At 39.5% G+C, this 230,686-nt stretch carries 218 protein-coding genes, 3 tRNA genes, 1 other RNA gene, 5 pseudogenes and 1 riboswitch (1 of these 228 cut by a window edge); of the genes and pseudogenes, 134 read left to right on the top strand and 93 right to left on the bottom strand.

Going from position 1 to position 230,686, the window contains the following annotated elements; genetic code table 11:
- On the bottom strand, positions 1 to 846 hold the 5' portion of the coding sequence (locus DDV96_RS12235) for a tRNA modification GTPase (RefSeq protein WP_116695052.1). 357 nt of this gene lie to the left of the window's left edge; 846 of the gene's 1,203 nt are visible here — the first part of the coding sequence; it begins with the start codon at positions 844 to 846; its stop codon lies off the left edge, out of view.
- A 380-nt stretch (positions 847 to 1,226) separates the two neighbouring features.
- Here DDV96_RS12235 and DDV96_RS12230 point away from each other — a divergent pair, with 380 nt between their 5' ends.
- From DDV96_RS12230 to DDV96_RS12205, 6 genes are all read left to right on the top strand, one after another.
- Positions 1,227 to 2,651: a glycosyltransferase gene (locus DDV96_RS12230; RefSeq protein WP_116695051.1), complete on the top strand. Its 1,425-nt coding sequence runs from the start codon at positions 1,227 to 1,229 to the stop codon at positions 2,649 to 2,651.
- 351 nt (positions 2,652 to 3,002) lie between these two features.
- A complete protein-coding gene (locus DDV96_RS12225) occupies positions 3,003 to 5,015 on the top strand; it encodes a histidine kinase (protein WP_116695050.1) in 2,013 nt (670 codons plus the stop codon).
- A gap of 9 nt (positions 5,016 to 5,024) precedes the next feature.
- On the top strand, positions 5,025 to 5,783 hold the full coding sequence (locus tag DDV96_RS12220) for a LytR/AlgR family response regulator transcription factor (protein ID WP_116695049.1): 759 nt from the start codon (positions 5,025 to 5,027) through the stop codon (positions 5,781 to 5,783).
- Between the two features lie 158 nt (positions 5,784 to 5,941).
- Positions 5,942 to 6,511, top strand: a complete 570-nt coding sequence (locus tag DDV96_RS12215; protein WP_116695048.1) for a hypothetical protein — start codon at positions 5,942 to 5,944, stop codon at positions 6,509 to 6,511.
- Positions 6,512 to 6,866: 355 nt separating this feature from the next.
- Positions 6,867 to 7,376: a laminin B domain-containing protein gene (locus DDV96_RS12210; RefSeq protein WP_165806011.1), complete on the top strand. Its 510-nt coding sequence runs from the start codon at positions 6,867 to 6,869 to the stop codon at positions 7,374 to 7,376.
- 158 nt (positions 7,377 to 7,534) lie between these two features.
- Positions 7,535 to 7,900 (top strand): DUF4870 domain-containing protein, encoded by a 366-nt coding sequence (locus DDV96_RS12205; RefSeq protein ID WP_116695046.1) that lies wholly within the window; start codon positions 7,535 to 7,537, stop codon positions 7,898 to 7,900.
- 119 nt (positions 7,901 to 8,019) lie between these two features.
- Here the strand turns inward: DDV96_RS12205 and DDV96_RS12200 are convergent, their stop codons facing one another.
- From DDV96_RS12200 to DDV96_RS12180, 5 genes are all read right to left on the bottom strand, one after another.
- Positions 8,020 to 8,667: a DUF2459 domain-containing protein gene (locus DDV96_RS12200; protein ID WP_116695045.1), complete on the bottom strand. Its 648-nt coding sequence runs from the start codon at positions 8,665 to 8,667 to the stop codon at positions 8,020 to 8,022.
- A gap of 200 nt (positions 8,668 to 8,867) precedes the next feature.
- A complete protein-coding gene (locus tag DDV96_RS12195; RefSeq protein WP_116695044.1) occupies positions 8,868 to 9,416 on the bottom strand; it encodes a DUF4269 domain-containing protein in 549 nt (182 codons plus the stop codon).
- A 157-nt stretch (positions 9,417 to 9,573) separates the two neighbouring features.
- A complete protein-coding gene (locus tag DDV96_RS12190; RefSeq protein WP_116695043.1) occupies positions 9,574 to 10,233 on the bottom strand; it encodes a hypothetical protein in 660 nt (219 codons plus the stop codon).
- Positions 10,234 to 10,458: 225 nt separating this feature from the next.
- A complete protein-coding gene (locus DDV96_RS12185; protein ID WP_116695042.1) occupies positions 10,459 to 11,133 on the bottom strand; it encodes a tetratricopeptide repeat protein in 675 nt (224 codons plus the stop codon).
- A gap of 150 nt (positions 11,134 to 11,283) precedes the next feature.
- Positions 11,284 to 11,703 carry a hypothetical protein gene (locus tag DDV96_RS12180; RefSeq protein ID WP_116695041.1) on the bottom strand — a complete coding sequence of 140 codons (420 nt, stop codon included), beginning with the start codon at positions 11,701 to 11,703 and terminating at the stop codon, positions 11,284 to 11,286.
- 258 nt (positions 11,704 to 11,961) lie between these two features.
- Between DDV96_RS12180 and DDV96_RS16105 the strand changes: the two genes are divergently transcribed.
- Entirely contained in the window at positions 11,962 to 12,087 is a 126-nt protein-coding gene (locus DDV96_RS16105; protein WP_262497876.1) for a hypothetical protein, read from the top strand.
- 70 nt (positions 12,088 to 12,157) lie between these two features.
- Here DDV96_RS16105 and DDV96_RS12175 read toward each other — a convergent pair whose 3' ends face one another.
- The 10 genes from DDV96_RS12175 to DDV96_RS15870 all read right to left on the bottom strand — a co-directional run bounded on the left by DDV96_RS12175 (position 12,158) and on the right by DDV96_RS15870 (position 21,532).
- Positions 12,158 to 12,592 (bottom strand): DUF6678 family protein, encoded by a 435-nt coding sequence (locus DDV96_RS12175; protein WP_116695040.1) that lies wholly within the window; start codon positions 12,590 to 12,592, stop codon positions 12,158 to 12,160.
- 441 nt (positions 12,593 to 13,033) lie between these two features.
- Positions 13,034 to 13,420 (bottom strand): hypothetical protein, encoded by a 387-nt coding sequence (locus DDV96_RS12170; protein WP_116695039.1) that lies wholly within the window; start codon positions 13,418 to 13,420, stop codon positions 13,034 to 13,036.
- Positions 13,421 to 13,779: 359 nt separating this feature from the next.
- Positions 13,780 to 14,661 carry a TraB/GumN family protein gene (locus DDV96_RS12160; RefSeq protein ID WP_206074026.1) on the bottom strand — a complete coding sequence of 294 codons (882 nt, stop codon included), beginning with the start codon at positions 14,659 to 14,661 and terminating at the stop codon, positions 13,780 to 13,782.
- A 140-nt stretch (positions 14,662 to 14,801) separates the two neighbouring features.
- Complete coding sequence (locus DDV96_RS12155; protein ID WP_116695037.1) at positions 14,802 to 15,740, bottom strand: hypothetical protein; 939 nt, start codon at positions 15,738 to 15,740, stop codon at positions 14,802 to 14,804.
- On the bottom strand, positions 15,727 to 16,554 hold the full coding sequence (locus DDV96_RS12150; RefSeq protein ID WP_116695036.1) for a CPBP family intramembrane glutamic endopeptidase: 828 nt from the start codon (positions 16,552 to 16,554) through the stop codon (positions 15,727 to 15,729). Before DDV96_RS12150 ends, DDV96_RS12155 begins: the two co-directional genes overlap by 14 nt.
- A 215-nt stretch (positions 16,555 to 16,769) precedes the next feature.
- Entirely contained in the window at positions 16,770 to 17,426 is a 657-nt protein-coding gene (locus tag DDV96_RS12145; protein WP_116695035.1) for a hypothetical protein, read from the bottom strand.
- Positions 17,427 to 17,617: 191 nt separating this feature from the next.
- Positions 17,618 to 18,118, bottom strand: coding sequence for a DUF1648 domain-containing protein (locus tag DDV96_RS12140; protein ID WP_116695034.1), 501 nt, complete (start codon positions 18,116 to 18,118; stop codon positions 17,618 to 17,620).
- 186 nt (positions 18,119 to 18,304) lie between these two features.
- Positions 18,305 to 18,916 carry a hypothetical protein gene (locus tag DDV96_RS12130; protein ID WP_116695033.1) on the bottom strand — a complete coding sequence of 204 codons (612 nt, stop codon included), beginning with the start codon at positions 18,914 to 18,916 and terminating at the stop codon, positions 18,305 to 18,307.
- Between the two features lie 442 nt (positions 18,917 to 19,358).
- Positions 19,359 to 20,213 carry a hypothetical protein gene (locus tag DDV96_RS12125; protein WP_116695032.1) on the bottom strand — a complete coding sequence of 285 codons (855 nt, stop codon included), beginning with the start codon at positions 20,211 to 20,213 and terminating at the stop codon, positions 19,359 to 19,361.
- Positions 20,214 to 20,353: 140 nt separating this feature from the next.
- On the bottom strand, positions 20,354 to 21,532 hold the full coding sequence (locus DDV96_RS15870; protein WP_165806010.1) for an exodeoxyribonuclease X C-terminal domain-containing protein: 1,179 nt from the start codon (positions 21,530 to 21,532) through the stop codon (positions 20,354 to 20,356).
- Positions 21,533 to 22,111: 579 nt separating this feature from the next.
- Between DDV96_RS15870 and DDV96_RS12115 the strand changes: the two genes are divergently transcribed.
- Positions 22,112 to 22,753 (top strand): DUF6266 family protein, encoded by a 642-nt coding sequence (locus DDV96_RS12115; protein WP_116695030.1) that lies wholly within the window; start codon positions 22,112 to 22,114, stop codon positions 22,751 to 22,753.
- A gap of 336 nt (positions 22,754 to 23,089) precedes the next feature.
- On the opposite strand, the gene DDV96_RS12110 is transcribed toward DDV96_RS12115, so the two are convergent.
- From DDV96_RS12110 to DDV96_RS12060, 11 genes are all read right to left on the bottom strand, one after another.
- On the bottom strand, positions 23,090 to 23,536 hold the full coding sequence (locus tag DDV96_RS12110) for a beta-lactamase hydrolase domain-containing protein (protein WP_116695029.1): 447 nt from the start codon (positions 23,534 to 23,536) through the stop codon (positions 23,090 to 23,092).
- A 5-nt stretch (positions 23,537 to 23,541) separates the two neighbouring features.
- The gene (locus DDV96_RS12105) at positions 23,542 to 24,954 is read right to left on the bottom strand and encodes a rhodanese-like domain-containing protein (RefSeq protein WP_116695028.1); all 1,413 of its coding nucleotides are present in this window, start codon (positions 24,952 to 24,954) and stop codon (positions 23,542 to 23,544) included.
- Between the two features lie 160 nt (positions 24,955 to 25,114).
- Positions 25,115 to 26,806: a sodium:solute symporter family transporter gene (locus tag DDV96_RS12100; protein WP_116695027.1), complete on the bottom strand. Its 1,692-nt coding sequence runs from the start codon at positions 26,804 to 26,806 to the stop codon at positions 25,115 to 25,117.
- A gap of 112 nt (positions 26,807 to 26,918) precedes the next feature.
- On the bottom strand, positions 26,919 to 29,408 hold the full coding sequence (locus tag DDV96_RS12095) for a PIG-L family deacetylase (RefSeq protein ID WP_116695026.1): 2,490 nt from the start codon (positions 29,406 to 29,408) through the stop codon (positions 26,919 to 26,921).
- Positions 29,409 to 29,806: 398 nt separating this feature from the next.
- Positions 29,807 to 30,376 carry a mechanosensitive ion channel family protein gene (locus tag DDV96_RS12090; RefSeq protein WP_116695025.1) on the bottom strand — a complete coding sequence of 190 codons (570 nt, stop codon included), beginning with the start codon at positions 30,374 to 30,376 and terminating at the stop codon, positions 29,807 to 29,809.
- A gap of 6 nt (positions 30,377 to 30,382) precedes the next feature.
- Positions 30,383 to 31,330, bottom strand: coding sequence for a septum formation inhibitor Maf (locus tag DDV96_RS12085; protein WP_240607717.1), 948 nt, complete (start codon positions 31,328 to 31,330; stop codon positions 30,383 to 30,385).
- A 46-nt stretch (positions 31,331 to 31,376) separates the two neighbouring features.
- Entirely contained in the window at positions 31,377 to 31,964 is a 588-nt protein-coding gene (locus DDV96_RS12080) for a Maf family nucleotide pyrophosphatase (protein WP_116695024.1), read from the bottom strand.
- A 66-nt stretch (positions 31,965 to 32,030) separates the two neighbouring features.
- Positions 32,031 to 32,942, bottom strand: a complete 912-nt coding sequence (locus tag DDV96_RS12075) for a geranylgeranylglycerol-phosphate geranylgeranyltransferase (protein WP_116695023.1) — start codon at positions 32,940 to 32,942, stop codon at positions 32,031 to 32,033.
- 18 nt (positions 32,943 to 32,960) lie between these two features.
- On the bottom strand, positions 32,961 to 33,494 hold the full coding sequence (locus DDV96_RS12070; protein WP_116695022.1) for a KdsC family phosphatase: 534 nt from the start codon (positions 33,492 to 33,494) through the stop codon (positions 32,961 to 32,963).
- 310 nt (positions 33,495 to 33,804) lie between these two features.
- Entirely contained in the window at positions 33,805 to 34,482 is a 678-nt protein-coding gene (locus tag DDV96_RS12065) for a Rossmann-like and DUF2520 domain-containing protein (protein WP_394340131.1), read from the bottom strand.
- 111 nt (positions 34,483 to 34,593) lie between these two features.
- Entirely contained in the window at positions 34,594 to 35,181 is a 588-nt protein-coding gene (locus DDV96_RS12060) for a Crp/Fnr family transcriptional regulator (protein WP_116695020.1), read from the bottom strand.
- A 77-nt stretch (positions 35,182 to 35,258) separates the two neighbouring features.
- Between DDV96_RS12060 and DDV96_RS12055 the strand changes: the two genes are divergently transcribed.
- The 3 genes from DDV96_RS12055 (at position 35,259) to ccsA (ending at position 39,408) form a co-directional block, all read left to right on the top strand.
- On the top strand, positions 35,259 to 35,546 hold the full coding sequence (locus tag DDV96_RS12055; RefSeq protein WP_116695019.1) for a hypothetical protein: 288 nt from the start codon (positions 35,259 to 35,261) through the stop codon (positions 35,544 to 35,546).
- 207 nt (positions 35,547 to 35,753) lie between these two features.
- Positions 35,754 to 36,152 carry a group III truncated hemoglobin gene (locus DDV96_RS12050; protein ID WP_116695018.1) on the top strand — a complete coding sequence of 133 codons (399 nt, stop codon included), beginning with the start codon at positions 35,754 to 35,756 and terminating at the stop codon, positions 36,150 to 36,152.
- Positions 36,153 to 36,225: 73 nt separating this feature from the next.
- Positions 36,226 to 39,408 carry a cytochrome c biogenesis protein CcsA gene (ccsA, locus tag DDV96_RS12045; protein WP_116695017.1) on the top strand — a complete coding sequence of 1,061 codons (3,183 nt, stop codon included), beginning with the start codon at positions 36,226 to 36,228 and terminating at the stop codon, positions 39,406 to 39,408.
- A 174-nt stretch (positions 39,409 to 39,582) separates the two neighbouring features.
- On the opposite strand, the gene DDV96_RS12040 is transcribed toward ccsA, so the two are convergent.
- Positions 39,583 to 40,896: a 7TM diverse intracellular signaling domain-containing protein gene (locus DDV96_RS12040; RefSeq protein ID WP_116695016.1), complete on the bottom strand. Its 1,314-nt coding sequence runs from the start codon at positions 40,894 to 40,896 to the stop codon at positions 39,583 to 39,585.
- A 145-nt stretch (positions 40,897 to 41,041) separates the two neighbouring features.
- A complete protein-coding gene (fumC, locus tag DDV96_RS12035) occupies positions 41,042 to 42,436 on the bottom strand; it encodes a class II fumarate hydratase (protein WP_116695015.1) in 1,395 nt (464 codons plus the stop codon).
- Between the two features lie 136 nt (positions 42,437 to 42,572).
- On the opposite strand from fumC, the gene DDV96_RS12030 reads away from it, so the two are divergent.
- Positions 42,573 to 42,776: a hypothetical protein gene (locus DDV96_RS12030; protein ID WP_133240846.1), complete on the top strand. Its 204-nt coding sequence runs from the start codon at positions 42,573 to 42,575 to the stop codon at positions 42,774 to 42,776.
- A gap of 73 nt (positions 42,777 to 42,849) precedes the next feature.
- On the opposite strand, the gene DDV96_RS12025 is transcribed toward DDV96_RS12030, so the two are convergent.
- The 3 genes from DDV96_RS12025 to DDV96_RS12015 all read right to left on the bottom strand — a co-directional run bounded on the left by DDV96_RS12025 (position 42,850) and on the right by DDV96_RS12015 (position 46,423).
- Positions 42,850 to 45,363 carry an outer membrane beta-barrel family protein gene (locus tag DDV96_RS12025; RefSeq protein ID WP_116695013.1) on the bottom strand — a complete coding sequence of 838 codons (2,514 nt, stop codon included), beginning with the start codon at positions 45,361 to 45,363 and terminating at the stop codon, positions 42,850 to 42,852.
- A gap of 231 nt (positions 45,364 to 45,594) precedes the next feature.
- Entirely contained in the window at positions 45,595 to 45,936 is a 342-nt protein-coding gene (gene arsC / locus DDV96_RS12020) for an arsenate reductase (glutaredoxin) (RefSeq protein WP_116695012.1), read from the bottom strand.
- A 10-nt stretch (positions 45,937 to 45,946) separates the two neighbouring features.
- Positions 45,947 to 46,423: a hypothetical protein gene (locus tag DDV96_RS12015; RefSeq protein WP_116695011.1), complete on the bottom strand. Its 477-nt coding sequence runs from the start codon at positions 46,421 to 46,423 to the stop codon at positions 45,947 to 45,949.
- A 458-nt stretch (positions 46,424 to 46,881) separates the two neighbouring features.
- Between DDV96_RS12015 and DDV96_RS12010 the strand changes: the two genes are divergently transcribed.
- Genes DDV96_RS12010 through DDV96_RS11995 form a run of 4 tightly spaced genes read left to right on the top strand, consistent with a single transcriptional unit; the run spans position 46,882 to position 53,419 of the window.
- A complete protein-coding gene (locus tag DDV96_RS12010; protein WP_116695010.1) occupies positions 46,882 to 47,613 on the top strand; it encodes a hypothetical protein in 732 nt (243 codons plus the stop codon).
- A 35-nt stretch (positions 47,614 to 47,648) separates the two neighbouring features.
- Positions 47,649 to 50,393, top strand: a complete 2,745-nt coding sequence (locus DDV96_RS12005; RefSeq protein ID WP_116695009.1) for a carboxypeptidase-like regulatory domain-containing protein — start codon at positions 47,649 to 47,651, stop codon at positions 50,391 to 50,393.
- Between the two features lie 33 nt (positions 50,394 to 50,426).
- Entirely contained in the window at positions 50,427 to 51,623 is a 1,197-nt protein-coding gene (locus tag DDV96_RS12000) for a DUF4249 domain-containing protein (RefSeq protein WP_165806009.1), read from the top strand.
- A 14-nt stretch (positions 51,624 to 51,637) separates the two neighbouring features.
- On the top strand, positions 51,638 to 53,419 hold the full coding sequence (locus DDV96_RS11995) for a hypothetical protein (RefSeq protein WP_116695007.1): 1,782 nt from the start codon (positions 51,638 to 51,640) through the stop codon (positions 53,417 to 53,419).
- A 199-nt stretch (positions 53,420 to 53,618) separates the two neighbouring features.
- On the opposite strand, the gene DDV96_RS11990 is transcribed toward DDV96_RS11995, so the two are convergent.
- Together DDV96_RS11990 and prfB are read right to left on the bottom strand one after the other, a co-directional pair.
- On the bottom strand, positions 53,619 to 54,908 hold the full coding sequence (locus DDV96_RS11990; protein ID WP_116695006.1) for a chloride channel protein: 1,290 nt from the start codon (positions 54,906 to 54,908) through the stop codon (positions 53,619 to 53,621).
- A gap of 77 nt (positions 54,909 to 54,985) precedes the next feature.
- A protein-coding gene (prfB, locus tag DDV96_RS11985; RefSeq protein ID WP_116695005.1) for a peptide chain release factor 2 occupies positions 54,986 to 56,093 on the bottom strand; the annotation gives its coding sequence in 2 pieces (ribosomal slippage) (positions 54,986 to 56,029 and positions 56,031 to 56,093; 1,107 coding nt in all).
- Between the two features lie 131 nt (positions 56,094 to 56,224).
- Between prfB and DDV96_RS11980 the strand changes: the two genes are divergently transcribed.
- Both DDV96_RS11980 and DDV96_RS11975 read left to right on the top strand, forming a co-directional pair.
- Positions 56,225 to 56,845 carry a hypothetical protein gene (locus tag DDV96_RS11980; RefSeq protein WP_116695004.1) on the top strand — a complete coding sequence of 207 codons (621 nt, stop codon included), beginning with the start codon at positions 56,225 to 56,227 and terminating at the stop codon, positions 56,843 to 56,845.
- Between the two features lie 13 nt (positions 56,846 to 56,858).
- Entirely contained in the window at positions 56,859 to 57,881 is a 1,023-nt protein-coding gene (locus DDV96_RS11975) for a threonine aldolase family protein (RefSeq protein ID WP_116695003.1), read from the top strand.
- A 51-nt stretch (positions 57,882 to 57,932) separates the two neighbouring features.
- Here the strand turns inward: DDV96_RS11975 and DDV96_RS11970 are convergent, their stop codons facing one another.
- Positions 57,933 to 58,253, bottom strand: coding sequence for a YegP family protein (locus tag DDV96_RS11970; RefSeq protein WP_116695002.1), 321 nt, complete (start codon positions 58,251 to 58,253; stop codon positions 57,933 to 57,935).
- A 284-nt stretch (positions 58,254 to 58,537) separates the two neighbouring features.
- Between DDV96_RS11970 and DDV96_RS11965 the strand changes: the two genes are divergently transcribed.
- A complete protein-coding gene (locus tag DDV96_RS11965; RefSeq protein WP_116695001.1) occupies positions 58,538 to 58,990 on the top strand; it encodes a thioredoxin family protein in 453 nt (150 codons plus the stop codon).
- 18 nt (positions 58,991 to 59,008) lie between these two features.
- On the opposite strand, the gene DDV96_RS11960 is transcribed toward DDV96_RS11965, so the two are convergent.
- Positions 59,009 to 59,323, bottom strand: a complete 315-nt coding sequence (locus DDV96_RS11960; RefSeq protein ID WP_116695101.1) for a YbaB/EbfC family nucleoid-associated protein — start codon at positions 59,321 to 59,323, stop codon at positions 59,009 to 59,011.
- Positions 59,324 to 59,388: 65 nt separating this feature from the next.
- Here DDV96_RS11960 and DDV96_RS11955 point away from each other — a divergent pair, with 65 nt between their 5' ends.
- The 3 genes from DDV96_RS11955 to DDV96_RS11945 all read left to right on the top strand — a co-directional run bounded on the left by DDV96_RS11955 (position 59,389) and on the right by DDV96_RS11945 (position 64,044).
- Positions 59,389 to 61,524, top strand: coding sequence for a S9 family peptidase (locus DDV96_RS11955; protein WP_116695000.1), 2,136 nt, complete (start codon positions 59,389 to 59,391; stop codon positions 61,522 to 61,524).
- Positions 61,525 to 61,601: 77 nt separating this feature from the next.
- On the top strand, positions 61,602 to 62,639 hold the full coding sequence (locus DDV96_RS11950) for a PLP-dependent cysteine synthase family protein (RefSeq protein ID WP_116695100.1): 1,038 nt from the start codon (positions 61,602 to 61,604) through the stop codon (positions 62,637 to 62,639).
- A gap of 145 nt (positions 62,640 to 62,784) precedes the next feature.
- On the top strand, positions 62,785 to 64,044 hold the full coding sequence (locus DDV96_RS11945; protein ID WP_116694999.1) for an aminotransferase class I/II-fold pyridoxal phosphate-dependent enzyme: 1,260 nt from the start codon (positions 62,785 to 62,787) through the stop codon (positions 64,042 to 64,044).
- A 658-nt stretch (positions 64,045 to 64,702) separates the two neighbouring features.
- Here the strand turns inward: DDV96_RS11945 and DDV96_RS11935 are convergent.
- A complete protein-coding gene (locus DDV96_RS11935; protein WP_116694997.1) occupies positions 64,703 to 65,821 on the bottom strand; it encodes a GTP cyclohydrolase in 1,119 nt (372 codons plus the stop codon).
- Between the two features lie 8 nt (positions 65,822 to 65,829).
- The gene (locus DDV96_RS11930; RefSeq protein WP_116694996.1) at positions 65,830 to 66,837 is read right to left on the bottom strand and encodes a transporter; all 1,008 of its coding nucleotides are present in this window, start codon (positions 66,835 to 66,837) and stop codon (positions 65,830 to 65,832) included.
- A 95-nt stretch (positions 66,838 to 66,932) separates the two neighbouring features.
- On the opposite strand from DDV96_RS11930, the gene DDV96_RS11925 reads away from it, so the two are divergent.
- The 3 genes from DDV96_RS11925 (at position 66,933) to DDV96_RS11915 (ending at position 71,168) form a co-directional block, all read left to right on the top strand.
- Positions 66,933 to 67,199 carry a DUF4834 family protein gene (locus tag DDV96_RS11925; protein ID WP_240607716.1) on the top strand — a complete coding sequence of 89 codons (267 nt, stop codon included), beginning with the start codon at positions 66,933 to 66,935 and terminating at the stop codon, positions 67,197 to 67,199.
- A 222-nt stretch (positions 67,200 to 67,421) separates the two neighbouring features.
- Positions 67,422 to 69,869 carry a YfhO family protein gene (locus DDV96_RS11920; RefSeq protein WP_116694995.1) on the top strand — a complete coding sequence of 816 codons (2,448 nt, stop codon included), beginning with the start codon at positions 67,422 to 67,424 and terminating at the stop codon, positions 69,867 to 69,869.
- A 6-nt stretch (positions 69,870 to 69,875) separates the two neighbouring features.
- Positions 69,876 to 71,168: a glycosyltransferase family 4 protein gene (locus DDV96_RS11915; protein WP_116694994.1), complete on the top strand. Its 1,293-nt coding sequence runs from the start codon at positions 69,876 to 69,878 to the stop codon at positions 71,166 to 71,168.
- Positions 71,169 to 71,407: 239 nt separating this feature from the next.
- Here the strand turns inward: DDV96_RS11915 and DDV96_RS11910 are convergent, their stop codons facing one another.
- Positions 71,408 to 72,688, bottom strand: a complete 1,281-nt coding sequence (locus tag DDV96_RS11910; RefSeq protein WP_116694993.1) for a splicing factor U2AF large subunit — start codon at positions 72,686 to 72,688, stop codon at positions 71,408 to 71,410.
- 366 nt (positions 72,689 to 73,054) lie between these two features.
- A complete protein-coding gene (gene uvrA / locus DDV96_RS11905) occupies positions 73,055 to 75,832 on the bottom strand; it encodes an excinuclease ABC subunit UvrA (protein WP_116694992.1) in 2,778 nt (925 codons plus the stop codon).
- A gap of 256 nt (positions 75,833 to 76,088) precedes the next feature.
- On the opposite strand from uvrA, the gene DDV96_RS11900 reads away from it, so the two are divergent.
- Positions 76,089 to 76,673, top strand: a complete 585-nt coding sequence (locus DDV96_RS11900) for an RNA polymerase sigma factor (protein ID WP_116694991.1) — start codon at positions 76,089 to 76,091, stop codon at positions 76,671 to 76,673.
- A 258-nt stretch (positions 76,674 to 76,931) separates the two neighbouring features.
- On the opposite strand, the gene DDV96_RS11895 is transcribed toward DDV96_RS11900, so the two are convergent.
- Positions 76,932 to 77,612, bottom strand: coding sequence for an endonuclease III domain-containing protein (locus DDV96_RS11895; RefSeq protein ID WP_116694990.1), 681 nt, complete (start codon positions 77,610 to 77,612; stop codon positions 76,932 to 76,934).
- 29 nt (positions 77,613 to 77,641) lie between these two features.
- On the opposite strand from DDV96_RS11895, the gene bcp reads away from it, so the two are divergent.
- Entirely contained in the window at positions 77,642 to 78,094 is a 453-nt protein-coding gene (gene bcp, locus DDV96_RS11890) for a thioredoxin-dependent thiol peroxidase (RefSeq protein ID WP_116694989.1), read from the top strand.
- A 127-nt stretch (positions 78,095 to 78,221) separates the two neighbouring features.
- On the opposite strand, the gene DDV96_RS11885 is transcribed toward bcp, so the two are convergent.
- Positions 78,222 to 79,673, bottom strand: coding sequence for a TonB-dependent receptor (locus tag DDV96_RS11885; protein WP_116694988.1), 1,452 nt, complete (start codon positions 79,671 to 79,673; stop codon positions 78,222 to 78,224).
- Positions 79,674 to 79,754: 81 nt separating this feature from the next.
- On the opposite strand from DDV96_RS11885, the gene DDV96_RS11880 reads away from it, so the two are divergent.
- Positions 79,755 to 80,531 carry an MBL fold metallo-hydrolase gene (locus DDV96_RS11880; RefSeq protein WP_116694987.1) on the top strand — a complete coding sequence of 259 codons (777 nt, stop codon included), beginning with the start codon at positions 79,755 to 79,757 and terminating at the stop codon, positions 80,529 to 80,531.
- A gap of 96 nt (positions 80,532 to 80,627) precedes the next feature.
- A complete protein-coding gene (locus DDV96_RS11875; RefSeq protein ID WP_133240845.1) occupies positions 80,628 to 81,122 on the top strand; it encodes a hypothetical protein in 495 nt (164 codons plus the stop codon).
- Between the two features lie 107 nt (positions 81,123 to 81,229).
- Here DDV96_RS11875 and DDV96_RS11870 read toward each other — a convergent pair whose 3' ends face one another.
- The 8 genes from DDV96_RS11870 to DDV96_RS11835 form a co-directional block, all read right to left on the bottom strand.
- Positions 81,230 to 83,509, bottom strand: coding sequence for a TonB-dependent receptor (locus DDV96_RS11870; RefSeq protein ID WP_116694985.1), 2,280 nt, complete (start codon positions 83,507 to 83,509; stop codon positions 81,230 to 81,232).
- Positions 83,510 to 83,551: 42 nt separating this feature from the next.
- Positions 83,552 to 83,878, bottom strand: coding sequence for a hypothetical protein (locus DDV96_RS11865; protein ID WP_116694984.1), 327 nt, complete (start codon positions 83,876 to 83,878; stop codon positions 83,552 to 83,554).
- The gene (locus tag DDV96_RS11860; RefSeq protein ID WP_116694983.1) at positions 83,878 to 84,177 is read right to left on the bottom strand and encodes a DUF6787 family protein; all 300 of its coding nucleotides are present in this window, start codon (positions 84,175 to 84,177) and stop codon (positions 83,878 to 83,880) included. Before DDV96_RS11860 ends, DDV96_RS11865 begins: the two co-directional genes overlap by 1 nt.
- Positions 84,174 to 84,593: a DUF6146 family protein gene (locus DDV96_RS11855; protein ID WP_116694982.1), complete on the bottom strand. Its 420-nt coding sequence runs from the start codon at positions 84,591 to 84,593 to the stop codon at positions 84,174 to 84,176. Before DDV96_RS11855 ends, DDV96_RS11860 begins: the two co-directional genes overlap by 4 nt.
- A gap of 126 nt (positions 84,594 to 84,719) precedes the next feature.
- Positions 84,720 to 85,364 carry a DUF937 domain-containing protein gene (locus DDV96_RS11850; protein WP_116694981.1) on the bottom strand — a complete coding sequence of 215 codons (645 nt, stop codon included), beginning with the start codon at positions 85,362 to 85,364 and terminating at the stop codon, positions 84,720 to 84,722.
- A 44-nt stretch (positions 85,365 to 85,408) separates the two neighbouring features.
- Positions 85,409 to 86,368 carry a D-2-hydroxyacid dehydrogenase gene (locus tag DDV96_RS11845; RefSeq protein ID WP_116694980.1) on the bottom strand — a complete coding sequence of 320 codons (960 nt, stop codon included), beginning with the start codon at positions 86,366 to 86,368 and terminating at the stop codon, positions 85,409 to 85,411.
- A 135-nt stretch (positions 86,369 to 86,503) separates the two neighbouring features.
- Positions 86,504 to 87,571, bottom strand: coding sequence for a 3-phosphoserine/phosphohydroxythreonine transaminase (gene serC / locus DDV96_RS11840; protein ID WP_116694979.1), 1,068 nt, complete (start codon positions 87,569 to 87,571; stop codon positions 86,504 to 86,506).
- A 157-nt stretch (positions 87,572 to 87,728) separates the two neighbouring features.
- The gene (locus DDV96_RS11835; protein ID WP_116694978.1) at positions 87,729 to 88,790 is read right to left on the bottom strand and encodes an acyl-CoA reductase; all 1,062 of its coding nucleotides are present in this window, start codon (positions 88,788 to 88,790) and stop codon (positions 87,729 to 87,731) included.
- 65 nt (positions 88,791 to 88,855) lie between these two features.
- On the opposite strand from DDV96_RS11835, the gene DDV96_RS11830 reads away from it, so the two are divergent.
- A complete protein-coding gene (locus tag DDV96_RS11830) occupies positions 88,856 to 89,206 on the top strand; it encodes a 4Fe-4S dicluster domain-containing protein (protein WP_116694977.1) in 351 nt (116 codons plus the stop codon).
- Between the two features lie 74 nt (positions 89,207 to 89,280).
- On the opposite strand, the gene DDV96_RS11825 is transcribed toward DDV96_RS11830, so the two are convergent.
- Positions 89,281 to 89,784 carry a hypothetical protein gene (locus DDV96_RS11825; RefSeq protein ID WP_116694976.1) on the bottom strand — a complete coding sequence of 168 codons (504 nt, stop codon included), beginning with the start codon at positions 89,782 to 89,784 and terminating at the stop codon, positions 89,281 to 89,283.
- A gap of 312 nt (positions 89,785 to 90,096) precedes the next feature.
- On the opposite strand from DDV96_RS11825, the gene DDV96_RS11820 reads away from it, so the two are divergent.
- Positions 90,097 to 90,894 carry an alpha/beta hydrolase gene (locus DDV96_RS11820; RefSeq protein ID WP_116694975.1) on the top strand — a complete coding sequence of 266 codons (798 nt, stop codon included), beginning with the start codon at positions 90,097 to 90,099 and terminating at the stop codon, positions 90,892 to 90,894.
- Between the two features lie 49 nt (positions 90,895 to 90,943).
- On the opposite strand, the gene DDV96_RS11815 is transcribed toward DDV96_RS11820, so the two are convergent.
- Positions 90,944 to 91,423: a hypothetical protein gene (locus DDV96_RS11815; protein ID WP_116694974.1), complete on the bottom strand. Its 480-nt coding sequence runs from the start codon at positions 91,421 to 91,423 to the stop codon at positions 90,944 to 90,946.
- A 164-nt stretch (positions 91,424 to 91,587) separates the two neighbouring features.
- On the opposite strand from DDV96_RS11815, the gene ychF reads away from it, so the two are divergent.
- Positions 91,588 to 92,682, top strand: coding sequence for a redox-regulated ATPase YchF (gene ychF, locus DDV96_RS11810; RefSeq protein WP_116694973.1), 1,095 nt, complete (start codon positions 91,588 to 91,590; stop codon positions 92,680 to 92,682).
- A gap of 6 nt (positions 92,683 to 92,688) precedes the next feature.
- Here ychF and DDV96_RS11805 read toward each other — a convergent pair whose 3' ends face one another.
- Positions 92,689 to 93,513, bottom strand: coding sequence for a phosphatase PAP2 family protein (locus DDV96_RS11805; protein WP_240607715.1), 825 nt, complete (start codon positions 93,511 to 93,513; stop codon positions 92,689 to 92,691).
- 146 nt (positions 93,514 to 93,659) lie between these two features.
- On the opposite strand from DDV96_RS11805, the gene DDV96_RS11800 reads away from it, so the two are divergent.
- Entirely contained in the window at positions 93,660 to 95,087 is a 1,428-nt protein-coding gene (locus DDV96_RS11800; RefSeq protein WP_133240844.1) for a hypothetical protein, read from the top strand.
- Between the two features lie 10 nt (positions 95,088 to 95,097).
- On the opposite strand, the gene DDV96_RS11795 is transcribed toward DDV96_RS11800, so the two are convergent.
- Both DDV96_RS11795 and DDV96_RS11790 read right to left on the bottom strand, forming a co-directional pair.
- Entirely contained in the window at positions 95,098 to 95,388 is a 291-nt protein-coding gene (locus DDV96_RS11795) for a chaperone modulator CbpM (protein ID WP_116694970.1), read from the bottom strand.
- A gap of 2 nt (positions 95,389 to 95,390) precedes the next feature.
- Positions 95,391 to 96,305, bottom strand: a complete 915-nt coding sequence (locus DDV96_RS11790) for a DnaJ C-terminal domain-containing protein (RefSeq protein ID WP_116694969.1) — start codon at positions 96,303 to 96,305, stop codon at positions 95,391 to 95,393.
- 238 nt (positions 96,306 to 96,543) lie between these two features.
- Between DDV96_RS11790 and DDV96_RS11785 the strand changes: the two genes are divergently transcribed.
- From DDV96_RS11785 to mscL, 3 genes are all read left to right on the top strand, one after another.
- Complete coding sequence (locus DDV96_RS11785) at positions 96,544 to 98,397, top strand: DNA topoisomerase IV subunit B (RefSeq protein ID WP_116694968.1); 1,854 nt, start codon at positions 96,544 to 96,546, stop codon at positions 98,395 to 98,397.
- Between the two features lie 492 nt (positions 98,398 to 98,889).
- A complete protein-coding gene (locus DDV96_RS11775; RefSeq protein ID WP_116694966.1) occupies positions 98,890 to 101,514 on the top strand; it encodes a DNA gyrase/topoisomerase IV subunit A in 2,625 nt (874 codons plus the stop codon).
- A gap of 21 nt (positions 101,515 to 101,535) precedes the next feature.
- A complete protein-coding gene (gene mscL, locus DDV96_RS11770) occupies positions 101,536 to 101,964 on the top strand; it encodes a large-conductance mechanosensitive channel protein MscL (protein ID WP_116694965.1) in 429 nt (142 codons plus the stop codon).
- A gap of 135 nt (positions 101,965 to 102,099) precedes the next feature.
- On the opposite strand, the gene DDV96_RS11765 is transcribed toward mscL, so the two are convergent.
- Both DDV96_RS11765 and DDV96_RS11760 read right to left on the bottom strand, forming a co-directional pair.
- Complete coding sequence (locus DDV96_RS11765; protein WP_116694964.1) at positions 102,100 to 102,477, bottom strand: DNA topoisomerase IV; 378 nt, start codon at positions 102,475 to 102,477, stop codon at positions 102,100 to 102,102.
- A gap of 81 nt (positions 102,478 to 102,558) precedes the next feature.
- Positions 102,559 to 102,945, bottom strand: a complete 387-nt coding sequence (locus DDV96_RS11760) for a helix-turn-helix domain-containing protein (RefSeq protein WP_116694963.1) — start codon at positions 102,943 to 102,945, stop codon at positions 102,559 to 102,561.
- A gap of 292 nt (positions 102,946 to 103,237) precedes the next feature.
- Between DDV96_RS11760 and DDV96_RS11755 the strand changes: the two genes are divergently transcribed.
- The 4 genes from DDV96_RS11755 (at position 103,238) to DDV96_RS11740 (ending at position 106,668) form a co-directional block, all read left to right on the top strand.
- Complete coding sequence (locus tag DDV96_RS11755; protein ID WP_116694962.1) at positions 103,238 to 104,383, top strand: M14 family zinc carboxypeptidase; 1,146 nt, start codon at positions 103,238 to 103,240, stop codon at positions 104,381 to 104,383.
- Between the two features lie 59 nt (positions 104,384 to 104,442).
- The gene (locus tag DDV96_RS11750) at positions 104,443 to 104,925 is read left to right on the top strand and encodes an Lrp/AsnC family transcriptional regulator (protein ID WP_116694961.1); all 483 of its coding nucleotides are present in this window, start codon (positions 104,443 to 104,445) and stop codon (positions 104,923 to 104,925) included.
- Positions 104,926 to 105,056: 131 nt separating this feature from the next.
- Complete coding sequence (locus DDV96_RS11745; protein WP_116694960.1) at positions 105,057 to 106,004, top strand: YihY/virulence factor BrkB family protein; 948 nt, start codon at positions 105,057 to 105,059, stop codon at positions 106,002 to 106,004.
- Positions 106,005 to 106,119: 115 nt separating this feature from the next.
- Entirely contained in the window at positions 106,120 to 106,668 is a 549-nt protein-coding gene (locus DDV96_RS11740) for a type 1 glutamine amidotransferase domain-containing protein (protein ID WP_116694959.1), read from the top strand.
- Positions 106,669 to 106,784: 116 nt separating this feature from the next.
- Here the strand turns inward: DDV96_RS11740 and DDV96_RS11735 are convergent, their stop codons facing one another.
- Together DDV96_RS11735 and aroB are read right to left on the bottom strand one after the other, a co-directional pair.
- Positions 106,785 to 107,081, bottom strand: a complete 297-nt coding sequence (locus DDV96_RS11735; RefSeq protein WP_116695098.1) for a hypothetical protein — start codon at positions 107,079 to 107,081, stop codon at positions 106,785 to 106,787.
- Positions 107,082 to 107,158: 77 nt separating this feature from the next.
- On the bottom strand, positions 107,159 to 108,241 hold the full coding sequence (gene aroB / locus DDV96_RS11730) for a 3-dehydroquinate synthase (protein WP_116694958.1): 1,083 nt from the start codon (positions 108,239 to 108,241) through the stop codon (positions 107,159 to 107,161).
- A 68-nt stretch (positions 108,242 to 108,309) separates the two neighbouring features.
- Here aroB and DDV96_RS11725 point away from each other — a divergent pair, with 68 nt between their 5' ends.
- Entirely contained in the window at positions 108,310 to 109,485 is a 1,176-nt protein-coding gene (locus DDV96_RS11725; protein WP_116694957.1) for a proline dehydrogenase family protein, read from the top strand.
- A gap of 29 nt (positions 109,486 to 109,514) precedes the next feature.
- Here DDV96_RS11725 and DDV96_RS11720 read toward each other — a convergent pair whose 3' ends face one another.
- The 5 genes from DDV96_RS11720 to porX all read right to left on the bottom strand — a co-directional run bounded on the left by DDV96_RS11720 (position 109,515) and on the right by porX (position 114,031).
- Entirely contained in the window at positions 109,515 to 109,895 is a 381-nt protein-coding gene (locus DDV96_RS11720) for a hypothetical protein (RefSeq protein ID WP_116694956.1), read from the bottom strand.
- Between the two features lie 18 nt (positions 109,896 to 109,913).
- Positions 109,914 to 111,113: an alanine dehydrogenase gene (locus tag DDV96_RS11715; protein WP_116694955.1), complete on the bottom strand. Its 1,200-nt coding sequence runs from the start codon at positions 111,111 to 111,113 to the stop codon at positions 109,914 to 109,916.
- A 62-nt stretch (positions 111,114 to 111,175) separates the two neighbouring features.
- On the bottom strand, positions 111,176 to 111,712 hold the full coding sequence (locus DDV96_RS11710) for a hypothetical protein (RefSeq protein ID WP_206074025.1): 537 nt from the start codon (positions 111,710 to 111,712) through the stop codon (positions 111,176 to 111,178).
- A 257-nt stretch (positions 111,713 to 111,969) separates the two neighbouring features.
- Positions 111,970 to 112,383 carry a tRNA (adenosine(37)-N6)-threonylcarbamoyltransferase complex ATPase subunit type 1 TsaE gene (gene tsaE, locus DDV96_RS11705; RefSeq protein ID WP_116694954.1) on the bottom strand — a complete coding sequence of 138 codons (414 nt, stop codon included), beginning with the start codon at positions 112,381 to 112,383 and terminating at the stop codon, positions 111,970 to 111,972.
- Positions 112,384 to 112,480: 97 nt separating this feature from the next.
- Complete coding sequence (gene porX / locus DDV96_RS11700) at positions 112,481 to 114,031, bottom strand: T9SS response regulator signal transducer PorX (protein WP_116695097.1); 1,551 nt, start codon at positions 114,029 to 114,031, stop codon at positions 112,481 to 112,483.
- Between the two features lie 122 nt (positions 114,032 to 114,153).
- On the opposite strand from porX, the gene DDV96_RS11695 reads away from it, so the two are divergent.
- The 11 genes from DDV96_RS11695 to DDV96_RS11645 all read left to right on the top strand — a co-directional run bounded on the left by DDV96_RS11695 (position 114,154) and on the right by DDV96_RS11645 (position 125,792).
- Positions 114,154 to 115,383, top strand: coding sequence for an HD domain-containing protein (locus DDV96_RS11695; protein WP_116694953.1), 1,230 nt, complete (start codon positions 114,154 to 114,156; stop codon positions 115,381 to 115,383).
- Positions 115,384 to 115,488: 105 nt separating this feature from the next.
- A complete protein-coding gene (lpxD, locus tag DDV96_RS11690) occupies positions 115,489 to 116,514 on the top strand; it encodes a UDP-3-O-(3-hydroxymyristoyl)glucosamine N-acyltransferase (RefSeq protein WP_116694952.1) in 1,026 nt (341 codons plus the stop codon).
- Positions 116,507 to 117,916, top strand: coding sequence for a bifunctional UDP-3-O-[3-hydroxymyristoyl] N-acetylglucosamine deacetylase/3-hydroxyacyl-ACP dehydratase (locus DDV96_RS11685; protein ID WP_116694951.1), 1,410 nt, complete (start codon positions 116,507 to 116,509; stop codon positions 117,914 to 117,916). The genes lpxD and DDV96_RS11685 overlap by 8 nt, the downstream gene beginning before the upstream one ends.
- Positions 117,917 to 118,702, top strand: coding sequence for an acyl-ACP--UDP-N-acetylglucosamine O-acyltransferase (gene lpxA, locus DDV96_RS11680; protein ID WP_116694950.1), 786 nt, complete (start codon positions 117,917 to 117,919; stop codon positions 118,700 to 118,702).
- A 145-nt stretch (positions 118,703 to 118,847) separates the two neighbouring features.
- Positions 118,848 to 119,414 carry an elongation factor P gene (gene efp, locus DDV96_RS11675; RefSeq protein WP_116694949.1) on the top strand — a complete coding sequence of 189 codons (567 nt, stop codon included), beginning with the start codon at positions 118,848 to 118,850 and terminating at the stop codon, positions 119,412 to 119,414.
- Positions 119,415 to 119,497: 83 nt separating this feature from the next.
- Positions 119,498 to 120,433 carry a UDP-3-O-(3-hydroxymyristoyl)glucosamine N-acyltransferase gene (locus tag DDV96_RS11670; RefSeq protein ID WP_116694948.1) on the top strand — a complete coding sequence of 312 codons (936 nt, stop codon included), beginning with the start codon at positions 119,498 to 119,500 and terminating at the stop codon, positions 120,431 to 120,433.
- Positions 120,433 to 120,846: a nuclear transport factor 2 family protein gene (locus DDV96_RS11665; protein WP_116694947.1), complete on the top strand. Its 414-nt coding sequence runs from the start codon at positions 120,433 to 120,435 to the stop codon at positions 120,844 to 120,846. Before DDV96_RS11670 ends, DDV96_RS11665 begins: the two co-directional genes overlap by 1 nt.
- 103 nt (positions 120,847 to 120,949) lie before the next feature.
- The gene (sucD, locus tag DDV96_RS11660; RefSeq protein WP_116694946.1) at positions 120,950 to 121,822 is read left to right on the top strand and encodes a succinate--CoA ligase subunit alpha; all 873 of its coding nucleotides are present in this window, start codon (positions 120,950 to 120,952) and stop codon (positions 121,820 to 121,822) included.
- A gap of 156 nt (positions 121,823 to 121,978) precedes the next feature.
- Positions 121,979 to 122,725: a 3-oxoacyl-[acyl-carrier-protein] reductase gene (gene fabG / locus DDV96_RS11655; RefSeq protein ID WP_116694945.1), complete on the top strand. Its 747-nt coding sequence runs from the start codon at positions 121,979 to 121,981 to the stop codon at positions 122,723 to 122,725.
- Positions 122,726 to 122,921: 196 nt separating this feature from the next.
- A complete protein-coding gene (locus DDV96_RS11650; RefSeq protein WP_116694944.1) occupies positions 122,922 to 124,955 on the top strand; it encodes a VWA domain-containing protein in 2,034 nt (677 codons plus the stop codon).
- A gap of 21 nt (positions 124,956 to 124,976) precedes the next feature.
- Complete coding sequence (locus tag DDV96_RS11645) at positions 124,977 to 125,792, top strand: prohibitin family protein (protein ID WP_116694943.1); 816 nt, start codon at positions 124,977 to 124,979, stop codon at positions 125,790 to 125,792.
- Between the two features lie 363 nt (positions 125,793 to 126,155).
- Here the strand turns inward: DDV96_RS11645 and DDV96_RS11640 are convergent, their stop codons facing one another.
- Genes DDV96_RS11640 through DDV96_RS11630 form a run of 3 tightly spaced genes read right to left on the bottom strand, consistent with a single transcriptional unit; the run spans position 126,156 to position 129,406 of the window.
- Positions 126,156 to 127,883 carry a sodium:solute symporter family protein gene (locus DDV96_RS11640; protein WP_116694942.1) on the bottom strand — a complete coding sequence of 576 codons (1,728 nt, stop codon included), beginning with the start codon at positions 127,881 to 127,883 and terminating at the stop codon, positions 126,156 to 126,158.
- 10 nt (positions 127,884 to 127,893) lie between these two features.
- Positions 127,894 to 128,457 carry a hypothetical protein gene (locus DDV96_RS11635; protein ID WP_116694941.1) on the bottom strand — a complete coding sequence of 188 codons (564 nt, stop codon included), beginning with the start codon at positions 128,455 to 128,457 and terminating at the stop codon, positions 127,894 to 127,896.
- Positions 128,450 to 129,406: an OmpA family protein gene (locus DDV96_RS11630; RefSeq protein ID WP_116694940.1), complete on the bottom strand. Its 957-nt coding sequence runs from the start codon at positions 129,404 to 129,406 to the stop codon at positions 128,450 to 128,452. The genes DDV96_RS11635 and DDV96_RS11630 overlap by 8 nt, the downstream gene beginning before the upstream one ends.
- 299 nt (positions 129,407 to 129,705) lie before the next feature.
- On the opposite strand from DDV96_RS11630, the gene hisG reads away from it, so the two are divergent.
- From hisG to corA, 9 genes are all read left to right on the top strand, one after another.
- Complete coding sequence (gene hisG / locus DDV96_RS11625) at positions 129,706 to 130,563, top strand: ATP phosphoribosyltransferase (RefSeq protein ID WP_116694939.1); 858 nt, start codon at positions 129,706 to 129,708, stop codon at positions 130,561 to 130,563.
- Positions 130,563 to 131,846: a histidinol dehydrogenase gene (hisD, locus tag DDV96_RS11620; RefSeq protein WP_116694938.1), complete on the top strand. Its 1,284-nt coding sequence runs from the start codon at positions 130,563 to 130,565 to the stop codon at positions 131,844 to 131,846. The genes hisG and hisD overlap by 1 nt, the downstream gene beginning before the upstream one ends.
- A 4-nt stretch (positions 131,847 to 131,850) precedes the next feature.
- Entirely contained in the window at positions 131,851 to 132,900 is a 1,050-nt protein-coding gene (gene hisC / locus DDV96_RS11615; RefSeq protein ID WP_116694937.1) for a histidinol-phosphate transaminase, read from the top strand.
- On the top strand, positions 132,900 to 134,036 hold the full coding sequence (hisB, locus tag DDV96_RS11610; protein ID WP_116694936.1) for a bifunctional histidinol-phosphatase/imidazoleglycerol-phosphate dehydratase HisB: 1,137 nt from the start codon (positions 132,900 to 132,902) through the stop codon (positions 134,034 to 134,036). The genes hisC and hisB overlap by 1 nt, the downstream gene beginning before the upstream one ends.
- Entirely contained in the window at positions 134,036 to 134,617 is a 582-nt protein-coding gene (gene hisH, locus DDV96_RS11605; protein ID WP_116694935.1) for an imidazole glycerol phosphate synthase subunit HisH, read from the top strand. Before hisB ends, hisH begins: the two co-directional genes overlap by 1 nt.
- A 2-nt stretch (positions 134,618 to 134,619) precedes the next feature.
- The gene (hisA, locus tag DDV96_RS11600; protein WP_116694934.1) at positions 134,620 to 135,351 is read left to right on the top strand and encodes a 1-(5-phosphoribosyl)-5-[(5-phosphoribosylamino)methylideneamino]imidazole-4-carboxamide isomerase; all 732 of its coding nucleotides are present in this window, start codon (positions 134,620 to 134,622) and stop codon (positions 135,349 to 135,351) included.
- A 157-nt stretch (positions 135,352 to 135,508) separates the two neighbouring features.
- On the top strand, positions 135,509 to 136,264 hold the full coding sequence (gene hisF, locus DDV96_RS11595) for an imidazole glycerol phosphate synthase subunit HisF (protein ID WP_116694933.1): 756 nt from the start codon (positions 135,509 to 135,511) through the stop codon (positions 136,262 to 136,264).
- Between the two features lie 4 nt (positions 136,265 to 136,268).
- The gene (gene hisIE / locus DDV96_RS11590) at positions 136,269 to 136,868 is read left to right on the top strand and encodes a bifunctional phosphoribosyl-AMP cyclohydrolase/phosphoribosyl-ATP diphosphatase HisIE (protein ID WP_116694932.1); all 600 of its coding nucleotides are present in this window, start codon (positions 136,269 to 136,271) and stop codon (positions 136,866 to 136,868) included.
- Between the two features lie 39 nt (positions 136,869 to 136,907).
- Positions 136,908 to 137,996: a magnesium/cobalt transporter CorA gene (gene corA, locus DDV96_RS11585; RefSeq protein WP_116694931.1), complete on the top strand. Its 1,089-nt coding sequence runs from the start codon at positions 136,908 to 136,910 to the stop codon at positions 137,994 to 137,996.
- A gap of 1 nt (position 137,997) precedes the next feature.
- On the opposite strand, the gene DDV96_RS11580 is transcribed toward corA, so the two are convergent.
- A complete protein-coding gene (locus tag DDV96_RS11580; RefSeq protein ID WP_116694930.1) occupies positions 137,998 to 138,429 on the bottom strand; it encodes a hypothetical protein in 432 nt (143 codons plus the stop codon).
- Positions 138,430 to 138,604: 175 nt separating this feature from the next.
- Between DDV96_RS11580 and pyrR the strand changes: the two genes are divergently transcribed.
- From pyrR to DDV96_RS11540, 8 genes are all read left to right on the top strand, one after another.
- Positions 138,605 to 139,144, top strand: a complete 540-nt coding sequence (pyrR, locus tag DDV96_RS11575) for a bifunctional pyr operon transcriptional regulator/uracil phosphoribosyltransferase PyrR (protein WP_116694929.1) — start codon at positions 138,605 to 138,607, stop codon at positions 139,142 to 139,144.
- Positions 139,145 to 139,237: 93 nt separating this feature from the next.
- Positions 139,238 to 140,164 carry an aspartate carbamoyltransferase catalytic subunit gene (locus DDV96_RS11570; RefSeq protein WP_116694928.1) on the top strand — a complete coding sequence of 309 codons (927 nt, stop codon included), beginning with the start codon at positions 139,238 to 139,240 and terminating at the stop codon, positions 140,162 to 140,164.
- 1 nt (position 140,165) lies between these two features.
- Entirely contained in the window at positions 140,166 to 140,501 is a 336-nt protein-coding gene (locus tag DDV96_RS11565; protein WP_116694927.1) for a ribonuclease Z, read from the top strand.
- 44 nt (positions 140,502 to 140,545) lie between these two features.
- A complete protein-coding gene (locus tag DDV96_RS11560) occupies positions 140,546 to 141,451 on the top strand; it encodes a ribonuclease Z (RefSeq protein ID WP_116694926.1) in 906 nt (301 codons plus the stop codon).
- Between the two features lie 318 nt (positions 141,452 to 141,769).
- On the top strand, positions 141,770 to 142,414 hold the full coding sequence (gene pdxH / locus DDV96_RS11555; RefSeq protein WP_116694925.1) for a pyridoxamine 5'-phosphate oxidase: 645 nt from the start codon (positions 141,770 to 141,772) through the stop codon (positions 142,412 to 142,414).
- A gap of 29 nt (positions 142,415 to 142,443) precedes the next feature.
- A complete protein-coding gene (locus tag DDV96_RS11550; RefSeq protein ID WP_116694924.1) occupies positions 142,444 to 142,929 on the top strand; it encodes a SixA phosphatase family protein in 486 nt (161 codons plus the stop codon).
- Positions 142,929 to 145,022 (top strand): polyphosphate kinase 1, encoded by a 2,094-nt coding sequence (gene ppk1 / locus DDV96_RS11545; protein WP_116694923.1) that lies wholly within the window; start codon positions 142,929 to 142,931, stop codon positions 145,020 to 145,022. Before DDV96_RS11550 ends, ppk1 begins: the two co-directional genes overlap by 1 nt.
- Before the next feature lies 1 nt (position 145,023).
- Positions 145,024 to 145,938 carry a Ppx/GppA phosphatase family protein gene (locus DDV96_RS11540; protein WP_116694922.1) on the top strand — a complete coding sequence of 305 codons (915 nt, stop codon included), beginning with the start codon at positions 145,024 to 145,026 and terminating at the stop codon, positions 145,936 to 145,938.
- Here the strand turns inward: DDV96_RS11540 and DDV96_RS11535 are convergent.
- The 3 genes from DDV96_RS11535 to DDV96_RS11525 form a co-directional block, all read right to left on the bottom strand.
- Entirely contained in the window at positions 145,935 to 146,699 is a 765-nt protein-coding gene (locus tag DDV96_RS11535) for an RluA family pseudouridine synthase (protein ID WP_116694921.1), read from the bottom strand. The two genes, DDV96_RS11540 and DDV96_RS11535, sit on opposite strands and share 4 nt — an antisense overlap.
- A gap of 126 nt (positions 146,700 to 146,825) precedes the next feature.
- Complete coding sequence (gene miaE, locus DDV96_RS11530) at positions 146,826 to 147,407, bottom strand: tRNA-(ms[2]io[6]A)-hydroxylase (protein WP_116694920.1); 582 nt, start codon at positions 147,405 to 147,407, stop codon at positions 146,826 to 146,828.
- 56 nt (positions 147,408 to 147,463) lie between these two features.
- Positions 147,464 to 149,326: a DNA polymerase III subunit gamma/tau gene (locus DDV96_RS11525; protein WP_116694919.1), complete on the bottom strand. Its 1,863-nt coding sequence runs from the start codon at positions 149,324 to 149,326 to the stop codon at positions 147,464 to 147,466.
- A 95-nt stretch (positions 149,327 to 149,421) separates the two neighbouring features.
- Here DDV96_RS11525 and rnpB point away from each other — a divergent pair.
- Positions 149,422 to 149,791, top strand: an RNA gene (gene rnpB / locus DDV96_RS11520) — RNase P RNA component class A.
- Here rnpB and DDV96_RS16220 read toward each other — a convergent pair.
- The 5 genes from DDV96_RS16220 to DDV96_RS11500 all read right to left on the bottom strand — a co-directional run bounded on the left by DDV96_RS16220 (position 149,777) and on the right by DDV96_RS11500 (position 152,712).
- The gene (locus tag DDV96_RS16220; RefSeq protein ID WP_449405529.1) at positions 149,777 to 150,175 is read right to left on the bottom strand and encodes a hypothetical protein; all 399 of its coding nucleotides are present in this window, start codon (positions 150,173 to 150,175) and stop codon (positions 149,777 to 149,779) included. The genes rnpB and DDV96_RS16220 overlap by 15 nt on opposite strands.
- 122 nt (positions 150,176 to 150,297) lie before the next feature.
- Positions 150,298 to 150,684: a hypothetical protein gene (locus DDV96_RS11515; protein ID WP_116694918.1), complete on the bottom strand. Its 387-nt coding sequence runs from the start codon at positions 150,682 to 150,684 to the stop codon at positions 150,298 to 150,300.
- Positions 150,685 to 150,693: 9 nt separating this feature from the next.
- Positions 150,694 to 151,227: a 16S rRNA (guanine(966)-N(2))-methyltransferase RsmD gene (gene rsmD, locus DDV96_RS11510; protein ID WP_116694917.1), complete on the bottom strand. Its 534-nt coding sequence runs from the start codon at positions 151,225 to 151,227 to the stop codon at positions 150,694 to 150,696.
- Entirely contained in the window at positions 151,227 to 152,072 is an 846-nt protein-coding gene (locus DDV96_RS11505) for a DUF3822 family protein (RefSeq protein ID WP_116694916.1), read from the bottom strand. Before DDV96_RS11505 ends, rsmD begins: the two co-directional genes overlap by 1 nt.
- Entirely contained in the window at positions 152,050 to 152,712 is a 663-nt protein-coding gene (locus tag DDV96_RS11500; protein ID WP_116694915.1) for a hypothetical protein, read from the bottom strand. Before DDV96_RS11500 ends, DDV96_RS11505 begins: the two co-directional genes overlap by 23 nt.
- Positions 152,713 to 152,843: 131 nt before the next feature.
- Between DDV96_RS11500 and DDV96_RS11495 the strand changes: the two genes are divergently transcribed.
- The 4 genes from DDV96_RS11495 to DDV96_RS11480 all read left to right on the top strand — a co-directional run bounded on the left by DDV96_RS11495 (position 152,844) and on the right by DDV96_RS11480 (position 157,396).
- The gene (locus DDV96_RS11495) at positions 152,844 to 154,268 is read left to right on the top strand and encodes an ATP-dependent DNA helicase (protein WP_116694914.1); all 1,425 of its coding nucleotides are present in this window, start codon (positions 152,844 to 152,846) and stop codon (positions 154,266 to 154,268) included.
- 123 nt (positions 154,269 to 154,391) lie between these two features.
- Positions 154,392 to 154,970 (top strand): DUF4126 domain-containing protein, encoded by a 579-nt coding sequence (locus DDV96_RS11490; protein ID WP_116695096.1) that lies wholly within the window; start codon positions 154,392 to 154,394, stop codon positions 154,968 to 154,970.
- A 52-nt stretch (positions 154,971 to 155,022) separates the two neighbouring features.
- Positions 155,023 to 156,837 carry a 3-deoxy-manno-octulosonate cytidylyltransferase gene (gene kdsB, locus DDV96_RS16210; protein ID WP_206074027.1) on the top strand — a complete coding sequence of 605 codons (1,815 nt, stop codon included), beginning with the start codon at positions 155,023 to 155,025 and terminating at the stop codon, positions 156,835 to 156,837.
- A 22-nt stretch (positions 156,838 to 156,859) separates the two neighbouring features.
- Complete coding sequence (locus tag DDV96_RS11480) at positions 156,860 to 157,396, top strand: 1-acyl-sn-glycerol-3-phosphate acyltransferase (protein ID WP_116694912.1); 537 nt, start codon at positions 156,860 to 156,862, stop codon at positions 157,394 to 157,396.
- Between the two features lie 52 nt (positions 157,397 to 157,448).
- On the opposite strand, the gene DDV96_RS11475 is transcribed toward DDV96_RS11480, so the two are convergent.
- Together DDV96_RS11475 and DDV96_RS11470 are read right to left on the bottom strand one after the other, a co-directional pair.
- Positions 157,449 to 158,174, bottom strand: a complete 726-nt coding sequence (locus tag DDV96_RS11475; RefSeq protein ID WP_116694911.1) for a YebC/PmpR family DNA-binding transcriptional regulator — start codon at positions 158,172 to 158,174, stop codon at positions 157,449 to 157,451.
- Positions 158,175 to 158,258: 84 nt separating this feature from the next.
- A complete protein-coding gene (locus DDV96_RS11470; protein WP_116694910.1) occupies positions 158,259 to 159,623 on the bottom strand; it encodes a TlpA family protein disulfide reductase in 1,365 nt (454 codons plus the stop codon).
- A 114-nt stretch (positions 159,624 to 159,737) separates the two neighbouring features.
- Here DDV96_RS11470 and hutH point away from each other — a divergent pair, with 114 nt between their 5' ends.
- On the top strand, positions 159,738 to 161,249 hold the full coding sequence (gene hutH, locus DDV96_RS11465; protein ID WP_116694909.1) for a histidine ammonia-lyase: 1,512 nt from the start codon (positions 159,738 to 159,740) through the stop codon (positions 161,247 to 161,249).
- On the opposite strand, the gene DDV96_RS11460 is transcribed toward hutH, so the two are convergent.
- Together DDV96_RS11460 and DDV96_RS11455 are read right to left on the bottom strand one after the other, a co-directional pair.
- Positions 161,242 to 161,556, bottom strand: coding sequence for a hypothetical protein (locus tag DDV96_RS11460; RefSeq protein ID WP_240607714.1), 315 nt, complete (start codon positions 161,554 to 161,556; stop codon positions 161,242 to 161,244). The two genes, hutH and DDV96_RS11460, sit on opposite strands and share 8 nt — an antisense overlap.
- Positions 161,557 to 161,712: 156 nt before the next feature.
- Positions 161,713 to 164,262 (bottom strand): ATP-dependent Clp protease ATP-binding subunit, encoded by a 2,550-nt coding sequence (locus DDV96_RS11455; protein WP_116694908.1) that lies wholly within the window; start codon positions 164,260 to 164,262, stop codon positions 161,713 to 161,715.
- Between the two features lie 266 nt (positions 164,263 to 164,528).
- Here DDV96_RS11455 and gyrA point away from each other — a divergent pair, with 266 nt between their 5' ends.
- Together gyrA and DDV96_RS11445 are read left to right on the top strand one after the other, a co-directional pair.
- Positions 164,529 to 167,075, top strand: a complete 2,547-nt coding sequence (gyrA, locus tag DDV96_RS11450; RefSeq protein WP_116694907.1) for a DNA gyrase subunit A — start codon at positions 164,529 to 164,531, stop codon at positions 167,073 to 167,075.
- A 13-nt stretch (positions 167,076 to 167,088) separates the two neighbouring features.
- On the top strand, positions 167,089 to 168,354 hold the full coding sequence (locus tag DDV96_RS11445) for a tetratricopeptide repeat protein (protein ID WP_116694906.1): 1,266 nt from the start codon (positions 167,089 to 167,091) through the stop codon (positions 168,352 to 168,354).
- Between the two features lie 66 nt (positions 168,355 to 168,420).
- Here DDV96_RS11445 and DDV96_RS11440 read toward each other — a convergent pair whose 3' ends face one another.
- Genes DDV96_RS11440 through DDV96_RS11430 form a run of 3 tightly spaced genes read right to left on the bottom strand, consistent with a single transcriptional unit; the run spans position 168,421 to position 171,816 of the window.
- Positions 168,421 to 169,170 (bottom strand): C40 family peptidase, encoded by a 750-nt coding sequence (locus DDV96_RS11440; protein WP_116694905.1) that lies wholly within the window; start codon positions 169,168 to 169,170, stop codon positions 168,421 to 168,423.
- A 12-nt stretch (positions 169,171 to 169,182) separates the two neighbouring features.
- Positions 169,183 to 170,619, bottom strand: a complete 1,437-nt coding sequence (locus DDV96_RS11435; RefSeq protein ID WP_116694904.1) for a hypothetical protein — start codon at positions 170,617 to 170,619, stop codon at positions 169,183 to 169,185.
- Between the two features lie 21 nt (positions 170,620 to 170,640).
- Complete coding sequence (locus DDV96_RS11430) at positions 170,641 to 171,816, bottom strand: acetyl-CoA C-acyltransferase (protein ID WP_116694903.1); 1,176 nt, start codon at positions 171,814 to 171,816, stop codon at positions 170,641 to 170,643.
- A 164-nt stretch (positions 171,817 to 171,980) separates the two neighbouring features.
- On the opposite strand from DDV96_RS11430, the gene DDV96_RS11425 reads away from it, so the two are divergent.
- From DDV96_RS11425 to DDV96_RS11375, 11 genes are all read left to right on the top strand, one after another.
- Positions 171,981 to 174,026, top strand: a complete 2,046-nt coding sequence (locus DDV96_RS11425; RefSeq protein WP_116694902.1) for an HD family phosphohydrolase — start codon at positions 171,981 to 171,983, stop codon at positions 174,024 to 174,026.
- Between the two features lie 219 nt (positions 174,027 to 174,245).
- A tRNA-Ser gene (locus DDV96_RS11420) sits at positions 174,246 to 174,333 on the top strand.
- Positions 174,334 to 174,560: 227 nt separating this feature from the next.
- A tRNA-Pro gene (locus DDV96_RS11415) sits at positions 174,561 to 174,635 on the top strand.
- 227 nt (positions 174,636 to 174,862) lie between these two features.
- On the top strand, positions 174,863 to 176,116 hold the full coding sequence (locus DDV96_RS11410; protein WP_116694901.1) for a site-specific integrase: 1,254 nt from the start codon (positions 174,863 to 174,865) through the stop codon (positions 176,114 to 176,116).
- Between the two features lie 351 nt (positions 176,117 to 176,467).
- Positions 176,468 to 176,875, top strand: coding sequence for a hypothetical protein (locus DDV96_RS11405; protein ID WP_116695094.1), 408 nt, complete (start codon positions 176,468 to 176,470; stop codon positions 176,873 to 176,875).
- 249 nt (positions 176,876 to 177,124) lie between these two features.
- Positions 177,125 to 177,961, top strand: a complete 837-nt coding sequence (locus tag DDV96_RS11400) for a DUF932 domain-containing protein (RefSeq protein WP_116694900.1) — start codon at positions 177,125 to 177,127, stop codon at positions 177,959 to 177,961.
- A gap of 74 nt (positions 177,962 to 178,035) precedes the next feature.
- Positions 178,036 to 178,530 carry a hypothetical protein gene (locus DDV96_RS11395; protein ID WP_240607713.1) on the top strand — a complete coding sequence of 165 codons (495 nt, stop codon included), beginning with the start codon at positions 178,036 to 178,038 and terminating at the stop codon, positions 178,528 to 178,530.
- Positions 178,531 to 178,601: 71 nt separating this feature from the next.
- Entirely contained in the window at positions 178,602 to 179,786 is a 1,185-nt protein-coding gene (locus DDV96_RS11390) for a TolC family protein (RefSeq protein WP_116694898.1), read from the top strand.
- 18 nt (positions 179,787 to 179,804) lie between these two features.
- Positions 179,805 to 180,095: a hypothetical protein gene (locus DDV96_RS11385; RefSeq protein WP_116694897.1), complete on the top strand. Its 291-nt coding sequence runs from the start codon at positions 179,805 to 179,807 to the stop codon at positions 180,093 to 180,095.
- A gap of 20 nt (positions 180,096 to 180,115) precedes the next feature.
- Entirely contained in the window at positions 180,116 to 181,618 is a 1,503-nt protein-coding gene (locus DDV96_RS11380) for an efflux RND transporter periplasmic adaptor subunit (protein ID WP_116694896.1), read from the top strand.
- Between the two features lie 12 nt (positions 181,619 to 181,630).
- Positions 181,631 to 184,714 (top strand): efflux RND transporter permease subunit, encoded by a 3,084-nt coding sequence (locus DDV96_RS11375; RefSeq protein WP_116694895.1) that lies wholly within the window; start codon positions 181,631 to 181,633, stop codon positions 184,712 to 184,714.
- Positions 184,715 to 185,195: 481 nt separating this feature from the next.
- Here the strand turns inward: DDV96_RS11375 and DDV96_RS11370 are convergent, their stop codons facing one another.
- Genes DDV96_RS11370 through DDV96_RS11355 form a run of 4 tightly spaced genes read right to left on the bottom strand, consistent with a single transcriptional unit; the run spans position 185,196 to position 187,889 of the window.
- A complete protein-coding gene (locus DDV96_RS11370) occupies positions 185,196 to 185,483 on the bottom strand; it encodes a Trm112 family protein (protein ID WP_116694894.1) in 288 nt (95 codons plus the stop codon).
- Positions 185,480 to 186,121 carry a thiamine phosphate synthase gene (locus DDV96_RS11365; RefSeq protein ID WP_240607712.1) on the bottom strand — a complete coding sequence of 214 codons (642 nt, stop codon included), beginning with the start codon at positions 186,119 to 186,121 and terminating at the stop codon, positions 185,480 to 185,482. The genes DDV96_RS11370 and DDV96_RS11365 overlap by 4 nt, the downstream gene beginning before the upstream one ends.
- Entirely contained in the window at positions 186,118 to 187,170 is a 1,053-nt protein-coding gene (locus tag DDV96_RS11360) for an AIR synthase family protein (RefSeq protein ID WP_116694892.1), read from the bottom strand. The genes DDV96_RS11365 and DDV96_RS11360 overlap by 4 nt, the downstream gene beginning before the upstream one ends.
- Positions 187,170 to 187,889, bottom strand: coding sequence for a class I SAM-dependent methyltransferase (locus DDV96_RS11355; protein ID WP_116694891.1), 720 nt, complete (start codon positions 187,887 to 187,889; stop codon positions 187,170 to 187,172). Before DDV96_RS11355 ends, DDV96_RS11360 begins: the two co-directional genes overlap by 1 nt.
- Before the next feature lie 70 nt (positions 187,890 to 187,959).
- Positions 187,960 to 188,055, bottom strand: a riboswitch (TPP riboswitch).
- A 625-nt stretch (positions 188,056 to 188,680) separates the two neighbouring features.
- On the opposite strand from DDV96_RS11355, the gene DDV96_RS11350 reads away from it, so the two are divergent.
- The 9 genes from DDV96_RS11350 to DDV96_RS11305 all read left to right on the top strand — a co-directional run bounded on the left by DDV96_RS11350 (position 188,681) and on the right by DDV96_RS11305 (position 195,018).
- Positions 188,681 to 188,893 carry a hypothetical protein gene (locus tag DDV96_RS11350; protein WP_116694890.1) on the top strand — a complete coding sequence of 71 codons (213 nt, stop codon included), beginning with the start codon at positions 188,681 to 188,683 and terminating at the stop codon, positions 188,891 to 188,893.
- Positions 188,894 to 188,903: 10 nt separating this feature from the next.
- Positions 188,904 to 189,260, top strand: coding sequence for a single-stranded DNA-binding protein (locus tag DDV96_RS11345; RefSeq protein WP_116694889.1), 357 nt, complete (start codon positions 188,904 to 188,906; stop codon positions 189,258 to 189,260).
- 76 nt (positions 189,261 to 189,336) lie between these two features.
- Complete coding sequence (locus tag DDV96_RS11340) at positions 189,337 to 189,717, top strand: DUF6876 family protein (protein WP_116694888.1); 381 nt, start codon at positions 189,337 to 189,339, stop codon at positions 189,715 to 189,717.
- A 12-nt stretch (positions 189,718 to 189,729) separates the two neighbouring features.
- Complete coding sequence (locus DDV96_RS11335) at positions 189,730 to 189,927, top strand: hypothetical protein (RefSeq protein ID WP_116694887.1); 198 nt, start codon at positions 189,730 to 189,732, stop codon at positions 189,925 to 189,927.
- A 433-nt stretch (positions 189,928 to 190,360) separates the two neighbouring features.
- Entirely contained in the window at positions 190,361 to 190,741 is a 381-nt protein-coding gene (locus DDV96_RS11325) for a BfmA/BtgA family mobilization protein (RefSeq protein WP_116694885.1), read from the top strand.
- An 11-nt stretch (positions 190,742 to 190,752) separates the two neighbouring features.
- Positions 190,753 to 191,784, top strand: a complete 1,032-nt coding sequence (gene mobB / locus DDV96_RS11320) for a MobB family relaxase (RefSeq protein WP_116694884.1) — start codon at positions 190,753 to 190,755, stop codon at positions 191,782 to 191,784.
- Positions 191,785 to 191,810: 26 nt separating this feature from the next.
- Positions 191,811 to 193,370 carry a type IV secretory system conjugative DNA transfer family protein gene (locus DDV96_RS11315; protein ID WP_394340130.1) on the top strand — a complete coding sequence of 520 codons (1,560 nt, stop codon included), beginning with the start codon at positions 191,811 to 191,813 and terminating at the stop codon, positions 193,368 to 193,370.
- 74 nt (positions 193,371 to 193,444) lie between these two features.
- Entirely contained in the window at positions 193,445 to 194,233 is a 789-nt protein-coding gene (locus DDV96_RS11310) for a type IV toxin-antitoxin system AbiEi family antitoxin domain-containing protein (RefSeq protein WP_116694882.1), read from the top strand.
- Positions 194,230 to 195,018 carry a nucleotidyl transferase AbiEii/AbiGii toxin family protein gene (locus tag DDV96_RS11305; RefSeq protein WP_116694881.1) on the top strand — a complete coding sequence of 263 codons (789 nt, stop codon included), beginning with the start codon at positions 194,230 to 194,232 and terminating at the stop codon, positions 195,016 to 195,018. The genes DDV96_RS11310 and DDV96_RS11305 overlap by 4 nt, the downstream gene beginning before the upstream one ends.
- A gap of 172 nt (positions 195,019 to 195,190) precedes the next feature.
- On the opposite strand, the gene DDV96_RS16015 is transcribed toward DDV96_RS11305, so the two are convergent.
- The 6 genes and pseudogenes from DDV96_RS16015 to DDV96_RS11275 form a co-directional block, all read right to left on the bottom strand.
- Positions 195,191 to 195,394, bottom strand: coding sequence for a hypothetical protein (locus DDV96_RS16015; RefSeq protein ID WP_240607711.1), 204 nt, complete (start codon positions 195,392 to 195,394; stop codon positions 195,191 to 195,193).
- 7 nt (positions 195,395 to 195,401) lie between these two features.
- Positions 195,402 to 196,241, bottom strand: a complete 840-nt coding sequence (locus tag DDV96_RS11295; RefSeq protein ID WP_116694880.1) for a DUF4138 domain-containing protein — start codon at positions 196,239 to 196,241, stop codon at positions 195,402 to 195,404.
- A gap of 31 nt (positions 196,242 to 196,272) precedes the next feature.
- Positions 196,273 to 196,809 (bottom strand): annotated as a pseudogene (traM, locus tag DDV96_RS11290) (conjugative transposon protein TraM); the annotation flags it as partial.
- Positions 196,796 to 197,977 carry an MFS transporter gene (locus DDV96_RS11285; RefSeq protein WP_116694879.1) on the bottom strand — a complete coding sequence of 394 codons (1,182 nt, stop codon included), beginning with the start codon at positions 197,975 to 197,977 and terminating at the stop codon, positions 196,796 to 196,798. The pseudogene traM and the gene DDV96_RS11285, both read right to left, overlap by 14 nt.
- Positions 197,977 to 200,133 carry a copper-translocating P-type ATPase gene (locus DDV96_RS11280; protein WP_116694878.1) on the bottom strand — a complete coding sequence of 719 codons (2,157 nt, stop codon included), beginning with the start codon at positions 200,131 to 200,133 and terminating at the stop codon, positions 197,977 to 197,979. The genes DDV96_RS11285 and DDV96_RS11280 overlap by 1 nt, the downstream gene beginning before the upstream one ends.
- Before the next feature lie 21 nt (positions 200,134 to 200,154).
- A complete protein-coding gene (locus DDV96_RS11275) occupies positions 200,155 to 200,448 on the bottom strand; it encodes a phosphoribosylpyrophosphate synthetase (protein WP_116694877.1) in 294 nt (97 codons plus the stop codon).
- Positions 200,449 to 200,585: 137 nt separating this feature from the next.
- Between DDV96_RS11275 and DDV96_RS16010 the strand changes: the two are divergent.
- The 37 genes and pseudogenes from DDV96_RS16010 to DDV96_RS11100 form a co-directional block, all read left to right on the top strand.
- Positions 200,586 to 200,843, top strand: a pseudogene (locus tag DDV96_RS16010) (multicopper oxidase domain-containing protein); the annotation flags it as partial.
- Between the two features lie 12 nt (positions 200,844 to 200,855).
- A complete protein-coding gene (locus DDV96_RS11265; RefSeq protein WP_116694876.1) occupies positions 200,856 to 201,050 on the top strand; it encodes an SHOCT domain-containing protein in 195 nt (64 codons plus the stop codon).
- Positions 201,051 to 201,075: 25 nt separating this feature from the next.
- On the top strand, positions 201,076 to 201,651 hold the full coding sequence (locus DDV96_RS11260; RefSeq protein ID WP_116694875.1) for a hypothetical protein: 576 nt from the start codon (positions 201,076 to 201,078) through the stop codon (positions 201,649 to 201,651).
- 35 nt (positions 201,652 to 201,686) lie between these two features.
- Positions 201,687 to 201,920, top strand: a complete 234-nt coding sequence (locus DDV96_RS11255) for an SHOCT domain-containing protein (protein ID WP_116694874.1) — start codon at positions 201,687 to 201,689, stop codon at positions 201,918 to 201,920.
- Positions 201,921 to 201,962: 42 nt separating this feature from the next.
- Positions 201,963 to 202,283: a four-helix bundle copper-binding protein gene (locus tag DDV96_RS11250; RefSeq protein WP_116694873.1), complete on the top strand. Its 321-nt coding sequence runs from the start codon at positions 201,963 to 201,965 to the stop codon at positions 202,281 to 202,283.
- Between the two features lie 68 nt (positions 202,284 to 202,351).
- Positions 202,352 to 202,888, top strand: a complete 537-nt coding sequence (locus DDV96_RS11245; RefSeq protein ID WP_116694872.1) for a DUF3347 domain-containing protein — start codon at positions 202,352 to 202,354, stop codon at positions 202,886 to 202,888.
- Positions 202,889 to 202,914: 26 nt separating this feature from the next.
- A complete protein-coding gene (locus DDV96_RS11240) occupies positions 202,915 to 203,520 on the top strand; it encodes a DUF3347 domain-containing protein (RefSeq protein ID WP_116695093.1) in 606 nt (201 codons plus the stop codon).
- On the top strand, positions 203,520 to 203,972 hold the full coding sequence (locus tag DDV96_RS11235; RefSeq protein WP_116694871.1) for a heme-binding domain-containing protein: 453 nt from the start codon (positions 203,520 to 203,522) through the stop codon (positions 203,970 to 203,972). Before DDV96_RS11240 ends, DDV96_RS11235 begins: the two co-directional genes overlap by 1 nt.
- Before the next feature lie 331 nt (positions 203,973 to 204,303).
- The gene (locus tag DDV96_RS11230; RefSeq protein WP_116694870.1) at positions 204,304 to 205,533 is read left to right on the top strand and encodes a permease; all 1,230 of its coding nucleotides are present in this window, start codon (positions 204,304 to 204,306) and stop codon (positions 205,531 to 205,533) included.
- 116 nt (positions 205,534 to 205,649) lie between these two features.
- Positions 205,650 to 206,144: a DUF305 domain-containing protein gene (locus DDV96_RS11225; protein WP_116694869.1), complete on the top strand. Its 495-nt coding sequence runs from the start codon at positions 205,650 to 205,652 to the stop codon at positions 206,142 to 206,144.
- A 62-nt stretch (positions 206,145 to 206,206) separates the two neighbouring features.
- On the top strand, positions 206,207 to 208,021 hold the full coding sequence (locus DDV96_RS11220; RefSeq protein ID WP_116694868.1) for an efflux RND transporter periplasmic adaptor subunit: 1,815 nt from the start codon (positions 206,207 to 206,209) through the stop codon (positions 208,019 to 208,021).
- 249 nt (positions 208,022 to 208,270) lie between these two features.
- On the top strand, positions 208,271 to 208,837 hold the full coding sequence (locus DDV96_RS11215) for a helix-turn-helix domain-containing protein (protein WP_116694867.1): 567 nt from the start codon (positions 208,271 to 208,273) through the stop codon (positions 208,835 to 208,837).
- A gap of 119 nt (positions 208,838 to 208,956) precedes the next feature.
- Entirely contained in the window at positions 208,957 to 209,328 is a 372-nt protein-coding gene (locus DDV96_RS11210) for an ArsR/SmtB family transcription factor (protein WP_073099372.1), read from the top strand.
- A gap of 12 nt (positions 209,329 to 209,340) precedes the next feature.
- On the top strand, positions 209,341 to 209,517 hold the full coding sequence (locus tag DDV96_RS16205) for a hypothetical protein (RefSeq protein WP_394340129.1): 177 nt from the start codon (positions 209,341 to 209,343) through the stop codon (positions 209,515 to 209,517).
- On the top strand, positions 209,517 to 209,714 hold the full coding sequence (locus DDV96_RS16005) for a GDCCVxC domain-containing (seleno)protein (protein ID WP_116694866.1): 198 nt from the start codon (positions 209,517 to 209,519) through the stop codon (positions 209,712 to 209,714). The genes DDV96_RS16205 and DDV96_RS16005 overlap by 1 nt, the downstream gene beginning before the upstream one ends.
- Before the next feature lie 64 nt (positions 209,715 to 209,778).
- Complete coding sequence (locus DDV96_RS11195; protein ID WP_240607710.1) at positions 209,779 to 210,174, top strand: hypothetical protein; 396 nt, start codon at positions 209,779 to 209,781, stop codon at positions 210,172 to 210,174.
- A gap of 118 nt (positions 210,175 to 210,292) precedes the next feature.
- Positions 210,293 to 214,726 (top strand): CusA/CzcA family heavy metal efflux RND transporter, encoded by a 4,434-nt coding sequence (locus DDV96_RS11190; RefSeq protein ID WP_116694864.1) that lies wholly within the window; start codon positions 210,293 to 210,295, stop codon positions 214,724 to 214,726.
- 22 nt (positions 214,727 to 214,748) lie between these two features.
- Positions 214,749 to 216,023: an efflux RND transporter periplasmic adaptor subunit gene (locus DDV96_RS11185; RefSeq protein WP_240607709.1), complete on the top strand. Its 1,275-nt coding sequence runs from the start codon at positions 214,749 to 214,751 to the stop codon at positions 216,021 to 216,023.
- 94 nt (positions 216,024 to 216,117) lie between these two features.
- Positions 216,118 to 216,447: a P-II family nitrogen regulator gene (locus DDV96_RS11180; protein WP_116694862.1), complete on the top strand. Its 330-nt coding sequence runs from the start codon at positions 216,118 to 216,120 to the stop codon at positions 216,445 to 216,447.
- 24 nt (positions 216,448 to 216,471) lie between these two features.
- On the top strand, positions 216,472 to 216,894 hold the full coding sequence (locus DDV96_RS11175) for a Fur family transcriptional regulator (RefSeq protein ID WP_116694861.1): 423 nt from the start codon (positions 216,472 to 216,474) through the stop codon (positions 216,892 to 216,894).
- A gap of 26 nt (positions 216,895 to 216,920) precedes the next feature.
- Positions 216,921 to 217,079, top strand: coding sequence for an STAS/SEC14 domain-containing protein (locus tag DDV96_RS16000; RefSeq protein ID WP_240607708.1), 159 nt, complete (start codon positions 216,921 to 216,923; stop codon positions 217,077 to 217,079).
- A gap of 15 nt (positions 217,080 to 217,094) precedes the next feature.
- Positions 217,095 to 217,268: pseudogene (locus DDV96_RS15995) on the top strand (STAS/SEC14 domain-containing protein); the annotation flags it as partial.
- A 9-nt stretch (positions 217,269 to 217,277) separates the two neighbouring features.
- Positions 217,278 to 219,806 carry a heavy metal translocating P-type ATPase gene (locus tag DDV96_RS11165; protein WP_116694860.1) on the top strand — a complete coding sequence of 843 codons (2,529 nt, stop codon included), beginning with the start codon at positions 217,278 to 217,280 and terminating at the stop codon, positions 219,804 to 219,806.
- 44 nt (positions 219,807 to 219,850) lie between these two features.
- Positions 219,851 to 220,270, top strand: coding sequence for a Fur family transcriptional regulator (locus tag DDV96_RS11160; RefSeq protein ID WP_116695092.1), 420 nt, complete (start codon positions 219,851 to 219,853; stop codon positions 220,268 to 220,270).
- Positions 220,271 to 220,358: 88 nt separating this feature from the next.
- Complete coding sequence (gene lpdA, locus DDV96_RS11155; RefSeq protein ID WP_116694859.1) at positions 220,359 to 221,762, top strand: dihydrolipoyl dehydrogenase; 1,404 nt, start codon at positions 220,359 to 220,361, stop codon at positions 221,760 to 221,762.
- A 36-nt stretch (positions 221,763 to 221,798) separates the two neighbouring features.
- Positions 221,799 to 222,017 (top strand): hypothetical protein, encoded by a 219-nt coding sequence (locus tag DDV96_RS11150; protein ID WP_116694858.1) that lies wholly within the window; start codon positions 221,799 to 221,801, stop codon positions 222,015 to 222,017.
- Positions 222,018 to 222,043: 26 nt separating this feature from the next.
- The gene (locus tag DDV96_RS11145; protein ID WP_206074024.1) at positions 222,044 to 222,835 is read left to right on the top strand and encodes a cation transporter; all 792 of its coding nucleotides are present in this window, start codon (positions 222,044 to 222,046) and stop codon (positions 222,833 to 222,835) included.
- 43 nt (positions 222,836 to 222,878) lie between these two features.
- The gene (locus DDV96_RS11140) at positions 222,879 to 223,877 is read left to right on the top strand and encodes a sodium:calcium antiporter (RefSeq protein WP_116694856.1); all 999 of its coding nucleotides are present in this window, start codon (positions 222,879 to 222,881) and stop codon (positions 223,875 to 223,877) included.
- A 3-nt stretch (positions 223,878 to 223,880) separates the two neighbouring features.
- On the top strand, positions 223,881 to 224,066 hold the full coding sequence (locus tag DDV96_RS11135) for a hypothetical protein (protein ID WP_008615609.1): 186 nt from the start codon (positions 223,881 to 223,883) through the stop codon (positions 224,064 to 224,066).
- Positions 224,067 to 224,084: 18 nt separating this feature from the next.
- On the top strand, positions 224,085 to 225,401 hold the full coding sequence (locus tag DDV96_RS11130) for an APC family permease (protein ID WP_116694855.1): 1,317 nt from the start codon (positions 224,085 to 224,087) through the stop codon (positions 225,399 to 225,401).
- 9 nt (positions 225,402 to 225,410) lie between these two features.
- The gene (locus DDV96_RS15865) at positions 225,411 to 225,587 is read left to right on the top strand and encodes a hypothetical protein (RefSeq protein WP_165806008.1); all 177 of its coding nucleotides are present in this window, start codon (positions 225,411 to 225,413) and stop codon (positions 225,585 to 225,587) included.
- A gap of 23 nt (positions 225,588 to 225,610) precedes the next feature.
- Positions 225,611 to 225,970, top strand: a complete 360-nt coding sequence (locus tag DDV96_RS11125; protein ID WP_116694854.1) for a SpoIIAA family protein — start codon at positions 225,611 to 225,613, stop codon at positions 225,968 to 225,970.
- A gap of 25 nt (positions 225,971 to 225,995) precedes the next feature.
- Complete coding sequence (locus tag DDV96_RS11120; protein WP_116694853.1) at positions 225,996 to 226,262, top strand: hypothetical protein; 267 nt, start codon at positions 225,996 to 225,998, stop codon at positions 226,260 to 226,262.
- A 196-nt stretch (positions 226,263 to 226,458) separates the two neighbouring features.
- Positions 226,459 to 227,007, top strand: a pseudogene (locus DDV96_RS11115) (HAD-IC family P-type ATPase); the annotation flags it as partial.
- A gap of 562 nt (positions 227,008 to 227,569) precedes the next feature.
- Positions 227,570 to 229,827 (top strand): annotated as a pseudogene (locus tag DDV96_RS11110) (heavy metal translocating P-type ATPase).
- A gap of 23 nt (positions 229,828 to 229,850) precedes the next feature.
- Positions 229,851 to 230,063, top strand: a complete 213-nt coding sequence (locus tag DDV96_RS11105; protein WP_116694852.1) for a heavy-metal-associated domain-containing protein — start codon at positions 229,851 to 229,853, stop codon at positions 230,061 to 230,063.
- Between the two features lie 354 nt (positions 230,064 to 230,417).
- Positions 230,418 to 230,491 (top strand) — tRNA-Arg (locus DDV96_RS11100).
- The last annotated feature ends 195 nt before the right edge of the window (positions 230,492 to 230,686 follow it).

Genomic DNA, 230,686 nt, shown 5'->3' with positions numbered 1-230,686 from the left:
ATCAGGTTTATAATATTGATAGGTAGGCTCTACAATGATGGCCCATTTGTTTTTGTTGAAAGGCAATTTGAATTCACCTTCCAAACCAAATCTAAAGCTTGTAGCATTACCAAAATCAATTGATGCCCTTCTTGCGGAATTTGCTATTATTAAAGAAGAACTCCTAACTCCCGGTCTAACGGTAAAATTAAAGACCAGTTTGTTTTTGTTTTTGGTGTAATCGGTATAATCGGCTTGGGCACATTGGTTGTACTTCACAAAAAACCTCGACAGGTCACTGCTGTTATAATCAACTTTTTCCAGGGTATTCATTGAAAAGTCACTGCATTTCAAATTGTTCCATAGTTGTTGTTTGTACTGGTTGTTTACGCCCATTTTTGTAGGTGTTTCCTTATACCTTTTATAGACCAGCTGTTCTACGTTTTGTGTTCCAATTTTATAGAAATAACGGGTTAGGTTACTGTCTCTATACAGGTAGAGCGTGGCTTTACCTTCTACCAGCACCCTTAAAAAAAGCTGTTCTTCCTTGAATTCGGGAGCTTTTTTTGAGCCCAACCGGTTCACCACATCGGTAGAGCGGTCTATATTGACGGTGTGGCGTTCGTACTTTTGGGTTTCAGAAACCATAAATTCCTTGACCATAGCGATGTTGGCCGTTTTTACCTCTTGGTTTTCACTTGCTTTGTATTCAAAGGTTTTGGGGTTGCTGCGCCAGTCAACATTTTTTATGAGGCAATTTACCTTGTTGCCCTGATTATTGATAAAATAGCCTTTTTCAAATTTAATTTGAGCATAAGTGCTTAAGCTAAAAAAGGATACTAATAAAATGAGTACTGTATTTTTCATAAATAGGAAATGTTTTAAAAAAATCGTTTGAGGCTAAGAAAAAATAGAGGTTGTAAATGTGATTTTAATTAAGCATATCTTTTTCCGGAAGCCATCGATCTATATGTTTACTTGACGACGAAAATACCATATCTATTTATTTTTGAAGAATTTTTTCGAAAGAAATATTAAGGTTTTTTTAACACACTTCTGCGCAAATATGTGGCGAAGATTAAGGCACTATGGGCCAAATAGTGCTTCCCGTTAAACACAGGTTGTATAAAAAATATACAGTTTTTGTTTCCGAAGGAACTTTAAAACCATTGCAAAGATGCTTAAAACCGTATTGGCACAAGTGTTGACAATTATATTGGTTAAAAAAAAGAAAATTAGCCTATTTTATGAATCTAAAGAACACTGCACCAAAAAAAGCTGCAACAAGAAAAACTAACTTAAAATCTATTTTCCGGCCCTTTTCATTAACGCCGGACAAAGCCAACAAAACCTATAACATCCTTGTACTGCTCAACACTTTTCTGTTGTTGGCGGGCGGTGCCTTTTTGGTATACCAAATGCAACATGATTTTGCCCAGTTTAGAGTGGAACGCCTAAGCAGCACGTGGGGATTCATGTTTTTCGCAATCGCAACTACGTTGTTTTTGTATAAAGCCGGTTTTTTTATCTACCAACTCTTTTTGTACTTTCGGTATAAACCCATTGCATCGGTCAGCAATGAGGAACTGCCAACCGTAACTGTTATTGTGCCAGCATACAACGAAGGCAAGCAGGTATATGCCACGTTAAAAAGTTTGACAAAAAGCGATTACCCTAAAGAAAAAATACAATTATTGGCCATAGACGACGGCAGTAAAGACGATACGTGGCACTGGATGAAAGAAACCAAAAAACAACTGGGCGACCAAGTGGCCATTTATCAGCAACCTGAAAACAAGGGAAAGCGACACGCATTATACCGTGGTTTTAATATTGGTACTGGCGATGTGTTTGTAACCGTTGATAGCGATTCTGTAGTTAACACCAATACGCTTCGTAATTTGGTGAGCCCTTTTATCACCAATGAGCAATGTGGTGCCGTGGCTGGGAACATCCGGGTGCTGAACAATGCCAAAGCCTTACTGCCAAAAATGCTCGATGTGAGCTTTGTCATGAGTTTTGAGTTTGTACGCTCTGCCGAAAGCAAACTCAACTCGGTGCTTTGTACGCCCGGCGCTTTGGCAGCCTACCGCAGGACTGCAGTGTTGGCGTGCTTGCCAGAGTGGATCAATCAAAAATTTATGGGGAAACCATCGGATATTGGCGAAGATCGTGCGATGACCAATATGATCTTGAAACAAGGGTACCACGTTTTGTTTCAGCGCAATGCGTATGCTTATACAAACGTGCCCGAAAGATACAAAGGCTTGTACAAAATGTTCATCCGTTGGGGAAGGAGCAATGTGCGGGAAAGCATTGCCATGGCCAAATATGTGTTCACCGATTTTCGGGAAGGTTCTAAAACAGGATCGCGGTTGTTGTTCTTCAGTCAAGCGACAAAGCTTGTCATGTGTTACCCATTTTTGCTGTTTATGCTATATTTTATTATGGTACATCCCGTATTGTTTGTTAGTTCAACTTTGGCGAGTATTTTGGTATTGTCCAGCTTTCAGACAATTTTCTATGCTAAACGGTATAATTTTTCTGAATCATTCTGGGCGTACACTTACAGCATATTGTACACCTTTGGGCTTTTTTGGATTACACCTTATGCCATAGCCACGGCGAGTAGGAGCGGTTGGCTCACCCGCGAACTGCCACAACAAGAGTAGAAAACAGTTTGTATGGTGTGAACCCTTCAAACACCCGAAATTATTCCGTAAAACCGCATCCTTTCAGCTTAACGAAACGTTGCGGTTTTTCTATTGGTAGAGTCTTTGCAATTACTTGCTTCGTTAAATTAAGACTTTAAAAAATGTTAAAAACCCATCCTTCCTTTTTTCTTGCGCATAATCGAAGAATGGCTCGATACTTCAGAAAAAACACTTTATTGTGCTTTATGTAACGCTTCAGGGCAGCAATATACATGACGCGAAACGGAAATTCCTGTCAAACACTAAGTGAAAGCTACTGAATGCTAAACTTGGGCTTAAATTTAAAAATAGAATGCTATTTTAGCTAAAATGAAGCATTTCTTTACTTTAATATCAAGCTATTTGTTATTGGGGCTTTGGTGCCTGCAAGGACAAATAGTAGCCGATTCCATAGCCCATAACTTGGAATTGGTGCAAAGCAACAAAGTAAAGGCAGTGCGCACGGGATTGGATGTCTCGTTTAAGGAAATACAACAGCAGACAGCTTGGAAAACTTATGATGCCTCATTTACCACACCGCCGGAAAAAGCGCTGTGGCTATCTTTTGAAATGGAAAATAGCTCTGGGGATACGATTCATAACTATCTGTACAGCCTCAATCACTATACAACTGTTTACCAAGAATGGGGGCAAGGGTTCAAAAAGATGAAAAACGGGTATTTTGTGCCGCTGCCCCAACGTGCCAACGCATCGGAAAACTTTTTTACAAAACTGACCTTTTTGCCTTTTCAAAAATCACAGCTTTACATAAGGTTAGCTGTAAAAAAAGTTCATAGTAAAATTACGGCTCCTGCTATTTTTTCTGAAAACAGTTATTGGGAATTTGCCCTCAGCAATTATAAAGAACAGGCTTATTCCATAGGGTTTATCTACTTTTATATTATATCGCTTTTTACCATTTTAATATTTGCCTTGGTGTTTTGGATACGGCTGCGGGACAATCTCTACCTTCATTATTTAGGTTATTTGGTTTTTCAGTTGGTGTACGGGTTTTTGGCATTGCGCGGCACCTTGGCGCCAGTGGGCAATTTTTTCAACTATTTCCCAAAACTGGCCGATGATTTAATGGAACCCGTGCAATTCGCATTTATTGGGTTTTACGTTTTTTTTATTTTAAAACTGCTGCGGGTAAAAAACTACGACCAGCTTTTAGCGTCCATCCTTAAATACTTGGGCTTGGCCTGTTTTGGTTATGCCATTGCACAGTTTTTGTTCACACAGTTATTTTACGACGGGGAGGTGTCACAGCAAGTATTTACTTGGGTGCGCTTAATTATTTTGCCGCTGAACTTCGTGTTGATTTTTTGGATCATCTACAAAGTAAAACATCCCTTACTGGTTTATTTTATAGTAGGTCAAACGTTTTTTTTCATAGGTGCATTGCTGGCCTCTTACATTGGTTACTTTAGCCAAGGTAGTATGTTCAATTTTAAAGAAGCAGCCAACATTGTGTTTCAGATAGGCTTGTTGGCAGAAGTGTATTGTTTTTCACTGGCTTTGGGAAAGAATATGTTCTTGCTTCAGAAAGAAAAAGAAGAAGTGAATGCTGGGTTTATAGCACAACTGCAAGAAAACCAACAATTGCAAAAAAACATGAACCGTGAGCTGGACAAAAAGGTAAATGAAAAGACCGAAGAGCTCATCCAATTGTATTCTGAAATAGAACAAGAAAAACAACAGAAAATAGAGGACGATTTTATGAAAAAGATCCAGGAAACCGAAATGATCGTCCTGCGCGCGCAAATGAACCCGCATTTTATTTTCAATAGCATGACCGCCATCAAAAACCTGATTATGACCGGTAGAAATGATGCTGCCATGACGTATCTGGACGATTTTTCCAGTTTACTGCGCGACATACTGGAAAACAGCAACCGGGAAAAAATCACTGTGGAAGAAGAGTTCGAATTTATAAAACTCTATCTATCTTTGGAAAAGAGCCGGATGGGGCCAGAATTAAATTACAGCTTACAGGTTTCTTCAAAAGAGGAACTCTCTCAATACCATATTCCGCCGTTATTATTACAACCCTTGGTTGAAAATGCAATATGGCACGGGTTGCACCCCAGTTTAAAAGCCGAAAAAAAATTATCGATTGTTTTCGATACTTCAACGCGGCTAAAAATAACAATAGAAGATAACGGTATTGGGAGAGCTGCCAGTGATAAAAGAGAGAAAGTGCACAAATCCATGGGTACTAAAATCGTTAAAGACAGATTGGCGCTGTACAATCATTTACGTGAAGAGACCATCCATTTTAAAATAACCGACCTTGAAGAAGACGGTATTGTTTTAGGAACGCGAATTACACTAACCTATTAATATTGAATTATGACGAACGTGATTATTATTGACGACGAAGCCCACTGCACCCATGTGTTGAAAAGTTTAATTGAAAAAGCCCATTCAGACTATACCATTACCGGGGTTTTTAACAATCCGCTGGAAGGATTGGAATTTATTAAAAACAATCCACCAGACTTGCTGTTTCTCGATATCGAGATGCCCAGCCTCAATGGTTTTGCTTTATTGGACAAGCTACAACCCATCGATTTTGACGTGATTTTCACCACGGCCTACGGCGAATATGCGATCAAGGCTTTTAAATATAGCGCCATTAATTACCTGTTGAAGCCCATTACCGAAAAAAGTATTGTAAAAGCACTTTCCAACTGGGAAAAACGTCGTAAAAAAACCAGCAGTAAACAATGGGAACTACTGCATGACCATTTACAGGAAGGAGGTAAGGACTGCTCCCAAATAGCGCTGCCCACGGGAATTGGATATCAAATTGTGGAAATAAAGAGTATCGTCCGTTGCCAATCGGACAGTAACTATACAAATGTTTACTGTGCCGATGAGAATAAAATCTTGATCAGCCGTACCTTAAAGGAAATTGAAGAGCTTTTAGGGGATCATGGTTTTATCCGCGTACATCGGTCGCATTTAATCAACCCACAATTTGTAAAAGGCATATTAAAGCACCACGGTGGCAGTTTAATTATGCAAGACGAAGCAGAAATCCCGGTTTCTCGCCAAAAGGCAGAACAGATCAACGATATTTTAGAAACCATGCTTCGGTTTAAGTAGCTGTTCATTTATTTAGTTTTCATCTTAAAAAAAATAGTGCACCAATCACTAAGTGAGTATCGCCAAACACTAAGTGAGGGTTGTTGCTCCCGTGTTTAATGGATAGTATTGTTGTCTAATAATAAAAACAAACGACAACCTATTAAAAAATCCAGTTTATGAAAACAATCAACAAAACAATTTATATCGCTGTGGTGGCCTTTCTTACCTTAATGTCAGGTTGCAGTAAGGACAAGAACGATCCCAAAGAAGAAGAAAACACTTCTGGCGCAGCTCATGAATACAACATTACGGTAGATGGCCAAAATTTTTCAGGCAAAATCGATAATGTGTACGGTACCGAAGGTGAAAACGGTGCAATTTCAGCCGTATCGGTGTTTTATCAAGACGATACCACGACACAGGTTAGTTTTTCGCTTCAAAACAACGATATGATAGCTGTAGGAGGGTTTGTATATCCCAATGGTCAAGGGGACAATGTTTCCTTGGACGATGAAGGTAATTCGAGTATAGAGTTTAAGCCATCTTCTGATATCGGATATGCTTCGGAATCTGGGACGGCAAAAGTTATCATAGGGAAAAAAGTCAATTTAGGGGAAGGGGTGCCAAAATTCGCTGCCCTTGAAATTGAATTTGAAGGGACCTTTTCTTATTTAGATGAAAACAACGACCGACAAATGGTTTCGGCTTCAGGAACGTTCATTGTGAATTTGCCTCCAGGATATTAAACACCTGCAGTTTCATTTTAAAGGGACGGTACTGTTCTTATCTGAAATAGCAACATGAATTTTTCCGTCTACATTTCATCTAAAAACCACAATTTGTTGAATGCTCATTAAAAGCAACCGTATACTCATAAAACTACTACGCCCACTATATGGGGTTTGTTTCAGGAAATAGGTGGGTTACATTTGCAGTCAAAATCAACACAAACATCAAAAAACTACAAAATTTATTATGAAACGAATAAAAGTTAGACTACATACAATCATCATTGCCTCTCTGAGCCTGGCACTTTTATCTGCCTGTAACAAGGATGACGATTCAGGGCCACAAGCCGAGGATAAACCTATTGCAGATAGCATGTTCAAAGAAAATGCTGAAGGCTGGAGAATAACTGGTGATGCCCAAGGCGGCTACACTGAAGCATCTTATTCGCCCGATGGAGGAGTGCAGGACGGATACATCTATGCAGATGACAATGTACAGGGTGGGGTATGGTATTTTACCGCTCCAGAAACATATCACGGTGACAAAAATGAGTTTTATGGTGCGAAACTAAGTTTTAGTTTGTTTCAAGATTCAGATATGTCAAATCAGTTTGAAAACAGTGATATAATTTTTAAAAATGGTGACACTCAAATTACATATGTGTATAGCCCAGATGCTTATCCTGGTGAAGACTGGACCGATTATAGTGTAACGATAAGCGCAGGCAACGGTTGGCTTATAGGAGAGTATGACAGTGAAGTTGAAGCCACCGAAGCCGATATTAAAGCCGTACTTGCTAACGTAACGGAATTTTCAATACGTGGTGAATTTGAGAGCGGTCCTGACAATGGCGGCTTGGACAATATCATTATAGATAAATAACGAAGAGGAGCGTTATTTACCACTGTGGAATTTAGGCTTTCTTATTTTTAAACTTCCCAAAACTTTGGGTTGCAGGAAGACCAAGAAAGCCTTTCTTCCATAGCATTTTAGTTGTTTCAAAAAAATAATTAAAACCACCAACACATAAAATGAGTAATATGAACAACACCACCAGAGAACAACCAACACCACAAGAACCGGCTACTTCGGTTAAAGAAAAAGACAGCATGGCCATTATTGCCTATATCACGCTTATAGGTTTGATCATCGCTTTTGTGAGCAATAAGGATAAAAAGAATGCTTTTACAGCTTTTCATATCCGGCAGTCGTTGGGATTGGCGGTAACGGGCTTTGCATTGATGATTTTAAGCTTCCTGCCTTATATAGGTTGGTTTATATCCTCAATAGGCAGCCTTGCCTTGATGGTTTTATGGGTCTTGGGGTTGGTAAATGCCATTAACGGAAAAAAAGAACCCATCCCAATGGTAGGCCCGTATTTTGAAACGTGGTTTAAAGATGTTTAAAACTGAAAATCACAACTTATAATCAAAGGTACAAGTAAAATTAAACGGAGAGGTTCATAAAACCCAATTGGGCAGGTGTCTTTTTCACAATGCTTAATTGTGAAGCTTAGCAACCGTTTTTATTCGTATTTGTTCAATAACCCAAAGTCGAAAGGCGTCCAAAGGCAGGCTTTGAGTCCGCTTTTTTTAAATCCGGTATTTGCCCACGTGTTGCTAGTTTTAAAGCAGGAGTAGCTGCCGTTGGCTTTATAAAAATCATCGTTTGCTGCATACCCTTTGTTTTTAAGCCTGATTTTCAGGCCGTTTTCATCTGTTTTAAACGTTTCCAGTAGGTAAGCGTTTAATTTTTTTAATTCGGATTCGGTTACTTTTATGGCTATCCAATCGGTTTGTTTTTGTTTGTAACGGGTTATATGCATTAGGGTGCTGCTTTTTAAAAATAAAGCCTTAAAAGCAGTTTTAAACGTCAAATCATTCCAAGTTGGGGTGTTGAGATAAAATTCGGCGTCGCCCCAGCCAAAGGACAAATACTCTTCGGTTTCCTCATGCTTTATTCCGGACAAAAGCGAGCGATTTATATCTCCTTTTGCTAATACTATGTTTATATGCACGCCGTTTGTGCTTAGGTAGATGGTTTTTTGCGGATGGGAATCAACTTCATCATTATTTACCGTAATGGCAGATAGTAGTAGAGAAACAATTAGATATGTCAACGGCAGGAGCAAGAAATAAAACAACCATTTTAGTATGTTTTTTACTATGCTCATATCGGGTTTTGATTGTCGCTTTTATGGATAAGGTTAAAATTAAGTCAAGGTGTTTTTTCTGTAATCTGGCCTTTAAGTTATGTTTTCGAAATTTTTCAACTGTTGAGAAATCAAATTCAGTAGTTTTCTTTAGTATCCGTTTGTTGAGCAGCCGTAGCCAAAGGGTGGGTTCCTGAAGCTTCGAGACGCCGTAATTGCGGCTATAGATTGGTGTCCATTGTTTTTATTTCCAGTTTTAACAATTCGGTATATGGGTTTCCTTTCAGTCCTAATAGTTTGGCAAAAGCAGGTTCTGTTTTAAGTCCGTCAGATTTTAATTTTTTTATTTTCTGCTTAAAGTCAACTCCTTTTTCGTTTAAAATTCTGTTTTCAATAATCATATGTCGATATGCGTTTTGTTTTTCGGTTGGGATATTTTGTCCAAAAACCTCAAACAGAAAATTATCGGTTTTAAATTCTGCAACAGTTGACTCAATTCCGTTTTGCTTTTTTGAATAAACTTTAAAATCTTTTTTTTCTGAAAACTTCCTTGTCAAATACATTTTAAATTCAAAATGATTTTCGCATTCGCAAATAATGTCTAAATCGCTTTCAGGTAAATCGATTCCTATTGGAATAGTACCAGTAAGAATGGGGTTATATTTTTTGAGTACCTCAAAAATTTTATGTTCCTTAATTTCATGAAAAGCGAGTTTTTGCCTTTCGTTTCCGTGCTTTAGATATTCTATATTTCTAAAAGTTTCAATCAATTCTCGAATTTTTTTTTAGCGGTCTAGGCTATGCGCAGTTGCGTGGTTTAGCATTTAACTTAGCAAGTACACACCAAACTGAAAATCCGCGAGGATTTTCGTAAGCGAGCTCGAACTAGCCATTAATTATACACGGTATTAGCAAACGTATTTATTATTAATATCCAAACTCCATTACTATTAATCCTTTGGTAATTGGGCTTGAAAAATCAGGCTTACTCTTTAATATGATTCCAGCCATAATTTCTGGGTGAATAAATCCAGCTGTTTCTTTAACATCATAAAACGCTTTTAAAAAGTCATTCTCATCTTTTATTTTATTAATGGCTTGCATATATTCACCAACATAATTCATTCGAGGTGTTTTATATTCCGCTTTTATTAATGAATCTATATTCTTTTTTAAATTTACAGAATGAAATCCGATTCTATAGTCGGTTGTTCCGTCATCGTTTTTGAAAGTAAACCTTGATTTAATATCATTGCCTTCAATCCAAACAGAATCTGGATATTCGTAGATTTCAAGTTTTAATTTACTATCGTTAAATTTCTTTCTATTTTCAGAGGAAATTTTGTTCCTAAAAGTCAACTTGTTTTCATTCACATCGATTAAAAATTGTTTGTAGGCTTTCTCTGTTTTTAGGTTTGGATAAATTTTTTTAATAATATCCTTTTCAAAATCAGATACGAGTGAATTCAGAGTTTTGCTATTTTCCGCTCCTAAAACTTTATCAAATACCGTTATTTGGTATTCAGTTTTTTTAACCGAACAACTAACAATTATAAAAAGGACTATGAATGTTTTGAGAATTTTCATTGGTTGGTCATATGTTTGCTAACTTGTTTGTATCAACACCTTTTCCGCTTTTAGTTTACCTATTAGAGTGCAATAAATAAGTTTTATGTTTTTTATTTTCATAACCAAAGGTAGTGTTTTTCGGTTAAGCACTAACGTTCCGAGTGGATGCAACCTGTCCTGAGCGCAGCCGTAGGGTAGTCGAATCCGCCGTAATTGCGGTTATACATTGTTGGCAACAGTATTTTATTTTCCGCAATGCTTTTCAAATTCCGATTTTGCAAGTTCATCTCCTAATTCAATTGCTTTTTTATAATGTTCACAAGCTAATTCCGTATTTCCTGACATAAATAGACAAGCTCCAATCATATAGTTATTGTCAGCAGGCTCATAGTTACTTTTTAGACTATTCATAAAGTCAGAATATGCTTTTTCATAGTCATATAAGTCGTAATGAACCAATCCACGATTATAATAAATTTCCGCACTTGGAACGTCGTAAAAGCTTTTTTCAATAATACTGTTTGGTTCGTAATCGATTGTTATTAATTCTCCGCCTTTGGTTTGAAAAGCTAAATCATAGTATTCTTTTGCTTTATTTAAATTTCCGGCTTGTCGATAGCTATTTCCAATGTTATAAGTTGCTAAAGTATTTTTAGGGTCTAATTCTAACACTTTTTGGTAGTCAGAAATCGCTTGGTCGTACTTTTCTAAACTTGATTTATATGCTCCACGATTTATATAAGCTCCGAGATAGTCGGGTTTAATTCGTATAGCTTCATTCAAAATTTCAATTCCTTTTTCATATTGTCCAAGCTCATCATATTTTTCCGCTTCCAACAGAAGGTGCTCAGCGGATTTTCCACAACTAGCAAAAAGCAAAATAGAAGAGAAAAATATAAATGATATTCGGTTTTTCATATTGTTGCCAACGTTTATGTATAAGAATAGTTGCGGGTTTGCGTGCGAGGATTTTCCGAAGGAAAATCAGATGTAGCAAACACACAACTACCTTTGTTTTAGCACAAAACCGCAATTATTTTTATACGGTGTTGGGCATAGTTTTTTTATTTAAAATCCATTTGCCTCAAGATTTGTTTTTTCACAATACTTTTCAAATTCCGCTTGCTTTTCAGTTGTCAAGTTAAATAAGAAATCTAAAAAAATGTCAAATTCCGAAATCATTATTTCGTTGAGTTGGGTCAGAAACCTTTTGGCATTTATTTCTCTTGTTTCAAATCCGAAATCGTAAAAAATGTACTTTCCTTTTTTTTCATTCAGAAAGTTTGCAAGATGGATTACATTATATTTTTGGTCATTATATTCAATTGTTGCGTCATAGTCAAATCGGTCGTTCCAAATTTCCATATTCAAAATCGGATATTCAAGTCTGCAAAATTTAGCCATTCCTAAATCTTTTGATTCCACAATTTTAAATCCGCTTTCAAAAGCAGATTTCAGGTAAATTTTAATATCGATTTCTAATTCCATAATCGTTTTCCCAAATTATGCCCAACGGTCTTCTTTACTTTATACCGTAATTAAATAGTTAGTTACATTTACTAAGAAACAAGAGGAGAACTAAAACGGTCTTTGGAATAGCAGTTCCTTTATACGTATCAGTCCTCTTGTCTCTCTTAGGTTGCTTTAGGACCATTTGGAATACCAGGAATCTCTTCCTATTAAAGGTGATAGTCATAGCAACATATATTAACCATTCCTTTTTAAAAAGGAACAATATTTAAAAATATGAAAAATTACTTAGACGTGATTGGTATTGATGTATCAAAATTAACCATCGATGCCCATATTCACAAAAGAAGAGTACACCGGGTGTTTTCCATTCCCCCAAAACCATCATTATTAAATAATTGAAATACAAATATTAACTTTAGAGAACTGAACTAGTGCTTTTCATAGGAAACGTTGTTGCCAACAGTTATTTTTATCCATAGCAATTTAGTTTCAGTTCGATACTGTCTTTTGATATTCTAAATTCACCTATTTGTTTTAATATTTTTTCAATTTCCGCTATATTTTGAGAATTAAGATTATTATTCTCATCTAAAAATTCAGAAGGGAAACTTATCCATTCAATTTCTTTGTAGAGCAACCAACCGTTTAAAGAATTCATTCCCTCAAATCCATTACTCCAATAGTCAAAATCGTAACATAAGTCAGCTGTGATATATAATTGGCCAATTTTTTCGTCAAGAATTTTTTTGAAATTTACTCTTTTGATTAATTCAGCGTTTTCAACTAATCCGTCAATCAATTTTTTCCATTTCGCATTAGACATAAAATTTGCAGAAAACTTTTCCTTAATCTTGGAATCAAGTTTTCTATCTAAATCAGTAGTTGATGGTTTGTACGTTTTCATCTAATTGTTGGCAACGGTCTCCTTTACTTTACACCGTAATTAAATAGTTAGTTACATTTACTAAGAAACAAGAGGAGAACTAAAACGGTCTTTGGAATAGCAGTTCCTTTATACGTATCAATCCTCTTGTCTCTCTTAGGTTGCTTTAGGACCATTTGTAATACCAGGAATCTCTTCTTATTAAAGGTATTTGTCATTGCAACATTTATTAACCATTCCTTTTTAAAAATGAACAATATTTAAAAATATGAAAAATTACCTAGACGTGATCGGTATTGATGTGTCAAAATTGACCATCGATGCCCATATTCATAAAAGAACAGTACACCGGGTGTTTTCCATTACCCCAAAACCTTCATTGAGATAATTGATATAATAATATTATTTTTGAAGAACGGGGTTAGTGATTTTTATAGGATACGGTATTACCTGTAGTTATTTTTAACTTTTTACAAGTATTCCAATGGTTCCAATTTCTGTCCATTTCTCATATATGAGTTCGTAAACAAAAATTCCATTATGACCACATTCTAATCCACAGTAATAGCTATGCTCGAAAAATGCGTATTTTTTATTTAGTGAAAAAAAAGGAATGCTTATGTTATAAATACCATAATAATTGTGTTTTGGTGCTTTATCTAAACTATCTTTTTCTAGGAATGAAAGAATTTCATTTAAGGTTGTCTTTGAAACCGAATCAATTTTAAGATTATTAAAATTTAATTGTAATACTTTTGATTCAGAGTATTGTTTAAATATAAAATCTATATCATTTTTAGTTAAAATTTTTGTTTTCTCTATATACTGATATTCAATATCCTGAGTCAATAATATTAAAATATTCTTTCCAATATTCTGAGTCAGTTTTTAAATCTGGAAATACTACCGAATTATTCCTAATAAGACTTTTTTCCTTTAGAACATCATTGAAAAAGTTGTAATAATCAGAGTCAGTAATTTCATTTGTATTATTTGACTTTGAATTAATTTCTATTTTTTGAAAATCTCTGTTAATTCTGTGTTCTTTCAAATTATTACAACAATTAAAAATTAACAAAATGACAAAGATTCTTCTCATAATTACAGGTAACGTCTCGTTTACGGGATTAAAGATAGTGATTTTCGCTTTAGCACAGAAGTTAGCAATTCCAAGTGGATTTAGTCTGTCCTCATTGTTTGTGGTAGTTTTATTTTATTTCTATAGGTGTAATGGTATATCCTAATTCTTTTAATTGATTTATCAGTCCACATTTGTACATTAAATGACTCAATCCAACTGCAATAAAACAATTCTTCTTTTCAAGAAAGTCGTTAATGGGCTTAATCCATTTATTGTTTCTATCAGTTAGTACAAGTGTATTTCTACAAGGTGCATTTAGTTGATAGTCAATTTCCATATTGGAATACCAATCAGTTTCTTCACAATAACTTGAATCTTTGGAACGAATCTTATCAATAATATTAGCAAGTCTTCTTCTATGTATTTTTCTTGGCATTCCCTCAACATCTTTATTTATTAGATTTATTTGTTCTTTGGTTGTTTCAAGGCCATAGCGTTCAATATTTTTTTCAACTGCCTTGGTGCTTATATAGTCATCTAAAGAGAGAGAAGTGTCATTGGCGCTTTTGTTTAAACATACTTTTTGTTTAAAATATCTGTTTAGAAAAACATACATTTCGGTTGGTGTCATTTTGTTATAATCAGTAGGACTAGTGGCGAAGAGGACTTTAATGAAACTCAAGTCGGTTTTGCTTAAATATTTTTTCCACTTGGTTTTTGTATTCCTTAGATTAATAATATCCTCAGCCATTTTCCCTGGAATGTTCAGGTTTTCTTTTATTAATAAGTCGCAAGATTCTAATGCTATGTTGGCATTGGTTAATGAATCAAAAAAAGTTTTACCAAAAGCGTGATGAGTTCCAAACAGATATGAAGTCTTGGTCGAGTGTGGGTTAGTTATTCTAAAGAGGATTGTATTATTTATAGAAGTACTACTGCTATTCTGACCCAATAATAAAGTGGAAGTCAAAACCAGAAGCAGTAAGGTAATAATTTCTCTTATTTTCATTGTTTATAATTATCGCCAACAGTATTTGTGTATGGTTTGTTGCGTGTTTTATGTATTAAATTTAGCTAATAAAAACCGAATATAAAATCCGCGAGGATTTTTAGAAGGAGGCGAGAATAAGCAATTACTTATCGCCATTTTTAGCGAGCGTATTTTTCTTTCATTTCTTGGCTAAAAACAATCGTTAAGCCTTGGTTCATAATCTCTTCGCATCTTAGAATCACATTCCATTCAGGAACGCTTTTGACTATTCTGATAGCTTCTTTTAAAAACTTATTCTTTTTATCTGTAATCATCTTGTTTCCTGAAATCAGATATGTGTTTTCCCAGTCAATTTTTTTTAGTTTTCCATTTCTATCAGGTTGAATGCTTACAAAGGCTTGGATAGTCTTATCCATTTTACCTAACTCACTCCAGTTGATTTTGCTGTATAAATATTCGCGATATTCACTTGGGTCTAAATCCGATAGTTTAGATTTTTTTAAAATCCGGTTTTGGTATTCTGACTTATTGACAAGTATTCCTTTTCTGAATTCGAGTATCAATTCATTGGGATAAACAGAGGTGTTTCTTGAATGGTTGGATTCGCAAACGATGCAATTGCCATCAAATACAACTAATTCGTTAGTAAGCCAGTGCGCAAATAATGGAAGTTTGTTGTTATTTATTCTATCGAGTCTTAATCCTAAATCGTGGTACGTTGTAATTTTGGTCACGTATAATTTTCCTTTTTCAAGTTTCCATTCTGTCTTATAGTTCTGAAAAAAAGGTGAAATTTCAATTATTGAATCGTTGTTTGCATTAAATTGATAATCGTGAATTTGTTCTGAAATTGACTTATTTATTTTCTCCCAATCTGTTCTCTTTTCTAAGGGGTTGGAATATAGATTAAGGGTATCTTTTTCCCAAATCAAAATGTCCGTGCTTTGTCCTGAAGTTTGGCCAATCACTCCTAAAATTAGTATGTATGTGAAAAATTTATTCATATGCTCGTTAACTTGTTTGACTATGGTTTCGTTGCGTGAAAAACCGCGAATATTTTCAGAAGTAGGAGAGAATGAGCAATTATTTAAAGCCATTGTTGACACTTGTTTTTAATTTATTTTTTGCAATCAATATTCCAGTAAATAATATCATTCCAATACTGGATAATAAATGTACTTTCTTAAAATCCACATTTAATTCAGGAAAAAACAATAAGGCTATTCCTGCATTAATGGACAAGTGAAATAAGATTGCAACCAGAACACTTCCTTTAGAATTAATTACTAACCAAGTTATTATTATTGATAAACACATTAGCATAATAAAATATGTAATCACGGGTAAAAAAGAAATTGATTCTCCACTAACTAAAGTACCAAATGGTGCCCACCAAAGTGGAATATGCCAAATAAACCATATAACTCCAATTATGATTGCACTTTTTAAGTTCGAATATTTTTTTTGTAACTCTGGTAATAAAAAACCTCTCCATCCAATTTCCTCGCCTAAAGGTCCAGCATATAGCCCAGCCCATAGTACAGTTGGAATCGAAAGAAAAGCTGCTATATCAAAACTCCCAATATCCCCAATAAATATTTTATATAATCCAATTCCGATAAGAATAAAAAATATAGGTAATAGTATTATGTATAAATAGTTTTTAAAGGGGATATTCCAAATAAACACTTTCTTAAATAAATTCAACACACCGTTCAGTCCATCAAAAATAAGTGCTGTTACAATTCCGCTGATTGTAGGTCCATATAAGCCAGTAAAAAAGAATATTAAAAATTTTTCTATTGATTCTTGGTTGATTCCATCTGTAAGATAATTTAGACCGATAGCCCAAAAAGTCCAAGACCAAATAATGGTAATTAATAAAAATATATAAGTCTTTTTATTATTCATATTTTTCTCAAATAAGTGCCAACGGTCCCCTATAACTGTCAGTTATGGGATTAAAGATAATGTTTTTCGCTTTAGCACAGAAGTTAGCAATTCCGAGTGGATTCAGCCTGTCCTGTGCGCAGCCGTAGGGTAGTAGAATCTGCTGACCCGAGTGGACCAACCGATGAACACTTTTTGCATATATATACGCGTGAATAAATTGCTATTGTACATTCTTACCTGCTGGCTTTTATTTTTTCCATTTCTAATTTTTGTTCCTCAGTCAGTTCAATATTGTACATTGAAATTGACATAGAGAAGTCAGTTGCTTTTTCAAGCGATATATTCTTTAATTTTTCTTTTTTAATTAAATCAGCAACTTTCTGTGTGCAAAACCTAAACATATTAGATTCTCCATCTTTATTTGGTTTACACATAAACAAGTCAGAACCATCCCAATAATCGTCTTTGAAATAAAACCCTTTTGAATGTGGTTCTGTTGTAATTCCGATTTTATCTATTACTATTGAATTCTTTGAATAATCAAGATATCCGCAACGTCCGATTATAATCAATCCATAATATTTTTGGTCGATAAATTCATCCTTTTTAGAGTAGATTTCAACATCATAAGTTTTCCAGCCTGTAATTCCGTTTGATTTAAATAATTCAATTACTTTTTTGCTCACTATCATTGGATATGCATTAGTTGTCCAAATGAAATTATAAAGAGTGTTTCCACCCATTGAATGTTTGACGCGAACGACTTCATCTAATTTCTTTTCTCCTCGAGAAATATTAGGTTCAGCCAAATCATATTTTTCAATTACGCCTCTAAATGGCCGATTAGAAAGCGCGTCTCCAATTACATATATTTTATCGTAGTTCGACATTTTATTCAGCTTGCAGGTAACAGTCTTATATAACCGTCAGTTACGGATTTAAAGTTACTTGATTTTTGGTTAAACATTAGCGTTAGCAATTCCGAGTGGATTCAGCCTGTCATGAGCGTAGCCGTAGGATAGTCGAATCTGCCGTAATTGCGGTTATACATTGGTGTAGCCAGTGCTTTTTCACTAATTTGTCATTTGTTTCTTTTAAATGATTTTGCAATAAAGTAAATCAGCGGTATGAAAATTAGTCCCATTGTCATTGGTAAAAACCATTTTCCCAAACCATTAATTTGTCCATTGGCAAATCGGATTGTTTGAAATCCAATTAATCCGAATATCACGACTATGACCAATTTTAAAATTCGCATCATTCTTGTTGCATTCGTATATTGTTCAAGTGCGTTTTCTGGAGTTATTTTAGTCGGAAAATTAAATAGGTGCGGATATTTGTTGAGTTTTGTTAGTCCGATGAAAAGAATAGTTGCAATAATAGGTAAAATCAGAATGTTAACTTTTCCACCAAAACCATCAGCTTCTCCCATTCCATTATAATGTGTTGGAATAACTTCAGGTAATTTGGTGTAGTTTATAATTGTCATACACCAAAAACCGACAAGTAAAAATAATCCGATAATTTCCAATGTTTTATCGGTTTTGGTTGGTTTTATTTTAATTTTTGGTCTTCCGTTCATTTTTCAGATTGGTCTGGTTATCGTTCCGTTCGCATTGGCTACAACGTGTTTGGCTATGGTTTCTTTGCGTGAAAATCCGCGAGGATTTTCCGCCGTAAACCGAAGATAGCAAATTTGCGAGGACTTTCCGAGAGGAAAGTCGGAAGCAATGAACTATAGCCGGTGTTGCCTGTAGTGCTTTATCTTTTATAAGTCAGTTTCTGTTTCGTAATATATTTTTCCATTCAGGGGAATTATTGTCGTTGTCGCATATGAATCTGTAAAAGATATTTTTTGTAATTCATAAATTTTGTTTACATCTACTTTGTCCCAATAGTTTAGCGGAATTGTATCTACAATTCCGAAAATCATATTGTCTCCGCCCTCACATCTAGTATCAACGTGGTGCATTTTGGGAACAAAATTGAGTGCAAAATCCAATTCTCCGTTTTTCTTAAAGTATTTCCATTCTCCAATTCTGTAATAATAGAAAGCTCGAAAAGCTCCGCCCATTCCACAGTCGATAAAAGAGCTTATTTTATAATTTCCTTCTGATAATAAAATTCCGTCAGAGTCATATTCTTTCCAAAGTCCGCATTTTATATCACTTACATTGTCTTTTGAAACTGCCATTTTTCCAATTCCGCTTACAGTTCCGTTTTTGTTTTTAAGTTCAATAAGAGTGTCGTTGTCTGGAAGTCCATTTTCAAGTTCGCCGTAAAGTTTGTCGTCTTGAATGTAAATCCGATTCTGATGAAGATTTTTGGTTCCGCAACCAAATATCAAAATAATTAATATATATGCTATCAATTTGTTCATTTTCGCATTACAGGCAACGGTCTCCTTTACTTTACACCGTAATTAAATAGTTAGTTGCATTTACTAAGAAACAAGAGGAGAACTAAAACGGTCTTTGGAATAGCAGTTCCTTTATACGTATCAGTCCTCTTGTCTCTCTTAGGTTGCTTTAGGACCATTTGGAATATCAGGAATCTCTTCCTATTAAAGGTGATAGTCATAGCAACATATATTAACCATTCCTTTTTAAAAAGGAACAATATTTAAAAATATGAAAAATTAACTAGACGTGATTGGTATTGACGTATCAAAATTGACCATTGACGTTCATATTCATAAAAGAACAGTACACCGGGTGTTTTCCATTACCCCAAAACCATCATTATTAAATAATTGAATACAAATATTAACTTTAGGGAACTTAACTAGTGCTTTTCATAGGAGCCGTTGTCAGGCATAGTATTTATTCATTCTTTTTTTCGAAATTTTCAATTAAAGATGCTATAAAAACCCCACCTGATGTTCCTGCTAAAAAACCCCAAATTCCAACAGCCCCACCTAAACCTGCGATCCCAATTCCACCAGTACCGAAAATAAATAAACCTGCCATTGTACCTATAAACCCACCAATTAATAATTTTGACTTTGTGTTTTGATTAGTCCAAAGTATTATTTTTATTCTTTCTGCCTTTTCCTTTGTACCTAATTCCATTTTTTGGATTTCGTTTATTTTTCTTAATAAACTCAGAAGATGTTCTCTTTTAGTAATAGATAGTTTAGTCAAATATTCAATTCCTCTGCTGGTACTATTCCCATAGTTTTTTTCTTCTTCTAATTTTCGAAGTGGATTATCTATAAATAGATTTATATTGTTTTTTTCTAATTGGACACTAAAAAAAAGAACTTTTTCAAATTCTTTACGGGCAATATACCAGCCTAATTCTTCATTATTTAAATCAGAATTTTTATAATTTGGGTTTTGTTCTTGAATTGGTAAATAATTATATGCCCATTCTTCCAAAATTCTCATACAGGTTGCCACTAAATAATCATTTCGCTTTTTTAAATCAAAATAATTTGGATTTTTAGTATTTATTAATTCTTCAATTGTTTTAATTTTAATAGCCGTATCAATTACATCTTCGTATTCAGGAAAATATTTGTTTTCTAATGATTTGAATAATTTAATTACTTCTTCACAATTTCTAATTTTTTCTGCAATAGTTGATAGTATTCCATAATCTCCATCCCCATAAGAATCATTAAATAAATCTTTATGCAAATTGAATGTTTCTTTTGTAAACTGACTGTTTTTCATATTATGCCTAACGATCTCGGCTATGAGTAGTTGCATGGGTTAGATTATGTTTGCAAGTACAAACCAAACTAAAAATCCTCGAGGATTTTCAGAAGTAGGCGAGAACAAGCAATTACTTATAGCCAATGTTGTGGGTAGTTTTAATTTGTGTTCCAATATGCTGTTTCTGCCTCATCTCCAGGTCCAAAAACTTCAATCCAAGGATTTTCTGATTGGTCGTGAGCAGGATTATTATAGTCATAATCCCAATCAGCACTTTTCATATCAAAATCATCATATATAGTTTTATTTGATTTTTGCGGATTATACAAATTTGTATCCGTTTCTATTAAGAACTCAGGACTTGTTTCTCTTGTATTTTTTAGAAAAGCCATTTTAGTAAGGTTTACTTCTAAAGCGGATAAATAACTTTTATTTTTTCTAATGGATTTATACAGGAATAACTTTAATTCAATAATGAAATGTTCAAGATTTAATATACACCACAGGATGTAATTTGGGTCGTCATTCATAATATCAATAATAGAACTTCCATCGTATTTACCCCAATGTATATAATAATCAAATTTATAAACCATTAATTTTTGCAATCCGATTTCTGAATTTTCTAGTTCGATAAAATTATTAAGCTTTTCTAATATTCGGTCCTTGGACATTTGTAAATTATTATAGTACATTGTTTGTTTACCATAATTTAAACTATGATTCTTAATCAATATTATTAAGTAAAATTGGATTAATTTACCGTAATACTTCTTATCTACATTATCAAGATATAGATTTATATATTTTTCTGCCAGATGAAAATGGCCTAATTTAAACTCATATTGAACCATCTTTAAAAAATGTTTTTTTCTTTCGGCTTCTGGATTGTAAAAATCTGTATTTTTTTGGAAAATTTTTAAAGCAAAGTCAATGTGAATGTTTTTTACATTTTCTATGATGTACTTGTTCACTAACTTTCCTTCGTGAATTTCTAAAATTAATTTTCTTTCACAAATCGGATATATTTCTTCATCAATTGCTACTGTAATTTTACCATCATACCAAGTAGCTTTAACTTCTGATTGATTATTTTGAGGAAAAAAATCTCTAATTGATAAATCTTTTTTGTTAGAAGATTCATTCTTTATTTTAATTAAATGCAAATAATTATCAATTATTTTCCAAGTGCCAACATACCCTCTATGACAGGCAGTATGAAGTCTTTCTAATTTAATTTTGGAATTATTTTTTAACCAAAACTGTTCTATTGGTTCTTCATTAAAATAATAGTTTTTATTATCAATTTCAATAATTTCCTTTATTTGTTTTGTCATATTATTACCAGTCTTGATTTTCTGTTTTAATTCTGACTAACGTCAAATTTAGTTAATTTTTGTTGAAATCCTTTTGTTTATAGTACTTCCCAGTTTTTAGTGCACTATTTTTTTAAAAAACTTTAAAAATTTGACGTTAGCTCAAGAAATTAATAGAGCTTTTTGTGTGGGAAATTACCCACAACTTTTTTTATATAAACACCTTTTCCGCTTTTAGATTGCCTATTTGGCATGCTATGAACGGTTTTTGCACTTTTAGTATGTTCATATTTTTAATAATCAAGGGGAGTATCTTTCAAATATAGGTAAAAAACCCAAATCACAAAATTGGGCACTTATCGTGCGGTGCTGTTTTTTGGGTTTTACCCAGGTTTGGTTCGAGAATGGTTCGATATTCCTTCGAGGATTCTTCGAGAAACACCTGCTTTTACGGGCTATTGTCGAAGTATTCTCGAAGAAAACTCGGATGAAACTAGGGGAGTGGCCCTTGCTTTTTTTGGGTACACGCTTGTTTTTTAAGGGAATAGGTTATATATTTCGGGGCTCCCCTTATACTAACTTAACTAAATTCTACGTATTATGGCAACATTTAACGATGGTATTTTAGGAGGCTTTTCCGGTACGGTGGGTACTGTGGTAGGCACCACGTGGCGCGGGGTTCCCGTGATGCGAAGCAAACCGAAAAAATCAAACAAAAAGCCGAGCCCTGCACAACTGCGCAATCAATTGAAGTTTAAAATGGCAAACACATTTCTAAATCCGTTAAAGCCTTTTTTAAACGAGAGTTTTGACCAGCCCCAAAAAAAGAAAAGCCGATTCGATCTAGCGAAGTCGTACTTTTTAATAGAGGCCATGATCCCCACGGCCGATAGTTTTATCATTGACTATTTAAAAGTGCTAATTAGCAAAGGCCCCATACGAGGGCTACTGGAGGCATCTGTAACCACCCAAGGGGAGCAAAAAGCATTGTTGCAATGGACAGACAATAGCGCACTGGGCTTGGCATATGCTGAGGATACCCTATCGGTTATTGCGTATGTGCCGGCTACGCAAGACTTTATTTTCTTTGAAGCCGCCGCCCAACGGCACATGGGCGAAGTGGTTTTGCAATTTCCGGAAGAACTGCAAGGTCTTACGCTAGAGGTGTGGGCAACGTTTAAAAATACAGCGTTGAAACAATACTCCATTAGCGATTATCTAGGTAGTATAACCGTTCTATAACGCAGCATAATGGTTTGTGCTCTACTGAAAATTGAAATTGAAGAATAGTTAGTTATTTTCCTGTTGCCACACTTGGCATTGGGTATTGGCATATTTTTAAAGGGTGGCTGTAAAATAGAAATCTGTGATATTTCTTAAATGCGTATGGCTTAGAAAGGACTGCTTTCTTAGCGGAAAACGCCAAATAGGGCTGAAAAACACCAATCAGGTTGGAAAAATCATTCAATACAGAACAGATATTTTGCACCTACTATTGGTAGGATTTCCCTTTATCTATCAAATAGTACAATCTCCATTTACCAAGCTCACAAAACCTTGAGATTAGGTGATGCCTAATCAATGTTCGTTTACATACTTCTTGAGAAACTTTTCCAATTCAGGAATATCACATTCAAACCCCATTTCTTCAGCTTTTTTAATCACTTCTTCTCCCGTCATGTTTTTTTGGCACCCAATATGCATCATGATAAGGGCACCAGAACGCTTTCCAGACTTGCAATGTACTACAATGGGCTTGGGAAGGTTTTCAAGCTCTTGTCGAAAATTATTGGCCATAGCCTCTGATAAGTCATCCTTAGCTACTCCAATGTGTCTATATGTTAGGTTATTGTCTTTCGCTAGTTTTTCTTCTTTTTCGGGGAAAACATTTTGATCTTCTTCATCGGTCTGTAAATTAATAACCGACTTAAAACCTTTATCGGCAAAGGTTTTGAAACTTTTTTCATCGGGATCAAAAGCGGCCACCGAAATTTCATCATTTACTTTCTTAATTTCCTTTTCCATAATTTCTACTTTTTTAAAGTTTTTGTTTTATTTTCAATTGGTAAGTCCGCAGCCTTCCAAGCGGTAAAACTACCCGGAATGCTATTCACATTCTGGAAGCCATTTTTTTGTAAAAGACTGGCCGCTATGCTGGCCCTGTAGCCACTGGCGCAATACACGGCAAGGTTTTGTTCATTATCTAAGGTGTTCATCTTATCGGGTAAGTCGCCAAGAAATATGTGTGCGGCATCGGGGATATTGCCATTTTGCCATTCCTCATCTTTACGAACATCCAAGGGCTGATAGTGCTCTTTATTTTGATTGAGTTCGTGTACACTGAGTTGCGGCAGTTTTTTAATCTGTTTCCCCGATTCTTGCCAGGCACGCATGTTCCCAGCCAAATAGCCTTTAAAATTGGTATGGCCGGTACGCCACAGTAAAATTACGGCACGCTTTAGCTCCTTGTCATCGGGAAGGACCAGTAATATAGGGGCGTTCATATCTATTAACCAACCGGCCCAAACCGACAGAATGGGGCGTTGTCCTATATTAAGGGCACCTTCAATATGGCCGCCTCCAAAAGCCAACATATCCCGGGTATCTATAACGATAGTATTGGTATTCTTCATTTCATTCTCAAACTCCTTTACACTTAAAGAGCTTACTTGCGGGGTGTGCCCATAGGTTTTTGGTCCTTTGGCATTGAGTTTTTTCAGCTTTGGATAATGGGTAGGTACCGGAGGGGCATTTTCTTGCACTGCTTTTTTAAAATCGTCGTAACTCGTTAGTTGCATGAAGGGATTATGTTTCTTCTCGTACCCAATGGTACTATGCATGCGATCCCCTATATCAGGGCCACAGGCCGAACCTGCCGCGTGGCAGGGATAAACAATCACTTCATCCCCAAGCTTGCAAAAAACCTCCCGCATGGTGTTATAAAGAGCCCGGGTGAGTTCCTCCGTCTTCTCATCACCCAATAAATCTGGTCGTCCCATAGAATCAACAAAAAGCGAATCCCCCGTCATGATGCCCCAAGGTTCTCCTGCATGCGTATCGGACAATAAATAGGACAAATGTTCGGGTGTATGGCCAGGTGTGTGCTTCGCTTTTATGGTAACTTGACCGAATGTAAACTCATCTCCTTCACGAACAGGTTCATGCGCAAAACCATATGTGGCATCACCTTCCACACTCACATGGATTTTAGCGCTTCCCTTACAACGGGCTTCCAGCTCACGCGACCCACTCATAAAATCTGCATGGATATGGGTTTCAAAAACATGAGTAATCGTTACATTGTATTGACGGGCTTTTTGTAGGTAAATATCAACGTCGGGACGCGGGTCAAAAACTGCTGCGCACCCTGCACTTTCATCGCATAGAAAATAGGAAACTTGTGCAACGCCATCTGCTAATATTGGTTCAAATCTTAAAGACATAACTCTAAAATAAGAGTTATTACAGATAAATATGGTTAAGAAAAATCAAAAGTTCATAGATATAACAAGAAGTTAACACATTCACTGGTAGTTGTTAATTAGTTTTTGAATGTCCGTTTACTATAATCTTGTATTATCGGAAATTATGAGGTAGAAAAATTTAAGTATCCACTGTATCCCTCTTTTTCGGTAACGCTATTTGCAACAGCACCGCAATTCCCATTACCAGCGCACAACCTACCAGGTTTAACCATAGATACGGCATTAGGTCGATCCACCACATATAAATGATGATGACTTGGGTGATGAGTGCCGCGATAAAAGTGGCCCTGCTTTTTACAAATTTGATAAAAAAGGCAAGCAGGAAGATGCCCAGCACATTTCCGTAGAAAATAGACCCGATGATATTTACTAATTGTATCAGGTTGTCAAACAGGTTGGCCACGCTGGCTACACCAATGGCGATAACTCCCCACAGGAGGGTAAACCATTTAGAAGCACTCACATAATGTGTTGAGTCCTTGCCGGGCGCATTGCGCTTATACAGGTCTATGGTAGTGGTAGAACCCAGTGCATTCAGCTCTGAAGCGGTGGAGGACATGGCGGCGCTCAATATCACGGCCAACAAAAGGCCGATTAAACCGCGTGGTAAATTATTCAAGATAAAATGAATGAACACATAGTCCTTATCATTGGTTTCCGCTTCCGGATTGGCCTGCTGAATGAGGTCGCGGGATTGTTGGCGCAGTTCTTCTTCGGTTACGTTGATGCGTTGTATGTCTTCGAGCAGGAGTTCTTTTTCCATAGCATCTTCAGTCGTGGAGTAGGATAATTGCTTTTCGTTAAGCTGTTTGTCCAGGCTTTGTTTCTCTGCTTCTAATTTTTGATATTCTGATGCGTATTCAGATTGCATCACATCATCTACCGCAGCGGGGTTAAAATGTAGGGGAGAGGCGTTAAATTGATAAAACACAAACACCATCACACCCACCAACAGGATAAAAAACTGCATGGGAACTTTTAAAAGTCCGTTCATGATCAAACCCATCTGGCTTTGCTTTACCGACTTACCCGATAAGTAGCGTTGCACTTGGCTTTGGTCGGTACCAAAGTAGGAAAGTGCCAAGAAAGTACCGCCAATAATACCACTCCAGAAGGTGTAGCGGTTATCAAAATCGAACGAAAAGTCGAGCACATCCAGCTTTCCGTTGGCACCGGCAATTTCCAAAGCATTGGTGAAGGAAATATCCAGCGGCAAGTAGTTTAATATTAACAAGAAAGCAATGAACATCCCGGCAAAGATGATGGCCATTTGTTGTTTTTGGGTCACGCTCACGGCCTTGGTACCACCACTTACGGTGTAAATGATGACCAAGGTGCCAATGCCAATGTTTAAATAGGTAAGGTTCCACCCCAAAACGGCCGATAGGATAATGGCCGGGGCGAAAATGGTGATCCCAGCTGCCAAACCGCGCTGTATTAAGAACAGAATGGCGGTAAGGGTGCGTGTTTTTAAGTCGAACCTGCTCTCTAGGTATTCATAAGCGGTATAGACATTAAGCCTGTGGTAGATGGGAATGAACACCAAACAGATGATTACCATGGCAATGGGCAGGCCAAAGTAAAATTGCACAAACCCCATCCCATCATGAAAGGCTTGTCCTGGTGTAGATAAAAAGGTTATGGCGCTGGCCTGTGTGGCCATAACGCTTAGGCCGATAGTCCACCAATTGGCATCTTTGCCGCCTTTTAGATAATCGTTTACATCTTTGTTTTTACGGGTTTTCCACGTGCCGTAAGCCACTATGAAAACAAGGGTGCCAAGAAGAACGATCCAATCGATTTGCTGCATTAGGAAAAAGTTTTCATTAACATATAAAACAAGAAGATATACACGGCGTTAAGGAGAATTACGAGAACGTAATTCCATTTCTTCACCGCTTTGTTTTTGGGATCGTTCATAGCTAATTTCCTAAAGATAATAAATTGGCAAATAACCGGTACGCTCCTGCAACGCCAGCGGGCAATTCCCTAAAAAAGCTCAGCCCCGTATAAATGTACCTGCCTTTTCCATATTCGGCCACCAAAAGGGCTCCTTTGGTTTGCGGTTCGCCTTTATCGTGCATCCCTAAAATAGGTACAAATTTTGGAGCCCATTGGTTAGGAAAATACAGGCCGCGTTCTTGTACCCAACCTTCAAAATCGGCTTGCGTGATTTTGTTGGGTTCGTTGAGCACGGGATGGTCTGGCGCTAAAAAGGTGACGTCGCTGTGTTCGTCGGTAACCCGATCTCTGGATAGTGACAGGGAATAGGGCGCGAGGTTTTCGGTTACCAACCCCCGGCTGGTATTGTATTGCAATAACAAGGTGCCGCCTTCTTGCACATACTCGTTAAATGCAGGCTGTTTAAAAGCCAATTCTGGCACCGTATTATAGGCTCGAATGCCCACGACGACCGCATCAAACTCCTTTAGGTTTTCGTAGGTTACTTTTGAAGGGGGAATGGTGGTTACCCGATAGCCAATTTGCCGCAAACTCTCCGGAATGGCATCGCCGGCACCTTCAATATATCCAATGGATTCCCCTTCTTTTTCAATATCAATGCGAACAACCTTTGCTTCGGAAGGCAATAGTACACGTTGATACGGAATATGTTCATAATCTATTGTGATGAGTTCTTTGTCAAAAAACTGGTCGCCCATGGAAATTAATGGGCTTAGATAACCTTCGCTTTGCCCTTTGGGGGGTGTTACGGTAAACAAAATTGTTTGTTCGTCTCCTTTTTTGGCAATGTTAAAACTGGGTTGAGCGGGGGAAACCTGCCAACCTTTTGGATGGTTCAATTGCACTGTTCCGTTGGCGTGGTCGCGACCGGCCCTGATGGTCACCGGAATGGTTTTACTTTCTTTTGAAGAAAAAATAATTACTTTCTCAGCGATGCGCGATGTTGCTTCGGGCATTACTTCAAAAGGTTGATAGACTTCCCCTTTTACGGGATCGTTGTATTTATAGACGATGTTTCGTTTTACAGCGAGCTTGGTGCCGCCCAAAACCAAATTGAACACTACTTGTTCGGGCGCCGGGGTTTCGGGTTTGCCAATTAAGTGTTCTGGGGCCTTGTACATTCCAAGCGTACCTTTTTCCTGCAACCAATATGGTCCAGAAGTAGTCGTGCTTTCCGAATATAAAGTAGCGTCAATACGATGGTTTTCGTTGGGTGCCAAGGTTTCGTTCTCCCGGACAATGATTTTCCCTGAAGGATAGGTAATGGATTCCAACGTCATAGGAAAATCGCTTCGGTTAATGGTTTCAAATGCAGCCTGATATTTTTCCCGTGGCATAATGGAATTGCTGTGCGCCACTGCTTCCACAAAAATACCGCCGCAATCGAGGATCAACTGCTCCAATTGTTTCATTTTAACGGTTCGCCAATGGTCATCTTCTATGTTTTTGACCAATTCATAAGCCTGCAACAAAGGGCGGAGCATTCGCGAAGGGTTTTTAAAGTCGAAGTTATCTTCCAACGGATATAGAATACCGCCAATGGTTTCGCCGCCTTCAATGCGGGACCAAGAGGTGTCGATGCCTTCAAAGAGGTTGGTGCTCCCTTCTGAAAAATCCCCTTTTAAAAACTCCAGCCACTCGCTTTGGTTTCCGCGTGTACCAGTACTGCCAAACCCTTGCGATTTGTGCATGCTTCGGCTTAAGGAAGCTATTTCGCCATTGGAAAGCCCCAAGGAAGGATAATAGTTCCCGGTCTGTACTTCCACTAAGTTCGATTTATCGGCTTGTTCAAATTTTTCTTGACTTCCGTAAAACCACCAACTCGTGTTAAAGAACAACCGTTTGGGTTGCCATGTGCCAAAGGTATTGGCGGTTTCGGGATAGCTGTTGGGGTTGGTTGCCAAATCGAACGCCTCTACGCTCAACATAGCCGATGCTGTGTGGTGGCCGTGTGTGCTTCCCGAACTTCGGTGATCGAAGCGGTTAATGATAACATCGGGCTTAAATTTTCGTATGGCGCGCACCACATCGCTCAGCACTTCATTTTTGTTCCAGATGTCCAATGTTTCAGTTGGGTTTTTGGAATAACCAAAATCGTTGGCACGGGTAAAAAACTGCTCTCCGCCATCGATACGGCGGGCGGCCAGCAATTCTTGGGTACGGATCACACCAAGCAGTTCGCGAATCTCAGGTCCAAGAAGGTTTTGCCCGCCATCACCACGGGTAAGCGATAAATAGGCCGTACGGGCGTGAACATCGTTTACCAGATAGGATATCAAACGCGTGTTCTCGTCATCGGGATGCGCTGCTATGTACATAGCAGATCCCAGGAAGTTGAGTTGCTGTAAGTCGTGGTAAATTTCTGAAGCGGTCGGTTTTTCAGGTTGTTGGGCAAAAAGAGATGTGATGCTTATACTGTATAGCAGCAGTGCGGTAAAAAAATTGCGCATAGTTTGTGTAGTGTTTTGTCTTGTTTTTTGAAACAGGCAGGCCTGAAAAAACCCAAATATACCAAAATATATACTGAAATAAGTAGTCTTCTTTTAAAGAAGAAAAATCGTTAGCTCAAAGAAAAAAGAAATAAGATTATGCTAAACGATACAAGGTTGGCAAGATCGTTAATTAAATATCAGTTTGAATGATTTAGAGGCACGAAAAATCGTATCGAGAACTATTTTAATTACTAAACCCCTTCTTCTTGATACGAATTTCACTCATTGTAATCCTTACATTACCTCGAATTGACGGGAATTTATTAAAATGGGATATACTTCAGTACAATGATAGTTATAGAGGGTGTTGCCTATTCATTTATATGAAAAAGCAGTGCACGCAGCTGCTAAAACAATTAATCTGTACCGTGTTCGGCAATATTTTTATCCTGTTCTTCTTCTTGATGCATCATTGTGTGGTAATCTTCCGCTTTAATAACGCTTACCCCTTTTTGAAGCATCATGCTGTTGGGATAGGTAATGAGCCCCTTATCTTTGGTGCGCACCATAACATGAAAGCTTTTAATATCCTCGATCATACCTTCATACGGAAAATCGTTATCGTGAATTTTGATGTAGTCACCAATTTTATACGGAAAGGTAAAAAACATGATCACTCCGCTGGTAATGTTGCTCAAAATACTCCATTGCGCAAAGAACCCCACGCCAATCACGGCAAAAACAGAGCTCAGCACCAGCCCAAGATCTTTTATCTGTACGCCCCAAATTATGATTAAGAACAAGGCGATAAAAAATATACTGGAAAAATTAACATGCTTTACAATCAAGCCTGTGCGGTGTTCCAAGCGTTCAAACTTTTTGGCATACCGTTTAATTACGTGTACGGCCATAAAGCGCAATGCCAAAAAAAGCAATACGATAAAAACCGATTTCAATAGTTGCGAAAGATAAAGTTCAATAAACATAATATTCTATTTTAGTCCTAAGGTATCCCGGAGCCCCGTGTCTTCGTTGCGGTTCATGTTCCAGTAGTCGGTTCGAAGGCGTTTAATTTTATGGGCGGTGGTTTTCAACCGGATGCTGTCGTTGGTTTGTGTTCCATTGGTTTCTTCCCATTTTTCAATTTCAAACGGAAAGGAGCTGTTAAAATATACAATGAGCTCCCGTTCCAGTTCAGGATAGACCAAATCGTATTTTGTGAGCGAATCGCCTTTTTTCAATTTTGCGTTGGCTTTATAAGCTTTTACATCTTTATGCCGCAACCTTAGATATTCAAACGAAGGGATGAGGTTAATATCGCCCGTGGGCAGTTCGTTGGGATTAATGCGTATGAGGTTCCAAAGTTCGTCTTCCAACCAGGTTTTCTCGAGGGTTATTTGTTGGTCGGCTTCCCCTTCAAAATAAGAATGTGATATGATATTAAAATCGTTTCGGTTGTTGAGCTGCATATAAACCTGACCGCACCATTCCTGCACTGAGTTGCTTATTTTCAGGACATGTTGTTTTTTGAGTATTGGGTTAAACGTACTCGTCATTATGGAATAGGGATAAATTCCGGTGGTGAATTTCTTGGTTTTGTTCAATTTCAGTACGGAAACAAGCTTACCGGAAGGGCTATTGGCTTTCACTTGTTCCTTCGGCAGAAAATCTTCGGTAACAAAAATGGTAACGGCCATCCCTTGACGGATTTCGCCATAGCGTTCTTGCATGAGCTTGTAGGAAGTCAATTCGGCTTTGCCATCGTACCAATAGTTTTTAAATTGCTCGGGCAATTGACGGTTGTTGGCAATGGTATCGGTATCTTCTGTATTGCTATTCGGTATTAAGTTGTGCTCAGCGTCTTTACAGGAATGAGTGAAAAAAGCAATGCACATTAAAATTACCGCTTTGGAGAGGATGTATTTTGATGTTTTGATCATCGTTTTAATTTGCTTTTAAAGATATGGAAAAACGAAACAGATTCTATTATTTTGAAACAAGTTCCAACAAGGTTTTATACACCAAGCGCGTGGGAAGCCCTACGACGTTAAAAAACGATCCTTCAATTTTCTCGACCCCAATATACCCAATCCATTCCTGTATGCCGTAGGCCCCGGCTTTATCGAAAGGTTGGTATGTATCGACATAGTGATCGATTTCTTCTTCTGAAAGTTCTGAAAACCACACCTTGGTCGTTTCATTGACCGTTTTCTGAAAAGCCGCCCCCGTAAAACACACCGAAGTGATCACCTCGTGGAACTGACCGCTCAAATGAGCCAGCATTTTTTTGGCATGGGCTGCGTTTTTGGGTTTTTCCATTGCTTTCCCACCCTTCCAAACGATGGTGTCGCTGGTAATAAGGATTTCGTTTTTTGATAGGTCTTGGAACATTGAAGCTTTTTGCTGAGAAAGGTAGTCTGTAATTTCTTCCCTTTTCAGTGTGTGGGGATACGTTTCTTCAATTTTTCGTACATCGCTGGTAAAGGGAATGCCCAGTTCGTTAAAAAATTGGTGCCGTCTCGGCGAACCGGAAGCGAGGATGATGTTGTGGTTTTTTAGTTTTTGTTGTAGCATTTGGTTTTAGATTAATCCTTCAGCAGGTTCTTTGTGACAGTTTTTGGCTCATAGCTCACAGTCATTTCACAAAATTACAAAAGGATACAACACCATGGAACACATGCCGGTAACCATGACTATTTTTAATAATGTGGACAAAAGCGCATAGTGTTTCGGTTTTTCGGCTTCAAAGGCTTTAATGCAAAAAAACAGGAGCGGCGCCACGATCAAAAAAAGAAAATAGAGAACGGCTGGGGTGTGGTCGTATAAAAATTCGTACATATAAAAAATAACCGAAAGCGTGATAAGGATTCCCAACACAAAAGCGACCGAAGTTGCCCTTTTTCTTCCAATGGCAATGGGCAAGGTGTTTTTTCCGCCATTTTTATCGCCGTTGATGTCTTGCAGGTCTTTTATCAATTCACGTAAAAAATTCAGCATAAAAGCAAACACAGCATATTGCAGCACCAGCTTAAACACGGTCCATTGCGTTAATTGGTTTGCAGGGTTGGTTACCGGGATGATGTCGAACACCCCTACAATTACCATGCTCATGGCCACCAAAACCGATACCAAAACAGTGCCCATTAAAAGCAGTGTTTTAATATAGGTAGCATAGAGGTACAACAAAGCGGCAACACCAATAAAAAGGGTGGAGTACATAGGCCTGCCGATGGCATTTGCCAAAAGGAAACCAATTCCAACACCCATAGCAGTAAGGATTACGTACCAAGTGCTGGCATTTCTTTCTGAAATCTTTCTCCCCACAATTACTCGATTGGGCCTGTTAATGCGGTCAATTCCCGCATCATAGACATCGTTGATAACGTTTCCGCCAGCGGCAATGCACACCGTGGCAATTACCAATAGCGCAAATTGAAAAGTGGATAAAGCAGTAATCGCATTAAAAGGCTGAAAAATGCTGTATTTAATCAACACTTGCACCAGTGCGATTAACAGTAGGTTTATTGGGCGGGTGAGTTTTAGGTAATTCAAAAATGAAATGTTGCTTTGTTAATCATACTTCGCACTTGCATTTTCCTTTTTAATCCATTTGCCCTGTACTTTCAGCACCTGCTCAATGACATCGCGTACACAGCCTTTTCCACCTTTTCTATGGGAAATATATTTTGAAATGGCTTTAATCTCCGGCACGGCATCTTGCGGACAACATGGTAAACCCACTTGTTGCATCACGTACAGGTCGGGGATGTCGTCTCCCATGTAAAGAACGTTTTCGTGCTTAATGTCGTATACGTCCAAATATTCGTCCATGGTGTCGGTTTTATGGTGGGCGCCAAGATAAATATCGGTAATCCCAAGCCCGCGCAACCTGGCGCGCACGCCTTCGTTGGTACCGCCACTGATAATGCAGACGTTAAACCCTTTGTCCAATGCCGTTTTAAGGGCAAATCCGTCCTTGGTGTGCATGGTGCGGTACATTTCACCTTCGGTGGTGATGCTTATGGAACCGTCGGTAAGGACGCCGTCCACATCGAAAATAAAAGTGGTTATGTGTTGTAGGTATTCTTTATAGCTTTTTTCCATATACAACCCCCTGCGCAGGCAGGGGTCTTTTTAGTTAATTATCGATTTCATTATAATCTAAATATTATGGTGTTCATTTTTTCCATTAATGAAAAAACCCTTCGACAAGCTCAGGATAAACCAAGCAAAAAAATCTAGGCTTACCCCTCGACTTGGCTCGGGACAGGCTTCACTTTATCTAAATTTATCATTCGGTGCCTAAATTTAGATAAACTTTCGATAGGCCGAAGTGGGATTTTTCAACACTAATATTTAAAATTTATTGGCCGTTAAAATATAATCTACTCTAATTAATGTAACAAATTATTCATTATTTTAAATATTGCTTCTTAATTGCCTCCGTCATTTGCTCATACACTTTTTTATACGGACTATCTTTCAACAAATGTAAATGATTTTCAATTGTTTTCACGTCGTTTCGTTTGGCGGGGCCGGTCTGTGCTTGTTGTGGCGATAGGGTTCTTATTTTGTTTGCTGTTTCGGCTATCAAGGGTTTCAGGAGTTCAAAATCCAGATTGTTTTCCTTTAAAATATCTTCGGAAATATGATACATATAATTCACGAAGTTATTCACAAATACGGCAGCCAAATGAAGCGTTTTCCGGTCTTCGGAAGAAATTTGCGCTACATGGTTTGAAATACGTTTGCCTAGCGTTTCAAGCAGTTGTAAATCGGCTTTCTCTTCAGCTTCAATACAGATAGGGATTTCATTAAAATTGACCTTCTTGTCTTTTGTAAAGGTCTGCAACGGGTAAAACACCCCTTTTTTGTTCTTTCCGTCCAGTGCCTGCATTGGGAGACTGCCCGACGTGTGGACCACCATTTTATCGTTAAAAGGCAAGGTGGAGGAGAAGTCGGCGATCGCATCGTCTGGGATGGCAATGATATAGATGTCGGCTTCCTTTATTTCTGAAATTTCCGAAGTAAACGGAATGGATTGCAACGCATCTGGCAAGGCAATGTCACTTCGGTTAAATAGCTGAATCACTGAAACTCCAGTTGCTTTATGTAAAGTATAACATAAATTACTTCCAATATTTCCAAAACCTAAAATAACTACCTGTAACATACTGCCGAAGATACAAACTTTCTAACTTTTTTACCGATGGATCTTTCGGTTGATTATTTTAATCTTTCCTGCTTCTTCCAACTGTTTTACCGCCCGGATGACCGTTTCTACCCGAAGTCCGGTGAGGTCGGCTATTTGTTGGCGGGTAAGTTCCACTTCGTACTCAGGTGGGTTACCGTCTTTTTGCTTTAAAAAATCGATTACCGTCAACACCCGATGTTCTGGTGGATAGACGGATATTTCCTTCATCATCATGGCCTTGTAGCTCAATCTGCGCGAAAGCGTAGCGGTCATTTGCAAATGGATGTCAAAATGTTCTTTCAGCAATGAAAAAAAAGCAGTTTTGTTCAATTTAATGATTTGTGAATCGTTAATGGCAACAGCCGAAGCGGGATATTTAAAATCACCAAACAAAGGCGGTTCGCCAAAACTTTCGCCATCTTCAAACATACCCTGTACGAATTCCTTCCCGTCCTCGTTGAGGTTGAACATTTTTACTTCCCCTTTTTTTACCTGATAGTAAAAGAGCGCCCGTTGGTTTTCTGAAAAAATCATGTCGCCCGATGCATAGTCAACTAATTCTGCTTGATGCTCAAAAAGAATTTTCTCGTCAATCATGGGTTTATGATTTGCCTCATAAAATAGGAGGTTGGGGCTGTTGTACTTTTGTACGGTAAAATTAAAAATCCAAAGTTATGAAAACGTTTTCAGAAAAAAGTTTGTTGGCCGAGTTTAAGGAAAACTATTATGCATATGTACCGTTGACCATTATTCTTCAAAGTTGTATTGGGTCGATAGCTGCAATGCTTATCTTGGCACAAGGAACTTCTGTACTTACATTTATAGAATTGTTGGTTTGCGTATCATTGGCTATGGGCTACAATGCGGCCTTATTGGCTGGAGCGCCTTATAAACTCTCTTTTAGGTTGCTTGGCGCAAGCATCATTGTAAATATCTTGCTTATCTTTATAAATTTGATTTAATTGTAGTCGTGTCCGACTAAGACTTAAAAACGCTGCGCTATTAGATGTAAGACTAAATATTTGATAGTTTGTAAATCTGTGTTTTAAACATAAAAGCAAATCAGAGAGTATAAGTATAAAATTCTTCTAAAGACAGCAAAACAATTTTTTTGAAGTGTATTGTTATTTTATAGGACATTGTTAACTGTCTAAAAGTGGAGAAAGGCTATGGAAAAAACCGAAATACGAAATAGGGAAGACGTAAACAAATTGGTTACTACGTTTTATGCGTCCGTTCGCAAAGATGATTTGTTGGGGCCAATTTTCAATACCATCATTACCGATTGGGACGAACATCTGGAAAAATTGACCGATTTTTGGGAAAGCAACCTCTTTTTTAAAAAGAAATACAAAGGGAATCCATTAGCCAAACACGTAGAGGTGGACCAACACCAAAACGGAACCATTAACGAAAAGCACTTTGGCACATGGATCAACTTGTGGCTTCAAACCATTGACAACCTGTTTGTTGGTGAAGTGGCGCAGCTCGCAAAAAACAGGGCGCGAAATATGGGAACTTTTATGCACTTGAAAATTTTTGAAGCCCGAATGACAAAGCCGTCATAAACCTAAATTCCTTAACAAATTTCAGTAGAAAATACGGGTGTAATTGCTTATTTTTGCGCCAAAATCCGCTATAATGATCAAACGAATAGCTTCAGTACTTTTTTCTACCCGACTTACCGCCGTTTTATTTATTGTTTTTGCCATTGCGATGGGCATTGGTACATTTTTGGATGCTTCTTCTGAAACATCGCCAACCCCTTACAGCCGTGAACTCATCTACAATGCGTGGTGGTTCGAGGCCATTATGGGGCTGTTCATGATCAACTTTATAGGGAACATCCGTCGCTATAGGTTGAACACCAAGAAAAATTGGGCCACATTAACGCTGCACCTATCTTTTATCTTGATTATTCTCGGGGCTTTTGTTACCCGATACATTGGTTATGAAGGTGTTATGCATATTAGGGAAGGTGAAACAAGCAACAGGATACTTTCTGAACATACCTACCTCACCACCTTCATCGATGGCGATTATAAGATTGACGGCGTGCCGCAACGCAGAAAGTTACGTCCTAAAAAACTGCGCCTTTCAGAAAAACTGAACAATCATTTTACCATTGAAACCGATTATAACGACCAACCGGTCACCATTGAATACAAGGATTTTGTTGAAAATGCCAAAGAAGGGCTCATTGAAACCGAAGATGGCGATCAATACCTGAAAATAGTAGAATCCGGAGACGGAAACCGGCATGACCACTGGTTGAAGTTAGGGGAGGTTACGAGCATTCACAATGTATTATTTGCAGTAAATAACCCTACCGAAGGCGCCATCAATATCACCTATAATGAAGATGGCAGTTACGAAATAAAAACCCCTTTTGAAGGTACGTATATGCGTATGGCCGACCAAAAACAAGGTGCCGTAGCAAAAGACAGCGTGCAGCCGCTTATGTTGCGCTCACTGTATCAATTGGCCGGAATGGCATTTGTAATCCCCGACCCGATGACCACGGGCCGTAATGGCATCGTGCAAGCCACCGGCGGAGAAAAGACCAATCAAGACGCTTTGATCCTCAATGTAAGCTCTAAGGGCGAAACCAAAACCGTTAACCTTTTGGGCGGTAAAGGAACGTCGCCAAACCCAACAACGGTAAACGTAGGTGGGTTGGACGTACACCTAAACTATGGCTCAAAAGCGTATGAGCTGCCCTTCAGTATCACGCTGAACGATTTTATTGCCGAAAAATATCCCGGTACCGAAAAAGGCTATTCTTCTTTTGAAAGTGAGGTAACCGTCAATAAAGAAGACGGCACCACTATGGATTATGAAATTTATATGAACCACGTTTTAGATCACAAAGGATATCGGTTTTTCCAGTCTGGGTTCGATCCTGATGAAGGTGGGACAATTCTTTCGGTGAACCACGATTTCTGGGGCACGTGGATTACCTATATAGGATACTTTTTACTGTACATTGGGCTTATGGCAATCTTATTCGACAAAAACACACGTTTTGGACATTTAGAGCGTGCACTTACCAAAATTAAAAAGAAAAAAGCCAAAATGGCCATGATGGTGTTGTTGCTGGTTTCAGGAACCGGTTTCGCACAGCAATCTCCTCAAGAACCCGTGCACTTGCATAAGGAAACATCGGTTGAGCAATTGGATTCCATTATCAAGGCCAATGTGGTAAGCAAGGACCACGCAGCAAAATTTGCCCGTTTGGTCATACAGGACAACGGGAGGATGAAACCCGTGCATACCTTTGCCAGCCAACTGTTGCGCAAGATAAGCAAAGAAGACGCTTATCACGGTCTTGATGCCAACCAAGTGTTCCTGTCCATGACCGAGTTTCCACGTTTGTGGCTGCAAACACCGTTGTTGAAATTGGACTGGCGAAACGACAGCATTAAAAAGGTCATTGGGGTTCCCAAAGAAACCAGTGAAGTATCCTTGCTGGACCTTTTTGATAAACAAGGAAACAGTAAAATTGCACCTTATATAGAAGAGGCAACCAGCAAGACCAACCCCAACCAGTTTGAAAAGGATTTCATTAAAATTTATGAAAAAACCTATTTGCTGAACCGGGCGTTGAGCGGCACCATTTTAAAAATCTTTCCGCTTCCCGACGATGATAACAACAAATGGGTCTCGTACCCGGAACTTCAGGAAGCGAATTTTAAGGGTGCCGATTCTGTAATCACAAAGAACATTTTACCTGTTTACTTTAAAACTTTGAAGCAGGCCCGGAAAACAGGTAACTATTCGCAAGCCGAGCAAGTATTGGACGGCATCAATAAGTTTCAGCATAAATATGGAAGCGAAGTTATGCCCACCGATACCAAGATTACGACCGAAATAATCTATAACGAGGTCGATGTATTCAACAGGTTATACAAATACTTTTCGTTGGTCGGTATTTTGATGTTCATTTTTATTATCATACAGATTTTTAGGGAAGGGAAGGTGATCAATTCCATCATTAAAATCTGTAAATACATAATTTGGGCATTTTTCATCTTTATGACCGTCGGGCTAATTGCCCGTTGGTACATTAGCGGCCATGCGCCTTGGAGCGATGCGTACGAGTCCATTATTTATATTGCTTGGGCAACCGTGTTCTTTGGTCTGGCCTTTGGAAGGAAAAGCGACCTTACCGTTGCCTCAACAGCTTTTGTAGCGGCCATTATTTTGTGGGTGGCGCACCAAAACTGGATAGATCCTGCCATTTCAACCTTGGTGCCTGTTTTGGACAGTTATTGGCTTATGATACACGTAGCTGTAATCGTAATGAGCTATGGACCGTTTACCCTTGGAATGATTTTAGGCGCCACGGCTTTATTGTTAATGATCATGACCACAAAAAAGAACAAGAAAAAAATGGACATTAACATCAAAGAGATCACGGTAATAACCGAAATGGCACTTACGGTTGGCTTGGTGTTACTTACCATAGGAAATTTCCTTGGAGGCCAATGGGCCAATGAAAGCTGGGGACGCTATTGGGGCTGGGACCCTAAGGAAACTTGGGCGTTGATAAGTATTATGGTCTATGCCTTTGTAATTCATGCCCGTTTAGTGCCTGGATTGCGCGGCCGTTGGATTTTTAACGTCTTTGCGGTCTTCTCTTATGCCACGATTATGATGACGTATTTTGGGGTTAACTTTTACTTAACCGGACTGCATTCGTATGCTAGCGGTGATGTTCCGGTAACACCTAATTTCATTTACTTTATAATTGCCTTTTTCGTAGTGTTGAGCGCGATTTCTTATTTCAGTTATAAGAAACATTACAAGACAAAAAAAGGATAGGCTTTTATTACCTATCCTTTTCAAACATAGTTGGGGTTTGGGGAATTAATTCTGAAAGTACCGTGCCCGATAAAATAGCATTAGATTATTCAGGATTGTTTAGTTTATCATCCGAGGGAAAAGTACATTCCTTAAAATCTCAATCTTAAGTCTCAAATCGAACATCTCACATCTTTAATTATAGATATAATCCGGTTGATTTTCTACCATTCTATGATCTGCCTTAACCTGTTCCCTGATCTCTAATTTTTCATAGAGCTCATCGGTTAGGGTTTCCACATTGGCCTCGGTCATTTTCAGTTTACGTGCAATTTTAGGGTTTTCCACACCTTCTGAAATGTATTGGAGCAGTTTTATTTCCAAGCCATCAAGATCGTATTGCATGATCAAGTTTTCAAGATAGGTGTCTTTCACAAAGTCGGTAATGTTCTCCCTGTTCATGATTTTCTGTTTTTTTATGAATATTCGCATTTCGGTTTGTCTTAATTCCATTTCTTCTTTTATAATTTTCATTCGATAGACTATACCGTAAGTCAATAGCAATACTTGAACCGCACAGGCAATTTTAATGTGAAATGGTTCCGTATATATAAAATCAACACCAAAACTTTGAAACACAAAAAAGTCTATTGAAAACAACAACGGAACACAACACCCAATGACATATATTTTGGCGTAGTTATTCTTATTGAAAAGAACAATCCCAACAATAAAATATCCTATCAGTATTATGTTCAAAAGCGTATTGGAGATGGAAGCAAAGAGTTCGTTTTTAAATAGCCAAGCCATGGCGAGCAAGGCCAATGAGGCGCTCAAATGTACATACGTTAACCCTTTAAGGCTTGGAAATAAACTTTTGGTGTTTAAAAATTTATAGGAAAATAGAGCGACTATGGATACCAGCCCAAAAAGCAAGGAGGATTCTATTAACCAAGAAGCTACTTCTGCTTGTATGCCAATTAAACCCAATAAACCATCGTGGTAAAACAGTACGGTTGCCAGCATTACCAGTGTTATGGAAAAATACAAAAACAGCCGTTCGTCGAAAATAAAATAACAGATCCCGTTTACCAACAGCAGCATAGCGATAAACCCATAGAAAAGACCTTGATAAAACAATGTTTTGGGATTGTCGGAATACTGAAACGTATTGGTCAATATTTTTTCGGAAATAGCGGCCAAGCCCGTATCAAAATAGCCATTCTCTTTGTGGGAAATTTCTGAGAACATAGCAGTGTCCGTTTCAAAAGCCAATAGAATTTCGTTAGAAATTGCATTGGTTGTAGGGGGGTAGGTTGTGGCTATTTCCTGGGTATTTTTATCATATTCAAAAACGTGTCCCGGATAAGGGTCGTTTTGTAAAACACCATTATTTATAGGCGGAACATCGCTTATGGTAGCTTTTTTAAAACTGCTTCCGTTGCTTTGTGAAACGAAAAACAATGATAAAAAAAGACACAATATAAGGGGGGTAAATTGCTGTCTCATTTAAGTAGGTTTACAAGTTTTGGGTAGGGAAATATACATAAAATTTACATTTAAACTATTTTTTTTGCATTTAATCGAGATTTTATTCATAAAAAAAGCTGCCCTTTTTGGACAGCCTCTTTTAAATGATAATATTTTTTCAGATTTATTTTTTACCTACCATGTCCTCGGGGCGTACCCATTTATCAAATTCTTCAGCGGTGGTATATCCTAAATTTACCGCTTCTTCCTTTAAGGTAGTACCGTTTTCATGAGCGGTATTGGCAATTTCCGCGGCTTTGTAGTAGCCAATTTTTGTGTTCAATGCGGTTACTAACATCAAGGAGTTTTTCAATTGTTTTTCAATTACCTCGTTGTTGGCTTCAATACCTTGGGCGCAATGTTCGTCAAAAGAAACACAGGCATCGCCCAATAATTCTGCCGACTCTAACAGGTTTGCAGCCATGACCGGTTTAAACACGTTCAGCTCATATTGGCCCTGCATTCCGCCTACGGTGACGGCCACATCGTTCCCCATAACCTGCGCGCAAACCATGGTTAACGCTTCGCATTGCGTTGGGTTTACCTTTCCGGGCATAATTGACGAGCCGGGCTCATTGGCCGGAATGGTTATTTCGCCAATACCACTCCGGGGGCCGCTGGCCAGCATCCGGATATCGTTTGCTATTTTGTTCAAGGAAACTGCCAATTGTTTTAGTGCTCCGTGCGATTCCACAAAGGCATCGTGGGCAGCCAAGGCTTCAAACTTGTTTTTTGCGGTTATAAACGGTAGCTCGGTAAAGTCAGCTATTTGTTGTGCTACTTTTTCCGCATAGCCATCAGGAGTGTTCAATCCTGTTCCTACAGCGGTGCCTCCCAAAGCCAACTCTGAAAGGTGTGGCAAGGTATTTTTTAGCGCTTTGAGCCCGTGCGCCAATTGCGAGGCATAACCACTGAATTCCTGTCCCAAGGTAAGGGGCGTAGCATCCATTAAATGCGTACGGCCAATTTTAACCACATCTTTAAACTGTTCCGATTTGCGTTCCAGGGTTTGGTGCAACTGTTCCACGCCGGGAATGGTAACCTCTACCAGTTTTTTATAGGCGGCAATATGCATGCCGGTGGGGAAGGTATCGTTGGAGGACTGCGATTTATTCACATCGTCATTGGGCTGCAACGTTTTGTCGCCTTCGCCAATTTTTTTACCCGCTAGTTGGTGGGCACGGTTGGCGATCACTTCGTTTACGTTCATATTACTTTGCGTTCCGCTTCCGGTTTGCCAAATGACCAACGGAAATTGCTCATCGTGCTTGCCTTCCAATATTTCATCGCAAACGGTGGCGATCAAGTCCCTTTTTTCTTCTGAAAGCACCCCCAACTCACAATTGGTATAGGCGGCGGCTTTTTTTAGGTAGGCAAAGCCATAAATAATTTCCAACGGCATAGACGCCGGTTTGCCTATTTTAAAGTTGTTGCGGGAGCGTTCGGTTTGTGCGCCCCACAATTTATCGGCGGGTACTTTTACCTCGCCCATAGTATCTTTTTCTATTCTATAATCCATAATGGGTTGACGTTTAATTTTTTATGAAACTAAGCAAAGGTAGTTAAAACAGGGACTTTGTTCAAGGGCAGGGCGTTAATTATGTGTGAATAAATTGGCTGCTTTTTTTGTTGTTTTTCAAAAAAACCCAGTATCTTTGAACCGAATAATTAAATCACGCGCAGTCATGTTCGAATTTGACCAATATTTAGGCTTTTTAGCATTTCTAATTATATTAACCATCGGTTTTTGGTTGATGATTTTTTTAATGGCTATCCTTCCGTATTGGATAGGAGGTTCCTTGTATGAAAACTGGAAACTAAAGCGTGAAGCTAAAAAGAAAGAACAAGAAGAGGCTTAACGCTTCAAACATAATATATAAAAAAAGGAAGCTGTTTTTGGCTTCCTTTTTTTATTTCTATCCAGATTATTGATTACCCTTCAAAACCACCTTCTTCATCACCATTGTCGCGGCTTCGGTCTGGCCGTCCACGTTGCTTTTTCTGGTTAAAGCGGTAGGTAAACGACAGGTTTACACTGCGTTCGCGCCATTGAAATTCGCTTTCGCTTATAAACGAATCGGTAACGGTCAAGGAATTACGTTTACGGGAATTCAACAAATCACTAACATTTAAACCGATAGTGCCGTTATCGTCCATAATATCTTTACTGAAAGCCAGACTAACGAATACAATACCATCAGACTCGGTTTGTGCATTGTTTCGAGGGCCTCGGTAAAAACCATTTGTCTGCCAGTCAATTTTCCAAGGCAGGCTTACCTTGGCGCTTCCGCGGGCAAACCAACTATTGTTTTCAGTTCCGTAGTCTATACCGTTAAAACTTCCATCACTTTTAAAGTTGTAATAATTGAAGCTTCCGTTAAGCCGCAACCACTTGGCCGGATTGTACAGTAGGCCGAGCTCAAAACCATACCGCTCGTTGGTCGATAGGTTAATGGGAATGGTGCGAACCACATTAACTCCATTTATAACTTGACCGGTTTGTTCCTGTATACGTTCAAACGAATCGGTTTCGTATTGATAGTAAATGGAAGAAGTAAGCGTTAATTTTTTCCATCGTTTTAAATACCCTAAATCGAAGGCACTGGCATAGGCAGGATCTAAATCCGGGTTTCCTTGAAACACATTGGTCACACTGGAACGAGAGGGGAAAGGGTTGATAAACCAACCTCTTGGGCGGTTAATCCTTCTATTATATCCCAATGTGATGTTTTCACGCTCGGCCAATTCGTAGATTAAGTTTACGGTAGGGAAGAGGCCTAAATAGTTTTTATCAAAATCAGTATCAATGTCAACACCAAGTGTTTCAGAAAACGCGTCTTCGTCAAGATTGGATTGAATTTCACCTTTTAATTGCGTGTTTTCCAAACGCAAGCCCAACAAGAAAGAGAACTTCCCAAATTTATTTCCGTATTGGGTGTAAACGGCGTTTACGTTTTCGGTGTAATCAAAAATATTGGATAAGGTGTCATTGCGTACAAAAGCACCGTTTTCCTGTTCTTGTTTTAGGATGTAATCGGTTACTTCGTTTTCAAAAGTGCCTCGGTATCCGGCTTCAAACTGGGCATTTTCGCCAATGGGCAGCACGTAATCTGCTTGTGCCAAATATTCTTTCTGGGTTTCATTGTTAACGATATCTTCCGAAGGGAAACTTAACGGGGAAGGAAGGATGCGGTTCTCGGTAATGAAAGAGCGTTCTTCCTCTTTATCGTTTTCATATTGAAAATCGGCCGTGAGCTTGTGACCTTCGTCATTGAACTTGTTTTCGTAGTTCAAAGAGAGTTGGTAGGTACGGTCTTCTTCAATTTCCCGTTCTTTTCTAACGGTTGTTTCATCTAAGCTGCCATTACTGAATTTTCTTGCATTGTTAGTGGTAAGGTCTTCGTCATCGCCCAAACGAAGAAACCCACTGGCGGTAATGGATGATCTTTCGGTTAAAAAGTATTCCATTCCCAGATTGGTGTTGAAACCTTTATCTTGCCGTTCATATAATCTATCTTCTATTACACGGTCAAATCTGGGATCGGTTGTAACTTCTTCGCCTGTTTCGGGGTCTGTAAACGTGGTAGGGAAGTACTGGTTGTTAAAATAAGCATTCCCTGGTGCATCTCGGTACCGCACCCCCGTAGTGTTAAAGATGTTGAATTTATCGGTTCGTAAATTGATGTTGCCAGAAACATTGCTACTGGTAGGATGACCAATATTTGTGGAAATTGAGCCGTTGAGGCCAAGCGTTTTTTCTTTTTTAAGGATAATATTTAATATCCCGGCGGTTCCCTGTGCATCGTAACGGGCAGAGGGTGAAGTGATCACTTCAACTTTTTCGATGGCTTCGGCGGGAAGCTGTCGCAGAGCATCGGTAGAGCCAAAACCTGCAATGGCTGAAGGTTTTCCGTTTATGAGGATACGTACGTTATCATTTCCGCGAAGGCTAATGGCACCTTCCACATCCACATTCACCGAAGGCACGTTGTTAAGGGCGTCGCTTACGGTGGCGCCGCTGGTAGTAAGGTCTTTACCAATATTGTATATTTTTTTGTCGAGTCTAACTTGTACTTCGGTAGTTTCGGCACGGATGACTACTTCGTCCAGGCCTTCGGTATTAATGGCCAAAGAAACAGTAGGCAACGTGGTGTCCTGTGTAAGTTGTTTATTGGGGATTTCTTTGGTCTCGTAGGAAATAAACTCATATTTAACGGTATAGACCCCAGGCGGTACCTTTATGGCATACTTCCCTTTGGTGTTGGTTATGCCTCCGTTGACGATTTCTCCTTGCGCATTGGTAAAGGATACCGTTGCATATTCCAAAGGGATATTGGAATCTGCTTCGATGATTTTTCCGGAAATGGTTATTTTTTCTTGGGTTTTGCTTTGTGAAAATAAAAATGTGGTGCACAGAAGTGCCAATAGTAAAAGGTATGGTTTCATAGTCGGTTTTACGGTTTTTGACTGCGAAAATAGGGGTGGGTTTAGTCTGTTTTACTTAAAATTCTGTTAAATAAAAAAGAGGGTCTGATCGCTGTTCTCAACTTACTGTTTCACAGTGATCAAAAGAATTGAAACCCAGCTAAAAAAAGTAACATGGTTTTATATTACCTGCTTTGTGATTAGAATTTCAGTTTGTGGTTAATGTAAACTGAATGGTTGCAGAAAAAATTTTTACAATATGCTCAATATATTTTCGGGAGGCCTGCCGATAGTGGCTTTGTTGTCTTTTATAACTATAGGCCGTTCAATTAGTTTGGGGTGTGCGATCATGGCGTCGATGATTTCTTCTTGAGAAAGTTCTTTTCCTTTAAAGTTTTCTTTCCATATTTTTTCGTTTTTCCGAACCAATGCGGAAGGTTTTACGCCCAAAAGATCGATGATGTTTTTTAATTCGGCTTTATTAGGTGGGGTTTCTAAGTACTTGACGATGTTGATCTCTTCATTTTCCTCTTCCAGTAACTGAAGGGTTTGGCGGGATTTACTGCATCTGGGATTGTGATAAATGGTTGTCATAGCGTTTTTTTTATAGGTTTAGTTTTTCTATTTCCAAGGTAAAATCGTGCTGCAAGTCTTCATGCAGCTCGCTTATTCGTTTTTTAGCCAACGTTAATTGCCGTTCATATAAATTGGTCAATGTTTTGTTCCTCTTTATGGATGGTTTTAGGCTTTTTAACTGTTCACAAAAATACAAAAGCAATTCCACTTCGGTTTCTTTCTCTTTTGAATACCGAATGTACTTTTTGACCATTCGCAGCACTTTCCGAACGGTTTTCTTCATATAATAATAGCTGTTGGTATTTATGGTTGAAAATCCGTCGTCAATTACTTGCTTTACACTTTCAATATATTCTTGTTCGTTATGCGATTGAAACAATAAATAGGTAAGCAATTCTTTGTTCTCTTTTTTGAATTTCGCCAAACGCAGGCAGAGTTCTTCCAATTCATCCGAGGAGCGGAATATCAATTCTTTTTTCAGTTGGGCAACGGTGGCTGGTTTCATATAATGGAAATATACATATTAAAAATTGAAAAGAAGCTTCACATGAAAACTTGGTTTCCCCATTTCTTTATTAAGATCACATCATCTGACATGGAATATGTGCAGCAGCGATAAGGCCACTGCAGATTGCGTTGCCAATTCCTTCGCCGGTAGAAGGATCGATCAAGTTTGCAGCATCATCCAACAAGCCCAAAACCTTTAATGCTTTTCAATGGCTTTGTGTTTTTAAATTTCTCCTTTAAGTTGAAGTGGTTTTCAAATAACCGGTTAAACTTTTTTAGGCTTATGTTTTGCTTGCTTATTTCACTGAAAAGCATGCCTAAAACAATTCAGAATTAAAATAAAAATAATTAAATGTGCTTGTCTCTCAGAAGGTTATAAGCTTTCAAAAAATTCAGAAGTAAGACAGCTTTGGTGGCAATCATTTATTTAATAAAATTTTAAGTAATTTAGTGCATATGAATAAGAATAAACTCTGGCTTTTACTATTAATTTTATTGCCAAATTTATATGTTATTGCACAAGATTTTGACATTGAAAAGCAATACAACTGGTTTGATACTACTATAGGAATTGAAAATACGGGTCTTTACAATGGCGTGGCGTATATTGATGTGGAAAAAGCCAAAGGGGAATTCAAAAAATTTCTGTACAACAATGGTTTTCAGTCTGGAAGCATTGATTATGATGGTCAAACATATTATAACATTCCGTTGAAATATGATGTTTTTAATGATGAAGTAATACTGCAGTTAACAGGGGAGAACGGCACTACAATTTTACAGCCCTTTAAAGAATTGATAAAGTCTTTCCATATTACAAACAGAAGCTTTAAGAAAATAGTAAACAAGAGCACAGAAAATAAAGATGACGATCTGTCTGGTTTTTATGAAGAGTTATTAAAAACCTCTCAACTTGTTGTTTTTAAGAAACATAGAAAAAAAAGGCTAAAACGAATAAAAGAAGAAACCATTATGTATCTATTTAAGCCTAAGAAGCCTTATTACTTTCTTTTATATCAAAACATGTATTATTCGGTAAAAAACAAGCGGGATTTTATTCAATTGTTTCCAGATTATAAAAAAGAAATAAATTCGTTAGGTATAGATGGTTTGGTAAAAAGAGATAATCCAGATGCTGGTATTCTTGCATATGCCAAACAAATAAATACATTGCTATCAAAACAATAATAAACAAGTTCCGTATTGCGTTCAGTATCTTTTTAATGCTAATTTTCTTTGTACAAGTTAGTGTAGCACAGGATACCAATACCATGACAGTCTCTTTTAACGATACCCCGTTGGAAGAAGCGTTTATAACTATTGAAAAAAAAACAGACTATCGCTTCTTTTATTTAAAAGATTGGATTGACGGCAAAACGGTAAGCGGAAATTTTGATAAGGTAACGATGGACACGCTATTGAAAGGCCTCTTGGACAAAACGGTTTTAAACTATTATATCACCAACGACAAGCGGATTATTCTTACTAGAAACAGTTTGGTTTATGATAAACTTCCCGAAGGGTTTTTTCCGAAAGAGAAAAAAGATTCCATTATAGATCAGCAAGGTGATAATGAAGCATATTCCCCAATTTTTTACAATCAAGAAAAATCAAATAAAAAATCACTTGTTGAAACGGTACGCATTGGAAAAGAAAACCAAAGCATTTCCCGCAACAGATATACCTTAAGCGGATATGTTACCAACTCATTAACAGGGAAACCTATTCCAGACCTCGCGATTTTAGTACAAGACAGTAGTACAGGAACGACAACAAATGACGATGGTTTTTATTCCATTTCATTACGTCCGGGTGTCAGTATGTTGGAAACCAAATTAATTGGTATTGAAGATATACAAAAAAGGGTGATTATCTATAATGACGGTCGTCTCGATATGGCCTTGAATGAAGATTACGAAATGCTTGGGGAGGTTTTTTTAGAAAACGAAGCAGATAACAATGTTAAAAAAGCAGAAACCGGCGCAGAAACCATCGATGTAAAAGTTATTAAGAACATCCCGTTGGTATTGGGCGAACGTGATATTTTAAAGGTGGCAACCACGCTTCCGGGTATTTCCAACGCTGGGGAAGGAGCCGCTGGATATAATGTTAGAGGTGGAAAAGCAGATCAAAATCTGATTCTTTTAGATGAAGGTGTTATTTACAATCCTTCTCATTTCTTCGGAATTTTTTCTTCCATCAACCCGTTTACTTCGGGGAATGTGGATATTTATAAAGGAAGCATCCCTGCCGAATATGGCGGAAGGCTTTCTTCGGTTTTTGATATTTCTACCCGCGATGCTACCACAGAAAAATTTTCAGGCGAAGGTTCTATTGGTCCAGTAACGGCTAACTTGACGTTAGAAACCCCAATTGTTAAGGATAAAGCCGGGATTATGGCTGGGGTCCGGGCAACGTATTCAGATTGGATTTTGAAATCGCTCGATGAAGAGTCTTTGAAAAATAGCGAAGCTTCTTTTTATGATGCCATTGTAAAATACAACCATCAATTAAACGAAAATAACGAGATAAAAGGCACAGGATATTACAGTAAAGATCGATATGGTATTACTTCAGATTCGTTATTTGGGTATAGTAACCGTTTGGTTTCCTTGCAATGGAACCACAGATTTAATGAGCAGAATAAAGGAAGTCTATTATTGCTGAATAGTGAATACAAATACAATATTGAATACGACGGCTCAACAGATACCGATTTTGATTTAGGGTACAGCATCAACGAAACCCAATTAAAGTTAAAATTAAATTCAAAACTGAACAACAAACACACCTTGGATTATGGTATTTCCACAAAATTGTACAATGTACAACCTGGCGAGATACAACCTTCAGAAAGCAATTCTATTGTAGATCCGTTAAAAATCCCAAAAGAAAGAGGGCTGGAAAGCGCCGTGTTTTTGTCAGATAATTTTACTGTAAACGAGAAACTGGAATTGAATGCCGGTATTAGGTACTCCACTTTTTCTGCTTTGGGGGAGGCTACGCAACGAAGTTATATGGACGGGGTTCCGTTAAACGATGCCACGGTGACCGATACGCTTAGTTACAAAAAGAATGAAGCCATTGAAACCTATGGCGGTCCAGAGGCCCGTGTTTCTGCACGCTATTCTTTTAATCCGGAGTTTTCGGTAAAAGCGAGTTTTAACAATACCATTCAATATGTCCACACTTTGTCAAACAATACAACAGTATCACCAACCGATATGTGGAAGCTTTCTGACCTGAACATAGAACCCCAACGGGCCAATCAATACGGTTTGGGTTTCTATCATAATTTTGATGGCAATCAATACGAAGTAAGCTTGGAAGGATATTACAAAACTTCTAAAAATATTCTGGATTTTAAAACGGGAGCTCAGCTTTTACTGAACGAAAATGTGGAAACAGAGCTACTGCAAGGCAAAGGAAAAGCGTATGGAATTGAGTTTTTGGTTAGAAAAAAAACGGGGAAGTTAAATGGTTGGTTGAGTTATAGTTATTCCCGCTCTTTTCTTAAATTAGACAGTGATTTTAAGGAAGAACAAATAAATAACGGTGATTTTTTTCCTTCAAATTACGACAAACCTCATGATATAAGTGTCGTTGCCAATTACAAATTAACGGAGCGTTTTAGCCTTTCGGCCAACTTTGTTTACCAAACGGGACGACCTATTACGTACCCTGTTGGAAGTTATGAGATTAACAACTCCGAGTTTGTGTTGTACAGTGATCGAAATGAATACAGAATACCAGATTATTACCGATTGGATTTAAGCATTAATTTTGAAGGAAACCATAAACTGGATAAGCTGGCGCACAGTTTTTGGAATATTTCGGTTTACAACGTATTAGGGCGTAGTAATCCCTATTCCGTATTTTTTGTGACAGATGGGGGAGAGGTAAAAGCGTATCAAAGTTCTATTTTTTCCGTTCCGGTGCCAACAATAACGTATAACTTTAAATTTTGATTTATGATGAACACAGGGATGCGACATAAAAATTTGAAGTTGAAGAAAGTTTCCGTTTTTTCACTGGTTTTAACAGTCTTTCTTTTCTGCGGATGTGTTGAGGAAATTGATTTTGAAACAGAAACTTTTGAAAGTGCTCTTGTAGTGGAGGCTACCATCACCAATGAAACCAAACCACAAAAAATCAAACTAAGCAGGACATTTCGGTTTGAGGAAGATGGACCTTCGGCCGAAACAAATGCAACGGTATTGGTAAAAGACAATATGGGAAATCAATTTTCTTTTGAAGAAACCGATGTGCCAGGTATTTATCAATCAACTACTACCTTTTCAGCTCAACCCGATCGAGACTACGAGCTATCCATAACAACTGCCAATGGTAGAAGTTATGGTTCTGACCCTACCGCTTTAGCAAGCATTTCTCAAATTGATAATTTATATGCTCAACGGGAAACCAACGAAAATGGAGCGCTCGGTGTTGCAATTTTTTTAGATAGCTATAATCCAGATACACAAGGAAGTTATTACCGTTTTGAGTTTGAAGAAACGTATAAAATTGTTTCCCGCTATTTTGCACACAAGGATATAGAAGTGGTTAGTTACAACCCGCCAAAAGTCAAACTTGTGCGTAAAAATCGGGAAGAATATACCTGTTACAATACAATACCTTCCACTAATATATTACTGGCTAATACAAATCCGCTTTCCGAAGACCGATTGAGCCAATTCCAAATACGTTTTTTAAAAAGGGAAAACCCGAAGATTTCCACCCGTTACAGTTTACTGGCAAAACAGTTTGTTATTTCCAGGGATGCTTATGTGTTTTATGAAACGCTAAAAGACTTTTCAGGTTCGGAGAGCCTGTTTTCGCAAGTGCAACCTGGATTTATTAGCGGAAATCTTTTTTCAACTAGCAACGATAATGAAAAAGTGATCGGGTTTTTTGAACTTGCGGCTGTTTCTTCAAAACGCGTGTTTTTCAACTATTCAGATTATTTTTCTCCAGAGGAGGGTCCGTTGGGGCTCTTTGTTGAGGATTGTGAGCTTAATCGACCAGAGGTGCCAGCGTTGGTAAACTTAGTAGGAAGCGGAGCGGTTAAATTCGTTGAAGAACCAATAGGGCCCGGTAACGATGATATTGGTTATGGTCCTTATTTGGTAGCTCCCGTACCTTGTGTTGACTGTACTGTCTTTGGCACCAATGTGGTTCCAGAATTTTGGGAAGAATAATTTAATTTTTATAGATGAATAAAAAGACGCTTTATATTCTATTTTTGTTTTTGGCTTTATGTTCGAGTGTTTTTGCGCAAGCACAAAATACCTATCCTTCCAAAAGCCAACATAATGATACATCGCCAATACCCAATGAACAGGTTTTTACCCACTTGAATACGTCTTTGTTTTTTGTAGGGGAGTATTTGTATTATAAAATCTATGTTCTCAATTCAAAAACCGAAAATTTAAGCAACCTTAGTAAGGTTGCGTATCTTGAACTGATCAATGAAAGTAAAACCTCTGTTTTTAAACATAAAATACCATTGGTTTCAGGAACTGGACAAGGCGATTTTTTTATTCCTACTACCATACCGTCAGGAAATTATAAAATTGTTTCTTATACCATGAATATGCTCTCAAAAAGTGCTGACAATTATTTTCAACAAGACATTACTATTATTAATCCATATAGGGGAAATCAAAGTGCACTTAAAAAAAACAACTCTGGTGCCAAATATAAAACTCAAAATCAGAATGTGAAGATTGAGTCAAATATTACAGACATTAACCAAATTAGCAATGTTGGTTTAAATATCGCAACAGATAAAAGTAAGTATTCAAAAAGAAGTCCTGTAACAATAAAATTTAAAAACAACAATAGCCAAATTTTACACGGTGATTATTCATTATCCATTAGAAAGCTAGATACTGTTTCGCATACTCCGTTAAAACGTTGTACAGCTCTTTCAGATAACGATTTGCAAAATATTAATTCTCAAAATAGACTTATAATACCAGAGTTAAGGGGTGAGCTACTTACTGGAAAAATAACTGCCATTTCAGAAAACCAGAATCTTGAAAAACAAAAAGTAGCACTATCCATTCCGGGTGATAATTTTATTTTTAAAATATCCAATGTGGATACTGAAGGAAATTTCTATTTTAATATCGATAGGCCATATTCAAATAATACGATAGCATTGCAAGTGCTTAATGATTTTGATAATACGTTTGAAATAGATGTAAACAAGCAAGTTCCAATAAGTTTTGAGAAGTTAGATTTCGCCCATTTTTATATTATCCCACAAATGAAAAAGTTGATTGTTGACCGCAGTGTTTACAATCAGATTGAAAACGCATATTACAGTGTAAAACCTGACACCGTAAAAACGATACCACCACATACTTCTATCTACACAAAAAAGAGTAAGATCTATAATTTAGATGAATACACTCGTTTTCCCACTATGAAAGAAACTATGGTAGAAATTGTGAACGATGCCTGGATAGATTGGAAAAATGGCAAGGGTGCGTTTGCAATTAGGGAAAAAGACAATAGCTTGCGCAGCAATGCTTCTGTGCTGTTATTGGTAGATGGTTTTTTTGTACAGGATCATCAAAAATTAATAGACTATAGTGCTAATAAAGTGGAAAGTATAGCCATAATGCAAGACAAGTATTATTATGGTTCGCAAACTTTTCAAGGAGTCATGGTTGTGAAAACAATAGAAGGTGATTTTTATGAAACCCCTTTAAGTGACTATGTAAAACAAGTTGAAGTGTTACCTATTCAACAGAAAAAAAAATATTTTAAACAAGTTTACCCTAACACTAATGCTTCAGAAACACTAAAACGGGTACCTGATTATAGAAGACAATTACTTTGGTTGCCAGATTTTAAAATGACGGAATCCAGTAAAGAAATTACCTGCTATACCTCCGATATTCTTGGCGTTTATGAAATTGTAATAGAAGGGTTTTCCAAAAAAGGAATGCCAATTTTCCTAAAAGAAACATTTATGGTAGAATAATTATGTTAAAAAAATGAAAATATAGTATAAATTTCAAAAGTTATTATTATATTTATCATATCATAATTGGGGTGCTTAAGTTAAACAGCTGAGAAAAAACCCATTGAACTTAGAGAGGTAATGCTCCTTAAAGAATTATGGTAGCAAAGAGAATTAAAATGTGATCTTACATTTTGTTCTCTTTGTTTTTTTATGCCTTTTACAAGTCGAATTGCTTTCTCTCCTTCTTGTCCATCTGCGAACCGATAAATGGTATTTTTGGCGCTAAAAAATAACCGGTCAAGCTCGCAAAAAGTATAGGAATAAAATAGGTGAACCCCGTTAATGTCGCCAAGAGAATCGTGGTGCTCATAGGAGTACGCGTAACACACGCATTAACCGATGCCATACAGCAAATAACCGCCAATGAAACTTCAACCGAAGGAAAAACATGGTGTATGATCAACCCCAAGGTGGCACCTACAAAAAACAACGGGATTATAAAACCACCGCGCCATCCCGAAGTTACCGTAACCGAAATTGCCAAGACTTTAAAAACAAGAATGGCAACTAATAACGCAAGTGAATATTCGCTGAACAGAAGTTCATTAATTTCATAATGCCCAAAATACCGGGTTACGGGCAGGTAATATGCTATAATCCCTAAAACAACACCTCCTATGAGGGTTTTAATATAAATTGGCACTGCCATCGCTCCAAAAGCCGATTTTAAAAACTTGGTGCAAAAAATAAAAAGCCAAGCAATAACTGCCCCGGCAGCGGCAAACAATACCGCAAAACCAAAATCGTAAGTGGATTCTATCTCGTAGGCCGGAAGCTCCCAAGTGGGACCGAGTCCCAAATGGACAATAAGTGCAAAAATGATGTAGCTGAAGGAACTCGCCACAAAGGCCGGAATTATGGCTTTATAATATTCCACGGCGTGCTTATGGTGCAATATTTCCAAAGAGAACAAACTTGCACCCAATGGTGCCCCAAATAAAGCGGTAAAACCCGAGGCCATCCCGGCAATGCTCAACGAGCGTCTATCTTCTCCTTTTAGGCGAAATACTTTTCCTAACCACGTTCCCGTAGATCCCGTTACTTGTACTAAAGGTGCTTCTGGACCCAAACTTCCGCCAGAGGCCACGCAAAGCAGGGAAGAAAGCACCATGGACGGATTGTTTTTGGGGTCCAGTTTGCCTTTATTGAAACGGATGTTGTTCACAATCAAGTGGATTTCGCCCGGATCGCCTATAAGATGAATGATAATGCCCGCCAATAAACCGGAAATAGCCATCGCAGGGATCACTTGCCAACCCTCAAAAAAAGCAATGGTGTCGGTAAGGTAAATTAAAACAATCCAATAAATGCCAGCGATGACACCGCCCAACAACCCTAAAAAGGCCCATAATAAAAAATTACGGCTGAACAGAAATGGATTAAAAGAAATAGGCCTATCCAGTATGTTTACATATTTTACAAGCTTCCTTCTTCTTTTAAGTTTCACGAATCGTATTGTTTTTTAACTAATTGCAGATTATAACTATCGACACTGCCATCTGAATACTGCATATTGTACACACATTAAAGCTCATCGCTTTTCTCTTTCTGCCCGGTCATCATTAAATAGGCTTTTAAAAAGTCGTCCAGATCACCATCCAAAACAGCATCAGTATTTCCAGTTTCCTCTCCGGTGCGCACGTCTTTTATCAATTTATAGGGGTGTAACACATAGTTCCGTATTTGCGACCCCCATTCAATGGCCATTTTGCTGTCTTCAATCTCGGCACGCTGGGCTTGCTGTTTCCGAAGCTCGATTTCGTATAATTGCGATTTCAACATTTGCATGGCTTTTTGCCGGTTTTCCAACTGGGAGCGCGTTTCAGAATTATGAATCACAATCCCCGAAGGTTTGTGGGTTAAAATAGCTTTGGTTTCTACTTTGTTCACATTTTGACCGCCTGCACCGCTACTGCGTGCAAAATCCCACGAAATATCGCCCGGGTTTATCTCAATTTCAATGGAATCATCGGCCAACGGGTACACATATACACTGGCAAAACTGGTGTGGCGCTTGGCGTTGCTGTCAAAAGGGGAGATGCGCACCAACCGGTGGACGCCGTTCTCGCTTTTTAACCACCCAAAAGCATAATCACCGTCAATTTCTAAAGTTACGGTCTTAATGCCGGCTACATCGCCTTCTTGATAATTGAGTTCTTTTATTTTAAAACCGTGTTTTTCGGCCCACATTAAATACATGCGCATGAGCATACTGGCCCAGTCGCAGCTCTCGGTACCACCGGCGCCAGCCGTTATCTGCAATACGGCACTTAAATCGTCGCCTTCCTCGCTCAACATGTTTTTAAACTCTAAATCTTCAATGGCTTTTAGGGCTTTGTTGTAACGGTTTTCAACGTTTTCAGCTTCGCCTTCGCCTTCTTTGAAAAACTCGTAAATAACTTCGGCGTCTTCGGTAAAGTTTACGGCTTCTTCATAGTCTTCCACCCACTTTTTTTTATTCCGAAGTTGGCGCATAAACACTTCGGCTTCTTGCGGATTGTCCCAAAAATTCGGGTCGAAGGTTTTTTCTTCGTCGTTTTGTATCTCTATTCGTTTTCCGGCTACGTCAAAGATACTGCCTTAGGGCATCCAGGCGATCCTTAAGGTCTTGGAGTTGATCGTTCGTAATCATATCGTGGTTCGGTTTGCTTTGTTTACAATTTCATTCAAAAAAACAAAAATAGGATTAAAGTCGGCAAGCGGAAATTAATTCCACCTATTTTTATAACTTTAAGTCTTATTAACCAAGTAAATCAATTTATTATGAAACCATATCTTTTACTGCTTTCACTACTTATAAGTACCATTAGTATAGGCCAGTACAATAATGAATTGGTCCCCTATTCAATTATGACTGAAATGACTAAAAACTTAGATAGGCAAAACATTGAAAACTATCTTTATACCAATCGTACCTGCTTAGGCGAAACACGAATTATTAAATTGAATGAAGAAGAAAAATGTGTTACCAACGGAAATTTCAGTGAATACTATTTGTTTTGGCAAAAAGACAACGAAACATATATTACAAAAACCGATAATTGTGGCCCTTTTATAAAAATGAAACTGGAAAACAACGAGTTATTTGATTTTTTTCTGAAGAATAAACTGGCTCTTAAAAACAATCCGGTTAAAGAGTACAAGGTGGCCAATCCGAAAAATTCCCCAATCGAACGGGCAAAAGTATATCCTTGTTCGCACGAGTTTTCTTTTACAACGCCAATGGGTACCTTTGAACAAAAATTTAATGAGTTTGATTTAACAAACGATTCTAGGCAAAGCAATCTCAATTACGAATACAATCAGCAATTAAAATTAGTAGCTCTCGATAAGATGATTGATGATGTAATCGTTAAAACTAAAAGTGAATTAAGAAGACAGTAAAACAATAAAGATAATGAAAATAGACCTACGCAGTGACACTGTTACCAAGCCCACCAAAGGAATGTTGCAAGCCATTATGGAAGCCGAAGTAGGGGACGATGTCTATAAAGAAGACCCCACCGCGAACAAACTTGAAAAGTACGTGGCCGAACTTTTTGGGATGGACGAAGCACTTTTTTTCCCTACCGGAAGCATGGCCAATCAAGCCGCCATTAAACTGCATACCCAACCTGCCGAACAACTTATCTGCGATAAATGGGCGCACGTTTTTAATTACGAAGGTGGCGGCGTTTCCTTTAACAGTGGGGTGTCGTGCAAGTTGGTCGATGGCGACCGCGGGATGATTACTGCGACACAAGTAGAAGAAAATATCAACCCGCCCGATTTTTACCACAGTCCGTTGACCACCTTGGTCTGCTTAGAAAACACGACCAATAAAGGAGGAGGGGCGTGTTACGATTTTGATGAAATAAAAAAAATTCGAAACGTTTGCGATAACCACAATTTAGGGTTGCATTTAGATGGTGCCCGGTTAATGAACGCCATCGTGGCCAAAAAAGAAAACCCAAAAGACTACGGTAAAGTTTTTGATACGTTGACTATTTGTTTGAGCAAGGGGATGGGAGCGCCGTTGGGCACTGTTCTGTTAGGGAAAAAAAAAATAATGCAAAACGCCATGCGCGTTCGGAAAGTTTTGGGCGGCGGGATGCGACAAATAGGTTTTATGGCCGCAGCCGGATGGTATGCTTTTGAAAACCACATTGATCGATTGGCAGAAGACCACAAAAAAGCTTCGGAAATTGCTGAAACTTTAAAAAAACAATCCTACGTTTCAAAAGTAGAACCCACCGAAACCAATATTGTTATCTTTTATTTAAAAGAAGAATTTTCCGAAGAACGGTTTATGAGCGATTTGGAGGAGCAAGACATCATCATTAGCAATATGGGACAGGGGAAGTTAAGAGTAGTAACCCACTTGGATTATACCGATGCGATGCACGAGCGGTTTTTGGATGTATTATCTAACTATAACTAACTTAAAAAGCTCCTAAAAACGGAGCTTTTAAGTTTTTAAATAAGAGAATAGTTACTCTACTTCTTTCACTTCCGCTCCTGGAGCGTTTTTCTTTACCGACTCGATACCATTGTTCATGCCGCTTTCGGCTGCGTACATTTGGCTACTTCCAATAATCTGTCCGTTGGTACTTTTTACGTTAAAATGGAACTTCCCGTTTTTGGCGGTCTTCTTTTCGTAGCAATCGTCATTGCCGCAATTTTTTTGAACAGACTCGATTCCGTTCATCGCACTCGCTTTCGAAGCGTACATTTGGCTGGAAAGAATCACCTGTCCATTGCCTGCTTTTAAGTTAAAGTGATACTTGTCACCGCTTTGTTTCAATTCAAACATATTCTTGATTTTTAGGTTAACACTTGTTTCAACCGTTAAATATCTTAAAAAAAACCCATTTTATGAAAAAACAAGACCGCTAATGACTGTAAAGAGGCATTAATGAGTGTTACGTATTGTTGGTTTTTGTCAATAAAGGTTCTACTGCCTAATGAAGAAATCGCTGAAAAAAATGATAAAATTGACCAAACAAATTGTTAAATGATCGAACTTTTTTGCAATTGTGGCGTGGTTCTTATTACTTAATTAGTGGAAGTTTTTTTTTAAATGAAAACAGGACATTTATGAAACGATTAATGTATTTAGCCTTCCTTTTTTTTACGGTCGTGGCTTCGGCACAAATGAAAAAAAACAATTTGCTTAATTGGCACACCAATTTAGAAGAAGCACAAGCTATTTCAAAAGAAAATGACAAACCCATTTTACTATACTTTACCGGCAGCGATTGGTGCGCTCCCTGTAAAATGCTGAAAGAAGATTTTTTTGAAAGTCCAAAATTTAAAGAAAAAGCCAAGGACTTGGTTTTGGTTGTGATCGATTATCCAAGAAAGGTCGATCTGCTTTCACAAAAACAACTGGACTATAACAAAACCGTTATAGCCCAATACAACAAACAACAGACTTTCCCGAAAATTTTAATGCTCAACCCCAGAGGCAAGGAGCTGGGCAAGATTTCCGGCTACAGCCCTTCACGCGATACCAGCGAGCATTTTAAGTTTTTGGACGAGCACTTATAAGAAGTTGTTTTGCAATGGTTATTTAAACATATCCATCCCCGGGATATTGGGCATACCTTCTTTGGCGACAGCTCCAATTTCGGCCTCGTTTACTTGGGTTGCTTTTTTTATGGCTTTGTTTAAGTGCACCACCAGGTAATCTTCCAATTGCTCTTTATCTTTCAGAAGTGAGTCGTCAATTTCAATCTTTTTGATTTCCCGATTGGCGGTCAAGGTTATTTTCAGTAAATCGTCGCTGCTTTTTTCGTCGATCAAAACGGTATCCAATCGTTTTTTGGTAGCTTCTACTTTTTCTTGGGCCTCCTTCAATTTGGCCATCATATCTCCAAACATATTTTTTTGTTTTAAATTAGATACAAATTTACTAATTTGCCTACGTACCATTCAACCTTTTAAAGATGAAAAAATCCCTAATTGTTTCCGTAGTATGCCTTATTTTTGCCGTTTCCTGTAAAACAGATAAAACTTCCGAAGAAAATATGGACATCACCCCACCAAAAGCTACTAAAATCGCTAAAAACCTTGAAATGCACGGCGATGTGCGCATTGATGATTATTATTGGCTCAACGACCGTGAAAATGAAGAAGTGATTGATTATCTGGAGCGGGAAAACGCGTATTACGAGAAGATGACCGAGCATACCAAAGCGTTCCAGAAAGACCTCTTTGAAGAAATGAAAAGCCGGATAAAGGAAGATGACGCGTCGGTTCCTTATTTTTACAACGGTTATTATTACATCACGCGGTTTGAGAAAGGGAACGATTACCCCATTTATTCCCGAAAAAAAGGCTCATTAAGTGCTGAAGAGGAGGTTTTGTTCAATGTAAACGATATGGCCAAAGACCATTCGTATTATAACTTACGGGGCATTAACGTGAGCCCGGACAATAAGTGGGTGGCTTTTGGGGTGGATACCGTGAGCAGGAGGCAGTATAAACTGCATATCAAAAACCTTGAAACTGGGGAAATTTTACCTGAAACCATTGAAAACACGACTGGAAGCTCTACTTGGGCCAATGATAACAAGACTTTGTTCTATACGCGGAAAGATCCGCAAACGCTTCGGTCCAATGAAATTTTCAGGCATACAAAAGGGACTGAGCCAAGTACGGATGAATTGATCTATACCGAAGAAGATGAAACCTTCATTACTTATATCTACAAAACGAAATCGGACAAATACTTGGTAATAGGCAGCAATAGTACGTTGACGTCAGAATATCAAATTTTGGATGCCGATAACCCTAACGGAAATTTCAAAGTGTTTCAACCGCGTGAAAGGGGACTGGAGTATGGTATTTCTCACTTCGGTACCGATTTTTACGTGTTGACCAACAAAGATGGGGCAACCAACTTTAAGTTGATGAAAACACCCGAAACGAATACACTGAAAGAAAACTGGAAAGATGTGATTGAACATAGGGAAACTGTGTTGCTGGAAGATATTGATATTTTCAAGGATTATTTGGTGATCAGCGAACGCAACAACGGCCTGAACAAAATACGGATTATGCGTTGGGACCAGACCGATGACTATTACTTGCCGTTCGATAACGAAACCTATACTGCCTACACCATACAAAACCGGGAATTTGATACCGACACGCTGCGTTATGGATATAATTCGCTCATCACGCCGGCTTCGGTGATCGATTTCAACATGAAAACCCGTGAAAAGACGGTTAAGAAAGAAGTGGAAGTATTGGGCGGGAAGTTCAACAAAGACAATTACGAGTCCAAACGGGTATGGGCCACAGCCGAAGATGGCACCAAAATTCCCATTTCTATGGTATATCGCAAAGGGATTGAAAAAGATGGCAGCAATCCATTTCTGCTGTATGCGTATGGTTCGTATGGTTCCACGATCGATCCGTATTTTTCAACCGTACGGTTAAGCCTGTTGGACCGTGGGTTTATTTTTGCCATTGCACACGTTCGTGGAGGTGAATATTTAGGCCGCCAGTGGTACGAAGATGGTAAATTACTGAAAAAGAAAAACACCTTTACCGATTTCGTGGATGCTTCAAAATATGTAATTGAAGAAGGCTATACTTCCGCAGACCATTTATATGCTTCTGGCGGTTCGGCCGGTGGGCTGTTAATGGGCGCCATCGTCAATATGGCTCCAGAGCTGTACAATGGCGTGATCGCTTCGGTACCGTTTGTAGATGTGGTAACGACTATGCTAGATGATAGTATTCCGTTAACAACCGGAGAATATGACGAATGGGGAAACCCCAATGAAAAAGAATATTACGACTACATAAAATCGTATTCTCCCTACGATAACGTTACCAAACAGGACTACCCAAATTTATTGGTGACAACCGGTCTGCACGATTCGCAAGTACAGTATTGGGAACCCGCAAAATGGGTAGCCAAACTTAGGGAACTTAAAACCGACAACAACAAATTACTGTTCCACACCAATATGGATGCTGGTCATGGCGGGGCTTCCGGAAGGTTCGAAGCCTTGAAAGAAGTAGCGATGGATTATGCCTTTATACTCGATTTAGAGCAAATTAAAGCGTAATTAAAATAATTAATGTAACTTTGCCTTGTTTTTAAATGAAGGCTTTTGCTGGATTTTTACTAACAAAACCCCTCTTTATGAAAGAAGAAATTCAGGCGCATGCTAATGTGTTGCAATTAATAGGAAACACTCCGTTAATTAAACTCAATAACATTACGGCGAACATGAAAGGCAATTACTTTGCCAAAGTGGAGGCCTTTAACCCCGGTCATTCTTCAAAAGACCGTATTGCACTCTATATTATAGAACAGGCCGAAGAGAAAGGAATTTTAAAGCCAGGCAGCACTATTATTGAAACAACCAGCGGCAACACGGGATTCAGCATTGCTATGGTGAGCGTTCTTAAAGGCTATAAATGCATCTTGGCCGTGAGTTCCAAATCGTCTAAAGATAAAATCGATATGCTCCGTACCATGGGTGCCAAGGTCTATGTTTGCCCGGCGCACGTTCCGGCAGACGATCCGCGTTCCTATTACGAAGTGGCCAAAAGGCTGCACGAAGAAACCGAAGGCTCGGTTTATATTAACCAATATTTCAACCAGCTCAACATCGATGCCCATTATAAAACCACAGGTCCCGAAATTTGGAACCAGACCAAAGGACAGATTACCCATTTGGTAGCGTGCAGTGGAACTGGAGGGACTATTTCAGGTACGGCCCGTTTTCTGAAAGAACAAAACCCAAATATTAAAGTTATAGGTATCGATGCGTTTGGTTCTGTTTTGAAGAAATACCACGAAACCCGTGAATTCGATAAAAACGAAATTTATCCCTATCGCATTGAAGGGCTGGGGAAAAACTTGATCCCTGCGGCTACCGATTTTGATTCCATAGACGAATTCATTAAAGTAACTGATGACGAAAGTGCCCACACGGCACGCGAATTGGCCAAAACCGAAGGTATTTTTGCAGGTTATACAAGCGGTGCAGCTATGCAAGGCTTAAAACAATTGGAAGAAAATGGTGAATTTGATAAAGCCAGTACTATTGTCGTTATTTTTCCAGATCACGGCTCGCGCTACATGAGCAAGATATACAGTGATGAATGGATGGAACAACAAGGCTTTATGGACACTGAAGTGGAACAGACCGCTTCGGTACAGGTAGTAAAATAACTTTTTAAGAAAACCACCTTAAATACCGTATTTTTTAAATTTTTGAACAGGGTATTCCTTACTTGTCAATATCTTCAGGAAAAGAATATGGCTTTGGGAAGTAAATTCCCTATTTTTGCACCCTGCATTGAAACAAAAAAACTTGATGAAAGATTTATTCGATAAAATTTACAAGGACAAAGGTCCGTTGGGAAAATGGGCAGAGCAAGCAGAAGGCTATTTTGTGTTTCCGAAGCTTGAAGGTCCTATAGGCAACAGAATGCGTTTTAACGGCAAAGAAGTGATCACTTGGAGCGTTAATGATTATTTAGGACTTGCCAACCATCCCGAAGTACGAAAAGTAGATGCCGAAGCCGGTGCAAAATATGGATCGGCCTATCCTATGGGTGCCCGTATGATGAGCGGCCATACCGATCTGCACGAACAATTGCAAAAAGAACTGGCTGCTTTTGTAAGCAAAGAGGCGGCTTATTTATTGAATTTTGGCTACCAAGGAATGGTTTCTACCATCGATGCCTTGGTATCAAAAGACGACGTCATTGTGTATGATGTAGATGCCCACGCCTGTATTATCGACGGCGTGCGCTTGCATTTGGGTCAACGGTTTACCTATAAGCACAACGATATGGAAAGTATCGAAAAAAACCTGAAACGTGCCGAAAAGGTTGCTGAAAAAACCGGTGGCGGGATATTGCTTATTTCTGAAGGCGTTTTTGGCATGCGAGGCGAGCAAGGAAAATTAAAAGAAATCGTCGCCCTTAAAAAAACATATAACTTCCGCCTGTTTGTTGACGATGCTCACGGTTTTGGTACCTTGGGAAAAACAGGTGCCGGAGCAGGTGAGGAGCAAGGCGTGCAAGACGGTATTGATGTGTATTTTGCCACGTTTGCAAAATCCATGGCCAGCACCGGTGCTTTTATCGCTGCCGATGATGAAATTATATCGTATTTAAAATACAACCTGCGTTCCCAAATGTTTGCCAAGTCCTTGCAAATGCAATTGGTTGAAGGTGCCCTAAAACGTCTGGATATGTTGCGTACCATGCCAGAGCTTAAAGAAAAGCTGTGGGAAAACGTAAACGCTTTACAAGGTGGGTTAAAAAAGCGTGGATTCGATATTGGAACCACACAAAGTTGTGTAACGCCAGTATATTTAAAGGGAAGTATCCCTGAGGCGATGGCTTTGGTAAAAGACCTTCGTGAAAACCACGGAATATTCTGTTCCATAGTGGTTTACCCTGTAATACCTAAAGGATTGATTTTGTTGAGAATGATCCCAACCGCATCCCACACCATGGATGACATTAACGAAACATTAGATGCTTTTTCAGCTATTCGCGACCGCTTGGAAGATGGCACCTACAAACGACTTTCGGCTGCTGTGGCACAGGCGATGGGGGAGTAACTTAATTCCTGTGCAGACGGGAATCTTAAACTTTTTTAGTTGATTAAAATTATTGCTTTTTGTTAACTGTAGTTTTTTTTAACTGAAATCTGGACTATATACTTCAAATTTTAAGTTAGTGTATTTTGAAATAAATTCAGATGCTTTTTTGCTACTCAGCTCGTTTCTCAATGATATAACATGCTCTTTTTGAGTATGTTTTTCATTTAATAAATAGATGTCATAAGAAATCAATCCATATGATGCATCTGGACTGGCTATTGAGTAAACTACCTTTTGACTTTTTCGTAAATTCAAAATTGAAAAGATGTGATTGTTTGATAATTTAACTTCTCTCTTAAATATCAATTTACCTAAAAAAAATCAGCTTTGTATAATGAATCATTTTTAACAGCTAATCCATTTTTTGAAAACATCATAATTATTGAATAGGAAAGTACTAAAATAAATAACACAACTAATCCAAAGTTCAATAATTTCATAGGCATTTGGAATAGAAAAATTATTATTGCAAGTAGTGTAATTATGAAAATAGCCCAATTTACCTTTTGATAATTATCATAATTATATTCTAATAATTTTCTTTTTTGTATAATTCTCAAATTATGAATAACTAATATAAACTTGGTTGAAACTTTTCAATTATACTTAATCTTATTTATAGCTCCTTCCTAAACGTACTCCGTTCCTTGTGCTGCACGGGATCGTAATCTTTCCACAGCAATTGTACGGCGGTATTTTCTTTTAGTTCAGGGTTGGTTTCCACTTGTTCGATACCTTTGGAATTGAATAAGTGCTGCATTTCTTCAAAAATAATCGCAGTCACGCCTTTTCCTTGTAACTCGGGATCAATCCCAATTAAATAAAAAGCAGCGATGTTGTTTTTGCGTTGGGCTTGTAAAATATGGTACCATCCTGTAGGGAAGAGACGGCCGTTCGCTTTTTTTAAGGCTTTACTGAAAGACGGCATCACAATGGAAAAAGCAATGAGTTTGCCGGTTTCATCTTTGATGCATGTGATGTAATCTGGATGAATGAAGCTGAAATATTTTTCTTTGTAATAATCTATTTGATATTGCTGAATGGGTACGAACGTCTGCAAATTATTATAGGTTTTGTTCAGCAACTCAAACATTTTATCCACGTACGGCAAGATTTCCTTTTTGTTCTTAAACCGAATGACAGAAAGGTTATACCGTTGCTTTACGATTTTTGAAAACTTGGCCACCTTTTCTTTAATGGATTCTGGAATGCTCAATTTATATTCTACCCAAGTGGCCTGTTTTTCAAAGCCCAGTTGTTCAAAATGTTTGGCATAATATGGATAATGGTACCAAGTGATCATGGTGTTCAGTTCTTCAAAACCCATGGTGAGGATACCGGCTTTCTCCATATTGGAAAAACCCACTGGCCCTTCGGTATATTCCAGATTATGTTCGGCACCAATTTCATATACTTTATCTAGCAAGGCTTTGGTCACCTCAATATCGTCAATGACGTCAAACCAGCCGAAGCGGACTTTTTTCTTGCCTTGTTCCTCAACTTCCAGCTTGTTGATGATCACGGCAATCCTTCCTGCGATTTCACCATCTTTGTAAGCCAGGAAATACCAAGCATCGGCATTATTGAATACCGGGTTCTTGGCCTTGTCAAGGGTCTGCATCTCGTCCTTGATTAACGGCGGGACCCAATATTGACAATCTTTGTACAATTTGAACGGAAAGGTTACAAATTGTTTCAGTTCTTTTTTGTTGGTTACTTTTTTAACTTCAATCATGCGCTAAATTACATTTGGCTTCCATCTTCATCACTTTCCCAGCCATCTTTTCGTTTGTTTCGTTCGTTTTTTTCTTTCTTTTGTTCTTTGTAGCGTCTTCTCTTTTCTCGGCCACTTTTTCCTTTTTCTTCTATAAATTCGTCTTCCCGGTGCATATCAAACCGATAGGCAACGCCCAATCGTGCCCTCCAAAGGGAAGGAGTGTCTTTAAAGTTTATGGTACCGGAAAGGTCAATTTGTAAATCCTTGTTTATAAGCACGGCTACCCCGCCACGGAGCAATTGGTCGGCATAAAAGTCGCTTTTAATGCCTTGGTTTTCCAGAAATATGGAAAAATATCTATTGGTCGCGTGCGTTAATGTTAGTATATAGCCGTATTCTGGAGTGTCGGTCGTAACCCGATTCACGATCAGGTTGGTTACGAACACAAAACCGCCTAAAAAATTATTTTGAGTGGACACCACGAATTTGGGGCTGATGGATTTTTCAGCTTCGGGCGTAAATGGGTTGTCCTCGGTTATATCCAAGTTAACACCTGCATAAACCGAAATAGCAGGGATTAAATCGGACCATTGTATGCGGTTGTTGGCTTTCCAACTGTATAAATTGGGGCCTTTGGCTTCGCGGTTTCGGTACGGATCGTACAGCAAATATTTTGCTCCTAAGGTGTTGCTTTTAAAGTTGGCAAATTTGCGTTCAAAATTGTTGGCGCCACGGGTATCGGTTACTTTATTGGATTGGAAACTGCCCATTAAGCTCACTTCAAGTTCTTCTTTTAAAAATCCGTAGCGAACGGCATAATCCCAAGAAAAAGTGTTGGCATCGGTAAAAAGCAGGCGGTGTTCTTCGTTTCCGAGGCTTAAACCGGATTCCAGTTGAAGTACATTGGTGCCAACCGAAAAAGCCCCTTGGGAACCTCCGGGCCTGTTGGCGTTTAGCATATCGGTATATTGTGCCGAAAGGGGAGTGGTAAAAGCAAAAACGATCAGAAACAGAAAAAAAAACAGGTTGCGCATGGGGGTTTTCGTTTCATTCAAAGATATAAGAATTTATCATTTATTTAATAGATTGCCTTCGTCTTTTTATTGGGCAATGTGTATTTTTGTGGTGTATGATTACTTTTTTAAAAACGATATTAATCATCCTGTTGGTATATTTTGGGTTGAAACTTTTAATCCGATGGGCCACGCCCTTTTTAATGAAATATATAGCCAAAAAAGCAGGAGAACGATTTGAGCAAGCTTTTAACGGAACACACGGCAACACTACTTCAAAAAGAGATAAAGAAGGAAAAGTAACCATTGATAAAATGCCCCCCAAACATAAAACCCATAAAGAACCCGTGGGCGATTATGTGGATTATGAAGAGGTGGAATGATTTTTAACGATTTCACAATCTTTGAAACTTTCCATATCAGCTTCAACTAAAAAAACTGCTTTAGCAACAAAGGTCTTATCTTGATTTTTTAGTGCATTTTTCACACGTGAATTTACCTCTCCATTCCGTTACCACTTCATTTTCTATTTATAAGTAAAAATATAGCGTCGTTTGTAGCATATTTTTGTTAATTTTCACACTTCAAAAAAATGAACTGTTGCTATGAAGCACCCGCTTAAAAAATTCGTGCCGCATCTTGTTGTATTCCTTCTTTTTATCATTGCTTCGTTGGCGTATTTTAGCCCTGTGTTGCAGGGTAAGGTTATTTACCAAAGCGATATTGTTCAATACCAAGGAATGGCCAAGCAGCTTAAAGATTACCGTGCTGAAACCGGAGAGGAGACCTACTGGACCGATGCTGCTTTTGGAGGTATGCCCACATATCAACTTGGGGCGAAATACCCACATAATTACATCAAGGATTTAGACCTTGCCATCCGGTTTCTGCCCCGACCGGCAGATTATTTGTTTTTATATTTTATAGGGCTCTATATTTTATTATTGGTGTTAAAAGTTGACTATAAACTTGCTTTTCTTGGTGCGCTCGCTTTTGGTTTTTCCACGTATCTTATTATTATCCTTGGTGTAGGCCATAATGCAAAAGCCCACGCCATAGCTTATATGCCATTGGTGCTGAGTGGTATTTTTTTAGCTTTCCGCGGAAAATTTCTTTACGGTTTTTTATTGACCACCATTGCCATGGGGCTCGAACTGGTGGCCAATCACTACCAAATGACCTATTATTTACTGTTTTTGGTTGTTTGCATCGGGGTGGCTTACTTGATAGATGCGGTAAAGAAAAAAATGCTCTCCCATTACTTTAAAGCGTTGGGCGTTATGGTGGTCGCGGTGTTGATTGCCGTGGGGCTCAATGCGACCAATATTTTGGCAACCAAACAATATGCCGATACTTCAACTAGGGGAAAGAGTGAGCTGACCATTAACGCTGATGGCTCGCCCAAAGACCAAGTGGAAGGCCTCGATTTTAATTACATTACAGAATACAGCTACGGAAAACTGGAAAGCTTGAACCTGTTTATCCCAAACTTTATGGGAGGGGGCTCTGGCGATCCCCTGCCACAAGACGGTGCCACCAAAGAAGCTTTATTGAAAATGGGTGCCTCGCCCCAAGAAGCCAACCAGCTTATCAACCAATTGCCATCGTATTGGGGCGACCAGCCTATTGTAGCAGCTCCGGCCTATATTGGGGCCGTGGTTGTCTTTTTGGCGATTCTGGCTTTGTTTTTAGTGAAAGGCCGTTTAAAATGGTGGGTTACAGCTGCATTTTTATTGAGCTTATTTCTTTCGTGGGGTAAAAACTTCAGTTTGTTGACTGAATTTTTTATTGAATACGTCCCCTTGTACAGTAAATTCAGGGCGGTTTCGTCCATACAAGTGATTATAGAGTTGGTTTTACCTGTTCTCGCAATAATCGGGTTACACCAATTTTTCAGCAGATTTGAACGCGAGGAAGAAAAGAAAAAAGCGTTGCTATATAGCGCCGGAATAACGGGAGGCGTAGCACTGTTGTTTATCTTGTTTAAATCGTCGCTGTTGGATTTCTCTAACTCCTTTTACGATGCTTCCATTCGCGAAAATTTAAGCCTTCCGGTACTTGATGCCGTTCGGGAAGATCGTGCGGCGATGTTGACTTCAGATGCAATTCGTTCCTTGATATTTGTTTTATTGGCTGCGGGAACGTTGTGGGTCTTTTTAAAGGGAAAGCTGAAAGAAATAGCTGTAATCTCAGTACTTGCCATTTTAATTTTAATTGATTTAGTGGGGGTCGATAGACGGTACGTTAACAATGACGATTTTGTACAGGCGCGGGTTATGGAACGGCCATTTCAGAAAAATGGTGCAGATTTACAAATAGAGAAAGACGATGGAACATTTAGGGTGTACGATGCCACCATAAACGCGTTTAACAGTGGACGTGCCAGTTATTATCACAATGCATTGGGAGGCTATCACGCTGCCAAGCCTGGCAGAATGCAGGATTTGAATGAATTTTACATAAGCAAGGGCAATATAGGGATGCTAAATATGTTAAATGTAAAATACATCATTACCCAAGGAAAAAATGGAGGCGCAGTTGCACAACGCAATCCCTATGCCAACGGCAATGCGTGGTTTGTTGACAACGTGATTTTAGCGGATAATGCTGATGATGAATTACTGTTGTTGGATAGCCTTGACACAAAGAAGACAGCGGTAATTGCTTCAAAATTTAAAAATGAACTTCCTGTTGAAAAAATATCCCGCGACAGCACGGCCACGATCGATTTGGTGCAGCACGATCCGCAGCACATTGTGTATGAAGCGGCTACAACATCGCCACAATTGGCTGTTTTTTCTGAAGTGTATTATCCCCACGGCTGGAATGTATATATTGATGGCAAACCCGCTACGTATTATCGAGCAAACTATGTTTTACGAGCGATGACGGTGCCTGAAGGCGTTCATAAAATTGAATTCAAATTTGAACCAAAGGTTATAAAAACAGGTAGCACCATCAGTTTAGTCAGTAGTATTTTACTTTTATTGATAGTGATTGGTGGTGGTTATTTCGCTTTTAAAAGGAACACTACTGAAACCGGCAAAGTCTAAACTTTTATGAAACGAGCCTTGATCATCACCTATTATTGGCCGCCGGCGGGTGGCCCGGGCGTACAGCGCTGGCTCAACTTTGTAAAGTATTTCAAAGAATTTGAAATTGAACCCGTGGTTTATGTCCCTGAAAACCCACATTACCCTTTAATTGACCCAAGTTTTGAAGCCGATGTGCCCAATGAAATCGAAGTACTGAAACAGCCTGTAAACGAGCCTTATAAATTTGCTAAACTCTTATCGAAAAAGAAAACATCACAGATAAGCAGCGGGATCATTTCTGAAAAAAAGCAATCTGCCGTAGAAAAGTTATTGCTTTGGATACGGGGAAACTTTTTTATCCCGGATGCCAGGGTAGGATGGGTAAAGCCCTCGGTAGCTTTTCTGAAAAACTATCTTTCAGAAAACACGGTCGATGCCATTATCACGACCGGACCGCCGCATAGTTTACATTTGATAGGGCTTCAGCTGCAAAAAGACACAAAACTTCCGTGGTTGGCCGATTTTAGGGATCCTTGGACGACGATACATTATCATAAATCCCTTAGATTGACAAAAGCTTCAGAAAAAAAGCACAAAAAACTGGAAGCCGAAGTATTGCAGAGCGCCGATTTAATTACCGTAACCAGCCCAACCACCAAAAAAGAATTTCAGGAAATTACCCAAAAACCCATTGAAGTTATCACCAATGGATACGAAATAAAGAAAGAAATCACTGCTGAACTGGATGCCAAATTCAGTTTTGTTCATGTGGGTTCCTTATTGAGTGAACGAAACCCCGTGTTGCTATGGGAAGTACTTTCAGAACTGATTTCAGAACATTCAGATTTTGCAACAGATTTTCAATTAACATTAGCCGGAACAACAAGTGAAAGTGTGGTCCAGAGCATTAAACAACACGGTTTAGGTAAAAATTTGAACTTATTGGGCTATGTATCCCATTCCGAAGCCTTACAGCTGCAGCATAATGCCCAGGTTTTATTGCTCCTGGAAATTGATAGACCGGAAACCCGTGCCATCATTCCGGGAAAGCTCTTTGAATACTTGAGGGCAGAACGTCCTATTGTTGCTTTGGGCCCCAAAGGGAGTGATATCGAGCAATTGATTTCAGAAACCGAAAGTGGCTGGTTTTTTGACTGTTCAGAAAAAGACAGATTGAAAGCTGAAATTCTAAATTTATACTCACAATATAAAAATCATGCGTTGCAGGTTTCTTCTAAAAACATTTCACAATACAGCCGAAGAAATTTGACCAAGCGTATGGCTGAAGTGGTTAAGCGGATAGTGGAAAGTACGTAAGAAGTGGTTGCTGTAAAGCTTTCAAAAACCCCGAGCCAATCCTGCAAGCCCGCCTGCCGAACGGACTGGATTTCAAATACGTTGTAAATATAAAAAAAAGCTCATCGAACATAACAAGCCACCTTATACCAAAAACGAAACCCCCGTCAAGTTGTTGCTCAACGGAGGTTTCTAACTAACCAACCAAAATTTTTAAAAATCACATCTCATTTTTATTTTGCTTTATGAGATAGTTGTTTTTAACCGCGACCTCTTTGTCTGCTTCGGGTAGAAGATGAACGGCTGCTCCTGCTGTTGCCACGCGACTTTCTTGAAACTGAACTGCGTTTTGCAGTTGTGCGTTTTGGTGCTTTAGATCGGTACGACTTACTTTTTCTATGCGTTCGTTTCTGTTTTGATACTGCTTTTCTTTTACTGGAACCACTGGCGTGTTTTACGGTTCGCGTTCTCTTGTTGCTGATCTTTCGCGGCTTTTTATTTCTTGAAACACTTCGGGTCTTGCGAGTGTCGGTTCGGCTATTTTTGCCAATAGATTTAGGCCTTGAACTTCTTTTGGAAATCACATTGCGACCAGATGTTTGTTTTCTGGTGTTTTTAGTGATTGACCTACGATCGGTATTGGTTCTTTTTCTATTATTGTTAGAACTAACGTGTCGTTTCTTGCTTGAAGAACTTCTTACAGTTTTGGTGTTTCCACGTGAGTTTGTCCGTTTAGCGACCGAACTACGGTTGTTAGTACGGGTAAAATTGCTTCGGTTGTCATTGCTTTTACGCGGGTTATTCCTAGCAAAAGTATTGCGGCGGTTTGGGTTGTAATCACTGCGTTTTACCACACGGCCATCTCTATAGTGTTTTCTGCTGCCCGGACGGTAAAAGTTTCTTCTTCCGTTGTTGTAGGCCACATGCTTTCTGTTTCTGTAATAATGTCTATGCTTTACCCAGCTATAACGGTGTGGGTTGTAGTACCTTCTGTATGGATAATCATACACAATACAGTTTGAATAGTAAGGTCTAGCATAATACACGTGCCAAGGGCGATATACATAACGCGGAGTCCATAAGTTGATATATCCGGTTACGTGCGAAAAATGTCCGTAATGGTTGTAAATTACGTTCAACCCGCCAACACGTACAATGCGGCGGTCGTTATAGCGTATTTCGGTGTTACCCACTTGTGCTACACGGCCATATTCATCATAGTAAATAGGGATTTCTTCTACTTGAATTACGGCACCATAATCATCGTACTGAACGTAGGCATCATAATCGTAGCCACTGTTAAATGAAATGTTTACGTTGCTTGTGTTTATATTGACATTGACATTGCTTCGGTTGGGACCTAAATACACAAAATCGAACTGACCATCGGGAAATACCGAAAATTCCACATTCCCTTCTATAAATACATACGATTTACCGTTGTATCGGTAAGTTGAAAGTTCTTCAGGGGCAGTGCTGGTAGCAAAAGCCACAGTATTTATAAAAAGTAAACTGAATAAGAGTAAGGCTGCTTTTTTCATAATAAAGAGTTTAAATTGTACTTGCTATTTTTTGGTCAGCTCGATACGCTTAAGATATAACAAGCATCGTGCCAGTATTTGTAAGAAACTGATAATCAGTTTAAAGCAATTTATTGAATTGGCTAAATATTTAGGTTTGGGCTATTAACCCTTCCGATTCTTTGGGACTAGCTCTTTTTTATAAGGAAAGGAGAAAAAAAGTTTTTAATATAAAATAGGGACTAAAACTAAGCTGATTCATTCCGCAATGCAAAAAAAAATAGGCACCTTATTCAATAAGATGCCTAAACTTAACTAAAAACAAATCGATAAAAACTTAATGGTTTCTTATAAGATTTGTTTCAATCACCGTGCCAAAAACAAAGTTTAAATTTTATCTTTCAAATAGGTAGCTGTATAAGAGTCCTTATTCTTAACCATTTCCTCCGGCGTGCCTTGGGCTACGATTTGTCCACCCTTTTCGCCACCTTCCGGGCCGAGGTCGATAATGTGGTCGGCACATTTTACCAAATCCATATTGTGTTCTACCACAATCACGGTATGGCCTTTTTCCAATAAAGCATAAAAAGATGCCAAGAGTTTTTTAATGTCGTGGAAATGGAGTCCCGTAGTGGGTTCGTCAAAAATAAAGAGCGCTTTGTCCTTGGTGGTGCCTTTTATTAAAAAAGAAGCCAGTTTAATGCGCTGCGCCTCGCCACCGGAAAGGGTAGAGGAGCTTTGGCCCAATTGCACATAACCCAGCCCAACATCTTGGAGGGGCTTCAGTTTTTTGGTGATTTTCTTTTCTTTGTGCTTTTTAAAAAATGCAATGGCATCGTCCACCGTCATGGTAAGGACATCATCAATATTTTTATCCTGAAATGTAACTTCCAGTATTTCCTTTTTAAAGCGTTTGCCGTTACAGGTTTCACATTCCAAATGCACATCGGCCATAAATTGCATTTCGATGGTCACTTCACCATCGCCCTTACAGGTTTCGCAACGGCCGCCATCTACATTAAAACTGAAATGCTTGGCCTTGTAATTTCTGATTTTAGACAATTTTTGTGAAGCGAATAGGTTCCTGATGTCGTCATACGCCTTAATATAAGTAACTGGATTGCTTCGGCTGGAGCGGCCAATGGGGTTTTGATCAACAAATTCAATATTTTTGATGGTATTGAAGTTTCCTTTTAATTCTGAAAATTGACCTGGCTTTTCACCGTACCCGCCAATTTTCCGAAGCATGGCAGGATACAAAATCTTTTTCACTAAGGTACTTTTACCACTTCCCGAAACGCCCGTTACAGCGGTAAAAACCCCGAGAGGAAATGCAGCGTCAATATTTTTTAAGTTGTTTTGCCGGGCACCGATTACTTGTATGCTTTCTTTCCAAGAACGCCGTTTTTTGGGAACTTCAATTTCCATTTTACCATTTAAATACTGGGCTGTAAGGGAATCAGATTTCAGAATATCTTGAAAGGTGCCGGTCGATACCACTTCGCCACCATAGGTTCCTGCTTCGGGGCCAATATCGATAATCTCATCGGCAGCTTTCATAATATCTTCATCGTGCTCCACCACAATTACGGTATTACCTAAATCACGTAGGGATTTTAACACTTCTGTCAACCGCTCGGTATCTTTGGGATGCAGGCCAATACTGGGCTCATCGAGAATATACATAGAACCTACCAAGCTACTGCCCAACGAAGTGGCGAGATTAATTCGTTGCGATTCGCCTCCTGAAAGCGTATTGCTTTTTCGGTTCAGGGTTAAATAGCTTAGCCCGACATCGGTTAAAAATTTTAAGCGGTTGTTTATTTCCAGCAATAGCCTTTTTGATACGTTGGTATCGTATTCGTTTAATTTCAGTTCTTTAAAGAAGTGGGCCACTTTTTCCAGTGGAAGCTCCACCAGTTCCTGAATGGCTTTGCCACCTACCTTAACATAACCGGTCTCAGGGCGCAATCGTTTTCCGCCGCATACATTGCATTTGGTTTTGCCGCGGTATCGCGATAACATGACCCGGTTTTGAATTTTATAGCTTTTGGATTCCAAGAAGGCAAAAAAGTCGTTTAACCCTTCAAAATACTTATTTCCTTCCCACACCAATTGTTTTTGTTCTTCGGTAAGCTCGAACCACGGTTTATGAATGGGGAAATCAAATTTATAAGCATTATTCACCAATTGGTCACGGTACCAGCCCATTGCGTCACCACGCCACGGAAATATGGCGTTTTCGTAAATGGACAGCGCGGTATTGGGAATGACCAAATCTTCGTCAATGCCAATCACATCGCCATATCCTTCACAATTGAGACAAGCTCCGTATGGATTGTTGAAACTGAAGAGGTGCACGTTGGGTTCCAAGAACGTCATGCCATCGGCTTCAAAGCGGTTGTTGAATTCTTTAACTGCGTTATCGGAAAGTTTTTCGATATACAATTCGCCCTTGCCTTCGTAAAAGGCCATTTCGATGGCATCGGCCAGGCGGTTGTAAAAATCTTCATCATCTTTGGTAATGATCCTATCGACGACCAATTGCAGGTCTTTTGGGTAGTCCCCATCTTTCAATTCATCGATGCGGATGACTTTGCCCTTATACTTAACCCGGGCATACCCTTGTTGCGCCAAGGCTTGTATTTTATTTTTCATGCTGCGCCCTTCTTCTAAAAAAATAGGGGCGAGGAGAAGCATTTTTTCGCCTTTGGGAAAAGATTTTATGTAGGTAATGACATCGGTTACGGTGTCCTTTTTCACTTCATCGCCAGAAATTGGGGAAAAAGTGTGCCCAATACGGGTATATAATAATTTTAGGTAATCGTAGATTTCAGTAGAAGTGCCCACCGTAGAACGTGGGTTGGTGGAATTCACTTTCTGTTCAATGGCGATGGCCGGGGCAATCCCTTTAATGGCATCTACCTTTGGTTTGTCCAAACGGCCCAAAAACTGACGTGCGTACGAGGAGAGGCTCTCCACATATCTGCGTTGGCCTTCGGCATAGAGGGTGTCGAAAGCGAGGCTGGATTTTCCGCTGCCCGAAAGGCCCGTCACCACCACCAGCTTATTGCGGGGAATGGCAACATCGATGTTTTTTAAATTATGGAGTTTCGCTCCTTTTATGAGGATGTTTTTCTTGGTGTCTAAGGTGTCAATATTCAAAATAGCCGTCTCTTTTTCAGGTAAGAATATGCAAAGATACTACATAGAAATGGGGAATGCACACAGGCTCAAATTATAATTTTTTTAGGAAATTTTTATGTTTTATTTGCATTTCACGTTTCTTTGTTGTTATATTTACGGTTCACAACGCTAATTATAAAATTTATTGCCTATAGCATATTATTACTTTTTACCCTAAATAACATAACGGCTAAACAACCAAAACACGGATAGTTGTTAACTTAAAAGTATTGATATGAAACAAGACACCCATACGGATGCAGTATTGGTTAGTGCCTATATAAATGGCGATGAATCTGCACTCTCTCATCTAATTACCCGTCACAAACAGCGTATTTACAGTTTTATTTATTCTAAAGTTTACAATAGGGATGTTACTGAAGACATTTTTCAGGATACCTTTATAAAAGTGATCCGTTCCTTAAAACGAGGAAAGTACAACGAGGAAGGCAAATTTCTACCTTGGGTGATGCGCATTGCCCATAACTTGGTGATCGACCATTTTAGAAAAAACAACCGTATGCCTAAATTTGAGAACAAGGACGATTTCAATATTTTTTCGGTGCTTTCCGATGGATCATTAAATGCTGAAAAGCAACTCATTAAGGGACAGGTGGAAAACGATGTACGGAGATTAATTGAGGAACTGCCCGAAGACCAAAAAGAAGTACTGGTTATGCGCATTTACAAAGAAATGAGCTTTAAGGAAATAAGTAAACAGACCGATGTGAGCATCAATACCGCATTGGGCCGAATGCGCTATGCGCTCATAAATTTGCGCAAGGTAATTGACAAGCATAACATTGTATTGACCAATTGATACAATAATCTGTTTTTTTGAGCGTTATCGAAATAACAATAACCTCATAAAAACCGATATATGCAAAAAATGTACTCTAAAACCTCACACCCGGAGCAGGTGAATAATATGGCTCCAAAAGATGAAACCATAAGGTTTCTTCTGGATTACTCTAAGGCTTTAAGTGTTAAGCGTTATAATAATTTGAAGTTTGAAGCACTTCTAAACTAAACTTTGTTAAGGGCCCCGGAGCTGATGTTCCGGGGTTTTTTTATGGCCTTATTTTTTCTTGGCTTTCCGTACGGAGGGCTTTTTTTTATAATATTCGTTCAAGACTGATTTCCGGCCTATTGTTTTGGTTATGATGTCTTTTTCCAAATCCCATCCACGGGCTGGGGAATAATGACGGCCGTACCATATAATTTGCAGGTGCAGTTCGTTCCACAGGTCTTTTGGAAACAGGCGTTTGGCGTCTTTCTCGGTTTGGGTTACGTTTTTGCCTGTGCTTAAGCCCCAGCGGTACATCAAGCGGTGTATGTGCGTATCGACCGGGAACGCAGGGATGTTAAAAGCTTGCGACATAACCACACTGGCCGTTTTGTGCCCCACGGCAGGCAAGGATTCCAAAGCTTCGAAATCTGCGGGGACCTTACCGTTATACTTTTCGATCAATATTTCAGAAAGCCCATGAATGCCTTTCGATTTCATAGGGGATAACCCAACAGGTTTAATGATTTCCCGTATTTCTTCTACCGAAAGTTTCACCATATCGTAAGGATTATCGGCAACTTCAAACAGCAGCGGCGTAATTTTATTGACGCGTACGTCGGTGCTCTGGGCAGAAAGCAAGACAGCGATCAACAAGGTGTAAGGGTCTTTATGATCCAATGGAATAGGGATTTGTGGGTATAATTCCTTGAGCGTTTTGATTACAAAGTCAACCTTTTCCTGTTTCGTCATTTTTATGTAATTTTAAGCAAAAATAGCAAATGAAAACTTTACAAGAAGGGGACAAGGTCCCTAATTTTACCGTGAACGATCAAGCCGGCAACCCCGTATCGCTTACCGATTACAAAGGCCATAAGTTGATTGTTTTTTTCTATCCAAAAGCCAATACTCCAGGATGCACAAACGAAGCCTGTAACCTGCGCGATAACTACGAAGAACTAAAAAACAAAGGCTACAAATTGTTGGGCGTAAGTGCCGACAGTGAGCGCAAGCAGAAAAATTTTAAAGAAAAGTACGATTTTCCTTTTCCATTATTGGCAGACGAAAACAAGGAGGTCATCAATGCTTTTGGCGTTTGGGGCCCCAAGAAATTTATGGGCAGGGAATACGATGGCATCCACAGAATGACGTTTATCGTCGATGAAGAAGGGAAAGTAGAGCGGGTGATATCAAAAGTAAAGACCAAGGACCACGCTGCACAAATTTTGGAATAATTTTTAGCTTATTGATTAATAAAGGGGGTGTCTGAAAAATAATTTTAGCTGTTCACCGAAAGCAGGCTCGACGGGATAAACCAATTTATTTTTTAGGCACGTCTTTTACTTTTCGCTTAGCAGTTAGTTACTTGGCTACTTTTGGTTTTTCAGTGTAGCCAAAAAGTTTTTTTTCACGGATAATTTCAGAAACTCCGGGCGGTAGCATTTCTTCCCAGCTTTCTTCCCCGCTTTCTATCATTTCCAACACTTCGCGAGAGAAAATATTTAAAATATCGGGGTTGAAATCTTTAATATCGACCACTTTTCCGTTGTACTTAAAGAACTTGTACAGCTCTTTCATCCGCGGGTGCACTTTTAGGTTTTCGCTAGTGGTATATTCGTTGGTTTCAGGGTCGCACATAGGGTAGAGGTACACTTTTAGATCTTTAAAAAACAACTTGCCAAAAGCTTCCAGAATACCGCCGCTTAAATGGCGGTAGTATTTTTCATCAAAAATATCGACCAAATTGTTAACGCCCATGGCCAAGCCCAAACGGTTTTTGGTAAAGCGTGAAAAATACTCTACTAATTTGTAATATTCCTGAAAATTGGAAATCATAACCGTATGCCCAAGCGAGCATAGTAGTTTTGCCCGGTCCATAAAGTCTTCTTCGTCAATTTCGCCTTCAGCACGTAGGTTGGAAAGGGTGATTTCAAAAATAACTTCGGTGCGTTCTTTTTCTACCTTTTTTTCCTGTAGGAACATTTCGTATGAGTTTTCATACATATCGATGTTCACCTTGGTGACTGGCCTGAAACTACCGCGTAGGGCCAAAATATTTTTTTTGTAGAGTATTTTGGCAGGAAGGATGTTGTTCCCGTCGGGACCAAACATGATGGCTTCGGTCATGCCGTTTTTAATAAGCTGTAAGCTCATTAACCGGTTATCCACTTCTTCAAATTTAGGCCCTGAAAAGTTAATGGTGTCAATTTCAATTTTGTCTTTATCAATGTGATCGTACAAATACCGCAGGAGCTTTTTAGGCTGATCGTATTTGTAATAGGCCCCATAAATTAAATTTACACCAAGGATGCCGAGCGTAATTTGTTGCAACAAGGCTTCGTTTTCATGGAAACGGACGTGCAGCATAATTTCGTTGTAATCTTCCTTCGGATCTACTTGATATTTAATGCCTACCCAGCCGTGACCTTTGTATTTTTTAGCAAAATCGATGGTTGCCACGGTATTGGCATAAGCGAAAAACATTTTATTAGGATGTTTTTTACGGGCAATGCGTTCCTCGATAAGATCGATTTCGTGCGTGAGCATTTTCCTAAGGCGCGATTCGGTAACGTACCGGCCATCTTTCTCTTCCCCGTAAATGGCATCGCTAAAGTCTTTGTCATACGCGGACATGGTCTTGGCAATGGTTCCAGACGCACCACCAGCCCTAAAAAAATTACGTACCGTTTCTTGGCCAGCACCTATTTCGGCGAACGTTCCATAAATGTTTTCGTTCAAATTTATGCGAAGCGACTTGCTTCGAATAGAAGGGATGTTCTCAAACTCTTTGTCCCCTAAAATAGTTTCTGGCATAATGAACCGGTATTAACAGTAGTCTAACAAAGGTAAGAAATACCGTAGCTATTCAAAAAAAATACTGTTATTTTTGTGCCAATGAAGCATCGACTTACCGTAACATTTTTGGGCACCGGAACATCACAGGGCGTGCCCGTAATTGGCAGTGATCACCCCGTTTGCAAAAGCAACGACCCTAAGGATAAACGCCTTCGGGTTTCGGTGTTATTGCAATGGAACAACTATAACTATGTAATCGATTGCGGCCCCGATTTTCGCTACCAAATGCTACGGGAAGGTGTAACACACTTAAACGGAATACTGTTAACCCACGAACACAGTGACCACACCGCTGGAATAGACGATATCCGCCCGTTTTATTTTAAGCAGGGCAACATTCCTTTCTATGCCCACAAGCGGGTTTTCGATTCGTTGCACGACCGTTTTGCTTATATTTTTGAGATAGAAGGCAAATATCCTGGCGCCCCTACTTTAGATGAAATTGAAATAGACAAAAAGGCCCGGTTTATGATAAGCGAAAAAATAGTGACCCCCATTGAAGCCATGCACAACAAAATACCCGTACTGGGCTTTCGAATTGATGATTTCACTTATTTGACCGATGTTAAAACCATTGCCGAGGAAGAAGCAGAAAAGATAAAAGGCACCAAAGTACTGGTGGTAAACGCCCTTCGTGAAAAAGAGCACCATTCACATTTCAACCTGGCCGAAGCGCTTGCATTTGTTGAAAAAATAAACCCCGAACGTGCGTATTTTACCCATATTAGCCATTTAATGGGTTTTCACGAAGAAGTGTCAAAACATTTGCCCGACCAAGTTTTTTTGGCCTATGATGGATTGAAAATAGAACTTTAAGAAACCAATAAATAACCCAAAAGATTTCCGCTGAAGCTTATCCTGAACTTTTACACAAAACATTAGGATAATTAGTTTAAAAGCGGCCTACTGATTATGAAGAAGAAAATATATATGTACCTGTTCTTTTTTGCATTGTTGTTCGTTATATTTCAGTATATGAACGAAAAGCAGATTTACGAATCGCAGGAAAACGACATTGCATTACTGAAGAAAAAGGTATCGGCCTATGAAAAAAAAAACGATTCCTTGGTCCAGCGATTGCAGCAAGTAAACTACTTTAGTTTACTGGGCAACGACAATGCCATGACCTATTATGAAAACATGGGCTTTGAAGCTGCTGAAGTGGAAAACCGCGTGCGTGAACACATCTATGACCTAAACGGTGAAAAAGGAAACAACCCCATAGTTCCTTATGATGGTATAGAAGGGAGAATGAAGATTAACAAAGTAAAATTTTTAAACCACCGTTGGGTGGTGGCCGATTTTACCGATGGTACCTACTGGGGTGAAATGGTACTGGAATATTACATCAATGAAGACAAAAGCATTGATTTGAATGTTATTGGATCACTGCTGTATGGAGGTTAAGTTACAAGGTAACGTGATGAAGTAGGCAACGTTTTTTAAAAAAAACCTGGCTTTCCCTTAAGGAGAGAAAGCCAAGCTTAATTTTTTTCTTCTTAATACAATCGTATTTAAAAACTCACTTTTACCGTACCGTTAATACTTCTTCCAGTATCTAAAATAGCATCTCTTTTTAAGCGGGAAAGGTGCGAAATATACGTTTCATTAAAGAGGTTGGTGACTGAAAACTGCAGCTCCAAAGCTATATCGTTCAACTTAAACACATTGGAAGCTCCCAAACTTACCAAGTTATAACCCTTAGTAGGTGTTTCAAAACTGCCAGGATTGTTTTGGGCAAAAGTGTTTTGGAGGGTTGCAAAAGCTTGTGGTTTTTTAAAATACCTCGATTCGTTAAACTCAACCCGAAGTGTGCTCCGCAGGGTGTTCGCAGGGATCAAAGGTAAATAACCCCCAGACTTTAATTTACCGGTTACGGTTTCAAAAGTACTTTCCACATGAAGCCAATCCAGCGGATGTGGGTGAAGGTGCACGCCAAATTCGCCTCCGTACAATGTGGCATCAGACTGTACGTATTGAAAAACTTGGCTGTCATCGATTGTTTCGTCGGTAGGGCTTATGTAAATGTAATTGTTCACCGCATTATAAAATCCGTTGGCGAAAATTTCTACATGTTCATTCCCAAATTCCACAGAGACATCGGTTTGGAGGTTTTGTTCGTTTGTAAGGGCCGCATTGCCAATTTCATAACGATTGGCGCCATTGTGTGAACCATTGGAAGTCAACTCGGCTAAATTTGGAGCCCTAAATCCGCTAGCTAAATTAATACGGGCAACTATATGTTCAGAAAAATCCATCTTCGCACCAACAGCTGCATTAAAACTGTTGAAATCACGGTTTAAAGAAGCGATATAGTGATCTTCTATAGGATTTCCGGCTGCATCACTGTCTATCGATCTTCTGTCATATCTTACACCTGCCTGAAAATCTACTTTTTCCAAGTGATAATGGGTGGTTGCAAACATACCAAAGTCAAAAACAGTGGCATCTGGTATTAAAAGTTCTTCACCAAAGTTTGTATTTGTCTGGTACATTCCTTGGATTCCGGCGATGGTTTCAAAATTTCCTAACCGCGGAAGATTATACTTCACATCATAATTAAAGGTGTTCAATTTCATTTGTAATGCAGGGCCTTCATCGTGTTCGTGTTCGTGTTCTTCTTCTTCTTCTTCATGGGTTTCGCCATCATGTTCTTCTTCATGATGGTGGTCTTCAAACTCCCTGCGGTCGTTATGTTGATAACCTGCTTTGACGTTTAAACTTGAATTTCCGAAGAACAAAACTTGCTCCAAACTAAGGATATGATTATCAATTTCTTGAAAAGGAAGTTCCAGTTCCTTGCTGGTGGTCTGGTTTGCTATGGTTTCAGGAATCCCGATGTTGGATCGGTTGTAATTATACCGAAGCGTTGACTTGACCGTCTTGTCCTGAAATCGGATCCCGGTTTTAAAATCTGTTTCGTTAAAGCGCGTATTGGTGACCCGTTGTCCGTTTCCAGTTTTATAATCACTGTACGTACTGTAGGCACCACGGGCAAGAAACTTGAATTTTTCGCCCGATGTTTTCACACCGGCATTGACAGCAGAACCCAAAGTGTTTGAAAAATAAGCTCCTTGAACGTCGCCTTTCGTTTTTCCGTTTGCAGCAAAGCGTTCAGGATTTATATATAAAACCCCACCCAAAGCATCACTGCCATAGAGCAGGGAAGCAGGGCCTTTGATGACTTCCACGCTTTCCACACCGGCACTGTTGATGCCCAAACCGTGCTCATCGCCATACTGTTGGTTTTCCAGCCGGACCCCTTGGGTATAGGTCAATACCCGGTTGGAGCTCAATCCGCGAATCACCGGTTTCCCGATGCCTGTACCAGTACTAATGCTTTCTACGCCGGGAATCGTTGTAATCCCTTCGGAAAGGGTCGTCGCACCACTGGAAAGTAGGGCTTGGGCAGAAGCCCGTTCCACTTTCATAACATTATCGCCTTGTAATTTATGAAATGGGGTTGAAATAACGACCTCTTCCATTTCAACGGCGCTTTCAGTTAAAATAATATCATGTGTAATCGAACTGTTTCCTGAAAACTGGATGTTTTTAGAAACGGTTGCATATCCTAAATACGAATAGACCACGGCATAAGTTCCTTTAGGAATATTGGAAATGGCATAGGCCCCATCAAAGGAAGCAACGGTTCCTTTTTCAAGTTGCGGAATGTAAATGGTAGCGGGCAAAGGTTGGCCGGTATCTTTTGTGGTTACCGTACCTTGCAAGTTGTTTTGCGCATGTATATTGGCTATGCCCAAGAATGCCAATAGCATGCATGTGTATAATTTCATACGTTCTTAGTTTGGAATTAAAAAAAATAAGTGTGTCGAGAACTAAGAATTGGCGGGAGGGCCACGTACAAAGTAGGTAGCTGAATTGGCGCTTACTTCTACAGGACAGTAGCGCGTTTCTAGTTTTGAAGGTTCATCTAAGCTATAAAATTCGGGATATTCAGCTACGGAATAGCTGAAATTTGAAAAATGGAAATCGAACAAGGTACAGTCCAATTGCTTTTCGTGAAGGTGGGTGGTGATTTCGCTACACGGTTTATGGTCGTGCCCTTCAAAGATATGCGCAAACTGAACTGCGGATGGGAACAGCAACAGCCCTATTAAAAGAGCTGACAACACATTGGGCGCTATACTTTTTTTGGAAGCCATTAAACCCTTATAAAACGAAGCCCCATACTGCGGAGCATCTTTTTTTCAAAATTCCAAAAAAAACGAAACTCACCAAAAAGCCAACCAAAAAAGACCAACAAAACCTGATAGGCCGGGAAAATGATCAAAATACGTATCGGCCAATAAACGTACCAGCCGTGGTCTGTGGTAATGCCAATGGCCTGGGTCAATGGTGCTGCTAGTTTAGCTGCTGTGCTTCCTGTTATTGCAAATACTATAAAAACGACGGCCAATTGCCAATTGGAGCTGATCTCCCAACGTTGTTTTAATTTTCTCATCTTCTTCCGCCAGGTAAATGTTGATTGTACTTTTCTTGAAAATAAACAAAATAATTGTAGAGCAGGTAATTTACTTCGTAACCGTAATCGGTGTTGAAATTGTAATTTATCTCCTGCGGGTATAGACTGGGGCTGTACCGCTGTGGGTTGCGCACCCGGGCATTGAATTCAGAAACAAAAAAACGGTTTTTGTTTTCTAAATAATTTAATCCATAATAGCCTCGGGACGGTTGGGTTACCAACCAAGAATTGAAGCCAGGCTCTATGATGATAATTTCGTATTCTAAGCTATCGTTGGCAATGCGTATGGTATCATTTTCGGTTGCGGAGATCTTATCGCCTTTCATGGCAGATTTGGTGGAATCGCAACTGTAAACCGCCAAAGAAACCGCTATAATAAAAAGAATGTAACGCATGGACTATATTTCTACTTGCAAAAATACTGAAAATACTGAAAAGACAGAAAAGTCCTTGTTAAAGTATGCGGAATAAAAAAACCGTGTTCTGCATAACAAAACACGGTCGGTATAGTTTGGGGAAGGTTAATTTCCGAAGAAACCACCTATCATATTACCTAAGCCGCCTTTTTTGCCGCCGCCCAACACCATTCCGGCTACATCGTCGATCACGCTGCCGTCGTTATCGCCGTCTAATAATGACTCGATCAACGATTGTTCTTTTTCTTGCTCTTCTTGGGTGTTGCCGGCCATCATATTACCGAGCAAACTGGTGATCCCGGATTGTGAATCAACATTTCGCTGTCTTTTTTCTTTTCCAAGAAAGCCTAATAAAATAGGTGCTGCCACTTGCAATATTTGCATTACCGAGTTAGCGTCCATCCCTGATTTTTTGGAAAGCGCCCCGACCACATTATCTTGAGAACCTCCAAGTACGTGGCCCAAAATGCCCAATCCATCTACTTTTTCTTCTTCATTGACCCCACCGCCAAAAAACCCGCCAAGATTGTCCAGCACACTGCCATCGTGTTTGCCACTGCTCAATGCGCTCATCAGGCCAGAGGCACCTTGTTCAGATTTTGCGTTCTTTTTCATTGCTCCCATTAAAATAGGGAGCCCCATAGACAATACCGATGCGGTTTTATCTTGTGGTTGTTTGGTCTCTTTGCTTATGCCACCAATGATTTGTTGGCCCATTTCGCTGTTCAGTAAATCGAGTATTCCTGCCATTTTGTTTTTTATTTAATTGTAGAATAGATAAAGGTACTTAAAAACTAATTAACCGGTTTTAGTATCGATACAACTTGCTCGGCGAGTTCTATGCCAATCCTGTTTTGAGCCTCTTCGGTGGCGGCACCTATGTGTGGGCTTAACGATATATTGCCATTCATTAAAACCTTGATGGCTGGGGAGGGTTCATCTTCAAAAGTATCTAAGGCTGCAAACGATAGTTTTCCTTTTTCCAAGGCTTCCAATAAAGCTTTTTCATCGAGTACTCCGCCACGTGCGGTGTTGATTATGGCGGCACCGTCTTTCATTTGGTCGATTTCGGTTTCGCCAATTATAGGGCTTTTTTGCGAAGGAACATGCAGGGTAATAAAGTCACTGTGTTTAATGAGTTGGGATACCGGGGCGGTTTTTATCTTAAGGGTTATTTGTTGGCCATCGTAAAAATCTAAGGTGATATCTGCTTCGCCCACTTGGTTGTCGCTCGCAATTACTTTCATGCCACAACCTAAGGCTATTTTTGCCACTTCGCAACCTATACGGCCAAAACCGATGATGCCCAGGGTTTTTCCTCGCAGCTCTTTACCTCCGGCGTAGGTTTTTTTAAGTTCCTTGAACCTGGAATCGCCTTCAAGTGGCATGGTTCTATTGGCATCGTGCAAATGGCGTACACCACTAAAAAGATGGGCGAAAACCAGTTCGGCCACCGATGCCGAAGAAGCAGCAGGGGTGTTGACCACCTGTATGTCTTTGCTGCGGGCGTAGTCCACATCTATATTGTCCATACCAACGCCGCCTCGGCCTATTATTTTAAGGCTTGGGCACGCATCGATCAAAGTTTTGCGCACTTTTGTGGCCGAACGTACCAAAAGCACGTCTATGTTGTTTTTGTTAATGTAATTTTCAAGTTGCTCTTGCGCTACTTTTACCGTCAGTACTTCAAAACCAGCTTGTTCTAATAATTGTATGCCGCTGTTTGAAATTCCGTCGTTTGCTAAAACTTTCATATAGTCAATTTTTTATTTTCTAATTGTGGCTTCGGCTACGCTCAGCCACCACTGTTTTTAGGTGTTATAAAATATGTTGCTTCGATACAGTTTCTTTAAAATTAGCCTTCAAAAAAACCAATCAGCCATCTTGTATTATGCTTTTCTTTCCAATTCTTTCATTACATCAACCAATACCTGAACGCTTTCAAGCTCTAACGCATTGTACATGGAAGCCCTGTAACCACCTACGCTCCTGTGACCGTTTAAACCGTTTATACCAGCATCTTGCCAAAGGGTGTCAAATTTTTCTTTGAAATTTTCATCGGTAAGGTTAAAGGTTGCGTTCATGGTAGAACGGTCTTCTTTATTGGCTACAAAACCGGTAAACAAGGGGTTTCGGTCTATTTCAGAATAAAGTAGTTTCGATTTTTTATCATTCACTTTTTCGATTGCTGAAATACCTCCTTTTTCTTTTAACCACTCCAAGGTCAACATAGAAACATAAACGGCAAAAACCGCCGGCGTGTTGAACATACTGTTTTTGGCAATATGCACTCTATAATCCATCAATGAAGGGATGGCTCTTGACACCTTGCCTAAAACATCCTCTTTTACCACAATTAGGGTAGTGCCTGCGGGCCCCATGTTTTTCTGGGCGCCGGCATAGATGATACTGAATTTTGAAAAATCCAATTGCCGGGAAAAGATGTCGCTGCTCATGTCGCAAGCAATGGGAACATTGGTTTCAGGAAAACTTTTTAGCTGGGTTCCAAAAATCGTGTTGTTGCTGGTGCAATGAAAATAATCAGCATCTGAGGGGATTGTGTAGTTTTTAGGCACATAGTTGAAATTTTGGTCTTTAGAAGACGCTACTTCAAGTATCTCTCCAAATAGTTTTGCTTCTTTAATGGCTTTCACGGACCACGTACCAGTATTGAGATAGGCCGCTTTTTGTTCCAATAAATTATACGCTACCCGTAAAAATTCCATACTCGCGCCTCCTTGGAGGAAAAGCGCTTTATAGCCTTTATCTTGCAGCCCTAAATGTTCCAAAGCTAATTTTTGAGCGCGTTCCATTACCGCTGTAAAATCGGTACTGCGGTGAGAAATTTCGAGTAGCGACAAATCCAGGCCGTTGAAGTTTAAAATCGCTTCGGAAGCTTTTTGCATCACCGGTTGTGGCAACACACATGGCCCAGCACTAAAATTGTGTTTTTTCATGGGGTGATTGTTTTTCTTTTTTTTTTCAGTTATTTTTTGGTGAGTTGATGCCCTTTAATAGAGGTTTTCTGCAATCCTATAACGAAACTATCACTAATTTTTTCAATGCAAAGATGCTAATTTTGAAGCTATTGTACGTTAATTTGATAATAACTTATCAAGATAATTTTAACAAAAAGTCTACCGTGTCCACACCGTCGGCATAATCCCAAAGTTGAGGGTGCTGTGCTTTTCCGAAGGAAATTTCATTATCAATGCCACAATTTGACACAACTGCCTGTATTTTACCGGAATCTGCTTTCAATTTATTTTGTACACTATCCAAATTTGAATAAGTTTCATAAAACAGTACCGAAATAGGCGAGGAGTAACCCGTGTCTTTTTTCAGCAGCATAAACTCGTTGTCCAAAAGGGATATGTCGCTCATTAAATATACCGCTTTGTTATAATCGTAATTGTTGATGTATTTATGGTTGTTGATGAGGTGCTTCCAAGAGAACATTCCGTTGAAGAATTGATCGAAATCATAGGTTTCAGGAATAAAAAGTTTTGAAACGTTACGACAGCCCAACCCAAAATACCTAAACACATCATTGGCCAGCAATTGCAGTTCTTCTTTGGTTTCGTTGCCGGTCAATACGGCCACAGAGTTCCTGTTTTTGCGAATGATATTTGGGTATTTACTGAAGTAATACTCAAAATAGCGTGCGGTATTGTCGCTTCCGGTGGCGATGACAGCATCGAAACCAGTTAACTTTTCTTCAGTAAATGCAATGTGGTTTTTGAATTCCGGTTCAACCGAAATTAAATATCGCGCCAACAAAGGCAGTATATGCTTGTCGTTTGACGATAACTTTGCCAATACCTTGTTTCCTGTTAATAAAACCGACAGGAAATCGTGAAAGCCCACCAACGGGATATTGCCGGCCATAACAATGGCGACGATCTTTGGCTCGGTTTCCGGAATGGTATAGTTAGCAGCCCATTTGGTTATGTTTTCTTCGGTTAACGCTTGCGCCCAACTGTCACAGCTAAAACGCATGTTGTCCTCTGTAAACCAACCGTTATGGTGCTTTGCCGTTTGCATTGTTTGTAACATTTCAGAAAAATAAGGATCATTGTTTAATACATCCTGATTTTTTACGGGATTTTCAGCAGCAAACTGCCTTAGAAACCTCCCTAAAGCGGTAAAAGCGTTAATTCTTTGATGTAATTGCATACTTGTTTGGAGTTGCCCTTTTTAGGCGTTAAATTTGTAGCGCAAAGTTAGAAAAAGAAATACCGATGGCAATTATAATAACAGACGAATGTATCAATTGCGGTGCTTGTGAGCCCGAATGCCCCAACACCGCTATTTATGAAGGCGCAGACGATTGGCGGTATGCAGATGGCACCGACTTGGATGGCGACGTTGTGTTACCAAACGGAAAAGAAGTAGATGCCAACGAAACCCAAGAGCCCATTAGCGACGAAATATATTATATCGTGCCCGATAAATGTACTGAATGCAAAGGGTTTCACGATGAACCGCAATGTGCCGCCGTATGTCCCGTAGATTGTTGCGTACCCGATGAAGATCATGTAGAAAGCGACGAAGAACTGTTGGGCAAACAATCGTTTATGCACCATAAATAAGAACTGCATAAAACTCACAAAAAAAGCGCTTCCAGAATTACTGGAAGCGCTTTTTTTAATCGTTTTCAATAGATTTATTGGTTTATTTTATAAATGTTCTGCACGACCACATCGTTTTTCGCGTCATAGCTTTCCACTACAAAATCGCCATCGGTGTTAAAATAACCAAACGATTGTTTGCCATCTTGCGACATTATGTAATAGCCGTTTTGAGAAGAAGGCTTAATAATGGCGTATTCTTCTTGCGTGGCTTGATCTTGTACCGTCATTAAGCGGTACCCTTCAGCATCTTTTTGGTTTAAAAATTTATAACGGTTGCCTTTATAACCGTAACTGACATCTGTCTTAACGTCAGCATCTTTCATTACGGTTGAAAAATTTGTTTTGTCAGCTTTCTTATTTTTCAACGCCAGTACTTGATCTTTCGATTTTTTTACTTTTTTAGTTTTAACGTCAACGCCTTCATCGTTTTCTACATAGACCTTGGTCGTTGTGGTTTCGGTTTTCTCGTTTTTGTTAATTTGCGAAAAAGCAGTCGTACAAGCTGCTAAGGCAAATACTAAGAATATCTTTTTCATAAGTATAAGTTTTTATAGTTGTTTCATTTACGTTTACGTAAAATTAAGGGATGAATTTGTTAATTAAGGAAAATGGATTGGTAATACTTTGCCAAACTACAAGCGTTAAAGTGCGATTAATGCTAAAATTATCTTAAATTGATGGGGATATGCTATTTTTAGCAACTGCAGGGCAACACCGTGCATATTTGGTTGCGTAAAGAAAAGACATGATTGTCTTGATAGTATATATCGTGACAAGCGTGTTGCTGTATTAGCTGCAACATTATATCTCTGCAAGCCTAAAACTAAAACACACGACAAAAAAATACTATGCGAACCGTGTTAAAGGGATTATTAATTGTATTTTCGGGCTATATTTTATTGCTCTTCGGAATGTATTCCTTACAAGAAAAACTCATTTTTTTGCCTACCAAATTGCCACAGGAACATACCTATACCTTTAAACAACCCTTTACCGAAATTTTCTTGGAAGCCAAAGATGGCGCACGCCTCAATGCCCTGCATTTTAAGGTAGAAAACCCAAAGGGCGTAATGCTGTATTTTCACGGAAATGCCGGCAATTTAGACAGTTGGGGCGATATAACTTCCTTTTTCACTCAGTTTGAATATGATGTGTTGGTGATGGATTATCGAACCTACGGCAAAAGCACGGGAAACCTTTCAGAAAAAACACTTTACAAGGATGCCCAATTATTCTACGACTATCTTCTGAAACAATATGCTGAAGATGAAATTACGGTTTATGGCAGGTCTTTGGGCACTGCCTTAGCTGCTTATGTGGCTGCAAACAATCATCCTAAAAAATTGATCTTGGAAACCCCTTTTTATGCTATGGCCGACCTTGCCAAAAAACGGTTTCCTATTTTGCCCGTAAAACAGTTGTTGCGGTATAAATTTCCAACCAATACCTTTTTGAAGAAAACATCCTGCCCAGTAGTTATTTTTCACGGAACGGAAGATGGTGTTGTCCCTTATTCTTCTGGTAAAAAATTAGCAAAAGAGGTCTCAATAGAACGACTTGATTTTATCACGCTACCCCAAGGCGACCACAACAACCTCATTGAATTTAAAGCGTACCGGAAGGGGATAGCCAAAGCACTTCAATAAAAAAAAACCGGGACATCCCGGTTTTTTATGTTTCAGTAACATTTATAGCTTAATCGTCTTTTTTAAGCTTTGCCATACCGTCTGGCCTGCTTTCAAGTTCTTGGCGGCGTTGCTCAAGTTCTTTTTGCCGCTCCATTTTCTTCTTCAGAAGTATCTGGCGTCTCTTTTCAGCTTCGGCTTTTTGGTTTTGTATGGAAGCTTTCAGTTCTTCGCTCATCCTGTTTCTGTTTTGCATTATTTTTTCGGCATTGCCTGCATCAACAGAGACCTCGTCTGCAACTACCTGTTCACTGGTCCCAGATTTTGAAGTGATCACTTTGGCGTTTTGGTCTTGTTCGTTGGTACCTTCCACTTTTACAACTTCATTGTCTTCTTTTACCTCTTGAACCACTTTCGTGTCAACTTTTGTGTCTTTAACGGTTACTTTTTTGGTAACGGTCTCTTTATGGACATTCTTGTTTTCCTGAGCATATACTGAAGTAAATGCTATAAAGAATACAGTTATAACTGAATACATTGCTTTTTTCATAATTATTGATTGTTTGGTTTAACGAGATAAAGCTAACCTACAAAGTGTTAAAGGAACGGTAACGGGCAGCTAAAGTTTTCACATATTTTATTTTGAAAAGGGACTGATTAAGCCTTCTCATTGTTCCTTAATAATGTATATTTGCGCCCAAATTATACCGCAATATGAAAGCAGGAATCGTAGGATTGCCAAATGTAGGTAAATCCACCCTTTTTAACTGTCTATCGAACGCCAAGGCACAAAGTGCCAATTTTCCATTTTGCACCATTGAGCCCAATATTGGCGTGGTCAATGTACCGGACAACCGCTTGGTTAAACTGGAGGAATTGGTAAATCCACAGCGCATATTGCCTGCAACTGTTGAAATAGTCGATATTGCCGGTTTGGTAAAAGGCGCAAGCAAAGGCGAAGGACTGGGCAATCAGTTCTTGGGAAACATCCGGGAGACCGATGCTATTTTACATGTATTGCGTTGTTTCGACAATGATAACGTGGTGCATGTGGACGGAAATGTAAACCCCGTTCGCGATAAGGAAACCATCGATATTGAATTGCAGCTAAAAGATCTGGAAACTACCGAAAAAAAACTGGACAAAGTAAAACGTGCCGCCAGAACCGGAAACAAAGAGGCTCAAAAAGAAGAAGCAGCTCTAACCAAAGTAAAAGAAGGTTTGGAAGCCGGTGTTTCGGTTCGTGCCATTGATCTTACCGACGCTGAACGGGAAGAGTTCATTAATCCCATCCAGTATATAACCGACAAGCCTGTTTTGTATGTTTGCAATGTGGATGAAGGAGCAGCAGTTTCGGGAAATGAATATGTAGAGCAGGTCAAAGAAGCCGTTAAAGATGAAAATGCCGAGGTATTGGTCTTGGCTGTTGGCACCGAAGCCGACATCACTGAACTGGAAACTTACGAAGAACGCCAAATGTTCTTGGAAGACTTAGGCCTGGAGGAGCCCGGTTCAGCAAAACTGATACGCAGTGCCTATAAATTGCTCAACCTGGAAACCTATTTTACGGCAGGCGAAAAGGAAGTCCGCGCATGGACTATTCCTGTAGGATCTACCGCACCACAAGCTGCCGGCGTGATTCACACCGATTTTGAAAAAGGTTTTATCCGTGCCGAGGTTATAAAATACCAAGACTTTGTAAAGTACGGCAGTGAAGCCAAAGTACGCGATGCGGGAAAATTAGGGATAGAGGGGAAAGACTATATTGTACAAGATGGCGATGTGATGCACTTCAGGTTTAATGTTTAAGGCTTTTTAAAACGTCATTTGTAACCCAATGCCTCTATAAATATCTCCAGTTCTGGAAATTCCGGCACTTGGTACCACTTCAATGAGGCTTTCTTTTGTTTTGTGCAGTTCGGGGGTAAAGTAACCGGTAACTGCGCCTAAACCGTAGCCTAAAAGCACATCGGTTAAAAAGTGCTGTCCCGCCTTGATCCTAAAATATCCTACAGCGGCAGGAATTGTCGCCGCTCCAGCCCAGATCCAAACTTTTGAAGGACTGTCCGGATTAAAATCACTGTAAACCTTGGCTGCAAAAAAGGTGGCGGTTGCGGCGGCAGCAACATGACCCGAGTAAAAAGACCGTTGCCCGTTGTTTATCAAGCGCCGTTTCATAGAAACAGTTTCATTGTAAACATACGGCCGGCTTCTGTTTACCAAACCAGCGGTAACGGTATATAGCCCTGCGGTGGTGGAAAGGCTTTCCAAGTACAGGCCAAGAATTTGTGCGGTATGCTCATTCACATCATCGTCAAAAAGCAATACAAAAGGCGAAGCAAACGACATCGCAAACGGGATGTTGCTTTGTCCAATAGCCGCTTCAGAATTGTATCCTACGGCCCATTTATCGATAAAATTAATGTTGTCTTGGTTGTCGAGCTCCCGTTGCAGCTCGGCTTCGGTTAAATCTTCTTTCCCCAAAATCAATGAGTAACCGGTTACGGTAGCACCCAAAGCAGCACCGGTCCAGATGCCATCGCGCGTCCAATCCCATTCATAAGGGGAGTTTTTTTTGGTTTGTGAAAAACCAGTAGTACAAATGATTAAAAGTAGGAGGGTGGTTGCAGTTTTTTTCATAGACCTTAAATATATCATTATCTCAATATAACCATCTTTCCTTTAACATTTTGTTAGTTGGTTTTTATAAAACCCTTCTGAAAAAGAGATGGATTTCAAAAAAAAATAAAATTTACCAGTATATTCGTTACAAGGTTACTAACATTATGAACAGAAAACCACTTTTATTGTTCGCTACAGTGGCGTTTTTGCTGGTAGTGGAGTTTTTTTTATTTAAGGACCTTCCTTTTTTTTGGGACGGAATCAGCAAAGCGTATAGAGCCTCCTATCTTTACGATACCAATTTATCAAATTTAATTCTTCCTACTGCCTATTCTTCTGGTCACCCACCCCTGTGGATTGCCAGCTTGGCCATTTTCTGGAAAGTATTTGGAAAAACCCTTTGGGCATCCCGGCTCTTATTGTTACTGGTAAACATAGGGGTGTTTTATCAGCTTTTGGTATTGTGCAAACAGCATTTTAAATCATCGGTTCCGTTGGTTTTGTTTCTGTTTGTCTGTTTAGACCCTACAATCATTGCACAGACCACCAGTTTAAACAATGATATGCTGTTGTTGTTTTTTACCCTTATGTCGTTCAACGCCTTACAGAAAAACAGCTGGATGTGGTATGCTTTGGCACTTACCGGTTTGTTGCTCACCAACTTACGTGGCATCTATTGTTTTGTTGCACTTATCCTCATCCACATTATTTATAACAGGAAAAGGCTATTGGAATGGAAAAGCAACATGCTACGCTCGTATGCCATTGCAACATTAACTTTTGTAATTTTCTTGATTTTTCAATACACCGAACTGGGCTGGGTATTGTTCACTAAAAACGAAAACTTCTCCAAACATAGGGAAGCGGCCTCTGGTTTCAGGGTCGTGAAAAACACAGCGGCCTTTGTAAAATATGTATTGGATTTTGGCCGGGTGTTCCTGTGGATTCCGTTGCTTTTCTTCCTGCTGAAATTTTACCGAAATAAACAATGGGCGTTGGATGTCAACTCCCAAAAAACAGGAATCGCCTTGCTTGTTTTTACAGGCGTTTTCTTTCTGGGTTTTGTTCCGTTCAGCAACCCGATGGGCCCCAGGTATTTAATGGTGTGCTATATTTTGGCCGCTGTGCTTTTTATTAACCTCTTGTTTACTGTTTCAGAAAAACGAAAAACCCGAAACAGTATCTTATTGATAGTCGCTGCAGGGCTTATTTCTGGTCATTTTTGGATTTATCCCGCTACCATTTCACAAGGTTGGGACAGCAGTTTGGCCTATTTGGGTTATTTTGACAAAGAAGAAAAAATGCTGAAATTTCTGAAAGACAAAAAGATTGAACCGTCACAAGTGGGCACCAATATACCCATAAACGGAAGAGGTTTGGCACGGCTTTCAAAGGAAAATACTATTGAAGAAAAATTCCCTCCACTTGATCTGGCAAGCAATCCCTACGTGCTTTTTTCGAATATTGAAAACGATACCGATGATGCTACCATCAACACGTTGCGCACCCAATGGGAAGAAATAAAAACTTATGAAAGGCTAGGGGTGTTCATTACCCTGTACAAAAGACCGGAAGTACCTGCCGTGAAATAGAAAAAAAGGGCTATTCGTAGAGTTTCAGGCGTTGTTTCAGTTTAAACAATTCTGCCTCCATATCGTGCATTCGTTTCACAAGGTGGTTGAGCGTGTCAATACCCTCGAGATTGATACCGAGCTCTTTGTGCAGGCGAAACATGCGTTCTATTTCGGTAATGTCATCCTCGGCAATGCACGGTTCTTTTTGTGTAGTTCTCACCTCAATCAATCCGTATTGTTGCAGTGCGTCAACAAAATCCCGGTCTATTTTGGTTTGTTTGCAATAGGTGGTTACCTGTATGTATTTGGAATGTGCCATAATCAGCGTAGTTTAGAGAGGTTAGCGAACAATTCTTTTTCTTTTTCTGAAAGGTTTTGGGGCAATTTAACGGTATAGGTAACATAGAGATCGCCAAATTGTCCTTCTTTTTTATAAACGGGCATCCCTTTTCCCTTCAATTTCACCTTGGTGCCGGGCTGTGTTTCTGGTTTAACCGTCAGTTTTACTTTGCCCGTCAAGGTATCGATGGTTTCCTTTCCTCCTAACAGTGCGGTGTACAGATCTATTTCGTGGGTTTGGTGCAAATTTTTCCCAAATCGCTTAAACTGTGTGTTGTTTATAATCTCAAAAGTAATAAAAAGATCGCCTTTTGGACCACCACCGGCACCTTCGCCGCCATATCCTTTTATTTTAATGGTCTGGCCATCTTCAACCCCAGCGGGGATGGTGATGCGTATTTTCTTTTCGCCCAGATCGATGGTCTGCTTCTGCGACGTCAATATATCGGTAAGGTTTAACCGTAGGGTTGCGTTAAAATCCTGACCTTTAAACTGGGCGTGGGTGCGTTGCCTGCCACTGGAAAAACCACCGCCTCCAAACATAGACTCAAAAAAGTCTGAAAATTCACTCTCATTGAAATTGCCTCCGCGCGAGGTGTAGGTGCGTTGCCGTCCGCCACCAAAACCGCCAGATGCTCTTTGTTGGCGTTGGGCTTCTTCGTAGGCATCGGCATGTTCCCAATCTTTGCCGTATTTGTCGTATTTTTTGCGCTTTTCGGGATCGCTCAATACGGCGTGGGCTTCGTTTATACGTTGAAATTTTTGCTGTGCTTCTTTATCGTCCGGATTGATGTCGGGATGGTATTTGCGCGCCAGTTTTCGGTACGCTTTCTTTATCTCGGCTGCCGTTGCACTTTTGGTCAGCCCTAAAACTTTGTAATAGTCAATAAATTCCATAGTATCATTTCGAAATTACGATGAAATTAAAAAAAACATTCCAAGCCATCAAAACAAGCTCGTTTTTTTGTCATAATTTTAATATTTTCGAACACGGAAAACTAGAATAACATTTCAGGAAAAATAAGACTGGGTTTTTACTAACAATGCCCGGTGCATTATTGTTAATTACTTTCGGCTTCAGGGGTGTAAAATTTGAAGCTTAAACCCTATATTTAGGGCATATTCACGATTTTTTATGGCAGACACAAAATACACGGAAGATAATATTAGGTCGCTGGACTGGAAAGAGCACATTCGCATGCGGCCCGGAATGTATATTGGAAAATTAGGAGACGGTTCGTCGCCCGACGACGGTATCTACATTTTACTTAAAGAGGTGATAGATAACTGTATAGACGAGTTTGTTATGGGTGCGGGCAAGACCATAGAAGTGCGCATTAAAGACAAAGAGGTGCGGGTACGCGACTATGGACGGGGCATTCCGTTGGGCAAAGTGGTGGATGTGGTTTCAAAAATGAACACGGGCGGAAAGTACGATACCCGGGCGTTTAAAAAATCGGTTGGTTTAAATGGTGTGGGTACCAAAGCGGTCAACGCGCTTTCTGCATTTTTTAAAGTAGAATCGGTACGGGAAGGAAAGCACAAATGGGCCGAATTCAGCTTGGGCGAACTAAAAAACAGCCCCGATATTGAAGAATCGGGCAAACGCAAAGGCACCCGCATTGAATTTATCCCCGATGAAGCCATTTTCAAAAACTTTAAATACCGCAACGAATACGTAGAAAAAATGCTGAAAAACTACGTATATCTCAATCCGGGGCTTACGATAGATTTTAATGGCGAGAAGTTTAAATCGGAAAACGGGCTGAAAGACCTTTTGGAAGATAAAATGTCCAAAGAAGATATGCTATACCCCATCATTCATTTAAAAGGGGAAGACATCGAAGTGGCCCTAACCCACAGCAAAACCCAGTACAGCGAGGAATACCACAGTTTTGTAAATGGCCAGAACACCACACAGGGCGGTACGCACCAATCGGCTTTTAGGGAAGCCATCGTCAAAACCATAAGGGAATTCTACGGTAAGAATTACGACTCCAGCGACGTGCGCAAATCCATTGTTTCGGCCATTAGCATCAAGGTCATGGAGCCTGTTTTTGAAAGCCAGACCAAGACAAAATTGGGCTCGACCGATATGGGCGGCGACCTGCCCACGGTGCGAACCTACGTAAACGATTTTGTAAAAACCTACTTAGACAATTACCTGCACAAAAATCCAGGGGTGGCCGAGGCCATTCAGAAAAAAATAATCCAGGCCGAACGTGAGCGTAAAGATTTAAAGGGTATTCGCAAACTGGCGCGCGACCGGGCCAAAAAAGCAAGCCTGCACAATAAAAAACTGCGGGATTGCCGGGTGCATTTGGGCGATATGAAAAAAGAACGCCGCTTGGAAACCACCTTGTTCATTACCGAAGGCGATTCGGCAAGCGGGAGCATCACCAAAAGTCGCGACGTGAATACCCAGGCCGTGTTCTCGTTACGGGGAAAGCCGCTCAATAGCTACAATATGAGCAAGAAAATCGTGTATGAAAACGAAGAGTTCAATCTCTTGCAAGCAGCCTTGAACATTGAGGACTCTATGGAAGACCTTCGCTACAACAACATCGTGATAGCAACCGATGCCGATGTGGACGGGATGCACATTAGGCTGTTGTTGATTACGTTCTTTCTTCAGTTTTTTCCTGAATTGATCAAACAAGGGCATTTGTACATTCTGCAAACCCCATTGTTTAGGGTGCGCAATAAAAAAGAAACCATTTATTGCTATTCTGAAGAAGAACGCAGAAATGCCATTGAAAAGCTGAAAAAACCCGAAATCACCCGTTTTAAAGGATTGGGTGAAATATCGCCTGATGAGTTTCAACATTTCATAGGCGATAACATCCGGCTCGATCCTGTGATGTTGGACAAGGCCATGAGCATCGATGAACTGCTGAAATTTTATATGGGCAAAAACACCCCAGACCGACAGGAATTCATTATTGAAAACCTTAAAGTGGAGTTGGATGAAGTTGAAGCAACGGTTTAAATTAAAATATTTTAAATGTTTAAAATCAGGGCAATAAAAATATTTTTTCTCATAATTGTTTTGCAGTTTTTTTCTTGCGATAGATACGATGACTGCGCTATGCTATTATCACCTCCACAATCGGTAGCGCTTGTAACTATTGAGGACAGTAAAGGCAATTCGCTATTAGGGGAAGATAATGTATATAAGCCTTCAGAAATCACACTGACGGGTAATGAAGACACGCTTTTTTTGAATTTTTTCAAGGAAATGAAAAAACGATAATAGAACTATATTATGAACAATTAAACTCTGGAAATAACTATTTTTTGAATTTAAATGAAGATGAAACAGAAATTTTGAACCTTATATTAAAGGTAAATAAAGGAGATTGTTTTGATGTTTAAGAAATTGAAAAATTTAAACTTAATGGAAAAGAAATTTAACCTGATAACGGAGTCTATATCATTCAGAAATAAAACACAAACTGTAACAGCAGATTAATTATAGCACATGGCGGAAGAAAATACCCCAAACGAAGAAGAACTAAACCCACAAGAGCAACCTACCGAAAACAGTGAGACCATCACCAAAGTAACGGGCATGTACCGCGACTGGTTTCTCGATTATGCCAGTTATGTGATCTTGGAACGCGCCGTCCCTGCCATTGAAGATGGTTTTAAACCGGTGCAGCGCCGTATCATGCATTCTATGAAAGACCTGGATGACGGCCGTTACAACAAAGTAGCCAATATTGTGGGGCACACCATGCAGTACCATCCGCATGGTGACGCCAGTATTGCCGATGCTATGGTGCAAATTGGCCAAAAAGACCTGCTAATTGACACTCAGGGTAACTGGGGAAACATCTTGACTGGCGACCGTGCCGCAGCATCCCGGTATATTGAAGCACGGCTTTCAAAGTTTGCCCTGGATGTTGTTTACAACCCCAAAATTACAGGATGGCAAGCTTCCTATGACGGTCGCAAAAAAGAACCGATAAATTTACCGGTTATGTTTCCACTGTTGCTGGCACAAGGAGCGGAAGGTATTGCTGTGGGGCTTTCCACAAAAGTATTGCCACACAATTTTATCGAGTTGATTGATGCTTCAATTAAGCACCTTCAAGGAAAACGCTTTCAGTTGGTTCCCGATTTTCCAACGGGTGGTATTATGGACGCAACCGACTATAAAGACGGCGTTCGCGGCGGTAGAATACGAAGTCGTGCAAAAATAAGCCAATACGACAAAAACATCTTGGTCATCACCGAAATACCCTACGGCACCACCACTTCTTCTTTAATAGACTCCATTTTAAAGGCCAATGAAAAGGGCAAGATAAAAATCAAGAAAATTGAAGACAATACTGCTGCCGAAGTGGAAATCCTTGTACACATCCCGAGTGGCATTTCACCAGACAAAACCATCGATGCGCTTTATGCTTTTACCAATTGTGAGACTTCCGTTTCACCATTAGGCTGTGTTATAGAAGACAACAAACCCTTATTTATTGGGGTTTCTGAAATGCTCCGCCGTTCTACCGACAGGACCGTGGAACTACTGAAAAGCGAACTGGAAATAAAGTTGGACGAATTTGAAGAGCAATGGCACTTTGCCTCTTTAGAACGCATTTTTATCGAGAACAGGATTTATCGGGATATTGAAGAAGAAGAAACTTGGGAAGGCGTGATCCAAGCGATAGACAACGGATTGAAACCGCACATCAAACATTTAAAACGTGCCGTGACCGAAGAAGATATCGTCCGGTTGACCGAAATTAGGATCAAACGTATTTCAAAATTCGATATAGACAAAGCCCAACAAAAAATTGAGGCACTGGAAGATAGCATTGCCCAAGTAAAGCATCACTTAAATAATTTAATTGAATACGCAATCGATTACTTTAAACGGTTAAAGAAAGATTATGGCGAAGGAAAAGAGCGAAAGACCGAAATACGGGTATTTGAGGATATTGAAGCCACAAAGGTGGTTATCCGCAACACAAAGCTCTACGTAAACCGAAAAGAAGGGTTTATCGGTACGAGCATGCGGCGCGAAGAATATGTAACCGACTGCAGCGACATTGACGATATCATTGTCTTCACCGAAGAAGGAAAAATGATGGTCACCAAAGTTGATAGCAAAACCTTTATAGGCAAGAACATCATTCACGTCGCAGTCTTTAAAAAGAAAGACAAACGCCGTATCTACAATATGATTTACCGTGATGGCAAAAACGGAACAACCTATGTAAAACGGTTTTCGGTAACTTCCATGACCCGTGACCGTGAATATGACCTTACGCAAGGCAAAAAAGGCAGCAAAGTGCTTTATTTTACTGCAAATCCCAATGGGGAGGCCGAGGTGGTAACGGTTTTGTTGCGCCAAAAAGGCAATATTAAAAAACTGAAGTTCGATCTGGATTTTGCCGATCAAAAAGTAAAAGGACGCCGATCTAAAGGAAATATCGTTACCAAATATCCCGTAAAACGCGTGGAGCTGAAAGAAAAAGGCCTATCTACCTTAAAACCACGGAAAATTTGGTTTGACGAAACCGTAAAGCGCCTTAACATGGATGGCCGGGGCGAATTGCTTGGGCAGTTTAAAAGTGAAGACCGCTTGTTGATCGTTAACCAAGACGGAACGGTTAAAACCGCCATTCCGGAGTTGACCTTACGTTTTGATGACGATATGATCGTTCTCGAAAAATGGGAACCAAAAAAACCACTTTCAGCGATTTATTGGGACGGCGAAAAGGAATTGTTTTACGTAAAACGCTTTTTGGTGGAAAACCCCGACAAGGAAGAAGTGATCATTTCAGACCATCCCAAATCGTATCTCGAAAAGATTTTCACCGAACACCGTCCCATGGCCGAAGTGGTGTTTGTAAAACAACGCGGCAAAGAGCGACAGGACAATATGGAAGTGAACCTGGAGGAGTTCATCTCCGTAAAAGGCATCACAGCGTTGGGCAACCAATTGACCAAAGACAAAGTACTTGAGATAAACACTTTAGACCCGCTGCCATATAATCCTCCAAAAGAAGTATCTGCAGAAGATATGGACGTGGTAGATGAAGAAGAGGTTTCCGAACAAGACGAAAAAGACGATGGGGAAGGGCAAACTTCATTATTTTAACAAAAGCAATTAAAGAGGCTTATGGCAGGTTTATTTAAAGAATTCAAAAATTTTGCGATCAAGGGCAATATGATCGATATGGCGGTGGGAATCATTATTGGTACCGCTTTTAACAAGGTGGTCAGCACCTTAGTAAAAAAGGTAGTGATGCCGCCTTTGTCGTTAATGACTGAAGACGTCAAGCTTTCCAATAAAAAATACATCCTTCGTCAGGCCGCTGGGGAAGCCGAGGAAATTGCCATTGGATATGGCGAGCTTTTAGAGGTATTGATCGATTTTTTCATCATAGCTTTCACAATCTTTGTAGTGATAAAATTTATCAACCGCTTCAAGAAAAAATCAGAAGATCCAAAAAACAAAGAGGTGGAAACGCCTAAAAATATTGAGCTTTTGTCGAATATTGAAAAGTTAATGGAAGAGCAAAACGCGATGCTAAAAGGAAAAAAATAAGTGTTTTTTTAAACTCAAACCTTAAAATCACCCCCTCAACACCCCCAACCAAAGCTCACAGTGCCCGTGGATTTATCAAGAACCAAAATCACTAAGAAATACCAATAGTGGTGTTTGATAACTATCTACCACCGACTACTGACTACCCACCTTCACCGCCGTTCCCTTTTGCTTGTTTTGTTCGCCTACCACATTGTACTCAAAGGTGTATTTATCTCCTTCGGTGGTAAGTATTTTCATATGGATGGCTTTTTTTTCAGCTTGGCTTTTAGGGTTGATTTTTTGCACAATGTACTCACAGTTATTGATCCACCGGATGCTCGAGGTGTCGGCCTTCCCTTTGTAATAGTCAATTTCTATGGAATCGTTCCGCACAAAAGTCGTGGTTTGCAGTTCGGTGCCCACCAAAGCTTTAAACTCAAATTTGCCGGTTTTAAATTTTTTGCAGTCCCGTTCAGGTTGATAGCAGCTTAGTAACAGGAAAAACAGAGCGCCAAGGATGATAAATCGCATTGCAGTGGTTTTTATGCGAATTTCTGAAATTTTATACAATTCAGCCCAAGTTTAACAGGAATAATTTAAGGTTCGAGCCGCTTATTTTTCATAGGCTTTAAAACTTCCGTCGGAATAGAAGATCACGATGCGGTCTATTTCTTTTTTCGTGGTCACCGAATCTTGTGATTCAGGATTATCTAAAGCTGTTTTTTTAATTTGAGTCTTTTTTTCTGTATTTGAGCCAATTTTGTTATTCTCGTTAGGAGGGAAGGTTCCTTTTCCATTTAATAGCCAATACAGTTCCACTTCGGGAAATGTTTGAATGACTTTCATCACAAACTCCAAACTGGGTTTATTCCTTCCGGAAAGCAGATGCGAAATCGTGGAGCGGTTAAATTCAATCGCCTCAGAAAATGCTGTGGCCGAAAGACCATAAAAACCCATAATTTTTTCAAGCCTTTTTGTAAAATCCTCACTGTTTACCATTGTAACATATAACTTATAATTGCAACATTTACAAATGTAAACAATTGTCAAGAAACATACAATAATCAATCAAAAATAGGTTAAAATACTTAATATTTAAATTTAAGTAACAACACTTAAAATATTAGAATACAGTTATATGACAATTAAATGATATATATTGCTTCAAAATTGGTTTTTTGTATGCGATAAAGAATGGCGATTGTTTACAGATGTACACAAAACTATTTTATTTTGTTGATTACATTTGTAAACAAAGAGTTGTTTAGTTTTGTAAACACATTTTTTAGGTATGAAAATTAAAGCTGCTTATCAATCCTATTTTTCGGCACCTGTTAAAGGGCGATATGTTGTTTTGGAAGATGTGCTTCCGCTTATAAAAAACAATTCGGAAGTTGTTGTTCATAAAACAGGCATTTCAGAAAAAGGGAAAGAAATCCCTGTTTTAAAAATCGGAAAAGGGTCTAAAAAAGCTTTGGCTTGGTCGCAAATGCACGGAAATGAATCGACCACCACAAAAGCGGTTATAGATTTCTTGCAGTTTTTAAATCAAAAAGACGTATTTCAAAAAGAAAAGAAGCGGTTTTTAAATTCTTATACGCTGTATCTTATTCCTATATTAAATCCAGATGGCGCTGAAGCATATACCCGTGAAAATGCTAATAACATCGATTTAAACAGGGATGCACATAACCGGACACAACAAGAAAGTAAGCTTCTTTACGATCTTTTTACCGAAGTAAAACCAGACCTATGCTTAAACCTTCACGACCAGCGCACCATATATGGACTTGAAAACAAGCAACCGGCGACGGTATCTTTTCTTGCGCCTTCAGCCGACACGAATAGAACGGTTACAGCCACCCGCAAAACAGCTATGAAGGAGATCGTAAAGATGCATCGTGCCTTGAAGGAGCACATTCCCTGTCAAATAGGGCGTTATGACGATTCATTCAACATCAATTGTGTGGGCGATAGTTTTACGGCCGCTGGCGTACCTACATTGTTGTTTGAAGCTGGGCATTATCAAAACGATTACCAGCGGGAAAAAACACGGGAGTTTATTTTTTATGCATTGGTGGAGCTTTTCGGCATCGGTACATTTTACAATGAGCAAAGTGTCGATTATTTGGAGTATTTCAACATACCGGAAAACAAAAAGAATTTTCGGGATATTATTTTGCGCGATGTCTATTTGGAAAAAGAGCAGCGGACTGTTTCGGTGGCCATTCAATACCAAGAAATACTAACCAATGGAAAAATCCACTTTATTCCTGTTATTGAGGCCATTGACGAGGTAACTGATTGCAACGGACATAAAGAACTGTCGGCCAACGGTAACGTGATTTTAGTGAATTCGCATGAAAATTTTCGTAAAGGCGAAAAAGTTTTAACAATTCATTATAAAAATAATGGGAAAGAAATTATTTTTCAATAAAACAGTTCTTTTATTGTGAAAAACTTACTATTTTTGCATTCCAAAAAAATACAAGAGCTATGGCAAAATTCAAATTAGACGACACAGACCACAAAATCCTTGATATGCTTATCGATAATACCCGTACGGCATTTACCGATATTGCAAAAAAACTGGGTATTTCCGCCGGAACAGTTCACGTTCGCGTTAAAAAAATGGAAGATGCGGGTTTTATTACCGGTTCTTCCTTAAAATTGGATTACGAGAAATTAGGTTATTCCTTTATTGCATACATTGGGGTGTTTCTTCAAAAAACTTCCCAAACGCAATTTGTTATGGAACGCATTAACGAAATTCCCTTTGTGACCGTCGCCCACGTTACTACCGGCAAGTTTAACATCTTTTGCAAGATTAGGGCAAAAGATACCAGCCACGCCAAAAACATCATCTATCAAATAGATGATATTGAGGGGGTTACTAGAACTGAAACCATGATTTCTTTAGAAGAAAGCATTAACGACAAAAAACGATTGATGCACTCTATTTTTAAGGATATCAACTAACGGAATTACTTAAAAGATGTACAAACCCTTTGCCAGCAAGCAAAGGGTTTTTATCTTTAGGTTCAGTTCATTTTTAAAAATACGCTGTTATAAACCGCACTGCATTAACCGAACAAAAAATACCCTACAGGATGAATATCTTGAAATTTTTAAAAGAAACGTACTTAAGCTGGGACAAAAACGACCCTTGGGCAAAAAGTGCCGTAATTGCTTATTATGCCTTGTTTTCGTTGCCTTCTTTGTTAATGATTACCGTTCATATTGCAGGGGTCTTCTATGGCCGGGAAGCTGTTCAAGGCAGGATAACCAACGAAATTGGCGGATTGATAGTGCAGGGCAGTGCCGAGGCCATAGAAACCATGATCTCCAATGCCGCTCTTGAGGACAGCTCGGTAAATACTATTGTGATTGGTGTTGGGATGCTGATATTTGCAGCAACTGGGGTGTTTTTTCAACTTCAAAAAGCGTTGAACGATATTTGGAGCGTACGGGCCAAAGAGGAAGGTTTTTTAAATATTTTAAAACGAAGGGCAACTTCCTTTGGTTTGGTGTTGGTGATTGGGTTGTTGCTTTTAATCACTTTGTTTGTCTCGGCAGCTATTTCGGCTTTAAGCGATTATTTAGGCTCTTATTATTCCGGTGTTTCTTCGGTTATGGTTACCATCCTTAATTTCTTGATTTCACAGCTGTTTGTCACGGCTTTGTTTGCTTCTATTTTTACCATTTTGCCCGATGTCAAAATTAAATGGAAAACCACGATCTTGGGCGCATTTGTGACCGCATTGCTGTTTTTAGGCGGTAAATACTTGATTGGATTTTACTTTTCGCAGTCCAATCCGGCGTCTGTCTATGGTGCGGCCGGCAGCGTTGTGCTCATCCTGCTTTGGGTATACTATACCTGCCTTATTATGTTTTTTGGAGCCGAACTCACCGTGAACTGGGCTGTGCACCGTAACATTAACATTACACCTTCCAGCCATGCTGCCTTGTCTTACGAAAGAGAACTGGAAGAGCTGAGAGCATACAAAAACAAGCTTGAGAAAGATAAAATTAAAGCTGAAAAACTCAAGAATTGCTAAGCCTTAATACCTTTAACAGACTTTAACCCAACCTTAATATCAAAATTTTGGAAACAGCGGGAGAATAGTGCTATATTATCGTTGAATTGATTTATGAACGATAAAAAAAAAGATTATGGACAAGAGAATAGCAATTATAGCAACAGACGGATTTGAAGAGTCTGAATTGAAATCTCCTAAGGAAGCCATGGAAAAAGAAGGTTTTACCGTGGACATTGTCAGTGAAAAAACCGGAACCATTAAAGCTTGGGCCGATGGAAATTGGAGCAACGAATATACCGTTAACAAAACATTGGATAGCGTAAATGCAAACCAATATCACGCATTGGTGCTACCAGGAGGCGTGATCAATCCCGACAAATTGCGTAGAAATGAGGATGCCCTTATTTTTGTACGCGATTTCTTCAAACAGAAAAAACCAGTGGCAGCTATTTGCCACGGCCCGCAAACATTGATATCTGCAGATGTGGTTAAAGGACGCAAAATGACATCTTTTAACTCCATTAAAGACGATTTGGTCAATGCAGGTGCCAATTGGGTAGATGAAGAAGTAGTTGTGGATGAAGGTTTTGTAACCAGTAGAAATCCTGATGACTTACCAGCTTTCAATTCAAAACTCATTGAAGAAATAAAAGAAGGAAAGCACGAATTGCAACACGCTTAATTATAACCGGATTACAACAAAAAATGAGGTGGAATTTCCGCCTCATTTTTTTTTATACTATTTTAAAAACCGGGTTTAGCAGCTTCGCAACGTCTAACTCGGTGGTGCTGCCACATTTACTCTTCCTCGTCTTCAGGCATCGGTTTTTCTGGGATTTCGCTTATGGGGTCAGTATAATCTTCGATATCGTAGTCGTCCTCTTCAAAATTGGCCATCGTATTTTCCAAACGGGAGCTCACTTTCACCAAATAGATGGAATCTTCGGTGCGCACTTCAACAGCATCAACTGTTTCGTTTTTCGCATTTTTGAACCGTATCACATGGTCGTCGTCATAGCCGTCTGGGTATTTTTCAACCAATAACGATAATATCTCCGGGGTTAATTTTTTATAATCTACAATCACTCGTTTCATGGTGCTTACTGTTGAAGGTTTGTCCTGTTTAATAAAATTCAAAAATAAAAGAGATAATGGTATTTCAAAATTATATTTCAAGATTTTTCATAATAATCAAAAGCCTCGAAAATAAGTTTGTTCTCGACCGTGCAATTTATTTTGTACTGGCCAATATCGGTAAGCAGGACAAAATACACGGTTCCGCCGCGGTTCTTTTTATCGTACGCCAATAACGTTATAATTTCTTCAATATCATGGCGCTCAAAAGAAACTTTGCCGAAAAAACTAATAATTGTGCTCGTTATGGTTTCCAATTTTTTCTTCGGAAAAGAACAAAGCCGGTACGATAAATAAGTGGCCAAAATCATCCCGATTGCGATAGCCTCCCCATGCAGCAATGCCTTTGTTGAAGTGTTTTTTTGCGAAACCTCCATAAAGTACGATTCGATGGCGTGGCCGAGGGTATGGCCGTAGTTCAGGGTTTTTCTCCGGCCTTTTTCACGAGGGTCTTCGGTAACCACCTCGTTTTTTATCAGTACCGATTCCCAAATTAAATCGCTTGCTTCAATTTTTCGGTCAAGGTCAAAATATTGTACTTTATCCCAATAGGCTTTTGAATAAATTAACCCGTGTTTAAGCATTTCGGCATGTCCCGAAACCAATTGCGGTCGCGGTAAAGTTTCTAAAAAAGCAATGTCAATCAGTACCTGCAAAGGATTTTTAATAACACCAACCTGGTTTTTCAACGAACCAAGATCAACGCCGTTTTTTCCGCCCACTGATGCATCGACCATCGCCAATAGGGAAGTGGGGATGTTGATAAACGGGATACCGCGTTTAAACGTACATGCCACAAACCCACCAAGATCGGTCACCACACCACCGCCCAAATTAATGAGCAGGCTGTCGCGGTCGGCTCCATTTTGTGAAAGTTCGTTCCACAGCACCACGCAGGTTGAAATATTTTTATAGACTTCCCCTGCGGCAATGGTAAGCACCTGTACTTGTTTTTTAAGGCCGGTTTTTTCAAAAAAATAGGGAAGGCAGTGTTTATTTGTATTTACATCGGTAAGGACAAAAATTTTTGTGGGACTTAAGCTATTCAATTGATTTTCAAAAAAATCCCATGCGTTTACATCTCCGTAGATTGAACTTAGATCATTGTTGAGTCTTTTCATGTATCAAAAACTGATTTCTGCTATATATTCATCGTCAAATCTAACTATATTTGCGCATACTTTTTTATATGGAAACGAATTTACTTTTCAATAATACGGAAATCGCCTTTAAGTTAAAGACCGATGCCGAAGTGGAACGGGCTTATTTCCTGTTTAAGATGATCGCTAACGAGCCTTTGGTACGGATTGGCACGGCGGTCACCAAGTTTGCGCTTAACCTGAACCTGCCAGTAGAAGGGCTGATACGCTCTACTGTTTTCGATCACTTTTGTGGTGGTGTCAACGAGCAGGACTGCATGAAAACCGTAGATGCGCTGTATGAAGCCAATGTGTATTCGGTGTTGGATTATTCGGTGGAAGGACAGGAAAACGATGCTCAATTCGATAAAACCATGGCTAAAATCGTTGACCTTACGTATTTTGCCCAAAATAAAGAGGCAATGCCTTTTTCGGTATTTAAACCAACCGGTTTGGGCCGTTTTGAAATCTGGCGCAAGAAAACCGAAAACGAACCTCTTACCCAGGAAGAAGAAGCCGAATGGAACCGCGTTGTAAACCGCTATGAAACCGTTTGTAAAGCTGCCGATGAATGCGGGATTTCTTTACTGGTGGATGCTGAAGAATCGTGGATGCAGGACGCCGCAGATGAGTTGTGCGAACAAATGATGGAGAAATATAACAAAGAGCGGGTGGTTATTTTCAATACCCTGCAATGTTATCGTTGGGATAGGGAAGAATACCTGCATAAGCTCCATAAACAAGCAAAGGAAAAAGGGTTTAGATTAGGTTTTAAAGTGGTACGTGGTGCTTATATGGAAAAAGAAAACGAGCGTGCTGAAGAAAATGGCTATCCAACGCCTATCTGTGAAAGTAAAAAAGCAACTGACGACAACTACAACCAAGTTACCCGATATATTTTGGATCATCTGGATGATATAACATTATATGTTGGCACCCATAACGAAGTAAGTTGCTATTTGGCCATGGAAATCATGAAAACCAAAGGACTTAAGAAAAACGATGAACGCGTATGGTTTGGCCAGCTGTACGGGATGAGCGATAATATAAGCTACAATCTCGCCAGTGAAGGATTTAATGTCTCCAAATACATGCCTTTTGGCCCGGTTAAAGATGTGATGCCTTACTTAATACGCCGTGCCGAAGAAAACACCTCGGTCGCTGGCCAGACCAGCCGTGAACTGACTCTATTGAAAAATGAACGCAAGCGGCGTGGGATTTTTTAAAAGTTCAGGAAAAATATTTTAACGAGTTTTTATTTTTCAAAAACACGTTCTATTTTTTTAATGGTTGCTGTGTCTTCACAGTTTTCAACGGTCATTTTCAGGTTTTCTTCCAAAACTTTTGCCTCTATATTATAGATTTTGCACGAATCGAACCCTCGGGTGTTTTCGTCGAACAGCACATCGCCGTCCAACAGCATTTTTGAAATGACCGTGGTATCCAATTTTTCTGATTTTAAAAACTGAAGGGTTTCTTCAGAATACACATGCGCCTTGTTCCGGATGTTTTTCAACGTCCGGGCTTCAGGACCGTATGCACAGGAGGTTTTTTTTCCGCTCAAAAAGAAAATAAGAATAACGATGCCAATGGCAAAACCACCAAAATAGTAGGCAAATCTGTGGATTAATTTCATTAAAAATGATGCATTTTGTTAAAAGAACAGCAAGTTGATATCGCTGTACGACATATCGAACCAATCGGCAACTGCTTTATTGGTCAAAATGCCGCGGTAAAAATACAAACCATTTTTCAATCCGCCATCAAAACGGATGGCTTGTTCCAATCCGCCGCACTCGGCAATTTCCAATAGATAGGGTGTGAAGATGTTGCTTATGGATATCGAAGCCGTTTTAGGGTAACGTGCTGGGATGTTGGGCACGCCATAATGGACCACGTGGTGTTTTATTTGGGTGGGAGCGTCGTGCGAGGTCATTTCGGAAGTTTCAAAACAACCGCCCATGTCGATGCTTACATCAATGATCACAGCTCCTTTTTTCATTTTTTTTACCATCGCCTCGGTCACGATCACTGGCGATCTGTTTTTTCCGCGAACCGCACCAATTGCCACATCGCAACGGCGTAAAGCCTTCACTAAATTTTTGGGCTGTATGGTCGAGGTGTAGAAAGTTTGCCCTACGGCAGTTTGCAGGTTTCTTAGCTTGGTGATGGAACTGTCAAAAACTTTTACGTTTGCACCCAGCCCAATGGCAGAACGGACGGCAAACTGCCCCACGGTGCCGGCACCAATGACCACAACTTCTACAGGTGGCACACCGCTGATGTTTCCGAAAAGCAGCCCATTGCCTTTTTTGGCGTTGACCATAATTTCGGAAGCAATCAATACCGAAGCTGTACCAGCGATCTCGCTCAAAGCCTTGACCGCAGGGTATGTATGGTCTTGCTCTTTAATGAACTCGAATGCCAAAGCGGTTATTTTTTTTTGTGAAAGCACATCGAAATATTCTTTCCGCCTTGTTTTAAGCTGCAGGGCAGAAATCAATACTGTTTTTGGGTTGATGAGCTTTAACTCTTCCAGGGTAGGGGGCTCCACTTTTAAGATAAAGGGACAACCAAACACTTTTTTGGTATCCTTGGTAAGCTGGGCACCGGCTTCGCTATAATCTTTATCGGAAAAACCGGCTTCTTTACCAGCGCCACTTTCAATTAATACTTTATGGCCATTGGCCACTACGGCGGCAACGGCATCTGGCGTTAAGCAAATACGCTTTTCCTGAAAATAGGTTTCTTTTGGGATACCAATAAACAAGGCGCCTTTCTGGCGGGTAACCTCCAAGGTTTCCTCTTGGGGTATCAATTGGGCTTTGGTAAAGGGTGACTTGGATTCTGTCATAGGTTACAGGTTGGCAGCCCTAAGTTACATATTAATTGTGATATTGAAAAACAAACCAAGAATTAGCGAAAAAGATCTTTTACCTGTTGCCACATGGTTTTTTTGGTCATCAGGTCTTCCTCGAAAGCCTTTAAATCATCGCCCCGTACTTTATTGAAGAGCTTGGCGCGAATTAAATATACCGCTGGCACCAACACCATCATTAGAGGGATAATGTAATAGATCTCCACTTCATCCATTTTGTTACTTTCATTTATAATACCCCAGAGCTGAAATGCATACATGGCGATGGGAATTAAAAGGATCCAGTGCCACCAATGTTTACAGGTAAAAAACCACAATAGTAGTAAATATAGCGGAATTATTTTCCCCATAGCAAACCAAAAGTAGGTGTTAATAGAGAAAAAAGCAGTTTCAATGGTAAAAATAGAAGTTTCCCAAACTTGGGTATCGCTTGGGAAACTTTTATAAGAATAAAATAGAAACGGGGTTATTGCGATTAAAAAAATTACAATTCCACCGTAAATCTTTGGTTTATTATCCTTGACGCGGAGTTCTGATTTGGTCTCTAAGGACTTGTTGTTCTGTTTGTCCATCATCTATACTTTCAGGTGTGCATGAAAAAAATAGACCGGCTCCAAAAATTGCAACGATTAAGTAGTACTTTGTTAGTTTCATAATGTGAGGATTTTGTGAGGTTAATAGTACAAACCTATCACAAAATTCAACAAGTATTTCAACTATGTTCGCCGTATCTTTATAGGTTATTTTTGAAAATAAGTATCCTGCTTTAAAAATGAAGCGATTTGGGGCTATTTTAAAAGTAACTATCGTACGGTATTGGTAGCGTCGCAATTTATTTCACTGGCATCATTTTTAAGGTTCTACTTCCGTTTTTGTTTTTTGTCAGGTTTATTATCGTATGGTTTGTGGGGAGCAACGTTTTTATTTTTTCGGGCCATTCTACGAACACCCAATCATCGGTATGGAAATACTCCTCAATCCCGATATCCAAAGCTTCGGTTTCATTTTCAATTCTGTAAAAATCAAAATGGTATAGGGTTCCATCATTACATGGGTATTCGTTCACCAATGAAAACGTGGGGCTGGAAACTGGTTGGGTAACCCCCAACTGTTTTGCCATGGCCGCGATAAGCGTGGTTTTTCCAGTGCCCATCTCTCCATAGAACAACACATGTTTGTTTGGGGCATTGGCAAGTACCTTATCGGCCGTTTGGGGCAAGGTAGCTAATGTAAACGTTATTTCCATTTTTTAAGATTGCGACCAAATATAACACACTCTACCGATAAATAACTAATTTATTCGATGAAGTGCGTATTATTAAGAATTTTCTTACAGATTAAGATTATTTAGGCGTTAATACCGTAAATGGAATGATCATTTCTTCTAAAGAAACCCCTCCATGTTGGTAGGTATTGCGATAATAACTTACGTAATGGTTGTAATTATTGGGGTACGCAAAAAAGAGGTCGCCTTTCGCAAAAATAAACGAACTGCTCATATTTATCGTAGGCAGGTTAATGGTTTTCGGGTCGGTAGCGGCCAGAACATCCTTATCTTCGTACGTTAAGCTTTTTCCGGTTTTGTACCGCAAATTCAAACTGGTATTTTTATCACCAATCACTTTCGAAGGATTTTTCACGTTAATGGTGCCGTGGTCGGTGGTAATAATCAATTTAAACCCTAACTGTGATGCCTGCTGAATAATGTCCATCAAAGGAGAATTTTTAAACCAGCTCTGGGTTAACGAACGGTAGGATTTATCGGTCGAGGCTAATTCTTTAATCACTTCCATTTCTGTTTTGGAGTGGGAGAGGATATCGACAAAATTATAGACTAGAACGGTTAAATCTTCATTTTTGTGGCTTTTAAAGTTTTCGGCCAACCGTTTTCCCTGTTTCAGGCTCGAAATTTTATGGTAGCTCCAATTTAGGTTGAGCCCGAAACGTTTCAGTTGCGCTTCCAAAAACTTATCTTCTTTCATGTTTTTTCCGCCCTCGTCGGTATCGTTCAACCACAGGTCTGGATGGAGTTTTTCCATCTCGCTTGGCATTAAACCGGAAAAGATTGCGTTCCTCGCATATTGCGTGGCGGTGGGAAGAATGCTGCAGAACATATCTTCCTTGGTTTTTTTATAGGCATTGGCAATAAAAGGCTCAAAAGCCTTCCATTGGTCGTACCTTAAATTATCCACCACCACCAATAATGTAGGGGCTTTGTCCTCCAATTGCGGCATGACCTTGTCCCTGAACAAGGTATGCGACATCACAGGGGCTTTTTCCTGGTCCTTGAACCATTCGGGATAGTTTTTATCGATAAATTTGCAGAATTGGGTGTTCGCCTCTGTTTTTTGCGACTCCAAAATCTCGAACATCCCGGTATCCTCAATGTCTTCCAGTTCCAATTCCCAGTACACCAGTTTTTGATAGAGATCGACCCAGCCTTCCCAAGAGTTGATCATCGACATGTCCATGGCGATTTTCCGGAATTCCTGTTGATAGCTGGAAGTGGTTTTTTCTGAGACCAATCGCGAATGGTCCAGATTCTTCTTCAAACTCAGCAAAATCTGGTTGGGGTTCACGGGTTTTATCAGGTAGTCGGCTATTTTAGAACCGATTGCTTCTTCCATTATGTATTCTTCTTCGCTTTTGGTAATCATCACCACCGGAAGCGACGCTTGTTGTTCTTTTATTTCAGATAGGGTTTCCAAACCTGTGAGGCCAGGCATGTTTTCGTCCAAAAAAACAATGTCGAAACTGTCTTTTTCAATTTCTTCCAAGGCTTCAGTGCCACTTTGTGCGGTGGTAACGCTATAATTTTTTTTCTCAAGGAATAGGATGTGAGGTTTCAACAAATCTATTTCATCATCTACCCATAGTACTTTTATCTCACTCATATTGTATATTTGTTTTTTCTGTGTTGAAGCTTTCAGTTTTTCTGAAAAAATCGCTTCTTGAACAAAACTAATCCTGAAGTTTTTCAATACGAAATGTGCCAGTATTAATTTAAAGTTAAAGTTTGAAATCACGCAACAAACTCAAAATAGTTAACGATCCCATCTACGGGTTTATTACCATCCCAAATACCGTGATATTCGATTTGATCGAGCATCCATATTTTCAACGCCTGCGACGGATTTCCCAAATGGGCATGTCGTACCTCGTTTATCCAGGTGCGCACCACACCCGTTTTCACCACGCTTTGGGGGCGATGCATTTGATGCGTAAAGCAGTACAAGTACTTCGTTTTAAGGACGTTGAAATTTCAGAAGATGAGGAAGAGGCCATATATATCGCCATTTTACTGCACGATATTGGTCACGGTCCGTTTTCGCATGCTATGGAAAACAGCATCGTAGAAAGCGTGAACCACGAGCAGATTTCCCTATTCTTCATGGAAGAGCTCAACCGAAATTTTAACAACAGATTAACGCTTGCCATCACGATTTTTAAAGATGAATACGACCGAAAATTCCTGCACCAGCTCATTTCGAGCCAATTGGATATGGATCGTTTAGACTATTTGCGGCGCGATAGTTTTTATACTGGTGTTTCCGAAGGATCGGTAAATTCCGAAAGGCTCATCACCATGTTGAACGTACACAACGATAAATTGGTGGTAGAGGAGAAAGGAATTTATTCGGTCGAGAAGTTCATCATCGCCCGCCGGTTGATGTATTGGCAGGTGTATTTACATAAAACGGGCATCGTGGCCGAACAATTGTTGCTTCGGTTATTAAAACGCGCCAAACAATTGACCGATGCAGGGGTGGAACTTCCTGCAAGCGAGGCCTTGTCTTTTTTCTTGAAGAACGCCATAACGAAAGAAACCTTTACGAAAGAGGTACTGGAAACTTTTTCAAAACTAGACGATTACGATATCGTTTCGGCCATGAAATATTGGGTCGATTGCGATGATTTCATACTCAAAACACTTTCAAAAATGTTGTTGGACCGGGATTTGTTAAAGATAAAAATGAAAAAAAAACCTATTTCTTCAGAAAAAGAAAAAAAGAAATTGAAGCAGGTCATGAAAAATCATCATTTAACCGAAGAGGAGGCCGCTTATTTTGTGTTTACCGGCAGTATCCAGAATCAGGCATACCGCATGGACAAAGACACCATCGACTTGTTGACCAAAACCGGAAAAATAAAAGATGTGGCCAAGGCGAGCGACCAAGTGAACCTAAAAGCCCTATCGGAAAAAGTGATAAAATACTATCTGTGCTATCCAAAAAGCGATAACTAAACCTTTTTTTCTATTTTTGCAGGGATTATTGCCATACCAAAACCATTCAATAAAACAGGGAAAGCCTGTTTTCATGGCATTCATCACTAACCACAATGCTACTAAATGAAATTTACAGCAACACAAATAGCAGGTCTTTTAGAGGGGGAAATAGAAGGAAATGAAGATGCCGAAGTCTCAAAACTTGCTAAAATTGAGGAAGGAACCGCGGGGAGTCTTACGTTTTTGGCCAACCCGAAATACACCTCCTATATATATTCAACACAAGCTACCATAACCATCGTCAACAAAGAATTTGTTGCCGAACACGAAATCGATACCACCCTTATACGGGTAGATGATGCCTACAAGGCTTTTTCCAAGTTGTTGGAATACTACAACCAGGTAAAAATGAACAAAACGGGGATTGAAGACCCTGTTTTTGTTTCAGAAAGCGCTACGTATGGGGAAAACCTGTATTTGGGCGCTTTTTCTTATTTGGGTGATAACGTTAATATTGGAGACAACGCCACCATATATCCTAATGTGTACATTGGCAACAATGTGACCATAGGGGATAATGTAATTATTTTTGCGGGGGCCAAAATTTATTCTGAAACCATAATAGGCAACAATTGTGTAATCAATAGTGGAGTAATAGTTGGTGCCGATGGTTTTGGCTTTACACCAAATGAAAAAGGAGAGTATTCAAAAGTGCCACAAACTGGCAATGTAATCATTGAGGACAATGTCGATTTAGGAGCCGGAACCACCATAGACCGTGCTACGTTAGGTGCTACTATAATTCGTAAAGGCGTAAAACTGGACAACCAAATACAAATAGCCCACAATGTGGAAATAGGCGAAAATACTGTTATTGCAGCCCAATCTGGCGTTGCCGGATCGACCAAAATAGGCAAAAACTGCGTTATTGGCGGTCAAGTGGGTATCGTAGGCCATATTACCATAGGCAACAATGTGAGGATACAAGCCCAAAGTGGCATTGGCCGAAATGTTAATGACAATGAGGCATTGCAAGGTTCGCCAGCCTTGAGTTACAATAAATTCAATAAAAGCTATGTTCATTTTAAAAATCTGCCTGAAATAATCAAGCGATTTAATACTTTTGAAAAAAAATCTGACAATGATTGAGTGCAACTCCACAAATCAACAAACCATTGGCAAGGAAACATCCCTAACCGGAGTAGGCTTGCATACCGGAAAAGAGGTGACCATCACCTTTAAACCTGCGCCAGAGAATTACGGCTACAAGTTCGTGCGCGTAGATCTTGAAGGCAATCCTGTTATAGAGGCCGATGCAAATTTTGTCACCAATACCGAACGGGGCACTAACTTGGAAAAAAAGGGGGTGAAAATACATACATCTGAACATGTGCTGGCGGCTTTGGTAGGGATGGAAGTGGACAACTGTATGATAGAGCTCAACGCTTCCGAACCTCCTATAATGGACGGTTCGTCAAAGTTTTTTGTGGAGGCAATAGAAGCTGCCGGCGTTGTAAAACAAGAAGCCCCGCGGGAAGAATATGTAGTAAAAGAAGTTATTTCGTACACCGACGAAGAAACCGGCAGCGAAATAACCGTTATTCCTTCCGATACGTACCAAATTACCACAATGGTCGATTTTGACACCAAAGTATTGGGAACGCAAAATGCCACCTTACAGCACATTTCCAATTTTAAAGATGAAATTGCAAATGCCCGCACCTTCAGTTTTCTGCACGAGATTGAAACCTTGTTGGACCATGGCCTTATCAAAGGTGGTGACTTAAACAATGCCATCGTGTATGTGGACAAGGAATTATCGCCCGAAACCATGGAAAAACTGCGTGGCGCTTTTGGCAAGGATGAAATCTCAGTAAAACCCAATGGAATTTTGGATAATTTGACACTGCACCACCCCAATGAAGCGGCCCGCCATAAACTGTTGGACGTCATTGGTGATCTGGCCTTGATAGGGACCCGCATTCGCGGAAAAGTCATTGCCAATAAGCCCGGGCATACAGTAAATACCCAGTTTGCCAAAAAATTGTCGCGGCTCATTAAGATTGAAAAACGAAATAAAGTTCCGCAAATTGATATTTCAAAAGAACCGGTAAAAGACGTTAACGAGATTATGGCCATGCTGCCGCACCGCCCGCCTTTTTTATTGGTGGACAAAATATTGGAACTTACCGATACGGGCGTGGTAGGTCTTAAAAACGTGACCATGAACGAGCCATTTTTTGTAGGTCACTTTCCGGGGGCTCCCGTGATGCCTGGGGTTTTAATTGTTGAAGCCATGGCACAAACAGGAGGTATTTTAGCCTTGAGCACGGTTCCAGATCCCGAAAATTATTTGACGTTTTTTATGAAGATAAACAATGTTAAGTTTAAGCGGCAAGTAAACCCAGGGGACACGCTTATTTTTAATTTGGAATTGATTTCCCCCATTAGAAGAGGGATTGTCCATATGAAAGGCGATGCCTACGTTAATGATAAGCTGGTCACCGAAGCCGAATTGATGGCACAGATAGTAAAATCTAAAGAAGACTAAATGAACCAACCGTTAGCATACGTCCATCCGGGCGCAAAAATTGCCAAAAATGTGGTGATAGAACCCTTTACGACCATCCATAACAATGTGGTAATCGGCGAGGGCACGTGGATTGGCTCCAACGTAACCATTATGGAGGGAGCCCGTATAGGAAAAAACTGTACTATTTTCCCAGGTGCCGTTATTTCTGCCGTTCCACAGGATTTAAAATTCAAGGACGAAGAAACCACAGCCGAAATAGGCGATAATACGACCATAAGGGAGTACGTAACCGTAAACCGCGGCACTATAGACCGTGGAAAGACGGTCATTGGAAAAAATTGTTTGATTATGGCCTACTGCCACATCGCCCACGATTGCATTGTTGGCGATAACTGTATTTTTTCTAATGCCAGTACGTTGGCAGGCCATATAACTGTGGGCGACCACGTTGTTTTGGCCGGAATGACAGCCGTGCACCAGTTTTGTATGATTGGTAGCCACGCTTTTGTAACAGGTGGTTCTTTGGTGCGAAAGGACGTACCGCCCTATGTAAAAGGAGCCCGTGAACCGCTTTCTTATGTTGGAATCAATTCCATAGGATTGCGAAGAAGGGGATACGATACCGAAAAGATACGTGAGATTCAAAACATCTATCGCATCTTGTACCAAAACAATTACAACACGACCCAAGCTTCAGAAATTATTGAAGCTGAAATGGAAGCGACCCCAGAGCGGGACGAAATCCTTCAATTTATCAAAAACTCCAAACGGGGGATCATGAAAGGATATTTCAGTAATAATTAAATATGAGATGTGAGATTTTAGACGTGAGACATGAGATATGTTGGATGTTTGAAATTACTAACGTCAAATATTAGTAAAAGATTAAAAGACAAATCGGAATTCAGGAATTGTTTAATTCTGAATCCATAATTCATAATTAAAAAATATGGCAACTACATCAGATATTCGAAAAGGGTTATGCATTCATTATAACCATGATATTTACAAAATAATTGAATTTTTACACGTAAAACCCGGGAAGGGGCCGGCTTTTGTGCGTACTAAGTTAAAAAGCGTCACTACCGGAAAAACCATTGACAATACGTTTTCCGCAGGACATAAAATCGACGATGTACGGGTAGAAACGCATAAATTTCAATTCTTATATAATGAAGGGGAATTTTATCATTTTATGAACACGGAAGATTATACACAAATCCGTTTGCTGAAAGAAGCATTGGACACCCCAGAGTTAATGAAGGAAGGCGAAGTAGTTACCGTGCTCATCAATACAGAAGATAACGCCCCACTTTCTGTTGAAATGCCACCGCACGTCATTTTGGAAGTAACCAGAACAGAGCCTGGCGTAAAAGGCAATACCGCAACGAATGCCACCAAACCCGCCACTGTTGAAACCGGCGCCGAAGTGAACGTTCCCTTATTTATCAACGAAGGCGATAAAATACGTATCGATACCGAAAAAGGGCAATACCAAGAGCGGATTAAAGAATAGATTTACCTTTCAGCAAAAATTTAAATCCCGTCACGATGCTATTGTGACGGGATTTTTTATATTTGATTTCAAATTCATATAAAATGAAATTTTCAACGCCCCAAACCCTAAGTGCCATTGCAGGCATTATTGATTGCGATTATGTAGGCGAAGCTGCCTTTCCGGTGTTGGGGTTAAACGAAATACACGTAGTACAGCCGGGCGATATTGTTTTTGTGGACCATCCCAAATATTATGACAAAGCCTTACAGTCACTTGCCACTATTGTATTGATCAATAAAGAAGTGGAATGCCCTCCAGGAAAAGCCCTGTTGATAAGCGACGACCCGTTTCGTGATTTCAATAAATTGATCCACCATTTTAACCCGTTTGTGGCTGCTACGGCTGTCATTGCAGATTCAGCCAAAATAGGCCACCACACCATCATCCAGCCCAATGTTTTTATAGGCAACAACGTGGAAATTGGCGCCGATTGTATTATCCACCCAAATGTTTCCATTTACGACAATACGATAATTGGTGATAATGTAACTATCCATTCCGGTACGGTCTTGGGGGCCGATGCGTTTTACTATAAAAACCGCCCTGAGAAGTTTGATAAATTATTAAGCGGTGGCAAGGTTGTTATTAAAGATAATGTCGACATTGGCGCTCAATGTACCATCGACAGTGGTGTAACGGCCTCGACAACCATAGGGGAAGGCACCAAATTGGACAACCAAGTGCACATAGGGCACGATACCGTAATTGGCAGAAGGTGTTTAATCGCTTCGCAAGTAGGCATTGCCGGTTGTGTGCTGGTAGAGGATTTTGTAACAATATGGGGCCAAGTGGGCATTACCAGCGGGGTCACTATTGGCGAAAAAGCAGTGATTTCGGCACAAAGCGGCGTCAGTAAATCGCTTCCCGGTCATAAATCCTATTTTGGAACCCCGGCAGATGAATTCAGGAAAAAATACAAGGAACTGGCGTCCATTCGCTTAATTCCCGACATAATCGATAAATTAGATAAAATATAATGAGCACAAGTGCAAAAGAAATTGTGAGGCGATTTTACCTCTCAGATGTGTTAAACGAAAATTCGGTATTGGATAAATTTTTTCATCCCGATTTAGAACTACTATGGAACAGTACCAATGGGCTTACCATTATGAACCATAGCGATTTAGTAGATTATTTTACCGAAATGCGCCGAACCTACGACGATCTTAGGGTAGAAGTAAGCCATTTATTGGAAGATGGTGATTATGTTACCGTCCGGTATAAATATTACATCAAAACCATTGAAAACCCAGATGAAGAATTAGGAATTGCACATTTCATGGCCATTTGGGAAGTGAAGGATGGTAAGATTTTTCGGGGGCATCAAATAAGCCAACCGGTGACTGATAACGATGACACTTCAGAATCGTACCATAAGGTTAAGGTGTAAATTCTTTTAAAAACTATTTCAAAATAGTACCTTTGCACAGCCTTGCATATTCTGTTTGGCATGATACATTTCAATATAAAACAATAAAAAATTCTGAAAGAGAATGAGCGTTTTAGTAAATAAAGATTCAAAAATAATCGTACAGGGCTTCACGGGAAGTGAAGGTACGTTTCACGCCCAACAAATGATCGAGTACGGCACCAATGTCGTTGGAGGTGTTACTCCAGGTAAAGGTGGACAAAAGCATTTGGACAAACCTGTTTTCAATACCGTTGCCGATGCCGTTGAAGAAACCGGTGCAGACGTCAGCATTATTTTCGTTCCCCCGGCATTTGCAGCCGATGCCATTATGGAAGCCGCAAATGCAGGCATTAAGGTAATCATTACCATTACCGAAGGAATACCTACGGGCGACATGATAAAAGTTGCTGACTATATAAAAGACAGGGATTGCCGTTTAATTGGGCCTAACTGTCCGGGAGTAATCACTCCGGGCGAAGCCAAAGTGGGCATTATGCCAGGTTTTGTCTTCAAAAAAGGAAAGATAGGCGTGGTTTCAAAATCTGGAACGCTAACCTACGAAGCCGCAGACCAAGTGGTGAAGCAAGGTTTGGGCATCACCACTGCAATAGGTATTGGCGGTGACCCCATTATCGGGACTACGACCAAAGAAGCCGTGGAGCTGTTGATCAACGATGATGAAACCGAAGCGGTGGTCATGATTGGCGAAATTGGCGGTCAACTGGAAGCCGATGCTGCAAAATGGTACAAAGGTAGCGGAAGCAAAAAGCCAATTATTGCCTTTATTGCCGGTGAAACAGCCCCTGCAGGACGTACTATGGGCCACGCAGGTGCCATTGTGGGCGGTAGCGATGACACGGCACAGGCCAAAAAGAAAATTTTAGGGGAATGCGGCATTCACGTTGTGGATTCCCCAGCCGAAATAGGCAAAAAAGTTGCCGAGATAGTAGGCTAATATCCCATTATAGATAAATACCAAAGTCCTGTTGTTTTAACAGGGCTTTTTTTATATTTGGTGTGTATGTAAGATAAGCAGTATCTTGAATTATCCTGCAGGGTTTTAAAAACCCTGTAGGTATAAACAAAAAAGACCAAAACCAAACCAACAGCTATGAAATTATTAGAAGGTAAAACAGCAATCATCACCGGCGGTAGCCGCGGAATAGGTAAAGGAATCGTGGAAACATTTGTAAAACACGGTGCCAATGTGGCATTTACCTACAACTCGTCCAAAGAATCTGCAGAGGCCATCGCCGAAGAGCTCTCCAAAGAAGGCGTTAAGGTAAAAGCTTACCAAAGTAATGCTGCCAGTTTTGAAGATTCACAAGATTTAGCGGCCGAAGTGTTGAAAGAATTTGGAAGCATCGATATATTGATCAATAACGCGGGGATTACCAAAGACAATTTGTTGATGCGCATTTCGGAAGAAGATTTCGACAAAGTAATCGAAGTGAACCTGAAATCGGTTTTCAATATGACGAAGGCTGTGCAACGTGCTATGCTGAAACAGCGCAAAGGCTCTATCATCAACATGAGCTCGGTAGTAGGGGTGAAAGGAAATGCCGGGCAAACCAATTATGCCGCTTCAAAAGCTGGGATCATCGGTTTTACAAAATCTGTTGCCTTAGAGCTCGGCTCACGCGATATCCGGTGCAATGCAATCGCCCCGGGTTTCATTGAAACCGAAATGACCGGTAAGCTTAATGAAGAAACAGTACAGGGTTGGCGCGATGCCATTCCGTTAAAGCGGGGCGGCTCGCCAGAGGATATCGCCAATGCCTGCGTATTCTTGGCCAGCGATCTTTCTGCCTACATAACGGGACAAGTGTTGAACGTGGACGGTGGGATGCTTACTTAATCAGTAGCCAGTTGGCAGCATTTCGATAAAGCTCAAGACAATTGAATAGTAGTCATCCCGAAGGAGAAACGATCAGGGATCACATCTGAGTCAGCAAAACGATCTTAAAGTATTGATGATGTGATCACTCCTATCGTCGAGATGTCTGGAAAACTTTTTCTATTTTTTATAACCTCTAACTTCTAAAAACCAATAATTGACAACCGAAACCATACTATATATCTGTATCGCCGGCGTAATTTCCCTTGTGCTGGCGTTGTTTATGTATGGATATAAAACTAAATATTCTAAATCGCTACGTTGGACATTTGGAATTTTACGTTTTATCACGCTCTTTTCACTTTTAGTATTGTTAATTAACCCAAAGTTTAAAAGTGAAACCTATTCCGTTGAAAAGCCGCACCTCCCGGTGTTGGTGGACAATTCAGCTTCCATCGCCGAACTGGAACAAACGGATAACGTTTCAGCTTTGCTCGATAAACTTAAAAACAACAGCGCGTTGAACGATAAATATGATGTTTCTTATTTTTCCTTCGGAAATGATTTTGGCGAGCTGGATTCCTTATCTTTTTCCGAAAAGAACACGGATCTTTCAAAAGCGCTCGATGCTACCAATGCCTTGTTTAAAAATGAAACCGCTCCCACAATATTGGCAACTGATGGCAACCAGACCCTTGGGCGCGATTACGAGTTTTCATCCGCTACTTATAAAAATGCAATTTATCCTTTAATTTTAGGCGACTCCACCACCTACACCGATCTTAAAATAGCGCGTTTAAACAGCAACCGTTATGCGTTTTTAAAAAATAAATTTCCGGTTGAAGTGATCTTGGTTTACAACGGAACCGGTTCGGTAAGATCTCAGTTTATCATTTCGCAGAACGGCACGACGGTTTACCGGGAAACGGTGGCTTTTTCAGAAAACGCCAATAGCAAAACCTTGAACTTCACCCTTCCGGCCTCAAATGTGGGCTTGCAAAAATACGTGGCGCAAATTTCACCTTTGGAAGATGAAAAGAACACCACCAATAACACCAAACAATTTGCCGTTGAAGTGATTGACCAAGCGACCAATGTGTTGGTGGTGAGCGATATCATCCATCCAGATTTAGGGGCGTTAAAAAAAGCCATAACCGCTAACGAACAACGAACACTGACCATAAAAAAACCTTCGGAAGCCGCTTCATTGCTCAATGACTATCAATTGATTGTGCTGTATCAACCAGAGCGTGGTTTTGCCCAAGTTTATTCAGAAATTAAAAAACTCAAGAAAAACACCCTAACGATTACCGGTACAAATACCGATTGGAATTTTTTGAATGGGATACAGCAACAGTTCAAAAAAGAAACCAGTTTGCAAACCGAAGACGTTTCGGCTGTATTAAATAAAAATTACAGCACGTTTGCCGTAACGGACATTGGTTTTAACGATTTTCCGCCGCTTACAGCTACTTTTGGCGAATTGCGGGTTATGGTTCCGTACGAAACACTGTTAGATCAGGCCATCAATGGGTTTGAAACAGGAAATCCATTATTGGCCACTACGGAATTAAACGGCAAGCGAGACGCAATCTGGGACGGAGAAGGCCTTTGGAAATGGCGCGCCCAGTCCTATTTACAACATGATAATTTTCAAGAATTTGATGGATTTATAGGAAAGTTGGTACAATATTTAGCTTCAAACAAACGCCGCAGCCGATTGGAAGTGAGCAATGAAACATTTTATTACAACAACAGCCCGATAAAGGTTTCAGCTCAATATTTCGACAAAAATTACGTGTTCGATTCCCGTGCGGCCTTGAACATTACCGTGCGCAATGTGGAAACCGATAAGCGGACCAAGTTTCCGTTATTGCTGAAAAACAATTTTTACGAAGTAGATTTAAACAGCTTACCGGCAGGGGATTACCAGTTCACGGTTTCAGTTGAAGAAGAAGAAATTGCCCGAGACGGAAGTTTTACCATCCTCGATTTCAATGTGGAGCAGCAGTTTTTAAACGCCAATGTTTCCAAGCTGAAGCGTTTGGCCGAAAAAACTTCAGGAACGGCTTATTTCCCTATGAAAACCGATGCGTTAATAGAAAGCCTTATCACAAATGATTCTTACCGATCCATTCAGAAAAGCGAACTAAAAACCGTACCTTTAATCGATTGGAAATACCTGCTCGCGCTTATTGTGTTAACGCTTAGCGCTGAGTGGTTTATAAGAAAATACAACGGACTTATATAAACCAAAAAAAGAAGAAACAGCATGGAAAGATTACCCAAAATTGGAATACCTTTAATTATAGGTGTCATCATCATTATTATTGTAATTGCTAAATCTGCAGTAACCATATCTTCGGGGGAAGCCGGAGTGCTCTATAAACGCTTTGGAGGTGGAGTGGTAACCGATGAACCCGCTATGGGCGAAGGTTTTCACATTGTCGCCCCATGGAACGACGTATTTATATATGAAGTACGGCAGCAATCGTTGGACGAATCTATGAAAGTACTCTCATCCAACGGGTTGGACATTCGTTTGGAAGCCTCAGTGTGGTTTGAGCCTGAAGATGCAAATTTAGGAAAGCTCCACAAGGAAAAAGGGGAAGATTACATTACACGATTGATAAAACCGGCCGTACGATCTGCAACTCGAGCAGTAGTGGGACGGTACACCCCTGAACAATTATACGCCAGCAAGCGCGAATCCATACAAAGTGAAATGTTGGAAGAGACCAAAAACCTGCTACAAAATCAATTTGTACAAGTAAACCGAATTTTAGTGCGCGATATCTCGTTACCGGAAACTATAAAAATGGCCATTGAACGTAAATTGAAACAAGAACAGGAGTCTTTGGAATATGAATTCCGATTGGAAAAAGCACAAAAAGAAAAAGAGCGCCAACGTATAGAAGCAGAAGGTAAAGCGAAAGCCAACAGTATTTTAAGTGCATCGTTGACCGATAAGATTTTACAGGAAAAAGGAATTCAAGCCACGATAAAACTTTCCGAATCCAACAACAGTAAAGTTATTGTAATTGGTTCTGGCGATAGCGGAATGCCTATTATTTTAGGAAATCAGTAGTCAGTTACAGTTAAACAGTAAAACTTCGATTTAATTATATCTTAGAAACCCTTTCAGAATTTTTTGAAAGGGTTTTTTTGATTGTAATGCAACAATATTTTTTTGGCAACTGTGTTATTTCTAGTGGATAAAGCATGTGGTTTATAGAAGGAATAATATCTCGAGCGCAGTCGAGAGGCTTTGAGGTCTCGACTGCGCTCGACCAGACGCGACAAATAAGCATTCAATTTTATTGCTGCTAACGTTCAGCTTAATTGCTTAAAGCTAAAACTATTTTAAGGTGTTTTTGTTATAAAACGTCATTTCTTCTACCTAGTTTTTGTTTGCTGATTACTGCGTACTGAATACTGCAAACTTTAATTCCTAATCAATCCGCTTCCAGATTTTGATGAGCACAATACAGCAGAGGGCAGCTGCGATGGATAGTAGGGTAGCCGTTGCGAGGTTACCATAGATAAAATACCCCGTGGCAAACAAGACACTGTACGTGCCGATAATACCTAAAAAGAACGCCAATATTTTATAGTTGAAATTGTAAAACTTGCTTTTTTTGCCAAACACCAAGGATTTAAAACTTTCTAAGGTGTCTTTATCGGTTGGTCGTGTTACCAGCGTAACTAAAATCCAACCAATTGTGGTAACCACCACACCAATAGTTAACTGCCAATACCCGGCTAACTCAAAGAACGGATTGTCCAATTTTCCATTGATAAAAAAGAAAATTGCTATCAAGAAAGAAATGGACATCGCCGCAATTTCACTGTATGGGTTTATGCGGCTCCAAAACCACCTTAGGATAAACAACAGTCCAGTACCGGCACCAATTTGAAGCAATAGGTCAAATACGTCTTTGGCCGATTGCAAATAAAAAGAAAACAAAGCAGCCGAAGCCATCAACACCACGGTGGAAATTCTACCCACCAATACTTTTTGTTTTTCTGAAGCATCAGGATTGACAAACCGACCATAAAAATCGTTTACTACATAAGAACTTCCCCAGTTTAGCTGTGTGGAAATGGTACTCATAAATGCAGCAATAAGCGAAATAAGTACCAAACCTATTAAACCGGCCGGCAAATAGGTCATCATGGCAACATAGGCGACATCGTGTCCGTGCATTTCGGCATTCAGGTTAGGAAAAGCCGAAACAATACTCTCTAAATTAGGGAACACGACAATAGAAGCCAACCCTACCAATATCCAAGGCCATGGCCGTACGGCATAATGGGCAAAGTTAAAGAACAACGTGGCCCAAGTAGCATGTTTTTCGTTTTTTGCTGCCAGCATACGCTGGGCAATATAGCCACCGCCTCCTGGTTCTGCTCCGGGATACCACGTACTCCACCATTGTACGGCAAAAGGGATGATGAAGAGGGTGATTAACATTTCGGTATTCGAAAAATCTGGGAGGATGTTAAGTTTTGTAGCTACTTGTTCATTTTCCAGCAAGTTTGAAAGACCGCCAATTTCGGGAAGGTTCAATATATATACTGTCGCCCAGATAGACCCGACCATGGCAATGACAAATTGAATTAAATCGGTTATCAAAACACCTTTTAACCCTCCCAAAGAAGAATAAATCACCACGATTATAGACGAATAGAGCAACGCTTCTTCTTGTGAAATCCCCAGAAGGATGTTGGCAATCTTGGCACCGGCCAAACAAACGCCGGCCATGGTAATAATGTTAAAAATCACTCCTAAATACAACGCCCTGAAGCCCCGTAAAAACTTGGCCGCTTTTCCCGAGTAGCGCAGTTCATAAAATTCCAAATCGGTCAAAATGCCCGATTTTCGCCACAATTTGGCATAGAAAAACACGGTGAGCATTCCGGTGAGCAGCATGGCCCACCAAACCCAATTACCAGAAACGCCGTTTTTTCTTACCAATTCGGTTACCAATCCGGGGGTGTCGGCGGCAAAAGTGGTGGCCACCATGGAAATACCCAACAGCCACCAAGGCATATTACGGCCCGAAAGAAAAAACTCTTGAGTGTTCTTGCCCGATTTTTTGGCAACGACCAGCCCGATGATTAAAAAGATAGCAAAAAAAGAAAGGATCAACACCCAATCTAACGTGGCTAAGTGCATAGTGTGTGTTTTAGTAAGCGATCAAAGATTTTGCCTGGCCAACCCAGTTATCGCGTTCAATCCTTCCGGGAAAAAAATCGATAATTTCGGTAAGCGCACGAATGTTCGAAGGAGTAAGCCTGCTTATTTGAGCATAGGTGTAAATTCCTGTTTCGTTGAGTTTCTCTTCAATGTAAGGGCCAATGCCGTCTATTTTTGTGAGGTCGTCCCGTTCAAAACTGTGAGCAACGCCAATGGTTTCAAAATCCAGTTTTGGTTTGTCTTTGGTATAGGTAACAAAACTAGTCCGGGTTTTTTGCAGCACATCTTCCGGGTTTACGATTTCTTTTTGCGTCTGTTTTACCACTTCAACGATTTTAGGCTTTATTTCTGTAAAAATGGTTTCAATATCGTTCACTTTTTGCTGTGACTTGGCAGCGTTTACCTCGCCTTTAAGTTTTTTTATAAAGCTTCTGCTTTTTCCTTTTTGCAGCCACCAGCCGGAAAAGTAACCGATGAGAAACGAACTGAGCATTAAAATAAAAATCCCCACTAACCCGGGCAATTGCGCTATGTATTCAGTAATGCTATCCATTGTAATTGTAAACGATCTCTATTCTTCTGTTAACGTTCCTTCCACGTTTGCTATTGTTGGTGTCTATGGGTTCTGTTTCTCCTTTGGAGGCTGCTTTTATAGTTGACTTGTCAAAACCTCCTTTTGAAATCAAGAACCACCTTACTTGTCTAGCATATTGAAGCCCCATACGGTAATTGTCGTTGGCGTTGCCTACATTGTCGGTATGGCCTATTACTTCAATGGACATTTCCGGATGATTTGACTTGGCGGTTTTTATGTCTTTAAGCAACTTACGCAAATCACTGTTCACGATAATACCGGTTTCTGAAAATTTAGGATATACCGTTACCGTTTCGGGCAGGTTGATCGTCATTTGCTCTCCACGGTCTTTGTCCCAAGGTTTGAAAGCAAATGAAAACCCGTTGCTGAAGGCCCCATTTTCATTAAATGAAATATCCTTGATCACCGGTTTTATCACTATTTTTTCTGAAGAAACCCCCGTTGCCATCAACAGCTGCTTTATTTTGTTTCCCCGTTGTATTCCTAAATTTGGGGTTTCCATGTTTTCTTCGGGGCTGTAAATGGAAGTGATTTGCACTTCTTTGTCTGGGTGTTCGATTAAATAGGTGTTTATGTTGTACTTAAAATCGATGCTGCTTTCAGGAACTGCAATAGTTGCGCTGTTTCTATGCGAACGTATCCCTTCGTTAAACATAAAAACGATAGCGCCATCTTCATTTTTAACGGTCATTGCATTAGTTGTTTCCACCGTTGAAGAATCGATTTTTGGAGGATTGTTTTTAAGGCTATTGGGCACGGTGTCGGGAATGTTTACCGTATCGGCTTGAAGGGTGTTTTCAGTTAAAGCGGCCGTCGGTTCCGTGTCATTTTGAAGCCATGAATAAAGCCAAAGCCCAAAAAATGCCCAAATAAGGAAAATGAAAAATGCTATTAAAAAACTCCTCAAAGCGTGTAAAAAATTGATTTATAGAACGTAAGTTATTTCTTGTTTTTCTATAAAAACAAATCTAACAAAATATTGTATTTATTTTACTCAATAATTATATGTTTATTAATAATTATATAAACATTTTTGTTTAGCTTTGTACCCATCTTATGAAACAGATAGCATTACATCATCACCATATTAATATCCACGCTCTTGCGAGGTGATACTGGTATGTTGTAAGTAAACTTATATAAACTATATCGAAACCCGTTTGAGCAACCTCAAACGGGTTTTTTCATGCGCTAAATTTAAAAAAAATGAAAGTATTAAAAATTGCTGTACAGAAATCAGGTAGACTTAATCAAGAGTCGCTCAAAATTTTAAAAGATTGTGGCATTGCCATAGATAATGGCAGAGATCAATTAAAGGCACCTGCTAAAAATTTTCCACTGGAAATCTACTATTTACGTAATGGTGACATCCCTCAATACTTAAATGATGGCGTGGTGGATTGTGCTATAATAGGCGAGAACCTTTTAGTGGAAGACGGAAATAAGATTAAAGCAATAGAAAAGTTAGGCTTTTCCAAATGCCGGGTATCATTGGCTGTTTCAAAGTTTTTTGAATATAATAGTATAAAGAATCTTGACGGAAAACGGATTGCGACTTCTTATCCAGAAACAACAAAGAAATTCTTAGCTGATAAAGGAATCACAGCCGATTTACACATTATCAACGGAAGTGTTGAAATAGCCCCCAATATCGGTCTGGCCGATGGTATTTGTGACATTGTGAGCAGTGGCAGCACGCTTTTTAAAAACAACTTAAAAGAAGTGGAAGTCATTCTTAAAAGCGAGGCCGTATTGGCTGTTTCACCAAAAATAAGCGGTGAAGAAAGAGCAATACTGAATAAATTATCCTTCAGACTTCAATCGGTATTAAAAGGAAGGGATAATCGCTATGTGTTATTAAACACGCCAAACGATAAGATTGACGCCATCTCAAAGTTGTTGCCAGGTATGAAAAGTCCAACCATTTTACCATTGGCAAAAGAGGGGTGGAGCAGTATGCATTCAGTAGTGAATCAAGAAGAATTTTGGGATGTTATAGAAGAATTAAAAGCTGTAGGCGCTGAAGGAATTTTAGTATGTCCAATTGAAAAAATGATCGCATAATGAAAAAAGTATTTAACCCAGATAAAGCATCTTGGAACGAGCTGCTTAAAAGGCCCACGCAAACCGTTGCAGCTATTGAAACGGTTGTAAACGAAATTTTTACTGAAGTTAAACTAAAGGGAGATCAGGCGGTATCTCGATATACTCAACTCTTTGATGGCACAACGCCAGAGAACGCATTGGTTTCAGAAGAAGAAATCAGTCAAGCGGTAAAATCTGTTTCTCCTGAATTAAAAGAAGCAATTGAATTAGCAAAATCAAATATCACAACATTTCACACAGCGCAAAAAACAAAAAGAGTTTCAGTAGAAACGACTAACGGAGTGATGTGTTGGCAAGAAAAACGACCTATTCAAAAAGTGGGATTGTATATTCCTGGAGGCTCGGCACCACTATTTTCTACTATCCTAATGCTTGCTGTACCAGCAAATATAGCCGGTTGTAAAGAAATTGTGCTTTGTACGCCGCCCGATAAGGAAGGGAAAATAAATCCGGCAATTCTTTATACAGCAAATTTATGCGGCGTAACCAAAATCTACAAAATAGGCGGTATTCAAGCTATCGCTGCGATGACGTTTGGTACTGAAAGTGTTTCTTCGGTGTATAAAATTTTTGGCCCAGGAAATCAGTACGTTACCGTTGCCAAACAATTGGCGACCAAGTATAATGTAGCGATCGATATGCCCGCAGGACCCTCGGAATTATTGGTGTATGCAGATGATACTGCAATGCCTTCATTTGTAGCTTCAGATTTATTGAGCCAAGCGGAACACGGTCCTGACAGCCAGGTGATTTTAGTGTCAATTTCTGAAAAAATAATTAATGAAATCGAAAAGGAAATCGAAGCCCAATTAGATAAATTGCCAAGAAAAGATATTGCAATACAGGCTATTGCAAACTCTAAGCTTATTTTGGTACATACAGAGGAAGAAGCCTTAGAAATGATCAATGCGTATGGTCCAGAACACTTCATTGTTATTTCAGAACATGAAGATTATTTCGTTGAGAACATTCAAAATGCAGGTTCTGTTTTTATAGGAAATTACACTCCTGAAAGTGCTGGGGACTACGCTTCGGGGACCAATCACACTTTGCCTACCAACGGCTACGCAAAACAATATAGCGGTGTTAACTTGGGTAGTTTTTTAAAGAGTATGACGTTTCAGAAAATTTCAGAAAAAGGCATTCAAAACATTGGCCCTGCAATTGAAACGATGGCAGATGCAGAAGGGTTGCAGGCTCATAAAAACGCAGTATCAATCCGTTTAAAAAGTTTACAATAATACGATGAAAAATACATTCAACTTAAAAACATTGGTACGTCCCAATGTTGCAGCCTTAGAGCCGTACAGTTCTGCCCGTGATGAATTCACAGAAACAGGCGCTTCGATGGTTTTTTTGGACGCGAACGAAAATCCCTTTGAAAATGGTGTAAATCGCTACCCCGACCCGCAACAACGGCGTTTAAAGAAAGAGATAGGGACAATTAAAGGCATTTCAGAAAAAAACATGCTGTTGGGTAATGGTAGCGATGAAGTATTGGATTTGCTTTTTAGAGCCTTCTGTGAACCCGCAAAAGACAATATAATAACGCTTCCGCCAACCTACGGAATGTACAAAGTACTCGCTGGAATTAATAATATTGAAAACAGGGAAGTGTTGTTGACTGAAGCATTTCAACCCAATATTCCAGCCATTTTAGAGACAGTTGATGCACAAACCAAAATAATTTTTCTCTGTTCACCCAATAATCCGACAGGGACGGCTTTTTCTGAAGCTAAAATTAAACAACTATTAAGCAGTTTTAAAGGTTTGGTGGTAATCGATGAGGCGTATATCGATTTTTCAGAAAAAGAAAGTTGGTCAAAAAAATTAGCGCGGTTTCCTAATTTGGTCGTTACCCAAACCCTTTCAAAAGCTTATGGAATGGCAGGAATAAGACTGGGCATTTGTTTTGCTTCCGAAGAAATTATTGCTGTATTAAATAAAATAAAACCACCTTACAACATCAACTCTTTAACACAGGAGAAAGCTATACATCGACTACAGAAAATATCAACTACAAACAATGAAATAGACTCATTAATAATAGAAAAGAATAAGTTATATAAAGCTTTACTTGAAGTAAATTTTATCAATAAAATAATACCTTCAGAAGCTAATTTTATTTTGTGTCGAGTAGATGATGCTACAAAAAGATATAATCAATTACTGGAAAAAGGATTTGTAGTTCGCAATCGCAGCAGTCAACCGCTTTGTGAAAATATGTTACGTTTTACAGTAGGAACACCCGAAGAAAATGCACGATTAATCGCTTCACTAAAACAACTTCAATAATGAAAAAGAACGTATTATTTATAGATAGGGACGGAACCTTAATTAAAGAAACCGTTGATGAACAAATTGATGCCTTTGAGAAGATGGTCTTTTACCCAAAGGTTTTCACGTATTTGGCTAAAATAGCTAAGGAATTGGATTTTGAGCTCGTTATGATTACCAATCAAGATGGTTTGGGCACTGACTCATTTCCAGAAGAAACATTCTGGCCTGTTCAAGATTTTATACTCAAAGCTTTTGAAAATGAAGGCGTGGTTTTTAATGAGGTTTTTATAGATAGAACTTTTCCTCATGAAAACGCACCTACGCGAAAACCAGGTACAGCATTGTTACAGCAGTATTTTTCAGGGGAATACGATTTGAAAAACTCCTTTGTAATCGGTGATCGATTAACCGACGTGGAATTGGCTAAAAACTTAGGTGCAAAAGCTATTTTCATCAATGATGACACTCAATTGGGAACAAACGAAATAAGCGTTAAAAAAGAAGATTTAAACTCGGTCATCGCATTAGAAACCAATGACTGGAAAGCTATTTATGAGTTTTTAAAGTTAGATGCAAGAACTGCCGAAATCAAAAGAAAAACAAATGAAACAGATATTTCCATACAGTTAAATCTTGACGGCACAGGAAAAAGTACCATTGACACCGGGATTGCGTTTTTTGACCATATGTTGGATCAAATAGCGCGGCACGGTCAAATGGATCTTACGGTACATGTTACGGGTGATTTAGAAGTAGACGAACACCACACCATAGAAGACACAGCTATTGCTTTAGGCGAAGTGTTTTCAAAAGCACTGGGCAACAAGCTTGGAATAGAGCGCTACGGATTTTGTTTGCCCATGGACGATTGCTTAGCGCAGGTTGCCATTGATTTCGGCGGACGAAACTGGTTAGTCTGGGAAGCCGATTTCAAACGGGAAATGATCGGTAAAATGCCTACCGAAATGTTCTACCATTTCTTTAAAAGTTTTACAGACGGAGCTAAGGCTAACCTTAATATTAAAGCAGAAGGAACCAATGAACACCATAAAATAGAGTCGATTTTTAAGGCTTTTGCTAAAGCAATAAAAATTGCAGTAAAGCGAGATACAGACAAGATGATTTTACCATCTACAAAAGGCGTATTGTAATGAATATAGTTATTATAGATTATGGTGCCGGAAATATTAAAAGTCTACAGTTTGCTATTGAAAGGTTAGGGTTTAATGCTGCTTTGAGTAGTAATGAAGAAGAAATTAAAACTGCCGATAAAGTGATTTTCCCTGGTGTAGGCCACGCAGACAGTGCGATGAAAATGCTAAAAGAAACAGGCTTAGACAAGCTCATACCGACCTTAAAACAACCCGTTTTAGGTATTTGTTTGGGAATGCAATTGCTTTGTACTACTTCGGAAGAAGGGAATACGAAGGGTTTAGGTATTTTTAATGTTGACGTAAAACGGTTTTCAAACACCTTAAAAGTCCCGCAAATGGGCTGGAATACCATTTCAAACTTACAGTCTGATTTATTTAAAGGTATTTCAGAAAATGAGTTTATGTATTTGGTGCATAGCTACTATGCCCCAATTTGCGATGAAACCATTGCAATGACTGACTATGACGGGGGTTATTCTTCTGCATTGCAAAAAGACAACTTCTACGGCGTTCAATTTCACCCAGAAAAAAGTAGCGTTGCTGGAGAAAAAACATTAAAGAACTTTTTAACGATTTAATTATGAGAATAATACCTGCTATAGATATTATTGAAGGTAAATGTGTACGGCTTTCAAAAGGGGATTACAACACAAAAAAAATATACAACGAGAACCCGCTAGAGGTTGCTAAACAACTTGAGGATCATGGAATTAAATATCTACATTTAGTAGATTTAGATGGGGCAAAAAGTAGACATATTGTTAACCATAAAATTTTAGAAGAAATAGCTTCTAAAAGCAACCTACAAATAGATTTTGGAGGTGGTTTAAAAAGTGATAAAGATCTAGAAATAGCCTTTAATAGTGGCGCTAATCAAATAACTGGTGGAAGTATTGCGGTTAAAGACCCAGCTGTTTTTAAAAACTGGTTACAAAAATATGGTAGCGACAAAATTATTTTAGGTGCTGATGCAAAAGATGAAAAAGTTGCTGTAAGTGGCTGGTTAGAAGAAAGTGATGAGTTTGTCATTCCGTTTATTCAAAAATATCAAACTGAAGGAGCAACCTATGTAATTTGTACAGACATTAGTAAAGATGGGATGTTAGAAGGTCCTTCGTTTGAACTGTACAAACAAATTTTAGCTGAAACCGAGAATTTAAAACTAATTGCTTCAGGTGGTGTTGCTACCTTCGATGATCTTCCTAAGCTTTCTGAAATAGGTTGTGAAGGAACTATTTTAGGAAAAGCTATTTATGAAAACAGAATATCTTTAAAACAACTTGAAAAATATATTTTGAGCGAAAAGTCCTGAACTTTGAGTAAAGAAAACTATGATTTTATTGTTAACAATAATCGTAGCGTCCATAAAAATTGTAAGAATAAGACTATGATTTATAAAAAGAAATTATTAATTCGAACCGTGTCACTCATATCTCGTCGCTCGTCGTTCGTAACTCGTACTTTTAATTATGTTGACTAAACGAATAATCCCTTGTTTGGATATAAAAAACAGTCGCACCGTCAAAGGTGTCAATTTTGTAAACCTACGCGATGCGGGAGATCCGGTGGAATTGGCTAAAATATATTCTGAAACTGGAGCCGATGAGTTGGTATTTTTGGACATTTCAGCTACCGAAGAACGCCGTAAAACACTCGCCAACATGGTTTTACAAGTTGCCGAAGCCATAAATATTCCTTTCACCGTTGGCGGCGGCATTTCGAGTGTGGAAGACGTTGAAGTGTTGTTGAAAAACGGTGCCGATAAAGTCTCCATAAATTCTTCCGCAGTTAAAAATCCGCAGTTAATAAACGATTTAGCTGCTAAATTCGGTTCACAATGTATTGTGGTTGCAATCGACGCAAAGCAAATCGAGGGTGAATGGATTGTACATTTGGTGGGCGGAAAAGAACCAACAACACTTAACTTATTTGATTGGGCTCAAGAAGTCGAAAAAAGAGGAGCTGGAGAAATTTTGTTTACTTCAATGGATAACGATGGCACAAAAGACGGTTTTGCAAATGAAGCATTGAAAAAGCTTTCAGAAACCCTAAATATTCCAATTATCGCTTCAGGTGGAGCAGGTGCCATACACCATTTTATTGATGCTTTTAAAATAGGAAAAGCTGATGCTGCTTTGGCCGCGAGCGTGTTCCATTTCAAGGAAATAGAAGTTTCAGCATTAAAAAAAGAATTACAAACACAGGGAATCCCTGTTAGAATATAAGAGTATGCAAATAGATTATACAAAATACGAAAACGGTTTAGTTCCGGCAATTATACAAGATTCCATCACAAAAAATGTATTGATGTTAGGTTACATGAACGAAGAAGCGTTCCTGAAAACCAACCAAACCAAGAAAGTTACCTTCTTTAGCCGAAGTAAAAACCGATTGTGGACAAAAGGAGAGGAGAGCGGTAATTTTTTAAAACTGATTTCGATAAAAGTAGATTGTGATAACGATGCATTGCTAATTCAAGCAACCCCCCAAGGACCAACGTGTCACAAAGGTTCCGATACGTGTTGGAAAGAGGAAAATATTTCAAATTTCGGGTTTCTTTCAAAGCTCGAAGAGGTGATTGAAGATCGGAAAAATGATTTAGAAAATGAAAAATCGTATGTTTCCTCACTTTTTAGAGATGGAATGAATAAGATAGCCCAAAAAGTAGGAGAGGAGGCGGTAGAAGTTGTTATTGAGGCAAAAGATACCAACGATGATTTGTTTTTAAATGAAAGCGCCGACTTATTGTTTCATTACCTGATTTTGTTGCAGGCAAAGGGATTTGAACTTTCAGATGTTGAAAAAGTGCTGCGGAATAGGCATAATTAGTATTTATTATTACTTTTAAATATATTCAAAACGCACTATATGACCGCAAGAAAAAAACGCCGTATAAAACTTCCAAAAGTAAAACCGTCTAAAAACCGAAATGAAGTACCGGGACAGGTTACGTATACGGGTAAAAAGGAAGCAGCGGTTACCAAGTTGGAAATCATTGATTATTCAAAAGATCATTATAAACGGTTGGATTCTGAAAACATTGAAGACGCGTTTGCTTTTGAAAGTTCAGAACACGTTACATGGATCAATGTCAATGGCCTTAACAATACCAAAGAAATAGAGCGTTTGGGCGATTATTACAATTTGCACCCGTTGATTCAGGAAGATATTGTAACTACCAACCAACGTCCGAAAATGGACGAATATGAAGATTACTTATTTATTGTTTTTAAAATGCTCCATTATACCGATGATGGTGACTTCATCAACGAACACGTGAGCATGGTCGTGGGCCACAATTATGTAACCACCTTTCAAGAGGCCGATGGCGATGTGTTCGATGGCCTGAGGGACCGGATTGAAAACTCAAAAGGGCGCGTACGGCAAAAAGGGGCAGATTACCTTATGTTCGCAATTCTCGATGCCATTGTGGACAATTATTTCAGCGTAATCGAAACCCTAAGTGCTAAAATTGAGTTTATAGAAGATCAATTGTTTCAGGATAAAGTGGAGGAGGACATCACCCATGACATTCAAACCCTGAAAAAAGAAATACTGCGCATTCGCCGTGCCGTGGTACCGTTACGGGAAATAATCAACCGGATTGAAAAAATAGACACAGCTTTAATAGAAAACCGCACCAAAAATTACATTCGCGACCTATACGATAACATCATTCAAGTTTCAGAAAGCGTAGATATTTACCGCGAAATGATCTGGGGCTTGATGGATATGTACATGACCACCATAAGCAATAAAATGAACGAAGTCATGAAGGTATTGACCATTATGGCGTCCATTTTCATTCCGCTAACCTTTATGGCCGGTATTTACGGCATGAACTTCGAGCACATGCCCGAGCTTCACCTACGGTATGGATATTACTACCTTTGGGCCGCAATGATTCTGGTCTTTTTTGGCCTACTTTGGTATTTTAAACGTAAAAAGTGGTTATAATTTAATTAAGCCAACCACGTTGCTTGGCGCCTTTGCTATAAAAATACAGGAAAATGCAAATGGCAATCACGACCAGGGGCATAATAATCGCTTGGGGACCCATGACATCCATAACATCAGTGGCGAAAATCCAATAGCCCATTTGTAAAAGCACGGCAAGCAACGATATAAAGAATAAACCGATAGCCGCTTTTTTACGCAACAATAAAAGAAAGCAGCCTAACAGTCCAGAAAATACCGCTACGCCAAATACAATGGCATACCACGAGGGTAACGATTCCAAAAGCATGAGTTCTTCTTCAGAATAGGCTTCACTTAGCATGTCTTCCATAAAGTTGGATGCTAAAAAGTTAAAGGTACCCATCAGGTTCCAGATGAGTGCTATAACTGCAATGATCCAAAAAGCAGTGTTGGGTTTGGTTGTAGTGGTCATAATTTTCGTTTTTTGGTTGGTTCCTCTAAAAGTACAAAATACTTTTTAGTTTGAAATGTTGAATTATTCTTCTGAAATTTTAAAAAGAAATCCATCAAAACCGAAAAATACAGAAGCCTATCATTTCATCAAAAAAATAGTACTTTTGTATTTTGAATCTTAGCTTGACTACCTTATGAGCCAAAAAGTGTTACTAAACGCAACCGAAATCAATATTGCGCTTCATCGCTTGGCTTGCCAATTAATTGAAAATCACGACACCTTTACCGATACCGTTTTAATAGGAATACAACCGCGTGGTGTGTTCTTGGCCGAACGGTTAAAAACAGTTTTGGAAGAAGACTATAAAATAAAGAACATCCAACTGGGCTATTTAGATATTACCTTTTACCGAGATGATTTCAGGCGAAGCGGAAAATCCTTGGAGGCTAACAAAACCAACATTGATTTTGTAGTTGAAGATAAAAAAGTGGTCTTTATAGACGATGTACTGTACACGGGCAGGAGCATCCGTTCGGCCTTGACCGCCGTACAATCGTTTGGCAGACCTTTAGAAATAGAACTTTTGACGTTAATAGATAGGCGGTTTAGCCGGCATTTGCCCATTCAACCAGATTACAGGGGAAGGCAAGTAGATGCCATAAACAACGAAAAAGTAAAAGTATGCTGGAAAGAAAACGAAGGGGAAGACATGGTATATTTAGTAAGTAATTAAAGTTACTTCGGCACCGCTCAGCAACCATACATGAACTGATGGTTGGTGCCCTGAGCGTAGCCGAAGGGTAAAATATAAGAAACACTAAACATAATGAGCGAACTAAGTGTAAACCACTTATTGGGAATAAAATACATCACCGAAGATGACATTAACCTTATCTTTGAAACGGCCGATCATTTTAAAGAAGTAATCAACCGGCCCATTAAAAAAGTACCCTCCCTTCGCGATATTACCATTGCAAACCTTTTTTTTGAAAACAGCACCAGAACCCGTCTTTCTTTTGAACTGGCAGAGAAAAGGCTCTCTGCAGACGTCATCAACTTTTCTGCAGCATCTTCTTCGGTAAAAAAGGGGGAAACCTTGATCGACACCGTAAACAATATTCTTTCTATGAAAGTAGATATGGTGGTGATGCGGCACCCAAACCCGGGAGCGGGCATTTTTCTTTCAAAAAACATTAAAGCAAGTATCGTGAATGCCGGTGATGGCGCTCACGAACATCCAACACAAGCGTTGTTGGATTGTTATTCCATTAGGGAAAAATTAGGTGATGTAGCAGGGAAAAAAGTAGTTATTGTTGGTGATATATTACATTCCAGGGTAGCGCTGAGCAATATTTTCGCACTTCAAAAACTTGGAGCAACGGTTAAAGTATGCGGTCCTAAAACGCTTATTCCCAAATATATTGAACATTTGGGTGTTGAAGTGGAAACCAACCTTCGAAACGCGTTGCAATGGTGCGATGTCGCCAATATGCTACGGGTTCAAAACGAACGGATGGACATTAGTTATTTCCCTTCAACCAGGGAATACACACAGCAATTTGGGGTCAATAAAAAATTATTGGACTCATTGAACAAAGATATTGTGGTGATGCATCCTGGCCCCATAAACCGTGGAGTAGAAATTACCAGTGATGTGGCCGACAGCAAGCAGGCCATTATTTTAAACCAAGTACAAAACGGAGTCGCAGTGCGTATGGCGGTACTGTACTTATTGGCTTCAAAAATTCAATAATATGAATATAAAAAATCACGACAACTATGTGGTATTGGCTGACGAGCAAGATGATATCGCAGACTTTGCTTCTTTTTTGGAATATCAAATCCCAAAGAAATTTAAAGGCCAGAACGTAGTCGTCGATCTATTGAAATACGATAAGTTACAACTGGAAGAACTGCTTCAGTTTTTAAAAGTATCAAACCTGCACCGTAAGACCAAACAATCATTTGTTTTGGTCAATAATGCCATAAATCCAGATGTCATCCCAATGGAAATGATTGTGGTGCCTACGCTCCAAGAAGCTGAAGACATCGTTGAAATGGAGGAGATTGAACGTGATTTGGGTTTCTAGATTTATTTCTTTCTTCTGAAAAGAAACCTAATAAATTCTACTTTATGAAATTGACTATCCTTGGTTGCCATTCTGCAACACCACATATAAATGCAAATCCTACCGCACAGGTGTTGGAAGTTCAAGGACATTTATTTTTGATAGATTGCGGAGAAGGCACCCAAGTGCAACTTCGAAGGTACAAGGTGAAGTTTTCGCGTGTTAAGCATATTTTTATATCGCATTTGCACGGCGACCATTTTTATGGTTTAATAGGTTTGATTTCCACCTTTTTGCTATTGGGCAGGGAGGCAGACCTGCACATTTACGGCCCGAAAGGCATTAAGGAAATCATTCTTCTTCAACTGAAATTAAGTAAATCCTGGACCAATTATTCCCTGTTTTTTCACGAATTGGACAGCAATGTCCCTACCTTGCTTTTTGAGGACGAAAAAGTAACAGTAACCACCATCCCGCTGAAACACCGGGTTTATACCAATGGTTTTCTGTTTCAGGAAAAAACCAAAGAACGAAAGCTGGATTTTGAAGCCGCCCAGAAAGCCAATATCCATCATACCTACTTTCAGAAACTGAAGCAAGGTTATGATGTAAAAAACGAAAAAGGTGAATTAATTGCAAACAAAACGGTGACTTTAGAGCCAGACCCATCAAAATCGTATGCGTATTGCAGCGATACCGCTTTTTATCCAGAAATGGTTCCGCAGATACAACACGCAACAGCTTTATACCACGAATCTACTTTCTTGGAATCGCACCAGCATCTATGCGAAAAAACGAAGCACAGCACGGCCAAAGAAGCAGCAGTAATTGCTAAAAGGGCAGCGGTTGGCACCTTGATTTTAGGGCATTACTCTGGCCGTTACGGCGATCGGTCCTTATTTAAAAAAGAGGCCGAAGAAATTTTCTTCAAGGTGGAATTGGCCGAAGATGGAAAAGAATTTGAAATTTAAATGTTTTGTCAACAGACTTAATAATTTGTTTCCTGTAAACTAGTTAAAACATCCAGAAACAATCTATATTTCAGTTTTCGATACCATTTTAGACTTTCATTCTCAGCTTTTCAAAGTTTGCTTGAAGTAATAATTTGAGCTACTTATTACATGCTAAAAAAACTGATTTATATTTTAGTATAGATTTGTCTTATAACTTATGTCCAATAGCACAGCGACCTAACGTCTTAGTCAGCACGACTAAAATTTAATACACATTTAAAACTTTCTATTTTAAAACCAAATGCAAAACCCGTAACTTGCAGTAAAGACGTACTTATGGGCACTAACTTGCACGAATACCGAAAATCGTACGAAAAAGACGAACTGATCAAAAAAAACATTGATGAAAACCCGATACAGCAATTTCAAAAATGGTTTTTTGAAGTTAAAGAATTTGGTGGGGTCGACGAAGTCAATGCGATGACCGTTTCAACGTTTGGCGAAGACGGTTTCCCAAGAGGCCGAGTGGTGTTGCTTAAGAAATATGACGAAAACGGCTTCTACTTCTACACCAATTACAACAGCGAAAAGGGAATGTCGATTGCACACCACAATAAGGTTTGCCTGTCTTTTTTCTGGCCCAATATGGAACGGCAGGTGATTATTAAAGGTATGGCAGAGAAAACTTCGGAAGAAGATTCAACCAATTATTTTCATTCCAGGCCCTATGGCAGCCAGTTGGGAGCCTTGGTTTCTCACCAGAGCAGCGAAATAAAAAACAGGGAAGCCTTGGAAAAAAAGTTGGAAGAACTGGAAAAAAAATACAAAGGCAAAGAAGTACCAAAACCCAAAAGCTGGGGTGGTTACTTAGTAAAACCTGTAGAAATAGAATTTTGGCAAGGAAGGCCCAACCGGCTTCACGACCGTATTCAATATAGTTTACTAGGCGTTGACTGGAAGATAAAACGCCTGCAACCTTAATGTGGAACTGTTAAAACACCTCAGAACCTATGAAAACACTCTATTTGGTAAGGCACGCAAAATCATCTTGGAAATATGATGTTACCGACCACTTGCGCCCTTTAAAAAAACGCGGCCATAACGACGCCACCTTGGTTTCAGAAAAAATTAAAAATGAAATCGAACCACCGCAAAAAATACTCACCAGCGATGCCAATCGTGCACGAACCACGGCCGAATATTTTAAAAAGGCGTTTAACATAACTGATGATAATTATGAATTGACCCACGATTTATATGATTTTAGCGGTCAACAAGTGATGCAGGTAATTAAGAGTATAGATAATTTTTTAGACAGAGCAATGATTGTGGGACATAACCACGCGTTTACTTCGATGGTAAATATGATGGGCAGCAAAAAAATTGAAAACCTGCCCACCAGTGGTTTTGTAATGATCGAGTTTGATGTGGATGACTGGAACGACGTTTCCACCGGCACTACAAAAGAAATGGTTTTCCCCAGACATTTAAAATAATGACCGAAAAAATAACAAATTTAAATACCACAAAAAACGAATACCGTAACCGCGAACTCAGTTGGTTACAATTCAATGCCCGTGTACTGCAAGAGGCAGAAGATCCTTCGGTCCCCTTGATCGAACGGCTTCGGTTTCTAGGGATATTTTCGAATAATTTAGATGAATTTTTCAAAGTGCGCTACGCAACTGTCAGGCGAATCGTGGAAGCGGGAAAAGGAGGAAGGAGTTTTTTGGGGGGCATTTCAGCTTCCGATCTTTTGGAAGAAATCACTCAAATCGTTATCGAACAACAAGCGCACAGCCTGCGTATCCTTAAAAAAATTCGAAGTGAGCTCCATAAAGAGAATATTTACATTATCAATGAAACCGAGGTTACCAAAGCACAAAGTGAATTTATTTCCGATTATTTTATAAGGAAAGTAAGCCCGGCTCTAGTCACCATTATGATTGGTGAACTGGAAGAATTTCCCTCCTTGAAAGACAGTGCAGCTTATCTGGCAGTACGCATGGTCATGAAAAAAGATGATGAAACCTTTCAGTCCCGAAGCAATTTTGCCCTAATTGAAATCCCTAAAATCATTGACCGTTTTATTGTTCTGCCATCAAAAGGGGATAAGCAGTACATCATTATTCTTGACGATTTGATACGGTATTGTTTAAACAACATCTTCAGTATTTTTAAATATGAAAGCATTTCGGCACACATGATCAAAATAACCCGCGATGCCGAATTGGATATAGACAGTGATTTAAGCCGCAGTTTCCTTGAAAAAATCTCAAAAAGCGTAAAGAAAAGAAGTAGCGGCGATCCTGTACGTTTTGTATATGACAAAAGCATAGATGCCGAAACGCTACAGTTTTTGCTGCAAAAAATGGGCATAGACACGACCGATAGCATTATCCCCGGCGGCAGGTACCATAACAGGCGCGATTATATGAAATTTCCAAGTTTGGGAAGAACCGACCTGCTGTACAAAAAAATAGAACCCTTGCCCATAAAAGGCTTGAGCTTACAAGGAAGTTTGCTGGATAAAATAGCCAAAAAAGACTATCTGCTGTACGCGCCCTACCAAAGTTTCTCGTATGTGGTTAAATTTTTAAGGGAAGCTGCATTAGATCCTAATGTAAAGTCCATACAGATCACCATTTACAGGCTTGCGCAAATTTCGCACATTGCCAGTTCACTCATCAATGCCGTGAAAAACGGAAAAAAAGTAACCGTACAGATTGAACTGCAAGCTCGTTTTGACGAAGAAGCGAACATTGAATACGCAGAGCAGATGCAAAGCGAAGGCGTACGGCTTATTTTTGGGGTTTCTGGTCTTAAAGTACACTGTAAAGCCTGTGTAATCGAGCGTTTAGAGGGTAAAAAGATAAAACGGTACGCTTTTATAAGCACCGGAAACTTCAATGAATCCACAGCGCAAATTTATACTGATTATACCCTGTTTACCTCAAACCAGAAAATAGGGAAAGAAATCAATAAAGTATTCGATTTTTTTGAAGTGAACTATAAAATAAAAAAATACAGCCATCTTATCGTTTCGCCCCACTATACCCGAAACGCAATGTACCACTTAATCGATACCGAAATACAGAACAAAAAAAACGGAAAATCCAGTGGCATCCGGTTGAAAATGAACAGTCTGTCAGATTTTAAAATGATCGATAAATTATATCAGGCAAGTAGGGCAGGAGTGAAAATCAAATTGATTATTCGAGGAATTTGCTGTTTAATCCCTGGTGTGAAGGGAATGAGCGAAAATATTGAAGTGATCAGTATTGTAGATAAATTTTTAGAGCATCCCCGGTTGTTCATCTTTGAAAATGGCGGTGATGCAAAAATATATATATCCTCCGCTGATTTCATGGGCCGTAACCTGGACAATAGGGTAGAGATTACCTGTCCCATTTATGATGAGGACATAAAGCAGGAATTGATCGATACCTTCGAAATTTCTTGGAAAGACAACATAAAAGCCCGTATTATTTCAGGAAAGGCCTTGAACAAATACCGTAAAAGCGATGAGGAACCGTTTCGGTCCCAGTTCAAGTTATACGAATATTATCAACAAAAATTAAAAAATTAGTTTGCTTACGATAGACAAATATGCTGCAATAGACATTGGTTCGAACGCCATTCGATTATTGATCGCCTTGGTTATCGAACAAAAGGACAAAGACCCTGTTTTCAAAAAGCGATCCTTGGTGCGGGTGCCCATTAGGCTGGGTGCCGATGTTTTTTTGCAAGGGAATATTTCAGAAAAAAACCAATTGCGCATGCGCGATGCCATGAAAGCGTTTGATCTCTTGATGAAAAACCACGAAGTGACCCGTTTTAGGGCGTGCGCTACTTCGGCCATGCGCGAAGCTGATAATGGTAGCGAAGTTGCCGAAGAATTAAAAAAGGAAACAGGGATCAATATTAATATCATCGACGGAAACGATGAAGCTGCCATCATCGCCACCACCGATTTAAAGGAATTGATACAGACCGAAAAAACCTTTTTGTATGTTGATGTGGGCGGTGGTAGTACAGAATTTACGTTGTTCAGTGATGGGAAAACGGTAGATTCGAAATCGTTTAAGCTGGGTACGGTACGTATAATCAATAATATGATTACGGAAACAATTTGGGAAGAAGTGGAAAGCTGGATAAAAACCACAACCAAACCCTATAAAAAAGTATCATTGATCGGTTCTGGCGGAAATATAAACCACATTTACAAAAACAGCGGAAAAAAAATAGGAAAACCACTCAGCTACTTTTATCTGGGCTCTTATTACGATATGATCAAATCCCTTAGCTACGAAGAACGCATCCTTGAACTCAATATGAACCCAGACCGGGCCGATGTGGTGGTACCGGCAACCCGAATTTACCTTTCTGCCATGAAATGGAGTGGAGCAAAAAATGTATATGTTCCTAAAATAGGGCTATCGGACGGGATTATAAAAAGCCTATACAACGAAAAAATTGCCGCTGAATTGGAGGTAAATAATTAATTTTTTGGAAATATCTTTTTGAATTTCTTCGGAAGTGCGGTTGTTACCGAAATAAACTCATCTGTAATCGGATCTATAAATTCTAATTTTGAAGCGTTCAGGAACAATCCTTTTCCTTTTAATACCAATCCTTCTTTACCGTAGTTTTTATCGCCCAAAATAGGTGTTCCAAAGCTTGAAAGATGTACTCTTATTTGGTGTTTTCGGCCGGTTTTTGGAAACAGTTCAACTAAATTCAAACAATCAAACCGATCTGAAGGTACTGTTTGCAGCACTTTATATTCGGTAAAAGCATCTTTTCCATTTACTTTGGTTGTAATGGTTCCAGATAGAGGCATTTTGCCATACGTAACAGCGTGGTACGTTTTTTTTACTTTTCGGTCTTCAAATAATTTGTTCAAGGCCATTACAGTTGCATGCGTTTTGGCAATCAACAATAATCCACTTGTAGGAAAATCGAGACGATGGACAGGTTTTGGCCTTAAAAGCGCATCGGTTGCACCGCTTTTGGTAAGGTTATGGACTAATGCATTGGCAATGGTTTTCTTTTTATTTCCGCTCACTAAAATTCCGCAGGGTTTATTGATAATAGCGAGGTGATCATTCTCAAAACAAATTTTTAATGGAAGCTGGAGAATAGGCTTACTTGTCTTGTTTCCTTCGGAAGAAAGCGTTACTGTTTCACCTCCCTTCAAAAATGTTCCTGTTTTGGCAACAACACCGTTAACTGAAACCAAGCCTTTATCAATGGCTTTTTTCATCCCCTTTCTAGACGGAATTATTTCAAAAACACCACCCACATAATCTGATAGGCGGATTGGTAGTTCCTGTGGCGGGACGGTATGTGTTTCCTCTTTAATAAAACAGGTCGTTAAAAGCAAAATATGCTACCCATGGATGGTTTCACTTTTGCTTAAGTCTTTCATTATTTCAGCTTCGTAGGCCAATAATGCCTTCCATTTTTTGTCAACTTCTTTACGGTCACCATATTTACGGGCAAACCCCAAGAACATGGTATAGTGGTTTGCTTCGCTTACCATCAAGCTTTTATAAAAAGCAGCCAGTTCTTTATCTTCTAGTTCTTCGCTCAACAACCGGAACCGTTCACAGCTTCTGGCTTCTATTAATGCGGCGTACAATAACCGGTGAACCAAGTTGTCAACCCGGCTTCCGCCTTTTGGGAAGAACTGCATCAATTTATTCACGTATAAATCTTTTCGATCTCGGCCCAGCGTCCAGCCCCGCTCAATGATTTTATCATGAACGAGTTTAAAATGACTGATTTCCTCCTTGACCAAGGCTACCATTTCTTGTACCAGGTCGGTGTATTCTGGATAGGTAACGATAAACGAAATAGCAGTTGAAGCCGCTTTCTGTTCGCAAAAAGCGTGATCGGTCAAGATTTCTTCTACGTTTTTTTCAACGATGTTCACCCATCTGGGATCGGTTGGTAGTTGTAGGCCTAGCATAGTTTTAAGGTATTTATTCTGAAATGTAAAAATACACATTAAGTATGAAATTAGGATTATATATCCAAATCAAACGTTTTGCGCAATTTTTCCAAGGCTGGGTTTTTTTCCCGGAGTTTTTCAAACTTTTCGCGGGTGGTGTAAGCGTATTTTTTTTGAACGGTTTCGTTTACCAAAATATCAAGATCGATGTCGTAATTTTGAAGCTTATCCCTCAAAAAGCCCAATAGATCGTATTTTGCGCGTTCCACTTCAACTTTAATGGTATCATTGGGAAACTGCAAGTGAATAATATTGCCCTCCAACTTTGGAATGCCCATGGTAAGGTGCGACCGTAAGTTGTACTTTCCATCGGCTTCCACTTTTTTGGCATATAGCGTCCAAGCGGTTCGCATTTCGTCTTCTGTAAATGGTTGTGTGGGCAGGTTTGCTTCGTCGGGTTGTTTGGCAAGCCGTTCTTTTTGCAATTCTTGTTTTCTGCGGATGCTTTTCAGCGATAAGGCAGAGACTTTTTTCGTACTGCGATCGGTAATAATCTGTGAGCGTTTGTCGGCGAGGTTTTTTCCTGAAATTTCTTCATTTTCGGTCTCTTTAGTGCCTTGGTTTCCTTCTTCTTCAGCCTGTTCAGGAGGTTCAGCAACTTCAATGGGTTGCGTTACTGGTTCAGTACCCTCATTTTGTGTTGTATTTTTAGAGGCTAAAGGCGCTTCGGTTACAACTGTTTTAATTTCACTTTTCGGATTAGACGCTTTTGAAGATGAAATACCGGCAGCTTCCTTTTCAGCAGCTTTAAAATGGGAAGGGGGAATTACGTAACGGCTCTTGGTGCTGTCACCGTTGCCGCTAAACTTTTTTTTTTCGCCCTTGGCGGTAAGGGAGGCCAATTGCATTAAACACAATTCGATTAAAAGGCGTTGGTTGCGACTGGTTTTATACGTTAAATCGCAACTGTTTGCCAATTCGATGGCTTCAATTAAAAAGTTGTGCGATGTTTTTTGCGATTGTTCAAAATACATGGTTTTTACACGTTCGCCAACTTCTAACAATTCAATAGTCTGTTGGTTTTTACAAACCAATAAATCACGGAAGTGGGAGGCAAGCCCCATAATAAAATGATGGCCGTCGAACCCTTTGGCCAAAATGGTATTGTATTCCAGCAATACTTGTGGAATGTTGTTTTCCAGCAACAAATCGGTTATTTGAAAATAGTACGTATAATCGAGTACGTTAAGGTTTTCGGTAACGGCTTCGCGTGTTAATTCTTTTCCCGAAAAACTGACGACACGGTCAAAAATGGACAGTGCGTCGCGTAAGGCACCATCTGCTTTTTGAGCGATAATGTGCAAGGCATCGTCCTCGGCGTCGATTCCCTCTTGTTTGGCTACCTCGGCCAAGTGTCCTTTGATATCGCTTACCGTAATCCGTCTGAAATCAAAAATTTGGCAACGGGACAGGATGGTTGGGATAATTTTGTGCTTTTCGGTGGTGGCCAATATAAATATAGCGTGCTTTGGCGGTTCTTCCAAGGTTTTTAAAAAAGCATTGAAAGCTGCGGAAGACAGCATGTGCACCTCGTCAATGATATACACCTTATAACTGCCCACTTGCGGTGGTATGCGTACTTGATCGATTAAATTACGGATATCATCAACCGAGTTGTTTGAAGCGGCATCCAGTTCAAATATATTAAACGCAAAATCTTCGTCTTCTTGTTGGGTGCCGTCCTGATTTATTTTTTTGGCCAAAATACGGGCACAGGTGGTTTTACCAACACCTCGAGGTCCTGTAAAAAGTAGGGCTTGTGCTAAATGATCATTTTCTATGGCATTGTTCAGCGTATTGGTAATGGCTTGTTGCCCAACCACGTCTTTAAACTGGGTAGGGCGGTATTTACGGGCAGATACGATAAAGTGTTCCATAGTTGCTAACAAATATAACCATGTCCTGTTTCATTTTAAAAAATAAGCGCTTGCTTTTTTACTGTATTTATTAACATTGGTTTATTTTTGCAGGGCAGGCCGCCTTATCGCTGCATGCTCAGCTTGACTGGGCATCTCATTTATTGGTATTCTTATCAATAATGAGATTCCCGCCTTTGCGGGAATGTTGAGGAAAGTCCGGACACCACAGGGAAGCATAGCGGCTAACAGCCGTCATCCCGTTTTAACACGGGAGCGGACCAGTGCAACAGAAAGGATGTACAGGTAATGCTGTAGTGAAATCAGGTAAACTCTATGCGGTGAAATGCCACGTAAACCTGCGCTTGAGGGTTCCCGCCCAATGCAGGAGGGTAGGCAGATTGAGCATATTGGCAACAATATGCCTAGATAAATGATAAGGGTCTCGAATATCGGGATACAGAATCCGGCTTATAGGCCTGCTTTTTTATTTTCTTCAAGAAGCTTTTCCGCCCACTCCACCGCTGCTTTTAGTGTTTGAAAAGGTTCGTAGGGATTGTTATAGAATTTTTTTTCGAATAAAGCAGTTTCGAAAGCTGAGTTTGATTTGCATACAACGGCAATTCCTAGTAGGTTTAATTTTTTGGGAGCAACTATATAACACGTTGGGTTTATAGTATAGTCATATATCCTTTGAGCAATTAGAACAAATTGTTTTGTACCATAATATTTTTCATAAATCTCCATAACTACATTTAAATAAGGAAGATCAAAAAGCACTCCCTCTTGAATTGTTGAAATAACATAATTTTCATACAATTCAAGTGAAATGTAGCTAAGATCTATTGTTTTAAAAGGCTTTAAGTTCATAAAGAGCTATTTGTTTAAGCAGATGGCTCACATATCTCTTTATAAAGAGAGAAGAAAACATTAAGATGATAATAAGAAAACTTTATCGAATTAACAAACTGTTTGCTAAATTAATAAAATAGTCAGTTTTTAGAGAACAGCACCTCTTTTGCCCAATGTTCACAAGTCTGAAAACTGTAAAACACATGAAATTCTTGTTTGTAAAACCGTTTTTCAAAAAGAGCATTATCATAAGTACTTTTGGAATAACATAGCACGGCCATTCCCATTAACTGTGCAAAATCATCTTCCTGCAAGTAACTTGTTGGGTTTACCGTATAATCGTTTTTCCGGTTTGAGATATATACAAACGGTTTTTGCCGAAAATGCTGTTTGAAAACCTCATAAAGTTGTTTTCGTTCTTCTTTGTCGAAAAGAATCCCTTCTTTTATAGTTGAAATAACACAGTTTTCATGGATTTCAAGAGTTGCGAAGGACAGGTTTAATAAAATAGGCTCTGGGGATAGCATTAATTTGTATTATTGAAAAAAACTGAACACCGATCCTCCATATTTCCGCAGTTCCTTAAAATAGGGTAGGTGCGAAAGATCGGTCTCTTTTGAATGCTCAATAATAACCATTCCGTTGGGTTTTGTCAAATTATTTCGAAAAATAGTAGCAATGATCTCTTCAAACTGGTTATTATCAAATTTGTAGGGAGGATCAGCAAAAATGATATCGAAGGTTGCTGAAATAGCTGAGAGGTATTTCACAACGTCAGATTTTACCGTATCAATGGGGAAATCCAGTGTTTCGGCTGTTTCTTTTATAAATTTAACGCAGGCTGGATGTGCATCTACAGCCGTGATGTGCTGTGTGCCGCGGGAGGCAAATTCATAGCTGATGTTTCCGGTACCTGCAAATAGGTCTAGTACATTGATTTCTTCAAAATAAAGGGAGTTTCGCAGTATGTTGAAAAGAGCTTCCTTGGCAAAATCGGTTGTGGGCCTTACGGGAAGCGTTTTCGGGGCAATTAACCGTCTTCCTTTATGTGTTCCTGAAATAATACGCATTACAAACTGTTTTTTAACACAAAGTGTTGATGTGGTGCTGTGAGTTGGGGAAAAGATGATTCAGAAAAACTTTTGAAATCCTCAACCAACTTTCCAGACACAAAAGATACGTCGCGTATGTACGTGTAAAGTACGTTAAAAATGTCACCTTCTTTTTCAATGGAACCCGTTAAAATCACTGGCGTGCGTTCTGGGTTTAAGTGAAGCTGCTCCATACAGAAAAGTAGATAATATATAAAATCTTCAGCCGTTTTAAAAGAAAAGGTGTTGCAGAGCATTAACTGGCCTTCCTTAACAACAATGCTATCAAAACTTTCTGATCTAACGTTCACGAAAACCTTAGACTCTTTTGTGAATTTTTCGGTAGTGAGGATGCTTGGGATCAATATGGAAGTGGCGTGGTAATATTGAAACGACCCATAGCGCTCAAAAAAATAATTGTTGATGTTAATATAGGGCACGTACACCACAACGATGTCTTGGTTTTCCAGTATATCGTGCGAAATATAGTCGTTGGCCAGTATTTTTGAGTTGAATTTTAAATACTCGCTTGCTTTTGTTTCATCAAACAGGGAACGTGGGACGAGCGTATAGAGGTCTGTGGCATATAGCAAAGTGACCTGGTCAAAACCTTCTTGCAACTGCTCGTGGGTCTGCATGGCACTTTCCACATTAGACAGCAACTCTTCGGGGGTAAAAGGAGTTTCAAAGCGTTCTTCCCAAAAATACAGTACTTCATTGCCGTCACTGGATGTGACCAAAAAAGAAAGTCCGGTCAAAGATATTTGAACGGACAGCCTTTTAGTGTAGTGTATGGTATTGTTATTGGTTTTGCCCAGTGTCATACGATTTACCCCAATTACCGTTGGTGTCGATTTCGTTCATAGAACCTACTTGTACATTAGCTCCTCGAACCCCTTCTACGGTATTCGCTTGTTTTTCTTGGTGTATAAGTTCCTTGTCCATGCCTTGAAGTACTACTTCTTTAGGAACGCTAGCTTCAAAAACAGAATATTTGCTGCCATTTTTCATAATGGTGCCAGCTTGCAGGTTTATTTTGGCGTCCACACCTTTAACAGGCACTTCCATCATGGTTTTATAACGGTTTGATTTGCCGAACAATGAATCTTTAACAGGAGTGAAGCTTAGGGTATCTATCAAAGACTCTGTGATAAAGTAACCTTCATCAATACCATAAGCCTTGTTTTTTTCAACATCAGCGTAAACTGAATCGCGGCGTTGCGTAATGGCAAATTGTGCTGTGTCTATAAAGCGTATCAAACTGTCGAAACTTCCGGTGAAAGAGCCTGTAATCTCTTGGTGTGCCAATTCGGCATTACGAATGTCTTTTAAATTATTGATCACTTTTTGGTACCGGATTTTTTTCTCTTTGTTAAACTCAAAGGGGCCACTAATGGAACCATAAAGTTTATATCCTAAAAAGATAATAACAATCCAAAGAATTATCTGTATTACAAGTCTCATTGTACGATAGTTTTATTAACGTTTAAAATATGAATAGGTCTATCGCAAATCTACAATTTTTTTTTGTTCGTAAAACTATAATCTAAAAAAATCATCACTTGCCGCAAAACCATTATGTTTGCAGATACACTATGGACGCATCACGATTTTATTCGCTTTTAAAGCACGATTTCCCCCATCAAACAACGGCCAACCAGGATATGGCCCTGCAGTTATTGGCAAAATTTTCGGTCGCAACCAACGATAATGAGGTTTTTTTGCTGAAAGGGTATGCCGGAACAGGGAAAACGACCATTGTAGGTACCTTGGTAAAAAACCTTATAAAGCTGAAAAAATCGTCTGTGTTATTGGCACCAACTGGGCGGGCGGCAAAAGTGATTAGTAACTATTCGCAAAAAGAAGCGTTTACCATCCATAAAAAAATATACTTCCCAAAGTCTGAAAAAGGCGGGAGCGTCTCCTTTAGGTTAAAGCCCAATAAAAGCCGAAATGTTATTTTTATAGTCGATGAGGCGTCTATGATCCCAGACATCAACCAAGATTCTAAGTTATTTGAAAACGGGTCGCTTTTGGACGATTTAATGCAATACGTGTACAGTGGCCATAACTGCAAATTGTTGCTTATAGGCGATACGGCACAGTTGCCACCGGTAAAATTGAACTTGAGCCCCGCTTTGGACAAACACACCCTGCAAAACCAATACAATAAAGAAGTAATAGAACTGGAACTTACCGAAGTAGTGCGCCAACAGCACGACAGCGGAATTTTAATGAATGCCACATTGCTTCGCCAACGGTTGGATGATGGTTTTTTTGAAGATTTTAAATTTTCTGAAACTCCGTATCCAGAGGTCATCCGGCCATTGGACGGGCAAGAGTTGATGGATGCCATTAGCGACAGTTACAGTTCGCTTGGCAACGAAGATACCGTAATCATAGTTCGTTCAAACAAACGGGCGAATTTGTACAATCAAAACATCAGGAACCGTATCCTTTTTCAGGAGTCTGAACTGGCGGCAGGCGATTACTTAATGGTCGTCAAGAACAATTACCACTGGGTAAAACCCCAAAGTGAAGCAGGGTTTATAGCCAATGGCGATATTATTGAAGTATTGGAAATTTTCAGCATTAAAGAGCTCTACGGCTTTCGATTTGCTGAAGTGCTCGTCAATATGGTGGATTACCCAAAAATGAAACCTTTGGAAACTGTTTTGTTGTTAGATACGCTCACTTCCGAAACCCCGTCGCTTTCGTACGACGATTCCAATAAGCTGTACCATGAAGTAATGAAGGATTATACCGAAGTAAAATCGAAGTACAAAAAGTTTTTAGCCGTTAAAAACAATAAATACTTCAATGCCCTACAGGTTAAGTTCTCTTATGCCATTACTTGCCATAAATCGCAAGGCGGACAGTGGAACACCGTCTTTGTAGAACAACCCTACCTGCCCGACGGCATCACCAAAGAATATTTACGGTGGCTCTACACGGCCATTACCCGGGCCACAGAAAAATTGTACCTTATAGGGTTTAAGGATGAATTTTTTGTAGATTAGTGGGGTGAAATGCTGGACGCTGGATGATAAATGCTGGATGAGGCAAGTTCATGGAGGGCTTGAAGACAGAAGATGGGAGAAATTTTCCAAAACTTCCTGCAAGGTTTTTCTTACGACGAAACTATGGATACATTCGAAATTATTTTAAGTATATTTTTAGGCGTTGGTCTTGCGGCTGCCGTGGGGTTTCGGGTGTTTTTGCCTTTGCTCATTTTAAGTTTGGCAGGATATTACGAGGTGATTGCATTAAACGAAAGCTGGCAATGGATCGGTAGTCTAACAGCTGTTATTACGCTGGCTGTAGCTACCTTAATCGAGATTTTCGGTTATTATATTCCATGGCTGGACAATGTGCTCGATACCATCGCCTTGCCGTTGGCCACTCTGGCCGGAACCGCCGTGATGGTAGCTACGATTTCCAACTTAGACCCAACAATCACTTGGGCTTTGGCAATCATTGCCGGTGGCGGTACCGCTGCAGCAGTAAAAGGGAACACGGCAACGGCACGGTTAACTTCCAGTACCGCCACGGCAGGCTTTGCAAACCCCGTGCTTACCACGATAGAAACCGGCTTGGCAACACTCATGGCTATATTGTCCATTTTTGTTCCCATTGTGGCTTTTGCGTTGGTGGTATTTTTGTTCCTCCTAATTTTAAGGTTTTACAAAAAGCTTCGGAAAAAACGCTTGTCCAAAACTTAAACTTCTTATTTTTGAATTCATTTTAAAAACCATTGCTTTGAAAATAATCGCTATGATCCCCGCGCGTTACGGTGCTTCCCGCTTTCCAGGGAAATTAATGCAAGACCTTGGAGGCAAATCGGTAATTGTTCGCACCTACCAAGCTGCAAAAAATACCGGTCTTTTCGATGAAGTCTATGTAGTGACCGATAGTGATATCATTCGTGAAGAAATAGAAAACAATGGTGGCAAAGCCATTATGAGTAAAAAAACACACGAAAGTGGGAGCGACCGCATTGCCGAAGCTGTTGAAAATATGGACGTAGATATTGTGGTCAACGTGCAAGGCGATGAACCTTTTACCAGCAAAAAAGGCCTGCAACAGGTGTTGGATGTGTTTAACGGAAAGGACGCTCATACTATAGATTTGGCTTCCTTGATGACCGAAATAGACGACTGGAAAGAAATTAGCGACCCCAATTGCGTAAAAGTGATTACCGATGAAGATAGCTTCGCACTGTATTTTTCGCGTTCACCCATCCCGTATCCTAGGGACAAAAACGCCGATGTTAAATACTATAAACACAAGGGAATATATGCTTTTAGAAAAGAAGCATTGATGGATTTTTACCGCTTGCCCATGCGTTCTTTGGAAGCGGTAGAGAAAATCGAGTGTATTCGTTATTTGGAATACGGAAAAAGAATAAAAATGGCGGTAACCACTGCACAGGGCGTCGAAATAGATACTCCTGAAGATTTAGTTGAAGCGAACAGATTATTGAAAAAAGAAGACAAAAAGTCGGTCAACAACAAGTTTCGAAACTTTCCAATGGTGCCTAAAGTTGTTTTCGGTGCCGGGTGTTTTAACCAATTACCAGAAATATTGGCACCGCAACGCCAAAAAAATGCTCCGTTTATCTTTTTGGTCGATGATGTATTTAAAAACAACAACGATCTCATCAATAGGATAAAACTGCGTTTTAATGATAAATTGATTTTCATTTCAGCGGATAAAGAACCTGAAACAGAGCAAATTGACCAATTGGTTAAAGAAATTACTTCAGAATTCAAAAAAAAACCTTCCGGGATCATCGGGATAGGGGGTGGTACGTTGTTGGACATTGCCAAGGCCGTGTCCATAATGTTGACCAATGACGGAAGCGCTGCCGATTATCAAGGTTGGGACTTGGTTAAAAAGAAAGCAGTCTATCACATTGGCATTCCTACCATTTCAGGAACTGGCGCCGAAGTTTCCCGAACCACCGTTTTACTGGGACCTGTCAGGAAATTGGGCATCAACAGCGATTTTACGCCCTTTGACCAAGTGGTATTAGACCCAGACTTAACAAAAGGCGTTCCTAAAAACCAATGGTTTTATACGGGAATGGATTGTTTTATCCATTGCGTGGAATCGTTGAACGGTACATTTTTAAATGCCTTTAGCCAAAGCTATGGTGAAAAGGCTTACGATCTATGTAAAGAAATTTTCTTGGAACAATCCACAACAGAAGCCGAAGCCCGCGCCAAATTGATGATGGCTTCTTGGCACGGCGGGATGAGCATCGCCTACTCGCAAGTTGGTGTTGCCCACGCCATGAGCTACGGACTCTCATACGTCTTGGGCACTAAGCACGGTATTGGCAATTGTATTGTTTTTAATCAATTGGAAGAATTTTACAAAGACGATGTTGTGGTCTTCAAAAAAATGGTAAAAAAGCATGACATCGAAATCCCAAAAGGGGTTTGTGCCAACCTAACCGACAATCAACTGGACAAAATGATTGAAGTGGCTTTAAGTTTGGTCCCTTTATGGGAAAATGCGCTGGGTGATGACTGGCAAACCCTCATGACCCCAGAAAAACTGAAAGCATTATACTTAAAAATGTAACCTCTTACAAACCCGTTAAACTATGGGCTTAACCCGTTTTATTTTCTGTAACCTTATGGGTTGGCACATCAAAGGAAGTTTTGACCAAAATATTAAAAAAGCCGTGGTCATCGTGGTGCCGCACACCAGTTGGCACGACTTCTATGTAGGAGCGTTTGCGCGGCGCATTTTAAAAACACAAATTAATTTTATTGGTAAAAAAGAATTGTTCAAACCTCCTTTTGGCTGGTATTTTAAATGGATGGGCGGTGTACCGCTAGACCGTACCCCAGGGCAGAAAAAAGTGGCGACCATTGCCAAAATTTTTGAAGATAAAGAAGAATTTAGGCTCGCTTTATCACCCGAAGGCACCCGTAAAAAAGTAGAAAACTGGAAAACAGGGTTTTATTATATTGCAAAATCGGCCAATGTGCCCATCATTCCCGTAGGGTTCGATTATAAAACGAAAACCGTGACCGTTGGCAATGCTTATTATCCCAAAGGAACTATAGAAGAGGACTTAAAACAGTTAAAACTTCAGTTTATTAACGTAGTGGGCAAGCGGGTTGAACGCACGTAACCATTTGAACTGCATTTAAATTTGAAGATGGGGATTTGTTGTTAGAGTTCCATTATGCTTCCGAAGAAGTTTCTTCCATGGTGTGATACACGTTCTGCACATCGTCATCTTCCTCGATTTTTTCCAGTAACTTTTCCACATCGGCGGCATCTTCTTTGGATAGGGTTTTGGTGACTTGCGGGATACGCTCAAAACCGGAAGATAAAATTTCAATATCGTTGGCCTCCAGATAAGACTGTATGGCACCAAAACTTTCAAACGGGGCATAAACCATTACGCCATCGTCGTCTTCAAAAATTTCGTCCACGCCATGGTCTATCAATTCCAGTTCCAGTTCTTCCAAGTCGAGGTTTTCGCCGTTGATTCGGAAATTACAAGTATGGTCAAACATAAACACCACCGATCCCGAAGTACCCAAGCTGCCATCGCATTTATTAAAATAAGAGCGTATATTGGCCACGGTACGGGTATTGTTGTCGGTCGCGGTTTCAATTAGAATGGCAATACCATGCGGGGCATAGCCTTCAAAAAGCACTTCTTTATAATCGCCTTGGCTTTTGTCGCTTGCCCGTTTAATGGCGCGCTCAATATTGTCCTTGGGCATGTTTACGGCCTTGGCATTCTGTATCACGGCCCGCAGCCTGGAGTTGGCATCTGGGTCGGGACCACCTTCTTTAACGGCCATTACAATGTCTTTCCCTATGCGGGTAAATGCTTTGGACATTGCTGCCCAACGTTTCATTTTTCGTGCTTTTCTAAACTCGAAGGCTCTTCCCATATTGGTTCAATTTAGGCTGTAAAAATAGAAATTTGATTGATTTGGAGAACTTTTTTTTCAAAAAAATAATCCCTCATTCACGGATTAGAGCACCGAATCAAACAATGGCCGTATTTCTTTGCTGGAAGGCCTAGGCGCGTCTGCTGAAACGATATTGCCTTCTTTGTCGATTAAAATAAACCGCGGGATGCCCAATATGGCATAATCGGTAACAAATTTCGATTTCCAATCGTTATCGGCAAAAAGCTGAATGCCGCCCAGATTTTTGTCATCTACCATGTCGTTCCATTTTTCGTGATCTTTTTGTTGGTCTATGGAAATACTTACAAATTCGATGTTTTTTCCGTGGTAATCTTTTTCAAGTTCTTTTAAATAAGGGATCTCACGAATGCAAGGCCCGCACCAGGTTGCCCAAACGTCTATATACACATTTTTTCCTTTTAAATCGGCCAGGCTGGTGGTGCCACCTTTGTGATTTTCATAATCAAAACCTGGAGAAGGATTGCCTTTGGTGAGCACTTTAATGGTGTTATACCGCTCTGTTATTTTTTCAAGGTTTTCAGGATTGGGATCGCTGTTTTTATAGATGGCGTAAGCTTTTTCCAGACCCGCATCGGGCTTTAAATTATATTTTAAGAAATTAGACATTAATTGGTTTTTGGCATAACTATCGGGTAAATTTTCATCTACGGTCTGCAAAAATGCAACCGTATAATTGGCATCGTTTTCTTTTCGTGTTTGTTCGGCCAACCTGTTAAAGTGGGTTTCAAGTAGGTTTTGATAAGTGCTTGAGCTCCTGAAAGCGGTCGTATCACTATAATTTATATCATTTAACGGGGAGTAAAACCCTTCAGAAACTTTAAAATCTGAATTCCCGGTAAAATAACCGTGGTACTGTTCGTACATTTCCAAATTGGTGGCGTAATCGTATTTCAGGTCATTTTTCTCGGCCTTAATAAAATCTTTGTTTTTAATGCCACTGGCTTCAAGTAGACTGTCTTCCCTTTTTTTATGGTTTTTCAAGTTTTTTATGAATTCTTCTTCCGAAGTACTGAAAAATTCGCGCACGTCAAAAGCATCTTCGTTCATTAAAAACTTTTTTGCCAGGTAATTGTTTTCTTTTGAAAGGTCGCCTGAATACGTGATCGACTCGTCAAATTGTTTAGCATCTAACGAAATGTTAACATCTTTGCCCTGCTGAAGGTAAAGGGAAGTGCGTTCGCGCCCCACATATAAATCAAAAATACCGTCTTTATCGATGGAAAGGGTATCGCTAAAGGTGCCGTTTTCAGACAAGGCGATGGCGGATTTAAAGTCGTTTGAAATTATTCTAAGGCTGTCTTGCTGGGTGTTTTTAATGGTTCCGCTTAAAACGGTGGTAGTGTCCACTTCTTTTTCAGAACAAGAGAACAAAGCACATAAAATAGCTACTATTAAAATATTTTTCATGGTAAAGTGTTGTTTTTTTTATCAAATAGGACGTAAATATAGTGTAATTTAAAATAGGTACATGGAAACCTAAAAGAAATTGTACTTTTGCGCAAGACAACCTACCTATAAATTATGCAAGAAACTCATTACATAAGCAGCGAATTGTTGGATTTGCCAACCATTCAAACTATAATAAACACCGATAAAAAACTGGACCTTTCAGACGAGGCCTTGTTGAATATCAAAAAATCAAAAGAATACCTCACTTCAAAAATAGCCAATAACAACACACCCATTTATGGCATAAACACGGGGTTTGGTTCGTTGTGCAATGTGGAAATATCACCCGAAAACCTTTCTAAGTTACAAGAAAATTTAGTGATGTCCCACGCTTGTGGCACTGGTGATTATGTGCCAAAGCCCATTGTTAAATTAATGCTTTTATTAAAAATACAATCATTAAGCTATGGATATAGCGGAGTGCAGCTACAAACTGTCGAGCGGCTTATTCATTTTTATAATGAAGATATCCTGCCCGTAATTTACACTCAAGGCAGCTTAGGGGCATCGGGCGACCTAGCTCCGTTGGCACACTTGGCGTTGCCGCTATTGGGCAAAGGGGAAGTCTTTTATGAAGGAAAGCGCATGGCTTCGGAAAAAGCCCTGAAATCATTGAACCTTGAGCCTATCACCTTAGAAGCCAAAGAAGGATTGGCTTTGTTAAACGGCACACAGTTTATGAGTGCATACGGGGTTCACCTCTTGCTGAAATGTTATAAGCTATCCTATTTAGCCGACATGATAGGTTCGCTCTCGGTCGATGCGTTCGATTGCAATATGAGCCCGTTCGATCCTTTGGTGCATTTGGTACGGCCCCACGGCGGACAAATAAAAACTGCCGAACGGATTCGGGAATTTTTGGAAGATAGCGAATTAGGCAAAAGCGAAAAGAAAAATGTGCAAGATCCCTATTCGTTTAGGTGTATTCCCCAGGTTCACGGGGCGACCAAAGACACCTTGAAGTTTGTGCACCGGACTTTCAAAACCGAAATAAACTCGGTAACCGACAACCCAAACATTTTTATTAAAGACGATAAAATAATTTCTGGTGGAAACTTCCACGGGCAGCCTTTGGCCTTGGCATTGGACTATCTGGGCATTGCTTTTGCCGAACTGGGCAACATTAGCGAACGTCGCACCTACCAATTAGTCTCTGGTTTGCGCGGCCTTCCCGATTTTTTGGTGAACAACCCTGGGTTGAACAGCGGTTTTATGATTCCACAGTACACAGCCGCCAGCATTGTTAGCCAAAACAAGCAATTGGCAGTCCCTGCTTCTGTTGATTCTATTGTGTCCTCCAACGGACAAGAAGATCATGTGAGTATGGGCGCCAATGCTGCGACAAAAACATTGCGGATAATCGACAATGTAGAGACCGTACTCGCTATTGAGTTGCTCAATGCCTCCCAGGCTATGGCCTTTAGAAGGCCAAAGAAAACATCGCCCTTGTTGGAGTCTTTGTTGGGATCGTTTCGGAAGGCGGCTCCCTTTGTTGAAGAAGATAGGGTACTGGCAAACGATATTCACGCTTCCGTAGCATTTTTACAAAGTTTTACTGTTGATAAGGAACTTTTGTTCAGTTAACCGTGGATTTTTCCACTATTGCATTAACCCATTGAATTGCTTTTTTCATGCTGTTGAAATGCCTAAAAGGTTTTTTGAGGAACAACTTTTCAATTTTGGTTACAGATATTCTTAAATTTTCTGAAGAGACCACGGCAAAAGCGACCAGGTTTTCAATTTTTGATGTTTCAAAATACACCCTGGGATCTACAGAATAGGAATTGACACGTTTTGTAATATAGCCAAAATTGCGTTGAGCGTAGTACTTAGTGGAAATTGTTAACAAATAGTCATTGTATTCTGGAGATACCGTAATCCCTTCATCCATAACAAAAACCACGTAGTTTTCGTATATAGACGCCGTACCAAAAGGGTACGTGATTTCTGTTATTAATTTATTATTATTCAATACAGAAATAAAGATACAAAAAAACCTGTATTCGCTATTTAGGCAAATACAGGTTTAAAAGTATAAATGTCGAACCTATGATTCCGTTGGCTTCTTTTGTTTTTTGATCTTGATGGTCAACGTTTCTTTTTTGTCATCAAAATCCATGGTAATCTTATCTCCTTCCTGAAGGTTTGAGTTGATGATCTCTTCGGCCAATGCATCTTCAATATATTTTTGAATGGCTCGTTTTAATGGCCTAGCACCGTATTCTTTGTCAAAACCTTTGTCTGCAATATAATCTTTTGCTTTGTCGGTTAGGGTTAGATGGTAACCTAAATCTGAAATACGGAGGAAAAGCTTTTTCAGTTCAATATCGATGATTTTGTGGATATCGTCCCTGTCCAAGCTATTGAATACCATCACATCGTCCACCCGGTTCAAAAATTCTGGGGCAAAGGCTTTTTTAAGCGCATTTTGAATGATGCTCTTGGCATTGGCCTCGGCCTGGCTTTCTTTTGCTGCAGTACCAAAACCAACCCCTTGACCAAAATCTTTCAATTTACGGGCTCCAATATTGGAAGTCATAATGATAATGGTATTCCTGAAATCAATCTTGCGTCCCAAACTATCAGTTAAATAACCATCGTCCAACACTTGCAATAACATATTGAACACGTCGGGATGTGCTTTTTCAATTTCATCCAATAAAACCACAGCGTAAGGTTTACGGCGTATCTTTTCGGTTAATTGTCCACCTTCCTCATAACCTACATATCCTGGAGGTGCCCCAATTAGACGTGATACGGCGAATTTTTCCATATACTCACTCATATCAATCCTTACCAAGGCATTCTCTGAATCGAACAGCTCGCTGGCCAGTACTTTGGCCAATTGGGTTTTACCAACCCCGGTTTGTCCCAAGAAAATAAAGGAACCAATGGGTTTATTGGGGTCTTTAAGCCCAGCCCGGTTACGCTGTATGGCCTTAACCACTTTTCCCACGGCGTCATCTTGGCCTATCACCCTGCCTTTTATACGGTCGGGGAGGGCTGCGAGTTTATTGCTTTCGGTCTGGGCAATACGGTTTACGGGTATGCCGGTCATCATAGAGACCACTTCGGCTACGTTTTCTTCATCCACCGTTTCTTTGTGGAGCTTCGATTCGTTTTCCCAGATTTCCTGTTCGGTCGCTAATTCTTTTTCAAGGTTTTTCTCGTCATCGCGCAGTTTTGCGGCCTCTTCATATTTCTGCTTCTTGACCACTGAATTTTTAAGCTCCCGGACTTCTTCCAGTTTCGCTTCAATTTTCAGTATTTTTTCGGGTACGTTAATATTGGTAATGTGTACGCGCGAACCTGCTTCGTCCATAGCATCTATTGCCTTGTCCGGTAAAAAACGCTCGGTCATATACCTGTTAGTCAACTTTACACAGGCTTTAAGTGCGTCATCGGTATAATTCACATTGTGATGGGCTTCATATTTGTCTTTGATATTCTCTAATATTTCCAAAGTTTCGTCTATGCTCGTTGGCTCGACGATAACTTTCTGGAAACGCCGCTCCAAAGCTCCGTCTTTTTCAATGTGTTGTCGGTACTCGTCTAAAGTTGTAGCTCCAATACATTGTATTTCGCCCCGGGCCAAGGCTGGTTTGAACATATTGGAAGCATCTAAGGAGCCGGTTGCGCCCCCTGCACCAACTATGGTGTGTATTTCGTCAATGAAAAGAATGATGTCATCGTTCTTTTCCAGTTCGTTCATGACGGCTTTCATGCGTTCTTCAAACTGACCGCGGTATTTCGTGCCGGCCACTAAACTAGCTAGATCGAGTGTTACAACCCGCTTGTCGTATAAAATACGGGAAACTTTGCGCTGTATAATGCGCAGGGCCAACCCTTCGGCAATGGCACTTTTACCCACCCCAGGTTCACCAATTAATAGCGGGTTATTTTTTTTGCGCCTACTCAGTATTTGCGAAACGCGCTGTATTTCGTTTTCACGGCCTACTACAGGGTCTAGTTTATCGTCTTCGGCCATGGCCGTTAAATCCCTTCCGAAATTATCCAGTACCGGAGTCTTGGATTTCTTATTGCCTTTACCACTACCTGTAAAAAGATTTTCCTTACCACCACCAGAAGATGAAGTGTCATCATCACTGGGGAAGGACTCGGCGCTGGGGCTGTCTATAAAATCTTCGTCGTTTGCCATCATAACTTTAAATTGATCTTTAACACCGTCATAATCCACTTTCATCTTTAACAGCAATTTTGTTGTGGGATCGTTTTCATTACGAAGGATGCACAACAACAAGTGCGCTGTGTTAATGGAAGCACTTTGAAAAAGCTTAGCTTCCAAAAAAGTGGTTTTTAAAGCGCGTTCTGCCTGACGGGTTAAATGCAGGTTTTTTTTATCGTTGGTGTTGCTTTCGGTATTTGGGTTTGCGGGGCTGAGTATTTCCACTTTTCTTCTTAAGTGGTTCAAGTCTATATCCAGTGCGCTCAAAATAGAAACAGCTTTACCATTGCCATCGCGCAACAGACCCAACATTAAATGCTCGGTCCCTATAAAATCGTGGCCTAACCGCAATGCTTCTTCTTTACTGTAAGCAATTACATCTTTTACCCTTGGTGAAAAATTATCGTCCATAAATTAAATTCCTTATACTTCTCTTACTTCTAAAAATACTAAATTACCCTTAGTACGACAAATATTATACCTTATTTAAGAGTATGAAAGTAAAAGGACAAAAAAAGATGTTAATATCAAAGTGCCAAGCAGTTTAGTTATTAACTATTTCAATAGGGAATTATGTTAATAAAATAGTGAATAATCGCTCGCAAAAACCTACCAAAAAGCTTGGAAATAGTGTATATTGCCCGGTAGATTAAAAGTAAATTCAAATTATATATTTTATGGCTGAAGGTGAAAAATTGATTCCCATAAACATTGAAGATGAAATGAAATCGGCCTACATTGATTATTCAATGTCGGTCATTGTGTCACGTGCGCTCCCCGATGTGCGTGACGGGATGAAACCTGTGCACAGAAGGGTTTTGTTCGGGATGCACGAATTAGGTGTGCGCTCCAATTCGTCGCATAAAAAATCGGCAAGAATCGTAGGTGAGGTGCTCGGTAAATACCACCCGCACGGCGACACTTCGGTTTACGATGCAATGGTACGTATGGCCCAAGAATGGAGCCTTCGGTATATGCTCGTTGACGGTCAAGGTAACTTTGGTTCGGTAGATGGCGATAGCCCTGCGGCAATGCGTTATACCGAAGCACGTATGCGGAAAATTTCCGAAGATATGCTCGCCGATATCGATAAAGAGACCGTGGACCATCAACTCAACTTTGATGATACCATAGAAGAGCCCACCGTTTTGCCCACAAGAGTGCCCGGCCTCTTAATCAACGGGGCTTCCGGTATTGCAGTAGGTATGGCGACCAATATGCCACCGCACAACTTAACCGAAGTAGTAAATGGCACCATTGCTTACATTGACAACCATGATATAGAGATAGATGCGCTCATGGAGCATGTAAAGGCTCCCGATTTTCCCACTGGAGGTATTATTTATGGTTATGAAGGGGTTCGGGAAGCTTTCCATACAGGCCGCGGGCGTGTGGTAATGCGCGGTAAAGCCAGTTTTGAAGAGGTCAAGGGCCGAGAATGCATTATTGTAACGGAAATCCCGTACCAAGTGAATAAGGCGGATATGATTAAAAAAACTGCCGACCTTGTAAACGAAAAGAAAATCGACGGTATTTCAAACATCCGGGACGAGTCTGACCGAAATGGGATGCGTATTGTTTACATCCTGAAACGCGATGCCATACCCAACATCGTTTTGAACATGCTGTATAAATATACGGCACTTCAGTCCAGCTTCAGCGTTAATAATATCGCACTGGTAAAAGGCCGCCCAGAATTGCTGAACTTAAAGCAATTGATCCAGTATTTTGTAGAGCACCGTCACGAAGTGGTGGTCCGCCGTACAGAGTATTTGTTGCGCAAAGCGGAAGAACGCGCCCATATCTTGGAAGGACTGATAATCGCATCGGACAATATTGACGAGGTGATTGCATTGATTAGAGCTTCTTCCAATGCCGAAGAAGCCCGCCAAAAATTAATGGACACCTTCGAGCTTACCGAAATCCAGGCCAAGGCCATAGTTGAAATGCGCCTGCGCCAGTTAACAGGACTGGAACAGGACAAACTGCGCACGGAATATGAAGAGCTGATGAAGACCATTGAAAATTATAAGGATATTCTTGCCAACAAAGAACGTCGAATGGAAATCATCAAGGAAGAATTGGTAGAGATACGCGATAAATATGGCGATGAGCGGCGCTCTGTAATTGAATATGCTGGCGGTGATGTAAGCATTACCGATTTGATTCCCGATGAACAAGTGGTGATAACTATTTCGCATGCAGGATACATTAAAAGAACTTCCTTAACCGAATATAAACGTCAAAACAGGGGAGGGGTAGGATCTAAAGCTTCTTCAACCCGAAACGAAGACTTTTTGGAAGATCTTTTTGTGGGAACCAACCACCAATATATGTTGTTTTTCACCCAAAAAGGAAAATGTTACTGGATGCGGGTCTTCGAAATTCCGGAAGGAAGCAGGCAGTCTAAGGGAAGGGCAATTCAAAACCTCATTAATATTGAACCCGATGACAAGGTGAAAGCTTTTATCTGTACCCAAGATCTTAAAGATGAAGCTTACATTAACAGCCGTTTTGTCATCATGGCTACCAAAAAAGGACAGGTTAAAAAAACCTCTTTGGAACAGTATTCAAGACCGCGGTCCAACGGGATCAACGCCATTACCATTAAGGAAGGCGACGAACTTTTGGAGGCCAAATTAACAACTGGCGACAGCCATGTAATGTTGGCAGTGAAATCGGGCAAGGCCATCCGTTTTGAAGAAGAAAAAACCAGGCCAATGGGCCGTAATGCTTCTGGTGTTCGTGGTATACGGTTGGGCAGTGATGACGACGAAGTGGTAGGAATGGTTGCTATCAACGATGACGAGTCTAACATCCTTGTGGTTTCAGAAAAAGGATATGGCAAACGATCCAATCTGGACGACTACCGAATTACCAATAGAGGAGGAAAAGGTGTAAAAACCATTAATATTACCGAAAAAACCGGTAAATTAGTGGCTATCAAGAACGTAACCGATAGTGATGGGCTTATGATCATCAACAAATCGGGCATTGCCATCCGTATGGCTGTGGAAGATTTACGTGTTATGGGCCGTGCCACGCAAGGGGTTCGCTTAATAAAAGTGCGCGATGACGATGCTATTGCAGCAGTGGCTAAGGTTAAAAATGAAGATGAGGATATGGACGATGAAAATTTGGCCGTTGAGGGTGCTTCCGAAACAGAAAATGACTCTGGCACTACTCTTGATAATGAAAATGAACAAACCGAAAACAACGAATAAATAAAGAAAAACAATGAAGAAGCAAATTTTAATAGCAGGTGCCTTAACTATTTCTGTTGTGGCATTTGGGCAAAAAAGAGAAATACGAAAAGCAGAACGGGCTTTCAATGACAAAGACTATACAGAAGCCATCTCTCAATTAAAAGAAGCAGAAACCCAGTTGGCCAGCGCTGATCAAGATGAAAAAGCAGAATATTATCTTGTAAAGGCAGAAGTCTATACCGCAAGTGCTGGAGATGATCTTAACAAAATGAAAGCTGCCAGTGAAGCTTATCAAAAAGCAGTGGAGTTGGGTGCCTTGCAAGAAGAAGAAAAAAGGATGGACGCATTGCAACAAAATCTTCGGGCAGCATTGGTTAACAGTGCCATTAAAGACCAGAATTCACAAAATTTTGATATGGCGGCCGCTAAGTTGTACAACAGCTATATGGTAAGCAAAAAAGACACCTCAGATCTTTATTATGCTGCTAGTAACGCGGTTAATGCACAAGATTACGATACAGCCATGAAGTACTATCAAAAACTTATGGACTTGGGCTATACCGGTGTAAATAAAGAATATGTTGCCACTAATAAAAAAACTGGCGAAGTAAGAACATTTGGTTCAGAATCTGAACGCGATTTAATGATTAAAGCAGGTGAGTTTATCAAGCCAGAAGAAAAAATGACCAGTTCCAAAAAAGGAGAGGTTTTGCGCAATATGACCTTGATCTATATTGAAAAAGGACAGGAAGAAAAAGCTTCCCAGCTTATGGCCAACGCCAGAAAAGAAAACCCTGATGATGTTTCCCTTATGCGTGCCGAAGCAAATATGGCTTATAAAATGGGCGACAAGCAAAAATTCAACGATATAATGGAAGCTATTGCCCAAACAGATCCAGATAACCCGGAAATATTTTATAACCTAGGCGTTAGCAATGCCGAAATAGGCGAGACTGAAAGAGCCATGGAATATTACAGAAAAGCCATTGAACTAAAGTCCGACTATGCTTCTGCAATTATTAACTTGGCTGTACTTAAACTTGCTAAAGAAAAAGAAATTGTTGAAAAAATGAACAGTTTGGGCATGTCCAAGGCCGATGCCAAAAAATATGATGAGCTAAAAGAAGAAAGAAAAGAAATGTACTTGGATGTAGTTCCAGATTTGGAAAGAGCACGAGAATTGCGTCCAGATGACGTAGAAGTGGTTAGAACATTGATGAACATCTATAGCCAGTTAGGACAAGATGCTAAATTCAAGGAAATGAAAACTAAATTGGCGGAGATGGAAGGTAATTAAAATTTCCGCAGATCAATCAATATTCTTAAAAAGGCACTTTTTTAAATGAGTGCCTTTTTTTTTGTGTTAAATAATACGTTTTATTACCCTTAGTTTATGGGTGTGTCGCCGGGCTTCATAATTAAAGATCCCAGTGTGGTCCAGCCGGTCTATGCGTACTTTCCCGTGCGCGTGGATAATGTGGTTATCTTCCATGATAATCCCTACGTGGGTGATCAATCCTTCAGCATTGTCAAAAAAGGCCAAATCTCCCGGTTCGCTTTCTTCAATAAAACTCAAAGCTTCCCCTTGTGTGGCTTGTTGGCTTGCATCGCGCAACAGTTTGTACCCGTTCAATTTATAGACCATTTGTGTAAACCCACTGCAGTCAATGCCAAACGGGGTTTTACCGCCCCAGAGATACGGGCTGTTCAAATACAAAACAGCGGTGTCGATTAATTTTTCCTTCGGAAGTTTCTTTGAAATGGATTTTCCTTCAAAACCGTGCTTTAAAAATGTACGGTTGTTTACTTGGCAGCCCAAAAAAATGGATAACAGCTGGTTGTTTTCAGTAGTGATAATATCTACTAGATCGGTTGCATATGTGGGTTTTGTTTTTTTAAGTTCGATGAACTCTTCTTCAGAAACCAATAGAAATTGTTTGTTGTCCACCCAACCTTCATAACCATCAAAAACCAAACGGATACGGCTCCATTTTTTACGCTGCTCCACAACCTTAAATAGTTCCCCGTACAATACTTGCGAAACAAGTTCGCTGGTATCGGCTGCTTCAACCCTTAAAGGAACTACACTTAAATTGCATATCCCGTATTTCATTTATACTATGGTTTATTGGCTACAGTTCCCGTCTAAAATGTCTTGTTGTGTAGGATTGTATAGATTTTGAAACACATTGAAATCGCCTGCCACCCCGTTATTTTCAACGAGTGTTGTTAAGCCACATAAGTCGTTTAAATTTTCGTTGTGCATAATCGTGACGTCATTTCCAACTGTTGCTACATTTGACAGAAAATCCACATCAGCATTTGCAATTCCCTTTATTGTAAGGTCGTTTAACACGGTGGTTAAAGCTTGGAAGCTATTTACAGTAAAAACTCCATCGCTTATTGTTTCTGGCTGTGTGATCTTGAAATCTGTAACGGTCGTCAAGTTTTGAAAGCCAGAAAACGATGATAGGTTTACGGCTTCGTTTAACGTTAAGGTCTTCACGGTTTGTAAACTATTAAAACCATTGATATGCTCAAGATTTTCGTTTTTTTCTAGTATAATATAATCCGCAGTAGTTAAGGCATTAAAGCCTTCAAGAACGGTAAATGAATTATCAGAGAAAGCGATCAAGGTACACGCCCTCAAAGAAGGAAAGGCATTGCCTAAGGACAGCAGGGACGCATTGTTTGCAATTGATAAAAAAGCACAACTTTCAAGTTTGTAAACTCCGGAAATATCAACCAAGACTGGGTTGTTTTCAATATGTAAAGCCCCATCGATAGTGGTTAGATTAGTCAAAGCGTCAAAATTGACAAGGTTATAATTGTTTCTGAATTCGACACCTCCACCAACCGATGCTACGTTATCCATTCCTGTGAGATGGGACATTTGTGAATTGAAAGAAATGGTAAGGTCTCCGTTAATAGCAGTAATCTTTTCCAGTCCAGATAAATCCTGAATTAAATTTCCAGACACGACCATATTACCACCAACACTGGATATGTTGGAAAGACCTTCGATAGAGGTCAACTTTTCATTGGACAATCCGGTTGGCGCTTGATTGGAACCTATTATTAAATCCCCATTAACGCTCGTTACGCCTAATAGCCCATCAATGTTTGTTAAACTTTTATTGTCCTGTACGACGATGTCTTCATCCACTTGGATGACATTTGCCAATCCATCTATGTTCAAAAGCGCCTCATTACCATAAACCCAAAGACTGCCTGAAATAGTAGTGATGTTGTTTAGGCCTTGCAAGGTAGAGAGCTTACCGTTGTTCGTAATCCCTAAATCACCTGATACAAAAGTTAATGAACGCAACGCGCTAATATCGGTAATCGAACTTGAAGCAACTACATTTTCGAGCGTGATGCGTAGGCTTCCGTTTATTCCTTTGTAGTTGTTGGCAGCAAATTCATCTACTTCACTCTGTGTTTGTAGCACCACATCTCCATTAAAAGCTTCTTTTGTTGAGGATTTGTTATCATCGCTGCTGCAGCCAATACATAGAAAAGCAATCAGGCAAAAAACCAGTGCCTTGTTAAGGTTTTTCATATAATATAGTTGAAATTTGAATTAGCGTTCCAATACCATAGCACTTGCACCGCCGCCACCATTACAAATAGCTGCGGCACCTAATTTGGCATCGTTTTGCTTGAGCACATTCAATAAAGTGATTAATATACGAACACCACTGCAACCTAAAGGATGCCCTAAAGAAACAGCGCCACCGTTTACATTAACCTTAGAAGCGTCGAGCCCTAAAATTTTCATATTGGCCAAGCCAACTACAGCAAAAGCTTCGTTAAATTCAAAATACTCAACCTCCTCTTGCGAAACGCCAGCTTTTTCCAATGCTTTTGGTAATGCTTTGGCTGGGGCGGTGGTGAACCATTTTGGCTCTTGTGCTGCATCTGCATACCCTTTAATGGTAGCAAGTGGGGTTAATCCCAGTGCTGCAGCTTTGTCGGCGCTCATTAAGACCATAGCGCCGGCACCGTCATTAATGGTAGAAGCATTGGCGGCCGTTACGGTACCTTCTTTACTAAAGGCAGGTCGCAATGATGTGATTTTCTCCATTTTTACGTTCTTGAATTCTTCGTCTTGATTTACCATAACAGGTTCTCCGCGACGTTGTGGGACTTCCACTGGCACAACTTCCTCGTCAAATTTTCCTTCTTCCCAAGCCCTAGCCGAACGTTTATACGATTCAATTGCGAAGTTATCTTGATCTTCTCTTGAAAAATTATGCTCAGTTGCGCATAAATCTGCACACACGCCCATTGCGTTTTGGTCATACGCATCGACCAGGCCGTCTTTCTGCATCCCATCAACGAGTGTGGCGGGACCAAACTTTTTACCCTTTCGCATATTCACATAATGAGGGATGTTGCTCATGCTTTCCATACCACCAGCAACAATAACCTCGGCATCGCCCAGTGCAATGGCCTGTGCGGCTTGCATAACGGCTTTCATACCAGAAGCACATACCTTATTTACGGTAGTACATGGCACTGTATCCGGAATACCGGCAGCCAACGCTGCTTGCCGTGCAGGGGCTTGACCCACACCAGCTTGCACCACATTGCCCATAAAAACTTCTTGGACATTAGAAGGATCCAATTTTATTTTATCTAACGCTCCCTTAATCGCTGTGGCACCTAATTGGGTTGCCGATACTGAAGAAAGACTACCTAAAAAACTTCCTATTGGGGTTCGTGCCGCGGCTACAATTACAACTTCTTTACTCATTATATGACTCTTTTTTTATTAATTTCAAACGTACTGCCATTAATTATACACGACAGCAAAGGACTGCGAATTTACGGATTTTATCCTGAAATATCAATCTTTAAGCCCCTCGCTTTTGGGATTAGTCCACGGTTATTCATACCTTTACTCATCGAAAGAAATCTATGAACAACTTTTTTGCGTTATTTTCAAAAAACCAATCCCTTATTTACAAGGGATTTCTGTTTGTTCTTTCTACTGTGTTGGTGATTTATCTCTTGCCAAAAGGAGGACAATTTAAATACAATTTCCAAAAAGGGAAGCCGTGGCAGTACGAAAACCTCTATGCTCCTTTTAGCTTTACCATAAAAAAAGATGAAAAGACGCTCGACAAAGAACGGGAGGCCATTAAAGAAAACGCTACCCCTTACTTTGATTACAATTCCGAAATTGTAGAAAGAAGCAAAACCAACTTCCTGCAATTGTTTCAGGATGCTTTTGTAGATAGCCTTTATACCACCTCAAAAAGTATGGCAAAAGAAGAAGGGCTGACCGTTTTCAATGAAGTTTATGCCAACGGGGTGATTGACGAAGTATACCCGTATGAACAAGACAAGCTCATTTACTTGAAACGCGGAAATGAAGTAGAACAATTGGCCTATTCCCAGTTTCACAGAAAAGAGAACATAAAGAACAGGGTGGCTAAATTAGTTTCAGAAAAATCTACCGAAGACGTTAAAATGCTGTTGCAAAAACTTTTGGAGCGTGCCATTATACCGAATGTTACCTTAGACTCCAAATTGACCGAAGCCTCGGTAGCTTCTGAACTTAACGCCATAAACCCCAACAAAGGCGTCGTGGAAAAAGGAGGCAGGATCATTGCCAAGGGTGAAGTGGTGGAAGGCGACACTTACCAGATATTAAATTCGCTGAAAGCCGAATACCAGTCGCAAGTGTGGAGCAAGTCTAACCATTCGTGGCTCATTATTGGATACGTCATAATTGTTTCTTTGGTGTTTTCCATGTTGTTTTTGTTTCTGAAAAAATACCGGTTCCATATATACAACGATAACACTAAAGTCACCTTTATATTTTTCAATGTCATTTTAATGGTATTGTTGACGACCATTGTTGTAAAACTAGATGCAAAGTATGTTTATGTAGTGCCACTTTGTATTTTACCATTGATTTTAAAAGCCTTTTTCGATCCCAGGTTGGGGCTTTTTGTGCACACATTGACCTTAATGCTTTTAGGGTTTGTGGTGCCCAACAGTTTTGAGTATCTGTTTCTTCAATTGATTGCCGGTATCGTTACTATTTTAACGGTGTCTGAACTGTACCGCCGCGCCAATCTGTTTATCTCGGTAGGGCAGATTACCCTAGTGTACATTATTGGATACTTTGCTTTTTTTATCCTTCAGGAAGGAAATGTGCAGTTGATTATTTGGGAAAACTTCGGTTATTTCATTCTTTGCGGTTTGGCGACCCTATTTGCTCATCCCTTGATTTATCTATATGAAAAATTATTTGGATTGGTTTCCGATGTTTCCCTATTGGAACTAAGCGACACCAACACTAAGTTGTTGAAAGAACTGTCCAACAAAGCCCCGGGCACCTTCCACCATTCTTTAAACGTGGCCAATCTGGCTGAAGCCGCAGCTAACGAAATTGACGCCAATGCGATGTTAGTGCGGGTAGGGGCGTTGTATCATGATATCGGTAAAATGAAAAACCCCACCTATTTTACCGAAAACCAAGTAAATTCGGTTAATGCCCACCAAGATTTAGACCCTAAAGAAAGTGCCTCCATAATAATTGACCATGTAATAAAAGGTATTGAGATTGCTCGTAAAAACAACCTGCCTGACCGCGTGATCGATTTTATCCGCACCCACCACGGAACCAGTTTGGTATATTACTTCTATATGAATGAAAAAAAACAGAATGAAGGTGTAAATGAGGAGGATTTCCAATATCCTGGCCCCATCCCGTTTTCAAAAGAAACCGCCATCCTTATGATGTCCGACAGTGTAGAAGCTGCCAGTAAAAGCCTGAAAGAACCCACTTCGTCAAAAATAGATGCTTTTGTTGAAAAGATCATCGATGGGCAAATGGCTCAGGGCCAGTTTTTAAACGCCAATATCACCTTTAAGGAAATCCAGACCATCAAAAAAGTATTGAAGAAAAAACTGAACAACATTTACCATTTGCGGGTAGAATATCCAGAGTGATATCAAAAAAATATTCAATTTAGTTGCCCTCTAAAACCAGAATAAAGTCTATCAAGATTGGCGCTACACTTTAATTTTTGCCATATATCAAACTTGTAAAATAGTAGAAAACACTGTTTTAAAAACTTCTTGTAAAAAAGGTTGATTTTTGTTTGTAAAACACGGAATGTTACCCTACATTTGCAACCGCATTTAAAGAAAGAATGTTCTTTACATACTGGAGAGGTGCCGGAGTGGTCGAACGGGGCTCCCTGCTAAGGAGTTGTGCCCATTGCGGGTACCGGGGGTTCGAATCCCTTCCTCTCCGCATAACTAATTCAGTTTTCAATGTTCTCATAAATTGCCTCAAAGGCTTTTTCAACATTAAAAACTGCAAAAAGTTTAACAATTTTTCAGTTTAATTAAACTGTCCTCGGGGTGTAGCCCCGCAAAAAAAGCGGGATAGACTCCGCCCGGTTCCCGGACTACTTAAAACAGTATTTTTTGGAGCTTGGTTATTGAAATTTGTTTTTTACAGTTTAATAAAACTGTCCTCGGGGTGTAGCGTAGCCCGGTTATCGCGCCTGCTTTGGGAGCAGGAGGTCGCAGGTTCGAATCCTGCCACCCCGACAATTACGGTGTCAATAGACACCAAAATATAGCTAATCTTATGAAAATCAAGGATTTTCATTTTTCTTGAAATCATAAGATTGGCTTTAATATCAATTCAAAGGTTACCTATTCGGTTACCTAAATTGTTACCAGAATTTTCACTACATTGGTAATTCAATAGACTTGACTTTCGCAGCGATTTGACTTTCGTAAACAAATCGATTATTAACTTAAAGCGAGAGTTTATGCAGACTTCCAAGACTTTTACTATTCATTTTTGGCTGAGTATGGCCAAAGCAAAAGATGATTTTGCACCCATTTATGCCCGTATCACGGTCGATGGAAAACGTGCCGAAATCAGTTTAAAACGATCTACATCGGTTACCTATTGGGATACCCGTTCCAAAAGGGCAAATTCGAGAACTTCTGAGGGAAAAGCCCTCAACGTCTATTTAGACCAGGTCTACTCCGATTTATTGGAATGTCACAAACAGCTGCTGGGCGAATCCAAATATGTTACCGCCCAAGCTATTAAGGCACGTTACCTCGGGGAAGATGAACAGCACAAGACGCTGCTTCAATTGGTGTCCTACCATAATAAGAATATGGTTTCGGTACTCAAGCCCGGCACGTTGAAAAATTATTTCACTACGGAACGCTACATCAAACGGTATCTGAAGCACAAACTAAAGACCAATGACGTTTTCCTGAAACAACTGTCCTACAAATTCATCATTGACTTTGAGCAGTTCCTGCGTAACGGAAAATCCATAAACCGCTCACAGCCCCTAAAGAACAATGGGGTTATGAAACATTTGGAGCGGTTGAAAAAGATGATGAACCTTGCCCTTCGGTTGGAATGGATCGAGAAAGACCCTTTTGTAAGGTTCTCGCTAAAGTTCACAAAACATCAAAGGGCATTTTTATCCCAATCGGAACTTGAAGTCTTGGAATCCGGTCAGCTTTTAAAAGGGATGCACCAAAAAACGAAGGACGTTTTTGTTTTTGCCTGTTATACGGGCCTTTCCTATATCGACGTGAAATTGCTCTGCGACGACCATATTGTGCGCGGCATTGATGGGGATTATTGGATATTCACAAAAAGGGAAAAGAACGATGAAGCAGTAAAAATACCACTTTTGGATAAAGCCCTTGATATATTAAAAAGGTATGACCAAGATACTGAAAACAAACAGGAAAAACTGCTACCGGTATTTTCCAATCAAAAAATCAATAAATATTTGAAGGAAATAGCGATAATCCTAAAAATCAATAAGAAGCTTACGTTCCACGCGGCAAGACACACGTTTGCCACTACTGTTACGCTTTCGAATGGTGTGCCCATCGAGACCGTTTCAAAATTGCTGGGTCATACCAAGCTTTCCACAACGCAAATCTATGCCCGGGTTATCGAGCAAAAGGTATCATCGGATATGCGTTCATTACGCACTAAATTAAACACTACGGACAAACCCGAAACAAGCGTGCATTATCAATAATTCGGTTTGGAAAACACCATTTAGGTTCTAATCCAGTCGGCACTCTTATTTTTTCTCGTCAAATCCTTTGCAGATTTTGGTTTTTCATTGAGCCATAAATTTCTGCGTTAAGTCATTTTTTGTTTCGGTCAGCTGAGGCAACCAAAACCAAACCGGGGGCAAATGTAGCCACATCCCATCGCTTGGTCAAGGTCAAGCCCTTCGGGATGCCGAACATTTTTCTGCGAAAAATAACCGCTCATACCTTGCCCCTTCCTCCCTGTGGCTGTTAATGCCCTGTTTTGGTATTGCTCGTTGCCTTACAAGCTGCCAAAACGATTTAAAATAATGTTTAACTTAAAAATTTTAATTATGGCAACAACAGTAAAACAAAACGGAACTGCAAAAAAGGATACTGCATCCGTTAAAAAAGAAGTACAGAAAAAGCTGACCGATGAAGCCATCGGAAAAGCTGCTTCAACAGAAAAAGCGGTAGCATCGAAAAAAGCTACCATCAGTTTGGATGACCGGATCCAAAATTTTGAAAAATTGAGGGGATTGGCCACCCAACGGGAACGGTTGAACCAGACCTTGAGCGAGTTGACAAAGTTCAACTATAACCAAGGGGATTCAGCTTCGTTTTACATCCGGGATTCCCACAATTTGGAATTTAAAACGACCAATACGAACCTTATCAAATTGGTTACAAATCACTTACAGTCCACTTTGGAGGAACGAAAATCCGAAATTGAGGAACAGATTGTAAAATTTGAACTCTAAGGTAACTTCAAATCCTTAAAACAGGAAGCCTACTCCCCAAGAGTAGGTTTTCTTTTTTCCTTAAAAAAGGGAGGTATAGTATTCAATCGATATCGGCGCAAAGGTAAACCCGTAAAATACTCCCATCAAAAGATTACGGCATAAAGCCGCTCCCGCACTCGCTATTTATTCCGTTTCCTTTTGAGCCGAGATTTTATCTTCCGTTTGGTTCTAGCTTAAATATTTATTGTTTAACTAAAATCAAATGTTATGTATTTATCAAATTTACAGCAGGATGAAATCTTCGTTCCATCAGAAATGAAATCCTTGAAAAGTCTGACCCAGATGGAATCCCGAAGGGGGCTTGAAAATATCATTATTTCAAATGGCAAAATTGTCAACGTGGTATCGAACAGCTATGGCCACGTACCCAATGAACTTTTTTTCAAGAAAGCCGAAGAAATGTTGACCGATGCCGATCTGAATTATAAGAAGCGAACGATCAACAGGAATGATAGGTCTTTCATCACCGACTTTATCATCGACGATAAAAGCCAATTTTCGGTAAAGAATGAAAAAGACCTGATACTGCCGATGCTGCGGTTTAAGAATTCCTATGATGGTAGCGAAAAAACTTCGGGACATTTTGGCTTTTATAGGGAGGTCTGCTCCAATGGCCTGCACGTTTCACAGGCTGAAATCGAGTTCGCCATCAAGCACAGTAAGAACAATACCGACTTGATAATGCCAAGGTTGAACAATTTGTTCGATAAGTTCGTGGATAATGAATTTTATAGCATTACCAAGAAATTCGACAAAATGAGGGGATTTGAAATCATCGACACCAAGGAATTTGTAAAAGAAATTCTGGAAAGGACGAAATTGTTCCGGTATGAATGTAGTGATAAGAACAATGATCCTTCTAAGAAATCCCGGGAAGTCCTTGAAATTCTAAATAACGAAGCATTGTTACTTGATGAAAAACCTAATTTGTGGATAGGCTTTAATGCTTTTAATCAAATGCTTCACAACACATTGAAGAAAAGTTTTTCACAACAGGAACGCTTAGACAAAAAACTGTTCAATGCTGTCTATGAAATGGCTTGATGTCATAATAGGTTTATCCAGTACCATAAACTGGATTTTTTCTCTTTTCAATTAGATATTTTAAGATTTTTGAATTGAGATTTTTAAGTCTCAATTTTAACACCCCAGAAATATTGCTATCTTTGCCAGCGATGCAAAAACCAAATAAAATAGCGGCATTTTTCTTTTTAGGCTTGTTTAGTCTAATAATGCTGCATCAAGCTTTTCCTCATTTGCATCATCAGCACGAGGAAATGCATTCCCATTCAGATATTACGCATACTGGCGAACATCATCACGATGATAGTTCTCAGGAAAAGGAAGATTCCCTTTACGGATTCTTTGGATTTTTTATGGATATGCACGTCCATTCCACGGCGTCAAGCGATATTGTTGTGCTTAAGAGGGATGCCGTTGAGCATCAAACTACCGTAGATGACAATATTGTAAAACCTACTTCTGATTTTCAAGAATTTTATGTCGTTGCTAATAGGCAAAACGGTAAACCGCCAATTTATCATCCGCCCAACAATCATTTTAATCCTTACCTCTCATCCCTCGATTTACGGGGCCCACCATCTTTAGGTTAATCGTTTAGGAATACCTGCCGCTAAGGCAGGAATCCTTTTATACACTTAGATTAAACCTAAAATCTCAAACAATGAACAAATACATCGTGTCCGCCATTTGCGGATGCCTGTTCTTTGTTAATGGTTTCTCACAGGATAAAAACATTGGGGAACTGCTTAACGAAATAGAACAGAACAATACAGAGTTAAAAGGCTATCAATCATTTATTGAAAGCCAAAAACTCGAAAACAAGAGCACCAATAATTTACCCGACCCACAGCTTTCAGGATATTATTTGCCCTTTGGCGATAATGTGACTGGAAACTATACCGAATATGAAATATCGCAATCCTTCGAATTTCCGACGGTATATGGTTCACGCAGTAAATGGAACGACCTAAAGTCGATACAACTACAAACGTCCTATGCCAAAAAGCGACAGGAAGTTTTGTTGGAAGCAAAATCAGTATTGATTGAACTCGCTTTCCTTCAAAAGCAGAAAGCCATTGAAACCGAAAGGCGGACCCAAAGCAAACAGGTTTTCGACCAGGTTCAAGAGCTTTATGATAAAGAACAAGTCGGAATTTTGGATTTGAACAAGGCGAAAATCGCTTGGATTCAAGAGCAATTCGTTGTTCAACAGATTGAAAGCGAAATCCAAATTGTACTGTCCAAACTCAGAACATTGAACGGCGGTAATTCCATTGATGGTTTTACAGAAGTTATCGATTTGCCTATCGAGGTTGCTTCGGTCGAAACGCTTTGGCAAGAAAGATTAGCCAGCGACCCTTCGTTACAAGGTTTAAAGGCAGCTGAAACGGCTTCGCTTCAAAAAGTAAAACTGGAAAAAAACAAGGTGTTGCCCAATGTGTCACTTGGTTACAATTATCAGGGTGTTAGTGGTAGCAATTATTCGGGTTTTTACGGTGGTCTTTCCATTCCGTTGTGGAACAGCAAGAACAAGATAAAAGCGGCCGAAGCCGATTACGAATATCAGCAATTGAACACTAAAGCAATTACCGCTTCACTATACGCGCAATTTCAAGAAACCTACGATCGATATGAATTGATGCTCGAAAAATACAATGAGTATCAAACCACGATGGGCAACTTAAATAGCGAACAACTGCTCTTTAAGGCTTATATGTTGGGCGAATATTCGTTTATGGATTACTATGTAGAGCTTCAGTTTTACCGCAATGCATCTGACAGAATGTTGCAGATGGAAGAAGAAATCCAATTGCTACAAGCGCAACTCTTAAAACATACATTATAAACCTTTAAAACAAAGATTATGAAAATTTCAAAAATAATATTTGCAATAGCAATCGCATCAACATTTTTGGTAAGCTCTTGCAGGGAAACAAAAAAAGAGAGTACAGATGACCACGGTCACGAACACAATGAAGACGGAAGCCATATGCACGAGGAAGACATAGAACAAGAAGAATTTGAAGTAGGAAAAGATTCTATGGAAATGAAGACAAATGACCACGGTCACGACCACGATTCAGACGGTAATCATAAAGATGATGATTCTAAAACCCACAAACACGATGATGGTTCTGAACACCACGACCATTAAAAATCAAATAAATACAAAAGATGAAATATATAATAATAGTGCTTTCCTTTTTGGCAATGTCGTGCAATAACAAAGCAGAAGACGCACACGCACACAACGAAGATGGTAGTCACGTGGGCGAAGAAATCCCGCGATTGAGCCATACTATCTGGACGGATAAAACAGAACTCTTTGTTGAGTTTCCTGCGCTCATAGTAGGTAACGGAAGTAGATTTGCAGCCCATTTTACGGTTTTGGATAAACACCAGCCCGTTCGTGAAGGTTCTGTAACGGTCAGCTTAATAAAAGATGGAAAAGGAATTAGAAATACGGTAGATACACCGTCATCACCGGGTATTTTTTCGCCTACCATACAACCGAAAGAAGCTGGAAACTATCAATTGGTTTTTGAATTAATGACACCAGAGTATTCAGATAAAATTTCCATTGATAATGTAATGGTATATGCCACTACGGATGAAGCCATAAAAGCTTTGGGTACGGAAGAAGATGATGCAGGAATCTCGTTCTTAAAGGAGCAAGCTTGGAAAATCGATTTTCAAACCTCGCCCGTGGTTTCTGATAAAATTTACGATGTCATCAATACGTCCGGTGTTTGGATGCCATCGCCAGGTTCAACAAAGTCCTTGGCAGCAAAATCTAATGGTGTGGTGGACTTCAAAATGAATAATCTTACAGAAGGAACAGAAGTAAAACAAGGTCAGTTGTTAATGAGTTTGAACAGCCAAGGTTTGGCTTCAAACAATTTAAGTACGGATATCGCTTCCGCGAAAGCAAAATTCCAACAGGCTAAATCTGAATATGAACGGAAGAAAGAGCTATACGAATCCGAAATAGTCCCAAAATCTGAATTTGAGAAAGTAGAGAGCAGTTTCGAGATAGCCAAAGCCAACTATCAATCATTGGTGTCTGGTGTCTCGGCCGGAAGCAAACAAATACGAGCACCTTTTGATGGCTTTATCAAATCCATAACCGTTTCCAATGGCGATTATGTAGAGCAGGGTGTGGCTTTGGTAAGTATTGGGACGCATCAATCCAGAGTTTTAAAAGCACAATTAGCACCTGACTACGGTCTTACGATGGAAAATGTACAGGGCATTTGGTACCAAACCAAAGATGGACAATGGATAGACGTAACTGATGCCGAGGGCAAAATCCTTTCGATAGGCAAAGACGTGGAACGTGAAAACCCATTGATTTCTGTTTTTGCACAAGTGAACGCTGAAGTCGATATGCCCATAGGAAGTCTAACACCCGTGCAGATAGCGATGGGAAATGCTACACAAAATACAATGATTCCTGTAAATGCCTTATTGGAGGACTATGGAAGCTATTCCGTTATTACTCAGCTTTCAGGCGAAAGTTTTGAAAGACGACCTGTAAAGATTGGAAAACGCAATGGCGAGAATGTAGAAATACTGGAAGGCTTGCAAGTGGGCGAAGTGGTTGTCACAACAGGAGCGTATCAAGTTAAAATGGCTTCAATGTCTGGTTCAACCCCGGCACACGGCCACGAACATTAAAAACGAAGAGAAATGTTAAACAAAATATTATCAATTTCACTTCAAAATAGATTGCTCATTCTATTAGGAGCGGTTGCTTTGAGTGTGCTGGGAGCGTATTATGCGCGTACAATGAACGTGGATGTTTTCCCGGACCTAACGGCACCAACGGTAACCATTCTTACCGAAGCGCACGGAATGGAATCTGAAGAAGTAGAAAAATTAGTAACCTATCAACTGGAAACGGCCTTAAACGGTTCGCCCAATGTGAGACGGATCCGTTCGTCATCGGCAGCTGGAGTTTCCATTGTGTGGGTAGAATTTGATTGGGGAACCGATATTTATAAGGCCCGCCAAATTGTAAGTGAACGTATCCCTATGGTGAGGGAAAATTTACCTGAAGGCATTGGAGCACCAACAATGGCACCTATTTCATCCATTATGGGCGAAATAATGCTATTGGGTGTAACATCTGATAGTTTATCGCCGATGGAACTGCGAACCTTGTCCGATTGGACAATCAGGCCTCGCTTAAAAGCAATTGGCGGTATTGCAAATGTGGTGGTCATTGGTGGTGATTATAAGCAATACCAAGTATTTGCCAATCCCGAAAAGATGAAGTATTATGATGTGAGCCTTTCCGAATTGGTAGAATACGTTGAGGAGGCAAATACAAATGCACCTGGTGGCGTGATAAACCAATATGGGAATAAGTATATTATAAAGGGAAGCGGTAGAGCCTATGCGCTGGAAGATTTGCAAGAAGCCGTCCTAAAAGAAGTGAACGGGCAAACCATCAAAATAAAAGATGTGGCAACAGTTCAAATTGGAGCTGCGGATAAAATAGGTGATGGTTCCTTAAATGGAAAACCAGCAGTTATTTTAACCATTTCGAAACAGCCTGATGTCAATACATTGGAATTGACAGAAAGTTTGGATGAAGCCATTGCCGATTTGGAAAAAACCTTGCCGAAAAGCGTAGAAATAAAAAGTCAAATTTTTAGGTCTTCAGATTTTATAAATGCTTCCATCAGCAATTTGAACCAAACCTTACTCGAAGGTGCATTTTTCGTGGTTATTATACTTTTTATTTTCCTGATGAATTGGCGTACCACTTTCATTTCCCTTTTAGCAATTCCGGTTTCCCTTTTGGTTTCCATCATTGTACTCAAGTTATTAGGCTATACCATCAATACGATGAGTTTGGGCGGTATGGCAATTGCTGTCGGCGCTTTGGTTGACGATGCGATTATAGATGTGGAGAACGTCTATAAACGCTTGCGCGAAAATATCAAAAAGCCGAAAGATGCACGTCAACCAACCATTAAGGTTGTGCGTGAGGCTTCTGTAGAAATACGAAGTTCTATTATTATTGCAACGCTGATTATTATTGTCTCATTTGTTCCCCTATTCTTTTTAAGTGGAATGGAAGGACGTTTGTTGCAACCGCTGGGAATAGCATTTGTAACATCTGTTTTAACATCTTTAATTGTTGCAGTAACGGTAACACCAATTTTATGTTCTTATTTATTAACGAATGAAAAATTACTCCATAAACAAGCAGAAGGCACACGCGTGGAGCGTTGGTTACAGAAACAATATGGTAACCTATTGGAACGTGTTACAAAAATTCCAAAAACAATAATAGGTGTCACGGTAATTGCATTTGTATTAAGTCTTTTGGTGGTAACCCAATTAGGAAGAAGTTTCCTGCCAGAATTTAACGAAGGTTCATTGGTAATAAGTGTGGTGGGTCCGCCAGGAATGTCTTTACAGGAAAGCAACAAATCAGGAAAATTAGTGGAACAAATCCTATTGGATTTACCCGAAGTGGACGTTGTTACCCGAAGACAAGGTCGAGCCGAATTGGATGAACACGCACAAGGCGTCAATGCTTCGGAAATAGATGTGCCTTTCTCCCTTAAAGATAAGACCAAAGAAGAATTCTTTGAAGAAGTCCGTAATAAATTGAGCGTTGTACCAGGAGTCAACATTACTTTGGGACAGCCCATTGCACACCGTATTGACCATATGCTTTCAGGTACTCGCGCCAATATTGCCATCAAGATTTTTGGTTCAGATTTACAACGTTTGTTTGAAGTTGGTAAAAGTGTAGAGCAAAACATCCAGGATATTGAAGGTTTGGCAGATGTTGCGGTAGACCAGCAAATAGAAGTGCCACAAATGCGCATCAAACCCAAACGCCAAATATTATCGGCTTATGGAATGACCGTTGGCGACTTGATGCAACAAGTGGATATTGCATTTGCAGGAGAAGAAGCAGGTGAGGTTTATGAAGGGCAAAAATATTTCGATTTGGTGGTCCGCTATCAAAAACGTTTTCGGGACAATATTGAAACCATCGGAAATGCTTTAATCAGTTTGCCAAATGGTGGCCAGACCACTTTGGGCGAATTGGCAACTGTTCAATCTGTGAGCAGTCCGAGTAAAATTAGCCGGGAGGACGTACAACGTAAAATTGTAGTCGCCGCCAATGTTCAAGGCAGGGATTTGCGTGGTGCCGTAGAAGAAATCAAAGAAACCGTAAATCAAAACATTGCGATGCCGGAAGGGTATCGAATTGAATATGGCGGACAGTTTGAAAGTGAATCCAAGGCCTCACGCTTACTTTTAATAACGGCAATTGCTGCCATTGCCATCATCTTCCTGTTGCTCTATTATGAGTTTAAAGATGTCAAGTTGGCTTTTGTTGTCTTGATAAACCTGCCTTTGGCATTGATTGGGGGAATTTTGATTGTGTATTTCACATCGGGAATCATCAGTATTGCAGCAACAATTGGTTTTATCAGTCTATTCGGGATTGCTACTCGTAATGGTATTCTATTAGTCTCACGTTATGAAGATTTGAGAAAAGAAGGAATACAAGGCTTTCAATTGATAAAAACAGGAGCTCTGGATCGTTTGAACCCAATCTTGATGACAGCTTTTACAACAGGTTTAGCGCTAATTCCTTTAGCTTTAAAAGATGGAGAACCGGGTAGTGAAATACAAAGCCCTATGGCAGTTGTTATTTTGGGCGGATTGTTATCAGCCACTATTTTGAATTTGGTTGTGATTCCTTGTGTGTATCAGATGGTTCTGAAAAAAGAAGAATAGCAAATGAGGTATAGTTAAAAGCCTTCTTACTACGGTAGGAAGGTTTTTTATATTATGAAATTTCCAATTTCACTCAGCCCATTCCCCTGCATTTTGCAGAAAAAGCTACATTCCGGGAAAAGCGCTTCATTACTACTATCTTCGACACAACTCCAAAACTTCCGATTCCGATTATGCTACTCCCGCTGAAATACGCAGGAACGCTCCATTCCTATCTACAGCTTTGAAGTCAAGTCCGCTTTAAATCCTACTTCAGGAGATAATATAGACAGCAAATAAGTGATTAGCGAAAAGTAAAAGTATTATCCTTATATTCCCCAACTCACAAATTTGGTTTTCTTATGAAAACATTGAAATAGAATGGCGGACGGTTATGGAAAGAGAAAAGAATTCGTGCATTTCGTAGGGTGCGTTATTGTAAACCTTCCATTTGATAAAATCTGGTGTAATGGCATAGCTTCTTTGAGATCATTTTTAAAATTTATTTAATTGCTTTTATCTTCCCTTCTGAGGTTTTAAATTGTTTTCCTTGCTTTCCATTCAAAATTTTTTTCCATTTTTTAAGTATAGGTTGTTCCAATTTAAAATCTCTATATTCATCTGGACTCATTATGGGAATTCCGGAAACAATGGGATAAACACGGTTGCAAGCAGCACAGGATAGAATCCCTGCCAAAACCTTATCTTCATCGTCTTCTGTAATAGTCCATAAAGTCAAATCTGACTTATCAAAAGGACAGCAAAGTTTTTTTATGATTTCCTTTCTCATTTTGTTGATTTTAAATTTTGATGGTATTCATCTATTGCTTGATCGGGATGTTGAGAATTCATAATCCCCGAAATAACGGCGATGCCGTTATATTCTAAGTCATCTAATTGTTTAATGTTTTTTGGGTAAATTCCTCCCGCTAAAAACAGCGGTTTGTCATAAATTAATGAGGCTTTTTTTACTGTTTCATAGGATATGATTTCACAATTGCTAATACTTGCAGATGGAAACATTGAACAAAAGGAAATATAATCAATATTGTGTTTTGCAGCCCATCTGGTGGCGGTCAAATCATTTCCACAGGTAAGACCGAAAATGATATCCTTGTTTATTTCCTTTCTAATCTCTTCAAGGTTGGTGGGTATTGTATTAAAATGAACTCCGTCCAATTCAGTTTCTTTTAAGTATTCCCAGTGGTTATTAATGAGTATAGGTATTTGATGTTGGGCACATAGGGAATGAATTTTCTGAATGAGTTCTATAATATTTTGTCCGTTTTTAAAATTGTCCCAAATCTGAACGGCAGCAATTTCTTTTGTGAGGACGATTTGCAATTTATTCAATAAATCCTTCTCTTCCATAGAAGGGTCGATTACTAAGTAAATACCCGATTTGATTGATTTTTTATTCGCTTTCACTTCCATCCCAATTTTAATGCTTTAAAGAAAGCCTCCCAATAAGGGTCTTTTTCGTAATAAATTAAATCTGATTCCCTGTCTTTTTCAATTAGCTTTATCCCATTACTTTTTTCCGTAATTTCCCCAACTTCAGTACAAGAAATATTATTCCCTTCCAAATTGGTTATAATTTTGGATGCCACATTTTTTTTACAAGTTATTATCATAGAACCCGCACCGATGCAATAAGAGGGCAATAAGGAAAAGACTTCACAAACACGAAATTGCGTTTCGTTTATAGGAAGTTTGTCGTTATAAATTATTGCACCATTGTCCGAAGCGATGGCCATTTCATAAATAGCCCCCAAAACCCCACCTTCGGTAACATCGTGCATAGCGGTAACTTCCTTTTGTTTTTCTCCGCCCGTAGCTGTCAATGCGTCCTTTAAAACGGAAATATCGTAAAACGATTCACAGGCATTATGATAATGCTCTGTTCCTGTTTTATTTTTCACTGTTTGGGGAAAGCTCTTTGCCAAAATGGCCACGGAAGAAATAGCACAGCCCTTGGTTACTAAAATAGCATTACCGGGCTCAGCCAATTTTGAGGTAAGCAGTTGATTTTGTTCTGTAAGGGTAATCAAAGTACCACCCCCTGCAATTGTTGAATTTTGGCCTTCAATAAATCCAGTGTGCCCACCCGTAATGGCTATTCCAATTTCCGAACAAAATTGATGAATATAATCCCAATATTTTTGAAAGTCTTTTTGCGAGAATTGAGAAGGAAGGTTCAGTACGAACTGTCCGTACATAGGTGGGAATCCTGTTGTAGCGATGTCATTGGCCACAAGGTGGACAGAAAGATAGGCAGACTCTCTCAATCCGAGTGTAGGAATAAGCGATAACGGATCACTTGCCATAGCCATAGCTTGACCATTTGGCAAGTCAATAACAGATACGTCTACGCCAAATTGAGGACCAATTCTAATTTCCTGTCTTTTCTTTCCACATTTGTGCTGAACGAATTGTTTGAAGAATGGATGTGCTATTTTTCCCGGTTGTTCTTCCATTATATGTCCTTAAATTTAACGTATAGACCAAAGAAATCTCCAATTGGTAAATTCCATTTTTGAACCGGAAACCATTTAGGAAGTCCGGTAGCTTTCCACTCAATAGAGTAATCCCTACCTTTTAGGGCTTCGTCAATCGTTTTTATTAATTTTTTAGGAGTATAAAATTTTGCTGTTACATAAAATTCATTTTTACCAAAGAGCTGCTGCGTTCTTCGTCTTATTAATTTAGGAGTATTACGATTCATCATTCCCATAATAATACCGTGCCGGCCCACTCTGGAAGCTTCACGTATAACTTTTACTGGGTCTTTATAATATTCAAATGTGGCGATAAATGCCAAAGCATCAAAAGTGTTATCTTTGAATGGCAAATAATGAGAATCAGCCATAACCAGGTCTCCGTCAAAACGATGTAAAGCCTGGGATAACATAAAGGGTGAGATATCGCCACCCGTAGCTTCAATTCCAATGTCTTTCCACCATCTGGTAAACCGCGTTGTGCCGCAGCCGAATTCAAGTAACGTGGATACCCGTTTGTCCTTGGAAATAAGTTGTTCCAAAATTTTTTTCTGCCAGACTTCGGCACGCTTATACGGTCCTTCGTAATATTCTTCGTAAGTATCGGTGTATTTCCTATTAAAAAACCATTCTGATCTTCCTTGCCAGGTCTGTGTTTTCTCAGGTACGAGCTGCTGATTGACTTTTTCTATTTCCATTGCTCAAATTGCTTTAAAAATTAAAAAACCATCCTTTTGGAAAGCCAAAAGAATGGTGCAATGGAATAGAAATATCCTAAGTCTGCATCCCTACGTTGGCATTATCCAAATCAGGTTTCGGGTATTTTCTCAGTTCTGAATACTCAGAACACCCCGTGCTTTTTTTCAAAGTTACACAAATATTAGGAGATACTAATTTATCCCAGTAAATGTTTTTTGAAATGGTTTTTTAATGGGTAGCTGTCAACCTATTTTTGGAAGTACTACCATTTTTCTCCACGTAGGAATCTATCCAAAACAAGAGGAAGTTATGAGTAGAAGTATAGTTTATATTTAAACCATAATTTTTTTGAATCCCTATTTTGTGTGGTTGAGGCGTCTTTTAAAACAATCATAGAGAATATCTATTGAATGTTAAACACACTCAGCACATTCCCCTGCATTCTGCAAAAAAAACTCCATTCCGGGAAAAGCGCTTCATTACGAAGGTCTTGGACACAACTCCAAAGCTTCCGATTTCCATTACGTTAACCCTGCCTGAAAAACGGCAGGAACACTTCATTCCCAATCTACATCTTTGAAGTTAAGTCCGCCTGATAGGAATTCCATTTATCATTTAGTCCCGCTTCCTAAGTTTTTGTACTTCACAAAAGACATTTAGACCTACTCCCGAGCCACCGCTGTCCCAACCATTTTTTTGTAAGCAAAATACCAATAGTTGGAAGTTAAACGGAGTGCATAACCGGTCGTACCTCCCTTTTATAACTCCTTATTAATTCCAACTCTTGAAAATGTATCAGCAACAAAAAAAGGTAACAGCGGACGGCTCTATGGGAAGTAAATCTAAATCGAATATTATGAAATCTTACAAAAACATCAAAAAGGAAGCGGGACTAAAGAAACAAAAAAAGGAAAACGCTCTGGATATAATAAGTAAATCAATTCAAAAAAATATAAACGTAAACTATCTGAATGGTTCAGATGGCATTTTAATTAATCTTTAAATATTTTATTATGAGCACTTTAAAAAATCACGTACAGTTAATCGGAAACGTTGGTCAAGAACCAACCATTACGAACCTTGAAAGCGGTAAAAAGGTAGCCCGTCTTTCACTCGACACAAACGAGTATTACAAAAACAGCGAGGGCGAAAAAGTCCAAAGTACGGAATGGCACACGATTGTAGCCTGGGGCAAAACTGCCGAAATCATCGAAAAATATGCTGGAAGGGGCAAGGAAATCGGGGTAACGGGAAAACTTAAATCCCGAAGCTACGAGGACAAGGACGGTATCAAACGATATGTTACCGAAGTGGAAGCCAATGAAATCCTTTTGTTGGGAACTAAGAACGGTAATAATTCAGCCGGGTAATCTAAAATTAAAGAGGGCGTTTCGTCTAAAGTTGCGCCCTCTTTTTTCATTATTAACCCCTTAAATAGAAATCACAATGAAAGCACAAGTTAACGAAATCAAAGAGGGATTGCAACATTTTCACGGTTCGGAAACCATATTTCAAATCCCATTATTAAGAACCCGATACACCAACGGACTGAAATATTTAGCGGAAGCTGCGGAATGTTTTTGGCTGATTACCGATACCTCTGCATTTGCCAAAACCTTGATGGATAAAACCTATTTTGTAACCATCGACTTTAAAAGGCTGTCCAAGGAAAAACAGGATTATTCTGGGTACGAAGCCGAAATTACGTACAGCGATGGAAACGGAAATATTCTTGGAAAACACGGCTATCGGATAACGGATTTTCCATTGGATGAACTGCGGTTATTTTTTGTGGATAATACGCTGATGTTACCAAGCGAATACTAAAATTTAGAAGCTATGATTTATCTAAATTTTACCGATTTGAACGAGGAAACACAAGAGCGATTAATTGCCAATTCCAAGGAAGATATAAAGGAGAAATATGGCAAGGCTATGATGGATTATGCAACAAAGCATAACACTAATTTGGACAAGATGCTCGACGAAGAAGCGTTGCGGAATTTATATTCTTATACCTATGTGTTTAACATATAAATTTCAGAACCAAAATGAAAAGACACCTCTAAATTTTAGGGGTGTTTTTTATATGCAATTAATCTTATATCAAGAAAAAGATGTATCTTTATTTCGCTGAAATTCAGTAATCAATTTTAAGTATAGGTTATCCATTTTTCGACTTTCGCCGATAACCGTACACATCTAAAAATAACATATCGGAAAATTATTTTCCTAAAATGGCAATCGGTTTTTTCAACCGGATTGTATGGATTTTTGTCACGCTTGCGCGTGACGAAAAGGAATAGCAAGAGGGTAACACGCTGCGCGATGTTTCGGATTCCTTTTCGTTTTCAAATAGCTGATTACCAGCAATTTGTATATATTTTAAAATCCTGACAATCAACGATTTGCGACAAACGGGCTGGAAACGCCCATTTTTAGGGAAGATTTTGCGACAAATCGGCGAAATATGGACTCATTTATTGGAATTAGATTTAAAAAGGAAACTGCAAAGCGTTTCCAGACTTTCTCACGCACTTACTTCAAATCGCACACCGAGGCAATGGCAGCAATGCTCGATTTTTTCTTCTATAACGAAATTTCGCCAAAGGAAAAATTAGGACCGACAGGGCGAACCATTGAAGCGAAACTGCTCAAGAGAATCAATGCGGTCATTGCCATAATGCGAGATGTGGAAAAGACGCAAACCAAACCTACGGTGACAATGATTCAATCTTTATTTGAAGCAGAAGAACCAGAAAAAAAACCACTCATTTTAGAGAAAAAAGTGTCTGAGAAAAAGAAAAAAGTTCGTTTCCAAGAGAAGCGAAATTTGAAGAACGAACTCTAAAATATTCAGCTATGTACATTACAATCACACCCCAAAAATTGGGAGCAAATTACAGTCAGAGTTCAGCTGATTTTGTAGGTTATTTAGAAAAAGAAAATGAGGGTTTAAAAAAAGCTGATATGGAATATTTTTTTAATCAATATGGCGATGAGATTTCTGCTGAAGAAGTCGTAAAAGAAATTGATGGAAACACCGCAAAATTAAAAAAGAAAGAGCCCAAATTTTACTCAATTACTGTCAGCCCGTCTAAGTATGAATTGAAGAAATTGGAGAACAGCAGTCAAGATTTAAAAACATACACGCGCGAGCTGATGAAAGATTATGTGGCATCGTTCAACCGAGAAATTAAAGGACGACCTGTAAATATTGACGATATAAAATACTATGCGAAAATCGAACACCAGCGAACGTTTAAGGGAACGGACAAACAGATCAGGGAAAACCAACCCTTTGCCACCAAAATACTTCAGCTAAAAAATGAGATTCGAAGTATTAAATACGGCTCGATGGAAGGAAGTGTTAGGAAGCGGGAAAGGGAAATCGTAAAATTAGAAAAGCAAGCCCCACACCAACAGGAAGGAAAAAGAATTGTCCAGGGAATGCCAAAGGCCGGGAGCCAAAGTCATATCCATATCATCTTGAGCCGAAAGGATGCCTCCAATTCGTTCAGCCTTTCGCCCGGGAGCAAATACAAGGCTTCCGATGTCGAGATGAGAGGGAAACAAGTTAAACGAGGTTTTGACCGGGATAAATTTTTTGAACAAGCAGAAAAGACGTTCGACAAGGCTTTTGGGTACAAACGCAACTTTGCCGAGACCTACAAAGCAAGAAAGGATTTTGTGAAAAATCCCAATCTATATTTTGCTGCCTTGATGAAATTACCAGCAAACGAAAAGGCGTTGGCGTTTAAAATAATAACCAAAACAGGATTACCGATAGTTCCAAGTATTCCAGTTAGTCAAGCACAAATTGCACTTCGGGTTTTCAAACGGTTAAGACGTGGTGCTGAAGTCGCCATCAAATCAAGTTCAATAGGAATTTAATTGATATGGAAATAAACAATCCCATAATGATACTTTCAATTATTGGTGTGGCCAGTACCGTGTTTTATGGGATGTTTCTAGTGAGCAAGTATGCGCTTTTCTTGAATTTCATAATGCTTTCGTGCTTGGGTTTCTATTTAACTGAACAGAACGAATTAGTATCAATATTGCTGTATCTGGTGTGTCCTCTAATGCTAATTAATATAGGATTATATGTCTTTCTGCATAAAACTGAAAATGTAAAAAATGGCGATAGAAAATATCAAGTCAATTTTGCTTCGACCAAGGGAAATTTCAAATTGGATAATATCAAAAGGGGCGCATCCATAATAGGTTCTGCCGGAAGTGGAAAAACCGAAAGTGTCGTTTATGGATTTTTGAAACACTTCCAGAAAGAAGGCTTTTGTGGAATCATCCACGACTACAAAGATTTTGAGCTGACGGAAATGGCATATCCGCTTTTCAAGGATAGCGATATTCCGTTTAAGGTCATTTCCTTCGATAATATCATCCACAGGGTCAATCCCATCGCTCCACGTTACTTAGAGAACGAGGAGAGCGTAAACGAGGTTTCCCGGGTGTTGATAGAGAACCTTTTGGAGCAAAGGGAATCCGGCACTTCGGGGACGACCAAATTTTTCAATGATGCCGCGGAGGGATTGATTGGTGGGTTGATTTGGAAACTAAAAACCACCTATCCAAAATACTGTACACTTCCGCATTTAATAGCCGTTTATCAATATCTCGATACGGACAGCCTTATCCAGTTTTTAGAAACCAATACGACATCACGGGCAATGGCAGATGCCTTTATTAGCGGTAAGGACTCCGAGCGACAAACTGCTGGGGTAAAAAGCACTTTGGCCAATGCTTTAAAACGAATTAGTACACAACGCATTTTTATGACATTGTCCGGAGATGAAGTGTCACTCAACATCAATAATGAAGATAATCCCGCAGTTATCTCGATCGTGAACAACCCCAAGTTCGAGACTTCGTATTCGCCAGTTATTGCTACCATTATCCATACGATCACCAAACAAATGAGTGTACGGAATTCCAAACCTTCCTTTCTGTTGATGGAAGAAGCGCCGACCATACGATTATTGAATATGCACCGCATTCCGGCAACGCTGCGGAGTTATGATATTGCAACCATATATGTGATGCAGGACAAAATCCAAAACGATATGATGTACGGCGATAAGGCGAGCAAGGCCATATTGAGCAACCTTTCCTATCAATTTTTCGGCAAGGTAAACGACCCGGACACCGCTAAATATTACGAACGCTTTTTTGAAATAATTAAAGACCCAACTAAGAGCATAAGTCGTGGACACAATCTCGATTTTGATACCCGTATTACAACCGGCGAAAAGGAAATCCCAAAGATTAGGGCAGATGTTTTTTTCAGATTGAAACAAGGCGAGTTCATTACGTATGCGGATGGAAGGGACAAAAAAGTGCAGTTTAAATTACAGAAGATTCAGCGAGAGCTCCTTGAAGAATCAAAACAATTTTCTCAAGCAGATTTAGCGGCTAATTTTGGGGGAATTTATGAGGAGGCGAGGTCGATATTTGAATAAATATTTAAATATCGTAGCATTTATTTTAGTTTTATGTCTAAAATACATATATTGCTCTAATAATTACTAAAGTTATGGTGGCGGAATATATCGACAAATTGCTGTCTGTGGAAGAATATTCTTTTTCCCTAGAAGAATTGATGAGCCGAACCCAGAAGAGCAAAAACGCAATTTGGCAGGAATTGGCTCATCTGATCGAAAAGAACAAAGTCCTCAATCTAAGAAAGGGCTTCTACCTTATACTGACCCCAAGGTATTCCAGTTTTCGAAAACTTCCCATAAATCTCTATATCGACAAACTTTTCGATTATTTAGGCCGTAGTTATTATTTAGGTTTTTACAGTGCAGCAAAAGCCTATGGAGCAAGCCATCAACAATCTCAGCGCGATTATGTAATGACATCCTCCCCGAAACTATTGGATATTCAGAAATCGGCCATTGATATCCGTTTTTTGACCACTTCCGCTTGGCCGGAACAAAATATACTTTCAAAAAAATCAGATGCCGGAATCTACCATATTTCCAGTCCGGCTTTAACCTTGGCCGATCTGGTACATTATCAGAACAAATTAGGCGGGCTGAACCGAATGTTATCCACCATTGAAGAATTATTGGAAGAAGTCAACCAAAAAGACCTAGAAGATTTATTGAGTTGGTATAGCAACAAAGCCACACTTCAACGATTAGGTTTTTTACTGGATCAAATAGATGAAGAGAATAGTTTTTCTGCTTTAATTTTTCAACATTTGGAAAAACAAAAAATACATCCGGTTTTATTAAAGCCAACCAACCAGCAAAGACCCGGTTCGGTGGATAATAAATGGAAGGTAGATACTAACCTACAGTTAGAAAGCGACCTATGATTTCAAAACCTTATATAGCCCAATGGCGGGAATACGCATCTTGGAAAGAATTTGCACAGGTTGAACAGGATTTGATTATTAGTCGGGCGTTGGTAGCAATTTTTGCCGATGATTTTCTAAGGGAAAACCTTGCTTTCCGGGGCGGCACCGCTTTGCATAAACTGTACCTGAACCCTGCACCCAGATATTCCGAGGATATCGATCTTGTTCAGATTGAGGAAGGTCCTATAAAACCTATTATGAAGCGTATAGGTGAAGTGATCACGTTTTTTGAAGAAGATAGGCGCACACAGGTGCGCGGACACGGAGCAAAAGCACTGTACCGTTTTACATCGGAATATGAAAATGAGCGTCGCCGACTAAAATTAGAGATTAATTGTAAAGAACACTTCAACGTACTCGATTGGGTAGATTTCCCTTTTGAAATGGCGAACCCTTGGTTTTCGGGGAGAGCTGATATTAAAACATATAAAATCAATGAACTTTTGGGCACGAAGTTGAGGGCGCTTTATCAACGAAGTAAAGGAAGGGATTTGTTTGATCTGGATTATTCCAGACAAAATATGAAACTCGATATTGATGAGATTATCAAGTGCTTTAAGGTTTATATGGAATTTTCCGTTGGCAAAGTCCCTTCCCAAAAAGAGTTCCTACAAAATATGGAAGCCAAGGAAAACGATGCAGCTTTTGAAGGCGATATGGAAGGTTTGTTACGGCCGGAAATCCTATACGATCAAAAAGCTGCTTTCCATTGGTTGAAAGAAACGGTTATTCCAAGAATGTGATTATTTTAAAAAGGCGATTTATCCTTTGAGCCTCTCGCATCCGCCAGCCACTTGCCATTTTGTTTGACCAGTTTAAAAACACCAGGTGTTTTATCGTAAGCTGTTGTATATTTTACCCAAGCCACGTCACCCATAATCGTATCCTGCAAAACAGTAAAGTTGGAATCATCCTTTACCGTAGCATTAACATATTTATAGTATTCATATAGTTAGAATATGCCTGTGGTGTTGAGTTAGCTTTTAAAGTCTCTTCATCTTTTTCATAAAAGCTTTCAATAACAATTTGGGCTGTGGCACTTGGCCCCGAGATTTTAGTTTCGGAATCAGCACAAGAAAGGAACAGCACTATGAGCGAGAAAACAACAATTTTTTTCATAACAGTATTAATTTGGGTTATTAATATATCTATGTGATAGTTTCATTTCAATGTTTCGTTCGCCATCCTTTTCATTCAATTCCAAAATTGCCCTACGGTCATCGGATAATGAAAACTTGGGCAATACATAAACAAATCGAGCCTTTTCATTTTCCTTAATCTTGGACGGCAGATTATGTTTATATATCGGTTCTTGATACAGTCGTTGTAAAGATTTCCTTTTCCCTTTTTGTCTTGTTTCAATCGACAGGTTCAATAAATTCAAATCGTAATCCAATGATGAATTATTTTCAATCTCAATAACGAAATAGAGTTCATCCTTATCAAAAACAATATTCTCTACGGTCAAGATAATACCTTCGTTTCGTTTCTTGATTCGACCTATGCGCTGTTTTCTATTGAGAAGATACGAGCAGAATTTTTGATAATAATAGGTGCTGATATCTCCAAGTTCTTCAGAAGATTCAGCAAGAACCGAATCCTTTACAATCGGTTTTTCATTACCGATACTACTTGATAGCGGAATGAAATAATTGAGCTTAGAAAGCCGTTTTTTATATCTTACAATATACGAAAAAATTGAACCATTTCTGTTGAGTACCAGTAAATTACTTTCCTTTCCAGGCTTTGCTTGAAGAAGCCCAAAATACTGTTCTTTTTCACGGTTGTAGGTAAATACAAAATTGTCCGAACCCGTTATGCCTTGCCGTATGGGTTCTGGAAAGAATAACGCAACATTTTTGGTATCGTTTGCATAAATGGTGTCGAGTGAATGAGTGGTTTGTGCTTTTACTTTTGCGAAAGCGGAAATAAACACAAGGACTATTATTATAATTGAATTTTTCATAAGAGTGAAATTTTAATTGCCCATTATGGGCTCATAACTTGGGTTTTAGAATGAGTTTATAATTGTTCAGTACCGTAACTTTTACATTGCGGTTGCTACGTCTGAGCACCTTTGTTACGCCACCTACTTGCGGAACGGTAGGTATGTTGATGTCGCCAATAATATCGTCCAAGACTTCGGTGGTGGCTTCTGCCCTAAAATTGTTCTGTACGTAGATGCCTTCGCTTCCATCAGATAAATCAAAAGCTTTAAGTTTTGTGGGATGGTGCTTTATGTTTTCAATTTCAATTAAAGCCCGATTAGGCTGAAAACTTATGAAGCCGAAAATAGGTGTATTCTTAGGCATTTTTTTGCCATTAATCGTAGCAGTTTTGGTCAGGCGCATTCGTAATCTGGTATTTGCTTTTACAATTTGGTCGCCATCAACGACCACGTAAATAGTTTCATCAGTATTACCGATGATGGATACTTCATTGGGTTTAGGCGAAGCAGCGAAGAACAATTGATGTTCCAAGCCTAATTCTTTCGCTTGAATTTTCTGTTCCCGCTTTACTTCAGCAGAATCTATTGTTGCTGCCGGCAATAATAAAGGGAAAATAAAAACCACCTGTAATAAGCCAAGTCCCTATAACCGGACCTAAAATTTGTCCCACACTATTTGCCGATGTTTGGATAGAAATATTGCTGCCCGCATTTCCTTTTGAAAGTTGGGAAACAGCTGAAAGTAGGCTTGGGGTCACCATAGCACCTCCTGCGGCGAATATGATGATTAATAAATAGACGGCAAATTCATTATTAAAAAACGGGAATGCAATCATTGAAATTCCTGAAATAAACAACCCGGCTGCAATTTGCTGCTTTGCCGTTAATAGTTTTTCCCCATAGGTTGCAAATACTGGCTGTAATACAGCCATTACCACTCCACAAAGCATAAAGCCAATGCCTATTTGATTACTAGAAAATAACAACTCATTTTTTCCGTAAATTGAAAAAACCGTTTCGAAGAGGGTAATTACGAATTGCATTACAAAAGAAAGCAGTAATAGGACAGTAAAGAACCTACTAAAGCTAAAGCTCAATTTTTGTGCTTCTGAAACAAACCGACTTATAGGTGTTGTGTTCCCAAGCCATTTTATGAGTATGCTCAATATAACAAAACCCAAAAGAGCAACTAGGAGAAAGGGGATTGAAAAGCGATCCAAATGTAATATTCCCAAGGAATACTTGAAATGTAGATTGGTTTGGGATAGAAGGCTACCTAAAACAGGACCAAAAATAACACCTGAACTTATCGCTACCCCAGACCAGGCCATAACCTTGGTCCTGTGCTTTATAGAAGTGATATCACTAAGATATGCATTACTAACGGGAATTACAGCTGATGTAAAAATACCTCCGAAGATTCTAGCTATATAGAGCATCGTCAATGATGTAGCAAGACCGGTAAGTAATTGCATAATTACAAAGCCGATTAGCCCAACAATGATAATGGGCTTTCGTCCGTATTTATCGGATAGCCTGCCCCAGAGTACAACGAAAAGAAGCTGGAAGAGCGGATAAATACTGGTCAAAAAACCAATATGAAAGTTAATCGAATCAGTATCTAGGTTATCTCCTAAAGCTAATCTTTCGGTATAGTAAGGAAGGGTTGGCAATAAAATACCATAACCCAACATCACTACAAATAAACTCAGCAGGACCAAAAAGATCCTGCCGAGCTTTCTTTTTTTGCTCATTATTTTTTTCCAATTTTCTTTTTCAATAACTGGGCATTAATGGCCACAATAATTGTACTCAAACTCATAAGTACCGCTCCAACGGCTGGGCCTAAAACAAAACCGGTAGAATAAAGCACCCCAGCAGCTAACGGAATGGCAATAACGTTGTACCCGGTTGCCCACACAAGGTTCTGGATCATTTTATTGTAGGTAGCCTTGCCGAAAAGAATCAGGTTAGCAATATCTTGCGGATTGCTATTTACCAAAATAATATCCGCGGTTTCAGCGGCTACGTCTGTACCAGAACCTACCGCAATACCCACATTGGCCTGCGCCAAAGCTGGGGCATCGTTCACTCCGTCGCCTGTCATTGCCACAAACTCTCCCTTACTTTCCAATTCTTTTACTATTTCCACTTTTTGATGTGGCAAAACTTCGGCGTAGTAACCATCCAAGCCGAGTTTATCGCTAACAGCTTTGGCAGTTCTTTCATTATCACCAGTAGCCATTAAAACTTTAATATTATTCTTTTTAAAAATTTTGATGGCATCGGCAGATTCCGGTCTAATTTCGTCCGCCAATGCTATGTATCCTGCCAGTTTTCCATCAATCAAGACAAAAACAACAGTTTCTGCGGCATCGCTATAGGCATCCTCTGGAATAGTTATTTTTTCATCCCTTAAATATCCGGGACTTACAACTTTTATTTCTTTCCCATCTACGTTGGCCTCAACTCCTTTACCGGTAATTGCGTTAAAGTTTTCAAGGTTTGGAATAATAACTTTATCTTCTTTTACTTTTTTAATTATTCCAACCGCAATAGGGTGTTCAGAACTCTGTTCCAATGCACTTGAAAGCCTCAAAATTTCTTTAGGTGGATATTTCTGATTGACCGACTCAACCCTTGTTACACCAAAATCACCTTTGGTCAATGTTCCAGTCTTGTCGAATAATAATGCCGTTATTTTTCGGGATTCTTCAAAAGCTGTTCTATTTCTAATCAATAATCCATTCTGTGCAGAAACCGCAGTAGAAATAGCGACCACTAATGGAATAGCAAGACCTAAAGCGTGCGGACACGCAATAATCATTACCGTTACCATACGCTCCAAAGCATACACAAAAGGGAAGCCTAAAATTAGCCAAACCGCCAATGTGCCAAATCCAATACCTAATGCGATATAGGTAAGCCATTTTGCAGCCCTATCCGAGAGGTTTTGCATTTTTGATTTGGACTTTTGTGCTTCTTCAACCATTGTGATCACCTTGTTGAGATAACTGTCCTTTCCTGTATGCTCTACCTTTACCTTTATGCTGCCATTACCGTTTACCGAACCTCCAATAACCTTATCATCTATTTCTTTCTTAACAGGTTTGGACTCCCCGGTAAGCATAGATTCATTCAGGTAGCTGGTGCCTTCTGTTATAATACCATCAGCAGGAACTTTCTCTCCGGGTTTTACCAGTATTACGTCATCCTTCAGTAAATCTTCGAGTGCTATATCCTCAATAGTATCTCCTTCTACACGATGTGCTTCGGCTGGCATCATACTAACCAAAAGCTGTAAGGCCTTTGAGGCTCCCAGGACGCTTTTCATCTCTATCCAATGGCCTACCAACATAATAGCAATAAGGGTTGCCAGTTCCCAGAAAAAATCAACTCCTTCTAAGCCGAACACCGTTGCCGAACTATAAACGTAAGCCACGGTAATGGCCATAGAAATAAGGGTCATCATCCCTGGTGCACCTTTTTTAACTTCGGACCAAAATCCGGTAATAAATGGCCAGCCGCCATAGAAATACACTACAGAAGAAAGGCCAAATAATATATATTGGTTTCCGGGAAGCAGGAACTCATACCCAATAAACCCTTGGATCATCGGGGAGATGATGAGGATGGGAATGGTCAAGATTAAGGTTACCCAAAACCGTTTCCTGAAATCGGCAATCATCATTTTATGATGGTCGTGGCCGTGTTCTCCGTGCCCTGGATTATGACCTGAATGGCCACTATGACCCGAATGGTCACTTTCATCCATTGCTTTGTTATGGCCGTGTTTTGTTTTTTCGACTAGGTTATCCTCTATTTCAGCTTCTTTTTTTGATGCCTCGTTCTTTGCAGGATCATTCCCTTTGCCATTATGTTCGTGATGATGATGTTCGTGATTTTCCATAATTTTTGTTTTTGTTGATTTTTATCTTAATTTTTTTCTCATAGCTTCCGAAATGTTTTCGGCATATACACCATAGGCATCTACCAGAAGTCCTTTAATTCCATCTTTGGAAGATATAGCATATAAAATGCTATTATCGTCGGTACTGCTCATTCCTTCAAAGCGATAGGTTTTATCTACTTTAAAATCTTCAGGCCGGATTTCAATTTTCAAAGAAGGACATTCCAAGCATTCAGGCTTCAAATTGAAATCGTATGTATAACCTTTTCCCTGTAAATCGTTTATGGCTTCTGAAAGTGTATCGTAATTTTTCATTTGTCTTTATTTATAGTTTATTGTAAAATAACTATTATCTTCTTCTGTAAATTTCTGAAAGGTCAATAAACCATTCCCGTTTAATTTTTCGTTGACGGTATAGTTGAGTTGCTTAATGCGAATGCCCCACGCATAGGCTACGCATTGACAATAAATTAAGACCTCAAATAAGCTTAAGTCGGGAAATCCTCATATTTCCGAGAACTGCAATATTTGGAGAGTATGAATATCAAGCCGATTTCGGATGGGTTGACGACCTTCCAGTAGGCGATAATTTCGCCAAAGAAGTGACCTGGAATGCAGGAGTAGAATATTATTTGTCACGAAACTTTTCCTTGATGGCAAGTTACGACAACCGCTTCGGTGCGGGTGGTGGGCTTTCCGCAAGATTCTAAAAACCAACTATTATGATGTACGAATGGGATTGGCTGATTTTACTGGGGGTTATAATACTATGTATTGTTATCTACTCTGGTAGAAAACAGCAAAAGAAGAAAAAAAGAAAGGATGCCCTGAAAATATTGGATGAACGCTATGCCAAAGGCGAAATTACAAAAAAGGAATATTTGGAACGTAAAGAAACAATTAATACCGATAAGTAATCTACAATAATTAAATAAAAATGAAATGAAAACACTTTTGAAAACATTATTAATTATCGCAGCAGTAGGAACGCTGGTTAGTTGTAAATCAACATTCAACGCTTCTGAAACGATGGCTATTCAAGACAATCGAGGATCGATTTATCAGGAAATAATTTCAAATCCAGACCTGTTCAACGAATTTCTCGACCAGGCCCAACAAGATAGGAGGGCAAGAAAAATAATGATGCAAAAACATATGGAACAAATGGAATCTGGCAATATGAAAATGATGATGCACAAAAACCCTGAAATGAAACAAAAAATGCAATCACATATGCAAATGATGATGGAGAAAAATCCTGAAATGATGCAAAAGATGCAATCCAAAATGCTCGACAAAATGATGGGTAGTGAGAAGGGCCGTAAAATGTTGATGAATGAAATCCATAACAACAAAATGATGAAAAAGGCAATGAAGGAACGGATGAAGAAAATGATGGACGAAAACCCTGAAATGATGGGGGAAATGATGCAAAAAATGATGAACGATCCAAAGATGAAGGAAAAGATGGAAAAAATGAAGGGCAAGATGAAGAACGCCCAAGGGCATAAGCACTAAAGAGAACTGAAAAAGAACAATAAGAATTTTCAATTATGATGATGTGGTGGTGGATATTGATACCGATTGTACTGGTATTGGTCTTATTTCTATATAATGGAAAAAACAGACAATATACCGTAAAGAAAGAAAATCCTATGGATGTTCTGAACAATCGATTCGCCAAAGGCGAAATTACCAAGGAAGAATATATCGAACGCAAAGAAACAATTAATCCCACCAATACCAATAATAGAAAGCCCAAGGACAATAACAAACTGGGAATGTGATTTTCAATAAAGTAACTGATTATTAATTTAAATTTAGAACCTATGAAAAATGAAAAATTGATTAAAGCATTGAACAACTGTGCCGCACATTGTAATTATTGTGCCAATGCCTGTCTGGACGAGGACAACATCCAAATGATGGTAGATTGTATTAGGACAGATAGAGCTTGTGCAGAAATTTGTAGCGCAACTGCAAAATTGCTCGCCGCAAATTATTCAGATGTAAAAGAAATGGTAGAATACTGCCATAGGATATGTAAAAAGTGTGCAGAGGAATGTGCAAAACACGATGCTCAGCATTGCAAAGACTGTGCAGAGGCGTGTAAAAAATGTGCAGAAGCCTGTGAAGCGTTCCTTGCATAATAAATTTGGATTTCCTCTTCTTAAGAAAATAAGAGGAGGAAATCCTTATTAACTATTAAAAAGATAAAATGAAAGCACTAATAAAAATATCGTTTGCTGCCTTAACACTCATAGCATTTATAAGTTGTAAGGAAAAGCAAACGGTAAAAATTGATACACCAGAACAAGTAAAGAAAGAAGAAAAAATGACGGCGGATATTGCAGATCAGGATTTTGTAGATGGGATGACCGGTAAAATATGGCATAATTATCTGGAAATAAAGATGGCATTAACTGAAGAGGATGCAAATCAGGTACAAGAAATTGCCAAAAGTATGGCAGATTCCTTTAGTGAAGAAAGAGCAACAATGAAAAGCATTTCCCAAAAAATGGCAGATACTGATGATATCGAAAAACAACGTGAATTGTTTGCGCAATTTACAGAAAAGGCGGGGCCAATGTTTGAAGATGCACTATCTGGAGGCACGATTTACAAAAAATTCTGCCCAATGGCCTTTAATAATAAAGGAGCGTATTGGTATGCTGACGTCAAAGAAATTTCTAATCCCTTTTTTGGTGATAAAATGCCTAAATGTGGATCAGTAGAGAAAACCATTTCAAAATAAAGAGTATTAATTTAAATCTAATCAAAATGAGAAAAGTAAGAATGACACTAAGTATCCTAACAATGACATTGGTAACCCTCACAGCAATGTCTTGTAAAGATGGAAAAAAAGACGGGGAAAGAGCACCAATGTCCAATGAAATGCATCAAGATGAGGGGCATAATCACGAAGGCTCCGAGAAAATGATGACAAACAATTCGGGTAATAATGCTACAAATGCAATTATCGATAATTATTTACAAATAAAAAATGCCCTTGTGGCCGATGATCAAGAAGCAGCCGCCAAGGCCGGAGGAAATTTATTCGGTGATTTTAAAAATTTTGATAAGAGCAGTTATTCTTCAGAAGAAAAACAGGAATTGACAGACATCATTGAAGATGCCAAGGAACACGCAGAGCATATTTCAGAAAGCCCTATTGAGCATCAACGGGAGCATTTCGACATATTGAGCAAGGATGTGATAGATATGATTGCGATAACAGGAACTGATATGAAGCTGTATCAGGATTTTTGCCCGATGTACAATGATAATAAAGGGGCGCAATGGTTAAGTGCTACCAAAGAAATTAAAAATCCATACTTTGGAAGTAAAATGATGAAATGTGGGGAAATACAAAGGGAAATTAATTAATGAGAATTATCAAAATCATTCTATTGATTTTGTTGGTTGCATTTGTGGCGATTCAATTTATACCTGCAAGTCGCAACATAAGTGATACTGTTCCAAAAACCGATTTTATGGAAGTAAATAAAGTGCCTGCCACCATACAAAACAAATTACAGATGTCCTGTTACGACTGCCATAGCAACAATACCGATTATCCTTGGTACAATAAAATACAACCGGCCGCCTGGTTCTTGGAGGATCACATTAAAGAAGGAAAAGATGAATTAAATTTTAATGAATGGGGGGATTATTCAGCCAGAAGGAAAAATAGCAAACTACGGTCTATTATCAGTCAAATTGAGGACGATAAAATGCCATTGGACTCCTATACTATTATCCATAGGGATGCAAGACTTTCCGAGACGGATCAAAAAGAAATTATAAAGTATATGAACCTGCTTAAAAATAGTTTGTAGCAACTTAAAAAGTCATAAAATAGATGAGATTATACCTAAAAAAAGGGAAGGGAATTTGTTTATTGAAGTTTGTTAGTTAAGCCTTTTCTTTTTAGGGTATAATGATAAAGTCCTGTAAGGGAAGGGTATGCTTAATTTAATTAGTTTAAAAAGCCCTTCCCTTGTCAGGCACAAAAAAGAAAGCCGATGAAAGATTGTTGTAAAACAGGTAATCGGAAAGCGCAGAATAAGAACCCATTAAAAAAATGGTTCAATTATATTCTTTACGCTATCGTAATAATAGTTGTTATTGGTGCATTTCTTACTCAAATTACTAAATAGATAGATAATTATGAATGATTTCTTAAAACAATGGGGCGAAGCGGCTTATACGACCACCGGATTTTTCTGGATGGCATTGTGGGCATTTGTTTTGGGCTACATCATCAGTAGTATGATACAGGTTTTTGTGACCGAAAAAAGGATGCAGAAAACAATGGGCGAGAATGAAAAGAAAAGCGTGCTTCTGGGAACATTCTTCGGATTCATAAGCAGCTCTTGCAGTTTTGCCGCACTTGCTTCTACCAAGTCCATTTTTAAGAAAGGGGCAAGTTTTGTATCATCCATCGCTTTCTTACTGGCTTCTACTAACTTGGTTATTGAATTGGGAATCATCATTTCCATTTTCTTGGGATGGCAATTTGTCGTGGGGGAATATGTAGGTGGAATCCTCTTAATCCTCATTTGTTGGATACTTATACGGATTATAAATCCAAAAAAACTTATTTCAAAGGCCAGAAAAAATTTAGAAAGTGAAGATAGCAATGATGAAATGGATGATTCCAAAGACTGGAAAAAACAAATTCAGAAGGAGACTAGCTGGGCGAGAGTAGCCAAAAAATACAAAATGGAATGGCAAATGGTATGGAAAGATGTTACGGTAGGCTTTACTATTGCAGGAATTGTTGCAGCTTTTGTGCCTGATTCCTTTTTTCAAACACTTTTCATTAATAGCGGTAAGGGCAATACAGATTTTACTTTTTTTGAAATTTTAGAACATATTATAGTAGGTCCAGTTGCAGCTTTTTTGACATTTATTGGCTCTATGGGCAACATACCCTTAGCGGCATTATTATTTGGGAAAGGTGTGAGCTTTGCAGGAGTAATGGCCTTTATTTTTAGTGACCTTGTGGTATTTCCCGTGTTACGTATAAACGCAAAATATTATGGTTGGAAAATGTCGATCTTCATAGTATTTCTATTGTTTACTGCTTTAATAGGAACATCCTTAGCATTACACTACACATTTGATTTGTTCAACATTTTACCAGATCCTTCACAAGTTAAAATTCAAGACAGCGAGTTTTTTAAAGTAGATTATACGTTCTTTTTGAACCTGGCATTTTTAGTTATTTCTGGTTATTTGATATATCTCGGTTTTTTCAAAAAGAAGGATGTAGAACACTCTATGAGTGAAATGGCACCTAAAAGCCAATTACTCGAAAGCATTTTAAAATACGCCGCATTTATTTGTTATGCCTGGTTGGCGGGAGGCCTTATTGTGAAATTTTTTATGAATTAAGATTTAAACTAAAAAAATAATCATTAACAAAATGATAGTCAAAAGAAAAAGATTATCAATTTAAATAGACCATAAGTCTAAAGACTTAGCAATTGTCAATCAAAAAAAATTAAAAAATGAAGTCAACAGAAAAAAAACAAGACGGAATAAAAAAAAGTAATTATAGCAGATTTATAGCTATGCTTGGCCTTTCCTTTATAGCTATGTACACCACAATGTATCTTAATACATACGAAATTGACCACGTGTATTTTAGTCTTACCAGATTTTATATGACCTGTTTGGGTATAGCCTGTATGGCGGTGATTATGTGGTTCTTTATGCGAAAAATGTATCAAAACAAGAAAAAGAACCTCGCGATTCTTGTGGGAAGCGCGATTCTGTTTACCGGTGCTCTTGGCTTGGTAAGAGCACAGGCACCCATCATTGGAGATGTTTTATATATGAAGGCTATGATACCTCACCACTCCATTGCAATTTTAACAAGTAAAAGAGCCGATATTCAGGATCCTGAAACAAAAAAACTCGCCAAAGAGATTATAGAAGCCCAAGAAAGGGAAATTGCACAGATGAAGAAAATAATTTATAGACTTGAACAAGAAGGGAAATAAATTTCACCCTGTAAATTAACTTTCCTCACCAAGTTAATTGGTTAGGAACAAAATAAAACGATATGAAAAAGAATATAATATATTTAACGATTGCAATAGGTGTTGGTCTAGTAGCGGGCTATTTTATTTTTGATGGTTCTGCCAAAGATCCTATGATTAACAAAGATTCAGCTGAGATGTCCGATGGTCACGACCATTCTGGCGAAACCTCCAATCAAATGTGGACGTGTTCAATGCACCCACAAATTATGCAACCTGAACCGGGAGATTGTCCTATTTGTGGTATGGATCTTATCCCAGCTGAGTCAGGCTCTGAAGGCTTGTCCCCAAATGAAATTAAAATGACCAAAAATGCAATGGCACTGGCCAATATTCAAACAAATGTAGTAGGTAATGCTGTAGGCGAAACTGGAAATGCAACTTCTTTATCCGGTAAAATCGTAGAAAACGAAGAAGCGAGTGCAGTACAGGCCAGTTATTTTGATGGGAGGATTGAACGTCTCAATGTAAATTATGAAGGACAAGAAGTTCGTAAAGGGCAGCTTTTGGCAACAATCTATTCGCCTAATCTTGTTGCAGCCCAACAAGAGCTAATTACCACGGCTTCCCTTAAAGAAAGCCAACCCGAACTTTATAAATCCGTGCGGAATAAAATGAAGCTCTGGAAACTTTCAGAAAGCCAAATCAACAGTATCGAAGAATCAGGAAAGGTGCGTGAGAACTTCCCTATTTACGCTACGGTTTCCGGAACTGTTTCCGAAAAAATGGCGGAAGAAGGTGATTACGTAAAACAAGGCCAGCCTATTTTAAAATTGAACAACTTAAATACGGTCTGGGCAGAGTTTGATGCCTACGAAAATCAAATTTCACAATTTGAAAAAGGGCAGGAAATAAAAATGACCACCAACGCCTATCCCAACAAAGAGTTTGATGCCACAATATCATTCATTGACCCGGTGTTAAACACCCAGACCAGAATAGTAACGGTAAGGGCTACCATACAAAATAAAAATAACCTGTTGAAACCGGGAATGTTCGTTACAGGTAAATTTGAAGGTATTGAGCCTTCTGGTGAAGAACAGCTTCTTGTGCCTGCATCTGCGGTATTGTGGACCGGGGAACGTTCATTGGTGTACGTGAAAACCAATCCCGAAGAGCCTGTTTTTGAAATGCGGGAAGTAACTATTGGAAGCCGAAATGGGGAAACTTATACCATTACAGATGGCCTTGAGCATGGAGATGAAATAGTGACCAATGGGACTTTTACAGTAGATGCGGCCGCCCAATTGCAGGGTAAGAAATCTATGATGAACCAAACCGGAGGAAAAACAACAACAGGACACGAAGGACATACCGGGATGGAGCAAGCAAATACCGAAGCATCTGGCAATAGTATTGACCATACAAAAATGAACGAGAGAATAGATGTTTCCACCAAGTTTCAACAGCAGTTAAAGCAGGTTTTTGATGGCTATATAGACCTGAAAAATGCCTTAGTGAATGATATTGTGGATAACGCACAACAAGCTGCAGAACGTATAGAAAAAAGCTTGAGCAAGGTGGATATGAAATTATTGGAAGATGAAAAAGCGCACAAGCACTGGATGACCATTCAAAAGGAATTAAAGTCATCGTCAAATGCTATTTCCCTTTCTTCAGATATCAAAACACAAAGGGACCACTTTAAACATTTATCTGCCCATATGATAAGCAGTGTCCAACTCTTTGGCGTAAACCAAAAGGCTTACAGCCAATTTTGTCCAATGGCCAATAGTAACAAGGGAGCCTATTGGTTAAGTTTAGAAAAAGAAATCCAAAATCCATATTATGGACAATCAATGTTGACCTGTGGCGAGGTTAGGGATACATTTGAGTAATTATTTCAAAAAATAGCACGATTGTTTTACTTGGAAACTTAAATATGAGCGAAAATAGAAGAGATAGGAGAAAAAATAAAAACAGGAAAAAGAAACAACCAAAAAATAATACCATTTCCAGAAGAGAAAAAATTTATGGCATTATTGCTATGGTTATCTTATTTCTCGAGGCTTTATTCGCAACCATCTATGTAAGCTTTTAAAACTTTAAAACGTGGAGAATCAATTTTTTAAAATCCTATAACAACTATGTCGAATACCATTTACATAAAAAATATGGTCTGTCCAAGATGTATAAGCTCTGTATCCCGTATTATGAACAAATTGAATATTAAATACAATATTATAGAGTTGGGTGAAGTAGATTTGACAAATGAACTGAGCCCTAAAAATAAAAATTTAATCTCTGTAGAACTTCAAAATGAAGGGTTCAGTTTGGTTAATGATAGAAAAAGTCAACTCATTGAACAAATGAAGAATCTTGTAATTGAAAAAATACACCATTCCACTGAAGATACCGATTTAAAATGGGCAGATATTATTAGTCGAGAACTTAACTTGGATTATAAATATTTGAGTTCCTTATTTTCGTCGGTAGAAAGTATCACGTTCGAGCAATATATCATCAACCAAAAAATTGAGCGTGTGAAAGAACTCATTGTCTATGATGAAATGACATTGAGTGAGATAGCTTTTCAATTACATTACAGCAGCGTTGCGTATTTAAGCAATCAATTCAAAAAAGTAACTGGAATGACACCCACGCAGTTTAAGAAATCTGTGGATAAAAACCGAAAATTTTTGGATGAGATTTAATTAAAGGACATTAAAAATCAAGGGCTCTTTAGAAGGTCACAGCTGCTGGTTATATTATTTAAGTATTTGCTTAAATAATATAATAGTGATAAATTTGTTACCACACTAAATCAAGAAAGATGAGCTTGGAAATAACCTGTACACGGAACGAAGCAGACAAGAAGCAAATATCGAGATGCAAGGAAACCATAGAGAATTCTTCGGGTAGCTTAGAAGCAATAAGCAAAATTTTGTCTCTTGCGGGAAGTGAGGTACGACTGAAAATTCTATTTCTATTGAACATAGAGAATGAACTGTGCCCTTGCGATATTGCGGACATTCTTGAAATGAGTGTTCCCGCCGTGTCCCAGCATATCCGAAAAATGAAAGATGCAGGAATTATTACATCGAGACGTGAAGGGCAAACTTTATATTATTCGCTGGTAAAGAGTGAGGACAATGTTTTAAATGGAATTTTCAATTCAATTTCGACAAGAAAGAAAACAGCTTAGAAATTTTATATTATGGCACCGAATAAAACTTCAAACACCGCAGCTTATACCGGCATTTTTACCGCAGTTGCAGCATCAGTATGTTGTATTTCCCCTGTCTTGGCACTGATTGCCGGAACAAGCGATATGGAAATTGAGCAAGCAATTAACATAACAGGTTATAAAGAAACCTACAAAAAACAAAATTAATGGAAATTACTATATTAAAATCAGAAATTACCTGTCCTGAATGTGGCCATAAAAAAAAAGAAGAAATGTCAACAGAATCCTGTCAATTCTTTTACGAGTGTGAGAATTGTAAAACGGTTTTAAAACCAAAGGGAGGTAATTGTTGTGTGTATTGTTCATACGGAACTGTACCTTGCCCACCAATTCAAAAAAAATAAAAGGGGCTGATGGCTTACTTTGCACAACCTGTGCATCGATTAATTTGTATCTTTGTGAAACTTTATGAAAATATTCTTTTCCATATCAATGTCTATTTTATTCTTTTTTCAGGGAATTAGCATTGATATGGACTTTTGTGGTCCGATCAAAGAAATTTCAAATATTATTACCCATTACCAGGACCATAAAGTTTATGGCGACTCTTTCCTTGAATATGTAGTTGAGGATTATATCGATAACGATGCAAAAAATGAAGGGCACCATAATAATTCGGATAAGGAGAATACACCAGTTCACTCCCATCATCAATGTTGTCACCCTTTAGTATTAATTATTGAGAACAACAATTCGGCTTTAGTCAATCGTTTAAAGTTTGAAGATAAAGAGCAGTTTACTTTATATACCGTCAACTTCAATTCCAGATATCTGGAATCCCTCTTCCAACCTCCAAGAGTATAATTCAGTTTTTTTAAGGATAGCTATATCCTAAAATAATGCTACTCAATAGAAACATTACATCCTAAACGCATTGCTTTTATTCGCATTGCGCAGTTTAAACTGAATTAATACTTCTTCTATGATTAACAAAATAATCGCATTTTCCATTAATAATAAATTTATTATTGGGCTATTTACCTTAGCACTTATAGGGACGGGCATTTGGTCCATGATGACCGTAAATCTGGGATCGGTACCAGATATTACTAATAATCAGGTTCAGGTGATTACCCAATCACCAAATCTTGCCACCGAAGATATTGAGCAATTTGTAACCTATCCCGTAGAACTTTCGATGGGTAATTTGCCCGGGGTTACGGAGATTCGTTCTATTTCACGTTTCGGCCTTTCTGTAGTTACAATTGTTTTTAAAGATGATATGGGGACTTACCTTCCCCGGCAACTTGTACAGGAGAAACTCAATGAATTGGGGAAAACCATTCCCGATAAATTTGGAAGCCCTGCTATGGGACCTATTTCAACCGGATTAGGTCAAATTTATGAATATACGATAAAGCCAAAAGAAGGATTCGAAACTGAATATTCCCCCAGGGAACTACGAACTATTCAGGATTGGATAGTCAAGCGACAACTCACCTTACTGGAAGGTGTGGTGGAAGTAAATTCTTTTGGAGGCTCCATAAAACAATATGAAATAGCAATCAACCCGGAGAAATTAAACAGTATGGGGATAAGTATTTCTGAAGTTTATGAGGCCCTGGCCCGAAACAATGTGAATACCGGTGGAGCTTATATCGAGAAAAATAAAATGTCGAATTTTATTAGAGGGGAAGGTTTAATCCGTTCACTGGAGGATATAAGGAAAATTGCTATTACCACCGAAAATTCGATCCCGATAACGATTGGGGATATTGCAGAAAATGTCCAGTTTGGTAGTCAGGTACGTTACGGAGCTTTTACCCAGGACGGTGAAGAAGCCGTAGGCGGGATTATCATGATGCTTAAAGGCTCCAATCCCAATGCGGTGATCCAGGATGTGAAAGACCGTATGGACGAAGTTGAAAACTCACTTCCCGAAGGCTTGACCATAGAACCAATAATAGATCGGAGTGAATTAATAGGGAGAACAACCGATACCGTTAAGACAAATTTATTGGAAGGTGCCTTAATCGTGATTTTTGCACTCGTAATATTATTGGGAAGCCTGAGGGGCGGTTTGATCACGGCCACTACCATTCCGTTATCCTTGCTTTTTGCTTTTATCTTAATGAAACAGTTTGGTGTATGGGCTAATCTAATGAGTTTGGGGGCCATTGATTTTGGAATTATTATCGATGGGGCTGTAATTATTATTGAAGGTACCGTTTATGAAATTCAAAAAAGGATTCGATCAGGTAAAATAAAATTCAATCAGGCGAAAATGGATGAGGTAGCCTATGATGCCGGAAGTACAATGATGGGCTCTGCATTTTTTGGACAGATCATCATCCTTATCGTATTTACACCCATTCTTTTTCTTACCGGGGTAGAAGGCAAAATGTTTAAGCCGATGGCATACACTTTTGGTTTTGCCATGATAGGTGCTATCTTCTTATGTCTTACCTACGTACCTATGATGTCGGCCTTATTTATGAAACCAATTCAGAATAAAAAGAATTGGTTTGGAAAATTCGAACGCTGGTTGGAAAAAGTTAGCGATAAGATTATTGGAGGGATACAAAGAGTATATATGCCTTTATTGAAAGGAGCATTAAAACTGAAATTGATTGTTATTGGATCTGCGGTGGTGCTGCTTATTTTCGCCGGTTTTCTTTTTTCCAGAATGGGAGGAGAATTTGTACCTCAACTTGATGAAGGGGATATTGCCATGCAGGCATTAATAAGACCAGGTAGCTCACTAACAGAGTCTATTGAAGTTTCTAAAAAAATAGAGAATATACTCTTAGAAAACTTCCCAGAAATCAAAACGGCAACAGCCCGTATTGGAGTAGCAGATATCCCCACAGATCCCATGCCCATGGATATTTCAGATATGTATTTGATCCTTGAGAAGGACCGGGACAAATGGACAACCGCTGCAACTAAAGAAGGACTAATAGATAAAATCAAACAAAAACTGGATGAAGAGCTGACCGGTGTAAATCTTGTTTTCACCCAACCGGTAGAACTTCGGTTTAACGAATTGTTGGAAGGTGTGAGGGAAGATATTGCCGTAAAGTTATATGGTGAAGATCTGGAAATTTTATCAGAAAAAGTGCAGGAAATGGCCAATATTATCCAAACCGTGCCCGGGGCTGGAGATGTAAACGCGGAGCGAACATCTGGCCTCCCCCAAATGACAGTTCAATTTAACCGTGATAAAATAGCCCAGTATGGACTGGATATTCAAAAGGTCAATGATTATATAAGCACCGCTTTTGCCGGAGGAACTGCCGGGGTCATCTTTGAAGGTGAAAAACGATTTGATCTGGTAGTAAGATTTGATGAAAACCATAGAAAGAATATTGAGGATTTACGTGGGATGTATATCGATCTTCCAGACGGAATTCAGGTGCCGATAAAAGAAATAGCAAATATCGAATATGTTCCGGGTCCTATGCAAATTTCAAGGGATGACACGTATAGAAGAACCTATGTGGGTGTAAATGCCCGGGGAAGGGATGTAGAGTCAGTCGTTAATGATATTCAGCAAAGATTAGATGAAGAATTGGAACTACCTCCCGGTTATTATATAACTTATGGGGGGGAATTCGAAAACCTTCAGAGTGCCAAAGATCGATTAGTGATTGTTGTACCGATAGCATTATTCCTGATTTTCGTGCTTCTATATTTTGCCTTAAAATCTTTTTCCCAATCTATCATGATCTATATGGCGATACCATTGGCTGCTATCGGAGGTGTATTTGCCCTTTGGTTAAGAGGTATGCCGTTCAGTATTTCAGCTGGTGTAGGCTTCATTGTATTGTTTGGGGTTGCGGTTTTAAACGGGCTGGTGCTCATTAATAGGTTTAATTCCTTAAAAGAAGAAGGGGTAACCAGTATAAAAGATAGAATTTTTACAGGAACCAAAGAACGAATACGTCCCATTATGTTAACAGCAACAACAGATATTTTTGGATTTCTGCCGATGGCATTTTCAAGCTCTGCAGGAGCTGAAGTACAACGACCCCTTGCTACGGTTGTTATTGGTGGCATGCTTACAGCTACCTTACTTACTCTGGTTGTTCTTCCTGTCCTTTATACATTTGTAGAGAAGAGACGAGAGAAAAAGGAACAGAACAAGCTTGATTCTTCCAATTCACGATCTTTAGCCACAATTTTGATAATTGGCTTGATGTTAGGCGGAACCTTTTCCGTAAATGCCCAATCTGGTGAAATGTCCTCGGAATATCCACAGCAGGATACTTTACAAACTATTAGTTTGGAAGAGGCTAAAGAAATCGCAATCAAAAATTTTCCACAGCTCCAAGCTGCCCAGCTCAAAATTGAAAGTGAGGAAGTATTGCGCAAAACCGCCTATGATTTTGGAAACACCCAAATCTTTACAGGAAAAGAAGAAGTAGGAAATGGCTCTGATGGGATCTATACCCAAATTGGCGTCCAACAACAAGGCATAGATGTTTTCGGAATAGTACCCCGGTTAAAACTACAGAAAGAAAGGATTGCCCTTGCTGAAAATGCCTTAGAGCTATCTACCATTGAAATTGAACGTGAAGTAAGCAGGGCCTGGGCCTCGGTTTATACAACCAAAAGGACATTTCAGGTATATAGAAAAATGGATTCCATTTTCAACGATATCGAAAGGGCGGCACAGATCCGATATGAAACAGAGGCCACCTCCAAATTGGAATACCTCGCTACCTCCAACCAGGCGAACGAGGTTAAAATACAGCTGGAACAGTCATACCGAAATTACCTGAAATCATTACAACGCTTAAACCTATGGTTTGTTAGTGACACAATTTATGATGTACCGGATTTGCCTGCTGAAGCATTGGATGAACCACTAGACTTTTTGTTGGAGTCGCTCGAAAACCATCCTGCGCTTAAGGTTTCTGAACAAAGGGTGGATGTTGCAAAAGCGGTCACCAAAGAACGAAAATCACAATTCCTACCCAAATTGCAGGGTCAGTATGCCAGACAGGAAATAGCCGGGCAATCGGGTTTCTTCCAATATCAAATAGGAATTCAAATTCCGCTGTTTTTTGGGCCGGAATTAGGCCGTACACAGGAAGCACAAGTAAATAGACAGATTGCAGAGCAAAACTTTTATCAGGATAAAATCGAACTGGAAACCGCCTATAAAAATATGCGTGAAGACTACATCAAATGGAGAAACTCATGGAATTATTATAGGGATGAAGCACTTCCGCTGGCCAAAGAGCAACAAGATGGATCAGTGCTGGCCTTTAAGGAAGGCGCTATCGATTATGTGACATTTCTCCAAAATATAAGAGATGCCATTAGAATCGAGGTAAATGCCTGGAGTGCTTTTAACGATTATCTCGACAGCCGTTACCAACTGGAATATTACCTTAAGAATTCAAATTAAAAATTAAAATAAGAAAATCGATATGAATACAAGATCAATAAATATTCTAATGCTTGCCTTAACGCTCAGCCTGTTCTTTGGATGTAAAGAAAATCCTGATGCGGGAGAAGACACTTCCCAAGAAACAGAAGCTGCTCATGCCGAAGGCGATGACGGCCACAATGACGACGCAGAAGAAGGCCACAGTGAAGAAGGAGGGGAAAATCACGGTGAAGAAGAAGGTGGGATGCGCGCGGTACATCTTTCAGAGATGAAATTCAATAGTTTAGGGATTAAAGTGGATTCCCTGCCTACCAAAGCTCTTTCTGGCGTAGTGAAAGCCAATGGACAACTGGAAGTGCCGCCTCAATATGAAGCTACCGTTACGGCAATTTTAGGCGGTAATATAACTTCTATAAAAGTTATTGAGGGGGATAAGGTAAATAAAGGTCAGGTACTAGCCTATCTTTCCCACCCAAATTTGACCAGGATGCAGTCTGATTATATTAATGCGTATAGTAGAATGCAATTTTTGGAGAAAGAATTTGATAGACAGAAACGACTGTATGAAGCGGAAGTGGGTTCAGGAAAAACATTTCAACAAACCCAATCAAACTATCAGTCTGTAAAAGGTGAAGTGAAAAGTTATGAATCCCAATTGCGTCAGTTAAACCTAAATGCTTCCCAGGTTAGAAGTGGTAACCTTTACGAATATATCCCAGTAGTAAGCCCTATTGGAGGTTATATAGAAAAAGTTTTGGTGCAAATAGGACAATATGTAGAACCACAGACCGGAATGTTTATGGTGGTTGACAATGAGCATGTTCACGCCGATCTAATGGTTTTCGAAAAAGATATCTATAAAGTAAAAGAAGGTCAAAAAATATCTTTTACACTTGAATCAGTTCCCGGTAGTAATTTAACGGGAACGATATATTCAGTTGGTAAACAATTTGAGCAAAATCCCAAGGCGGTACACGTTCACGCGGAAATAGACAATAAAGAAGATTACCTCATCCCGGGCATGTATATAAACGGGAGAATTTTGACAGAAAAAAAGAAGGTTTCCGCTTTACCGGAAGAAGCAATTATTGAAGAAGAAGGAAACCCTTACATTTTTACCGCGCAAAAACACCAGGAAGATGGTGAAACCGAATGGGAATTCAAGCCTATAGAAATCAGGACAGGGAAGACTGAAGGTGGTTGGGTGGAAATTAAACTTTTGGAACCCCTGCCGGAAGGTACCCAGGTGGCTTACAACGGATCTTATTATTTGATTTCCGAAATGCAAAAAAGCCAAACTTCCCATAGTCATTAAATTAAAAATTTAGATAGATGGGCTCTCTGTAAAATGTTTGTCTTAATTTAAAATCCAGAGAGTCTATCTTTAATAACGAAATACAGTAACAGCAATGAAAGAAATAAAAGCATTTATAAAACCGAAACGAGTTCAAAAAGTAACCGAAGCACTTAGTAATAGTGGTTTTAAGAGTATGACCCTTTCCCAGGGAGAAGGAACGGGGGCTTTTAAAGCAAAAGGTGCATCACCTTCTTTAGATTTCCGTGTAACCGACAGTCCGGTGGTAAAATTAGAACTGGTATGTCAAAATGAGGAAGCACAATTAGCTATCAATATTATTCTGGAAAACGGAAAGACTCCAAATCCAGGTGATGGCATTATTTATTTGTCCCACATTGAAGATGCCTTCCGAATAAAAACTGGAGAGTCCTTTAAACGTTAACACCTATAAACTCATTTATACCTAATGCAAAAAATAGTAAAAAAGTTGGAAAGCAGAGGAATTCGTCCTACGGCAATGCGTCTGATGATCTATAAGCGTTTGGCAGAGTTAAATGTGGCTATCAGCCTTGGCGATTTGGAAAAGGATTTTAAGGCCAGTGAAAGAAGCACACTATTCAGGACTATGAAAGTGTTTGAGGAAAAAGGTATTGTGCATCAAATTGAGGATGGTACGGGAGTTATAAAATACGCCCTTTGCGAAGAAAATTGTGAATGCGAGCTCGGCAACGACCTTCATTTACACTTTCATTGCAACAATTGTAATGAAACGGTTTGTTTAACAGACCATAAAATCCCTCATATCAACTTGCCTGATGGCTACATCTCGGAGGATATCAACTTGGTGGTAAAGGGTATCTGTGAAAAATGTAGCAATGACTTGGATTAAGTTTTTTGATTTAAAAAATTGGAACAATGATGAAAATTTATAAAAAAGAGGCTACTGTATATATGGTAGCAGAGAATAAGCTGGATGCCAAGGATTATGAAAACTTGATACCAGTCTTAACAGAGCATATAACTGCCCATCAGGAAGTTTCCTGGTACATCGAGATGGAAAATTTTGAAGGTTGAACAGCAGAGGCATATTGGAAGGGAATTGAATTAAACCTTCCGAATGAAAAGCATTTAAAGCGTGTTACTTTGGTGGGTAGCGTTAAATGGCAAGAGCAATTTACCGAGGTATTGCTTCCTTTCTCAGAAGCTCATATAAAATTTTATAGGACCGAAGAAAAAGACGATGCCAAAGAGTGGATAAAATAAAAATAAAAAATGGAAAAACTACAACTAAAAATACCGGTCATCCTTCCGCAAGTTCCTAACGAAAAAGATTCTTGTGTTGAAAGGCTTATTCAAAAACTACAAGCTAAAGAGGGCATCGAAAAAGTGCACATTGCCGATGCAAACGGAGCAGATGTGCCACAGCTCTGTTTTCATTATGACCCAGATATCATTTCCATTGACCGCATTCAATCTCTCGCCGAAAGTACTGGTGCCGAGATTACCGAAAAATACGGGCATTTGCTCATTGAAGTTAAAGGAATCAGAGACACAAGGCAGGCACGTTCCATAGAGAAAAGCCTTTTGGCAATCAATGGAGTTTTGGAAGCTTCCGTTTCAGGTTCTGGAATGGTACGACTTGAATTTGATAAAAAGCAAACAAATTTTGATGAAATAAGTAAACAAATTGAAAAAGAAGACCTTCAGATTCAAAGGAGTGCTTCAAACGAAAATGATTACACCAAAGCATCCAAAAAACAGGAGCGTTCAAAGAAGGAAGAGACAAAAGAGCAAACTTCCACAGAGGGATACGAGCACAAAGAAGGCGAGACCCACGAGGAAGGAGAAGAGCACGCCCACGGTGGTATTTTCGGTAAAAATACGGAGCTTATTTTTTCCATTATCTGTGGGGCACTTCTCGGAATAGGATTCGGCCTTTTCTATGTGGAATCCATCCCAGATTGGGTCAGTCTTACTTTATACATTGGTGCTTACTTTTTCGGTGGTTTCTTTACGGCCAAGGAAGCAATACAGACCGTCGCCAAAGGCGGTTTTGAAATTGACTTTTTAATGCTGGTTGCCGCCATTGGCGCTGCCATTCTGGGAGAATGGGCAGAAGGTGCATTGTTATTGTTCCTGTTTAGTTTGGGGCACGCCCTTGAACATTATGCAATGGAAAAGGCCCGAAAGTCCATTGCGGCACTGGCAGATTTAGCACCAAAAACCGCCCTGCTAAAAAAAGATGGCAAGACCGAAGAGGTCGGTATCGAAAAATTGAGTATAGGCGATATCATCGTGGTCAAACCAAACAGTAAAATATCTGCCGATGGCGTTGTGGTCGATGGTAAAAGTAGTGTCAACCAAGCCCCTATTACCGGGGAAAGTGTACCGGTGGACAAAGTTCCCGTGGAGGATACTGCCAAGGACTATTCAGACAATGATGAAATAAAGGACGAAAACCGCGTTTTTTCTGGAACAATTAACGGCAACAACACCCTTGAAATAAAGGTTATCAAAGAGGCGAAGGACTCTACACTATCCCGATTGGTAAAATTGGTGAATGAGGCGCAGACCCAAAAATCGCCGACTCAGTTGCTTACCGATAAATTTGAAAGATATTTTGTGCCTTCCGTACTGGTATTGGTCGTGCTGCTGCTCTTCGCTTTCTTGGTCATCGATGAACCCTTTAGCGATAGTTTTTATAGGGCAATGGCCGTTTTGGTTGCTGCCAGTCCCTGTGCCCTTGCGATTTCGACACCGAGTGCCGTATTGAGTGGCGTGGCGAGGGCCGCCCGTGGCGGAGTGCTTATCAAAGGAGGGCGACCTTTGGAAGACCTCGGCGTTATTACCGCCCTTGCCTTTGACAAGACCGGTACCCTCACCGAAGGAAAACCCAAGCTTACCGAAGTGGTTCCACTTGGGGATATTTCTGAAAACGAACTTTTAAAAATAGCTGTGGCCGTAGAGAATCTAAGCGACCATCCCCTGGCAAAAGCAGTAGTTAGAGATGGAAAGGAGCGGCTGAAAGGGGATGAAATACCTGATGCGACCGATTTGGAAGCTGTGCTGGGCAAGGGTATAAAAGCATCATTGGACAATGACAAAATCTATGTCGGCAACCTCGACCTGTACGAAGGGCTTGATAAAAGTACACCTTCCGAAGAGGTAACCACAAAAGTCCGTGGTCTTGAAGGTGGGGGAAATACTACGATGCTCATTCGGAAGAATGAAGAATATATAGGCATCATCGCTCTAATGGATACCCCTCGTGAAGCCGCCAAGGGAACCCTCAAAAAACTAAAGGGAATCGGTATTAAACGTATGATTATGCTTACGGGCGATAACCAAAAAGTAGCCGATGCCGTTGCGGAAGAAATAGGATTGACCGATGCCTGGGGCAGCCTATTGCCGGAAGAAAAGGTGGATGCTATTAAAGAGCTAAAAGAAAAAGAATCCAAGGTGGCAATGGTAGGCGATGGTGTAAACGATGCGCCTGCAATGGCAAATAGTACCGTAGGTATTGCGATGGGAGCGGCTGGAAGTGATGTGGCCTTAGAAACAGCCGATGTTGCCCTTATGGCCGATAAGCTTGAGACCCTGCCCTTTGCGATAGGTTTAAGTAGAAAAGCAAAAGCTATTATCAAGCAGAACCTTTGGATAAGCCTTGGGGTTGTGGCACTGCTGATACCGGCTACCATTTTGAGCTGGGCAAACATAGGTATAGCCGTGGCATTTCACGAGGGGTCTACCTTGGTAGTCGTGGCCAATGCGCTACGTCTTTTGGCTTATAAAAAAGAATAGAAAATCCGGACTTGGAAGAATCCGGTTTTTTGAAAGAATATAAAATGACAAAAACGGAAAGAACATTATCGTCCAAAGGAATTCGGCCTACCCAAATGAGATCGAAGATATACAAATACCTCAAAAGGAAGACTTATGCTGATAGTTTGAACGAAATGCAGAAGGTCTTTCTCAAAAAAAGTAAAAGTAACAAAACAGCAAATAAAACCACGTTTTATAGAACGATGAAGTTGTTTGAGGAAAAAAACATAGTCCACCAGATTGATGATGGAACGGCCGTTGCAAAATATGCACTTTCTGATGAAAACATCTCAGATTTACATATGCATTTTCATTGCACTGTTTGTGGAAAAACTATTTGCTTGCCGGATAGAATATCGAAACAAAACTTGCCGGACGATTATGAAATAAACGATGTGAACCTGGTATTAAAAGGGGTATGTAAAAATTGTAGTAAAAAATAATAGGTGGGAGTGCCTTAAAACTGAACCCTTGCGCCCAATGGTCAGCTTAAGGTTTCCCCCACCTTATTTAATTAAAAAATTTACGAATATGGAAAAATATGATGTAACAATTATAGGGTCTGGTCTGGGCGGGTATGTAAGTGCCATCCGTTGCGCCCAATTGGGTCTAAAAGTGGCCATTGTTGAAAGGTATAGCACGTTGGGCGGTACCTGTCTAAACGTGGGCTGTATCCCGTCAAAAGCCTGGTTGGAAGCCTCTGAGCATTATTACAAACTCAAACATCAATTCGAAAATTTTGGGATTGATGTTAAAGAGGCCAATGTCGATATCCTGAAAATGAACCAAAGGGTTCAGGATGTGGTACAGGAAATCATCAATGGTGTTGATTATCTGATGAAAAATAACAAGGTTACCCTTTATGAAGGCCACGGAACCATCAAGGACAAAAACACGATTGAAATTAAGGGCGAAGATAAAACGGAAACCATAGCAACCGATAAAATCATCATTGCCACAGGGTCCAAACCCGCTTCATTGCCCAATATTAAAATAGACAAAAAGCGTATCATCTCTTCTACCGAAGCCCTTGCCCTACAGGAAATCCCCAAGCATTTAATGGTCGTTGGCGGTGGTGTTATAGGTGTTGAAATTGGTTCCGTATTCGCCCGCCTGGGTTCAAAGATTTCTATAGTAGAATATTTTGATAGCCTTATCGCCACTATGGACGGCGCACTGGGACATCAATTGCACCGTTCCCTAAGAAAACAGGGAATTAATTTTTATTTGGAACATAAGGTAACCAATGCAACGGCAACTGATGGCAAAGTAGAATTGAAAGCGGAAAACCTTTCCGATAAAGAAGAAATGAGCTTAGAAGGCGATTACTGTCTTATGGCCATTGGCCGAAAGCCATATACCGCCAGTTTAGGGCTTGAAAATATAGGAGTGGAAACCAATGAGAAAGCACAGATAACGGTAGATAAAAACCTCGAAACCAACGTCAAGGGTGTGTATGCCATTGGGGATGTAATCCGAGGGGCAATGCTTGCCCATAAAGCCAGTGAGGAAGGCGTTTTTGTAGCCGAAACGATTGTTGGCCAAAAACCCCATATCAATTATTCGCTTATCCCAAATATCGTGTACACCCAACCCGAGGTCGCCGGTGTAGGATCCACTGAAGAAGAACTGAAAAAAGCAGGAAGAAGTATTAAAACAGGCTCTTTTCCCTATAAGGCAAACGCACGGGCAAAGATAAGTATGGACACTGACGGTTTTATCAAGGTAATCGCAGATAAGCAGACAGATGAGATATTGGGGGTGCATATGATAGGCCCGCGCATAGCAGACAGTTATACCGAAGCAGTGGTAGCGATGGAATTTAGGGCAGCTGCCGAAGACATTGCAAGAATGTCACACGGGCACCCGACATTTTCCGAGACCTTTAAGGAAGCCTGTTTGGCAGCCACCGAAGACAGGGCGCTACATATTTAGTATTTACAATAACCAGCACAGTAAAGAATAAAAGAGATGAAGAAGCTTCAGCAATTGACCAAGGAAATTAACGAATTAACTTTGAGAATTGAACAGGACTATCCTGAACTATACCAATATCTTGATGAAAACCCTATTACCATCCCTGATTGCGAAACACCCGAAATTTCCGTGAACTCGTTCGTGGACTATTTAGATAGCCTGAAGTCACTCTTGGAAAGGTATATAGAGTCGCATAAACAAATGAAGCACTAAAAGACAATTAATTCAGTAGTATATAAATGAACAAGAGCACTTTTAAAATCAGTAAAATGGACTGCCCTTCAGAAGAGCAGATGATTCGGATGAAGTTGGAGTCTTATGCTCAGGTCAAACATTTGGATTTTGATATTCCCGATAGAAAATTAGAAGTATATCACGTGGACGGTATCAAGGCGATACAAATGTCTATAGCGAGCTTAAAACTTGGGGATTCCTTTGAGGGAACCACAGAAGCCGAACCACCCGTAATGGAAGACCAATCCAAACAAAAAAGAATCCTTTCGTGGATCTTGGGCATCAACTTTGGCTTTTTCGTTATCGAAATGACCACTGGCTGGATATCTGGCTCAATGGGACTTATAGCGGATTCGTTGGATATGCTGGCAGATTCCATCGTATATGCGCTAAGCCTATTCGCGGTAGGCGGTGCCATTTCCAGAAAAAAGAAGGTCGCAAAATTCAGCGGATACTTTCAAATGGCATTGGCAACACTTGGGTTTGTAGAGGTTTTGCGAAGGTTTTTCAGCGATACCGAAACACCTTTGTTCCAATGGATGATTATCGTTTCAATTTTCGCATTGGTAGGCAATTTGATATCGCTCTGGCTTATCAACAAAACCAAGAGCAAAGAGGCTCATATGCAGGCAAGTGCCATTTTTACGTCCAATGATATCATTGTCAATGGTGGTGTTATAGTAGCAGGGATACTGGTTTATTTTCTGAATAGTAAATGGCCCGATTTGGTGATTGGCGGCATCGTTTTCACATTTGTAATGCGTGGTGCCATAAGAATATTAAAATTGTCGAAGTAGCTTTAAGTAAACTTTGAAATAGAAAAAAAAATCAATAATAACAATGAACGTTTGGCTCTGGTTAGTAGTATTGGGATTGGCAGCTTGGGCCGCACATTGGGGTGCTGATCAACTCCTAACACCTTTAAAAATGCTGCGTAAGCAATGGGGGCTTACAGCTTCTGCAGGAGCAGCTTTCCTAGCTATTGTAACAGCGAGCCCGGAAGTGGCGATAAATATTACAAGTGCTGCCCGTGGTGTATCGGATATCGGATTAGGAAATTTGCTGGGTTCCAATATAATTTCCATCCCACTCATGGTAACCATCGCCTATTTCGCTTCCAGAAGGCAGTTTAAAAACAATAAGGAACATCAAAAACATTTAGATACCAACCTGCTGGCCCTGAACAAACGTTCTGTCTCGGTATTGTCCATCCCCTATCTGGCAATCATTGCTTTGGTAGCTATACTAACCCTTCCAAAAGCCTGGCGTGGTTTACAACCCATTGATGGGTGGATTATGCTGGCGGCTTATGCGGCTTTTTTAACGCATGCCATTATAAAAGGCAGGAAAAAAGGGGAAAGTGTGGAGTGGGATAAGAAGAAAGTGTGGTTATCAGTGGCCGGAGCTATGGCTATAGCCGTGGGTGCATTTTTTATTGTTAAGGCTACGGAAAATATTGTTTCGGTGTTGAACATTTCCGAAATTGTTGGAGGGCTGTTTATTACCGGAATAATGACGACTGCCCCCGAAATATTTAAAACATGGAGTGTAGTAAAGGGTGGCGAAGTGACCGCGGGTACCACCAGCGTGATTGCAGATAATGCTGTTACCATGACGGTGGCATTTTTCCCGTTGGCGCTGGTTACTACCCCTATCGAAGATTTCCAGTTGTTTTGGGTCAATCTCGCATTTGTGGGCTTGATGCCGCTTTTATATTCGGTATTTGTTCATCAAAGCAAGGAACTTCACGGGTTCAGCAGATGGCAGATATTCGTTTTCGATGCAGCGTATATTGTATATCTCTTAACTATGGTGTTTTTTGTTCTAAAACTATTTTAAAAAATGAAGGAGGACCTATTTAAGGATTACCAGGAGAGGTTAAATGTGCTGGATGAAAATATTAGAGCAGTTGCATTAAAATATGCGACGGATTTCTATTTGAACAAAAATTGTTCAAAAGAAGAGGCTATTGAGCGTGGAATCGTAAAGGCAGAGATGGAAAAAAGGAATTTAGATAGAAATGGATAATAAACCACTAATATTATTATGGCAGAATTAAAAAAATCTCTGGGTACTCTTCGCCTTACTTTTTATGGTGTAGGTACCATTGTTGGTGCTGGAATATATACTGTAATTGGTGCAGCCGCTGGACAGGCGGGAACAGACCTTTGGTTGAGTTTTATTTTTGCTGCCATCGCGGCCAGTGTATCGGCAATGTCCTATGCAGAGTTGTCCTCTACCTATCCTAATGCCGGTGCAGAATTCATTTTTGTACGGAAAGCTTTTCCAAAAATCGACATTCCATCTTTTCTAACCGGCTGGACGATTGCATTTCATAGTTCAGCCACCATCGCCGCAGTACTATTAGCCTTTTCAGGGTATTTCAATACTTTTTTCAGTGTGCCTTCCATATTGGTTAGTTATGTTGTTCTGTTAGTTCTCGCATTGATAAGCATTACGGGAATCAAAAAATCATCAACCGCTAATATTATTATGGTAAGTATTCAGCTATTAGGACTGTTTATTCTTATTGCAGTCGGGCTTGCTGAGACGGGTCCACCTAAAGCTGAATTTTTTAAGGTAGAATCCTTTTCAAGTACTTTGGCGGCTACCGCAACATTGTTTTTTGTTTATACCGGCTTTGAGCATATGGCGGCATTGGGTTCTGAAGTGAAAAACCCTGGCAAAACCATTCCTCGGGCATTTCTATTGACAATGGTTTTTACAACAATTATCTACTTGCTCATATCTTTTACAGTACTCAACATTGCCGACCCCTCCGAGTTGGCAAAAGTAAATTCACCACTTTCACTTGCGGCATCCAATCTCAACAGTTGGTTGCCTGTTTCCTTGGCCGTCGCGGCACTTTTTGCCACTGCGAATGCGGCTTTTAGCGGAATTATTTCTATAAGTCGACTGCTGTTTGGAATGGCAAGTGTTGGCGAGCTTCCAAAATTTATGGCAAAAACCAATACACAGAAAGTACCTTGGGTCACTACTCTTATTGTTATGGCGGCCGTTTCAGGATTTATCTTATTGGGAGATATCAAAATTGTAGCCGGAATGTCATCTTTGGGTGCTTTACTTGTTTTTGTCGCCGTGAATGTTGCCCTAATCGTATTGCGTTTCAAGTCGCCCGATAAAGAAAAACCTTTTAAAGTTCCTTTATCTATTGGGAAAGTTCCTGTATTGCCCATTTTGGCGATACTCATTAGCTTGTCTTTAATAGTTCAATATGAATGGCAAGTGTATGCCGCTTTTGTAGGAGCTATTATAGTGGGCGTTATATTGGATTATTTTTTGGACAAGAGGCCAAAGAAAGAAATAGGTGCTGAAAAAGAAAAGGAATTGTTCAACCATTAATTTAGTATTATGAACTCGATGTTCGAAGATTTTAAAACTGACCTAGATTCCCTTAGTCCTCCTGTTAGGAAAAAGGCACTGGAAATTGCCAAGCGACTGATGTTAAAGGAAAGTTATACGCAAAAAGAAGCTATCGCCGAGGCTATTGTAAAAGCTGAGGAATGGTTTTACGATTTACAAGGATAATTATTAATTAAAAACTATATAAAATGTTACAGATAATCGAATTAAAAGAAAAAAATATTGTTGCAACAAAAGCTTCGGGCAAATTGAGAAAAGAAGATATAGAAAAAATCCATCCACTTATCCACGCCATACTGGACAAGGGAATGAAAGTCCGTTGGTATTTTGAGATGGAAAACTTTACCGGTTGGGATTTACCTGGTTTATGGGAAGACCTGAAAATGGACACAGCCCACGCCGCGGACTATGAAAAAATAGCAATGGTTGGAGATAAAAAATGGCAGAATTGGATAACTCAATTTATGAAGCCTTTTACCAAGGCAGAAATTAAGTATTTCAATTTAGAGCAAAAGGAAGAGGCCAAAAATTGGATTGAAAGCCAGTAAAGTTTATAACCGTAAAAAACAGACGATGAATAAAAAAAACATTCTTATTACCATTTTAATTGGGTTTGCAGTAGGTGTTTTTATCCTTCAACCTTTTGGAATAACAATTTTCACGTTTAGCAGACAGAATTATGAAATTAATTGGTGGCAATATTTAATAAATAATTTCATTGAAATTTTGAATATCAATAGGAATCAATTTTTTGAGAACACTCTGTTTGGTTTATTGGGTGCAAGTGTTGCGCTGATTTATTATTTCGGTAAAAGAGAAAAGGATATAGATAACAAGTAGCGGTAAATCGTTACAGGAAAGAGCGAAATTTTTAATTTAAATAAGTTAAGTCAAAACTTTATTAATAGCAGGCAGCTTTTATGATGCTTTTTTAATTATACAAGTAAAGATGAATATTATGAGTGTTAAACATTGTGTTTTAATAATCTTGTTGGTTAGTTATTATAAAGTAAACGACCAAAAAAAAAATTCCACTGCCGACGAATTGAAGGAAGATGCCCACGAAGCAATCAAACAAATCCGTAAAGCGGGGATATCAGGAATCATAATGCTTTCTGGCGACAAGGATTCCATTACCAAAGAAGTTGGTAGGGAAATGGGTGTGGATAATGCAATGGGCGGATTATTACCCGAAGATAAACTCAACGAAGTGGAGCGGCTTCAAAAAGAGACCGGTACTACGGTGGCATTTATTGGTGATGGTATCAACGATGCTCCTGTTTTGGCCACGAGTGATGTAGGTATAGCTATGGGTGGCTTGGGTAGCGATGTGGCCATTGAGACCGCCGACGTCATCATCCAAACCGACCAGCCCTCTAAAATTGCACAGACAATTAAAATAGGACGTTCTACCAGACAGATTGTTTGGCAGAATATCGCCTTGGCCAGCGGGGTCAAAATTGCCGTTATGGTCTTGGATGCCTTTGGGATGGCAACAATGTGGGAGGCCGTTTTTGCCGATGTAGGTGTTGCCTTTCTGGCCATCCTAAATGCCATACGTTTACAGAAAATGAATTGGAAATAGTACAACAAGATGTCTCAAAGTAGAAGAAATAGACGAAAGAAAAAAAATCAAAAACCATCTAAGAACAAGATCCCGAAAAAAGATAAAGTTATGGGGATTATCGCGCTTGTCCTTCTGGTTATCGCTGCATTTCTGCTTTACTTTTTTGTTCTAAAAGGGAATATCCATAAGCATTAATGAATTAAGATAATATAATATTCCAAGTGGTTTGTGTGGCTACAAAAATTGAAGCGGAAATGATTGATATATAGTAAAAATGATATTCTATGTCGGAAAATAGACGGAATAGACGAAATAAAAAAAGCAATAAAGTACCCTCGGTAAAAAATAGTATTACCAAAAAAGATAAAATAATTTGGATTAGTATTCTAATCGTTGTTATTGTGTTAATCTTCTTTGTACTGTTCTTGCAATTCCTAAAGTACTTTACTTATATTTAGATGCAATGCTTTTGCAATAAAAGAAACGAATTCAATAAATTCTACAAATCATTCAGCATATTACATAACACTTTAAAGTCCTTAAATCCTGAAATTTGTAGTGCACAAATAAGAGTGGATTTATGGAGACAATCAACATATTTGAAACCGAAAAAAAGAATCATAAAGAGGGAATAAAAAAATCTTTTCCAGTAACAGGAATGACCTGCGCGGCCTGTGCATCCAGTGTTGAATCTATACTCTCACATACCGAAGGTGTGAACGACGCGCAGGTTAACTTTGCCAGCAGTTCGGTATTGGTGGATTACGACGAAGCCACTACCGAAGAACAATTGCAAAACGCTTTAAGACAGGTCGGTTACGATATTATAATAGATACCGAAGACCCTTCGGAAGTACAACAAGAACTTCAACAAAAACATTACCAAGACATAAAAAGCCGTACTATCTGGTCGGCTATCCTAACGCTGCCTATTTTTATTTTGGGAATGTTCTATATGCAATGGGAACCAGGTAAATGGATTTCTTTGGTATTGGCCTTTCCCATTCTTTTTTGGTTCGGGCGCAGCTTTTTCATCAATGCCTTCAAGCAGGCCAATCACGGTAAAGCAAATATGGATACCTTGGTCGCTTTGAGTACCGGAATCGCCTTCCTCTTTAGTGTGTTCAACACTTTTTTTCCTGAATTTTGGTTAAGTCGCGGCATCGAGCCTCACGTGTATTACGAAGCGGCTACCGTTATTATCACCTTTATTTCATTGGGGAAGCTATTGGAAGAAAAGGCAAAATCAAATACGTCTTCGGCCATCAAAAAACTAATGGGGCTTCAGCCTAAAACCCTTAAAATTATTGAGAATGGGGAAGAGAAGGAAATCCCAATTTCATCCGTACAGCTAGGGCAGACCATTTTGGTACGTCCCGGAGAAAAGATTCCGGTGGATGGCGAAGTTTCCAAGGGAAGTTCGTATGTAGATGAAAGTATGATTACGGGAGAACCTGTTCCAATTCAGAAATCGCAAGGTGAAAAGGTGTTCGCCGGCACCGTTAATCAAAAAGGAAGCTTTCAATTTACCGCTGAAAAAGTAGGTGGGGAAACCCTGCTTTCCCAGATTATAAAAATGGTTCAGGAGGCACAGGGTAGCAAAGCACCTGTGCAAAAATTGGTCGATAAGATTGCAGGAATTTTTGTTCCCATTGTATTGGGTATATCCCTTGTTACCTTCATCGTGTGGATGTTTGTCGGTGGCGATAGTGCATTTTCACAAGCCTTATTGACTTCCGTAGCAGTGTTGGTCATTGCCTGCCCTTGTGCGTTGGGATTGGCGACGCCAACAGCCATTATGGTGGGAATAGGAAAAGGCGCAGAGAACAATATTCTCATAAAAGATGCCGAAAGTTTGGAGCTTGGGCATAAAGTGAATGCCGTAATCCTTGATAAAACGGGAACGATTACAGAAGGAAAACCATTGGTGACCGATATACTTTGGAAAGATAAGCTTGAAAATAATGACGAATACAAGGAAATTCTTTTGGCTATTGAAGCACAAACAGAACATCCATTGGCAGAAGCGGTTGTTAATCATTTGAAAGAGGAAAATATTGAACAAGCAGAAATTACTTTCTTCGAAAGCATAACAGGAAAAGGTGTAAAGGCACAATTAGAGAATGGTTCAAAATATTATGTGGGCAACCATAAACTAATGGTAGAAAACGATATTCAAATCGACGCTTCTTTAATGCAAACTGCAGAAAGTCTCGAAGAAAAGGCAAAAACAGTCATATTCTTTGGTAACGAACATCAAGTGCTTGCGATACTGGCCATTGCGGACAAGATTAAAGAAACTTCAAAAAAAGCCATAGCTACGCTTCAAGAAAGAGGCATCGAGGTGTATATGCTCACGGGAGATAACAATAAAACGGCTTCTGCCGTGGCAAATCAGGTGGGAATATCCAATTATAAAGGCGAAGTAATGCCTTCGGACAAAGCGGCTTTTGTCGAGAAATTACAGGCAGACGGAAAGATAGTAGCAATGGTAGGCGATGGTATCAATGATTCGCACGCTTTGGCGCAAGCCAATGTTAGTATTGCAATGGGTAAGGGTCGGATATAGCAATGGATGTAGCAAAAATGACCTTGATAACATCAGATTTGCAATCTATTCCCAAAGCGTTGGAACTATCGAAGAGAACGGTATTGGGCATTCGTCAAAATCTATTTTGGGCCTTTATCTATAACATCATCGGCATTCCAATAGCAGCAGGAGTACTATATCCTGTAAACGGATTTTTGCTAGACCCGATGATTGCAGGAGCAGCAATGGCTTTCAGTAGCGTATCGGTTGTTGCCAATAGTTTAAGACTTAAACGAGTAAAACTCTAATATTAATTATAAATTCAAAAATTATGAAAACTTTAAAATTTAAAACAAATATCAATTGTGGTGGTTGCGTATCTAAAGTTACCCCTTTTTTAAATAAGCAGGAAGGTGTTGAAAGCTGGGAAGTGGATACGAACAACCCCGATAAGATACTAACCGTAGAAGCTGATAGTGCTACGGAAGAAGAAGTGAGGGCTACTTTGCAAAAAGTAGGGTTTAAAGCTGAGAAAATTTCATAGAATTCAGAGGATTTGTGGGGTACTCTGAAAAGTTTTGATAGGCTCTTTCACCCTTGCAAATCAAGAAACGAAATTAACTATTTTCTTATTATATTGAGAATCAGTTTTTTTCTAAAAAGAGCTTATTGAAATTAAATATGATAGGGTTTGTTCGTGTTTATATTCAAATATTCCTATATCTTTGCTTTTACGAATAAAATCGGGGCAAAGGTTACCTATTCGGTTACCTCGTTTTATTGAAATAGACTAAATGTCTGGTAATCAAAATATTGTTGAGTGGTAGATTAGTTCTGCCACCCCGACAAAAACAACCGGACATGAGAATGTTCGGTTTTCTTGTTTAATGACCTTTATGGTCGCATAGCTCAGCTGGATAGAGCACCTGCCTTCTAAGCAGGCGGTCCCAGGTTCGAATCCTGGTGCGATCACTTAAAATCCCTCGCTTTTCAGCTGGGGATTTTTTGTTTATGAGGATGCGGAAGTTTCCCCAGGTTCCGGATCAAGAACATTTTCTGGGTTTTTGAGTTTTTAAGCAAATAATTTTTCAAGTCTGTACAGGAAGAATTCAGTTCTTCTTACGCCTCTTAATTGTGCTCTAAATGCTTTAATTTTTGCATTAAAAG

The sequence above is a fragment of the Marixanthomonas spongiae genome (assembly GCF_003095375.1).
Lineage (GTDB): Bacteria > Bacteroidota > Bacteroidia > Flavobacteriales > Flavobacteriaceae > Marixanthomonas > Marixanthomonas spongiae.
This window is presented reverse-complemented; position numbering and strand designations above follow the sequence as displayed.

Bases quoted from the DNA above. Each gene is read 5' to 3' on its own strand.
- DDV96_RS12230 (WP_116695051.1), top strand. From the start codon at position 1,227: ATGAATCTAAAGAACACTGCACCAAAAAAAGCTGCAACAAGAAAAACT.
- DDV96_RS12225 (WP_116695050.1), top strand. From the start codon at position 3,003: ATGAAGCATTTCTTTACTTTAATATCAAGCTATTTGTTATTGGGGCTT.
- DDV96_RS12220 (WP_116695049.1), top strand. From the start codon at position 5,025: ATGACGAACGTGATTATTATTGACGACGAAGCCCACTGCACCCATGTG.
- DDV96_RS12215 (WP_116695048.1), top strand. From the start codon at position 5,942: ATGAAAACAATCAACAAAACAATTTATATCGCTGTGGTGGCCTTTCTT.
- DDV96_RS12210 (WP_165806011.1), top strand. From the start codon at position 6,867: ATGTTCAAAGAAAATGCTGAAGGCTGGAGAATAACTGGTGATGCCCAA.
- DDV96_RS12205 (WP_116695046.1), top strand. From the start codon at position 7,535: ATGAACAACACCACCAGAGAACAACCAACACCACAAGAACCGGCTACT.
- DDV96_RS12200 (WP_116695045.1), bottom strand. From the start codon at position 8,667: ATGAGCATAGTAAAAAACATACTAAAATGGTTGTTTTATTTCTTGCTC.
- DDV96_RS12190 (WP_116695043.1), bottom strand. From the start codon at position 10,233: ATGAAAATTCTCAAAACATTCATAGTCCTTTTTATAATTGTTAGTTGT.
- DDV96_RS12185 (WP_116695042.1), bottom strand. From the start codon at position 11,133: ATGAAAAACCGAATATCATTTATATTTTTCTCTTCTATTTTGCTTTTT.
- DDV96_RS12180 (WP_116695041.1), bottom strand. From the start codon at position 11,703: ATGGAATTAGAAATCGATATTAAAATTTACCTGAAATCTGCTTTTGAA.
- DDV96_RS16105 (WP_262497876.1), top strand. From the start codon at position 11,962: ATGAAAAATTACTTAGACGTGATTGGTATTGATGTATCAAAATTAACC.
- DDV96_RS12175 (WP_116695040.1), bottom strand. From the start codon at position 12,592: ATGAAAACGTACAAACCATCAACTACTGATTTAGATAGAAAACTTGAT.
- DDV96_RS12160 (WP_206074026.1), bottom strand. From the start codon at position 14,661: ATGAAAATAAGAGAAATTATTACCTTACTGCTTCTGGTTTTGACTTCC.
- DDV96_RS12155 (WP_116695037.1), bottom strand. From the start codon at position 15,740: ATGGCTTTAAATAATTGCTCATTCTCTCCTACTTCTGAAAATATTCGC.
- DDV96_RS12150 (WP_116695036.1), bottom strand. From the start codon at position 16,554: ATGAATAATAAAAAGACTTATATATTTTTATTAATTACCATTATTTGG.
- DDV96_RS12145 (WP_116695035.1), bottom strand. From the start codon at position 17,426: ATGTCGAACTACGATAAAATATATGTAATTGGAGACGCGCTTTCTAAT.
- DDV96_RS12140 (WP_116695034.1), bottom strand. From the start codon at position 18,118: ATGAACGGAAGACCAAAAATTAAAATAAAACCAACCAAAACCGATAAA.
- DDV96_RS12130 (WP_116695033.1), bottom strand. From the start codon at position 18,916: ATGAACAAATTGATAGCATATATATTAATTATTTTGATATTTGGTTGC.
- DDV96_RS12125 (WP_116695032.1), bottom strand. From the start codon at position 20,213: ATGAAAAACAGTCAGTTTACAAAAGAAACATTCAATTTGCATAAAGAT.
- DDV96_RS15870 (WP_165806010.1), bottom strand. From the start codon at position 21,532: ATGACAAAACAAATAAAGGAAATTATTGAAATTGATAATAAAAACTAT.
- DDV96_RS12115 (WP_116695030.1), top strand. From the start codon at position 22,112: ATGGCAACATTTAACGATGGTATTTTAGGAGGCTTTTCCGGTACGGTG.
- DDV96_RS12110 (WP_116695029.1), bottom strand. From the start codon at position 23,536: ATGGAAAAGGAAATTAAGAAAGTAAATGATGAAATTTCGGTGGCCGCT.
- DDV96_RS12105 (WP_116695028.1), bottom strand. From the start codon at position 24,954: ATGTCTTTAAGATTTGAACCAATATTAGCAGATGGCGTTGCACAAGTT.
- DDV96_RS12100 (WP_116695027.1), bottom strand. From the start codon at position 26,806: ATGCAGCAAATCGATTGGATCGTTCTTCTTGGCACCCTTGTTTTCATA.
- DDV96_RS12095 (WP_116695026.1), bottom strand. From the start codon at position 29,408: ATGCGCAATTTTTTTACCGCACTGCTGCTATACAGTATAAGCATCACA.
- DDV96_RS12090 (WP_116695025.1), bottom strand. From the start codon at position 30,376: ATGTTTATTGAACTTTATCTTTCGCAACTATTGAAATCGGTTTTTATC.
- DDV96_RS12085 (WP_240607717.1), bottom strand. From the start codon at position 31,330: ATGATCAAAACATCAAAATACATCCTCTCCAAAGCGGTAATTTTAATG.
- DDV96_RS12080 (WP_116695024.1), bottom strand. From the start codon at position 31,964: ATGCTACAACAAAAACTAAAAAACCACAACATCATCCTCGCTTCCGGT.
- DDV96_RS12070 (WP_116695022.1), bottom strand. From the start codon at position 33,494: ATGGAAAAAAGCTATAAAGAATACCTACAACACATAACCACTTTTATT.
- DDV96_RS12060 (WP_116695020.1), bottom strand. From the start codon at position 35,181: ATGATTGACGAGAAAATTCTTTTTGAGCATCAAGCAGAATTAGTTGAC.
- DDV96_RS12055 (WP_116695019.1), top strand. From the start codon at position 35,259: ATGAAAACGTTTTCAGAAAAAAGTTTGTTGGCCGAGTTTAAGGAAAAC.
- DDV96_RS12050 (WP_116695018.1), top strand. From the start codon at position 35,754: ATGGAAAAAACCGAAATACGAAATAGGGAAGACGTAAACAAATTGGTT.
- ccsA (WP_116695017.1), top strand. From the start codon at position 36,226: ATGATCAAACGAATAGCTTCAGTACTTTTTTCTACCCGACTTACCGCC.
- DDV96_RS12040 (WP_116695016.1), bottom strand. From the start codon at position 40,896: ATGAGACAGCAATTTACCCCCCTTATATTGTGTCTTTTTTTATCATTG.
- fumC (WP_116695015.1), bottom strand. From the start codon at position 42,436: ATGGATTATAGAATAGAAAAAGATACTATGGGCGAGGTAAAAGTACCC.
- DDV96_RS12025 (WP_116695013.1), bottom strand. From the start codon at position 45,363: ATGAAACCATACCTTTTACTATTGGCACTTCTGTGCACCACATTTTTA.
- arsC (WP_116695012.1), bottom strand. From the start codon at position 45,936: ATGACAACCATTTATCACAATCCCAGATGCAGTAAATCCCGCCAAACC.
- DDV96_RS12015 (WP_116695011.1), bottom strand. From the start codon at position 46,423: ATGAAACCAGCCACCGTTGCCCAACTGAAAAAAGAATTGATATTCCGC.
- DDV96_RS12010 (WP_116695010.1), top strand. From the start codon at position 46,882: ATGAATAAGAATAAACTCTGGCTTTTACTATTAATTTTATTGCCAAAT.
- DDV96_RS12005 (WP_116695009.1), top strand. From the start codon at position 47,649: ATGCTAATTTTCTTTGTACAAGTTAGTGTAGCACAGGATACCAATACC.
- DDV96_RS11995 (WP_116695007.1), top strand. From the start codon at position 51,638: ATGAATAAAAAGACGCTTTATATTCTATTTTTGTTTTTGGCTTTATGT.
- DDV96_RS11980 (WP_116695004.1), top strand. From the start codon at position 56,225: ATGAAACCATATCTTTTACTGCTTTCACTACTTATAAGTACCATTAGT.
- DDV96_RS11975 (WP_116695003.1), top strand. From the start codon at position 56,859: ATGAAAATAGACCTACGCAGTGACACTGTTACCAAGCCCACCAAAGGA.
- DDV96_RS11970 (WP_116695002.1), bottom strand. From the start codon at position 58,253: ATGTTTGAATTGAAACAAAGCGGTGACAAGTATCACTTTAACTTAAAA.
- DDV96_RS11965 (WP_116695001.1), top strand. From the start codon at position 58,538: ATGAAACGATTAATGTATTTAGCCTTCCTTTTTTTTACGGTCGTGGCT.
- DDV96_RS11960 (WP_116695101.1), bottom strand. From the start codon at position 59,323: ATGTTTGGAGATATGATGGCCAAATTGAAGGAGGCCCAAGAAAAAGTA.
- DDV96_RS11955 (WP_116695000.1), top strand. From the start codon at position 59,389: ATGAAAAAATCCCTAATTGTTTCCGTAGTATGCCTTATTTTTGCCGTT.
- DDV96_RS11950 (WP_116695100.1), top strand. From the start codon at position 61,602: ATGAAAGAAGAAATTCAGGCGCATGCTAATGTGTTGCAATTAATAGGA.
- DDV96_RS11945 (WP_116694999.1), top strand. From the start codon at position 62,785: ATGAAAGATTTATTCGATAAAATTTACAAGGACAAAGGTCCGTTGGGA.
- DDV96_RS11935 (WP_116694997.1), bottom strand. From the start codon at position 65,821: ATGATTGAAGTTAAAAAAGTAACCAACAAAAAAGAACTGAAACAATTT.
- DDV96_RS11930 (WP_116694996.1), bottom strand. From the start codon at position 66,837: ATGCGCAACCTGTTTTTTTTTCTGTTTCTGATCGTTTTTGCTTTTACC.
- DDV96_RS11925 (WP_240607716.1), top strand. From the start codon at position 66,933: ATGATTACTTTTTTAAAAACGATATTAATCATCCTGTTGGTATATTTT.
- DDV96_RS11920 (WP_116694995.1), top strand. From the start codon at position 67,422: ATGAAGCACCCGCTTAAAAAATTCGTGCCGCATCTTGTTGTATTCCTT.
- DDV96_RS11915 (WP_116694994.1), top strand. From the start codon at position 69,876: ATGAAACGAGCCTTGATCATCACCTATTATTGGCCGCCGGCGGGTGGC.
- DDV96_RS11910 (WP_116694993.1), bottom strand. From the start codon at position 72,688: ATGAAAAAAGCAGCCTTACTCTTATTCAGTTTACTTTTTATAAATACT.
- DDV96_RS11900 (WP_116694991.1), top strand. From the start codon at position 76,089: ATGAAACAAGACACCCATACGGATGCAGTATTGGTTAGTGCCTATATA.
- DDV96_RS11895 (WP_116694990.1), bottom strand. From the start codon at position 77,612: ATGACGAAACAGGAAAAGGTTGACTTTGTAATCAAAACGCTCAAGGAA.
- bcp (WP_116694989.1), top strand. From the start codon at position 77,642: ATGAAAACTTTACAAGAAGGGGACAAGGTCCCTAATTTTACCGTGAAC.
- DDV96_RS11885 (WP_116694988.1), bottom strand. From the start codon at position 79,673: ATGCCAGAAACTATTTTAGGGGACAAAGAGTTTGAGAACATCCCTTCT.
- DDV96_RS11880 (WP_116694987.1), top strand. From the start codon at position 79,755: ATGAAGCATCGACTTACCGTAACATTTTTGGGCACCGGAACATCACAG.
- DDV96_RS11875 (WP_133240845.1), top strand. From the start codon at position 80,628: ATGAAGAAGAAAATATATATGTACCTGTTCTTTTTTGCATTGTTGTTC.
- DDV96_RS11870 (WP_116694985.1), bottom strand. From the start codon at position 83,509: ATGAAATTATACACATGCATGCTATTGGCATTCTTGGGCATAGCCAAT.
- DDV96_RS11865 (WP_116694984.1), bottom strand. From the start codon at position 83,878: ATGGCTTCCAAAAAAAGTATAGCGCCCAATGTGTTGTCAGCTCTTTTA.
- DDV96_RS11860 (WP_116694983.1), bottom strand. From the start codon at position 84,177: ATGAGAAAATTAAAACAACGTTGGGAGATCAGCTCCAATTGGCAATTG.
- DDV96_RS11855 (WP_116694982.1), bottom strand. From the start codon at position 84,593: ATGCGTTACATTCTTTTTATTATAGCGGTTTCTTTGGCGGTTTACAGT.
- DDV96_RS11850 (WP_116694981.1), bottom strand. From the start codon at position 85,364: ATGGCAGGAATACTCGATTTACTGAACAGCGAAATGGGCCAACAAATC.
- DDV96_RS11845 (WP_116694980.1), bottom strand. From the start codon at position 86,368: ATGAAAGTTTTAGCAAACGACGGAATTTCAAACAGCGGCATACAATTA.
- serC (WP_116694979.1), bottom strand. From the start codon at position 87,571: ATGAAAAAACACAATTTTAGTGCTGGGCCATGTGTGTTGCCACAACCG.
- DDV96_RS11835 (WP_116694978.1), bottom strand. From the start codon at position 88,790: ATGCAATTACATCAAAGAATTAACGCTTTTACCGCTTTAGGGAGGTTT.
- DDV96_RS11830 (WP_116694977.1), top strand. From the start codon at position 88,856: ATGGCAATTATAATAACAGACGAATGTATCAATTGCGGTGCTTGTGAG.
- DDV96_RS11825 (WP_116694976.1), bottom strand. From the start codon at position 89,784: ATGAAAAAGATATTCTTAGTATTTGCCTTAGCAGCTTGTACGACTGCT.
- DDV96_RS11820 (WP_116694975.1), top strand. From the start codon at position 90,097: ATGCGAACCGTGTTAAAGGGATTATTAATTGTATTTTCGGGCTATATT.
- DDV96_RS11815 (WP_116694974.1), bottom strand. From the start codon at position 91,423: ATGAAAAAAGCAATGTATTCAGTTATAACTGTATTCTTTATAGCATTT.
- ychF (WP_116694973.1), top strand. From the start codon at position 91,588: ATGAAAGCAGGAATCGTAGGATTGCCAAATGTAGGTAAATCCACCCTT.
- DDV96_RS11805 (WP_240607715.1), bottom strand. From the start codon at position 93,513: ATGAAAAAAACTGCAACCACCCTCCTACTTTTAATCATTTGTACTACT.
- DDV96_RS11800 (WP_133240844.1), top strand. From the start codon at position 93,660: ATGAACAGAAAACCACTTTTATTGTTCGCTACAGTGGCGTTTTTGCTG.
- DDV96_RS11795 (WP_116694970.1), bottom strand. From the start codon at position 95,388: ATGGCACATTCCAAATACATACAGGTAACCACCTATTGCAAACAAACC.
- DDV96_RS11790 (WP_116694969.1), bottom strand. From the start codon at position 96,305: ATGGAATTTATTGACTATTACAAAGTTTTAGGGCTGACCAAAAGTGCA.
- DDV96_RS11785 (WP_116694968.1), top strand. From the start codon at position 96,544: ATGGCAGACACAAAATACACGGAAGATAATATTAGGTCGCTGGACTGG.
- DDV96_RS11775 (WP_116694966.1), top strand. From the start codon at position 98,890: ATGGCGGAAGAAAATACCCCAAACGAAGAAGAACTAAACCCACAAGAG.
- mscL (WP_116694965.1), top strand. From the start codon at position 101,536: ATGGCAGGTTTATTTAAAGAATTCAAAAATTTTGCGATCAAGGGCAAT.
- DDV96_RS11765 (WP_116694964.1), bottom strand. From the start codon at position 102,477: ATGCGATTTATCATCCTTGGCGCTCTGTTTTTCCTGTTACTAAGCTGC.
- DDV96_RS11760 (WP_116694963.1), bottom strand. From the start codon at position 102,945: ATGGTAAACAGTGAGGATTTTACAAAAAGGCTTGAAAAAATTATGGGT.
- DDV96_RS11755 (WP_116694962.1), top strand. From the start codon at position 103,238: ATGAAAATTAAAGCTGCTTATCAATCCTATTTTTCGGCACCTGTTAAA.
- DDV96_RS11750 (WP_116694961.1), top strand. From the start codon at position 104,443: ATGGCAAAATTCAAATTAGACGACACAGACCACAAAATCCTTGATATG.
- DDV96_RS11745 (WP_116694960.1), top strand. From the start codon at position 105,057: ATGAATATCTTGAAATTTTTAAAAGAAACGTACTTAAGCTGGGACAAA.
- DDV96_RS11740 (WP_116694959.1), top strand. From the start codon at position 106,120: ATGGACAAGAGAATAGCAATTATAGCAACAGACGGATTTGAAGAGTCT.
- DDV96_RS11735 (WP_116695098.1), bottom strand. From the start codon at position 107,081: ATGAAACGAGTGATTGTAGATTATAAAAAATTAACCCCGGAGATATTA.
- aroB (WP_116694958.1), bottom strand. From the start codon at position 108,241: ATGAAAAGACTCAACAATGATCTAAGTTCAATCTACGGAGATGTAAAC.
- DDV96_RS11725 (WP_116694957.1), top strand. From the start codon at position 108,310: ATGGAAACGAATTTACTTTTCAATAATACGGAAATCGCCTTTAAGTTA.
- DDV96_RS11720 (WP_116694956.1), bottom strand. From the start codon at position 109,895: ATGAAATTAATCCACAGATTTGCCTACTATTTTGGTGGTTTTGCCATT.
- DDV96_RS11715 (WP_116694955.1), bottom strand. From the start codon at position 111,113: ATGACAGAATCCAAGTCACCCTTTACCAAAGCCCAATTGATACCCCAA.
- DDV96_RS11710 (WP_206074025.1), bottom strand. From the start codon at position 111,712: ATGATGGACAAACAGAACAACAAGTCCTTAGAGACCAAATCAGAACTC.
- tsaE (WP_116694954.1), bottom strand. From the start codon at position 112,383: ATGGAAATAACGTTTACATTAGCTACCTTGCCCCAAACGGCCGATAAG.
- porX (WP_116695097.1), bottom strand. From the start codon at position 114,031: ATGAGTGAGATAAAAGTACTATGGGTAGATGATGAAATAGATTTGTTG.
- lpxD (WP_116694952.1), top strand. From the start codon at position 115,489: ATGAAATTTACAGCAACACAAATAGCAGGTCTTTTAGAGGGGGAAATA.
- DDV96_RS11685 (WP_116694951.1), top strand. From the start codon at position 116,507: ATGATTGAGTGCAACTCCACAAATCAACAAACCATTGGCAAGGAAACA.
- lpxA (WP_116694950.1), top strand. From the start codon at position 117,917: ATGAACCAACCGTTAGCATACGTCCATCCGGGCGCAAAAATTGCCAAA.
- efp (WP_116694949.1), top strand. From the start codon at position 118,848: ATGGCAACTACATCAGATATTCGAAAAGGGTTATGCATTCATTATAAC.
- DDV96_RS11670 (WP_116694948.1), top strand. From the start codon at position 119,498: ATGAAATTTTCAACGCCCCAAACCCTAAGTGCCATTGCAGGCATTATT.
- DDV96_RS11665 (WP_116694947.1), top strand. From the start codon at position 120,433: ATGAGCACAAGTGCAAAAGAAATTGTGAGGCGATTTTACCTCTCAGAT.
- sucD (WP_116694946.1), top strand. From the start codon at position 120,950: ATGAGCGTTTTAGTAAATAAAGATTCAAAAATAATCGTACAGGGCTTC.
- fabG (WP_116694945.1), top strand. From the start codon at position 121,979: ATGAAATTATTAGAAGGTAAAACAGCAATCATCACCGGCGGTAGCCGC.
- DDV96_RS11645 (WP_116694943.1), top strand. From the start codon at position 124,977: ATGGAAAGATTACCCAAAATTGGAATACCTTTAATTATAGGTGTCATC.
- DDV96_RS11640 (WP_116694942.1), bottom strand. From the start codon at position 127,883: ATGCACTTAGCCACGTTAGATTGGGTGTTGATCCTTTCTTTTTTTGCT.
- DDV96_RS11635 (WP_116694941.1), bottom strand. From the start codon at position 128,457: ATGGATAGCATTACTGAATACATAGCGCAATTGCCCGGGTTAGTGGGG.
- hisG (WP_116694939.1), top strand. From the start codon at position 129,706: ATGAAAGTATTAAAAATTGCTGTACAGAAATCAGGTAGACTTAATCAA.
- hisD (WP_116694938.1), top strand. From the start codon at position 130,563: ATGAAAAAAGTATTTAACCCAGATAAAGCATCTTGGAACGAGCTGCTT.
- hisC (WP_116694937.1), top strand. From the start codon at position 131,851: ATGAAAAATACATTCAACTTAAAAACATTGGTACGTCCCAATGTTGCA.
- hisB (WP_116694936.1), top strand. From the start codon at position 132,900: ATGAAAAAGAACGTATTATTTATAGATAGGGACGGAACCTTAATTAAA.
- hisH (WP_116694935.1), top strand. From the start codon at position 134,036: ATGAATATAGTTATTATAGATTATGGTGCCGGAAATATTAAAAGTCTA.
- hisA (WP_116694934.1), top strand. From the start codon at position 134,620: ATGAGAATAATACCTGCTATAGATATTATTGAAGGTAAATGTGTACGG.
- hisF (WP_116694933.1), top strand. From the start codon at position 135,509: ATGTTGACTAAACGAATAATCCCTTGTTTGGATATAAAAAACAGTCGC.
- hisIE (WP_116694932.1), top strand. From the start codon at position 136,269: ATGCAAATAGATTATACAAAATACGAAAACGGTTTAGTTCCGGCAATT.
- corA (WP_116694931.1), top strand. From the start codon at position 136,908: ATGACCGCAAGAAAAAAACGCCGTATAAAACTTCCAAAAGTAAAACCG.
- DDV96_RS11580 (WP_116694930.1), bottom strand. From the start codon at position 138,429: ATGACCACTACAACCAAACCCAACACTGCTTTTTGGATCATTGCAGTT.
- pyrR (WP_116694929.1), top strand. From the start codon at position 138,605: ATGAGCCAAAAAGTGTTACTAAACGCAACCGAAATCAATATTGCGCTT.
- DDV96_RS11570 (WP_116694928.1), top strand. From the start codon at position 139,238: ATGAGCGAACTAAGTGTAAACCACTTATTGGGAATAAAATACATCACC.
- DDV96_RS11565 (WP_116694927.1), top strand. From the start codon at position 140,166: ATGAATATAAAAAATCACGACAACTATGTGGTATTGGCTGACGAGCAA.
- DDV96_RS11560 (WP_116694926.1), top strand. From the start codon at position 140,546: ATGAAATTGACTATCCTTGGTTGCCATTCTGCAACACCACATATAAAT.
- pdxH (WP_116694925.1), top strand. From the start codon at position 141,770: ATGGGCACTAACTTGCACGAATACCGAAAATCGTACGAAAAAGACGAA.
- DDV96_RS11550 (WP_116694924.1), top strand. From the start codon at position 142,444: ATGAAAACACTCTATTTGGTAAGGCACGCAAAATCATCTTGGAAATAT.
- ppk1 (WP_116694923.1), top strand. From the start codon at position 142,929: ATGACCGAAAAAATAACAAATTTAAATACCACAAAAAACGAATACCGT.
- DDV96_RS11535 (WP_116694921.1), bottom strand. From the start codon at position 146,699: ATGAAAAAAGCCATTGATAAAGGCTTGGTTTCAGTTAACGGTGTTGTT.
- miaE (WP_116694920.1), bottom strand. From the start codon at position 147,407: ATGCTAGGCCTACAACTACCAACCGATCCCAGATGGGTGAACATCGTT.
- DDV96_RS11525 (WP_116694919.1), bottom strand. From the start codon at position 149,326: ATGGAACACTTTATCGTATCTGCCCGTAAATACCGCCCTACCCAGTTT.
- DDV96_RS16220 (WP_449405529.1), bottom strand. From the start codon at position 150,175: ATGAACTTAAAGCCTTTTAAAACAATAGATCTTAGCTACATTTCACTT.
- DDV96_RS11515 (WP_116694918.1), bottom strand. From the start codon at position 150,684: ATGCTATCCCCAGAGCCTATTTTATTAAACCTGTCCTTCGCAACTCTT.
- rsmD (WP_116694917.1), bottom strand. From the start codon at position 151,227: ATGCGTATTATTTCAGGAACACATAAAGGAAGACGGTTAATTGCCCCG.
- DDV96_RS11505 (WP_116694916.1), bottom strand. From the start codon at position 152,072: ATGACACTGGGCAAAACCAATAACAATACCATACACTACACTAAAAGG.
- DDV96_RS11500 (WP_116694915.1), bottom strand. From the start codon at position 152,712: ATGAGACTTGTAATACAGATAATTCTTTGGATTGTTATTATCTTTTTA.
- DDV96_RS11495 (WP_116694914.1), top strand. From the start codon at position 152,844: ATGGACGCATCACGATTTTATTCGCTTTTAAAGCACGATTTCCCCCAT.
- DDV96_RS11490 (WP_116695096.1), top strand. From the start codon at position 154,392: ATGGATACATTCGAAATTATTTTAAGTATATTTTTAGGCGTTGGTCTT.
- kdsB (WP_206074027.1), top strand. From the start codon at position 155,023: ATGATCCCCGCGCGTTACGGTGCTTCCCGCTTTCCAGGGAAATTAATG.
- DDV96_RS11480 (WP_116694912.1), top strand. From the start codon at position 156,860: ATGGGCTTAACCCGTTTTATTTTCTGTAACCTTATGGGTTGGCACATC.
- DDV96_RS11475 (WP_116694911.1), bottom strand. From the start codon at position 158,174: ATGGGAAGAGCCTTCGAGTTTAGAAAAGCACGAAAAATGAAACGTTGG.
- DDV96_RS11470 (WP_116694910.1), bottom strand. From the start codon at position 159,623: ATGAAAAATATTTTAATAGTAGCTATTTTATGTGCTTTGTTCTCTTGT.
- hutH (WP_116694909.1), top strand. From the start codon at position 159,738: ATGCAAGAAACTCATTACATAAGCAGCGAATTGTTGGATTTGCCAACC.
- DDV96_RS11460 (WP_240607714.1), bottom strand. From the start codon at position 161,556: ATGGATGAAGGGATTACGGTATCTCCAGAATACAATGACTATTTGTTA.
- DDV96_RS11455 (WP_116694908.1), bottom strand. From the start codon at position 164,262: ATGGACGATAATTTTTCACCAAGGGTAAAAGATGTAATTGCTTACAGT.
- gyrA (WP_116694907.1), top strand. From the start codon at position 164,529: ATGGCTGAAGGTGAAAAATTGATTCCCATAAACATTGAAGATGAAATG.
- DDV96_RS11445 (WP_116694906.1), top strand. From the start codon at position 167,089: ATGAAGAAGCAAATTTTAATAGCAGGTGCCTTAACTATTTCTGTTGTG.
- DDV96_RS11440 (WP_116694905.1), bottom strand. From the start codon at position 169,170: ATGAAATACGGGATATGCAATTTAAGTGTAGTTCCTTTAAGGGTTGAA.
- DDV96_RS11435 (WP_116694904.1), bottom strand. From the start codon at position 170,619: ATGAAAAACCTTAACAAGGCACTGGTTTTTTGCCTGATTGCTTTTCTA.
- DDV96_RS11430 (WP_116694903.1), bottom strand. From the start codon at position 171,816: ATGAGTAAAGAAGTTGTAATTGTAGCCGCGGCACGAACCCCAATAGGA.
- DDV96_RS11425 (WP_116694902.1), top strand. From the start codon at position 171,981: ATGAACAACTTTTTTGCGTTATTTTCAAAAAACCAATCCCTTATTTAC.
- DDV96_RS11410 (WP_116694901.1), top strand. From the start codon at position 174,863: ATGCAGACTTCCAAGACTTTTACTATTCATTTTTGGCTGAGTATGGCC.
- DDV96_RS11405 (WP_116695094.1), top strand. From the start codon at position 176,468: ATGGCAACAACAGTAAAACAAAACGGAACTGCAAAAAAGGATACTGCA.
- DDV96_RS11400 (WP_116694900.1), top strand. From the start codon at position 177,125: ATGTATTTATCAAATTTACAGCAGGATGAAATCTTCGTTCCATCAGAA.
- DDV96_RS11390 (WP_116694898.1), top strand. From the start codon at position 178,602: ATGAACAAATACATCGTGTCCGCCATTTGCGGATGCCTGTTCTTTGTT.
- DDV96_RS11385 (WP_116694897.1), top strand. From the start codon at position 179,805: ATGAAAATTTCAAAAATAATATTTGCAATAGCAATCGCATCAACATTT.
- DDV96_RS11380 (WP_116694896.1), top strand. From the start codon at position 180,116: ATGAAATATATAATAATAGTGCTTTCCTTTTTGGCAATGTCGTGCAAT.
- DDV96_RS11375 (WP_116694895.1), top strand. From the start codon at position 181,631: ATGTTAAACAAAATATTATCAATTTCACTTCAAAATAGATTGCTCATT.
- DDV96_RS11370 (WP_116694894.1), bottom strand. From the start codon at position 185,483: ATGAGAAAGGAAATCATAAAAAAACTTTGCTGTCCTTTTGATAAGTCA.
- DDV96_RS11360 (WP_116694892.1), bottom strand. From the start codon at position 187,170: ATGGAAGAACAACCGGGAAAAATAGCACATCCATTCTTCAAACAATTC.
- DDV96_RS11355 (WP_116694891.1), bottom strand. From the start codon at position 187,889: ATGGAAATAGAAAAAGTCAATCAGCAGCTCGTACCTGAGAAAACACAG.
- DDV96_RS11350 (WP_116694890.1), top strand. From the start codon at position 188,681: ATGTATCAGCAACAAAAAAAGGTAACAGCGGACGGCTCTATGGGAAGT.
- DDV96_RS11345 (WP_116694889.1), top strand. From the start codon at position 188,904: ATGAGCACTTTAAAAAATCACGTACAGTTAATCGGAAACGTTGGTCAA.
- DDV96_RS11340 (WP_116694888.1), top strand. From the start codon at position 189,337: ATGAAAGCACAAGTTAACGAAATCAAAGAGGGATTGCAACATTTTCAC.
- DDV96_RS11335 (WP_116694887.1), top strand. From the start codon at position 189,730: ATGATTTATCTAAATTTTACCGATTTGAACGAGGAAACACAAGAGCGA.
- DDV96_RS11325 (WP_116694885.1), top strand. From the start codon at position 190,361: ATGGACTCATTTATTGGAATTAGATTTAAAAAGGAAACTGCAAAGCGT.
- mobB (WP_116694884.1), top strand. From the start codon at position 190,753: ATGTACATTACAATCACACCCCAAAAATTGGGAGCAAATTACAGTCAG.
- DDV96_RS11315 (WP_394340130.1), top strand. From the start codon at position 191,811: ATGATACTTTCAATTATTGGTGTGGCCAGTACCGTGTTTTATGGGATG.
- DDV96_RS11310 (WP_116694882.1), top strand. From the start codon at position 193,445: ATGGTGGCGGAATATATCGACAAATTGCTGTCTGTGGAAGAATATTCT.
- DDV96_RS11305 (WP_116694881.1), top strand. From the start codon at position 194,230: ATGATTTCAAAACCTTATATAGCCCAATGGCGGGAATACGCATCTTGG.
- DDV96_RS16015 (WP_240607711.1), bottom strand. From the start codon at position 195,394: ATGAAAAAAATTGTTGTTTTCTCGCTCATAGTGCTGTTCCTTTCTTGT.
- DDV96_RS11295 (WP_116694880.1), bottom strand. From the start codon at position 196,241: ATGAAAAATTCAATTATAATAATAGTCCTTGTGTTTATTTCCGCTTTC.
- DDV96_RS11285 (WP_116694879.1), bottom strand. From the start codon at position 197,977: ATGAGCAAAAAAAGAAAGCTCGGCAGGATCTTTTTGGTCCTGCTGAGT.
- DDV96_RS11280 (WP_116694878.1), bottom strand. From the start codon at position 200,133: ATGGAAAATCACGAACATCATCATCACGAACATAATGGCAAAGGGAAT.
- DDV96_RS11275 (WP_116694877.1), bottom strand. From the start codon at position 200,448: ATGAAAAATTACGATACACTTTCAGAAGCCATAAACGATTTACAGGGA.
- DDV96_RS11265 (WP_116694876.1), top strand. From the start codon at position 200,856: ATGATGTACGAATGGGATTGGCTGATTTTACTGGGGGTTATAATACTA.
- DDV96_RS11260 (WP_116694875.1), top strand. From the start codon at position 201,076: ATGAAAACACTTTTGAAAACATTATTAATTATCGCAGCAGTAGGAACG.
- DDV96_RS11255 (WP_116694874.1), top strand. From the start codon at position 201,687: ATGATGATGTGGTGGTGGATATTGATACCGATTGTACTGGTATTGGTC.
- DDV96_RS11250 (WP_116694873.1), top strand. From the start codon at position 201,963: ATGAAAAATGAAAAATTGATTAAAGCATTGAACAACTGTGCCGCACAT.
- DDV96_RS11245 (WP_116694872.1), top strand. From the start codon at position 202,352: ATGAAAGCACTAATAAAAATATCGTTTGCTGCCTTAACACTCATAGCA.
- DDV96_RS11240 (WP_116695093.1), top strand. From the start codon at position 202,915: ATGAGAAAAGTAAGAATGACACTAAGTATCCTAACAATGACATTGGTA.
- DDV96_RS11235 (WP_116694871.1), top strand. From the start codon at position 203,520: ATGAGAATTATCAAAATCATTCTATTGATTTTGTTGGTTGCATTTGTG.
- DDV96_RS11230 (WP_116694870.1), top strand. From the start codon at position 204,304: ATGAATGATTTCTTAAAACAATGGGGCGAAGCGGCTTATACGACCACC.
- DDV96_RS11225 (WP_116694869.1), top strand. From the start codon at position 205,650: ATGAAGTCAACAGAAAAAAAACAAGACGGAATAAAAAAAAGTAATTAT.
- DDV96_RS11220 (WP_116694868.1), top strand. From the start codon at position 206,207: ATGAAAAAGAATATAATATATTTAACGATTGCAATAGGTGTTGGTCTA.
- DDV96_RS11215 (WP_116694867.1), top strand. From the start codon at position 208,271: ATGTCGAATACCATTTACATAAAAAATATGGTCTGTCCAAGATGTATA.
- DDV96_RS11210 (WP_073099372.1), top strand. From the start codon at position 208,957: ATGAGCTTGGAAATAACCTGTACACGGAACGAAGCAGACAAGAAGCAA.
- DDV96_RS16205 (WP_394340129.1), top strand. From the start codon at position 209,341: ATGGCACCGAATAAAACTTCAAACACCGCAGCTTATACCGGCATTTTT.
- DDV96_RS16005 (WP_116694866.1), top strand. From the start codon at position 209,517: ATGGAAATTACTATATTAAAATCAGAAATTACCTGTCCTGAATGTGGC.
- DDV96_RS11195 (WP_240607710.1), top strand. From the start codon at position 209,779: ATGAAAATATTCTTTTCCATATCAATGTCTATTTTATTCTTTTTTCAG.
- DDV96_RS11190 (WP_116694864.1), top strand. From the start codon at position 210,293: ATGATTAACAAAATAATCGCATTTTCCATTAATAATAAATTTATTATT.
- DDV96_RS11185 (WP_240607709.1), top strand. From the start codon at position 214,749: ATGAATACAAGATCAATAAATATTCTAATGCTTGCCTTAACGCTCAGC.
- DDV96_RS11180 (WP_116694862.1), top strand. From the start codon at position 216,118: ATGAAAGAAATAAAAGCATTTATAAAACCGAAACGAGTTCAAAAAGTA.
- DDV96_RS11175 (WP_116694861.1), top strand. From the start codon at position 216,472: ATGCAAAAAATAGTAAAAAAGTTGGAAAGCAGAGGAATTCGTCCTACG.
- DDV96_RS16000 (WP_240607708.1), top strand. From the start codon at position 216,921: ATGATGAAAATTTATAAAAAAGAGGCTACTGTATATATGGTAGCAGAG.
- DDV96_RS11165 (WP_116694860.1), top strand. From the start codon at position 217,278: ATGGAAAAACTACAACTAAAAATACCGGTCATCCTTCCGCAAGTTCCT.
- DDV96_RS11160 (WP_116695092.1), top strand. From the start codon at position 219,851: ATGACAAAAACGGAAAGAACATTATCGTCCAAAGGAATTCGGCCTACC.
- lpdA (WP_116694859.1), top strand. From the start codon at position 220,359: ATGGAAAAATATGATGTAACAATTATAGGGTCTGGTCTGGGCGGGTAT.
- DDV96_RS11150 (WP_116694858.1), top strand. From the start codon at position 221,799: ATGAAGAAGCTTCAGCAATTGACCAAGGAAATTAACGAATTAACTTTG.
- DDV96_RS11145 (WP_206074024.1), top strand. From the start codon at position 222,044: ATGAACAAGAGCACTTTTAAAATCAGTAAAATGGACTGCCCTTCAGAA.
- DDV96_RS11140 (WP_116694856.1), top strand. From the start codon at position 222,879: ATGAACGTTTGGCTCTGGTTAGTAGTATTGGGATTGGCAGCTTGGGCC.
- DDV96_RS11135 (WP_008615609.1), top strand. From the start codon at position 223,881: ATGAAGGAGGACCTATTTAAGGATTACCAGGAGAGGTTAAATGTGCTG.
- DDV96_RS11130 (WP_116694855.1), top strand. From the start codon at position 224,085: ATGGCAGAATTAAAAAAATCTCTGGGTACTCTTCGCCTTACTTTTTAT.
- DDV96_RS15865 (WP_165806008.1), top strand. From the start codon at position 225,411: ATGAACTCGATGTTCGAAGATTTTAAAACTGACCTAGATTCCCTTAGT.
- DDV96_RS11125 (WP_116694854.1), top strand. From the start codon at position 225,611: ATGTTACAGATAATCGAATTAAAAGAAAAAAATATTGTTGCAACAAAA.
- DDV96_RS11120 (WP_116694853.1), top strand. From the start codon at position 225,996: ATGAATAAAAAAAACATTCTTATTACCATTTTAATTGGGTTTGCAGTA.
- DDV96_RS11105 (WP_116694852.1), top strand. From the start codon at position 229,851: ATGAAAACTTTAAAATTTAAAACAAATATCAATTGTGGTGGTTGCGTA.